Raw genomic sequence first — 230141 nt, 5'->3', positions numbered from 1 at the left:
GACCTGGGTGTCCGGGCGTACCGGGCAGACCGCAGGCAGGCCCACCAGCGGCTCGCGGATAATCGAGCTGAAGAACGTCGATGCCGCCTTGTTCGGTTTGCCGGGGCGTACTGCAACCGTTGGCAGACGCAGCACGCGGCCATCGACAAAGCCCTTGCGGGCATAGTCGGCCACCAGCAGTTCGCCCACGGCTTTTTGCATGCCGTAGGACGATTGCGGGGTGAGTACCGTGTTGTCGTCGACCACGTCGGGCAGCTCGCCACCGAATACGGCGAAGCCGCTGGCATACACAAAACGCGGGGCGTTGCCCTGTTTGCGCAGGGTTTCGAGTAACAGCATCAGGCCGTGCAGGTTGACCTGCATGCCCAGGTCGAAGTCGGCCTCGGCAGCCGAACTGACCACCGCTGCCAAATGCCACACCAGGTCCACGCCGTCGGTGACCCGGGCAATCACTTCGGGGTCGGCTACATCGCCGGTCACCAGTTCGATACGCGGGTCGAGGGGGAGGTCTTCACCGGCAAAGGTGTCGAACAGCACGATGCGCTCGATCGCGCGGGGGGCCTGGCCTTCAAGCGTCAGGCTGTTGAGGTCGAGCAGGCGTTGGGCCAGTTGTTTGCCGATGAAGCCGGTACCGCCAGTGATCAGAATCCGCATGTGTTGCTCCTGTTTCTTATGATTATTTTCAAGGCCTGCTGTGGGTCAGTCAGCCTGTACCGTGCGCTGGCGTTGCTCGCCAAGACCGCTGATGCCCAGGCGTATTTCCTGCCCGGGACGCAGATACACCGGTGCCGGTTTTACCCCCAGGCCCACGCCCGGCGGAGTGCCGGTGGAGATGACATCCCCCGGTTGCAGCGACATGCAGCGGCTCAGGTAAGCAATCAGGGCCGGGATCTGGAACACCATGGTGCGGGTATTGCCGTTCTGGTAGCGCTGTCCGTCGACCTCAAGCCACAGGTCAAGCTGGTGCGGGTCGCTGATTTCGTCGCGGGTGACCAGCCACGGGCCGAGGGGGCCGAAAGTGTCAAAGCCCTTGCCCTTGTCCCAGGTGCCGCCACGTTCCAGTTGCCACTCGCGTTCGGAGACATCGTTGATCACACAAAACCCGGCCACGTGGTCCATGGCATTGTGTTCATCGATATTGCGTCCGCCTTTGCCGATCACCACGCCAAGCTCCACTTCCCAGTCGGTCTTGGTCGAGTCGCGGGGGATCTCGACGTTGTCGTTGGGGCCGCAGATGGCGCTGGTCCATTTACTGAACACCACCGGTTCCGATGGCACGTCCAGGCCCGACTCGGCGGCATGATCGGCATAATTGAGGCCGATGCAGATGAACTTGCCGACCTGTCCGACGCAGGCGCCAATGCGTGGCGAACCGCTGACCAGCGGCAGGCTGCAAGGGTCGATTTTGCCCAGGGCGGCCAGGCTTGCGGCATCCAGTGCCTGGCCGGCTACATCGGCGATGTGTGCCGACAAATCTCGAATCTTGCCCTGGGCATCCAGCAGCCCCGGTTTTTCCTGACCTTTCTCGCCGTAGCGCAGCAGTTTCATAAAAACTCCTTCATCCAATAAGAAAAACGGTGCCTGCAGGAGCGGGCTTGTTCGCGAGCGTTTTCAAGCCAGAGCTCGCGAGCAAGCCCGCTCCTACAGAGGATTTATGCATTTCAGTTACTCATCCCGCCATCAATCACCTGGGTGGTGCCGGTGGTGTAGGCGCTGGCGTCGCTGGCCAGATACAAGGCCAGGCGGGCGACTTCTTCGGCGGTGCCGATGCGGCCCATGGGCTGGCGGTCGACGAATGCCTGATACACCTCGGCTTGCGTACGGCCCTGTTCCAGCGCCTGTTGGGCAATGCGCTGGCGCAAGGACGGCGAGTCCACCGTGCCGGGGCAAATGGCATTGCAACGGATACCCTGGCGCACGTAGTCCGCGGCCACCGATTTGGTCAGGCCGATCACTGCGGCCTTGCTTGCGGTGTAAGCAAAGCGGTTGGGTACGCCTTTTACGCTGGAAGCCACCGAGGCCATGTTGATAATGCTGCCACCGCCCGCGGCCAGCATGCCGGGCAGGAAGGCGCTGATCATGCGGTACATGGCCGTGACATTGAGATCGAAGGAGAACTGCCAGGCCTGTTCGTCGCAGTCCAGCAGTGCGCCGCTATGAACGTAACCGGCGCAGTTGAACAGCACGTCCACCGCTCCGACCTGCTGGCAGACGGCAGCGATGGCCGCAGGTTGCGTCACGTCCAGTTGCAGCACGCGGATCCCGGGAATGTCCTGCAGTGCCTGAATGTGCAGGTCGGTGGCAATGACCTCGGCGCCTGCATCGCGGAACGCGAGCACCGATGCCAGTCCGATTCCCTGAGCCGCAGCGGTGATCACTACGCGTTTATTGGCAAGGTTCATGGGCGGTTTCCATTGTTTTTATTAAGCGCGACCGGTTCACCCTAATATTGCTTCTCGATAATCGCCAATGAGATATTCTTAAGTCTCAATAACCGGAGGTTATCGGATGGCTGATGTCGGATTTAATCAACTGTGCAACTGGCTGCGCTATCGCCATTTGGTGCTTATAGACACCCTGGCGCGCACGCAAAACATGCATGCCACCGCCCATGAAATGAACATCAGCCAGCCCGCGGTGAGCAAGATGTTGCGGGAGATCGAGCACCAGCTGGACTTTGAAGTGTTTGCGCGCTTGCCACGCAGCATGTCGCTGACCGATCTGGGCAGTCATGTGGCCCGGTTTGCCCAGATCGCATTGAATGACACCGGGCAGTTTGTCGGGCAGATCAATCATTTGCGCCAGGGCGGCCATGGCCTGCTGAAAGTCGGCACCATCTACGCCGCCACGGCTTTGGCCGTTCCGGCGGCCATTGTGCGGGTCAAACAAGACTGGCCGCTGCTCACCTTGCAGGTGCTCGAGGGCACCAGCGCCAACATGCTGGCCATGCTCGAACACAAGGAGCTGGACGTGGTGGTGGCCCGCTTTACCCTCGACCGTCATCGCGAACTGTTTGATTTTCAGGCCCTGGCGCCGGAGCCGCTGTGCCTGGTCACGGGCAGCCAGCACCCGCTGGCCGGGGCCAGCGAAGTACCGCTGGCTGATCTGGGCAGTTGGCCGTGGGTGATTTACCCCACGGGCACGCCGATGCGCATGCGGGTGGAGCAGGCCTTTGTCGAAGCGGGCATGCAGACCCCGGAAAACACGGTAGAAACCGTGTCGCTGCAAACGACCATGCAACTGCTGCAAACCACCCCGACGGTGGCGATGCTGGCAGAGTCGATGGTGGAGCCGGAAATCCGCGCCGGGCGCTTGACCCGCCTGGCGCTGCCGTTTCCGCTGGTGCTGGCCGATTACGGGGTCATTACCCGGCGCAACGAAGTAGCGCAATGGTCCGCGAAAGCCTTTATCGATGCACTTTTGAGTGGCCCGGATGCTCTGCGCGGTCCCCCCCAGACGCCTTGATAACTCGAGGTTATTAGTCGATCGAATCATGTGATTGGGCAGTAACCGGGACGCCAACTACAGTGAGCAACGCTCCACCTGTCGGGCAGGAGCGCAACCGCTCACGAGAGGCGTGCATGAAAACAATAAAAACCTACAAAAACCTGACGATCTTTTTCCTGTTCCTGATTGGCGTGGTCAACTACCTGGACCGCAGCGCCTTGTCCATTGCCAACACCACCATCCAGCACGACCTGGCCATCAGCCCCATGCAGATGGGGGTAATGCTCTCGGCCTTTTCCGTGGCCTACGCCTTCTCGCAGTTACCCCTTGGCGCCTTGATCGACAAACTCGGCAGCAAACTGGCGCTGGGTGGATCCCTGGTGGTGTGGTCGGTGGCGCAGGCGGCATTCGGCCTGTTCAGCAGCTACGGGCATCTGGTGGGGCTAAGGGTATTACTGGGGATTGGCGAAGCCCCGGTGTTTCCTTCGGCGGCCAAGGCCTTGTCCGAATGGTTCGACACCCAGGAACGTGGCACGGCCACCGGCTGGGTCTGGTCATCGACCTGCATCGGGCCATGCCTGGCGCCACCATTGCTGACCGTATTCATGGTTCATCTGGGCTGGCGCGGGATGTTCATCCTCACCGGAGTCATGGGGCTGTTGCTGGCGGTGTGCTGGTTCAAGTTCTACAAAAGCAAGGCCCAGTACATGGCTGAGACGGGCCGCGCCGAGCCGGTGGCGGTGCAACAGAAAAAAGCGCCGAAGGTGGCCTGGACCTCACTGTTCAGAGACCGCAACACCTGGGGTGCGTTTCTCGGATTCATGGGCGTGATCTACATGATCTGGCTCAACCTCACCTGGTTGCCCGGTTACTTTGAGCGCGAACACGGCCTGGACCTGTATCGCACGGCGTGGGTGGTATCCCTGGCCTATCTGTTCGGCGCGCTGGGCACCATTGTGGCCGGCAAGTGCTGCGACCGTCTGGTGGCGCGCGGCATGCGGGTGCTGGCCAGCCGCAAATTGATGGTCATCGTTGGCTTGCTCGGCGGGGCGCTGTTCACCCTGATCGTCGCCTTCACCACCAACGTTGTGGCCTGTGTGGTGCTGCTGTGCCTGACCATGTTCTTCATTAACATCTCCAGCGCCACGGCGTGGATGATCGTCAACACCATCGTGCCCTCGGAGCGGGTGGCGTCGTTCGGCTCGATCCAGAATTTCGGTGGTTATCTGGCGGGCTCCGTGGCGCCGATCCTGACCGGCTTCAGCGTGCAGCAGAGCGGCTCTTTTTCCACGGCGTTCGTGATCAGCGCGGTGGTGGCGGTGTGTTCAGCGTTTGCCTACTTCGCGCTGCTCAAAGAGCCGGGTTTACCCGTAGAACCGCGACTCAAGCCTGATGGCGCACCGGCAGCGGCCTGAAAGCGAACTTCTGCAGGAGCGAGCTTCTTGTCGGAACGAGCTTCTTGTAGGAGCGAGCTTGCTCGCGAGCTCTTCAAGGGCTCGCGAGCAAGCTCGCTCCTACAGGGGGGCAGGGGGGTGGGTGGGTTTTTAACCCGGTGACTGCACCGTCTGCGCGCCGTCGGCCTGCTTGCCCGCCCTTGCCGAGCGCATCAGCATCAAGGCTCCCAGCAACGCCATAGCGGCCAGGAAGTACATGCCCGCATGGGGGTTGTTGAAGTGTTGCTCAGCCCAGGTCTTGACCGTTGGCGCGAGGAAGCCGCCGAGGTTGCCCAAGGCCCCGATCACCGCAATCCCGCTGGCCGCTGCCGCCCCCCCCAGAAAACGGGTTGGCAAGGTCCAGAACAACGGTTGCACCGTGATAAATCCGGCTGCCGCGACACAGAACGCCAGAATTACCAGTGGCAAGCTGCCGCTCAAGGTCGAGCCGACCATGCCCACCGCTGCCAGTGCCAGCATGATTGCCGCGAAGCGGGTTTGCTGGCCTTTGCGGTCGGCATGCCGGGTCACGGCATACAGCATGATCACTGTGGCGATCCACGGGATCGACGTCAGCAGGCCTACCTTCAGGCCAATGCCGGTGCCCAGCAGCTCGGCAATCCGGGTCGGTAGATAAAACAGCACGCCATACACGCTGACCTGAATCGTGAAGTAGATCAGGGTGAAGTACAGCACCTTGGGGTTGATCAGCGCGGCGCGCCATGAAGACGGGCCTTTGTTGGCTTTGAGCAGTTGCTCTTTGTCCAGCTCGTGTTCGATGGCAGCCTTTTCATCGTTGCTCAACCATTTGGCGTCCCGGGGTTTGTCGGTCAGGTAAAAGAACGCAAACACGCCGATGACCGAGGCCGCGAGGCCTTCGGTGAGAAACATCCATTGCCAGCCGGTGAGGCCGAACTGCGCGGACTCCAGCAGCCAGCCCGACACCGGGCCGCCCACCATCAGCGACACCGGCACCCCGAAGTAGTAAATGCCATAGGCCGAACCGCGCTGGTTCTGCGGGAACCAGTAGGTCAGGTACAGCACCACCCCCGGCGACAGGCCGGCTTCGGCCACCCCCAGCAGAAAGCGCAGAATGTAGAAGCTGGTTTCGTCGTGGGCAAACATCATCGCCGCCGACACCAGGCCCCAGGTGACCATGATCCGGCTCAGCCAGATACGCGCGCCGACCTTGTGCAGCATCAGGTTGCTGGGTACTTCAAACACCGCATAGCCGATGAAGAAAATACCTGCGCCCAGCGCAAATGCGGCGTTGCTCAGGCCGGTGTCTGCCTGCAAGGCGTGTTTGGCAAAGCCGATGTTGGAGCGGTCGATGATTGCCATGGCAAACATCAGTGCGACAAAGGGCAGGATGCGCCAGCGGATTTTGCTGAGTGCTTGTTGCAATACGGGGTTGGACATGAAGTGCTCCGTTTGTTTTTTTTATGGAGTACAGCAATCAGATTTTTTTCAGGGCCGCACGGGCATAAGCCGCGACGATCACAAAACAGCCCATCGGCAACAGATAAGCCACGGCAGTGGACGAGTGGTCGGCCACCAGCCCCATCACGTAGGGCAGCAACGCACCGCCGACAATAGCCATGATCATGAACGAGCTGCCGCGCTTGGTATGCGCGCCCAGATTCTTCACGCCCATGGCGAACAGGGTCGGAAACATGATCGACATAAAGAAGAACATCGCCACCAGTGCCACCACCGAAACGCCTTCAAACCCCAGCACAACCACCATGCAGAGTGCGACGTTGATCAGCGCGTAAATCAGCAGCATAAGCTGGGCATTGACCCGGCCCATCAGCCAGGTGCTGAAGAAACGGCCGAACATAAAACTGAGCATGGCCACCGACAGCAAATACGCGGCTTGCTGGCTGCTCATCTGCGCCCAGTGTTCGGTCACGTAGTTGATGAAGAACGCGCCGACGCCGACCTGCGCGCCGACATAAAAGAACTGGGTGATGACCCCGGTGACGAACTCGCGGTGCTGCCACAGGGTTTTGGGGTTGTGCTGCTGAACCTCGGCTTCCTGCTCGCGCAAGTCGGGCAGCGGGGTACGGGCAATCAGCACAGCGACCAGTAACACCATCGCGGCAATGACCAGATAGGTCATTTGCAGCGATTGCGTGGTGTCGGCGCTGTTGGCGCCGCTGAAGAACAGTGCACCGCCGATCAATGGACCGAAAAACTGCCCCAGGCCATTGAACGATTGCGCCAGATTCAAACGTCGCTCAGCGCCCGCAGGTGAACCCAATACCGTGGCATAGGGGTTGGCGGCGGTTTCCAGGCAGCCCAGGCCGCAGGCAATCACAAACAGGGCGAACAAAAAGAACTGAAAGCTCTGCGCGGCGGCGGCCGGCATGAACAGCAGGGCGCCTGTGGCGTAGAGACACAGACCGAGGAGGATGCCCGCCTTGTAGCCGTACTTGTCCATCAGCAAACCGGCGGGCAGGGCGATCAGAAAATACGCCCCGAAGTACGCGCTTTGCAGCAAGCCCGATTGCGCCTTGCTGACGTGCAGGGTTTCCTGAAAGTGTTTGTTCAGCACGTCCAGCAGGCCATAGGACAGGCCCCATAGAAAGAACAGGCAGGTCACCAGAATCAGTGCCCAGCGATAGGACGTAACCCCACGGACAATGGGCGGTGCTGCGACGTTCGAGTGCTTGAATGACATGGCGCATCTCCTTGTTATTGTTGTTAGAGCGGTGTATCTGCCGGCATGAATCACCGAATCACCTGTAGGCGCGAGCTTGTCTCGCGATCTTTTGATCTTGAAAGCTCGCGAGGCAAGCTCGCTCCTACAGGGTTATGTGAGGCTGAAAATTCGGGTCATTGGTGCCTACTTCTCTGTCTGTTGTTTTTAGAGCGTTGTATTTGCCGGCATGAATCACCGAATCATCTGTAGGAGCGAGCTTGTCTCGCGATCTCTTGATCTTGAAAGCTCGCGAGGCAAGCTCGCTCCTACAGGGTTATGTGAGGCTGAAAATCCGGGTCATTGGTGCCTACTTCTCTGTCTGTTGTTTTTAGAGCGGTGTATCTGCCGGCATGAATCACCGAATCACCTGTAGGAGCGAGCTTGTCTCGCGATCTTTTGATCTTGAAAGCTCGCTCCTACAGGGTTATGTGAGGCTGAAGATTCGGGTCATTGGTGCCTACTTCTCTGTCTGTTGTTTTTAGAGCGTTGTATCTGCCGGCACGAATCATCGAATCATCTGTAGGAGCGAGCTTGTCTCGCGATCTTTTGATCTTGAAAGCTCGCTCCTACAGGGTTATGTGAGGCTGAAGATTCGGGTCATTGGTGCCCATTTCTCTGTCGGTGGTGTCCAGGGCGTAGGTTGCTGAAAGCGCCACATCAGTGCTTCCCATTGCTGCACGTCGGGGTCGCTGGCAGCGGCCTGTGCAAACGCGTCGCTACTGAACTGCGGGCCGGTGTCCATGACCATGAACAGCCGTGTACCCAGGCGCCAGATCTGCATGTCCAGTACGCCATGGCGGTGCAGGTGGGCGCTGATCTGTGGCCAGATCCGTTGATGCAAGCGCTCGTATTCGGCAATCAGCGCCGGGTCGTCGATCAGGTCCAGGGCCAGGCATTGGCGGTTCATGTCAGCGCCCGGTCGAGGTGGGTGTAGCCGCCATCCACCACCAGCCATTGGCCAGTGGTGTGGGAGGCGCGTGGCGACAACAGAAACAGCACGCTGTCGGCGATTTCTTCGCTGGTGGTCATGCGTTGGCCGAAGGGGATCTTTTCGACGATGCTCGCCAGCTTGGCCTCGGAGTCGGCAAAGCTGCTGATCCAGCGCTCGTAGAGCGGGGTCATGACTTCGGCCGGGATCACGGCGTTGACCCGTATGCCATCAGCCAGTAAAGAGGTGGCCCATTCCCGGGTCAGCGACAGTTGCGCACCTTTGGCCGCGGTGTAGCCGCTGGTGCCGCCTTGCCCGGTGAGGGCGGTCTTGGAACTGATATTGACGATGGAACCGCGGGTGGCCCGCAGCGCGTCAACGCACAGGTGGGTCATCAGGTAGTAGTGGAACAGGTTTTTTTCCAGGGATTCGACGAACGCCGAACGCCCGGCTTCAAGCCCCACGCTATCGTTGACCCCGGCGTTATTGACCAGTCCGTCAATGCGCCCGAAACGCTGCAACACGCTGGCGACGGCGGTGCGGCAGGCGTCTTCATCGCGCAATTCGACCTGGATGAACAGACTTTGCGCGCCACGCTGATCCAGTTGCCGCGCCAGTTCATCGGACAGCGGGCTGTGGCCGAAAATCACCGGGATCGCACCTTCGTCAGCCAGGCCCAAAGAGATGGCTGCACCGATGCCCGAGCCACCGCCGGTAACGATAAAAACCTTGTCCTGCAGATAAAGATTCATTGCTTCACTCCTTCAATCCCGTAAATGGCGCAGGCATTGCCACCCCAAATCGCTGCTTGCTGCGGCGCACTCAAACCCTGCAGCGCGCTGTCGACCAGGCTGCAGGTATCGGCGTATTGGCTGGCCAGCAGGCACACCGGCCAGTCCGAGCCAAACATCAGGCGCTCGGGGCCGAACAGCTGCAGTGCGGTGTCCAGATAAGGCGTCAGTTGTGCGCTGTTCCAGTGTTGCCAATGGGCTTCGGTGATCAACCCCGACAGTTTGCAACTGACATGGGGCAGGGCGGCCAAGGGGGCGAGTTGCCGGGCCCAGGTTGGTAAATCGTTGGCCTGTACATCGGGTTTGCCCAAGTGATCGAGCACCATGGCGTGCTGGTCGTGCTGTTGGCACAAAGCGGTTGCAGCGGGTAAATCCGCAGCCTTGATCAGCACTTCATAGACCAGCCCCCGGCGTTGCAAGGTGTTCAACCCCCGGTTAAACGCCGGGTTTTGCATGAAGTCGGCCGGCGCCGGTTCGTCTTGCAACTGATGACGAAAGCCTCGCAAGGCCGGCGCTTGCGCCCAGCGTTCCAGCGACTGTTCAAGGTCGGCGGCGCACAGGTCGACCCAGCCCACCACGGCGTGAATCCACGGGTAGCGTTCAGCCAGTGCCAGTAACTGATCGGTCTCTGTTTCGCAGGCCCGGGCTTGCACGGCAATGCAGCCGTCGAGCCCGGCTGCGTCCAGCAACGGGCGCAGATCAGCGGGCTGAAAATCCCGGCGCAAACTGCTCATGTCACGGCCGATCCAGGGATAGGCCGCGGCGTCATAGCGCCAGAAGTGCTGGTGTGCATCGAGCCGTAGTGAGGGTGAGGACGACATTGTTATTGTGCTCCGTCCGTTGGTTTAGCCCCGATAGCGGTACTGTTCGCGGGACGCGGCTTTCATCTGGATCGAGAACCCCGGCGCCTGTGGCGGCATATAGGCCGCGTTGCGAATCACGCACGGGTCTTCAAAGTGCTCGTGCAAGTGATCGACAAATTCCACCACCCGACCTTCATGGGTGCCGGCCAGACACAGGTAATCGATCATCGACAGGTGCTGCACGTACTCGCACAGGCCAACCCCGCCGGCGTGCGGGCACACCGGCAAGTTGTACTTGGCGGCCATCAGCATCACGGCCAGCACTTCGTTGACCCCGCCCAGGCGGCAGGCATCGATCTGCACCACATCAATCGCTTCACGCATGATCAGTTGCTTGAACACGATGCGGTTCTGGCACATCTCGCCGGTGGCCACTTTGACCGGGGCCACACCGAGGCGGATCTTGCGGTGGCCTTCGACGTCGTCCGGGCTGGTGGGCTCCTCGATAAACCAGGGGTTGGCGAACGACAGTTCACGCACCCAGTCGATCGCGGTATCGACTTCCCAGACCTGGTTGGCGTCGATCATCAACTGGCGATCCGGGCCCAGCACTTCACGGGCAATGCGTACGCGGCGAATGTCGTCCTGCAGGTCGTGACCGACTTTGAGTTTGACGTGGGAGAACCCGGCATCGACCGCTTCCTGGCACAGGCGGCGCAGCTTGTCGTCGGCATAGCCCAGCCAGCCGGCCGAGGTGGTGTAGCAGGGGTAGCCGTTGGCTTCGAGCAGTGCCAGGCGCCCGGCTTTGCCGTGGGCGCGTTCGCGCAGCAAGGTCAGGGCTTCGGCGGGGGTGATGCAGTCGGTGATGTAGCGGAAATCAATGCAGCGCACCAATTGCTCGGGGCTCATGTCTGCCACCAGGCGCCATACCGGCTTGCCTTCGGCTTTGGCCCACAGGTCCCAGGCGGCGTTGACCACGGCGCCGGTGGCCAGGTGAATTGCACCCTTGTCGGGGCCGATCCAGCGCAGTTGGCTGTCGCTGGTGACGTGGCGCCAGAAACGCCCCATGTCTTCGGCGATCCACTCCAGCTTCAAGCCCACCAGCAGGCTGGCCAGGGCCTTGATCGAAGCGCAGCAAATTTCGTTGCCGCGGCCGATGGTGAAGGTCAGGCCGTGGCCTTCCAGACCCGGGGTATCGGTTTCGAGAATCACATAGGCGGCGGAGTAGTCCGGGTCCGGGTTCATCGCATCCGAACCGTCCAGGGATTGCGATGTGGGAAAGCGAATATCTTCAACACGTACGGCGGTAATGGTGGTCATGGCGCAGCTCCCTGTCACTCGGCATTCACGGTGCGTTGGTTTTGTTCCCCAAGGCCGGCGATGCCCAGGCGGATTTGCTGGCCGGCGCGCAGGTACACCGGCTCGGGCTTGATGCCCAGGCCGACCCCGGGCGGGGTGCCGGTGGAAATCACATCACCGGGTTGCAGGCTCATGAACTGGCTGAGGTAGCTGATGATTTTCGGGATCTGGAAAATCATCGTCCGCGTGTTGCCGTTCTGATAGCGCTTGCCGTCGACTTCCAGCCACAGGTCGAGCTGATGCGGATCGGCGATTTCATCCCGGGTGACCAGCCACGGGCCGAGCGGGCCGAAGGTGTCACAGCCTTTGCCTTTGTCCCAGGTGCCGCCCAGCTCCAGCTGGAACTCGCGCTCGGACACGTCGTTGATCACGCAGTAACCGGCTACATGCTCAAGGGCGTCGCTTTCGCTGATATAGCGCCCGCCCTTGCCAATGACCACGCCCAGTTCGACTTCCCAGTCGGTTTTACGGGAATTGCGCGGGATTTCGATATCGTCGTCGGGGCCGACAATGGCGCTGGTCCACTTGCTGAACACCACCGGCTCAGCCGGGATGGCGGCGCCGGTTTCGGCGGCGTGGTCAGCGTAGTTGAGGCCGATGCAAATGAACTTTCCGACCTGGCCGACGCAGGCGCCAATGCGTGGCGAGCCTTGTACCAGCGGCAGGGTCGATGGGTCGATCTCTTGCAGGCGGGCAATGCTTTGCGGGCTGAGGCTGTCGCCTGCGATATCCGGGATTACGGCGGACAAGTCGCGCAATTGACCGTTGTTATCAAGCAGGGCGGGACGTTCCTGGCCTTTGTTACCGATGCGCAGCAGTTTCATGAAAATTCCTTTATCAATTATCAAGTCCCTGTAGGAGCGAGCTTGCTCGCGAGCTTTTTTCAAGATCAACAGCTCGCGAGCAAGCTCGCTCCTACAGGTGTGGAAGGGGCTAGTTGCTCCAGCCGCCATCGATGATTTGTGCGGTGCCGGTGGTGAAGCCGCTGGCACTGGAACCCAGATACAGGGCCAACTGGGCGATTTCTTCGGCGCTGCCGATGCGGCCCATGGGCTGGCGTGCAGCGAAGGCGGCGTACACCTCGTCGACACTGCGGCCTTCGCGCAGGGCCTGTTCGCTGATGCGTTGACGCAGGGAAGGGGAGTCGACGGTGCCGGGGCAGATGGCGTTGCAGCGGATGTTCTGGCTCACAAAGTCAGCCGCCACCGAACGGGTCAGGCCAATCACGGCACCCTTGCTGGCGCAGTAGGCAAAACGGTTGGGCACGCCTTTGACGCTGGATGCCACCGACGCCATGTTGATGATCGAACCGCCGCCGTTACTCAGCATGCCCGGCAGGAAGGCGCGGATCATGCGGTACATGGCGGTGACGTTGAGGTCCAGGGCGAAGCTCCAGTCTTTTTCGCTGCACTGCAGGATATTGCCGCTGTGCACCACACCCGCACAGTTGAACAACACATCCAGCGGGCCAAGCTCACTGGCCAGGCGCTCGATGGCACCGGCATCGGTAACGTCTAAAAGAACAGGGTGTGCGCCTTCGAGGGCGTCGAGGGCGGCGGCATTGATGTCGGCGGCGAAGACTTCAGCGCCAGCGGCGAGGTATGCCTGGACACTGGCCAGGCCAATGCCCTGGGCGGCGGCCGTGATCAGCACGCGTTTGCCGGAAAGATCCATAGATGCTCCGTGTTGCAGTTCATTATTTTTATTTTGGCCCAATGGTCAGGCCATTGTGGGCGTAGCAAATGGCAAAACCACGCAAGTATCGGGACAAGGTTTGCTATGATCGCTTTACGTTATCCGTTCAATGGTCAGGCCATTGGGCCTTTTGTAGCATGCACCTCAAGCATCAACAAGCGTCTTTTTTCCCCAAAAGTGCTCGTCGAACGCTGTCCAGACCAGAGCTTATTTCACGATGCCATTTCAAGTAATTGATAACCAAAGACTTTATCGACAGATCGCCGATCAGTTGCGGGCCTTGATCGACAGCGGAGAATTTCCGCCGGGCAGCCGTTTGCCGGCCGAACGCGAGCTGGCCAAGTTGCTGGGGGTGAGCCGGGCTTCTGTGCGCGAGGCGATGATTGCGCTGGAAGTGATTGGTCTGGTGGATGTGCGTGTGGGTAACGGGGTGCTGGTATGCGAGCCGCCGGTACAAGCGGTATCCAATGAACCGGTGATGGCCCAGGTTACGCGCAACCAGTGGAAAGAACTGGACCCCGAGCTGGGTATCGAGGTGGATTTCAGTGCCGAGATCCCGCCCTTCGCCTTGCTCCAGGCGCGCCGTCTGATCGAACCCGAAGCCGCGGCACTGGCGGCGGTGAATGCCAGCGATGAAGAACTGGCAGGCATCCGCGAAGCGTTCGAGCGCAACGAGCAGGACAACCGCCAGGACTCGCACACCCATCCCGGTGATCGCCTGTTCCATATCCGTATCGCCCAGGCCTCGGACAATCCGGCCTACGCGCTGATGATCCAGCACCTGCTGGGCCATCGTTACGGCAGCATGTTCCAGCGCCTGCAAAGTCATTACGGCTCAGGTGACATGCCCCATCGTTCCGAAGATGAGCACCGGCGAGTGCTGCAGGCGCTGGAGCAGCATGACCCGGCCGCTGCGCGTCAGGCGATGGCCGAGCATCTGGATGAAGTGATCCGGATTTTCAGTCGCAGCGCTCAGTAAGCGCCGTGATCACAGCCAGGATTCGCTGATACGCCGGTCCAGCTCTTCCAGATCAGCCATGCCCAGTACCCGGGTGGTGTTCAGGCCGCGCAGATAGCCCCTGAGCTGATTTGCGGTAGAGCGCACGACGTCCACAGGTGCATGTTCGTCGTGCAATGCCTCTTCATACACCACCAGGTATTCAGCTACCCGGTCGCGAAATTCAGGGAGTACTGCTTCACGGATACGGTCGAAAGTTCTGAGCTTTTGATTAGTGTTCAAGTTTCCCCCTGTGGGAGTGTTGTTATTAGATGCGAGCTCAATGTATCTCACGTGAGCGTATCTACACAGGGGGCACGGCTATTTGCTTATGCCGCGTTGAGCACCGGCGCTTTATGCTGACGATAGAGCGCCATCGTTGCGCAGAACCCGCAGAAGGCCGCGAACATCAGCCAGAACGCAGGTGATGCCTTGTCTCCGGTGGTTTGCACCAGGATGGTCGAGATAGCCGGGGTAAAGCCACCGAACAACGCGGTAGCCAGGCTGAAGGCCAGAGAGAACCCCACCACCCGCACGTTTTGCGGCATGACTTCGGTCAGGGCCGCCACCATTGCGCCGTTGTACAGACCAAAGAAGAACGAGAAGTACAGCAGCACGATGAGCAGCCGTTCAAAGCTCGCGGCTTCGGCCAGCCAGTGCATGGCCGGGTAGGCGGTCAGCATGCACAGCAGGGAAATGCCCAGCAGCAAGGGCCGACGGCCGATCTTGTCGGAGAGCGCACCGCCAATGGGCAACCAGATGAAGTTGCTCAGGCCGACGAACAGGGTCACCACCAGACTGTCGGTGGTGCTCAGGTTGAGCACGGTTCTGCCGAAGGTCGGGGTATAGACCGTGATCAGGTAGAAGGTGGTAGTGGTCATGGAAGCCAGCAGGCCGCCCGCCAGTACGGTCCGCCAGTTATCACGCATGGAGCGGAACACTTCACGGGTACTCGGATGGTGGCGTCGGGCTTTGAAGTCTTCGGTTTCTTCCAGCGAACGGCGAATGACGAAGATGAACGGGATAATCGCGCAGCCGATGAAGAACGGAATGCGCCAGCCCCAGGCGGCAATTTCGGATGCCTCCATATAGGTATTGATCGAGTATCCCAGAGCGGCGGCCAGAATGATCGCCACCTGCTGACTGGCTGATTGCCAGCTGGTGTAGAAACCGGTACGCCCGGGTGTGGCGATTTCAGCCAGATAAACCGAAACACCGCCCATTTCTGCACCCGCAGAAAATCCCTGCAGCAGCCGTCCCAGCAACACCAGAATCGGTGCGGCAATGCCGATGCTGGCGTAGCCCGGCACCAGTGCAATCAGTACCGTGCCCGCGGCCATGATCGACAGCGTTACGATCAACCCTTTACGCCGCCCCACTTTGTCGATGTAGGCACCCAGAATGATGGCGCCCAGCGGGCGCATCAAAAAGCCGGAGCCAAAGACTGCAAAGGTCATCATCAGCGAGGCAAATTCGCTGGTCGCCGGAAAGAAGGTCCTGGAGATATAGGTGGCGTAAAAGCCGAACAGGAAGAAGTCGAACTGTTCGAGGAAGTTACCGCTGGTGACCCGCAAAATGGCGCCCAGCTTGGACCCCTTTTTGCGGCTTGTTTCTGTTGTTGTTTTCATCATGGCTACCGTCTTGCTGGATATTGTTATTGGAATGAGTGCTTCTGGTGTCAGTCGCTTGCCGCGTTAATCGGGTTTGGCTGGCGCTTTTCGATGGCGTATTTGAGCAGTGCTGCGCTGCGGAAGATGCCGTGGGCAAATTTGCTGTACGGCATGGTCAGGAAGAACGCCATGACCAGGCCGAGGTGGATCGCCAGAGCCAGCCCCAGGCCGCTGGTTTCACGCAGGGCGAGTAACGCCAGGCCGCTGGCACTGATCAACAGCAGCAGTGCGATAAAGCCGCGGTCCATGGGTTTTTGCTGCTCGTCGCCCTGATCCGGATGACGGCGCAGGTTCAGCCACAACAACCCGGCGGGGCCGACCAGCAGGCCAAGCCCACCGACAATCCCCAGCATCACGGGCAGGCTGAACACGGGATACGGAGCCGACCAGTGCAGGACAAAGTGATAGAGGGTGGCGACGCCGGTCGCTGCGAAGCACAGCAGGAAGCCGTAGAAGGTCAGGTGGTGGAAGCGCCGACGCCACAGGGTGAAAGCGTCGTCGCTATTGTTGCAGCCCTCGCCATGCCCGCCGTCCAGATACTTGAGCCGGGCAACGCTGGACGTCGCTTCAAGGGCCGCTGAGGTTTTAAGCCCCAGGCTGGCACTGGCAGGTGATACATCGCGCCAGAAGCGGCGTACGCCCAGGGTCAGGGCAAGCACTGCAAAGCCGAACACCGGCCCGAACATCAGTGCCAGTGTGTTGTGCGGGAAAATTCCGTAGAAATTGCCCCCGGGCATAGCGGTAAAGAGATTGCCCATCACCAGCAACATGAGGCACAGAAATAGCGTCAGCCCCGCCGCAGTGGCCACAGCCAGGGTCAGGCCGTTGCGCTGATACAAAGTGCCCAGGGCCTTGGGCCAGGCGTATTCGGCGTAGGTGTCCAGGCGTACCTTGGCCATGGCCTTGGGTATATTGATTGCGAATTCGTGGGGAGCTGCGTATTGGCAGGCATGCAGGCACGCACCACAGTTGTGGCAAAGATTGGCCAGGTAGTGGATATCGGCCTGGCCAAACTCAAGACGCCGGGTCATGGCCGGAAACACCGCGCAGAAGCCCTCGCAGTAACGGCAGGAGTTGCAGATCGCCAGCTGGCGCTGGACTTCGGTTTCATCAAGGTTCAATACCGGGATCAATTCGCCGGATGCCTTGGGATCAAACAGTTGCATGTCGAGATTCCGATATCGTGGAGGAAGGGCCATAGCCCACGGAGGCGGCGGCCTGGACGCCGGCAATACGCCCGAACGCAGTACCGATGGCCATGCCGATACCCGCGGTGTAGCCCTTGCCCAGCACGTTGCCGGCCATCATTTCGCCGGCAACGAACAGGTTGGGGCTGGGCTCGCCATTGAAATGCACGGCAGCGGTTTCGTCGGTGGCAAGGCCCAGATAGGTGAAGGTAACGCCCGGTTTGAGCGGATAGGCATAGAACGGTGGTTGCACCAGCGGCCGTGCCCAATGGGTTTTGGCCGGGGTCAGCCCCCGGGTGTGGCAATCGTCCAGCGCGGTGTGGTCGAAGGTGCCGACGTGACAGGCCTGGTTGTAGTCCTCCACGGTTTTCACGAACGCAGCCTGGGGCAGCTGCAACTGGCGGGCCAGATCCTCAAGGGTGTTGGCCCGGGTACCGGGGAAGACCGGCGGCATGAAGCGACCGATGGCTTGCTGGTCGATGATCGAGTACGCCTGCTGACCCGGTTGACCCGCCACCAGCCGTCCCCAGATGGCATAGCGCTTGGGCCAGAAATCTTCGCCCTCATCGTAGAACCGCTCGCCGTCACGGTTGACGACCACACCCAGGGATACGCAATCGATGCGCGTGCAAATACCGCCGTCATACAGGGGGGCGCGAGCATCAATGGCGACCATGTGCGCCTGGGTCGGATCGCCGATGCCATCAGCACCGTGATCAAGCATGCGCCGCAGCAGGATACCGGTGTTGAACCGTGTGCCACGGATCAGGAAGTTGTCCGAAGGCCATTCCCCCCGTTCATTCTGCCCCCAGGCTTCGCGCAGCCATTCGCGGTTGGACTCAAAGCCGCCAGCTGCCAGTACGCAGGCCCGGGCTTCAATGCGTTGCGCGGCCACGGCCTGGCCATCGACCTCATGGGCGCCAATGTGGGCGGCGATAAATTTGCCGTCCTTGAGCTCAATGTCGGTCACTTGCGTGTTGTAGCGGATCTCGACGCCCAGGCGTTCGGCACTGCGGAAATAAGCATTGACCAGGGCTTTACCGCCGCCCATGAAAAAGGCGTTGGTCCGCGCCACATGCAGCGCGCCTGATAGCGGCGGTTGAAAATGCACGCCGTGGGAGCGCATCCAGTCGCGGCAGGTGGACGACGCGCGAATGGCGATTCGGGCCAGCTTCTCATCGGTGATACCGCCGGTGACCTTCAGCAGGTCTTGCCAGTATTCCTCTTCGGGATAGGCATCGATCAGCACATCCTGAGGAGCATCGTGCATGCAGCGCAGGTTACGCGTGTGTTGTGAATTGCCGCCTCGCCATACTTTGGGCGAGGCTTCAAGCAGCATGACGCTGGCGCCGGCTTCCCGAGCCATCAGTGCGGCACACAGGGCTGCATTGCCGCCACCTATGATGAGTACATCGATCATTATTTCTCCTCGGTTCCCAAGGCAGCCGGAGCAAAGTGCGCCTTGCAAAGGAGGGAGAAGGTAGGTGACAGCGCAAAGCGCCGAAAGACGGGATTCGACGCGGGGTGTTTAGTTTTATTAAAGGGGTGGCCGGTTCGGGTTGCTAGCCGCTGGCGGTTTCAACCAGGGTTGCGCCGGGCCACTGCTGATCGAGCACCAGTTTTTTTGCCACCTCTACCATCACCAGCCGCGTGGCCAGCGCCGCCGGGGACAGTTCGTCATCGGCCAGGGTCGCCAGAAGATTACGCCGGCCCACATGGGGATCAGTGATTTGCACCAGTGAAAGCCCGGACTCGCCTTTAAGCGCCGCTGCCGCGCCGGGTTGAATCGTGGCGGCATGCCCGGCCCGCACGGCGTTCATCAAGATTGCCAGACCGTCGACTTCCATCACGATATTGGGGGTGATCCCCGACCGCTCAAAAGCCGCCATCAAGGTTGAACGCAGCCCGTGTTGCGAACTCGGCATCACCAGCGGCAAGCCCCCCAGATCCGCTATCTGCACGCCATCACCGCGAGGAGCATTGGGTAATTGGGGTGAGGCGATGACAAACAGTTTTTCATCCAGCAGGGGGGTGATGCTCCAGCGCTTCCCGCCTTCGAGCTGAAACAGGATGGCCAGGTCGATCTGTCGGGCATTGAGCTGCGTGGCCAAATGGCCCGACAGCATTTCCACCAGATGCAACTGAATGTCCGGATAGCGCTCACGCATCGCATTGATCAAGGGCAGCGCGAGCACGGTAGCCGTGGTCGGGGCCAGGCCGACGCTGACGTACCCGCTCATACGGCCGCGATGGGCAGCCATCACGGCGTTTTCCGCCTGACGCAGGGTCAGTTGGGCGTGATGTAAAAAGGCAACACCGGCGCTGGTGGGGGTGACGCCGGTGGAGGTGCGATTCAGCAGGCGGGTCGACAGCTCGTTTTCGAGCCTGGAGACTTGCTGGCTCAGGGCCGAAACCCCGACCTCCAGCTCCAGGGCGGCACGTCCAAGACTACCCAGTTCAACAATCTTTACGAAATAGCGCAGTTGCCTCAACTCCAAACGATACCGCTCCCCTCAAATGCTGATTCAGACGCCGGGAAATGCCTGGCGAGTCGCGCCGCTATTGTGCCCATCCCGGGTTCAACGCAGAAAGCGACTTTTACCCCAGGCCGCCGGTTATTGGAAGCTGTAAGGCGTGAGCGCGGTCGGATCAATGTTCTGATCGACTTTCAGCAGCGCCTCTTTGAGCGGGCACAGCAGGCCGACGCTGGTTTTGCGGCAGTCTTTGGCGCTGGCGAAATCACCCTTGAGCGGTTTTTCGGCGCCGGCCAGCCGGGTCAGGTTGCGGATCTGATCCATCGACTGGGCTTCAAAGGCGATGCGCAAAAAGTACTCGCCGGTTTTGACTTCCCGGTAACGCTCGAACTGCAGGGTGCCCACCGGCGGGATGTTGTTTTCCAGATAGTCACCCAGTTTCCAGCCGAAGCCGAGCATGGTGCGCAGGTACGAGATGTTGGTGTCATGGGCCACCAGCAGCATCAGCGGTACATCGGGCGGGGTGCCTGGGGCATCTTTTTTGGCGAAGGAGGTGCCTTGCTTGAGCTCCAGGGAAATCTGGTTCATCAGCTCGGATGCGCCACGGCTGGCGATATAGGGGATGTCATTGAGGAAGTCGTATTTGGCTTTGGTCAGTACCATCAGGCTCGACACTTCGGCCGGGGTGCGGGCATTACCGAAGGCGACCTTGTCCAGCGGCAGGCCCTGGCTGTACTCCAGGCGGAACACTTCGCCCATGTTGGCCCCGGCGCTCAGGCCCTTGATCGAGAAGCGGCCCTTGGCATTTTCTTCGAGCACCCAGGGCTGTTTGCCGTACGGGCAATCAGCACCCGGCAAGCAGGCCACTTCCCGGAGTTTTTCTTCATAGGGTTTGTAGCGTGCCTGGGCGGCTTCGATGCTGCCCCCCAGGGCTTTGAATATGCCGGCCTTGGCTTTGTCCGGGTCGAGTGCGGCAAATGGCATTTCATTGGCCTGGAACAGGGCGTCCTGTTTGCCTGCAACGTAGGTCGGCTGGAAACCGCAACCGGGGAACATGCCGTCGAGCAAGGCCTGGGCCGTGGCTTTGGTGCGTTGCAGGGGGCTGGCATGGACCAGCAGTTGGCTGGCGTCCGGGCAGCCTTTGGGGATCAGCCCGGCAGTGCGCAGCACCTGGCCCCGGTAGCGGCCCATTTCCACGGCGCCGGTGTAGCCGTGACCGGTCAGGTTGCCCAGGGGCACCAGCCAGGTCGGCCATTGGCGTTGGGTGACGCTGGTGAGCAGTTTTTCATTGGACTCGGTAGGCGGGCGGACTCCGTGGCGGCTGACCTGTACCACTTTATCCAGGACGTAGCCGTCACTGGATGACGTTTGGGCAAAGGCTGGCGGGCTGAGCATGCCGGCCAGCAGCAGGCTGGCATAGAGCGAGATCTTCATGGGTTTTCCTTTTAGTCTTCCTGGACACAATGGGCGCAGAGTCTAGTCGGCTAATGACTCAAGTACGGTGAATCCTGTAGTCGCTGCCAAAGGTTGCGATAAGGGCCGAAGGACCTTCGTCTCTGTCCGGCCCCATCGCAGCTTGCGGGCTTATGGGTAGCGCGCTGTGGTCATCGCTGTGCGGTCAATGGCTTTGCTCAGGTTGCTGGCAAAACTCTCCAGCGGGCACAGGGTGCCAACCGCGGTTTTCTTGCAGCCGGGCTGTTCGAAGTCCGCCTGCAGCGGCGCGTTGTTGCCGGTCAGCGGGGTCAGGTTGCGGATCTGATCCGGTGACTGGGTCACGAAGGTGGTCCTGATGAAGCGTTCGCCACTGTTGGTATCGCGATAGCGTTCAAAAGCCAGGGTGCCGGTGGGCGGGATGTTGCCGGGCTGGTACTCGCCCAGGGCCCAGTGAAAACCGAGCATGGTGCGCAAGTGCGAGAGGTTGGTGTCGTGGGCGACAATCACCAGTAACGGGGCTTTGGGCGGATTGCCCAGCGGGTCGGATTTTTCCAGTGCGGTGCCTTGTTCCAGTGCCAGCAGCAGCTGGTTCATCAACTGCGAACCACCGCGTTTGGCAATGTGCGGCGTGTCATTGACGAAGTCGTACTTGGCGCGGTGCAGTCGGGTCAGGGCCATCACCTGTTTGGCGTTGGCGGCATGGCCGAAGGCGACTTCGGACAAAGGTTTGCCTTCGCTGTATTGCAGGCGAAAGGTTTCGCCCAGGGATGACGCCTTGTCCAGGCCCTTGATCTTCAGACGCCCCTCATCATTCTGTTTAAGCACCCATTCGGCTTCGTAGAACGGGCATGGTTTGCCTTCGATACAGGCTGCGGCCTTGAGCAGGTCCAGGTCCGGTTGCAGTCGGGCCTTCGCCGCCTGCAGGTCACCGCCCAGGGCCTTGAGGATTTCACCTTTGGCGATCACCGGATCGATGCGGGCAAAGTCCATCTTGTCGGTCTGGAACAGCGGGTCGAGTTTTTCCGCGCTGGCCAGGGCCTTTTGTCCGCAGCCGGGGAACATGCCGTCGAGCAATGCGCCAGCGGTGGCGCGGGTACGCTGTTTGGGGCTGGACAAGGTGTACACCGTGGCGGTGTCCGGGCAACCCGCCGGGAGCAACCCGGCCTGACGATAGTGCCCGGCCTGCCAGGCGCCCATCAGGCTGGCTGCCAGATAGCCGTGGCCGGTGAGTTCGCCGTCACGCACCAGCCAGGTGGGCCACTGGCGCCGGGTGGCGTCCACCAGTTTTTGCGTGTCGGTCTGCGGGCGTACGCCGTGGCGGCTGACCTGCACGGCTTTTTCCAGTACGTAGTGGCCGTTGTCCTGGGCGTGGGCAATCTGGGGGGCGCTGATGCTCAGGGCCGCCGTCAGCAGCGGGCCGCTGAGGCGAAAAAGGGCCGAAAGAGAAACGTTCATTCACAGTCTCCTGGAGGGGGTTGCAGGGGGGCGCGCGATCAGAATTTGTATTTAAAGCCCACGCGATAGCGGGCCTGGCGCTCGTCGGTGTCTTTGTCGACGTACACGTCGGCCACTTCAAAGTAAGGAATAAACCGGTGGGTCACTTTGTAGTCGATGACGAACTTGTTGCTGTAGTTACGCTTCTTGCCGTCAAACGCTATCTGGTTGCTGTAAATCTCTTTGCGCGCTATGCCGATGGACATCCGGTCGGTTCGGTACTTGCCGCCCAATGACCAGACGTTGTCCCTTTTGCTTTCCTTGCCGTCATCTTTATAGGTGGTGAGCTTGTAGTAGTAACCGGGGATCACGGAAAAACTGTTGTTCAACTCGTAGGGGAACTTGAACGCCGGTTTATAGGACTTTTTATCCTTGCCCTGGGAGTAGGTGAACTTGGGTTTGAACTTCAGGCGCTTGGTGAGTTTGTGTGAATACTTGACCTTGCCTTTCAGGGAATCCTTGGTCATGTGTTCAAACGGCTGGCCGGGCTGACCGTTTTCCTTGACTGCGGGGCTGGCAACCATCTGGAAGGAGAACGCCAGGCCATTGTCCAGGGCCTGGGTGATCATCACCTTGTCGGTGTGGTCGCGATCCTTTTCGTTGTACTGATGCTGGTAGTCCAGATCCAGTGCGTGGGACGCAGTGGGCATCAGCATGAGCGCGCCTTCCAGTGCGGTGAAGCACAGGGCGGCGATCAGACCGTTGTAGCGACCGGGTTTGCACACGTGTGCATTCCGCGGCGAAAAAAAAGATGTGTTCAGGGCTTCATTCAATGGATAGGTCATCTTGTTTGCTCGTTTATTGTTGTTGTTAGTTCCAAGACACGGCGGTATTGCTCTTGGGAAACACACAACTCCTTGCTGGCCAGTCGCCAACTATGCGGGATGAATGTTGCAGGTATATGTCACTTTTTGTTTCAGGATCAAGAGCGGTTTAAATCTTTGCCGGTTCAGCAAAGGCTGCTGTTTTACCCATAGGCGGTTGTGTGCGCTTTTGGATATACAGGGCAAACAGGGCGGTCATGAGCACCGAGATCAGCGAGGCACTGACCCAGAAGATCGACAGGGTCTGGAATTGATAGACCTTGCTGCCATTGCTCAACACCGTAGTGCCGTGCTCGATCAGTACGCCGGTAAGAATTTCACCTGCTGCAGCGCCGCCATAGCTGGCGATACCGATCATGCCCAGCGCAGCACCGGAAGCGCTTTTGGAGGCAATGTCAGTGGCCATCAGGCCGCCGAGGAAACACAGCAGAGCCCCCATCGACAGACCGAAGAACATCATGGCCGTAGCATCCAGCCAATAGTGGCCGGCCGGAACGAACAGGAATGCGGCCAGCGACGCGGTGTTCATCAAGCCGAAGATCATCGCCAGGGCATTGCGCTTGCCGTTGAAGAAACGGTCCGAAATCAGCCCGCTCAGGCCGGTACCGATAATCCCGAAAACCCCGGTAATGGAGATCAGTGTCGAGGCGCTGAGGGTGTTGTAGGCCTTGGCGTTTTCCAGGAAGAACACGCCCCAGGAAATCACTGCATAGCGCCCGATGTACATCAGGCAAGAGGCCAGGGCGAGCAGCCACAGGGCCGGGTTTTTCAGCAGTTCCAGCTGTTTGCCGAAGATGCTCGGCCCCGTCTTGTCATGGGGTTCAGGGGTTTGTACCGGGGGGAAACCGCAACTTTGTGGCGAGTCGGCCATAAAAAAGTAAATCAGGGCCAGCCCCGCCAGGCCCATCAGGGTGGCGAGCCAGTAGCCGAACTGCCAGCCCCAGGTCACCACCACAGCGGCCACGGCCACGTAGGTCAAGGCTTCGCCCAGGCTATGGGCAATCGACCAGAAGCCATAGAAGGTTCCGCGTTCCTTGTCGGTGTACCAGCGCGACAGCGAGACCACGCACGGCCCGACCCCCATGGATTGGGCCCAGCCATTGAGGCCCCAGATCAGGGTCAGAATGATGGTGTTGGTGGTCATGCCCATGCAGGCATTGACGATGGCGCTGAGCAGCAGGCCCAGCATCATGAAGCGGCGCACATTGGAGTGATCGGCCAGAAAGCCGTTGACCAGTTTGCCGATGGCATAGGCGAAGAACAGCGCCGAGCCGATGATGCCCAGTTGGGTGGGGCTCAGAATGTTGTTCGATACCAGTGCCGGCTTGACCACGTTGAACGAGAGGCGACACACGTAGAACAAGGCGTAGCTCAGTGACATGGATATAAAGGTCTGCCAGCGCAAAACCCTGAACCTTTGCATGTCCTGGCTGGGGATACCCTCGCGGGCAGGTGCAGCCTTGAAGGCATTGAGTAGAGATTTCATGGCGCAAGATTTCCTGTTTTTGTTTTTCTAGGGGCCTGCTTGTAAAACCTTTTCTGGATCTGTCCGGTGCAGCCTGATTGATCTGACCTGCCGGGTTGAGCCCGCAACCACAGCAGTCAGCTGTTCAGAGAAGGCCCGATCATACGGGCCAGTGCCGGGTACAGCTGAGGCGCGGCCACCAGTAGCGGGTTGCCTTCGATCAGGCCCCGGTCCTTTAAAAAGTCACTGCATTGACCGCCGGCTTCGCTGACCAGTACCAGACCGGCGAGGCAATCCCAGCTGTTGATATGGGTTTCGTAGTAACCGAGCAGGCGCCCGGCGGCGACGTAGGCGATCATTAATGCACCCGAACCATTACGAATGAACATTCCGCCTTCATCCAGCAGCTGTTTGACGAAGGGCAGAAAGTGTTCCTTGCCCCGTCGATGGGAGGTACCGACTCCGGTTACGCCCAGGGTCAGATCGACAGCCGGGTTGACCACGATGGGGGTCTGGTTGACGTAGGCGCCCAGGCCTTTGCAGGCATGGAACAGTTCGTCGTGGTTGGCGTCGGCCACGGCCCCCAGGCTGGGCACGCCATCCACCAGCAAGCCGATGGACACACACCAGGTGTGCAGGCCGTTGACGAAGCAGCTGGTGCCATCAATCGGGTCGACCACCCAGATGCAGCGTGCCTGCAAATCGCTGCCGCCGGTTTCTTCGCCGAGAAAGCCATCTTCGGGGAAGTGTTGGGCCAATTGCCCCTTGATGAAATCTTCCAGTTCGCGGTCGGCCATGCTGACCACGTCCTGGCCAACCCCGTCCTTGTGCGCGACGTCCAGGGTTTCGCGCTGGCGATAATATTCAAGCCCCAGCTGCGCCGCCTGTACGGCGATGCGCTGGGCTTGCAGGTAGCGATGTTCGAGGGCCAGCGGCTGGTTTGGGTCGAGGTCCAGATGAGCAGTGAGGGTTGCCGGCATGCTTTTTTCCTTGGATTGCACACGTGTGCAATCTGCTGTTTAAAAAAAGTGAATGGACCTTTTTGCCTTGGGGCGGGCAGGGGGCGATTCACTGTTGGGCTAATACAACACGAAACAAAAATTCAATTCAACATAAAAATAAAACAATTATTCTACTGTGCTGCCGCGACGAACCAGAGACACCGCAATAGAGCCGTGCAGACCACAGTGCTGAAAATTTTTGCGACGGGCGACAATTGCGGCTACCGCGCTTTTTGCCAGTTCACTGCTGTTCTGGCGCAGGGTGGTGAGGTTGTAGGCCAGGTGCGCAGCCTGGGGAATATCGTCGAAACCTATGACTTGCACGTCGTTCGGCACCGATAACTGCAACTTGTAACGCAGCCCGTCCAGCGCGCCCAGGGCCAGCATGTCGGTGGCACAGAACAGGGCGTCCGGTCGCTCGCGGCTGCTGAACAATTGTTGTACGGCGCCAAGTCCGCCGTCATAGCTGGGCGCTGCATCCAGAACCGCGACCGGGCTCAGGCCCGCTTCGGCGAGCCGGTCGCGAAAGCCTTCCCAGCGTTCGCGGCTACTGAAGTTGTTTTGCCCCTGGCCGATGAAGGCCAGGCGTCTGGCGCCACCGGCGAGCAGGGTGGCCGCTGCCAGGCGGCCACCGCCGCGGTTGTCGCTGCCGATTACCTCGGCGCCTTCCAGTTCGTGTCCGCGGTTGATCATGGCCACCGGGATCTGGTGTTTCAGGTAATGCTGAACCACCGACAGCGGCGGTGATGCCGAGGTCAGAATCACCCCGGCAATCTGGTAGCTGAGCAGTTCGTGCAGTGACTGTTCGAGTTGCCGCGGGTCATCGGCGTTCATCAACAGTGGCATCAACCCCTGCTTGTTCAGTGCCTCGGTGATCGGACTGAGCAGGCTGGCCCGAAAGGGGCTTTCAAAACCTGCGGTGACCACGCCGACGAAATTGCTGTAGCCCTTGTTCATGGTGCGGGCGATCAGATTGACCTGGTAACCCAGGGCCCGGGCCGCAGCCATGACCTTGTCGCGGGTAAGCGGCGACACGCTGGCGCCCGGGGTGAAGGTGCGTGAAACCGCTGAACGGGAGACTCCGGCATGGCGCGCGACGTCGTGGGCGGTGATCAAGTGAGTGTCGTCTTTAGGCATGCCGGGCACTGCGAAGAAAAATAGAATCGCCACCCTAATGGCTTGTGTTGCCGTTGCATAGGTATCGGCGTTTTTTCGCGCAATCACGCTCTACGTCGTTGCGGCCAAGGAACAAAGACTGCGAGGGCAGATTCAGCGAGCTGAACATCTGAAGGCCTGGGGCCCTTATCGCAGCCCTCGTTCCTCGGCAGCGACTACGAGGGTATTCCAGGAATTGTTCGGCGACTGCTTGAAATCCCGAACGGGTGGTGCGTATTTTGTACGGATTGCCGTTCGCGGCCCGTACCACAACAAGGAAAGTGTCATGACGACCGATGACCAGCGCTCTCTCGCACAGCGATTGACCGGCATTGACGAGATTGAATGTGTGACTGCCGATTTGAACGGCGTTCCCCGGGGCAAGGTAATGACTGCAGCGGGGTTCCTCGAAGGGCGGCGTTTGCAAATGGCCCGGGGGGTGTTGCTGCAATGCATCATGGGCGGTTATCCCGAGGCGCGCTTTTACGGCAGCGATGATGGCGATCTGGCACTGGTGCCTGACCCGGCCCACATCTATCCCTTGCCCTGGAGCCAGCAACCCCGGGCGCTGGCCATTTGCGACGCGGATGAATTCAGCGGTGAAAGCTCGCGTTTGTCGACCCGTGGCCAGTTGAAGGCGGTCATCGCCCGTTATGCCGCTCGCGGCCTGGCGCCGGTGGTGGCGACAGAGCTTGAGTTCTTTGTGTTCGCGCCCAACCCCGATCCGACCCAGCCGTTCCGTCCGCCGGTGGGTCTGGACGGTCGTCGCGAAGACGGTTTTTCGGCGTTCAGCATCAGTTCCAATAACGGTCTGCGGCCGTTCTTCAATGAAGTCTATGAGTGCATGGCGGCACTGGGCTTGCCCCGTGACACCTTCATGCACGAAATGGGCGTCAGCCAGTTCGAGATCAACCTGCTGCATGGCGATCCGCTGCTGCTGGCCGACCAGACCTTTTTGTTCAAGCACCTGCTTAAAGAAGTCGCACTCAAACATGGCCTGACCGTGGTGTGCATGGCCAAGCCCCTGGCGCACACGGCCGGCAGCTCGATGCATATTCACCAAAGTGTGGTTGAACTGGGCAGCGGACGTAATGTGTTCAGCGATGAGGCGGGGCAGCCGACCGCTACCTTCCGTCATTTTATCGGCGGACAACAGGCGGGCATGGCCGACTTTACTGCGCTGTTTGCGCCGAACGTCAACTCCTATCAGCGCCTGTGCCACCCTTATGCATCGCCGAACAATGCCTGCTGGTCCCATGACAACCGTGCCGCAGGGTTGCGGATTCCGGCCAGTTCACCGGTCGCCCGGCGGGTCGAAAACCGCTTGCCGGGGGCAGACGCCAACCCCTATCTGGCGATTGCCGCGAGCCTTGCGGCGGGCCTGTACGGGATTGAAAACGAGCTGGAGCCGACGGCTGCGATCCAGGGTGAATTCGAAGTGCCGGATTCTTTGTCCCTGCCATGTACCTTGCATGCCGCCCTTGAGCGTCTCAAACGCAGTCACTTGGCGATTGAACTGTTCGGTAAGGAGTTCATCGAAGGTTACATTGCGTCCAAGACCCTGGAACTCACCAGCTTCTATGATGAAATCACCCCCTGGGAGCGTCGTGTATTGGCGGCTCAGGCTTAATCGTTCAAGCGCCTGCCACTTGGCATGAGCGTTTGACACTGTGGCCGCCGGCTATCGAAGGATTGCCGGCGGCCCGCACACGGAGCTGCACGGAACGCCATGCACCAAATCTGGAAGTCTTTTCGCGCCCTGTATTTTGCTTCGCTGATGATGTTGATCGGCTCGGGGCTTTTGAGCACCTATCTTGCCCTGCGATTGGCTGCCGACGATGTCGACGGCTTGTGGATCGGCGCATTGATGGCGGCCAACTATTTTGGTCTGGTGCTGGGCGGCAAGATCGGTCACCGGCTGATTGCCCGTGTCGGTCATATCCGGGCCTATGCCACCTGCGCCGGTATCGTCGGGGCAGCAGTCCTGTGCCACGGCCTGACGGACTGGTTGCCGATATGGTTGCTGCTGCGGGTGATCGTCGGTCTGGGCATGATGTGCCAGTACATGGTCATCGAAAGCTGGCTCAACGAACAGGCTGATGCCAAGCAGCGTGGGGTGGTGTTCAGTCTGTACATGATCGCTTCCTACCTGGGTCTGGTACTCGGCCAGCTGGTACTGGTGATTCATCCGGCCCTGGGCCCTGAATTGCTGATGCTGGTGGCGTTGTGTTTTGCCCTGTGCCTGGTGCCCGTGGCCATGACCCGGCGGATTCACCCGGCGCCGCTGCACCCGGCACCGATGGACCCGAAATTTTTTATGAAACGGGTACCGCAGTCATTGATTGCGGTACTGGGCGCCGGCTCGCTGGTCGGCTCCTTTTACGGCCTGGCGCCGCTGTATGCGTCGCAGCAAGGGCTGTCCACCGAACTGGTCGGCCTGTATATGGGCTGCTGCATTTTCGCCGGCCTGCTGGTGCAGTGGCCGCTGGGCTGGCTGTCGGACCGTTATGACCGGCCTTTGCTGATCCGGATCTTTGCCTTGATCCTGGCGGTGGTTTCATTGCCGCTGGCAATCCTGCCTTCAGTGCCGCTGCAAGTGTTGTTTGCAGCAGGTTGCCTGAGTGCGCTGGTGCAGTTCTGTATTTACCCGCTGGCTGTGGCGTTTGCCAACGACCACATTGAAGGCGAGCGCCGGGTTTCGCTGACAGCCATGCTGCTGGTGACCTACGGCATTGGCGCGAGCATCGGCCCTCTGGTGACCGGGGTGCTGATGAAACTGTTTGGCAGCCATATGCTCTACGCGTTTTTCAGCGTTGCGGGGTTACTGCTGGTTTGGCGCATACGGCCGAATGCGGTCACCAACCTGCACCAGGTCGACGATGCGCCTCTGCATCACGTTGCCATGCCTGACAGCATGTCCAGCTCACCGCTGGTGGCAGCGCTTGACCCGCGGGTGGATGAGCAGGTGGTGCAGGATCAGATGGTGGACAACATCGCGCCGGAGCCTGAACCTGAGCCTGAAACCGGGCGTTCAGAACCTGAAACCAGGCCTGAGCCCTGAAGGCAGGAGCGAACTGACTGTAGGGGCGAGCTGACTGTAGGAGCGAGCTTGCTCGCGAGCTTTTGATCTCTCTTTGAAGAGCTCGCGAGCAAGCTCGCTCCTACAGGTTTATTTCTTTTTTACAGGCTTATCAGTAGTCGTCTTTATCGAACTGGCGCGCTTCGCGCTGCAGTTGATAGACAAAACGCTCGACCTGACGCTGCACAGCCCCGCTGATGTTGTGAAACCGCAGGCCGGCAAAGGTGACGTTGAGGCGCTCTTCAAAATGCAGGTAGCGCAACTCCACGGCCGTGGTCATGGCGCCGAAGGGCAGGGCGGCACTGAAGCGCTCATACACCTGGCCCAGCTGCATGCTCTCGCCGATATTGCCTTCGAAGCGCAATTTGCAGCCCGTGGCCGATACATCAAGCAGCTTGCCCTTGAGCGGCGCCTTGAGCTTTTCGCCCGCCACTTCGACATTCACCAGATTGGCCAGTTTGAGTGCCGCGCGAAATGCGTTGCGCCGCTGGTGGTACAGCACTTCGCCCGGCAGGGCGGTGCGGTAGCAGCGGTGGTCATGGGCGTCGTCAATGGTCAGGCGGCTGGTGCATTCCCAGGCGATGCGTACGCCTTCATGGAAACCTTCAACCCGAAACGGTACGCCGTCCTGAAGAAAACGCTCGCCGTCACGGGGGATCATTTCGTCCAGGGCCATGGAGTTGCCCTCACGATCCACTTCGACCACATAGCTCTGGAAGCGCTGGCTGCGGTCCTGGAACGTAATAATCAGCGGGTCATGGCTCTCTTGCAGCATGCGCAGGCTGGAGGCCACTTCCAAAGGTGTGGAAAGCACCTTGGGTGGCTGCGGAGCATCTTGGGAATCGAACACGGTTCAGCGGTCTCCGGACAATAAACAGCAACACGCAGGGGGTGGCATTTTGCCATTGTGTTGCGTGTCTAGATAGCGTGACCGTGCAGGTTCAGGCCTGGCTGTAAGCGCGGGGTTTATCCAGCATTGAGGTCGAGCCGCGGGCGTCATACAGCGAAGGCGCTTCGCCGCCGTGCAGGATGCGCAACTGATTGGCGGTGATCGCCTGTTGCGTCTGGATCGATTGGCCGTTTAGCAGGTTGGCTGCCTGGCACCGGGCCAGCAACTGGTTCAGCAGATCGCTCTGTGTCAGCAATTGCTCGCCCACGCTGGAGTGGCTGGCAAGGCTTTCGAGGCCGCGGCGGTTGGTGGTCAAGCCCAGGCTTGCCAGTATCTCGCTGCGTCGGCGGCCATGCTGTTCAAGCAGGATGATCAGCGACTGTTTACGCGCCAGAATGTTTTCCAGCACCCGCATGTCGCGGCTTTTGAGGGCAATGGACTCGTCCTGCAACAGGCCGAGCAGTTGCTCGGCCGGTGCCAGATCGTCATTGATCAGTTGCAGCAAATTTTCATCGTGGATGTTGTGCATGTCGGGCTCATGGGTGTTAAGCGTCCAAAAGCCTGGCACTGGCCGTGGGCCTAGCGCTCAGCTTCTATATTCAGCAGTTTGCCGGCAACCCGATTGCTGTCGACTTTATAACTGCCATCGGCAATGGCTTGCTTCAATTCGGCAACCCGATTTTTATCGACCACCGGTTGGTCACGCAACGAGTCACTGATTTTCTGCAACTGTTGAGCTTCTTGACTGAGGTGCACAGATTCACCGCTTGGGGCGCTGACACTGGTTTGTTCAGGTTTTTTTGCAGGGGCCGCTTGCGTGGCGCTACCCGCTTCCTGGTTGGCATTGCTGCGGGTACTGCCGCTTAAGGGCGGGGCACTGTTGAGACGGCTAAAGTCGATGACCATGACGAAAAACCTCTGGGTATTTGGACGCTTGCCATGTTTTCGGCCAAATCCGGGAAAACTTTAGGCGCGATTAATCATGGCTGACTGCTTGTCGGTACTGACCTGCGTCAAGGCACAGTGTAGGAAAGTCGCGAAACTGATGCCAATTTTCCTAGAGTGCTACTTCAACCTGGCCCGGTGCGGTAATCCGTGCCCGGATGACGCGCTTGGAGTTCAGGTTTTTAACCCGGATCTGTTCGCTGAGGCCACCATCAGACAGGGCCTCGCCGGGCATCTTGACACTTAATGTGCCGCTACGTGCGCTGATCACCACGTGATCGCCTTTACGCACGGCCGCAGCCTGTTCCAGATGGGTGAGGGTCAGCACCTGATCAGTGACCATGGGCCGCAGCAGCTTTTGCCCCACTGCCAGCTCGGTCGCGGTCAGGTAGCCCTGTTTGATCAGGCTGATATCGCGCTCGCGCAGGGTGACATCGGCGTAGTCGATGACCATGCCGCGCTGCAGGGGGTGGGTCACGGTGACGACATCGCGGAACAGTTTGACCTGTGCCGGAACAAAGATGGTCCAGGGTGAGAGCCCTTCACAGCGTACACGCACAATGACGCGGCCCATGGGTTGGGCCGGGCTCTCGAGGCTGGCTGTCAATTCCTTGTCACACCAGGCCAGGCGCAGCCGGGGGTCGAGGTTGTTGACCTGGATTTGATAGCGGCCCTCGATCTGACCAGTGGCAAGGTAGTCTTCGACGGTAAATTCAAGAAAGCCCTGGGTCACGCCGATAAGCTGATCAGGCGATGTGAATTCATCGGCGTGGGACGGCATGCCGATAACCGTCAGGCACAAGGCCGCAAGCAGGCTGAAACAGCAGCGCGGCACGTGGCAGGATTTTGTCGTTTTAGCGTTCATGGCAGATAAATAGCAAAGCCCGTGCCGTTTGCCGGGCAATGTGTGTCGTAACTTAAAGTTTTAACAGGAGCTGAGTATGGCCGGGGTGATGGATGCGGTTAACCAGCGCACTCAACTGGTAGGGCAAAACCGACTTGAACTGTTGTTGTTTCGTCTGGACGGGCCACAGCTGTACGGGATCAACGTGTTCAAAGTCAGGGAAGTGCTGCAATGCCCCAAGCTGACAATGATCCCCAAATCCCATCCAGTGGTATGTGGAGTGGCGAATATTCGCGGGGCGACCATCCCGATTCTCGATCTGGCAATGGCCACCGGGTCGGGTCCCCTGCAAGATCAAAGCAGCCCGTTTGTCATCATCACCGAGTACAACACCAAGACCCAGGGCTTTTTGGTTCGTTCGGTCGAGCGTATCGTCAACATGAACTGGGAAGACATTCATCCGCCACCCAAGGGTGCCGGTCGCGACCATTACTTGACGGCTGTGACGCGACTGGACGAGCAACTGGTGGAAATCATCGATGTGGAAAAGGTTCTGGCTGAAGTTTCGCCTTCGCCGGAAACCATTTCCCAGGGGGTGATAGATGTCGAAACCCAAGCCAGAGCGCTGTCTTTGCGGGTGCTGACGGTCGATGATTCGTCGGTGGCGCGCAAACAGGTTGCCCGTTGCCTGCAAACGGTCGGGGTCGAGGTGATATCGCTGAACGACGGCCGTCAGGCGCTGGACTACCTGCGCAACATGGCGGGTGAGGGCAAGGACCCGGCCGAAGAGCTTCTGATGATGATTTCGGATATTGAGATGCCGGAAATGGACGGCTATACCCTGACCGCCGAGATTCGTAACGATCCACGCATGAAAAATTTGCACATCATTCTGCATACTTCATTGTCCGGTGTATTTAATCAGGCGATGGTCAAGAAAGTCGGTGCCGATGACTTCCTGGCCAAGTTTCGCCCCGATGACCTGGCATCCCGGGTAGTAGACCGGATCAAAGCAGCAGACCATAGCCAGGGTTCATCCCTGGCGGTCAAAACGATTTAAGAGGCGCGATCATTTGTCGACGGCTAATTTGGATTTTCAACAGTTCCGGGTTTTCCTGGAAAAAGCCTGTGGCATTTTGCTGGGTGAGAACAAGCAGTACCTGGTCTCCAGTCGTCTCAACAAGCTGATGGAGCAGCAAGGGATCAAGTCCCTGGGCGAGCTGATTCAGCGCATTCAGAGCCAGCCCCGCAGCGGGTTGCGCGAGCAGGTGGTCGATGCCATGACCACCAACGAAACCCTGTGGTTTCGCGATACCTACCCCTATGAAGTACTGAAGAACAAAGTCCTGCCCGAGCAGATCAAGGCCAGTCCCGGTCAGCGTCTGCGTATCTGGTCGGCGGCGTGCTCTTCGGGGCAGGAACCCTACTCGCTGTCGATGGCGATTGACGAGTTTGAGCGCAGCAATCCGGGACAGTTGAAATCCGGGGTGCAGATTGTGGCCACCGACCTCTCCAGCTTGATGCTCAATACCTGCAGAACCGGCGAATACGACAACCTGGCGATTGGTCGCGGTCTGTCGCAAGAGCGCTTGCAGCGCTATTTCGACCCCAAAGGGCCCGGGCGCTGGGTGCTCAAAGCGGCAATCAAGAGCCGGGTCGAGTTCCGCTCCTTCAACCTGCTGGACAGCTACGCCGGGTTTGGCAAGTTCGACATCGTGTTTTGTCGCAACGTGCTGATCTATTTTTCGGCTGAAGTGAAGAGAGACATCTTGCTGCGCATTCACAGCACCTTGAAGCCGGGCGGCTACCTGTTTTTGGGGGCCTCCGAAGCGCTTAATGGCTTGCCGGATCATTACCAGATGGTGCAATGCAGCCCGGGGATCATTTACCAGGCCAAGTAAGCAAAACGGGAGCCCTTGTACGGCTCCTTTTTTATGCCTGCCAATCTTTCCCTGCAGGAGCAGGGAGGGGGCGGCAGAAAAACGGCAGTCAGCGGTCAGGCATTGCCGCTTTTATGACATTGCCGCGCCCCATCTCCCTGCAAAGCCCTGAAATATGGGCCTTAGGTAATTGGCACGGGGTTTGCTCAGTTCATGTCATATAAAGCCTGAATTGCGTTCAGGTCAGCCCACAAAGGTTTCCCGACATGAGCATCAGCTTCGATAAAGCGCTCGGTATCCACGAACAGGCCCTGGGCTTCCGCGCACAGCGGGCCGAAGTGCTGGCGAACAATATCGCCAATGCCGATACCCCGAACTACAAGGCTCGGGACCTGGATTTTGCCTCCGTGCTCGCCGCACAAAGTGACAAAAACCAGAACGGCACGTTTGCGTTGAACAAGACCAACGGCCGGCACATCGAAGCCCAGGGCCTGAGCAGTGGCGACGAGTCCCTGCAGTACCGGGTGCCGATGCAACCGTCGATTGACCAGAACACGGTGGATGCACAGCTGGAACAGTCGAACTACGCAGAGAATGCGGTCAACTTCCAGGCCAGCTTCACTTTGCTCAACAGCAAATTCAAAGGGCTGATGTCAGCCCTGCGCGGGGAGTAATTCATGTCTCTAGCCAGTGTTTTCAATATCGCCGGTAGTGGCATGAGCGCGCAGACCACGCGCCTGAACACCGTCGCCAGTAACATCGCCAACGCCGATACCGTGTCGTCGAGCATCGACCAGACTTACCGCGCGCGGCACCCGGTGTTTGCCACCATGTTTCAGGGCGCGCAAAACGGCACCGACGGTTCACTGTTCCAGAACCAAGACGGTGCCGGCAAAGGCGTGCAGGTGCTGGGTGTGGTCGAGGACCAGAGCGAGCTCCAGGCCCGTTACGAGCCCAGCCATCCTTCTGCCGACGCCAAGGGCTACGTGTACTACCCCAACGTCAATGTGGTTGAAGAAATGGCTGACATGATTTCTGCCAGCCGTTCGTTCCAGACCAACGCGGAAATGATGAACACCGCCAAAACCATGATGCAGAAGGTCCTGACCCTCGGTCAGTGATAAGGGACGACGCAAATGAGTGTGACCGATTCCACCAGCGGCCCGACCCTTAATCAGGTACTCGCCAACTCGGCCCGGACCACGACCACCGACACCAGCCTGGGCGGGGCGTCCAAGGCCGTTGCCGGCAGTAGCTCCCTGGGCAAGGATGCATTCCTGCAATTGCTGGTCACCCAGCTGAAAAACCAGAACCCGCTGGACCCGCAGGACAACACGGCGTTCGTTGCCCAGCTGGCGCAGTTCAGCAGCCTGGAGGGCATCACCACTCTGAACGATTCGGTGAATTCCATCACGGGTGGCCTGCAGTCGTCGCAAGCCTTGCAGGCGTCGTCGCTGGTGGGCCGTTCGGTGATAGTGCAAACCGGCGAAGCCTATGTCGACCCCGCCAGCGGCAAGCCGTTTAACGGCACCGTGGTGGTCAAGGATGCCGATTCCAAACCCACCATCACTATTACCGATGCGGACGGTGAGGTGGTCAGGACCATCGATATGGGCACCCAGAAAGCCGGCAATGTCGACTTCACCTGGGACGGCAAGGATGACGACGGCCTGTTGCTGGACAAGGGTAACTACACCTTTACCGCATCCAGTAAAACCGACACGACCACTACCGCGCTCACCACCTACCTGCCAGCCACGGTCAACAGCGTGACCCTGAGCAAGACCGGCGGTGAAATCATGCTCAACCTCGCAGGCCTGGGCAGCATTGGCATATCCAAAGTCCAGACCATTGGCCTCTAAGCCGACCCAAGGAGAGACACATGTCATTCAATATCGGCCTTAGCGGCCTGTATGCTGCCAACAAGCAACTTGACGTTACCGGCAACAACATCGCCAACGTCGCCACCACCGGCTTCAAGGCGTCCCGTGCCGAGTTCGCCGATATCTACTCGGCCAGCAAGCTGGGGATCGGCAGCAAGACGGTCGGCAGCGGCGTCAACCTGGCGGCGGTCTCGCAAAACTTTGGCCAGGGGGCGATCAATAACACCGGCAACCTGCTGGACATGGGCATCTCCGGCAGCGGCTTCTTCGTGCTCAGTGACAATGGCTCCCTGAGCTACACCCGCGCCGGGACCTTCAAGTCCGACAAGGACGGTTACGTGACCAGCACAGACGGCACGTCGCGCTTGCAGGGCTATGGCGTGGATGCCAACGGCAATATCGTCAACGGCACCTTGACCGACCTGCGTATCGATACTTCCAACCTGGCGCCCAAGCCGACCGGTTCGGTGGAGTCCACGATCAACCTGAACTCCAATGCCGACACTATTGATCAGGTCGCGAACAAGTTCGACCCGGGCGAGACCGCCAGCTACAGCAAAAAATTCAACACCACCGTCTACGATACCCAGGGCAACCCGCACCCGATGGATCAGTACATGGTGAAGACCGGTTCCAACACCTGGAAGACCTACACCCTGATCGACGGCCGCAACCCTGATGGCAGCCCGGTCAGCGGCGCCGGCGCCAAAGATCCGGTGGCCTCGACCATGAGTTTCGATTCGACCGGTGCCCTGGTCAGCGTCACGACGCCGAACCCGGTTGCCGGAGGCCCGGACATCATCAGCAGCACTTTGACTGTCGCGGACTGGATGCCTGGCGCAACCGTCAATGGTGCATGGGTGTCCAACGGCGCCAAGGCCAAAGATGACGGCTTTGGCATCAACATGGCCAGTACCACCCAGTACAACACCGACACCTCGCGCAACCCGCCAACCCAGGACGGCTACGCTACCGGCCAGATCAACAACCTGACCATCGACGGTTCAGGCGTGATGTTCGCCAACTTCAGCAACAACCAGAGCCGTGCCATTGGCCAGATCTCGCTGGCCAGCTTCACCAACGAACAAGGCCTGCAGCCGGCGGGCGGTACTGCCTGGAAAGAGACTTTCGCTTCGGGCCTGGCCGGCTACGATGCGCCGAAGGTCGGCAGCCTGGGCGCGATCCAGTCCAACTCGCTGGAAGACTCCAACGTCAACCTGACCAGTGAACTGGTGGACCTGATCAAGGCGCAGAGCAACTACCAGGCCAACGCCAAGACCATCTCGACCCAAAGCACCATCATGCAGACCATTATCCAGATGACCTGATAGCGGGCAGCACGACAAAAAGCCCCGGCACGCCAATGCCGGGGCTTTTTGTTGTTGAAGCAGGGGGCTTGCTACTGATTGTGAGAGCCAGCCTGCTGGCGATTGCAGCGGTGCGGTGTTGCAGCTGTTTCGCGTCGTTTGTACCGCTGGCTTCAGGGTCTGTTGAATTCAACCCGCTCCGGTACGCGGGTCATCAGCACCTTGCCGGCACGGATCGAGACCCGGGCCTTGGCCTGGCGGCGTACTGCTTCGTAATCACTGTCGGCGTCCAGTATCACCAGGTTCGCCGGCCGGCCGACGGCGATGCCATAACCCTCGCCAAGGTTGAGGGTGCGGGCACTGTTGTCGGTGACCAGGTCCAGGCAACGTGCCAGGTCTTCGAAGCCCATCATGTGGCAGATGTGCAAACCCGCATCCAGCACCCGCAGAATGTTGCCGTTACCCAGCGGATACCAGGGGTCCTTGATCGAGTCCTGGCCCAGGCACACGTTCATCCCGGCGCGGTCCAGTTCGGCCACGCGGGTCACGCCGCGGCGTTTTGGAAAACTGTCAAAGCGCCCTTGCAAGTGAATGCTTTCGGTCGGGCACGAAACGAAATTGATCCCCGAAGCCTTGAGCAGGCGAAACAGTTTCGAGCAATAGGCATTGTCGTAGGAACCCATGGCCGTGGTATGGCTGGCGGTTACCCGGCTGCCCATACCGCGGACCCGGGCCTCTTCGGCCAGCACTTCAAGAAAGCGCGAGTGCGGGTCGTCGGTTTCGTCGCAGTGCACGTCCACCAGGCAACCGCTGCGCTCAGCCAGGTCCATCAGAAACTTGATCGAGCTGACGCCTTGCTCGCGGGTGTTTTCAAAGTGCGGAATGCCGCCGACCACATCGGCGCCCATCTCCACTGCACGGATCATCAACTCACGGCCGCCGGCGTAGGACTCGATTCCTTCCTGGGGGAAGGCGACGATTTGCAGGTCGATCAGCCCCCGGGCTTCTTCACGGACCTCGATCATCGCCTTGAGGGCAGCCAGCGTCGGGTCGGTGACGTCGACATGGGTACGCACATGCTGAATGCCATGCTCGGCCAGCATGCGGATGGTGGTGTGGGCGCGCTGTTTGGTGTCTTCATGGGTGATGGTTTCCTTGCGCTGCGCCCAGCGTTCGATGCCTTCGAACAGCGTGCCGCTCAGGTTCCACTCGGGCTGGCCCGCCGTGAGGGCGGCATCCAGGTGGATATGCGGTTCCACCAGGGGCGCGATCAGCAATTGGCCTTGAGCGTCGATATCGCCCGCCTGCGCCATCACACTGGCGCACTGCAGGGTTATGGCGCTAATGCGCTCGCCCTCGCAGCTGACCGTATACAGGCCTGGAGTTTTACGTAGCGTGGCATTGATGATGTTCATGCTTGGTCCTGTCGTTGGGCTTCGGTCATGCGCCACACGAGGAGGGCAACCGAAGCATTCATTCTGAAAAGTGGGTCATCGAGCGATTGTCCGCTGTGTTGCTCGATGCGTTGTATCCGTTGGTTGATGGTGTTTCGGTGAATGTTCAAACGCCGGGCCGCCTGCAGGGCATTGCCGTTTTCCTGGAGCAGGGCGTCCAGGGTTTCAAGCAGGCTGTGGGGTTGCTTGCGCCGGGGCTCGATCATGGAACCCAGGGTCTGCTGCACGAATGCCTCGATCACCGAGCGTTCGCCAATGGCCTGCAACAGGCGCAGCACCCCCAGCTCACTGAAATCACAGAAACCGCTGGCCGGGCGCAGATTTTCTGCAACATCCAGGGCCTGGCGCGCTTCGTTCAGCGCCTGATGGTAGTGCCCGCAATCCTCTGCCTTGCTCGCCACCCCCATGAACAGCGCCATGTCACCGATCATGGCATGCAAGTCGCGATACAGGCAGCCCAGTTCGGCGCGAATGGTTTCGCCCTCGTTCAGCAGCAGAATGAACAGATCCCCCTGGACGATGACCGGCAGCGCGCGGGGCAGGGCACGGGCCCAGATATCCAGATGATCCTGTACGGCCTGTCGCGTTTGTTGCAATAACCGTTCTGCGGCATCCGGGGCATGGTTGTCGAACAGCACGCTGACCGCCGACAGCCGCATTGCCACCAGGCGTCGCGGGCCGTCCAGAGGCAGTTTCAAGTGCGCCGCACGCTGGCGGGCAGTGGCCAGGCTCGGATAATCGCCGCTGAGCAACTGCGCCAGAATGTCGTGGCGTGAACGCTTGGTCTGGCCCATCTGTACCAGCGCCGTGCCGATCAGGTGCGTGACAATAACCATCTTCAGCAAGTACGGCTGTTCGATCAGCACCAGACCGTATTCCTCGCACAGTGCTATGACCGAGTCCGGAATACGCTGAATAAAGGCATCTCCGGTCAGGATCACCAGCCCGGCAATGCCGCTGGCGTCGCCTTCGTGCACCAGACGCAGCAAGTTGGCCTCGTCCCGGGGATGGTTGATGCCGGTGACGAACACCAGTTCGCCGCCCATGACCCATTGCCTCAGGCCTTCGTTCTCGGCCACGTAGGGCCAGCGCACGTTGCGTTGCAGGTTGCAGGCACCGGCGCGCAGGGTCATTTCTTCCAGGCCGGCCAGCCCCAGAATTTCTGCAACCGTGAGGCTCAAATGTCCTCCTGCACGACGGGCAGCACGGCACGCCGGCGGCTGATTTCCAGCAGCAGGATGTAGCACGCGGCGGATGCGGCAATTCCAACCAGCGGCGCAATCCACGGTGAGCAGTAGGCCAGCAGTGCGCCGAAGGCGTATGCGGTCAGGCCCGGGACGTTGTAGCGCGGCAGTTTCACACTGGCCAGCGTCGGGTATTTGCCGTGATGGCGATACCAGAAGTCGGCCATGATCACGCCCCCGATGGGCGGGATGATCGAGCCCAGCAGCACCAGAAACGGGATCAGCATTTCATACATGCCGCCAATGGCCAGCACCACGCCGACGGCAGCGGCGATCAGGGTCATGGTGCGGCGCCGTTCGCTGCGCACCAGATGGCAGGCTGCCGCCGACACGTTGTAGATGGTCGGGCCCTGGATCGTCCACAGGTTCAGGCACAGCATGACTACCGCGGCGAACGACAGGCCCTGGAGCATCATCACGCTGACGATGTCGGCCTGTTGATAGACCATGGCGCACCATGCGCCGGCCACTATCATCAGGCCATTGCCCAGCAGAAAACTGACCACGCTGGCGATGACGGCAATCCGCCCGGTGCGCGATAGCCGGGTCCAGTTGGTGGCTTGGGTCGCGCCGCTGGCGAACGTGCCGAAGACCATGGTGATGGCGGCCGAGAAGGTCATTGCTTCGTGGGGGATTACCGCTGCCAGGCCCTTGAAGCCGCCGACATGGCGGGTGGCGATGTACATGGACACGATCAACAGGACAAACATCAGCGGCACCGAGACCCGCGACAGCACGTCCAGCCCTCTGTAGCCGATAATCGCGGTGATACTGAAGCCCAGCCCGAAAAACACCATCAGCGGCCAGGTGAAGCCTTCTGCCAGGCCGAGCATTTTCACCAATACGATGGCCACGGTGGCCGTGCCCCAGGCGAACCAGCCCAGCTCGGCAAAACCCAGCAGAAAGTCCGAGAGACGGCTGCCGGCCTCGCCAAAGCAAAAACGCCCCATCAATACCGTATTCAGGCCGCTGCGGGCGGCAATCAGCGCCAGTGCGGCGGCATACAGGGCCAGCAGGCTGTTACCTATGGCCGCAATCCACAGCATGTCGACGAAGTTGAACGCCATGCCCAGTTTGCCGCCGGCGAACATGGTGCCGGTAAAGAACGTGAAGCTGAACAACACCATGGAAATCGATAGCAGCCCCTTGCGTGCAGAACGCGGGGCTTCGCTTAAAGGAAATTCGCCGGGTGCACTCATGTTGTATTTCTCCGCCTCGAATGGGTAGGGCCGTGGTCAGTGGCACCCTGGGGCTAGAGCAATAAGCGGGCCTGTTTCGGGCCAGATGTCAAAACAGAAAAAAGCGGGCAGAGGGCATAGAGGTCGGTGTTCAGGTTGAACATATTTGAAGGGGATCGGCGGGCAGAGGTGTGCAGAGTGATTCATTTTGTAGCGCTGATGCACCGTTGTGGGTGCTTATGGCCAATCGCCGGCTCCGACAACGGGCTGGTGACCTCCTTGTGGGAGCTGGCTTGCCAGCGCTGGACGCGGGTGTGTTGCCCATAAAAAAACCCCCGTTAAACCCAACTGTTACCAGGGTTTAACGGGGGTTTCGGTCAGGCGGTCAAGCCGTCTGACGGCTCAGCTTATTGGCAAGCTTCGCAATCCGGCTCGTCAATGGCGCAAGCCTTTGGCACCGGTGCAGGACCGGCAGGCGCGGCAACCACGTCTTCGCTGTTGTTGCCGTTGGACACCGCGTTGAGCTTGCCGGTGTTGACGGTGGACTTCTCGGTGCTGGTCGCGGCCAGGGCACGGAGGTAGTAAGTGGTTTTCAGACCACGGTACCAGGCCATGCGGTAGGTCACGTCCAGCTTCTTGCCCGAAGCGCCGGCGATGTACAGGTTGAGCGACTGAGCCTGGTCGATCCACTTCTGACGACGGCTGGCGGCGTCAACGATCCACTTGGTGTCGACTTCGAACGCAGTGGCATACAGCTCTTTAAGCTCTTGCGGGATGCGTTCGATCTGCTGCACGGAACCGTCGTAGTACTTCAGGTCGTTGATCATGACCGAGTCCCACAGGTCGCGGGCCTTGAGGTCGCGAACCAGGTACGGGTTGATCACGGTGAATTCGCCCGAGAGGTTCGATTTCACGTACAGGTTCTGGTAAGTCGGTTCGATCGACTGCGATACGCCAGTGATGTTGGCGATGGTGGCGGTCGGTGCGATGGCCATGATGTTGGAGTTACGGATGCCTCTCTGAACACGGGCGCGAACCGGTGCCCAATCCAGGGATTCGTTCAGGTCAACGTCGATGTACTTCTGGCCGCGCTGTTCGATCAGGATCTGTTGCGAGTCCAGTGGCAGTACGCCTTTGGACCACAGCGAACCCTGGAACGTCTCGTAAGCGCCACGCTCGTCTGCCAGGTCGCAGGACGCCTGGATCGCGTAGTAGCTGACCGCTTCCATCGACTTGTCGGCAAATTCCACGGCCGCTTGCGAGGCGTATGGAATGTGCTGCAGGTACAGCGCGTCCTGGAAGCCCATGATCCCCAGGCCGACCGGACGGTGCTTGAAGTTCGAGTTGCGGGCTTGTGGCACCGAGTAGTAGTTGATGTCGATTACGTTATCGAGCATGCGTACGGCTACATCGATGGTGCGCTTGAGCTTGTCGGTATCGAGCTTGCCGTCCTTGATGTGGTTCGGCAGGTTGATCGAGCCCAGGTTGCAGACCGCGATTTCGTCCTTGTTGGTGTTCAGGGTGATCTCGGTGCACAGGTTCGAGCTGTGGACCACGCCCACGTGCTGCTGCGGGCTGCGCAGGTTGCACGGGTCTTTGAAGGTCAGCCACGGGTGGCCGGTTTCAAACAGCATGGACAGCATCTTGCGCCACAGGTCTTTGGCCTGAATGGTCTTGAACAGCTTGATCTTGCCCGGGTACTGGGACAGGGCTTCGTAGTACTCGTAACGCTCTTCGAAGGCCTTGCCGGTCAGGTCGTGCAGGTCCGGTACTTCGGATGGCGAGAACAGGGTCCACGGGCCGTCATCGAAGACGCGCTTCATGAACAGGTCAGGGATCCAGTTGGCGGTGTTCATGTCGTGGGTACGACGACGGTCATCACCGGTGTTCTTGCGCAGCTCGATGAACTCTTCGATGTCCATGTGCCAGGTTTCCAGGTAGGCACAGACAGCGCCTTTGCGCTTGCCACCCTGGTTAACGGCTACGGCGGTGTCGTTCACTACTTTGAGGAACGGGACCACGCCCTGGGATTTGCCGTTGGTGCCCTTGATCCATGAACCCAGTGCACGTACCGGAGTCCAGTCGTTGCCCAGGCCACCGGCGAATTTGGACAGCATGGCGTTGTCGTGGATCGCGTGGTAGATGCCCGACAGGTCGTCCGGAACTGTGGTCAGGTAGCAGCTGGACAGCTGTGGACGCTGGGTGCCGGCGTTGAACAGGGTCGGAGTCGAAGCCATGTAGTCGAAGGACGACAACAGGTTGTAGAACTCGATGGCACGGTCTTCTTTTTGCTTCTCTTCGATTGCCAGGCCCATGGCCACGCGCATGAAGAAGATCTGCGGCAGTTCGAAACGCACGCCATCCTTGTGGATGAAGTAACGGTCGTACAGGGTTTGCAGGCCCAGGTAGGTGAACTGCTGATCGCGCTCGTGGTTGATCGCCTTGCCCAGTTTTTCCAGGTCAAAGGTCGCCAGCACCGGGTTCAGCAAATCGAACTCGATACCTTTGGCGATGTAGGCCGGCAGGGCTTTGGCGTACAGATCGGCCATCTCGTGGTGAGTCGCGCTTTCTGCCACTTCGAGGAAGCTCAAGCCTTCGGCACGCAGGGTGTCCATCAGCAGGCGAGCGGTTACGAAGGAGTAGTTTGGCTCACGCTCTACCAGGGTGCGGGCGGTCATCACCAGGGCGGTGTTGACGTCGCTCAGGGCTACGCCGTCGTAGAGGTTTTTCAGGGTTTCGCGCTGGATCAGGTCGCCGTCAACTTCTGCCAGACCTTCGCAGGCCTCGGTGACGATGGTGTTCAGGCGGCCCATGTCCAGAGGTGCGAACGTGCCGTCAGCGCGGGTGATACGAATCGACGGGTGAGCCTGGACAGTGTCTTCGGCCGGGGCGCGGTTAGCACGCTCCTTGGAGCGGGCATCGCGGTAGATCACGTAGTCGCGAGCCACTTTTTGCTCGCCGGCGCGCATCAGGGCCAGTTCAACCTGGTCCTGGATTTCTTCGATGTGGATGGTGCCACCCGATGGCATGCGACGCTTGAAGGTCGCGGTGACTTGTTCAGTCAGGCGCGCAACAGTGTCGTGAATGCGGGACGAGGCGGCAGCTTTGCCACCCTCAACTGCGAGAAACGCTTTGGTGATGGCGACGGTGATCTTGTCATCGGTGTAAGGAACAACAGTCCCGTTACGTTTGATCACGCGCAATTGGCCTGGCGCGGTCGCAGACAGATCCAGATTTGAATCGGAACCCTGCGAGTTCTCGCGAGTTGTGTCGGTTTGCATGGGGGGGTGTCTCCACATTCTCTATGTTTGTTTGGGCACCTTTTGGGGGCCCACCGTTCCGTCCTGAAGCACTACAACCGACGATCAAGCCGGGTATAACAACTTCGGGACGTACAGAAAGGGGGGTTAAGCCGCTTCCGTGCCGAAGTCCTGGGGTTGCGCGTACCGGCGCAAATCCTGTTCCTGATGGGTGACAGTATTTTTACTGCAACACCCGGGCCGCTTTCCGGCTTTTACGCTGGAAACCGGCTGCCATCCGCATGCGCGGTTTGGACTTTAAAAGCGTGTTTACTCAAACCCGACAGGCGCGAGAAAAGGACTTGAAATTCTCGTCTGAGTTGTGTTGGGTTTTTGGCCTAAAACCCTATATGTGGGGTTGTTTGGCCGAATAGATACAAGATATGCGTTTTGCCGAGTCTCTGCAACGTAGGATCTTGGCTTGAATCACTGCGTGTTTTGTGTATGAAAGCGTAAAAAACCGTGTAGGCCCCATGGGCTCGGCTTCAGACCGTTTGTCACCAAATTTTGCCGGATTAAACGCCCCGGACTGAATTTTGAGGGCGCGAACCCTACCACAAAAAACAGCGCTGTCCGAACGCATTTTCAGGCGCGTGCAAAGATAGGAAAGGTCAAGGGGATATTGGTGTTTCAAGACACCGCAAAGGCCTTGGCTGACCTTTGCGGCAGATGTGGGAAATTACAACAATTGGAAGCTGTTTTGCTGCACGTTCTGCGAATCAAGGCCGATCATCACCTCGAACTCACCGGGCTCGGCGACGTATTTCAATTGCGGGTTGTAGAACTTCAGCGCGTTCTCGTCGATGTTGAACTGCACGACTTTCTGCTCTCCGGCCTTGAGCATGATTTTCTGGAAGTCCTTCAACTCCTTGAGCGGCCGGCTCATGGAGGCGGCGACATCATGCAGGTAGAGCTGGACCACGGTTTCGCCATCGCGCTTGCCAGTGTTTTTCACGGTCACGCTGGCGGTCAGTGATGCCCCGGGTTTCAGGGTTTTGGCGGACAGGCTGACGGCCGACAGGCTGAAATCGGTGTAGCTCAGGCCATAGCCAAACGGGTACAGCGGGGTGTTTGCCTCGTCGAAGTACTGCGAGGTGTAGTTACCCGGCTTGCCCGGGGTAAAGGGCCGGCCAATGCTCAGGTGGCTGTAGTAGGTCGGAATCTGCCCCACAGAGCGCGGGAAGGTGATGGGCAGCTTGCCGGAGGGGTTGTAGTCGCCGAACAGGACATCGGCAATGGCATTGCCGCCTTCAGTACCGCTGAACCAGGTCTCCAGCACGGCATCGGCCTGCTGCTGTTGCAGGTCGATCGACAGCGGCCGGCCATTCATGAGCACCAGCACCAACGGCTTGCCAGTGGCCTTGAGGGCGGTGATCAGGGCGCGCTGGCTGGCTGGCATGTCCAGGCTGGTGCGGCTCGACGACTCGTGGGACATGCCCCGCGACTCGCCCACCACAGCCACCACCACATCGGCCTGCTGCGCCGCCTTGACCGCTTCGTCAATCATCACATGGGCCGGGCGCGGGTCGTTGGTCACTTCCGGGCTGTCGAAGTTCAGGAAGTTCAGATAGTCGACGATTTTCTGGTCGTCGGTGATGTTGGCGCCCCGGGCATAAATCAGCGTGCCCTGCTGGCCGAGTGCGTTGCGCATGCCGTCAAACACGGTGACCGATTGCGCCGGCTGGCCATTGGCCGCCCAGCTGCCCATGATGTCGATCGGTGCCTTGGCCAGCGGGCCCACCAGAGCGATGCGTGCCTGTTTTTTCAGTGGCAGGGTCTGGTCCTGGTTCTTCAGCAGGACCAGACTCTTGCGCGCCACTTCGCGGGCTTCGCGCCGGTGCAGGCGGCTATCGGCGTTGGCATCGGCCGGATCGTCCTGGGCCTTGCCGATCCGCAGGTACGGGTCGGCAAACAGACCCATGTCGTATTTGGCCCCGAGCACTTCGCGCACCGCATTATCCAGATCGCTTTGTGGCACTTCGCCCGACTTCAGCAAGCCCGGCAATTCTTCGCCATAGACCTTGTCGTTCATGCTCATGTCGATGCCGGCCTTGATTGCCAGCTTGGCGGCTTCGCGCCCGTCCTTGGCGACGCCGTGCCTGATCAGCTCGATGATCGCGCCATGGTCGCTGACGGCGACCCCTTTGAAGCCCCAGTCCTTGCGCAGCAGATCCTGCATCAACCACATGTTGGCGGTGGCCGGGATACCATTGATCGAGTTCAGCGCCACCATCACCCCGCCAGCGCCGGCATCAATTGCGGCGCGGTACGGAGGCAAGTAATCCTGGTACATGCGCACCGGGCTCATGTCGACGATGTTGTAGTCCCGGCCGCCTTCCACTGCGCCATACAGGGCGAAGTGCTTGACGCTGGCCATGATGTTGCCGGGCAGGGCGGGTGAAACTCCCTGATAGGCGTGGACCATGACTTTGGCAATGCGCGATACCAGGTAGGTGTCTTCGCCAAAACCTTCCGAGGTGCGCCCCCAGCGCGGGTCGCGGGCAATGTCGACCATCGGCGCGAAGGTCAGGTCAATACCGTCGGCGCTGGCTTCTTTGGCGGCAATCCGGCCGCTCAGGCCGATGGCGTCCATGTCCCAGCTGGAGGCAAGGGCCAGGCTGATAGGGAAAATGGTGCGATGACCGTGAATCACGTCGTAGGCAAAAAACATCGGGATTTTCAGGCGGCTGCGTTGAGCGGCATCCTGCATCGGACGGTTTTCGGCGCGGGTGATCGAGTTGAACGTGCCGCCGATACGGCCTGCAGCGATTTCCTTGCGAATCATCTCGCGGGGCATTTCCGGGCCGATGCTGATCAGGCGCAGTTGGCCGATCTTTTCATCGACCGTCATTTGTTTGAGCAGATCAGCCACAAACACATCTTTGGGCGGGAGCAGTGTCGGCGGGTTCTGGGCTAAAACCGAGTGACTGGCCAGACTAAGGGCCAGGCCCAGCAAATACATATTTCTCATGACATTCTTCTACGCGGCCGCTCTCTTAAAGCGAGGGATGGCCCGCGCTTTTGAAGCGATATTGTTCTGTGGGGGATGTAAGGACTACTTAACTTAAAAATTACCCTATCGTTAAGGTAAGTATTCCCACATGGCAGGCAGTCTTTTAGCTGATTAGCTACCAGCAATCCAGTGTTGCCGGGAGATATTCAGTCACGGTGAGGGAGTTTTTCCACAGGGTATGCGGTCAATAAACTCAATCGGGTTATTTCGGAGCGTCACAAGCATGGAATTACAAAGCGTTAGGTCCTCGGGCTGGAAAGTCATCGCGCTGCTGGCGTTGAGCAGTCTGCTGGCGGGATGCGGGATCAATACCATTCCGACCCTGGACGAGCAGGTCAAGGCGGCCTGGTCGCAAGTGCAGAACCAATACCAGCGGCGTTCCGACTTGATCCCCAACCTGGTGGAAACGGTCAAAGGTGCGGCCAGGCAAGAGCAGGCGACCCTCACCGCGGTGATTGAGGCACGGGCCAAGGCAACGTCGATCCAGGTGGATGCCAGCACCCTGAACAATCCGGAAAAACTCAAACAGTTCCAGGATGCACAGAACCAGCTGACCGGAGCCTTGAGCCGTCTGATGGTGGTGTCCGAGCGCTATCCGGACCTCAAGTCCAATCAAAACTTCCTCTCCTTGCAGTCGCAACTTGAAGGCACGGAAAACCGCATCAGCGTGGCCCGTCGCGACTTCATCCAGGCAGTTGAACGTTACAACACCGAAATCCGCACTTTCCCCGGCCGTTTGTGGCATGCCGTGATGTACAGCGACTTGCCGATTCGCCCGACTTTCGAGGCCACCGCACCGGATGCCGACAAAGCCCCGGAAGTGAAGTTCTAACCACCGCCTGACCCTGCACTTACTGGGGGGCAAGCTGCCGAGGTGCTGATGCGCGTATCAAAACCGGGTTTGGGTCTGTTGCTGTGGCTATTTATAGCCACCGCACAGGCACTCACTTTTCCGACGCTGAGCGGGCGGGTGGTGGATGACGGGCAGATGCTCGACCCCGCCACACGCCAGCAACTGGCGCAAACACTGGAAGCCCACGAAAAAGCCACCGGAGAGCAAGTGGTGGTGGTTACGGTGGCGGATCTGCAAGGGACTCCCATTGAGGATTTCGGCTACCAGTTGGGCCGGGCCTGGGGTATCGGGCAAAAGGATAAAAACAACGGCGCCCTGCTGATCGTCTCGCGTGATGACCGCAAACTGCGGATCGAGGTCGGCTACGGTCTGGAAGGCCGCCTGACCGATGCGCAATCCTCGGTCATCATTAATCAGATCATTACCCCGGCCTTTAAAGCCGGTAACTTCAGCCAGGGCATCAGCGACGGTGTTGCCGCGATCCTGCAAGTGTTGGGTGGCGATCCCGTGCCTGAGCCGGCCTACGCCAGCGGGCAGGGCGATGGCAGTGACTTGATGACCGAGCACCCCGGTGTGGTGTTGCTGTTATTTCTGTTGTTCGTTGTGGTCGTGGCTGTCTGCCAGTTTTACGGCATTTGCAACTCGGGCGGCGGCGGGGGCACCCGCTCCGGCGGGTTCGGTGGCGGGGGCTTCGGTGGCGCAGGCGGTGGCGGCTTTCGGGGTGGCGGCGGCAGTTTTGGCGGCGGCGGAGCTTCCGGCGGCTGGTAATTCACTTATTTAACGGGCATCGACACTCATGGCTTTACTTACCCCACAGCAACAACAGCAGGTTGCCGACGCGGTAACCCGCGCCGAACAGCGTACCGACGCCGAAATTGTCACCGTGCTGGCGCCGCGCGCGGATGATTACAGCTATATCCCCTTGTTATGGGCCAGCCTGATCGCCCTGGTGGTACCCGCTCTGGTGCATTTTTTGATCGGCGGTCTGCAGATTTACGGCTTGCTGATGTTGCAGTGGGCCTGCTTCGTCTTCCTCAGCCTGATCTTTCGCCTGCCGGCCATCACCACCCGCTTGATCCCGCCGCGCATTCGGCATTGGCGCGCGAGCAATCTTGCCCGGCGCCAGTTTCTCGAACAAAAACTGCATCACACCCGGGACCGCACCGGCGTGCTGATTTTTGTCAGCGAAGCCGAGCGCTATGTCGAGATTCTGGTGGACGAAGGGATATCGCAACATCTGGACGACAGCGATTGGGGCAGCATCGTCAGTGATTTCACGCGCCGTGTGGCATTGGGTCATACGGCTGAAGGCTTTATTTCCTGCATCGATGCCTGTGCCGAACTGCTGGAGCGGCATGTGCCGAAAACCCATCCGCGCAATCAATTGCCCAATCGGCTGGTGATGTTGTAATCGCCGCTGGCTGAAATAACCCCGTGCCCCAGGCGGCGAACGCGCCTAAAATAGCCGCCATTGCTTTTCAGATTCCCCCTCCTGCATCCCCCGAGGCACCTTTTTCAATGTCAGTGACTGCTACCACCGCCCCGTCTGTGCCGGATCATCGTGCGCAATTTTTGCACTTGCTGGAAACCGGCCTGGCCCAGAACTCCTTTATCAAACTGGTACTGGCCAAGTATGTCGGGCCAGAGGCCGAGCTGCAGCGGATCATCATCAAGCAAGTCACGGTCAAGGATCAGCCTTGCCTGTCGTTTGTGTACCGTTACAAAACCCGCGATATCACCAAGAACTTCCCCCTTGAAGAGGGCGTGGCCAATATCGCCGGGCTGTTGCCTGAAGCGTTTAAAAACGCGCATTTGCTGACCCTGACCGACGAAGTGCAGCTGGAATACAGCAAAAAGGGCAAAAGCTCGCTGTTCAAAGGTAAAAGCCAGCAGGAGCGTGAACTGCCGTCGGCTGAGCATAATCGTGAGAAAAATCGCTTCCTGGACCTGACCCGGCCGTTTTTGGCGGATCTGGGGGTCACCAACAAGCAGCAAGAACTGATCCCGGCGATGTCGCGCAAGTGGAAGCAGATCAACAAATTCATCGAGGTGTTTTCCCACGCCTTGAGCAACTCGCCGCTCAAGCTCGATCAACCGGTCAAGGTGGTGGATTTCGGTTCGGGCAAGGGTTACCTGACCTTTGCCATTCACGATTACCTGCGTCACAGCCTCAAGGCTGAAGGTGTGGTCACCGGGGTTGAGCTGCGTGAAGACATGGTCACGCTGTGCAACAACGCCGCCCAGCGCCTGGAGCACCCGGGCCTGTCCTTTCAGCATGGTGACGTGCGCAGCTTTGCGCCGACCCCGATTGACGTGATGATCGCCCTGCATGCGTGTGACATTGCCACCGACTATGCGATTCATATGGGCATTCGTTCGGGGGCGGCGATCATCATGTGCTCGCCGTGCTGCCATAAGCAGATTCGCCTGCAGATCCAGAGCCCGGCGCTGCTCAAGCCGATGCTGCAATACGGGTTGCATCTTGGCCAGCAGGCCGAAATGGTCACCGACAGCTTGCGTGCACTGTTCCTTGAGGCCTGCGGTTATGAAACCAAAGTGTTTGAGTTCATTTCCCTGGAACACACCAACAAAAACAAAATGATCCTCGCGGTAAAACGCGACGAACCCCTGGACCCGGCGCAGTTGCTGGTGAAAATCCAGGAGCTCAAGGCGTTTTACAACATTCAGGAGCACTGCCTGGAAACCTTGCTGCAGGCGGACGGTTTGTTGAAGTAAGCCTGTAACAAGCCTGCGGGCGGGCACGTAGTACCTGGCTATTACCCGCGTGGGCCCTCAGGGGGTACCTTGGCTACTCTTATCAGTCCAAGGCTTACCCCGGAGGAGAACTCACCATGGCGGCGAAAAAAATTCTGATGCTGGTTGGCGACTACGTTGAAGACTACGAAGTGATGGTGCCGTTTCAGGCGCTGTTGATGGTGGGTCATCAGGTTCACGCAGTGTGCCCCGGCAAAACCTCGGGGCAGACCGTTCGCACGGCGATTCATGACTTCGAGGGCGATCAGACCTACAGCGAGAAGCCGGGTCATCTATTCGCCCTGAATTTCGATTTCGACAAAGTCCGGGCCAGTGACTATGACGCGCTGGTGGTACCAGGTGGCCGAGCTCCGGAATACCTGCGGTTGAACGAAAAGGTTCTGGAACTGGTTCGTGAATTCGATAAGGCCGGTAAGCCAATTGCTGCTGTGTGCCATGGCGCGCAATTGCTGGCGGCTGCCGGAACGCTGCAAGGCCGCGAGTGCAGTGCTTACCCGGCCTGCGCCCCGGAAGTGCGATTGGCCGGCGGTACCTACATTGATATCGACGTGACCAAGGCCCATGTGCAAGGCAACCTGGCGACGGCGCCTGCGTGGCCGGCGCATCCTGCCTGGCTGGCGGCGTTTCTTGGGTTGTTGGGTACGACCATTACCTTGTAAGAAGAGGGTGCGACCATGTGTGAGCTATATGTCAAAGCCGATCCGATTCTTTACGAGTCGCGCTCGCGCTCCTTGCGTATTTGCGGCGTGGTCACCACCTTGCGCCTGGAAAACCAGTTCTGGGACATCCTCAGCGAGATTGCTGAAACCGATGGCATGACCACCAACCAGCTGGTGGCCAAGCTCTACGAAGAGGTGATGGATTATCGGGGCGAAGTGGTCAACTTCGCCTCGTTCCTGCGGGTAAGTTGCAGCCGCTACCTGAGCCAGCGCCGGGTGCAGGCGCCGGAATTGAATTTGGTGGGGCGCAAGCAGGGTTGAGCCACTCTCTTGTAGCCGCTGCCGACAGGCTGCATCCGGTGGCGAAGCTGTCCTGAGGTCGGTGTGCGAGGTATCTGCAGTTTTAGAAGAACCGGGTCACGCTGACTTTGGCGTTACGGCCCTGGCTGTAGGCATTTTCTCCGCTGAGCATCGGGCGATAGCTCTTGTTGAACAGGTTATCCACCGTGAAGTTGACCTCGGTGCCTTTGAGGTAGGGCTGAGTCGGTTTCCAGTTGGCAAACAGGCCCTGTACGTTGTAGCCGTCATTGTCGTAGTGGTCCCAGTAGCGGTCGCCCAGGGCACTGATATCGCTGCTGTAGTAGTTATCGCTCGGCAAGCGGTCAGTCTTGCGCACGAACTCGCCTTTCCAGCCGATTCGGGCATCCCAGGCCGGAATTTTCGTGCCCAGTACGGCCACCCACTTGGGCGCAGGAACATCTCGGGCCCATACGTCGGGGCCCCAGGGGTTGGTGTAGGCGCCTTGGTGTTTGCCGGTCATCCATGCGTACGACAGCGATCCGAAGAGGTAAGTGGCCTCGTAGAAGCTTTCGATCTCAAAGCCCTTGATGGTCACGCTCCCAATGTTGCGGTAGTTCGGCATGTTGGGGCCGCAGTCTTGTGTCATGCCGCCTGACGCGGTTTGCGCTGCACAACCCACGCCCGTGGCTTTGAAAATCTCATCGTCGATCTTGTTGCTGAACAGGGTGGTGCGGATCAGTGCGTGGTCGCTGTCGCCAAAGATCTGATCGAACGTGGTGATATTGCCCCCGCGCCAGCCAGTGATGCGCTCCGGTTTGAGACCGAGGCTGGTGGACGTTCGGCCGCCAATGGCCTGGACTTCGTACTGTTCGTCGATCACCGGGGCGCGCCAGGTTTTGCTGTAGTCGACAAACAGGGCGGTCTGCGGGGTTATTTTCCAGAACGCTGACAGGCGCGGCGACCAGCCAGTGTAGGTTTTGGCGCTGTAGTCATGGCCCAGTTCCAGGTGGTTGTAGTAGGGCGCATCGTTCTCCTGGCCACGATTTCGAACATGGTCATAGCGCATCGACGGCGTCAGAGTGAAATCACCGAGGGTGATGGCGTCCTGGATATAAAAGCTGTTGGTGTCCACCTTGCCGGCGGGCATAAAGCCTGGCTGGTAATGGCCATAGTTGTATTTTTCTACTTCGTAGGTCTTGCCCGGCATCCACATGTTCACATCGCGTTCATGCTTGCGAAACTGCACGCCGGTGGTGACTGCATGGTCCAGGGGGCCGGTGGCAAACAGGCTGATGTTTTCGATCTGGAGCATGTCATCGGTGTAGCCGGTTTCCATCTTGCGCCCGCCGCTGGTGGGCTGGATGAAGGCCTGTTCGCCGCGCTCATCGGTCTGCTCGGTGTTGGAGTGCGAGTACTTCACTTCCAGATCAAGCAGAGGGTTATCGATGGGCTCGTAGTTGTATTTGGCCGACCAGGTGGTGTCGACGGTCGAACGGGTGGACAGGTAGCGCTGCGAAGCAATGTCGTAACCGTATTTATCGATGTTGGCCTGGCTCGGCGGCGCCGGGTAGCTGACAGCCGAGAACGGGACCCACAAGTGGTTGTTCGATTGCGAGTAGGACATTGCGACGCTGTGCTCGTCGGTCAGGTGCAGGTTGAGCTTGAGCAGTTGCGCATCCAGGTCCTGGGCCGTATTGGGCAGGCGCAAGGGGTTCACCGGGTAGACATTGCCGGGGTTGGGCATGTTATCCGCGAGCTTCATGTCATCGCCGTCGCGTTTGGTGTAGTACACCAGCGCATCGGCGCGGCCATCTTCGGTCCGGCCGTAGGCGGCGCCACTGTAGACCTGTTGATGGTCGTTGCTGCTGTAACCGTACTTGAGCATGGCGCCCAGGTCTTTGCCTTCTTCCAGCAGGTCCGGTGCGTCTTTGGTCTCCATGTGTACGACGCCACCAAAACCGCCATTGCCGGTGCGGAAATCGTGGGGGCCTTTTTCGACTGCAAGGCGTTTGATCAGTTCAGGTTCGATGAAGATCGTGCCTTGCTTGTAGCGCTCAAAACCGCTTTTGGTCGCGCCATCAACGGTCATCTGGACGTCTTCGGCTTCGCCCATGCCCCAGATGTTGATGGTCTGGCCGCCCGGTTTCAGGGAGCCGCCGAGGTTGATGCCCGGCAAGGTGGCCAGCAGGCTGGGAATGTTATTGGCCTGATACCTGTTGATTTCGGTTTGGGTCATGGTCGACTTGCCGACGTTGCTGGAGTCGACTTCGTTGCCGTTGCCCACCACGCTGACCGCGCCCAGCTCCAGGCTGTTGCTGGTGGTGATGCCTTCTTCCCGGGGGCGCACAACATAGGTGCGGTCGACCTGGATCAGACTGAAATCCGTGCCTTTGAGCAACCGGTTGATCGCCTCTTGCGGGCTGAAAGTGCCACTTAGGGCCGGGGCTTGCACATTGCGTAACAAGGCTTCGTCAAACAGCAGCTGGATTTTTGCCTGCTGTGCCACATCACTCAATGAGCTGGCCAGCGATTGCGCCGGCAGTTGCAACTGGATCGATTCGGCATGGGCGTGCAGGCTGACCGCCATACACGCAGCGAGCAATCCAGTACGTGTGCACAAGTGCGAGAAGTGATGTGGTGCGCGAAACATGAAATCCCCCGGTGCGGCAACAAAGGCCAAAAAAGACATGCGTTAGCAGACCGAAGGAAGACGCGGCACAAAGAGAAAACCACATATGCGAATGAAAAATATTCGCATATGTTTTTTAGCGGGGCTCGATACGGATTTTTCCGTTATCCAGCAGGTGATTTTTCACCGGGATCAGCGCGGGTAAAGCCTTGACCAGAGCCAAGGGGTCACTGACATCCAGATTGCCCGAGACCTTATAGCGGCCAAGCGGGCCGTCTGCCAGCTCGATCACCCCGGGGCGGTATAAATCCAGCTCGTCCACCAGGCTGGCCAGTTCACGATTGCGAAAGGACAGATGCCCGCTGCGCCAGTCAGCCACTTCACCCGGGCTGAGACTTTGCTCCTCAAGCGAGCCTTTGGCGTAGTCGTAAGTGGCACGCTGTGAGGCGCCCAGCAAGGCGGCCGACTTGCCATCGGGGATAAACGCGACTTGCCCGTGGGCGACACTCACCACCAATTGACGCTGGCTGCGGCGCACATCAAAACCGGTGCCGACGACCCGGACCCGCGCATGGCCGGCGTGTACCACCAGCGGCTGTTCCTTATTGGCGGCCACTTCGATATAGAGCTGGCCCCGATCCAGATAGATGTCCCGCTGACTGGCGCTGAAGTCGATGCGCAAACGGGTGTTGGCATTGACGGTCAAGGTGCTGCCGTCGGGCAGTCTGACGGTTTTTGCGTCCTGACTCTGGGTTGCGATCTGTTGTTGATGCAGCTGTACCGGGGTACCGATATTGAGTGCAAACACGGCGCATAACACTGCTGCGGCCGTTGCCAGGGCAAACACTGAGCGGCGGCGCCGGGGCAGGGGCACGGGTTTATTCAACTGCTTGAGTTCGCCGAGATCGGCCCACAGAGACTCAAATTCGGCATATGCCCGGGCATGGGCAGGGACGGCCTTCCAGCTGTTGAATTGCTCGCGGCAATTGCTGTCGGGTTGATTGCGATTACGCGCAAACCAGGTGGCCGCCTGTGCGTCGATGCTCTCGTGAGCGGTCATTTGAAAAGGGGTCATTGTGGCTGCTCCTTGCCGCTGTCCCGTTGTAAATGTCGCTTGCAGTGAAGCAAGGCAAAGGCAATGTGCTTTTCCACCATGCTGACGGAGATTCCCATACGTTCGGCAATCTGCGCCTGACTCAAGCCTTCAAAACGATGCAGCATAAGGGCTTCGCGGCGTCTGGGCGAGAGTTCTGCGAGCACGGCTTTGAGTTGCTCGAGATATTGCAGGCGTTGTGCGCCAGCCATCGGCTCATCCCTCTCGTCGGTCAGGGGCTCGGGTTGACCCGCAATTTGTTCGCTGTGCACCGCTTGACGTACCTGTTGGCGACGCCAGTGATCGCGTAACAGATTGCGCGCCATCTGGAACAGAAAGGCCCGCGGCTGCTCGACTTTGGCCCGGTCCTGATAACCCAGCCATTGGGTGAATACATCCTGGGTCATGTCAGCTGCATCGCTGGCGTTGTCCGTGCGTTTGCGCAGGAAGTGCAGAATCTGTGTGTAGAACTCGCGCAAGGATTCGGCCACTGGCGGGTCAGGTTTGAAGCGGGACATGAAGATCCTTAAGGATGCAGCGATGCAAACAAGTCGCGAATGGTATCGAGAATTATTGCTATTTGTCTCGCTGGAAATCCATCTTTGCGCTTATTGCGGCGGATAAATGGCTAAATACCCTGTGGCCGCTTTACTGAAGAAGGGAAAAATCCCTACTACAGCAGGAGAGTGGTTATGTCAGGTTGGTACGAGTTGAGCAAAACCAGCAACGGACAGTTCCGTTTTGTCTTGAAGGCGGCAAACGCCGAAACGATTTTGGTCAGTGAGCACTACACCACCCTGGCGGCGGCCAAAGCCGGGATTGCCTCGGTGCAGGCCAATAGCCCCCATGATGAGCGCTATGAGAAGAAGGTCGCCAAAGACGGCAAGCCGTACTTCAACCTCAAGGCGGCGAATCACCAGATCATTGGTACCAGCGAGCAGTACAGCGCCGAGGCGGCGCGGGACAAAGGCATAGCCAGCGTCAAAACCAACGGGCCGACCACGCAGATCAAAGAAAAATTTTGATGACCCCATTGGTCTGAGCCTGCTGGCGAAGGTGTCACTGGGTTTTCAAGGGCAAAACATCAGTGTCATTTTCGGCAGCAGGCCGGGTGTTGCGGGAGCGTCAGCGCAGGGTTTTCAAGATTTGCTGCAATTGTGAAACGGCGCTTTCAGACAGTGGAAATACCGGCAGGCGCGGGTCCCCAGCCTCAATGCCGGTAAGGCGCAGGCCTGCCTTGATAGTTGCGGGCAAGCCACCTTTTAGAATGAACTGCAGAAGTGGCAATTGGCGATAGAACAGCTCGCGGGCTGTTTTCAGGTCGTTGGCCAGTACCGCTTCATACAACCCCAGATTGAGTGCCGGAATCAGGTTCGGTGCAGCCGTACACCAACCTTTGGCTCCGGCCGCGAACGCTTCCAGTGCCAGCGGGTTGCAACCGTTATAAAACGGGATCTGCCCCTCGCCCAGCTGTTGCAGGCGATGCATGCGCTGAATGTCGCCGGTGCTTTCCTTGACCATGGTGACGTTTTCAACCGCATTGAAAATGCGCAGGATCAACTCGACCGACATGTCCGTACCGCTGGTGGCCGGGTTGTTGTAGAGCATGATCGGAGTGCTGATGCTGTGGCCAATGGCGCGGTAGTGAGCGAGGATTTCGGCTTCGCTGAGTTTCCAGTAGGCGGCCGGCAAGACCATCACCACATCGGCGCCATATTGCTCGGCAAGGCGCGCGCGCCGCACAGCCTTGGCAGTGGTCAGGTCGGACACACTGACTATGGTCGGTACCCTTTTGGCGACATGGGCCAGGGTGAACTGGCTGACTTGATCCCATTCGGCGTCGCTCAAGTACGCGCCTTCGCCGGTGCTGCCCAGGGGGGCAATGGCGTGAACACCGCTGTCGATCAGTTGGTCGATGGAGCGTCCCAGTGCGCTCAGGTCAATCTGTTCGCCGTCGGCGGTAAACGGGGTGATGGTGTAACCGATGATGCCGTGAATGTTTGAGGTCGACATGAAGTATCTCCGTTTCAACAGGTAGGTGGGCTCAGTTCAGGCAATCGGCATGACGACGCAGGTTTTGCCGGGCGTAGTAATTGAATGCGGCAGCGTGACGTTTAGGACGGCTGATCCAGTCATGGGCTTCGCGACCCAGCGCCGGCTCGACGGGTTTGATAGTGCCGGCCGCCATCGCCAGCAGTTGCAGCTTGGCGGCGCGCTCGATCAGTTGCGCGATCACGCAGGCTTCTTCGATGCTGGCCCCGCTCGACAACTGGCCGTGGTGCGAGAGCAGGATCGCGCGTTTGGCGCCCAGCGCCCGGGTGATGATTTCACCTTCTTCATTACCCACTGGCACCCCCGGCCAACCTTCCAGAAAAGCGCAGTCTTCGTACAGCGGGCAGAGATCCATGTGCGACACCTCAAGCGGCACTTCCAGCATCGACAGTGCGGCTACGTGGGTCGGGTGAGTGTGGATGATGCAGTTCACATCCGGGCGGGCGCGGTAGACCCAGCTGTGAAAGCGGTTGGCCGGGTTCGGCATGCCGTGGCCTTCGAGTACTTCCAGGTCTTCATTGACCAGCAGTAGATTGCCGGCAGTTATTTCGTCGAATCCCAGGCCCAGTTGTTGGGTGTAATAGGTGCCGGGTTGTGGCCCGCGAGCCGTGATTTGCCCGGCCAGACCAGAGTCGTGGCCGTTTTCAAAGAGGATGCGGCAGGTCAGGGCCAGCTTTTGCCGGTCAGTCCACGTATTATCCGCCAGCGTATTTTGCATCTGTACAAGCGCTTGCTTGACCAGCTGCTCTTTCGGGAGTGCTAATGTCTTGGCCATGTCGGTGTCCTTTGCAGTGATTGCCGGATTGCCTGCCCCGTAGCCTGGAAAGTGGCGGGGCAGTGCATATGACACTTAAGAGGCTATATGACACAAAGTGTCATTGGCAAGAGAAACCCGCGGCTCCTTTGATGGATTAATTGCTATACATGTCTATCCGCTTGAAATTACTCAGAAAAAAACTGGGCGTTACCCTTGAGGTGCTGGCCGAAAAATCCGGCATGACCAAGAGTTACCTGTCCAAAGTTGAGCGCGGGCTTAATACGCCGTCGATCGCCGCGGCGCTTAAATTGGCCAGGGCGCTGAATGTGAACGTCGAGGAGCTGTTCTCGGAGGACAGCGCACGGCTGGACAACTACAGCCTGGTGAGAAGTGATCAGCGCCAGTTGCTGTCGGGCACCGGGCAGTCACCCGGTTATGCAGTGCTGGCGCATCAGGTCAGCGAGCGTAACCTGCTGCCGTTCATGATGTTCCCCCCTTTCGAATTCGCCGATCCCAGCTTCAAGGAGCATGCGGGCGAAGAGTTTTTGTTCGTGCATGAGGGGGCAGTAGAGGTGGATTTCATGACTGAGCGGGTCATTTTGCAGAAGGGCGATGCCTTGCATTTCAACGCCCAAAAGCCCCACCGTTTACGTTCGGTGGGGCAGGTTCAGGCGCAGTTGCTGGTGGTGGTCAATAGCAGGGATGACTAGGGATGGCGGGCCCTTTTCCCGTTGCGGGAGGGGAGCGGATTCAGACCTCCACCGGCACCGAGTGCCTGGTGTAGCCAAGCGGGTGGGTTTTCGAATTATAGAAGCGTAATGTCAGCTTTTTGTCTGCAAATAGCGCCGCGTAGTGGTGCTTCTGAAAGCGGATAAAGGCTTCGTTGCGCGGGTAAATCGAGATCCACAGGGTTTTCAGCGGCGCCTGGCGCAGGGCATCAATCAGGTGCTGATCCTGTTCTCCCAGGCTGTGACCAAAGATGCACAAGCTGTCTTTGTGGCTCATCAACTGTTCATGGCAAAACGACAGGTAATCCGAGTGACGAATGGATTTACGCTTGTCGTCGCTGTTGCTTTCGCTGACAAACAGCGGCACATCGTCCAGGGCGCTGATCGAGTGATTAATCGCGAAGTTACTTAGCAGCACGGGTGGCGTGGCGTTGATCTTGCGCGCCTTGCCTTCCTGGTTTTTCACCAGGTGCAGGCCGCCGTGCAAGTAAAGCACGCGGGTGGATTTGCTCTTGCCCAGTGCTGCACCCAGTTCGAAGGTAGCCCCGGGGCTGTCGAACAAGTCATTGAACTGTTTTGGCGCCTGCATCACAGCCCAGGGGGTGAGCAGGTCGTAGTTGGAGCAGTACACCGTGGCGTAGCGCGCCAGCTCCTGGTTCCAGCATGCCAGGGTTTCGGGTTGCATCAGGCGCCAGGGGATATGTACGTCCTGGGTGCTGTTGATCAAGGCTTCCTTGATGGCGTAGTAGCGTTTGCGCGGCGAAGCCGAGTTGATGGCCAGGGCCTTGTTGACCTTGCTTGCGGTTTTGAGTGCACTTAACACGTGCTCGAAATTGCGCGTACCCAGTGCTTCGAACACGCTGAGTTCGGTCTGGCTGAGGGGTTTTTCGGCGACGCTTTTGGCTTTTTCGAATAGCGAGTCGTAATAAAAGTCATGCCACACGGCCATGCTTGCGCCGTTACCAATCAGCAGTCCGCTGCACGCTGTGCCGGTGCTCAGTGCATTCCAGTCTTCTAGTTCTGCATCAAATTCCTGGAAGGGGGTCATGGCAAATATCGTCTCAAGGCGGGGGCAAAGCAGGACTTTATCACGCTCAAGTGTTGAGCCAGATCAACATTGGTGTACCAAAACAGGTTGAAGCTATGCACATGGATTTATTCAGCGTCGCGGGCTGCACCCCGCCTTAGAGGACTCGCCATGACCAGCACATTTTTTATTCCCGCCGTGAACATAATGGGTAACGGTTGTCTGGATGAAGCGATGAGCGCGATTCGCAATTATGGGTTTCGCAAGGCGCTGATCGTGACTGATGCCGGGCTGGCCAAGGCCGGGGTAGCGACGCTGATCGCAGAAAAGCTGGGCTTGCAGGATATCGAATCGGTGGTTTTCGACGGGGCCAGGCCGAACCCGAGCATTGGCAACGTAGAGGCGGGCCTGAAGGTCCTCAAGCAGCATCAATGCGACTTTATTGTCTCGCTGGGCGGCGGTTCGCCCCACGACTGTGCCAAGGGGATTGCGCTGTGCGCCACCAACGGCGGGCATATTCGTGATTACGAAGGCGTCGATCGGTCGGCCAAACCGCAACTGCCGCTGGTTTCGATCAACACCACGGCGGGTACGGCCAGTGAGATGACGCGTTTTTGCATCATTACTGACGAAGAGCGCCACGTGAAAATGGCAATTGTCGACCGCAACGTAACACCGCTGCTGTCGGTCAACGACCCGCAACTGATGGTGGCAATGCCCAAGGGGCTTACGGCTGCGACCGGTATGGACGCGCTGACCCACGCCATTGAAGCCTATGTGTCGACGGCGGCCAACCCGATTACCGATGCCTGTGCAATTAAAGCCATGGAGCTGATCAGTCAGAACTTGCGTCAGGCAGTATCCGACGGCAAGGATCTGACCGCCCGGGAGAACATGGCCTACGCGCAGTTCCTGGCGGGCATGGCGTTCAACAATGCGTCGCTGGGGTTTGTGCACGCCATGGCGCACCAGTTGGGTGGCTTCTATGACTTGCCGCACGGGGTGTGCAACGCGGTACTGCTACCCCATGTGCAAACCTTCAACGCTCATGTATGTGCGGCTCGCCTGACCGACGTGGCCCACGCGCTGGGCGCCGATGTCCGGGGTTTGAGTCCGGAGGAGGGTGCGCAAGCAGCCATTGCGGCGATTCGGACCCTGGCCAAGGATGTTGAAATTCCGGCGGGGCTGCGGGATCTGGGGGCCAAGCTGGATGACATCCCGATTCTGGCAACCAACGCGCTGAAAGACGCCTGTGGTTTTACCAACCCGCGCAAGGCAGATCAGGGGCAGATTGAAGAAATCTTCCGTAATGCGTTTTAACATCCCGCAGGAGCGCGCTTTTTAGCGCAGCAACGAAAAGCTCGCGAGCCAGCTCGCTCCTACAGTGAAGTGGCATAAAAAAACGGCCGGGTGATTAACCCGGCCGTTTTTTTGTGTCTGGCTTAGAAGGGCTTACTGCACTTCAACGGCCAGGCTTTCGCTGATTTTCTTCTGCCAGATTGCCGGGCCGGTGATGTGCACCGACTCGCCTTTACTGTCGACAGCCACGGTAACCGGCATGTCTTTTACGTCGAACTCGTAGATCGCTTCCATGCCCAGTTCGGCAAAGGCGACTACGCGGGATTTCTTGATGGCCTGAGCCACCAGATACGCTGCACCGCCAACCGCCATCAAGTACACGGCTTTGTGGTCCTTGATCGCTTCGATAGCGGTCGGGCCGCGCTCGGATTTGCCGATCATGCCCAGCAGGCCGGTCTGATCCAGGATCTGGCGGGTGAACTTGTCCATCCGCGTGGCTGTGGTCGGACCGGCAGGCCCCACTACTTCGTCGCCGACCGGATCAACCGGGCCCACGTAATAGATGAAGCGACCCTTGAGGTCGACCGGCAAGGTTTCGCCGCGGTTGAGCATTTCGACCATGCGCTTGTGCGCAGCGTCGCGACCGGTGAGCATTTTGCCGTTGAGCAAAACGGTCTCGCCCGGCTTCCAGCTTTGCACGTCTTCCGGGGTCAGGGTGTCCAGGTCTACACGGCGTGCCGATGGACCTGCTTCCCAGACGATTTGCGGGTAGGCGTCCAGCGGTGGTGCCTCGAGTTCGGCCGGGCCGGAACCGTCGAGCACAAAATGCGCATGGCGGGTGGCCGCGCAGTTCGGGATCATGCACACCGGCAAGGAAGCGGCGTGGGTCGGGTAGTCCATGATTTTTACGTCGAGCACGGTGGTCAGGCCGCCAAGGCCCTGGGCGCCGATGCCCAGCTGGTTGACCTTCTCGAACAGTTCAATACGCATCTCTTCGATACGGCTGGACGGGCCGCGCTTGATCAGGTCGTGGATGTCGATGGATTCCATCAACACTTCCTTGGCCATTACCGCTGCTTTTTCAGCCGTGCCGCCGATACCGATGCCGAGCATGCCCGGTGGACACCAGCCTGCACCCATGGTCGGAACGGTCTTGAGTACCCAGTCAACGATCGAGTCGGACGGGTTGAGCATGGCCATTTTCGACTTGTTTTCGGAGCCGCCGCCCTTGGCTGCTACGTCCACTTCCACGGTGTTGCCCGGAACGATGGAGTAGTGGATAACTGCCGGGGTGTTGTCCTTGGTGTTGCGACGAGCACCGGCCGGGTCGGCCAGGATCGAAGCCCGCAGGACGTTTTCCGGGAGGTTGTAAGCGCGACGCACGCCTTCGTTGATCATGTCGTCCAGGCCCATGGTGGCGCCGGTCCAGCGCACATCCATGCCCACACGCACGAATACGGTGACGATGCCGGTGTCCTGGCAAATCGGGCGGTGGCCGGTGGCACACATGCGCGAGTTGATCAGGATTTGCGCCATCGAGTCACGGGCCGCTGGCGATTCTTCGCGCAGGTAAGCCTCGTGCATGGCCTGGATGAAGTCCACGGGGTGGTAGTAGGAAATGAACTGCAGGGCGTCAGCAACGCTCTGAATCAGGTCGTCTTGCTTGATCACGGTCATGGGTCGCGCTCCTCTATAAGACGGGAACATTCAATAAGGTGTTTGCGACCTGGGTCTATCGGTCTGTCGAAAACATCTTTGCTGGGCATACCGGGCACGGAGGGCCGGTACAAAAAAGGCGCGGCAGTATAACCCGGCGTACGACTTGATACACCTGCGGGGGGTATAAACGAAGGTCGGGGGTATTTGTAGCCGCTGGCGAAGGCTGCGCCGGACCTTGGCTTTTCACATTCGGGGCCGCTGCGCGGCCTGTGACAGGCAGCGGCTACAGGCTTATCGGATTATCATGCTGCACTGAATCTCTTACAGGACATATGAAGTGCCCGAGTTACACGTCGCTGACCGGCGCTGGTCGGTTCCCCAGGATGCCAATTTGCTCGATAGCCTCAATCAGGCCGGTGTGGCGGTGCCTTACAGCTGCCGTGCCGGCAGTTGCCATGCCTGTCTGGTGCGTTGTGTGCGTGGCGAGCCGGCCGATCTCAAGCCCGAGGCACTGAGCCGCGCCCAGCGCGAACAAGGCTGGCGCCTGGCCTGTCAGTGTCAGGTGGTGGAGGACTTGCAGCTTGAAGCCTTCGATCCGATCCGCGATGGCTTGCCCGCCGAGGTGCTGAGTGTCGACTGGTTGAGCCCGACGGTGTTGCGCTTGCGGTTGTTGCCCGGGCGTTCGCTGCGTTATCGCGCCGGTCAGCATATGGTGTTGTGGACAGCCAGCGGTGTCGCGCGTCCGTATTCGCTAGCCAGCCTGCCGGATGAAGAGCGGTTTCTGGAATTCCACCTCGATTGCGCCCATGCCGGTGAGTTTGTCAGCGCCGCGCGTCAGTTGCGGGTTGGCGATCCGCTGCGGTTGGGGGAGCTGCGTGGCGGCGCCCTGCGTTACGACCCCGACTGGCAGGAGCAGCCGCTCTGGCTGCTGGCGTCCGGCACCGGGCTGGGGCCGTTGTATGGCGTACTGCGCGAGGCGCTGCGTCAGGACCATCAAGGGCCGATCCGTCTGATCCATGTGGCCCGGGATGCCGCTGAACACTACCTTAAGGCTGAACTGCAGGCGCTGGCGGCCGCTGAGCCAAATCTGCAGGTCGAGTGGGTCGAACGTGCCCGGCTAGCGGACTTTCTGGCCGGGCTGAGGGTGGATTCGCGCCAGACCCATGCTTTGGTCTGCGGTCACCCCGACAGTGTCGAGGCCTTCGCCAAGCGTTTGTTTCTGGCGGGGCTGGCGCGCAACCGGCTGCTGGCAGACGCCTTTTTAACCCGCAGCTGAACGCAAGTACGACTTAAGCCCTCTACAGTGGGAGGCTGTCTGACTGTAGAAACCTACTTGAGCGGGCGCTCCAGACCCGCATGATCACGCCGAGCCTGAGGATGGAACACACCTTTTAATTATCCGCACTGGAGCAATTATCAATGAGTGCCAACGTCGACCTCAACAATCGTCCCGACTATGACCGCGTCTTGCAGGACATTGCCGATTACGTCCTGACTTACACCATCACTTCGCCCGAAGCCCTGAACACTGCCCGCCACTGTCTGCTGGACACCTTGGGCTGTGGCTTGCTGGCGTTGCGTTTTCCGGAGTGCACCAAGCACCTGGGGCCGATAGTCGAGGGCACGCTGGTGCCCTTTGGTGCCCGTGTGCCGGGGACTTCGTTGCGGCTGGACCCGGTCAAGGCGGCGTGGGACATCGGCTGCATCGTGCGCTGGCTGGATTACAACGACACCTGGCTGGCGGCGGAGTGGGGTCATCCTTCGGATAATCTGGGGGGCATTCTGGCGGTGGCCGATCACCTGTCGCAAAAGCGGGTGGCCAATGGCGAAGCGCCGCTGAGGGTGAGGGCGGTGCTTGAGGCCATGATTATGGCCCATGAGATTCAGGGGGTGATTGCCCTGGAAAACTCCTTCAACCGTGTAGGACTCGATCACGTGCTGTTGGTGAAAGTCGCTTCGACGGCGGTCTGCGCCAAGCTGATGGGGGCTGACCGCGAGCAGTTGCTGTCGGCATTGTCCCATGCCTTTGTCGATGGCCAGGCGCTGCGCACCTACCGCCATGCACCCAATGCCGGGTCGCGAAAATCCTGGGCGGCCGGGGATGCGTCGAGTCGTGGCGTGCGTCTGGCGGATATCGCGATGCGCGGCGAGATGGGGGTTCCCGGGGTACTGACGGCGCCGCAGTGGGGTTTTTACGATGTGCTGTTCAGCCATACCAACAAGGATCTGGCGCTCAAGCCTGAAGACCAGCGTCAGTTCAGCCTGTCCCGGCCCTATGGCACTTATGTGATGGAAAACGTGCTGTTCAAGATCAGTTTTCCGGCCGAATTTCATGCACAAACCGCCTGTGAAGCGGCGGTAACCTTGCATCCGCAGGTCAAGGATCGTCTGCATGAGATCGAAAAAATTGTGATTACAACCCACGAATCAGCGATTCGGATCATTTCCAAGCAGGGCAAATTGGCCAACGCAGCGGATCGGGATCACTGCATTCAATACATGACGGCTGTGCCGCTGGCCTTTGGCAATTTGGTGGCGGAGCAGTACGAGGATGATTTTCACGCGGCGCATCCGATCATCGATCAGTTGCGCGAGAAGATGGTGATTGTTGAGGAGCCGCGTTTTACCCGCGAATACCTGGAGGCCGACAAGCGCTCGATAGCCAACGGGATTCAGGTGTTTTTCAGCGATGGCAGCAGCACCGGGCAAGTGGTGGTGGAGTATCCGGTTGGCCATCGTCGGCGGCGTGCCGAAGGTATTCCGTTGCTGGAAGACAAGTTCAAGGCCAATTTGGCGACGCGCTTTGTGGGCCAGCGTTGCAAGCAGATTTTTGCGCTGTGCAAGGACCAGGCGGCGCTGGAGGCGACACCGGTTCATACATTTGTGGATTTGTTGGTGATGTAAACCGGCTGTAGCCCCAGAGCAATGATTGCGGGAGCTGGATTGCCAGCTCCCACAGAGTAAGGGCCGGGGTTATTTGAAACGTCGCTCCACGCCTTTTTCGACCAGGATTTTGGCCGAGATTTCTTCCACCGAAAAATGCGTGGAATTGATGTGGGGAATGTTTTCGCGCTGGAACAGTAGCTCGACCTCGCGCACTTCAAACTCGCATTGGGCGTAGCTTGAATAGCGACTGTTGGGTTTGCGCTCGTTGCGAATGGCGGTCAGGCGGTCAGGGTCAATGGTCAGGCCGAAGAGTTTGTGTTTGTGCGCGCTCAAGGCCGCCGGCAACTTGAGGCTCTCCATGTCGTCATCGGTCAGCGGGTAGTTGGCCGCCCGAATGCCGAATTGCATTGCCATATAAAGGCAGGTCGGGGTTTTGCCGCAGCGTGACACGCCCACCAGGATCAGGTCGGCTTTGTCGTACTTGTGGGTGCGGGCGCCATCGTCGTTGTCGAGGGCAAAGTTCACGGCTTCGATTCGCTCCATGTAATTGGAGTTGTGGCCGATGGAGTGGGATTTGCCCACCGAGTACGAGGAATGCTCATCCAGTTCTTGCTCCAGTGGTGCAAGGAAGCTGGAGAAAATATCGATCATGAAGCCATTGGAGGTGGCGAGGATCTCGCGAATATCCTGATTGACGATAGTGTCGAAGATAATCGGCCGAAGTCCGTCTTTTTCGGCGGCGTTGTCGATTTGTTGTACCATTGCCCGCGCTTTGTCCACGCTGTCTATATAGGGGCGTGTGAACTTGCTGAAGGTCACATTTTCAAATTGTGCCAACAAACTTTGGCCCAGGGTTTCGGCAGTAATGCCGGTGCCATCGGAGATAAAGAAAGCAGATCGTTTCATTTGCGCCTTGGGCCTTAAGCTGGTGACGATTGTTGGATATGATAGGTGCGATTTGTCGCGCTACATGGCCGGCAGTGTCACTTATTTTCCAGGTCCAGGCCACAATCGCTGCGATGCCCCCCAGATGAGCATTCAGCGCCCTGAGCTTTTCCAACACAGTTAGTGGAGAGATCACCTTGGTAGAGTACGTAGTTTCCCTCGATAAGCTCGGCGTCCATGATGTAGAGCATGTGGGGGGCAAGAACGCATCCCTCGGCGAGATGATCAGTAATCTTGCAGGCGCTGGTGTTTCGGTTCCCGGTGGTTTTGCCACCACCTCCCAGGCATATCGTGATTTTCTTGAGCTGAGCGGCTTGAACGATCAGATTCATGCGGCGCTGGACGCGCTGGATGTCGATGACGTGAACGCCCTGGCCCGCACCGGTGCCCAGATCCGTCAATGGATCATGGAAGCCGAGTTCCCGGAAAAGCTCAACGCAGAAATCCGTACCGCTTTCGCAACCTTGTCCCAGGGCAACCCGGACATGGCTGTTGCCGTGCGCTCCTCGGCCACCGCCGAAGATCTGCCGGATGCCTCCTTTGCCGGTCAGCAAGAAACTTTTCTGAACATCCGTGGTGTCGAGAACGTGATCCGTGCGGCCAAAGAGGTATTTGCCTCCTTGTTCAACGATCGTGCGATTTCTTACCGCGTGCACCAGGGTTTTGACCACAAACTGGTCGCCCTGTCGGCAGGTGTGCAGCGCATGGTGCGCTCCGAAACCGGCACCGCGGGTGTGATGTTCACCCTGGACACCGAGTCGGGTTTCCGTGATGTAGTGTTTATCACCGGCGCCTACGGCCTGGGCGAAACCGTTGTGCAGGGCGCGGTCAACCCGGACGAGTTCTACGTCCACAAGCAGACTCTGGAAGCCGGTCGCCCGGCGATTTTGCGCCGCAACCTGGGCAGCAAGGCAATCAAGATGATTTACGGCGAAGAAGCCAGCGCCGGCAAGTCGGTCAAGGTGATCGACGTTGACAAGGCCGACCGTGCCCGCTTCTGCCTGACCGACGCTGAAGTCAGCGAGCTGGCCAAGCAGGCGATGATCATCGAGAAGCACTACAAGTGCCCGATGGACATCGAATGGGCCAAAGACGGTGACGACGGCAAGCTGTACATCGTTCAGGCGCGTCCTGAAACCGTGAAAAGCCGCAGTGCCGGCAATGTCATGGAACGCTATCTGTTGAAAGAAACCGGCACGGTGCTGGTGGAAGGTCGGGCAATCGGTCAGCGTATCGGCGCAGGCAAGGTGCGCATCATCAAGGACGTGTCCGAGATGGACAAAGTCCAGCCGGGCGACGTTCTGGTCTCTGACATGACTGACCCGGACTGGGAACCGGTCATGAAGCGCGCCAGCGCCATCGTCACCAACCGTGGCGGGCGTACCTGTCACGCGGCGATCATCGCGCGAGAGCTGGGGATTCCGGCCGTGGTCGGTTGCGGCAACGCAACCCAGTTGTTGAAAGACGGCCAGGGCGTGACTGTTTCCTGTGCCGAAGGTGACACCGGTTTCATCTTCGAAGGCGAACTGGGCTTCGATATCAAGAAAAACTCGGTTGATGCCATGCCGGAACTGCCGTTCAAAATCATGATGAACGTCGGTAACCCGGATCGCGCGTTTGACTTCGCACAGTTGCCGAACGCCGGTGTGGGTCTGGCCCGTCTGGAATTCATCATCAACCGTATGATCGGTGTGCACCCCAAGGCACTGCTGAACTACGACGGTCTGCCTCAGGAAATCAAGGACAGCGTCGACAAGCGTATCGCTGGCTATGACGACCCGGTCGGTTTCTATGTCGAGAAACTGGTTGAAGGCATCAGTACCCTGGCCGGTGCCTTCACTCCGAAGAAAGTGATAGTGCGTCTGTCGGACTTCAAGTCCAACGAATACGCGAACCTGATCGGCGGCAAGCTGTACGAGCCGGAAGAAGAGAACCCGATGCTGGGCTTCCGCGGTGCTTCGCGTTACATCAGCGAAAACTTCCGCGATTGTTTCGAGCTCGAGTGCCGCGCCCTCAAGCGTGTGCGCAACGAGATGGGCTTCACCAACGTCGAAATCATGGTGCCGTTCGTGCGCACCCTGGGTGAGGCGAGCCAGGTCATCGACTTGCTGGCTGAAAACGGCCTCAAGCGTGGCGAAAACGGCCTGCGCATCATCATGATGTGCGAGTTGCCGTCCAACGCGATTCTGGCTGAAGAGTTCCTTGAGTTCTTCGACGGTTTCTCCATCGGTTCCAACGACCTGACCCAGTTGACCCTGGGGCTGGACCGCGACTCCGGTGTCATCGCACACTTGTTTGACGAGCGTAACCCGGCAGTTAAAAAGCTGCTGTCCAATGCTATCCAGGCCTGCAACAAGGCTGGCAAGTACATCGGTATTTGCGGTCAGGGCCCGTCCGATCATCCGGATCTGGCGCTGTGGTTGATGGAGCAGGGCATTGAAAGTGTGTCCCTGAACCCTGACACCGTGCTGGAAACCTGGTTCTTCCTGGCGGAAGGTCAAGCCCAGGCTTGAGTCGTTGAGAGAAGGGCGGGGCAGCCAATGGGCTGCTCTGCTCTTTATAAGCAGTGGTAGGGCGAGTTCCTCTATGGAGTCGCCCTTTTTTGTGCAAGAGCATTATGCAAAGCAGCAGTCATCTTTTTCCCGTTGCCCTGATTAGCGCTGAGCGTCGGGGTGATCTAAGCGAAGACGTTTATCGCTTGAAACCCGCCAATAGCCCGGACATTTCCGTGGAGCTGGTGGTGACGCGCCTGGGCATGGCTGACGCCAGCGAAGTGCGCGGTGTGCCGGTTATCCTGTTGCACGGCAGCTTTTCCAATCGTCGGTTCTGGTACTCGCCCAAAGGTGTGGGGTTGGGGGCATTTCTGGCCCGGGCCGGCTTTGATGTGTGGTTGCCCGAAATGCGCGGTCATGGTCTTTCGTCACGCAATATCCATTGGGGCAAGAATCGGGTGGCGGATTACGCCCGTTATGATTTGCCGGCCATCGGCGCATTCGTGCGCGAGCAAAGCGGGGATATCCCGCACTGGATCGGTCACTCTCAAGGCGGCATCAGCCTGGCAGCGGCCCTTGGTGGACAGTATCTGGGGGATGAGGACGTGGCCTCGGCGGCATTTTTTGGGTGCCAGATCAACCGCCGTTACTGGTCACTGAAAATTCCGCCGGTGCAATGGTGCGCTTATCTGCTGTTGAAGCGCTTTGCGCAGCTCTCGGGTTCGCGGCTTAAGCGTGGTCCGGAAGACGAGCCCATCAGCATGGCCCTGGAAACCTTGCGCTGGAATGGTTTCATGGGTGGCTTCAAAGATGCGCAAAGAGATTGGTGGGCAGGGCTGGCCGAGGTTCAGGTGCCGGTACTGGCCGTTGCTGCCGCGGGCGATCAGCAAACGCCGGAGTGGGCGTGCCGAAAACTCTACGATCAGTTGGGCTCGCAGCAGCGTACTTTTGTCACGTTGGGGCGCCAGCAGGGTTTCACTTCTGACTTCAGTCACGTAGAAATGCTGGTTAGCCAGGCGGCTCGGCAGGAAGTCTGGCCGTTGGTGCGTAACTGGTTGATGCAGCACTCCGTGCCGGCGGCCGAAGAAGGGCATGCCCGGGTCAGCGGTTTTTAATCCGGGGCGCTGAGTGCTGCAGGTGCTGGCAGGTCGGTGACGCCGCTTGTGATTATGGTCACATTTGGCGTCCTGGCTTGTGCTGTGATCTCGCTGATGGATGCGTAAACATATACAGTCAGCCTGTACCAGAGCGTCTATAAAGTAGTGTTGTCGTATTTCTCCCTGCTGTGCCATCCGAAACAGGAGTTATTCCATGAATCACTACATCACTCCCGATCTGTGTGATGCCTACCCTGAGTCTGTTCAGGTGCTTGAGCCGATGTTCAGCAATTTTGGCGGACGGGACTCCTTTGGTGGTGAGATCGTGACCATCAAGTGCTTCGAGGACAATTCCCGGGTCAAGGAGCAAGCCGAGCTCAATGGCAAGGGCAAAGTCCTGGTTGTTGATGGCGGGGGCTCTCTGCGTCATGCCCTGCTGGGCGACATGATTGCCGAAAAAGCATCGAAGAACGGTTGGGAAGGGCTGGTGATTTACGGTTGTATCCGTGATGTCGATGTTCTCGCTCAAACTGACCTGGGGGTGCAGGCCTTGGCCAGCCACCCGCTCAAGTCCGTCAGGCGTGGTCTTGGTGATGTGAATGTGCCAGTGACGTTTGCAGGTGTCACATTTCGTCCCGGAGAATTCATTTACGCCGATAACAATGGCGTTATCATTTCTCCAGTTGCTCTGAAAATGCCGGACTAAACGCTTTAACACTAAGGATCATGGATGTTCGAGGACGAAAACGCTCAATGGGGGCTGGTGCATGCGCTGGTGCTGGACGGTGAAGGCGGTGCGCGCTCGATCGCTCGCACCGAGCTGAACGGTCTGCAGTTGCAGGCGCATGAAAGCATTTGGTTGCATTGGGATCGCAGTCACCCGCAAACCCAGAGCTGGTTGCGGGACTCCAGTGGTTTAAGTGACTTCAGCTGTGATTTGCTGCTTGAAGAAAACACCCGTCCTCGTTTGCTGTCACTGCCCGACAGTGAGCTGCTGCTGTTTTTGCGCGGGGTCAATCTGAACCCCGGGGCAGAGCCCGAAGACATGGTCTCGCTGCGGATCTTTGGCAGTGCCCAGCGGGTTATTTCTTTGCGGATGCGTCCGTTGCGGGCCACTGACGAGCTGCTCGGTGAGTTTGCCGTGGGTGAAGGCCCCAAAAATCCGGCTGAACTGATCCTTTATCTGGCTCAGCACCTGACATTGAAGGTGCAGGATTTGATAAGCGAGCTGTCAGAAATCGTCGATGACGAAGAAGATAAAATAGATGCCGACGAACGGTATACGCCGGAGCATGGATCTATTCTGCAGATTCGTCGGAGGGCTGCCGCTTTGCGTCGTTTTCTGGCACCGCAAAGGGATATTTTCGGACAGCTCACACGGACAAAATTACCGTGGTTCAGCTCTGATGATGCTGATTACTGGAACGAGCTGAACAACAGCCTGACCCGCTATCTGGAAGAACTCGAGTTGACCCGCGAGCGCGTGGGGCTGGTCCTTGAGGCTGAAGATCGTCGTTTGAATGTGCGCATGAGTCGCATCATGTATCGCTTCGGCGTGCTTACCGGGATATTCCTGCCCATCACCTTTCTTACCGGTTTGCTCGGGATCAACGTGGGCGGTGTACCGCTCTCCAACGACCCCTATGGTTTTGCCGTGATTTGCATTTTGATGCTGATCATTGGTGTCGGTCAGTGGTGGTTTTATCGTCGTTTGCAGTGGCTTTGAACGGGGCGCATGTGACGCCGATAAAGTTGTTCGCGTCTTTTACAGACATACCGAGAGGTGCTTATGCACGATCCGTTTGAACAGTCATTACGTGAAATGCTCAAGGCGCCGCCGTCCACGCGGGACGATGACGCCTGCCTGGGCCGAGTACTGAAAACCGCTAACCGCCAGGTAGGCGCGGGCGATCTTTTCAGCTTGCTGGGGCGCTGGGTGCAAGCACTGATGATTGCTTTGAACAGCGGTTCGGCTCATATTGCGCCCGTTTCGCGACGCAAACCTGTTGCTCGCCCTGCTGATAAGGCTGATTGAACATGGAACTTGATCTCTGGACCCAGAGCCTGGTCACGGCAATGACTGCCTTGTGGACTAAAATTGCCAACTTCATCCCTAACCTTTTCGGGGCGTTGGTGGTGGTGCTGCTGGGCTTCGTTGTAGCCAAGCTGCTGGATACCCTGCTGTCGAAGCTGCTCGCCAAGTTGGGTCTTGACCGTTTGATGGGCGGTACCGGTCTCACCAAGATTCTGGGGCGCGCAGGCATTCAGGTCCCGATTTCGACCCTGATTGGCAAAATCGTCTATTGGTTTATTCTGCTGATCTTTCTGGTCTCCGCCGCGCAGTCGCTGGGGCTGGAACGTGTCTCTGCTACGCTTGACATCTTTACGCTGTATTTGCCCAAGGTCTTTGGTGCGCTGCTAGTGTTGTTGGTAGGTGTGCTGGTTGCACAGTTGCTCAACGGTCTTGTACGTGGCGCTGCCGAGAGTGTCGGGTTTGATTACGCAGGCGGTCTGGGGCGTGTGGCACAGGGTCTGGTGATCATCATCAGTATTTCCGTGGCAATCAGCCAGCTGGAGGTCAAGACTGACCTGCTTAACCATGTAATTGTGATTGTACTGATTACCGTTGGCCTGGCTGTGGCCCTGGCCATGGGGCTGGGAAGTCGGGAGATTGCAGGGCAGATCCTCGCCGGGATCTATGTGCGTGAGCTGTATCAGGTTGGGCAGGACGTTCGAGTGGGTGAGGTTGCAGGTCAGATTGAAGAAATAGGCACGGTTAAAACCACGTTGCTGACTGATGAGGGTGAGCTAGTCTCCATCTCTAATCGGATCTTGCTGGAGCAGCACGTGACCAGCCGCTGATGCGGCAAACCCTGCTAATGTATGCCACCGCAAAAAAGCCTGTTTCCAAGGCTGCGGCGGACATTGACCTGACTGTCGGCACGACTCGTTTTGAATAAAGCCCAATCGCTATCCATGCGCTACGACCCCCGCGAGCTCTCTGATGAGGAGTTGGTGGCGCGCGCGCATGATGAGTTGTTTCACGTCACGCGCGCCTATGAAGAACTGATGCGACGCTATCAGCGCACCTTGTTCAACGTTTGTTCAAGATATTTAGGGAACGATAGGGACGCTGATGATGTCTGTCAGGAAGTGATGCTAAAGGTGCTGTATGGTCTGAAGAATTTCGAGGGCAAATCGAAATTCAAAACATGGCTATATAGTATTACTTACAACGAATGTATTACGCAGTATCGAAAGGAACGGCGAAAGCGTCGCTTGATGGACGCATTAAGTATTGACCCCCTCGAGGAAGCGTCCGAAGAAAAGGCGCCGAAACCTGAGGAAAAGGGCGGACTTGATCGCTGGCTGGTGCATGTGAACCCGATAGATCGTGAAATTTTAGTGCTGCGTTTTGTCGCAGAACTGGAATTTCAGGAAATCGCAGACATAATGCATATGGGTTTGAGTGCGACAAAGATGCGTTACAAGCGTGCTCTTGATAAATTACGTGAGAAATTTGCAGGTATTGCTGAAACTTAGTTCAGCGCAAATTGCTCTACGTGTAGGCAAGGTCTGATAGACTTGTCGCCGAGTTGTCCCCCGGATATGTGGGACTGCTTTACAATCACCAGATGGGGATTTAACGGATGAAACTGAAAAACACCTTGGGCATTGCCATTGGTTCCTTTGTAGCCGCAACTTCGTTCGGTGCCCTGGCACAAGGCCAAGGCGCGGTCGAGGGTGAACTGTTCTACAAAAAACAGTACAACGACAGCGTCAAGTCCGTAGAAGACGGTTACAACCCAGGCGCATCGATCGGTTACTTCCTGACCGACGACGTTTCGTTGAACCTGACCTACGACACGACTAACCACACCCGTTCCACCAAGGGTGACCATCAGAAAATCAAAGGCGACAACTTTGGTCTGAACGCTCAGTACCACTTCGGCACCGTAGGTGACGCTCTGCGTCCATACGTTTCCGGCGGTGTTGCTCACAAGAGCATGACCGGCGTTGAGGCCAATGGCCACAGCGGTCGCGACAAGTCGACTTTCCTGACTGCAGGCGCTGGTGTTAAGTGGTACATCACTGACAACCTGTTCGCCCGTGCAGGCGTTGAAGCTGACTACAAACTGGACAACGGCAAGTGGGACTACGCTCCTACCGTTGGCCTGGGTGTGAACTTCGGCGGCAACGGCGGTAAAGTTGCTCCTGCTCCAGTTCCAGCGCCAGCACCAGTTGCTGAGCCAGAGCCAGAAGCTCCGATCGCTGAAGTGGTTCGCGTTGAACTTGACGTGAAATTCGACTTCGACAAGTCGGTTGTTAAATCGCAGTACATGCCTGACATCAACAACGTTGCTGATTTCATGAAGCAGTACCCTGCGACCAACACTACTGTTGCTGGTTACACTGACAGCATCGGTCCAGACGCCTACAACCAAAAACTGTCGCAACGTCGTGCTGACGCTGTTCGTGCAGCTCTGGTTAACCAAGGTGTTGCAGCTAACCGTGTAGACGCTGTTGGTCACGGTGAAGCTAACCCAGTTGCAAGCAACGCAACTGAAGAAGGCCGTGCTCTGAACCGTCGCGTAGAAGCTACCGTTCAAGCAGAAGCTAAGTAATTTTTAGCTAGGCTGTTCAGAAAAACCCGGCTTAGGCCGGGTTTTTCTTTGCCTGCGATTTAGCCCGGCAGGGGCATTGTGATGCGTCTGCCCCTCGCTTGCGCAGGGGATGCGCGGCTATAATCGCGCCCCTATTCAAGTCATCTTCGAGACCATTGAGCCCATGTATAACCTGGCCCGCCAGTTGCTCTTCAAACTATCCCCAGAAACCTCTCACGATCTGTCCCTGGATTTGATCGGTGCGGGTGGCCGTCTGGGGCTCAACAGTTTGTTGTGCAAGACACCGGCAAAACTGCCAGTGACCGTCATGGGACTCGATTTTCCGAACCCGGTGGGGTTGGCGGCAGGTCTCGATAAAAATGGTGCGGCCATTGATGGCTTTGCACAGCTGGGTTTTGGCTTCGTCGAGATTGGTACGGTTACGCCGCGCCCTCAGCCAGGCAACCCGAAACCGAGAATCTTTCGATTGCCTGAAGCACAGGCAATCATCAATCGTATGGGGTTTAACAACCTTGGGGTTGATCACCTGCTGACGCGGGTTCAGGCTGCCAGGTACAGCGGTATTCTGGGCATCAATATTGGCAAGAACTTCGATACACCGGTTGAGCGCGCAGTCGACGACTACCTGATCTGCCTGGACAAGGTGTATACCCACGCCAGCTATGTAACGGTCAACGTCAGTTCGCCGAATACACCTGGATTGCGCAGCCTGCAATTCGGTGATTCGCTCAAGCAATTGCTTGAAGCCCTACAACTGCGTCAGAACGAACTGACGCAACGCCACGGCAAACGAGTACCGCTGGCGATCAAGATTGCCCCGGACATGACTGACGAAGAAACCGTCCTGGTAGCCCAGGCACTGCTTGAGACGGGGATGGATGCAGTGATTGCGACCAACACCACCCTGAGTCGTGTCGGGGTTGAGGGTATGGAGCATGGTGACGAGGCCGGTGGTCTGTCTGGCGCGCCGGTTCGCGACAAGAGCACCCATACGGTCAAGGTACTGGCGGCAGAGCTGGCAGGGCGCATGCCGATCATTGCCGCCGGCGGGATCACTGAAGGCAAGTACGCAGCCGAGAAAATCGCTGCTGGTGCTAGCCTGGTCCAGCTCTACTCGGGCTTTATCTACAAGGGGCCAGCCTTGATTCGTGAGTCGGTCGACGCCATTTCTGCTCTGGTTCGAAAATAACAGTTTGCAAAAGGGTAATTGCGTCGACAGGCAGGCATAAAAAAGGGCTCCCAAAAGGAGCCCTTGGGCCGAAGCCCGCCGCCCGGATAGGACGGCATGGTTAAGTCGTTACATCTTCGAGGTGATGTCGGATTATGCCCGGTGTTAGCCGACGGCGTGGAGTTCGTTGAGTTTGTGGATGCCCGCAGTGCCAGTCATACCGTCCCAGTTGTCGCCGCGTCCTTCGCGCCAGCCGTTAATCCAGGCTTGGCGTACCGACGGTAGAGTAAAAGGGCAAAGCTCACGGGACTTTCCATGAACGCCGTATTGATATCCGCGTATAAAAGCTTTTTCCAACGGATCACGCTTAAGTCTTCTCATAGGGTGTTGCCCTCACTTGTTGACTGTTTTATATAGCGTCGACCTACCAAGGGTCGGGGCAGAGTGTTCTGCCGTTGGTGTGCTCGCTGCCGGCGTGGCGAGCATTTTGTTGGCGCCTGTGCGGCGACAACCTAGGTTCAGTTCTAACCAATGCGCCAAGGCGTGTGAATGATCGTTTTGTCATAAGGACGTAACGATAATGGTGTTAAGGCCATAAGAGCGGCTGCTTTTGCATGGCCGGTTTCGCCCAAAGCCTGATAGGGCGAGTGTTTACAAAGATGATGTGTTTCATTCTCTGCTGCGAATACCTATCCATAGCGCTGGGAGACTATTCGACGAAGGGTCTGATCATGACCATTTGTTTCTCGATGAATGACCTGCCTCTGCGTCTAAACTCTTCGTGCCTCAGGGCATGACTGATCGCGGGGGTGGAACGGCACAGTTTCGTGCCACACGAGCGCTCTTCAAGAAAAGCGCTTGATTGAAAACGGAGCAGGCAATGCGTTGTCTGCTCACTGATAGCTAAAAGCTCAGGAATCCCATGTCGGATCGTTACGAATTCTTCCTTACTTGTCCCAAAGGCCTTGAAGGCCTTCTCCTTGAGGAGGCTACCGGCCTTGGTCTTGAGGAAGCCCGCGAGCACACCTCGGCCATTCGTGGCATGGCAACTATGGAAACTGCCTACCGCCTGTGCCTCTGGTCGCGTCTTGCCAACCGAGTGTTGCTGGTGCTCAAGCGCTTCCCGATGAAAGATGCGGAAGACCTGTACCACGGTGTGCTGGATATCGAATGGCAAGACCATATGGTTCCGGACGGCACCCTCGCCGTTGAATTCAGTGGCCATGGCTCAGGCATCGATAACACCCACTTTGGCGCCCTGAAAGTTAAAGACGCCATCGTCGACAAGCTGCGCACGCCGTCCGGCGAGCGTCCTTCCATCGACAAGATCAGTCCCGATATTCGCATTCACTTGCGCCTTGATCGCGGCGAAGCGATTTTGTCCCTGGACTTGTCGGGCAGCAGCTTGCACCAGCGCGGCTACCGTCTGCAGCAAGGTGCTGCACCGCTGAAAGAAAACCTGGCAGCAGCCATTTTGATCCGTGCCGGATGGCCGCGTATGGCCGCCGAAGGCGCAGCCCTGGCTGACCCGATGTGCGGTGTGGGTACCTTCCTGGTCGAAGGCGCGATGATTGCTGCCGATATGGCGCCAAACCTCAACCGTATTCACTGGGGTTTTGACGCCTGGCTGGGCCATGTGCCGGCGATCTGGAAGAAGCTGCATGAAGAAGCCACTGCGCGTGCAGAGGCCGGCATGGCCAAACCGCCGTTGTGGATTCGTGGTTATGAAGCTGATCCGCGTCTGATCCAGCCTGCCCGCAACAACATTGAACGTGCGGGCTTGAGTCACTGGATCAAGATCTACCAGGGTGAAGTCGCGACCTTTGAGCCGCGTCCTGATCAGAACCAGAAAGGTCTGGTTATCTGTAACCCTCCGTACGGCGAGCGTCTGGGGGATGAGGCTAGCTTGCTCTATCTCTACCAGAACCTTGGCGAGCGCCTGCGTCAGGCCTGTCTGAACTGGGAAGCGGCAGTGTTTACCGGCGCCCCGGATCTGGGCAAGCGCATGGGTATTCGCAGTCACAAACAGTATTCGTTCTGGAACGGCGCCTTGCCGTGCAAGTTGTTGCTGATCAAGGTCGTCCCGGATCAGTTCGTCACTGGCGAGCGCCGCACGCCTGAGCAGCGTCAGGCTGAGCGTGAGCAGGTCGAATCTGATCTGCCGTCCAACATCGAAGCTCCGGGCAAGTACGAGAAGTTCAACAAGAACGGCAACCCGATCAAGCCGGCTCCTGTGGTGATCGAGCAGCCGCGCTTGAGCGAAGGCGGGCAGATGTTTGCCAACCGTCTGCAAAAGAACCTCAAAGCGCTGGGCAAGTGGGTCAAGCGCGAAGGTATTGATTGCTACCGTGTATACGACGCCGATATGCCTGAGTACTCGATGGCTATCGACCTGTATCACGACTGGGTTCACGTCCAGGAATACGTTGCGCCAAAATCCATCGATCCGGAAAAAGCCTCGGCCCGTATGTTCGATGCCCTGGCGGCGATTCCGCAGGCGCTGAACATCGATAAAAGCCGCGTCATCGTCAAACGTCGCGAGCGCCAGAGCGGCACCAAGCAGTACGAGCGTCAAAGCGCCCAGGGCAAGTTCACTGAGGTCAATGAGGGTGGCGTGAAGCTGCTGGTGAACCTCACGGACTATCTGGACACCGGGTTGTTCCTTGACCACCGCCCGATGCGGATGCGCATTCAGAAAGAAGCGGCCGGCAAGCGCTTCCTCAATCTGTACTGCTACACCGCAACCGCCAGCGTTCACGCGGCCAAGGGCGGCGCACGCAGCACTACCAGCGTCGACCTGTCGAAAACATACCTGGACTGGGCGCGACGCAACTTGTCCCTTAACGGTTTCTCGGACAAGAACCGTCTGGAGCAGGGCGATGTGATGGCGTGGCTGGATGCCTGCCGTGAAGAGTACGACCTGATCTTTATCGATCCGCCGACCTTCTCCAACTCCAAGCGCATGGAAGGCATCTTCGATGTCCAGCGTGATCATGTGCAGTTGCTGGACCTGGCCATGGCGCGTCTGGCGCCGGGTGGCGTGTTGTACTTCTCGAACAACTTCCGCAAATTCATCCTCGATGAAAATCTGGAAGCGCGTTATGCGGTAGAAGAAATTACCGCCAGCACCATCGATCCGGACTTTGCCCGCAACAGCAAAATCCACCGTGCCTGGAAAATCACGGCTCGTTAAGAGCAGTGACACCGGCATAAATAAAAACGCCCCCGATCTTGTGATCGGGGGCGTTTTTTATTGTGGGCTAAATGCCCGCGGCGCTACAGAATCATAGTGGCTATGGCCTGCAAATTTATTGCGCGATAGATACCGAGCTGTTGGCCAGGGCAGGCTGGCGATACAGGTCGAGCAGTACCTGGTCGAGAATCGATGAAGCGCCCCATGGGCGAGGGTCGTTGAGGATGGCCACGACTGCCCATGTATGACCGTTGCTGTCGCGGCTAAAGCCTGAAATCGCGCGCACGGTATTGAGGGTGCCGGTTTTGATATGGGCCTGGCCGTTCATGGCTGTGGTTTTCAGACGTTTACGCATGGTGCCGTCTTTACCGGCAATGGGCATAGAGCTGATGAACTCGGCCGCATACGGACTTTTCCAGGCGGCCTGGAGCATTTGCGCCATTTCCCGCGCGCTGACTCGTTCGGCCCGTGACAGTCCGGAGCCGTTCTCCATGACCAGATGGGGCGCAGTAATGCCTTTCTTGGCCAGCCACTGGCGTATGACACGCTGTGCAGCCTTGGCGTCGTCACCATCGGCATCGCTACGGAACTGCGCGCCCAGGCTCAGGAACAGTTGCTGGGCCATGGTGTTGTTACTGTACTTGTTGATGTCGCGAATGATCTCTGCCAGATCCGGTGAGTAGGCCCGGGCCAGCAATTTGGCATTTTTGGGCACGGCGGCCTGACGGTTCTGCCCCTGAATGCTGCCGCCCAGTTCTTTCCAGATGGCGCGTACCGCACCGGCGGTATAAGTCGCATGGTCGAGTAAGGACAGGTAGGTCTGGGAGTTGCAGCCATCGGCCAGCTGGCCGCTGACGGTGACCAGGACCGACCCGTCGGCCTGGGTAACGGGGTTGTAGCGAACATCACCCGTGCATTGCTTGGTGTTGACGGCCTTTACCTGATTGTCGATCCGGATGCTGGCAATCGGTGGTTCGACCGAGATCAGCACCTTGCCGGCATCATTGCGTGCAACAAAGCGCAGGGCTTTAAGGTTGACCATCAGTGAGTCGGGTTTGACCAGGAACGGTTTGTTCTTGTCGTTACCGTCGTCATCAAACACCGGCAGCTGTGGTTGCTCGAAGAAACTGCGGTCAAGCACCAGGTCGCCAGTGATTTGCTGCACGCCGTTGGCTCGCAGGTCGCGCATCAGCAGCCAGAGTTTTTCCATGTTCAGCTTGGGATCGCCACCACCCTTGAGGTACAGGTTGCCCTGCAGGATGCCGTTGCTCAGGGTGCCGTCGGTATAGAACTCGGTTTTCCACTGATGGGTCGGGCCGAGCATTTCCAGGGCCGCGTAGGTGGTCACCAGCTTCATGGTGGAGGCGGGGTTCATCGATACGTCGGCATTGAAGACTGTTGGAGTGCCGGGGCCATCCAGGGGGATCATGACCAATGACAGTGCATCGTTTTGCAGCTTGTTGGTCTTGAGGGCTTGCTGGACTTTTGGCGAAAGGGTGGTGTTGACGGGGGCGGCGTTGGCGCCGAAGGCGAGCGGCAAAAACAGGCTGGCCAGAAGCAATGGTCGTAAAGATTTGATCATATGAAGTAAAACCCTGCAGGCGAGGGGAGAAAATAAGAGGGCATGATAAATAAGCCCTCGATAGTCATAAAAGTATCGGCATTATGCCCCAAGGTCAGCGGGCTTGTGCATCGCTGTGATGCAGGTATTGGCTGATTAAATACAGAAAACGATGAACCGTTCACATGGAACCGGGCAACTGCGGCCTTAAGCTGCTAAAGTGCCGCCCGTAATTACTTATGAGGATTGTTCAATGGCTACTAATCGTTCCCAGCGTCTGCGCAAAAAACTGTGCGTTGATGAATTTCAGGAGCTGGGTTTTGAGCTGAACCTGGATTTCAAAGAAGACCTGTCGGAAGAGGCTATCGATGCATTCCTCGCAGCGTTTTTGAAAGAAGCCATGGAAGCTAACGGTCTGGGCTATGTTGGCGGCGACGACTACGGTCTGGTTTGCCTGCAGAAGCGCGGCTCGGTCAGCGAAGAGCAGCGTGCCGCTGTTGAAGCCTGGTTGAAAGCTCGCCCAGAGCTGACCAGCGTTGAAGTTAGCCCGCTGTTGGACGTGTGGTACCCGGAAAAGCCAATCAATCCGGTAGCCTGATGTCAAATGAAGGCAGCCCCAGTGGCTGCCTTCATGTTTTACCCCCGCCTGCATCTGGCCCGCTTCGGGCAACGCTTTACTCTCTTTCTGCTTTTTGACCGCAACCTTGTGCGTGACTTCGCGCGGGTGGCACTTTTTGAGCTGCCATCAAGCCCCGGGCTTTGCTGCTGCCTGCCATAGAATTTCAGCGATCCCCTGCCGCTTGGCGATCAGGCGGGCTGCGACGAACAGTAAATCTGACAGACGGTTGATATACGCCAGGCCTGCCCCGGTCATGGGCTCAACTGCATTGAGTTGTTGGCAGCGACGTTCGGCACTGCGTGCCAGGCTGCGACAAACATGAGCTTGCGCGATCAGGCTCGAGCCGCCGGGCAGAATGAAGTTTTCCAGCGGGCCCAGTTCTTCGTTCCAGCGGTCAATCGCCGCTTCAAGTCTTTCGATTTCAAGGTTGTCGAGCGCCTGGTAGGCCGGCATGGCCAACTCGCCGCCCAGATCAAACAGCCGATGCTGACACGGCTCAAGTACTTCAATCAGCTCATTGAGCCCCGGGCATTGCGCGCTGTGCTCGGTGAGTCCGGCCAGCAACAGGCCGACCTGGCTGTTAAGGCTGTCGACCTCACCAATGGCTTCTATTCGCGGATGGTCCTTGGGGACACGGCGCCCGTCACCCAGGCCGGTTTCGCCCTTGTCGCCCGTGCGGGTATAAATTTTCGATAAACGAAAGCCCATGTCTAGAGTTCCACCTTGGTTGATTCCTGTGCGGCTATCAGGTTACCAGCCAACGGCAGGCGCAGGGTAAAGCAGGTGCCCTGACCCAGGGTTGAATGCACTTCCATTTGGCCCTTGTGGTTGTTGGTAATGATGAAGTACGACACTGACAGGCCGAGCCCTGTGCCCTGGCCAACTTCCTTGGTGGTAAAGAAGGGTTCGAAAATCCGTTTGCGCACGTGCTCCGGCATGCCGACGCCGTTATCTTCAACCTGTATTTGCGCCCACGGCGGGTTGAGCTTGGTACGCAGGATGATGCGTCCCGGTTCGCGCTTGTCGGTGCGCTGGTGAATCGCTTGGGCGGCGTTTTTCAGCAGGTTCAGCAACACCTGTTCAAGCTCGTTGGGAATAACGGGCACGGGGCCTAGCTGCGGATCGAACTGGCGCGTAACGGCGTGTCCCTTGAAGTCAAAGCCAATGCTCAGGTCAAAGTCATTGCTGGCGATATCTATGGCCTGATCGATGAGCGCAGACAAATCGCAGGGGCTCATTTGTCGATTGCTGCGCCGGCTGAAACTCAGCATGTGGGTGACGATTTTTGCGGCTCTGGCCCCTGCCTGCTGGATGCCATCCAGCAGTTTGGGTACTTCACGGGCTTGCAGGTAGCGATTGATAGCCTCCAGTTCTATACCGGCCTGCTGCGCCTGTTCCACATTCTTTGGCAGGTCGCTGGACAAGCGCCGGCGAATGTTCTGCACGTTATGCAGGATGGCGCCCAGCGGATTATTGATTTCGTGTGCCATGCCGGCGGCCAAGCCGCCCACGGAGAGCATCTTCTCGGATTGCACCATCATGTCTTCCAGTGACAGGCGCTGGGTAATGTCGTCAATCCGGATAACCACACCGCGGCCGCCACCGCCCATCAGCGGGTAGAACGTCAGAGCATAGTGCCGTGCATCTTCGCCCTGGCCCCAGGTCACGCGTTCAATTTTAGCGACCCTGTGGTTTTCGATGGTGTCCTTGAGCTGTGGCAGGAAGGGCTGGAGGGGTTCGAAGGCAAGGTCAATCGGCTGATTCAAGGCTTCATCCAGTTGCGTTCCCGAGAGTACGCTGGCCTCCTGATTCCACTGGGTGACATAGAGTTGTTCGTCCAGAGCGATCAGGGCTGAAGGCATGGAGTCGATAATACTGTTCAGGTATTTCTGAAACCCGGTCAGTTTTTTCTCGATTTTGCTGCGTACCTGGACTTCCAGCTCCAGCTTGCGATTGGTGTTGCGGGTTTCTTCTGCGAGTGCCTGCGCTTGATCGTACGCTGCTTGTGCTTCATCCCGCGCACGCTTGAGTTCCTGTTCACGCGCTTCAATGCGCGACAGCATGGTGTTGAATGCCTCGGCGAGGCTGCCGATTTCGTCGTTGTTGCCCGGCGCTGCGCGTAAGGCGTAGTTCTCTTCCCGGGTGACCTGGCGCGACAGCTCTTCAAGTCGGTAAATGGGTTGGGTAATCAGGCGTTTGATCTGCCGGGCAATCACGAACCAGAGCAAGGTGCTGAAGATCAAAATCCCCAGGCTGGCGGTGAGTGTGCCGGTGTAAAACGCCATGGGCAGTTCGCTGCTGGCGACCAGCAGTAAATGCCCTGGAGGGCCCTGGTCCCGGGGGAGTTTCGCGAGTTGATTGCTGCGCAGTTCGGTCAGGCGCCAGGCTTCGATCTGGCGGTAGTGCTCGGGCAGCGGCAGGTGCTCTCCGTGCTGCAATTGCGCCAGAAGATTACCCGCACTGTCATAAATCGCAGCGGCCCGCAGAGGGGCGTAGCTGCCAATTTCCTCAAGCAGGGCTTCGGCGTTGTGTTCGGAGTCCAGTGCGTGAGCGATAAGTGCGGGTTTCGACGCCAGCTGCCCCAGTGTCTGCAAGGCCTGTGGTGCAGTGCTCTCGTGGGAGATCCAGTACGCAGCACTGATAAACGTCAGGTTGGCCACCAGCAACACGGTAGCCAGCAATACGAGGAGGGCGGCCAGCAACTTCTGGCCTACCGGGAGGTTTTCAAGGCGCTGGCGCAAGGGCATGGGTCGTCGCATTCAAGAAGAACAAGGCCGCAGAGTAGCGCGGGCCTCAGTTGCAGGGCAATCCACGCTGCTTCAAGTGATTGCTGAGCCGCTGTTGCAGCGCCTGCAAGTGCGGGGCCGCGAGTTGGTGATTGGCAGCGGCTGCGCAGGCATAGCCCAGCAGATAGCTGATTTCGGTGCGCCGGCCTTGGGTGACATCCTGGTGCATGGAAGAAAAGTTGTTGGCAGTGGCCTGGATGACGCGGTTGACTTCGGCAGTCAAATCGATCGCCGCCTCAGGGTGTCCGCAATCTTCAAGCAAGCGACTGAGTTCGGTGCACAGCGTGCCGACTTCGCCACTGTGTGCCTGCAAACCGCCGTTACGACAGTCGTGCAGTACGGTCAGTGGATTGATCGCACAGTTAAGGGCCAGTTTTCGCCATAAACGGCTCAGAATATTCGGGCTCCACTGGTGGGCTATGCCGCTGCGCTGCAGTTCTTCAAGCCATTGCGGTGCTTCGCCGCCGCTGGTATCTCCCAGCCATGTCTGGCCTTGGCCGGCAAACACTACGCGCCAGTCGCTCTGGCGAAATGCGCCTTCAGTGCTTGAGGCAAAGATGCAGCGGTTGCGTGGGACAAGGTCGGCGACGATTTGCTGACTGCCAAGGCCATTCTGCAACAGGATCAGTTCGGCATCGGGGCTGAGCCGTCCGGCAATCTGCCTGACGGCGTGCTCTGCGTCATAGGCCTTGCAGGTCACCAGCAGACGCTGAACTGGCTCGTCGGTCTCGGGTGTTTGGGCGCGGATGGGTATCAGTTGCGAGTGCTCACCTTCAACTAAAGTTACCCCCTGTGCCGCTTGATAGGCTTGCAGGCGCGCGCCGTTGCGCAGGATCAGCGTGACAGGCAGGCCGGCACGCGCCAGTCGCGCGGCCCACAGCATGCCCATGCTCCCGGCGCCGAGAATGTGCCACGGCGTCGGCATATTGGAGGAGGTTTGAGGCAAGGCCGAATTTGGCATGTGTACTCGCAAGTGAATGAAGTCGAAGAACCGCTATAATGCCCGCGCATTTTAACTGTCAGGTCAGGCGTGCTCCATCTGTGTTGAGCGCGCCCTTTATTATTGGAGAAAACTACATGCCGTCGTTCGACGTGGTATCCGAACTGGACAAGCACGAAGTCACCAACGCCGTTGAAAACGCGGTCAAGGAGCTGGATCGTCGTTATGACCTCAAGGGTAAGGGTACTTTTGAGTTCAAGGAGAAGGACCTGACCGTGAACTTGACCGCCGAGGCTGACTTTCAGCTGGAAGCGATGATCGAGATTCTCAAGCTGGCCCTGATCAAGCGCAAGATTGATGCGCAATGCCTTGAGATCAAGGATGCCTACGCTTCTGGCAAATTGATGAAGCAGGAAGCCGTATTGAAGGAAGGCATCGACAAGGAGCTGGCGAAGAAAATCGTTGCTCACGTCAAGGACGCCAAGCTCAAGGTTCAAGCTTCCATTCAGGGCGAGCAAGTGCGTATCACTGGCAAGAAGCGTGACGATTTGCAAGAAGCGATCGCTGCACTGCGGGCCAAAACCTTCGATATGCCGCTGCAGTTCAATAACTTCCGTGACTGAATACGGGGGAACCTATGGCGATTATCTACGTCCGATTTTCCCTGGACCTGCAAAAACGATTGAGCTGTTCTATCGTCTCGCTGAACGAATGAAGTCGCCGGATATGGGTGCAAGGAGATACAAGTGGATTTGAATGCTGAAGTTGATCAGTTGATCAAGGCCTCACAGGCCTGGATCCCGATGATTATGGAATACGGCAGCCGTGTGCTGCTGGCAGTGATCACCCTGGCGGTAGGCTGGTGGTTGATCAACCGGTTGACGGCAAAACTGGCGCACTTGCTGGCGTTGAGGAAGGCTGATCTGGCGTTGCAGGGTTTCATCAGCAGCCTGGTCAATATCATTCTCAAGGTGTTGCTGGTTGTTAGCGTTGCCTCAATGATTGGCATCCAGACCACGTCGTTCGTCGCGGCCATTGGTGCGGCAGGCCTGGCTATTGGCCTGGCGTTGCAGGGCAGCCTGGCGAACTTTGCCGGCGGAGTGCTTATTCTGTTGTTCCGTCCGTTCAAGATCGGTGACTGGATTGAAGCGCAAAGCGTGAGCGGAACCGTCGATAGCATTCAGATCTTCCACACGGTGTTGCGTACCGGTGACAACAAAACCGTGATCGTGCCAAACGGTAATCTGTCCAACGGCATCATCACCAACTACAACCGTCAACCGACACGCAAGGTGGTGTTTGACGTCGGTGTTGATTACGACGCGGATCTGCAGAAGGTGCGTGAGGTGCTGCTGATGCTGGCAGATGATCCGCGGGTACTTAAAGATCCGGCCCCGGTGGTGGTGGTATCCGCCCTGGGTGAGAGTGCTATCACGATGTCGCTGCGGGTTTGGGTGGATACGCCCAATTACTGGGATGTTCTGTTCATGTTCAACGAGCACGCACGTGATCGCCTGCGGGCCGAGGGTGTGGACATTCCGTTTCCTCAGCGAGTCATCCGTATGGTTCAGGAAGTGGCTGCGAACTAATACTGCGCACCACACTTGATCATCAGGTGCAGGAACAATTAAAGGGGCGAATATGCCCCTTTATTTGTTTTAGTACCTTCATACGGATCGATGGGGGCAGGGGCCAAGAAGTTGTTGGTTGCCGGGTTGTTAGTTAGCTTGCTATATATACTTTGCCCCGGGCAATAAAAAACCACGCCCCTGAGGCAGGGGCGTGGTTTTTACTAAACACAGTACTTGTAACTAAAGCCCGAAGGCATCGATTACAGGATGTTCAGTGGGTACTCAGCGATCAGGCGAACGTCGTTGACGTCATTGCCGTAGTTGCTGGTGGTGCGGTAAATAGCGCTACGCAGACGGAAAGACAGGTCTTTGGCCGGGCCTTCCTGCAGCACGTACTTGGTTTCGAAGTCGAACTCGTGCTCTTTACCTTCACCGTCATTGGTGGAGATGTTGGTGCCTCGAACGTAGCGAGCCATGAAGCTCAGGCCTGGAACGCCGTAGCTGGCCATGTTCAGGTCATAACGACCCTGCCAGGACTGCTCGTCTTTGGCGTTAAAGTCGGAGTACTGCACGGAGTTGGCGAGGAAAATGGTGCCGCCGCCGTCTACGCCGTAGTAGTAACCGCTGTCACCGGTGGAGCGCTGGTGAGCAATGGTGAACTTGTGGGCGCCGAGGCTATAGGCAGCTGCCAAGCTCCAGATTTTGTTGTCTACGTTGCCAGCCAGTTCCTGGCCTTGGCTCGAAGTTCTGTAGCCGTTGAGGTCGAAGTTCAGGGCTTGAGAGTCTGCGATCGGCAGGGTGTAGTTCAGGTTGATGTACTGCTTCTTGAAGTAGTCATCAACATCGGATGCCGCCACACCACCGACAAGGTTGTCGGTGAACTGGTAGGTTGCGCCAGCAATGTTGGCAGAGGTCAGGCCAGGCTGGCCTGGGCCGTTGATGCTGTCACGAGCCATGCCAGTTTGCGAGCTCAGCGCTGTGAAGCGGCCGGCGCTCAGTTCCAGACCCTTGATTTCCTTGCTGGTGAGCAAGGTGCCGGTAGCTACTTCTGGCAGCAAACGGCTGTCATCGGTAGAGAAAACCGGGCTGGCAACAAACTGGTTGCCGTATTTCAGAACGGTATCGGAAAGACGGAATTTTACAGCACCGCCGATTTTCGATTGGGTATCTTCCGGAGAACCGTCGCCCTTGGTAGCGAACAGGCCGTTGCCCTGGCGACCAGCGCCGCCGTCCAGGCGTACTGTGCCCATGGCGAAAGCGTCAACACCGACACCGACGGTGCCCTGGGTGAAGCCGGACTGGTAGTTGAGCAGTTCGCTCAGGCCCCAGTCTTCGCGGTAGCCGCTTTTGAAGCCGCCACCTGGCTTGGCGATGTTGCCAGCGCCGTTACGGAAATCACGGTTCATGTACAGCATGCGAGTTTTGGAAGTCAGCGTGCTGTCTTCAATGAAACCTTTAGCATCGTCCTGCGATGAGGCCATTGCGAACTGGGTAGTACCGGCTGAAACAGCCAGGGCGATCATGCTCCACTTCATCACGCGCATCGTGATTTGCTCCTTTGGTTTTTAGGAAGAGTACTGCCGTCCCACCTGAATTATTATCTGGGGCGGCTCTTTCTTTTTGTGTCGGCGCAAACTTATATCACGCCGGCCATGTTGGCGATACTTGCTCTCATAAGCATTCAGTTTCTTTACAGCTGTGTCGCAAATTGCTACCCCGCATGTCGCAGGCGCATAGCTGTATGCCGTTTTTCAGCATGTTTAAAGTGCTGTTTACAGCTGTGGCTACATGGAAACTACGTTGCGCCTACACATTTAAATCCCGGATTCTAGCGGCGCAGCTATTGTTATTTATCGCCCGGTGACCGCACTCCGGCAGACACTTGGACGACTGTGTCAGTGGCTTATGCAACAAGCATGCTCAAATTACCCAATAGCTCGAAAAATATTTTTTTGGGCATTTCCAGTCTGAAAATCCAGACGCTGCTTGGGTTAAACGGGAATATTGCAGGGCTGGCTGCCAGTTTTTCCGTTGTAAAGGCCAGGTTCTGGCGCAGGGAAACACCTGAAACGTTACCGGTAAACACCTGTTGGGGTGGTCGGTGACGTTTTGGTGCACTAAAAACATTCATATTGTGCGTTTTTGGTGCACAAGTGTTTGATGACTGTTGATTGAGCCTTTGTTGCTGCGCTGCTGGTGGAAATCAATGCTTGCTGCCGTGATGTATGGAGCAATCAAGGGTATCCTGCAGCTCTTTCGCCTGGCGGTTGATACGTGTCGTCAGGCGCCGGTTGAACTGAAACTGCCCGTTGAACAGGAGAACACCCAGTGTTCGTTTTGGATACACGCCTTCACGAGGATACCTGGCTGATAGGGGACTTCCCCTTGTGCCGTCTGTTGCTCTCCAATGATTCGAATTATCCCTGGTTTATTTTGGTGCCACGGCGCGAGGGTATAAGTGAATTGTTTCAATTGGATGAACATGATCAGCAGTTGATGTGGGCTGAGACAACAGCCCTGGCGCGGACGCTGAAGGATGCATTCGGCGCGGACAAAATGAATGTCGCGACGCTGGGTAATGTTGTCAGCCAGCTGCACATGCACGTCATTGTTCGGTACCAGGCCGATGTTGCATGGCCCGGTCCGGTCTGGGGCAAGCACCCGGCAAAGCCGTATACCCAGGCAGAGGTGGGCGCGATCCAGGACAAGTTGAAGTCGGTCCTTGGTGTCGAGTTCACTTTTTCAGAGGTGCAATGATGACCCTTGAGGCGCGGGTAATGGACCTTGAGAGCCGTCTGGCTTTTCAGGATGACACCATTCAGGCATTGAATGATGTGCTGGTGATGCAGCAAAACGCCGTCGACCGTTTGCAAATGCAGATGGCTGCGCTGCTCAAGCGCCAGGAAGAAATGGGCGGACAGTTCGAATCATTTGAGGAAGAAGCTCCGCCGCCGCATTATTGATTTTTGAACAGGCAATAAAAAACCGCGATCAGCCAGGGCTGGATCGCGGTTTTTTTTTGCTGAAATTAGCGGCGTGGCAACGCTGCAATTACATCTTCAGCTTGTAGGCCTTTATCGCGGTTCATCACCGAGAACTCGACACGTTGTCCTTCCACCAGTACCCGGTGACCTTCGCCGCGAATGGCGCGAAAGTGGACAAAAATGTCATCCCCGGAGTCGCGGGAAATAAAGCCGAACCCCTTGGAGGTGTTGAACCACTTTACAGTGCCTGTATCGCGGTTGGTCATGTCATAGCTTTGCGAAGTCGACGAAGGTGATGATTTGTAGAAGCTGACTACAAGATGCAGCAACACGGCAATTACAGCAGGAACGAGACTGATCAAAATTGCTGGCTGATCGCCGATCGGCAACAACAGGCCGAACAGGGTCAGGGTTTGCAGGACAACAGACAGCACCAATAGAGCGCTGACCAGATTTTGCAGTTGATGACGGGGGCCTTTATTCCAGAACGGAATGACTGGAGCCAGTGTCAGGTTAAGGAGACCAAAAAAAGCCAGATACAGAGCATCGGCGTGTTGCAGGTAAGGTATAGCTTCAGGTTGCAGGCTAGGAATGAAGGACAGCAGCAATGCAGCTGCGCCCGTTAGCAGGTGGACGATTTTCAACATTTCAATAAACTCACATTTAAGACGGATCGCAAGGAAGAGCTGATTGCGTACGGTTCGCTTCTGAAAATGATGGAGGCGCTAGACACGTACGGGCATCAGCCTATGCGCCGTCGCCAGAGGCTTGACGAAGGCGACACGCCGCCTATTTAACAGCAAAGCTTGGGCCTTCTCAAATTAAGCGTATTGATGGGATGTTGATGTGATTGCACAGCACATGATGATCCCCCGCGTTTTTTAGTGGTAGAGCCTTGTTCTAGAGGTGTGCAGCCCATTTCAGGCGGCATCTGATGGCGTCGGGTGATTGTGGCTGGTTACAGCATCCTATGCCGATGTTGGTACAGGCATGACCGTTGGTCATATTTCCAGGGGGCAGAGCCCTGGAAGGAGTTGTATTTATAATCTGCTATGAATTGACAAAAATAATGGGTTGCTCAAGTACTGAAAGTGTCGTGCTGGCTCGTATTTAAACTATGAGTGATAGGGGGCTTGTAGTATGTGATTTAAAAGGTGGTGCTTGAGTGCCGAGCATGATCTGGATGAGTACGGTTTTGTGTTTTTTTGATCATGCATAAAGTGTCAGTTGTCGCTGCGGGCGGGTATTTTTTAACGCTGAAGTACCAGACGTTGAGTGGGGGTATTGTATTTTCCTTAACTGTTCTGGATGGGCGCGAGGGCTTTAGCCTGGTCGTTCCCGGTTAGTTTGCTCAGGGGTTCATGTTCTTTGGTCGGGCCCGGGCGCGCATGCCGCCTTGAGAGGCTTGCGGTCTGTGTTTCATAAGGGGTTGTTTCAAAAAAAACCACCTTTGATTGTGCTGGATGTTGATTGATATTGGCGCAGAAGTGCAGGGCGCAGGGCGGGATGGATGTTTGTATTTTTTGATTTCGAAAAGAACTTGCCCTGGCCCCTTTCCAGTTTGGTCTGGCTGGAGGACTGTCGCCGGTTTGCCGATATATATCAGCAGGTGGGGTTTTATATTGAGGGTAAGAACCGTTGCTTGATAAATTCCTGGCGTTCTTGCATTGATCGGGAAGTTGATAGTGGGGCATGGAGGGTGCAAGACGTTGACTGCCTCATTGGGTTGGCATGTACCCAGGCTCGGAGAGCTTCTCCCGAAGCTGCCGAAAAATACCGGTTTGCCGGGCGATTCGGGGTGTGGCGCCGGAGCAGTTTGTTCGGTGGCTTGTAATCTTTTGCGAATCATGGTGCCTTTAAGGTCTTATGGCTGTTCATGCGGCTGCAATGGCTCGATTTACCAGATATAATCTCGCGCTTTGCTGCGTAACCCTCCTTATGGGTTGCCGCTAACGGATTGTCGAGACACGCCAATGCCCATGTACGATTACCAGTGCGCTTCCTGTGGTCATCAACTGGAAGCCATTCAAAAGATCAGTGACTCGCCACTGGTTGATTGTCCTGCCTGTCAGGCCCCTGAGCTGAAGAAAATGCTGTCCATGCCAGGCTTCCGCCTTAGCGGCACCGGCTGGTATGAAACAGACTTCAAGACAGGCTCGAAAAAGAATCTGGCAGGCGGCGACAAATCCGACTGAGGCTGAACCAAAGCAGTCTGAACACAAGCGGGCTCTTGCATTGTTACCAGCACTGACGGTGCGCAAGACCTCCACCGAATTTCGAATTACGAGAAGTGAAACCACTACCATGATGCGCAGCCATTATTGCGGCCAACTGAACGAAAGCCTGGAAGGCCAGGAAATTACCCTTTGCGGATGGGTCCATCGTCGCCGTGACCACGGTGGGGTGATTTTCCTCGATATCCGTGATCGTGATGGTCTGGCCCAGGTGGTGTTTGACCCGGATCGCGCCGAGACCTTCGCCGCCGCAGACCGTGTGCGCAGCGAGTACGTGGTCAAGGTCACCGGCAAGGTGCGCTTGCGTCCGGCCGGTGCCGGCAACGCCAACATGGCCTCGGGCATGATCGAAGTACTGGGCTACGAGCTGGAAGTCTTGAACGAAGCGGAAACCCCGCCGTTCCCGCTCAACGAATTCTCCGACGTCGGCGAAGAAACCCGTCTGCGCTATCGCTTTATCGATCTGCGTCGCCCGGAAATGCTCGAGAAGTTGCGTCTGCGCTCGCGCATGACCACCAGCATCCGTCGCTTCCTGGACGAGAACGGCTTCCTGGACGTCGAAACACCGATCCTGACCCGTGCCACACCGGAAGGCGCGCGTGACTATCTGGTGCCAAGCCGTACCCACGCCGGCTCCTTCTTTGCTCTGCCGCAATCGCCGCAGCTGTTCAAGCAGTTGTTGATGGTTGCCGGCTTTGACCGCTACTACCAGATCGCCAAGTGCTTCCGTGACGAAGACCTGCGTGCCGACCGTCAGCCTGAGTTCACTCAGATCGACATCGAAACCAGCTTCATGAACGAAGCCGAGATCATGGGTCTGACCGAAGAAATGATCCGCAACCTGTTCAAGGAAGTGCTGGGTCTGGAATTCGGTGAATTCCCGCACATGACCTGGGAAGAGGCCATGCGCCGCTTCGGCTCCGACAAGCCTGACCTGCGTAACCCGCTGGAACTGGTTGACGTTGCCGATCAGCTTAAAGATGTGGAATTCAAGGTGTTCAGCGGCCCGGCCAACGACCCTAAATGCCGTATTGCCGCCTTGCGCGTTCCTGGCGGCGCGAGCATGCCGCGTAAACAGATCGACGACTACACCAAGTTTGTCGGCATCTACGGTGCCCGTGGCCTGGCGTACATCAAGGTCAACGAGCGCGCCAAAGGTGTTGAAGGTCTGCAATCGCCGATCGTCAAGAACATCCCTGAGGCCAACCTCAATGTGATCCTCGATCGCGTCGGTGCGGTTGATGGTGACATCGTGTTCTTCGGTGCCGACAAGGCCAAGATCGTTAGCGAAGCGCTGGGTGCACTGCGTATCAAGGTCGGTAACGATCTGAACCTGCTGACCTGTGAGTGGGCTCCGATGTGGGTTGTCGATTTCCCGATGTTCGAAGAGAACACCGACGGCAGCTTCAGCGCCTTGCATCACCCGTTCACCGCACCCAAGTGCTCGCCTGAAGAGCTGGAGGCCAACCCGGCCACCGCGCTGTCCCGTGCCTACGACATGGTGCTCAACGGTACCGAATTGGGTGGCGGTTCGATCCGTATTCACCGCAAGGAAATGCAACAGGCGGTCTTCCGTCTGTTGGGTATCGGTGAAGCCGAGCAGGAAGAGAAATTTGGCTTCCTGCTGGATGCCCTGAAATACGGCGCGCCACCCCATGGTGGTCTGGCGTTCGGTCTGGATCGTCTGGTGATGCTGATGACCGGTGCCCAGTCGATTCGTGAAGTCATTGCCTTCCCGAAAACCCAGAGCGCTGCCTGCGTCATGACTCAGGCTCCTGGTGTAGTTGATGCCAAGGCACTGAGCGAGTTGCACATTCGTTTGCGCGAACAGCCTAAGGCTGAGTAAAGCTGACCTGCAAAGGCGCATCTCCGGATGCGCCTTTGCTATTCGGGTCGAGAATTTTTATTGCCGGTTCGTGGCACGTGTCAGGACCGGCAAGGTTTCATAAAGGATTCGGAGTGCGTTATGGCAGGTCATTCTAAGTGGGCGAACATCAAGCACCGCAAAGAGCGTCAGGATGCCAAAAAAGGCAAGATTTTCACCAAGTGGATTCGTGAACTGACCGTCGCTGCCCGTCAGGGCGGGGCTGATCCGGGTTCGAACCCGCGCCTGCGTCTGGCGCTGGACAAGGCCCTTGGTGCAAACATGAGCCGTGACATCATTGACCGTGCCGTCGCTCGCGGTGCCGGTGCCGCCGATACCGACGACATGGTCGAGTTGAGCTACGAGGGCTACGGTCCGGGTGGCGTTGCAGTGATGGTTGAGTGCATGACGGATAACCGTAATCGCACCGCAGCCGCCGTGCGTCATGCGTTCAGCAAGTGTGGCGGCAATCTTGGTACTGACGGCTCGGTGGCTTATCTGTTCGAGCGCAAAGGGCAGATATCCTATGCCGCGGGCATTGATGAAGATGCGTTGATGGAAGCTGCGATGGAGGCGGATGCCGACGACGTGGTGACCAATGAAGACGGCTCCATGGATGTATTCACTTCGTTCTCAAGCTTCTACGCGGTTCGCAACGCACTGGAAGCCGCGGGTTTCACCCCGGCAGACGCTGAGATTGTGATGTTGCCGACCACCAGCGCCGAGCTGGACCTGGATGGTGCGCAGAAGGTGCTCAAGCTGATCGATATGCTTGAAGACCTGGATGACGTACAGAACGTGTATTCCAATGCCGAAATTCCTGATGCGGTGCTGGAACAGCTAGCCTGATAACGTGCTACAAACCTGAGGCCGGAGGTGCAACGTTGCGATGATCGCTACGCTGTGCACCTCCGGCTTCTGCCTTTAAGCTGTTCGGGCATGTTCCCGTGGGCGTCACTTCATAAGCTGTAGGCGTTATGACTCTTATTCTTGGTATTGATCCTGGTTCGCGAATCACCGGTTATGGCGTGGTGCGAGACACCGGGCGTGGTTGCGTGTACGTGGCGTCGGGATGCATTCGTACGGGCAGTGGCGAGTTGCATGAGCGGTTGCAGATCGTCTATCGCGGAGTGCGCGAGGTGATTCAGACTTACGGGCCGGTAACCATGGGCATCGAAAAAGTGTTCATGGCCCGCAATGCCGACTCGGCGCTCAAGCTGGGCCAGGCAAGGGGCGCCGCCATTGTGGCGGGTGCAGAAGAAAGCCTGGAGATTGCCGAGTACTCGGCCACTCAGGTCAAGCAGGCCGTGGCGGGTACCGGGGGAGCCAACAAGGAGCAGGTGATGATGATGGTCATGCATTTGCTCAAGCTCACGACCAAGCCGCAAATCGATGCGTCGGATGCGCTGGCGATTGCCTTGTGCCATGCACATACTCGTTCCAGCCTGTTGCCCCACGGCCTGGGTGCGGCGCGTAGCCGGGGCGGGCGTTTGCGGCTCTGAAACACGTTTATTAATGTAATTAAGCTTGCTGGCAGGGTTCTATCTGCAATGATGCAGCCTGCTCGTTGCAGTTGTGAGCCATTGATCTGGCCAGAGAAAAGGATCTAAAACGTGATTGGACGCTTGCGCGGTACTCTGGCTGAAAAACAGCCGCCGCACCTGATTCTTGATGTAAATGGCCTGGGCTATGAGCTTGAAGTGCCGATGACCACGCTGTATCGGCTGCCATCCATAGGCGAGCCGCTGACCTTGCACACCCACCTGGTGGTTCGCGAAGACGCCCAGTTGCTCTATGGTTTTATCGGCAAGCGTGAGCGTGACTTCTTTCGTGAGCTGATCCGGCTCAACGGTGTCGGCCCCAAACTGGCTTTGGCGTTGATGTCGAGCCTTGAGGTAGACGAGTTGGTGCGCTGCGTGCAGGCGCAGGATACATCTGCCTTGACCAAGGTTCCGGGGGTGGGCAAGAAAACCGCCGAGCGACTATTGGTTGAGCTCAAGGACCGTTTCAAGGCCTGGGAGCAGGTGCCGAGCATGTTTGCGCTGGTGCCAAACCAGCCGGACGCGCCGCTGCAGGTGGCCAGTGCAGAAAGCGATGCGGTCAGCGCCTTGATTTCTCTGGGGTATAAACCTCAGGAAGCAAGCAAGGCGGTAGCCGCGATCAAGGATAAAACGTTGAGCAGTGAAGATATGATTCGTCGTGCCCTCAAGGGAATGATTTAAGTGATTGAAGCTGACCGTTTGATAACCGCCTCAGGCGGGCGGGACCGCGAAGAGGTTCAGGATCGGGCGATTCGTCCTTTGAGCCTGGCCGACTATATTGGTCAGCCGACGGTGCGCGAGCAGATGGAGCTGTTTATCCAGGCTGCCCGCGGGCGCTCGGAATCGCTGGATCACACCCTGATTTTCGGTCCGCCCGGGCTGGGTAAAACTACGCTGGCCAATATCATTGCCCAGGAAATGGGGGTGTCGATCAAAAGCACCTCGGGGCCGGTGCTGGAGCGACCGGGTGATCTGGCCGCGTTGCTGACCAACCTTGAGCCGCACGATGTGTTGTTTATCGATGAGATCCATCGCTTGTCGCCCATCGTTGAGGAAGTGCTGTACCCGGCAATGGAGGATTTCCAGCTCGACATCATGATTGGTGAAGGGCCGGCCGCACGCTCGATCAAGCTCGACTTGCCACCGTTCACCCTGGTGGGGGCGACTACCCGCGCGGGGATGCTCACCAATCCGTTGCGTGACCGGTTCGGCATCGTGCAGCGGCTGGAGTTTTACAGCACGGATGACCTGGCAACGATTGTCAGCCGTTCGGCCAAAATCTTCGGTCTGCCCCTCGATCCGGAAGGCGCCTACGAAATTGCCCGGCGCGCACGTGGCACACCGCGCATTGCCAACCGTTTGTTGCGTCGTGTACGGGACTTTGCCGAGGTGCGGGCCAAGGGTCATATCACCAAGCCGGTGGCCGACCTGGCGTTGAATCTGCTGGATGTCGACGAGCATGGTTTCGATCATCAGGACCGGCGCCTGTTGTTGACCATGATCGAGAAGTTCGACGGCGGTCCGGTCGGAGTCGACAGTCTGGCCGCTGCAATCAGTGAAGAACGCCATACGATCGAAGATGTGCTGGAGCCGTATTTGATCCAGCAGGGCTATATCATGCGCACGCCCCGTGGTCGCGTTGTGACCCGGCACGCGTATTTGCACTTCGGACTGAACATTCCGTCGCGCCTGGGCGAAATGCCGGTCGTAGACGAGTTTTTGAATGCTTTAGATGATTAATAAGCGGTCGGCAGTCGATTTTTTCGGCGTTTTTGCTGTCTCAAGGGCTGGCGCTGAAAATCCCGGGTCTTAAAGTCCGGGAAGAATGAAAAAACAGTCGATTGGCGGATTGGCAACCTGAGGAGTAAGCACTAGAGTATGCGCGCGCAAAACAGGCTTGAGCCGTTCGCACATCGCTGTCGCGTTTATTACGAAGACACCGATGCGGGTGGCGTCGTGTATTACGTAAATTATCTAAAGTTTATGGAGCGGGCTCGAACCGAAAGGCTGCGGGAGCTGGGTTTTTCCCAGTCCGAGCTGGTGGGGGAGAACCTGTTATTTGTCGTGCATTCCAGCGAGGCGCGTTACCACGCTCCGGCGCGACTGGACGATGAACTGTTGGTTAGTGCGCAAGTGACAGAGCTCAACCGTGCAAGCCTGCGTTTCAAGCAGCAGGTCTGGCGGGCGACAGATGCAACACTGCTCTGTGAGGGGCAGTTTTTGGTGGCCTGTGTGCGCGCCGATAGTTTTAAACCCCGGGCCATTCCCGAAGCTTTACGTACGGCCTTTGCCGACGTGAGCGGCGCGGGTAAACATTTAGAGCAGGAGATAAAGCGTGGAAGCTAACGTCGTCGACCATTCCTCCATGTGGAGCTTGGTCAGCAATGCCAGCATTGTTGTGCAGTTGGTAATGTTGATCCTGCTGGCCGCATCGGTTACCTCATGGGTCATGATTTTTCAGCGCAGCACCATGCTGCGCGCCGGTCGACGTGCCCTGGAAAGCTTTGAAGAGCGTTTCTGGTCCGGTATCGACTTGTCGAAGCTGTATCGTCAGGCGGGTAGCAACCCGGACCCGGACTCCGGAGTCGAGCAGATTTTCCGTGCCGGCTTCAAAGAGTTCTCTCGTCTGCGCCAGCAGTCGGGTGTTGATCCGGAAGCCGTTATGGAAGGTGTTGCACGTGCCATGCGTGTAGCCATCTCCCGTGAAGAAGAGAAGCTTGAGCAAAGCCTGCCGTTCCTGGCAACCGTGGGTTCTGTCAGCCCGTACATCGGTTTGTTCGGTACGGTCTGGGGCATCATGAACTCCTTCCGGGGTCTGGCCACTGCCCAGCAAGCCACTCTGGCGACTGTTGCCCCGGGCATTGCCGAAGCACTGGTTGCCACGGCGATTGGTCTGTTCGCTGCGATCCCGGCAGTTATCGCTTACAACCGTTTTGCTGCACGTAGCGAAACCTTGATTAGCCGCTACTACACCTTCGCCGATGAGTTCCAGGCGATCCTGCACCGCAAAGTGCACACCAGCGAAGAATAAGCAGGTAATTTCCAATGGCTTTAATCGCTCGAGCGCGCAAAAAGCGCAAGCCGGTTGCCGAGATGAACGTAGTGCCATACATCGACGTGATGCTGGTACTGCTGGTCATCTTCATGGTGACCGCACCGATGCTCAACCAGGGTGTGAAGGTTGATTTGCCCAAGGTCTCCAGCGAGGCTTTGCCGCAGGACAACAACACTCAGGTTCTGACCATTTCGATCAAGGCTGACAAGACCTATTTCTGGAACCTTGGCAGTGAAGTCGACACCGAAAAGCAGATGGACAAGGCCATGACCTTGCCGCAGATGACTGACGCAGTGACTAAAATCATTCGCGCGGGCAACGAAGGCGGCAAGCACACCCAAGTCTTTATCCGCGGTGACAAAACTGTGGATTACGGCGCTGTGATGGGCGCCATGGGTGGCCTGCAGAAGGCCGGGGTCGGTAACGTTGGCCTGATAACCGAGGCTCCCTGATGCGCGAACAGCGGGAGCCGTCCGCCTCTGAAAACTATTTTTGGCCTACAGTCTGGGCGGTAGGGCTGCACATCCTGATTTTTGGCATGCTGTTCGCCAGCTTTGCCATGACTCCGGAACTGCCGCCGTCCAAGCCGATTGTTCAGGCAACCTTGTATCAACTGAAGTCCAAAAGTCAGGCGACCACCCAGACCAATCAAAAGATTGCGGGTGAGGCGAAAAAATCCGCCGCACGCCAGACCGAAGTCGAACAGATGGAACAAAAGAAGGTTGAGCAAGAGGCTGTAAAAGCCGCGGAACAAAAGAAAGAAGAGGCTGCCGAAAAAGCTGCTGATGCCAAGAAGGCTGATGAAGCCAAGGCGAGCGAAGCCAAAAAGGCAGACGAGGCGAAGAAGGCAGATGACGCCAAGAAAGCCGACGATGCCAAAAAGGCTACAGAAACCAAAAAAGCCGAAGAGAAGAAACTGGCTGATATAGCCAAGAAGAAATCTGAGGAAGAGGCCAAGAAGGCTGCGCAAGAAGAGGCCAAGAAACAGGCCGCTGAAGACGCGAAGAAAAAAGCGGCCGAAGATGCGAAGAAGAAAGCTGCTGAAGATGCCAAGAAAAAGGCCGTAGCAGACGAGGCGAAGAAGAAAACCGCCGAAGATGCGAAGAAAAAGGCGGCTGCCGATGCTGCCAAGAAAAAGGCCGTAGAAGCAGCGCGTAAATCGACCGAAGACAAAAAGGCGCAAGCACTGGCTGATTTGCTTTCCGATACGCCACAACGCCAGCAAGCCCTGGCTGATGAGCAGGGCGATGAGGTCGCCGGCAGTTTCGATGACTTGATTCGTGCTCGAGCAGCAGAAGGCTGGGCTCGTCCGCCTTCGGCCCGCAAGAATATGACAGTGGTACTGCAAATTGGCATGTTGCCAGATGGCACGGTAACGTCGGTGACGGTTGCCAAGTCCAGTGGTGATGGCCCGTTTGATAGCTCGGCTGTGGCAGCGGTCAAGAATATTGGCCGTTTAACGGAAATGCAGGGCATGAAGCCCAGCGATTTTAATCCTTACCGATCATTCAAGATGACATTCACACCTGAGGATCTAGCCTTGTGATTAAATTTTTTCGAGGACTGCTAGTCATCGTCTGCTGCGTGGCAGGGATGGCGGTAGCAGATGAAAAGAACATTCTGGTTACCAGTGGTAGCGACCGGGCAACGCCAATTGCAGTTGTTCCTTTCGGCTGGCAGGGCGGTACCGTCCTGCCCGACGACATGGCTGAAATCATTGGCAATGACCTGCGCAATTCGGGTTATTACGCGCCGATTCCAAAGCAGAACATGATTGGCTTGCCGACCCAGGCCAGCGAAGTCATTTTCCGTGACTGGAAAGCCCTGGGCGCCCAGTACGTCATGGTTGGTAATATTGTCCCGGCGGGCGGTCGCCTGCAGGTTCAATATGCCTTGTTCAACGTGGCGACCGAGCAGCCAGTGTTGACCGGCAGCGTGTCGGGTACCACTGATCAGCTGCGGGACATGGCGCATTACATCTCTGACCAGTCATTTGAAAAACTGACCGGTATTAAAGGTGCATTCTCTACACGTCTGCTTTATGTAACGGCTGAACGTGCCAGTGCGACCAACACCCGCTACACCTTGCAGCGTTCGGACTACGATGGTGCCCGTGCCGTTACCCTGCTGCAGTCGCGCGAGCCTATTCTGTCGCCGCGTTTTGCTCCGGACGGCAAGCGTATCGCTTATGTATCGTTCGAGCAGAAGCGTCCGCGTATCTTCATGCAGAACATTGATACCGGCCGTCGTGAGCAGATCACCAACTTTGAAGGCCTGAACGGTGCGCCTGCCTGGTCGCCGGATGGTTCCAAGCTGGCGTTTGTATTGTCCAAAGACGGTAATGCCGAGATCTACGTGATGGAACTGGCTTCGCGTCAGCTGACTCGCGTGACGAACAATCCGGCAATTGATACCGAACCGTTCTGGGGTAAAGATGGCAATACCATCTATTTCACCTCTGACCGGGGCGGTAAACCGCAAATCTACAAGACCACAGTTGGTAGCGGTAATGCAGAGCGCGTAACTTTTATCGGGAACTACAACGCCAGTCCGAAGCTTTCGGCTGACGAAAAGACCCTGGTAATGATCCATCGTCAGGACGGTTTCACTAATTTCCGTGTTGCAGCGCAAGATTTGCAGCGTGGAACCGTGAAAATCCTCACAGATACCAACCTTGATGAGTCAGCTACTGTTGCACCCAACGGCACCATGGTAATCTACGCCACCCGCCAGCAGGGCCGGGGAGTCTTGATGCTCGTGTCCATTAACGGACGCGTAAGGCTCCCTCTTCCTACCGCTCAAGGCGAAGTCAGAGAACCTTCCTGGTCCCCTTACCTGAACTGACGTGGTGATAGCTTTACGTTGCATATAACACTTGGGGTTCATTAGGAGTTTTACGATGGAAATGCTGAAGTTTGGTAAATTCGCTGCGCTGGCACTGGCCATGGCTGTAGCTGTAGGTTGCTCGTCCAAAGGCGGCGACAATGCCGGTGAAGGCGCTGCTGTTGATCCAAACGCTGGTTACGGCGCAAACACAGGCGCTGTTGATGGCTCCCTGAGTGAAGAAGCTGCTCTGCGCGCGATCACTGTTTTCTACTTCGAATACGACAGTTCGGACCTGAAACCAGAAGCAATGCGCGCTCTGGACGTACACGCTAAAGACCTGAAAGCTAACGGCGCTCGCGTTGTTCTGGAAGGTAACACTGACGCCCGTGGTACTCGTGAGTACAACATGGCACTGGGCGAGCGTCGTGCGAAAGCCGTTCAACGCTACCTGGTACTGCAAGGTGTTTCTCCAGCACAGCTGGAGCTGGTGTCCTACGGTAAAGAGCGTCCAATCGCTACTGGCAACGACGAACAGTCGTGGGCTCAAAACCGTCGCGTCGAACTGCGTAAGTAATTCGTCATGCGAACGTGCCGCCGTGCTGTAACTATTCTGACTCTCAGCCTCATGCCGCTAGCGGCATGGGCTGCGGTTCCTGTGGTCGATGACAACTCTGGCTATAACAATAGCGGGGGGAGTAATCCGGCTACGGGTTACGGTGCGAGCGGCGCCTATGCCGGGGGAGGGGTTTCGACCCCTATCTCGGCACAGGGCGAGCTGTTCAACCAGTTGCAACAAATGCAGGAGCAGATTGCCCGCCAACAAGGTGTGATCGAAGTTCTGCAAAATGATGTTTCGCGGATGAAGCAAGAAAGCCTGGAGCGATACCAGGAACTTGATCGGCGAATAGGAACCGGCGTTGCTCCTGCTGCCGCTCCTGATAATTCCTCTGCCGGTGGTGCTAATGCCGCCGGTAACAGCGCAGCACCTGCTTCTCAGGCCGCTGCCAGTTCGGAACCTGGCGATCCGGCGAAAGAAAAGCTCTATTACGATGCTGCTTTCGACCTGATCAAAGCCAAGGACTTCGACAAGGCCAGTCTGGCGTTCACTGCCTTTCTGCGCAAATACCCGAACAGTCAGTATGCGGGCAATGCCCAGTACTGGTTGGGTGAAGTGAATCTGGCCAAAGGTGATTTGCAGGCCGCTGGCCAGGCATTTGCCAAGGTCAGTCAGCTGTATCCCAAGCATGCCAAAGTGCCGGATTCGCTTTACAAGCTCGCTGATGTAGAGCGCCGCCTCGGTCATACCGACAAGGTTAAAGGCATTCTGCAGCAAGTGATCGCCCAGTACCCTGGTACTTCGGCGGCACAGCTGGCGCAGCGAGACCTGCAGCGCATGTAAGCAACACAATGCTTTCATCGAGAAACCCGCGCCTGTCGCGGGTTTTTTCGTTAGAATCCACGCCCTTTTATGAAATACGCTCTTCTGAGTCCTGCGCAGGCAGATTCTTTGGAGTGCCTGACGGAGGCGGACAGCCTGTTTAGCTGTTACGCCCGTGGCGGATATGCAAGACACATTGAGAATTACCGAAGTTTTTTACTCTTTACAGGGTGAAACGCGAACGGCTGGCCTGCCCACCGTTTTTGTACGCCTGACCGGCTGTCCTTTGCGCTGTCAATATTGCGACAGTGCCTACGCGTTCAGTGGCGGCACCGTACGTCCACTCGACAGTATCCTTGAGCAAGTGGCCGGGTTTCGTCCGCGTTATGTTTGTGTGACGGGAGGGGAGCCTCTGGCGCAGCCCAATGCCATCCCTCTGCTCAAGCAACTGTGTGATGCGGGTTATGAGGTCTCGATCGAGACCAGCGGAGCGCTGGACATCTCTGCGGTCGACCCGCGTGTCAGTCGGGTGCTCGACCTGAAGACGCCGGGCTCCAAAGAGTCCCATCGCAACCTCTATGAAAACATTGCGCTGCTGACACCCAATGACCAGGTCAAGTTTGTGATCTGCTCGCGGGAAGACTATGACTGGGCGGTCTCCAAGCTGATCGAGTACGGGCTGGAGCGACGGGCTGGCGAAGTCTTGTTCTCGCCAAGTCACCACGACCTGAAGGCCCGCGATCTGGCGGACTGGATCGTGGCGGATAACCTGCCAGTACGCTTGCAAATGCAGCTGCACAAATATCTTTGGAACGACGAGCCGGGGCGCTGAAATGACCGAACAAACTGTAGTCACCGAAAAAAGAGCCGTAATCCTGCTGTCTGGCGGTCTTGACTCCGCGACTGTGGTGGCCATGGCGCGCGCCGAAGGCTACAGCTGCTACACCATGAGCTTTGATTATGGTCAGCGTCACCGTTCCGAACTCGACGCCGCCGCGCGTGTAGCCCGTGACCTGGGCGCGATAGAGCACAAAGTCATCGGCCTGAACCTGGACGGCATTGGCGGCTCGGCTCTGACCGACAGTTCCATTGACGTGCCAGAGACCCTTGGCGAAGGCATCCCGGTCACCTACGTGCCTGCACGTAACACCGTGTTCCTGTCGTTGGCGCTGGGCTGGGCAGAAGTGCTGCAAGCGCGGGACATCTTCATCGGCGTCAATGCGGTGGACTATTCGGGCTACCCGGATTGCCGTCCTGAATTTGTTCAGGCATTCGAAGTCATGGCAAACCTTGCGACCAAGGCCGGCGTGGAGGGGAACGGGTTCCGCATCCAGGCTCCGCTGCAAAACCTGAGCAAGGCGCAAATCGTCCAGACCGGTGTAAAGCTCGGTGTTGACTACTCCCTGACGGTTTCCTGCTATCAGGCAGACGCTCAGGGCCGTGCGTGCGGTAAATGCGACAGCTGCCGACTGCGTGCTGAAGGCTTTGCAGCGGCCGGAATTACTGACCCAACCCGCTATTTTTGAATTATTTCGCATTTATTTTTAACTGGGTGTTGAATTCTCGTTAAAAATCAGTATTATACGTCCCACAACGAAGCGGGTCGTTAGCTCAGTTGGTAGAGCAGTTGGCTTTTAACCAATTGGTCGTAGGTTCGAATCCCACACGACCCACCATATGCAACACCAAAACAGCCGGTCTAATCCTCAGGATTAACCGGCTTTTTTGTGCCCGGGATTTGTGGGTGCAGGGTGGCACGCAGAGAAGAGCCACCATGGCGGGCCAAGGCCCGCACAGGTCGACAACGCAAGTTGGCGTCGTTTCCGGGGTGAGTACCAGCCTCAGCTGCTTCTGCCTCCCTGTCGAGCCTCCACGAGCCTGTACGCGGCTAAATTCCTTTGAACACGTCTTTAAACAATCCCTTCAACTGTTCGTTGCCTGCGTCTACGAGATGGTTGTCATCGTAATACAGCGGAACCCCGTCCCAGGACCCCATGCATTTGCCGTCAGGGCATAGATATGGGGTTGGATCCACTACGGTTGCGTTGCAACGCTTTGCTGCAGTTTCGATCGCGGTAATGGCAATCCTGTTGCGCTTTTCATATTCATGCAGCGGGATCGAAATATCCGTGGTGTGCTGGAATATTCGCCTGTGCAGATTCAGGCCTTTATAGACACTGAAGGGCATTTCCGGAATCGGCTTTACGATATAAACCGGATGGTTTTGTGCGATCGAGCAGACGACGTCGATGTATTTCGCGGTGTAGGTTTCGACAAAAGATGAGCCATCCGGGTCTTTGGCCTCAGGGAAGAAAATTCGGTGCTTGTTGTTTCGGCTCTGGTCCCAGTACAGCGCTGCCCGACTGAACAGCACCACGGGGATTCCCTTATAGGAGTTCTTCAGGACTTCCAGTTTTTCCTGGTTGAACGCCTGGCATTGGCGCTGCAGTTCTTTGTCACGCATTTCAAAGTTTTGCAGGGTCGGACAACCACCGCGCGCCCAGGATAAAGCGGCTTGCTTGTTCTCGAGCTGGACCGCTGCTGCCGTTGATTGAGCGTGACTGTCACCAAACAGAATGACCGATACTTCGCCCGTACCGAGTTTGCAATCGGCGGCGGCATAGTCGTTGGGGAAGCATTCCTGCGAGTACAGTGTGCCGGAATACGCAGGTTGGCCCAGGTCCACAAAGGCAAACCTGACGCCAGGGTAGTCTTTTACTACCGAGGACGTGACGGCTGACAAGGCGACTGCGCCAAGCGCATATGAGGCGTACTTGATGATGGTTTTCGTAGCGCAGGTAGCGCTGTTCGCCCGTGACTCCACCAGATAGAACGACAGGGCACCCAGCACGAACGAAAGAATAATTGCGCCGGTCACGTACGGCCAGCTCGTCAGCAGGCCACAGGTATAGAGCAATACCACCAGCGGCCAATGCCAAAGGTAAACCGAGTAAGAGATCTTGCCGGTGTATTGCAGGGCTCTGTTGGTACTGAAAGCCGACTGGGTATTTCCGTAAATCACCAGCGCTGTTCCGAGAACCGGCAGCAACGCTAAATAACCGGGCCACTGATCCTGCTCGGAAAAACACATCACACTGGCCAGGATGGCCACAAGGCCCAGGCCTTCGCAAATCGAACTGCTGCGCTTGCCAAGTTGCAGCGGGTACAAAAATACCAGCCCGCCTGCGATCATCTCCCAGGCTCGGGTGGGCAGCATATAAAAGGCAAATACGGGACTGGTCCTGGTCAGAACGACAGAGGCCGCGAACGAGATCAAAGCCAGCAGTACCAGGGTACTTCTTGTGTTTTTGGCACCCACAAACTTGTAGAGCGCCATCAGCAGTAACGGATAAAGCATATAGAACTGCCACTCAACCGAAAGTGACCAGGTATGCAGTAGCCAGTTTTCGTGCAGCGGAGCGTCGAAGTAACTGCCGCCTTTGGCGAATGTGAAGTTCGAGCTGAAAAGCAGACTGCTTTTGAGCGTCCTTATGGCATCCCGATAATCATCCAGGGGCAGAAATACGAAGCCGAATATCAACAGTGCAATGCACAGGGTCAAAAGGGCCGGGATGATGCGGCGCGCTCTTGATGCGTAAAACCCCAGGAGGGAGAAGCGCTGCGTTTGTAGACCGGTGAAAATGATTCCGGTCATCAGGAAGCCCGAGATGACGAAAAATACGTCGACCCCTGCAAATCCTCCACCAAACCCTTGAACCTTGAAGTGGAAAAGCACCACCGAAATAACGGCGAGTGCCCGTAACGCATTGATGTTATTTCGAAATTCCATCGTCCTGCCCAATATCACGTCCATTGTGGGGTGGCATTGTAGTGGCCATGATGGGATGTATGAACGGAAATCGTTTTTCCATCGCTAAACTATTTCAGCCGGCATCGGCGGTCGATGCTGTGCAAGGTTTCGCGCAGGGAAATCACCTGCTCCGGAGCCAGCCAAAAGCACCTGCCCAGGGGGGTGGGCGATCTTGCCGGCTCGCTGTTGGCCGGATTGCACTTCAAGTGGCGTCAACACCAGCGGGGCTTCAGATAAGGTTTAAAATCTGCCCGGTCTCGACAATGGTCGCGTAGTCCATTGCCAGATTGCTGAGAGAGATTGCATGTATATCCTCTGCACTCCAGTGGCGGCCTGTCAGATCATTTTGATCGAACGTGTAAGCAGCGTCCGCAGGCACTATCACCTCAAAGCCCAGGTTGCCTCCCGAGCGCACCGTCGACTCCACCGAGTTATTGGTAACAACACCGCAGATCACCAGTTGCCGAATTGAACGGGTGGTCAGCCAGCGCTCAAGGCTGGTGGCGGTAAAGGCATCCGGGACGTTCTTTTCCACAACGTGTTCATGGGCCAGAGGCACAAACGCCTCCTGAAACTCGCAGCCGGGTTGTCCCGGGTGAAATACCGAGTCGGCTGATCGCGATATGTGCCGCACGTGAACCACCGGCCTTGCAGACCGTCGCCATGCACTCAGTAACGCCTCGATCCGCAACTCGGCCTGGGGGTTGTTGCGTCTGCCCAGCTTGGGATGATCAATGCCTTTCTGCATGTCGATGATCACCAGTGCTGCGTTGTCTTCGAGCCTTTGCATGTGATGTCCGATTGCCGGGGGGAAGGGGCGCAATGCTAGCGCGAAGTGCCGGGCGGGCGCCTGCTGTCCGGCAACGAACACCAGGCGACCGCCGTGCAGGGTTTATGGGCGCTGCTTCTCAAAGCGCACATCACCTTGCTCCAGGTTCTCCACCGCTTGCCAGCCGAGCTTGCGGTAGAAGCCACTGGCGCGGCTAGCCCCGGCGGTTTCGAGCCAGATCGTCGGGTGCTGCCGGAACAGGCAGGCTTCGGCTTTTTCCATCAGGCGTCGGCCGAAGCCGTGACCCTCGAATTCAGCCCGCACGAATGCCGCAAACACGCAGCCTTCTTCGAGATCAACCATGGAAAACCCCACCGGGGTGCCATCGGCCTCCGCGATCCAGAGGCACGGCGCCCGGGACATCGCCTGGCGTATGGCTTCGGGGGTAATGCCCATTTGCGTTAACTGATCACGGGACAGGTGGTTCTCTGTCACGCTGGTGCGGATGTCGAATATCACCTCGATATCCGTCTCATTGGCGATTCTTACCGTTCTTTGCATGATCTGTGTCCTCGGCTTCGGCGTTTTTTTGCTGGCAATTCAGTCAGCGCAGGGGTCCTGAAAGCTCCAGTCCTGTGCCTGGACAACACGGCAGAAAGGTCCGGCCAGGGTCGCATTGTGATGTGCCACTATCTGCTGGGCCTTGAGCAAGGGTGTGTCGGAGCAGGTATGACCGTCGGCAATCAGCACCGCATCAAAGCCCAGATCCCTGGCTGCCCGGCAGGTGCTGTCTACGCAATATTGAGTCTTCATTCCGGTGACGACTATGCCCGTGCATCCACGCACTTGCAGCTGTTGCTCCAGATCAGTCATGCAAAATGCGCTTGGCCGGCTTTTGTTGAAGATAACTTCGTCACCCTGCAGCTCCAGTTCTTTAACGATTTGCGTCAGCGGGCTGCCTGGTTCGATGGGCGACCCCGACGGGCCAGTGTGTCGGGCCAGGAAGATCGGGGCGCGGGATTGCCGCGCATCGCTCATCAGCCTGTTCAATGTGTTTATCAGCGCTGGCACCTGCCAAGGCTGGTCCGGGCCCTGAACCAGACCGACCTGCATATCGAGAATCAGTAGTGCATACATGGCGCATTTCCTTGCGAGTGAGCCAGCGACCGCAAGGCACAAAAAAGGCCCTGCGCATTGCTGGCGGGCCTTTGAAGTTCGTTTTGATTCAGCTCACGACACTTCTCACGGCCCGCCTTGTGCGGTCGTGGTAGTGGTGGTGGTCGAGGCGATACGGTACGTGCTCATGGACTGGAAGGTAGCCACCCGATTGCGGATTGGCAAGCGCCATTGTGAACGCGGTGTAGTGCAAGGTTGTCCCTCACCCGGGCGCACGCTAGTCTGCGCCACTTCGTATTGACACTGGTACAGGGAGGGGTCGCAGCATGATTTCAGTACGTCCGGTTGAGGCCGGTGAGTGGCGCAGTTACCGGGATCTTCGTCTGCAGTCGTTGCAAGACTCTCCCGATGCTTTCGCCAGCACCTATGAGTCAGAGGCGGGCAGGACCGATGAGGTTTGGGCTTCACGGCTTGCAGGTGCCGTATCCTCGGGGCAGGCGCGAATATTTGTTGCGCTCGATCACCAGCAAATGTGCGGGCTGGTCTGGTGCAAGTTGCCGGAAGCCGGCGTGGCCGAAATTTTTCAGATGTGGGTTGATCCTGCGCGCCGTGGCCTGGGCGCTGGCGGTGCACTGCTGCATGAAGCGCTGGAGTGGGCAAAGAGTGTTGGTGTACGCCGTGTTTGCCTGGGCGTAACGGCCGCAGACACGCCGGCAATGGGCCTGTACAAGGCATCTGGCTTTCGTCCGGTCGGCCCTCTGGAACCCCTGCGTGATGGCTGCGGCCTGATGTCCCAGGCAATGGAACTGCAACTCGGCGCTGACTGATCCGCCGGTTGTGGCACCTTCCGGAGAAATTGAAGTCCATAGCAGCTCCCGACACATGAAAATTCAAGGATCGAATGAAAACAACTCTGGTTTTTACCCTCGCAATAACCCTGGCCCTGTCAATTACCGGCTGCGCCAGCCGCCAGTCTGCCGTTCAATCCACGCCAGAGCCGCTGGTGACGATACCCGCGGATGAGCAGCATGCAAGCCTTGCGTTCCGCACTGTCGGCGGCGCAGGTGACCATCCCGTCAGCTACTCCACCGGGCCGAGTGACGCCGGTCGATTCGGCATGCAGTCTGCTGGCGAACAGGTGTATGACACGGCTTATTACAAGCGCATACCCGGGTACCTGAAAAAAATGGCCGGTGGGACGTCGAGTATCGACACGCTGGTAGAGGCCAATAAACCGCTGAAGGTCAATGCGCTGGTCAAGCAACAGGTTGCGACCCTCAACGGCATTCCCATGCACTCGATGTTCGGTTACGCCATAGCGGCTCAGCCTGAGACTCAAGTCTTTACCCCAAAACCCAAGACCGCTTACCTCATCGAAACAGTCATAGCAGATAACTACGTCATGACGGTTTACGAGATTACGGGCACGGGGGAGCGCAAGCCGGTGAGCGTGGTTAAATCCCGGGAAGAATTCTATTAACCCTCCATCACCCAGGAAAACCCTTTATGCCGTTACCCGTCACGTCCTCCTATGCGCAGCGAATGCTCGAACTGGAAGCCAGTAACCCGGATGTCGCGCAACTGGCCGGGCAAATTGCCGGGGCAATAAAGTCGGAGTATCTGAGCCAGTCGGCCGAGGTGCTGGTGCAGGATCTGTTTGCCCATCTGGACCCGGTCGCCCGACAGGAGCCCGGTTGCGTGACGCGCCTGGCAATGTGGCTGCAGAAGCTGGCGGATGCCCGGGCATTGTCCCATGCCCAGGTGGCGAAGTTTGTGACCGGCGCTGTCGGCCAGGGCGGTCCATCCGCTGTGGTGCCGCTGTAGGGGGCAGTGCCGGGCGGGGCCGTCTGACTGTGCGCTTGAGTCTCGCACCACCAGGGTCACCAGGGGCGCATCCATGCGCTGACTGCCTGAGGCCCGCGCGGTGTCTGAGGTGCTGGCTTACAACGTCCACTTCAGCGAGACCATCAGGTTGCGCGGGTCGCCGTAGGTCCCGCTGCCGCTGGCGGTGGGGATGCCCTGCCAGTATTTTTCGTCGAACAGGTTGTTCAGGTTGACCCGGGCGTCCCAGTGCTCGTCCAGGCGATAGCCTGCCATCAAGCCGACAACTGCATAGGCATCCTGTACCGCATGGCCATTACCGACCCGGCCGTAGGTTTCGCTTTGGGCCAGTACGTCGGCGCCGATGCGCAGTTTTTCCAGGTCGCCGCGCAAGTGATAGGTGGTGGCGGCCTTGAACAGGTGCTTGGGCTGGTTGGGTGCGAACAGGTTTCCTTTGTCAAAGGACTTGTCCTTGACGTACTGGCTCAGCACCAGGGTGTAGGCAGCCGAGGCTTGCCAGTACGGGGTGAGGGCACCGCTGATTTCAGCGTCCAGCCCGCGGCTGCGGACTTCGCCGGCGGCTTCATAGCAGGTGCGGTTGGTGGCCAGGCAACTGGCGGGCTGGGTGTCCAGCGCATAGGCACGGTTTTCCTGGGTCATGTCGAACAGCGCCAGGGAGGCATTCAGCTCGCCGTCGAAGTACTCACCCTTGATCCCCACTTCATAACTTTCACCGGTCATCGGTTTGAGCACCGCGCCGCTGACGTCCTGCTGGGTTTGCGGTTTGAAAATTTCGGTGTAGCTGGCGTAAACCGAGTAGGTATCGTTGAGGTCGTAGATGACGCCTGCATAGGGCGTGACTTGCTGGGTGACTTTGTAATCGCCGGTGCCCGAGCGATTGTCGTAGTCGTACCAGCTCAGCCGGCTGCCGACTATTACGTGCAAAGGGTCGATGGGGTTGAAGCGGGCGGCGGCGTAAACGCCTTCTTCGGTGGCCGTATTCTGGCTTTGGTACGGGGTGCGATCGGCAATGTCCGGCTTGGGAATGACCCCCGGATCGAAGTTGTAGATATCGATCGGAGTCGCCTTGGACCAGAAGCCGCCTTTTTGGTCGAACTTTTCCTGACGCCGGCTCGCGCCCAGGGTCAGTTCATGTTCACGGCCAAACAACCTGAACGGGCCCGAGAGCGAGCCATCCAGATTGGTCTGCACGTCGGTGGTGTCATATTGCCCTGACGACTGGTTGAATCCGCCGCCCTTGGCAGCGCTCAGGTAGCTGGAGAAGGTGTTGGACTCGGCCCAGATTTTGGCGAATGCCAGTTTTGAGGTCCAGCCGTTGTCGAAGCGGGTGGTGAGGTCGGTGAACAGCGAGACGTTGTCCCGATCCCAGTAGGCCCAGTCGTTGCTCAGGAAGGTCGAGCGTGGCAAGTGCAGGTTTTCACCATTGGGTCCGGCCGGCAGGCTGCCCCAGTCCGAGGTTGCATCGTCACGCTGTTTCGAGGCCCCGAGGGTCCAGGTGGTAGCGTCGCTCAGGTCGGCTTCCATAACCCCGTAGAAGGTCTGGCGCTGATTGTCGCGTACGTCGATATAGCTCTTGTTGTCTTCATAAGCGGCCACTACCCGCCCGCGAACGGTCCCCGTGTCATTGAGCCTGTTCGAGGCGTCGACCTCGGTGCGGTAGCGATCCCAGCTGCCGGCGCTGGTGGTGATGCTCACTTGCGGCGTTGCAGTGGGGCGCTTGCGCACCAGGTTCAGGGTTGCCGAGGGGCTGCCGGCACCGGTCATCAGGCCGGTGGCGCCGCGTACCACTTCCACGCGGTCATACATCGCCAGATCAGCCCCGGCGATGGTGTCCAGGGTGAAAGTACTGAGGCTGGTGGGCAGGCCGTCGTACATCAGGTTATCGATGGTAAAGCCGCGGGCCAGAAACTGTTGGCGGTCACCGCCGAACTTGCGCAGGGTGATGCCCGGTGCGTACTTGACCACATCGTTGAGGTCTTTGATGCCCTGATCATCCATGCGCTGGCGGGTCATGACGCTCACCGACTGCGGTGTTTCGCGGATCGACAACGGCAGGCCGACGGCAGTGCTCATGGCCCCGGTGGTGTACGAGCCGCTGCCTTCGGTGGTGGCGGTACCTGAAATACCGGCTTCGGCATTCACATTGACGCTGTCGAGGGTCAACGGGCCTGCGGCTGGTGCTTGCCGGTCGGCGGATTCGTCAGCCGCCAGGGCCGCCGCCGAAAAAGCCAACAGCAAAGAACCGGTCATCACGGGCATAAAGGGACGAAGCATCTCAGAGATCCTGTAGAGGGGAGGGAGACGTGTCGCCTTTGCGGACACCTTGCAGCGGGGCGCCAGACGTATGGCAAAGACTACGCAGGGCGGAATGGTAGAGATTTATTCGCATATGTAAATAGCAATTATTACCATATGCAGTGAATTTGTATTCGCTCCTGTCTTTATGGCCTGTTCTGGTCCCTGGCTCAAAAGCGGGCACTTCGGTCAAAGCACTGCGGGCCTGTTGAGGGACCAACGGGGGGGCAGCGGCTGAACGGTTGCCTGATCAGCATGGTCTACCCTGCAGCACCTATGGGTTGTCTCACTCAGCAGGAGGTTAACGATGAGCAAGAAAATTCTGGTGGTACTGACCAGTGTCGAAAAATACCCCGACCTCGATCGCGCCACAGGGTTGTGGCTGGGCGAGGCAGTGCATTTTGTGCACAAGGTAGAGGCCGCGGGGTATGCCGTTGACTATGTCAGTCCGCAGGGCGGTTACACGCCGATCGATCCCCACAGTCTGGCCAAGGACATGGCGTCGCAGATTGACTGGGAGTGGTATCACGACAAGGGCTTCATGAATCGCCTCGGGGCAACGCTCAAGCCGGACCAGGTCAACCCGGATGATTACGTCGCCATTTATTACACCGGCGGCCACGGGGTGATCTGGGACTATCCGGACAACCCGCAGTTGCAGGCGTTGAGTCGCCATATCTATGAGCGGGGCGGGGTGGTTTCGTCGGTTTGTCACGGTGCAGTGGGGCTGCTCAATATCCGACTGTCTGACGGCGAGTTGCTGATCAAGGGCAAAAAGCTCACCGGTTTTTCCAATGAAGAAGAGAAACTGGCAGGCCTGGCTGACGTTGTGCCGTATCTGACCGAGAGTGAGTTGATGAAGCGTGGCGCTCAGTATCTGAAGGCCGGCACGCCCTGGGCACCCTTTGCCATTGCCGACGGGCGGCTGATTACCGGGCAAAATCCTGCGTCCGGCGGTCCGGTGGCTGATCTGGTGCTGGCCGCCATCAAGTAACCCCGGCCGCTGCCAAACCTTGCGGTTGAGATAGCAGCCGTTTCAGACCGATGCCGGGCCGTCCGTCCGGCATCGCTTATCCGCCGCTCATGGCAACAATAAACTTTTGAATCCCAAGGATATTCTGTAGCCTTGTCGCGCTTCATTGCTTGTCCGTGCCTGATGACACACACATTCTCCCAGCGGGACTCGAAGGGTCCAGAGCTGGTGGTACACTCGACTTTCGCGCACTAGCGCTTGCAGGTCTTGCGAACATGACGCAAATTTCTGAACGACTTCTGGTTCAAGCCCACCTCGATGCCAGGCAGCCCAAGCCTTTGACCGAGGCTCAAGCACAGGGCCTGCGGGCACAGATCGCGGCTGAGCTTAAAGCCCGCGACGCGGTGTTGGTGGCGCATTTTTATTGTGATCCGGTCATTCAGGCCCTGGCCGAAGAAACCGGTGGTTGTGTGTCCGACTCCCTTGAGATGGCCCGTTTTGGTGCTGCCCATCCTGCCAAAACCATTCTGGTGGCCGGCGTGCGCTTTATGGGCGAGACAGCCAAAATCCTTACCCCGGAAAAACGCGTGCTGATGCCCACGCTGGAGGCGACCTGTTCGCTGGATCTGGGGTGCCCGGTTGAAGAGTTTTCGGCCTTTTGCGACAAGCATCCCGAGCGCACCGTGGTGGTTTATGCCAACACGTCGGCGGCAGTCAAGGCCCGGGCTGACTGGGTGGTGACCTCCAGCTGCGCACTGGAAATCGTCGAAAGCCTGATGGACAACGGCGAGACGATCATTTGGGGGCCGGACAAGCATCTCGGGCGTTACATCCAGCGCCAGACCGGAGCCGACATGTTGCTCTGGGACGGCGCTTGTATCGTCCATGAAGAGTTCAAGTCCAAGCAGCTGGAAGACATGAAGGCGCTGTATCCCGATGCGGCCATTCTGGTGCATCCGGAGTCACCGGAGTCGGTGATTGATCTGGCTGACGCGGTAGGTTCTACCAGTCAACTGATCGCGGCGGCGCAAAACCTGCCGAACAAAACCTTTATCGTGGCCACCGATCGCGGCATTTTTTACAAAATGCAGCAGCTGTGCCCGGACAAGGTGTTTATTGAAGCCCCTACCGCAGGTAACGGTGCCGCGTGCCGCAGTTGCGCTCACTGCCCGTGGATGGCGATGAACACCCTGGAGCGCACCCTTGAGTGCCTGCAGCAGGGGAGCAATGAGATCTTCGTCGATCCGGCGCTGGTGCCTCAGGCCATTCGTCCGCTTAAACGCATGCTGGATTTCACCCAGGCCGCGCGTTTGAAACTGGCGGGCAATGCCTGATAACGAATAAACAAATAAACAAACCGTAGGAGCGAGCTTGCTCGCGAGCTTTTCCCTATGTACCAACGAGGTGCTCGCGAGAATAGAGCTCGCGAGCAAGCTCGCTCCTACAGGGGGGGGGCGGGTTAGTTCATCATGTCCTTGAGCGCACGTTCCTGATCCATCAGCTCGCGCTTGCGGGCATCCAGGCGCGATGACAGCTGGAAGTTGTTGGTGAGCTTTTGTGCGAAATCCAGCTGTTGTATGGCCTGGCGGAAATCACCGACCAGAGCGAAATACTCGGCGCGGGCCTGATGCAGGCCAATGATGTTGCCCGATAACCCCCGGGTTTCGGCGACCGAGTACCACACATCCGGGTCATCCGGACGGCTCTTGAGCAATGCTTCCAGCGCCTTGTCGGCATCGGCCGGGCGGTTTTGCTTGAGCAACAGATCGACCCTGGCCTGATTGAGCGGGTAGTTGCCCGGATACAGGGTGCGCATTCGATCGACCCGTTGCTGGGCTTCCGCCAGGCGGTTGCTGTCGGTGTCCAGCTCAATCTGCGCCAGGTTGTATGTGATGTCGTTTGGTGCCTTGTCCAGCAGCGGCTTGAGGTTTTCTCGCGCTTCGTTGAACTGGCTGCCCTTGATCTGGGCTATTGCCAGGCCATAACGCGCCACATCGTTTTTCGGGTTTTCATCCAGTTGCTGGCGAAAGCGCTTGGCGGCAATACCCGGTGTTTCTTCGTAGTTGAGCTGCACGCGGGCGCGAATCAGCTGGTAGCGCAAACTGTCTTCGGTGCCACCGGCCCTTGCCTGTTCGGCGCGGTTACGGGTGTCGGCGATACGCGACTCGGTCACCGGGTGAGTCAGCAGGAATTCCGGCGGTTTGGCGTCAAAGCGGTACTGGCGCATCAGGCGTTCAAACATGGTCGGCATCGAGCGCGGGTCGTAGCCGGCTTTTTCCAGATTGAGGATGCCGATGCGGTCGGCCTCTTGTTCATTTTGTCGCGAGAAGCGGCGCTGTTCCTGTAACGCGGCAGCCTGGCTGCCGGCAATGGCGGCGATCCCGGCATCGCCTGCACCAGAGGCCGCGACGATGATCCCTGCGAGCAAGGCCGCCATCATCGGCAGCTGCATGCGCTGCTGGGCTTCTACGCCCCGGGCGAAGTGGCGTTGCGACAAGTGAGCCAGTTCGTGAGCCATCACCGAGGCATATTCACCTTCGGTTTGCGCGTTGAGGAACAGGCCGCCATTGACGCCGATGATCCCCCCGGGCGCGGCAAAGGCGTTGAGCTGCGGGCTGTCGATCAGAATGAATTCCAGACGCCGGTCTTGTACCTGGCTGGTTTCGACCAGTTTGTAGACGCTGGTTTCGACGTAGTCCTTGAGCTGCGGATCGTTGAGTTGCGCCACCTGGCCGCGCAGCATGCTCAGCCAGGCGCGACCCAGTTGGTATTCTTGTTGGGGGGAGACGATGGACGAACTGGCGTCACCCAGAGACGGTAAATCGTCGGCAAAACTCGGTGATGCGAGCAGGCAAGCGAGCGTCAATAGGGTCGGGCGCAGAAAAGTCATGCACAAAGCTCTGGTCGGTAAAGCGCTTACTGTAGCCGCACACGTGTCTGGCGACCAGTAGCGGGTCCGCTTGGGGTATTCTAACCGGCCGCAAAATGCCGACTCTGAAGGAGCACGTAATGACTGATGCGTTGGCGCATGATGCGCTGGTGGATGCCAGTGGCCTGAACTGCCCGTTGCCTCTGCTCAAGGCCAAGCTGGAGCTTAATCGCCTGGTCAGTGGTCAGACCCTCAAAGTGATCGCCACGGACGCCGGTTCGCAGCGAGATTTTCGGACCTTTGCACGTTTGGCAGGCCATGAACTGCTGCGTGAAGAGAATGATGCCGGCACCTATTGCTACTGGTTACGCAAGGCCTGAGATGCGGGCCTTCTTCTAAGGAATATCGATGTTCAAAGTGTTGCGTGATTGGGTTCAGCGCTATTTCTCTGATGAAGAGGCGGTGGTGCTGGCGGTGTTGCTGGTGCTGGCCTTTACCGCCGTGCTGACCTTGGGCGGCATGCTGGCGCCGGTACTGGCAGGCATGGTGCTGGCGTACCTGATGCAGGGGCTGGTGGTGGCTCTGGAGCGGCTGCGGGTGCCGGCTGCCGCAGCGGTCGGCCTGGTATTTGCGCTGTTCATGGGGCTACTGCTGGTGTTTATCGTAGTGGTGCTGCCGTTGCTCTGGCATCAGTTGATCACGCTGTTCAACGAGCTGCCGGGCATGCTGGCCAAGTGGCAGTCACTGTTGTTGCTGTTGCCGGAGCGCTATCCCCATCTGGTGTCGGATGAGCAAGTGCTGCAGGCCATTGAAGTCGCCCGCGGTGAAATCGGCAAATTCGGGCAACTGGCACTGACCTTTTCCCTGTCCAGTTTGCCGTTGTTGGTCAACATCATGATCTATCTGGTGCTGGTGCCGATTCTGGTGTTCTTCTTCCTTAAAGACCGGGCGCTGATCGGCCGTTGGGTGCGTGGTTATTTGCCTCGTGAGCGGGCGTTGATTACCCGTGTCGCACAAGAAATGAACCGCCAGATTGCCAATTACATTCGCGGCAAAGTCATCGAGATCATTATTTGCGGCGGTGTGACCTACATTGCATTTGTCACCATGGGCCTGAACTACGCGGCGCTGCTGGCGCTGTTGGTGGGCGTCTCGGTGGTGGTGCCGTATGTGGGGGCAGTGGTGGTGACGGTTCCGGTGCTGCTGATTGCGCTGTTTCAGTGGGGCTGGAGTGACCAGTTCATCTATCTGATGGCGGTCTACGGCATCATTCAGACCCTGGATGGCAATGTGCTGGTGCCCTTGCTGTTCTCCGAGGCAGTGAGCTTGCACCCGGTGGCAATCATTTGCGCGGTGCTGTTGTTTGGCGGGTTGTGGGGGTTCTGGGGGGTGTTCTTCGCGATACCGCTGGCGACCCTGTTCAAGGCCGTACTGGATGCCTGGCCGCGGGAGCAGCAAATCGTCGCACCACTGCTTTAGAGCTTTTATCCCGCACATAAAAAAGCCCCGGCTCACAAGAGCCGGGGCTTTTTCGTTACTGCATCAGCTTACGCTTGAATAACCGGGATATTGGCAGTGGCTGCCGCTTCACGGAATTCGGCGATCTGATCAAAGCTCAGGTAGCGGTACACGTCCGCCGCCATGGTGTTGATCTCTGCCGCGTAGACCATGTATTCCTCTACGGTAGGCAGGCGACCCAGGATCGAGGCTACCGACGCCAACTCGGCCGAGGCCAGGTAAACGTTCGCGCCGTCGCCCAGACGGTTCGGGAAGTTACGGGTCGAAGTCGATACCACGGTGGAGTTCGGTTCAACCCGTGCCTGGTTACCCATGCACAGCGAGCAACCTGGCATTTCCATGCGCGCGCCGGCTTTGCCGAAGATGCCGTAGTAGCCTTCTTCGGTCAGTTGGTGAGCGTCCATCTTGGTCGGCGGCGACAGCCACAGACGGGTTGGCAGCTGACCCTTGACCTTGTCCAGCAACTTGCCCGCAGCGCGGAAGTGGCCGATGTTGGTCATGCACGAACCGATGAACACTTCGTCGATTTTCTCGCCGGCAACGCTGGACAACAGGCGTGCATCATCCGGGTCGTTTGGCGCGCAGAGCACAGGCTCCTTGATATCAGCCAGATCGATTTCGATGACTTCAGCGTATTCGGCGTCAGCATCGGCTTCCATCAGCTCAGGGTTGGCAACCCAGGCTTCCATCGCTTGAGCACGACGCTCAAGGGTACGGGCGTCGCCGTAACCTTCACCGATCATCCAGCGCAGCAGGGTGATGTTGGAGTTCAGGTACTCGGTGATGGATTCTTTGGACAGCTTGATGGTGCAGCCAGCAGCCGAACGTTCTGCCGAGGCGTCGGACAGTTCGAACGCTTGCTCGATGCTCAGGTTGTCCAGGCCTTCGATTTCCAGGATGCGACCGGAGAATTCGTTGACCTTGCCTTTTTTCTCTACAGTCAGCAGACCCTTCTGGATAGCGACGTAAGGAATGGCATGAACCAGGTCACGCAGGGTGATGCCTGGCTGCATTTCGCCTTTGAAGCGAACCAGAATCGATTCCGGCATATCCAGTGGCATTACGCCAGTGGCTGCGGCAAAGGCCACCAGACCGGAACCGGCCGGGAACGAAATGCCCATCGGGAAACGGGTGTGGGAGTCGCCGCCAGTGCCGACGGTATCCGGCAGCAGCATACGGTTCAGCCAGCTGTGGATGATGCCGTCGCCCGGACGCAGGGAAACACCGCCGCGGGTCATCATGAAGTCTGGCAGGGTGTGGTGCGTGGTCACGTCGATCGGCTTTGGATAGGCCGCGGTGTGGCAGAACGATTGCATGACCAGATCGGCCGAGAAGCCCAGGCACGCCAGGTCTTTCAGTTCGTCACGGGTCATTGGACCGGTGGTGTCCTGAGAACCTACGGTGGTCATCTTCGGTTCGCAGTAAGTGCCCGGGCGAACGCCGGTCACGCCGCAAGCCTTGCCGACCATTTTTTGCGCCAGGGTGAAACCCTTGGTGCTTTCAACAGGCGCTTCCGGCTTTTTGAACAGGTCGGATGGACCCAGACCCAGTTCGGCGCGGGCCTTCTCGGTCAGGCCACGGCCGATGATCAACGGGATACGGCCGCCAGCGCGAACTTCGTCCAGCAGAACCGGGGTCTTCATTTCGAAGGTGGTGATGACTTCGTCGGTACCGTGTTTGCAAACCTTGCCGGCGTGCGGGTACAGGTCGATCACGTCGCCCATGTTGATGTTGCTGACATCGAATTCGATTGGCAGTGCGCCAGCATCTTCCATGGTGTTGTAGAAGATCGGAGCGATTTTGCTGCCGAAGCAGAAACCACCGGCACGCTTGTTCGGCACGTAAGGAACGTCGTCGCCGAAGAACCAGAGTACGGAGTTGGTTGCCGATTTACGCGAAGAACCGGTACCGACTACGTCGCCGACGTAAGCGATAGGGAAGCCGGCGTTACGCATTTCTTCAATTTGCTTCATCGGACCGATGGAGCCCTGCACGTCCGGCACGATGCCGTCGCGAGCCATTTTCAGCATGGCCAGGGCGTGCAGCGGGATATCTGGGCGTGACCAGGCGTCCGGTGCCGGCGACAGGTCATCGGTGTTGGTTTCGCCGGTAACCTTGAATACGCGCAGGCTGATTTTGTCAGCCAGGGTAGGGCGGTTCTTGAACCACTCGCCGTCAGCCCAGGACTGCACCACGGCTTTGGCGTGGACATTGCCGTTTTTGGCTTTTTCAGCGACGTCGTGGAAGGCGTCAAACATCAGCAGGGTGTGCTTGAGTTGCTCGGCGGCAACCGGTGCCAGCTCTGCATCGTCCAGCATCTCGACCAGAGTCACGATGTTGTAGCCGCCTTGCATGGTGCCGAGCAGTTCAACAGCGCGTTTTTTGTCGATCAGCGGGGAAGTCGCTTCACCTTTGGCGATGGCGGACAGGAAGCCGGCCTTCACGTAGGCGGCTTCGTCAACACCAGGTGGAATACGGTTGGTGATCAGGTCGACGAGGAATGCTTCTTCGCCTGCAGGCGGGTTTTTCAGCAGCTCGACCAGGCCTGCGGTTTGTTCGGCGTTAAGCGGCTGGGGAACGATACCCAGGGCTGCACGCTCTTCGATATGTTTGCGGTAGGCTTCAAGCACAGTTATTACCCTCATCATTGGTCCCAAATGGGTGTCCGGGACGCTCATCCAGGAATGCCGAGCACCCATGCGCTGCGGGGCTTTTTGAGCCGCTTAGCCAGAGTTCAAGGATTCCCAACAGAAGCTGTTTTCAAAGTTTTACGCCTTCCGAACGGGGAGGGTGATGAATGTTGATGCGGGCATTTGCAGTGCAAACACCCCACACCAACACCGTTCTTCGGGATCAACTGTGCTCGTGACGCTTTGAAAACAGCTTCTAACGGACATTGGCGCCTTAAAAGGCAGGCCGATTCTACGGTAAAAAATTGTTAAAGGTAAGTTAGCCCCTGAAGGTTGAGGGGTGATCTGCGTTAGACAAAGGGCTAACATGTGCACCTGTTTCGCTCTGCAGTGCTCTATTTCGCCATGTCCAATCAAACCATCAAGACTCCCTGCATCGGCCTCTGCTCTACGGTTTACGGCGACCTTGTGTGCCGCGGTTGCAAGCGTTTCCATCACGAAGTGATCAACTGGAACGGCTATGACGAACAGGCCAAACGTGCGGTCTGGCTACGTCTTGAGCAACTGTTGGTGCAGGTGATGACGGGCAAGGTGGAGGTTTTCGACCCGGCTGCGTTGCGCGCTCAGCTGGTGGCCCGCAAGATCCGTTTTGTGCCGCATCAGTCGGAATATTGCTGGGCCTACCAGTTGATTGCCCGGGGGGCGCGGGTGATCAATCAACTGGAGATGTACGGCATGGTGCTGTTGCCGGAGTTTCGCGACTGGGGTCTGCCCGAGTTGCGCGACGCCATTGATCGGGAATTCTTCCTGCTTTCCGAAGCGCACTACGAGCGCTATATCGCGCCCGGCTTTCTCAAGGATGCGATCTTGTAGGTGCTGGCCTGCCAGCGATGCAGCCATCGCCGGCAGGCTCCTGCAGTGGTGAGGTTGTAGCCATGAGGATCAGGCCTTGGCCGCTTTTTGCTCCAGGTGCTGGATGATGTCATCGGGCTTGAGCACCAGAATGTCGCATTCAAGCTTGTCGATCACCACTTCTGCGGTATTGCCGATCAGCGCCCCGGACAGTCCGGTACGGGCTACGGTGCCGATGACTGTTACCACGGCATCCAGCTTTTTGGCGACCTGTTGAATGATGATGTCCGCCGGCCCTTCATTGATGTGCAGGCGACTGTCGTCGATTTCGTACTGGTTCTGGAACTCTTTGCAGGCCGCTCTGTAGCTGGCTTCGTACTGGGTGTCCACGGGGTAGACCGCATCGACTGCTGCCAGCATGGGTGCTGGATGGGCGCTGACCACGTGCAGCTGGCCGTGGGCGAGGCTGGCGACACGAAAACCCTGGTCGATAATGGTTTTGTGCAAAACCATGTGTTCGTCATCGCTGCAGCCCACATCCACTGCCGCCAGCACCACGCCGCCGCTCCAGCTTCTGGCGTGTTTGACCATCAATACCGGGCACGGGCAATCGCGCAGCAATTTCCAGTCTTCCGGCGTGAGCAGCAGTTTTTTCAGCATGGAATCGGGAGCGTGCTGCTTGATCACCAGCGCACAACCCCTGGCTTGCTGCTCCTTGATGATGGTGGTGTGCTGGTTTTCGTACCAGGTCTGGTTGCTCGTTACGCTGTAAGCCTCGCTCGCCAGGCTGCTTTGCAACACGCTGAGCAAGGCTGAATGGTCATTTTCCTTATCGCAAATCAACAGGTGCAAGTGCGCCTTGGTGCTGTTGGCGATTTCCTTGGCACGCTTGAGGGAGAGGCTTTCCATCAATTGGGGTTCGATGACGACCAAAAGGCTGCGTATGGTTTGCATGACCGGTAGCTCCAAATGTTTTCAGGCGATTTGAAGTCACTATAGTTGCTCGTCAGTTGTAGCCGTGTTGATACATATCAAGTCGTGCGGCTGGTGCTGCGACGCGGGGCCCGTATAATCAGCGGCCCTCGCCTCAATCCAGTCTTTGTGAGCCACATGTCAGCGATTTTTCAAAACACTGCCGGTCTGCTGTGCACCCCCCCATGTTCGGGAGCGCGCCCGTGATTCTTCCAGAAATTCATGAGTTTTTGGGCTGTCGTACCCCTGACGGCTGGATTGCGGCTGCCCTGGCGGATCAGGAAACCTTGCTGATCGACCACAAGAATTGCGAGTTCAAGGCAGCCAGCACCGCGTTGAGCCTGATCGCCAAGTACCATTCCCACGTCGATCTGATCAACATGATGTCGCGTCTGGCCCGTGAAGAACTGGTTCACCACGAGCAAGTCATGCGCCTGATGAAAAAGCGCAAGATCGAACTGCGTCAGCTGTCGGCCGGGCGCTATGCCTCAGGGCTGCGCAAGGTAGTGCGCAATCACGAACCGGTGAAGCTGGTGGATACCCTGGTGGTGGGGGCCTTTATCGAAGCGCGCAGCTGTGAGCGATTCGAAGCCCTGGTGCCGCATCTGGATGAAGAGCTCGGCAAGTTCTACTTCGGTCTGCTCAAAAGCGAAGCGCGACACTTCCAGGGCTACTTGAAGCTCGCCTATCAATACGGCGATGCCAAGGATATTGCCCAGGTCATCGAACGGGTGCGGGCGGCCGAGCAGGAACTGATCGAGTCGCCGGATGTTGAGTTCCGTTTCCATAGCGGCGTGCCAGCCCAGGCATAAGCCTCCTCCCTGCGTCAGCGGCTACGCACATTTAGACAAGCAAATAGATAGCCGGCTAATAGTCGGCTTGACATTAGCTGCCTAGGCAGTAACATTTAGAAACATTACTGCCTGGGCAGCTTCCTGATGAAGCATTTCCATCCCGATACTTTTCAAAATTGCACCCTGGGTTTGCTCCTGGGGCGTACTGCCATGCTCAAAGACCGCATCATTGACCGCCACATGGAGCCTTTCGGCATCACCGCGGCGCAGTTCAAAGTGCTGATCATCATGGCCCAGTTCGACGTCGATACACCGGCTGAACTCTGCCGCCACCTGTCACTGGACAGCGGCTCGATGACTCGCATGCTTGATCGGCTGGAGCAAAAAAACCTGCTTATACGCCAGCGCTCCGAGGCTGACCGACGTCAGGTGCGACTGGTACTCACCGATGACGGGCAAGCACTGGCGGCCTTGCTACCGCAGGTTGGCGCCGATGCCATGAACCAGTTGGCGGCTGCTATCAGCCCGCAAGAGTTGCAGAGCCTGGAACAGATCCTCAAAAAAATACTGCTGGCGGCCGGTGATCCGATCACTGTCATGCGCTTGGGTGAAAAATGAGCAACAAAACGCTACGTACAGGCCTGAGCCTGGTATTTGTCTGCATGGCGTTGGCCGGTTGCGCCAGCTATAGCGGCCTGGGCACCGAGGGTGCCAGCCTTGAAGCCAAAAGCCTCAAGGCAGCGCAGACGCTCAAGGGTGTCAGCGTCACGCCTGCCGCCTGGCCGCAAAAGGACTGGTGGAAACGACTGGGCGACGGGCAGCTCGACGGCCTGATTCAGGAAGCATTGCGCGACAGCCCTGATATGCAGATTGCCAGTGCCCGGGCTCACCAGGCGAGCGCAGCGGCCGGTGCAGCCAATGCCGCACGCATGCCGACCCTGGATGTCGAGGCGGACGTTACGCGTTCGCGCCTGGCGCGTTCCCAGGATCCGAGCGGTCGCGGCGGTGTTTATGACACGGTGCGCGACGTCAATCTGACGTTCAATTACACCTTCGATCTGTGGGGCGGTCAGCGTGATGCCTGGGAGGCCGCTCTGGGCGAAGCCCGTGCCGCCGAGGTCGACGGCCAGGCCGCGAGCCTGACTCTGGCTGCTGATGTGGCGCGGGCTTACAGCAGCCTGGGGCATGCCTACAGCGTGCGTGATCTGGCCAATGACGATCTGGCGCGTACTCGCCAAATGCTCGACTTGAGCAAGCGGCGCCTGCAAGCCGGGATTGACAGTCACTATCAATACCAGCAAACCGAAAGCCTTGAAGCCAGCTCCCAGGAGCAGGTAATCAATGCCGAAAAACAACTCAAAAGCGCCCGAATTGCGTTGGCAGTGTTGTTGGGCAAGGGGCCTGACCGGGGCATCGAGATTGCCCGGCCGAAGATTCTGGCACCCGGTGCCGTGGCGTTGCCAAGCACTTTGCCCGCCGAGCTGCTGGGTCGTCGTCCCGATCTGGTCGCTGCCCGCTGGCGGGTAGAGGCTGCCAGCAAGAACATTGCCGCCGCCAAAACGCGTTTTTATCCCAACCTCAATTTGACTGCGGCGGCGGGTACCCAGTCGTTGCTGGGGGATGCGCTGTTCGGCTCGGCCAGCCGCTTCTTCAATATTGCACCTGCGGTTTCGCTGCCGATCTTTGATGGCGGGCGCCTGCGTGCCGGTCTGGATGCTGAAGACGCCAACTACGATCTGGCCGTGGCGCAGTACAACAAGACCCTGGTGGCGGCACTCGGTGATGTCAGCGATACCCTGGAGCAGCTAAAAGCCATGGGGCTGCAAATCGGCGCGCAGCAGCGTGCGGCGGATATTGCTCAAGAGTCCTACAACACCGGGTTGCAGCGCTATGAATCGGGCGTGGGCAATTACCTTGATGTCCTCAGCATTGAGCAACAACTGCTCCAGGCCCAGCGCCAGCTGGCGGACCTGAATGCTGAGCAGATCGATCTTTCGATTCAACTGATGCAAGCCCTGGGCGGTGGCTTTGAGCCCGGCAACACGGCTGCGGCCGTTCCCACTCAAGCCTCGCTGGCAGAATAAATTTAGGTACTCGTCATGGCCACTGTGCAAACACCGAATGAAACGCAACAAAACCAGGACGCTGGCAATCAGCGCAAACGCAAGCTCTGGCTCGGCGGGCTGGCGATTCTGGTGATCCTGGTCGCGTTGGGCGTCTGGGCCTGGCATGAGCTCTATGGTCGCTGGAGTGAGAGCACGGACGACGCCTATGTAAACGGCAATGTGGTGGAGATCACCCCGCTGGTCACCGGAACGGTGGTGAGTATTGGCGCCGATGATGGCGATCTGGTTCATGAGGGGCAGGTGCTGCTCAACTTCGACCCAAGCGATGCACTGGTTGGCCTGCAGAGTGCCGAGGCCAATCTGGCCCGCACCGTGCGTCAGGTCCGCGGCCTGTTCAGTGATGTGAACGGCATGAAGGCCCAGGTCTCGGCGCAAAAAGTCGAGGTGCAAAAAGCCCAGGACAATTACAACCGTCGTAAAAGTCTGGCCGCAGGCGGGGCGATTTCCCAGGAAGAACTGTCCCACGCCCGGGATGATCTGGCCTCTGCCCAAAGTGCCTTGCGCAATGCCGAGCAGAAGCTCGATACCACCAGTGCACTGGTGGATAACACCACGATTGCCGATCATCCCGATGTGAAGGCTGCTGCAGCGCAGTTGCGTCAGGCCTATCTGGCGAATGCCCGCTCCACGTTGATTGCTCCTGTGACCGGTTATGTGGCCAAACGTACGGTTCAGCTGGGGCAGCGGGTTCAGCCGGGTACTGCCTTGATGGCCGTCATTCCGCTGAATCAGTTGTGGATCGATGCCAACTTCAAGGAAACCCAGTTGCACAAGATGCGCATCGGGCAGCCGGTGGACATCGAGTCGGACATCTATGGCAGTGACGTCAAGTACAGCGGCAGCATCGACAGTATCGGTGCCGGTACCGGCAGCGCATTCGCCCTCTTGCCGGCGCAAAACGCCACCGGCAACTGGATCAAGATCGTGCAGCGGGTGCCGGTGCGTATTCATATCAATGCCCAGGAGCTGGAAAAGCATCCACTGCGGGTCGGCTTGTCGACCACGGTCGATGTGAACCTGCGTGACCAGAGTGGCCCGGTGCTGGCCCAGCAGCCGCCGCAAAAAGCGTCGTTCACCACCAATGTGTACGAGCAGCAGCTGGCGGACGCCGAAGCCATGATTACGCGCTTGATTGACAGCAACAGCGCCTTGACGGGCAACACTGCGGCTCAACGCTGATTCGCCAATCCATAAGCTCTGCCGCACGGGCAGGGCTGCAGCCCGAGTTTTAAAGGATTTGCGATGAGTACAAACGCGTCTTTTTCCCCGCCCAGCTTGGTGCTTGCCACCATTGGCCTGTCGCTGGCGACCTTTATGCAGGTGCTCGATACCACCATCGCCAACGTGGCGTTGCCCACTATCTCTGGCAACCTGGGGGTGAGTTCGGAGCAGGGTACGTGGGTAATTACTTCATTTGCCGTAAGTAACGCTATTGCCTTGCCGTTGACTGGCTGGCTGAGCCGGCGCTTTGGTGAGGTGAAGCTGTTTCTGTGGGCCACGGTTCTGTTCGTGCTGGCTTCGTTCCTGTGCGGTATTTCAACCTCGATGCCTGAACTGGTGGGCTTTCGGGTGTTGCAAGGCCTGGTCGCCGGCCCCTTGTATCCCATGACCCAGACCCTGCTGATTGCGGTGTATCCGCCTGCGAAACGGGGGATGGCATTGGCATTGCTGGCGATGGTCACGGTGGTTGCGCCCATTGCGGGCCCCATATTGGGTGGCTGGATCACGGACAGTTACAGTTGGCCGTGGATCTTCTTCATTAATATCCCGATCGGCTTCTTTGCCGTGATGGTGGTTCGCCAGCAACTCAAGGCGCGTCCGGTGGTGATTACCCGTCAGCCGATGGACTATGTGGGTCTTATAACCCTGATCATTGGCGTTGGTGCGCTGCAGATAGTGCTCGACAAGGGCAATGATCTGGACTGGTTCGAATCCAATTTCATCCTTATGGGCACTGCATTGTCAGTGGTGGCGCTGGCGGCTTTTATCATTTGGGAAATGACCGACAAGCACCCCATCGTAAATTTGCGTTTATTTGCCTATCGCAACTTTCGTATCGGTACCATCGTGCTGGTATTGGGCTATGCAGGCTTCTTCGGCATCAACCTGATTTTGCCGCAATGGCTGCAGACGCAGATGGGCTATACCGCGACCTGGGCCGGTCTGGCCGTGGCGCCGATCGGTATCTTGCCGGTACTGATGTCGCCGTTTGTGGGCAAGTACGCGCATAAATTCGATTTGCGCCTGTTGGCGGGGCTGGCCTTTTTGGCCATTGGCCTGAGCTGCTTTATGCGGGCCGATTTCACCAGCCAGGTGGACTTCCAGCATGTGGCACTGGTGCAGCTGTTTATGGGGATAGGTGTGGCGCTGTTCTTTATGCCGACCTTGAGCATTTTGATGTCGGATTTACCGCCACATCAGATCGCCGATGGCGCCGGGCTGGCGACGTTCCTGCGAACGCTGGGGGGGAGTTTTGCGGCATCCCTGACCACCTGGATCTGGATTCGTCGTGCTGATCAGCACCATGCCTACATGAGTGAAAGCATGAGTACCTATGACCCCATCACCCGGCACGCGCTGGAGAATCTCGGCGGGGCGAGCACCAAGGCTTACGCCCAGCTGGATCAAGTCCTGACCAGTCAGGCCTATATGCTCTCGACTGTGGACTACTTCACGTTGATGGGCTGGATGTTCATGGGGCTGATCTTGCTGGTGTGGCTGGCCAAACCGCCGTTTGCCGCGAAGGCGGGGCCGGAGGCGAGCGGACATTAATGCGGTAAAAGCCGCAAGGCTGTGGGAGCCGGCTTGCCGGCGATAATATCGCCGGGGTCTGGCTGATGCCGGGTGATGCCATCGCTGGCAAGCCGGCTCCCACCATCCTACTGTTGGCTGTGTTGCAGTAAAGGCGGGGTGGCGAAATCAAACGGCGCCAGTTGCATGCCTTGCTCATCCACCTGCAGTGCCCAGCCCTGTTTGTCCCAGTCGCCGAGCACAATGCGTTTGGCGGCATGTTCGCCGATCTGCAGCTTGTGAATGGCCGGGCGGTGAGTGTGGCCATGAATCAGCGTGCGTACGCCATGCCGGGCCATGATCAGCGGTACTTCTTCGGGGGTCACATCAACGATGTCGTTGGCTTTCATGCGGGTCTGGGCGCGGCTTTCGCTGCGTAACTTGCGCGCCAGTTTTTGCCGGGTGCCCAGTGGCAGGTGGCGTAAAATCCACATGATTACGGGGTTGCGCAGGTAGCGCCGCAGGCGCATGTAGGATTCGTCGCGGGTGCACAGGCTGTCGCCGTGCATCAGCAAGACCGGTTCGCCGTAGAAATCTACAACGCTGGGGTCTTTGATCAGGGTGCAGCCAGCCGCTTTACAAAAGGCCTGGCCAAGCAAAAAGTCGCGATTGCCGTGCATCAGAAAAATCTGCGTGCCGCTATCGCTCAGTGTTCGCAGCGCTTCACAGATAGAGCGCTGGTAGGGCGTCATTGCATCGTCGCCTATCCAGGCTTCGAAAAAATCACCCAGGATGTACAGCGCCTGAGCCGAGCGCGCACGCCCGGTCAGGAAATCCAGAAACGCCCGGGTTATGTCCGGGCGCTCCTCTTCCAGATGCAAATCTGAAATCAGCAGTATCACTCAATGATCTCTGCTTTCTCGACAATCACGTCTTCAGCCGGCACGTCTTGATGGCCCGCTTTGGAAGTGGTTTTGACACCTTTGATCTTGTCGACCACGTCCTGACCTTCAACCACTTTACCGAACACTGCATAGCCCCAGCCTTGAGCGGTCTTCCCGGTGTGGTTGAGGAAGCTGTTGTCAGCCACGTTGATGAAGAACTGGGCGGAAGCCGAATGCGGCTCCATGGTGCGAGCCATGGCCACGGTGTACTTCTCGTTCGGCAGACCGTTATCAGCTTCGTTCTTGATGCTTGGACGCTTGTCTTTCTTTTCTTTCATGCCAGGTTCGAAACCGCCGCCCTGAACCATGAAGTTACCGATTACACGGTGAAACACAGTGTTTTCGTAGTGACCGGCTTTTACGTACTCGATGAAGTTGGCGACGGTGATCGGCGCCTTTTCAGCGTTCAGCTCAATCACGATGTCGCCGTGGTTGGTAGTCAGTTTTACTTTGGACATGATTGCTATCGCTCTATCAGATGAATTCGGTGAGCTTTTTGGTCCGGCCAATTGGCTCGGAGACTAAAAGCTGGCTGGGTAGATACAGCCGCGCGGCGCAGTTTAGCGTGCCCGCACGGCATTTCGATGCTGTTTTTGCGATATGGGGGCTAAAAGGCGCTATTTCAAATGCGTTGATTGAGCGCCTGCTCTGTCAGGGACTTGACAGCATCGGCTATGATAGGCGCTTTGATTTAGTCGGCCGACCCAGGCCGCGCACCTGTTACGTTCAAGGATCCTATGAGCAAGCCCACTGTCGACCCTACTTTGAATCCTAAGGCTGGCCCTGCTGTACCGGCTAATTTCCTGCGTCCCATCGTGCAGGCGGACCTTGACTCGGGTAAATGCAAACAGATCGTGACCCGCTTCCCGCCTGAGCCCAACGGCTACCTGCACATCGGTCACGCCAAGTCCATTTGCGTGAACTTTGGGCTGGCTCAGGAATTTGGCGGCGTCACCCATTTGCGTTTTGACGACACCAACCCGGCCAAAGAAGACCAGGAATACATTGATGCGATCGAAAGTGACGTCAAGTGGCTGGGCTTTGAGTGGTCGGGTGAAGTGCGCTTTGCCTCGCAATATTTCGATCAGTTGCATGAGTGGGCGGTTTACCTGATCAAGGAAGGTAAGGCCTATGTCTGCGACCTGACACCTGAACAGGCCAAGGAATACCGTGGCAGCTTGACCGAGCCTGGCAAAAACAGCCCGTTTCGTGAGCGTAGCGTCGAAGAAAACATCGACCTGTTCGCCCGCATGAAGGCTGGCGAGTTCGAAGACGGCAAGCGTGTGTTGCGGGCCAAGATCGACATGGCTTCACCGAACATGAACCTGCGCGATCCGATCCTGTATCGCATTCGTCATGCCCATCACCATCAGACCGGTGACAAGTGGTGCATTTATCCGAACTATGACTTCACCCATGGTCAGTCGGATGCGATCGAAGGCATTACCCATTCGATCTGCACCCTGGAGTTCGAAGGTCATCGCCCTCTGTACGAATGGTTCCTCGACAACCTGCCGGTGCCGAGCAAGCCGCGTCAGTACGAGTTCTCGCGCCTGAACCTGAACTACACCATCACCAGCAAGCGCAAGCTCAAGCAACTGGTTGATGAAAAGCACGTACATGGCTGGGATGACCCGCGCATGTCGACCCTCTCGGGTTTCCGTCGTCGTGGTTACACGCCCAAATCAATCCGCAACTTCTGCGACATGGTTGGCACCAACCGCTCCGATGGCGTGGTTGACTTCGGCATGCTGGAATTCAGCATTCGTGACGATCTGGACCACAGCGCTCCGCGCGCGATGTGTGTGCTGCGTCCATTGAAGGTCATCATCACCAACTATCCGCAAGGCCAGGTCGAAAACCTGGAGCTGCCTCGCCACCCTAAAGAAGACATGGGTGTACGAGTGCTGCCATTCGCCCGTGAGATCTACATCGATCGTGACGACTTTATGGAAGAGCCGCCAAAAGGTTACAAGCGCCTTGAGCCTGCCGGTGAAGTGCGCCTGCGCGGCAGCTATGTGATTCGTGCTGACGAAGCGATTAAAGACGCCGATGGCAACATCGTTGAACTGCATTGCTCGTACGATCCCGAAACGCTGGGCAAGAACCCTGAAGGCCGCAAGGTCAAGGGTGTTGTGCATTGGGTGCCGGCTGCTGCCAGCGTCGAATGCGAAGTGCGTCTGTACGATCGTCTGTTCCGCTCGCCGAACCCTGAAAAGGCTGAGGATGGTGCGGGCTTCCTGGAAAACATCAACCCGGATTCGCTGCAGGTTCTTACGGGTTGTCGTGCTGAGCCGTCGCTGGGCAACGCACAGCCGGAAGACCGTTTCCAGTTCGAGCGCGAAGGTTACTTCTGCGCAGATATCAAGGACTCGAAACCTGGCCAGCCGGTATTCAACCGTACTGTGACCTTGCGTGATTCCTGGGGTCAGTGATCAAGTTTTGAGGGAGCCATCGTGCTAACGATTTACAACACGCTCACCAAGAGCAAAGAAGTTTTCAAGCCGCTGGACGGCAACAATGTGCGCATGTACGTGTGCGGCATGACCGTGTACGACTATTGCCATCTGGGTCACGGCCGCAGCATGGTGGCTTTTGACCTGGTAACACGCTGGTTGCGTTTTAGCGGTTACGATTTGACCTATGTGCGCAACATCACCGACATCGAAGACAAGATCATCAACCGTGCCCGTGAAAACGGCGAAGCGTTTGAGGTGCTCACCGCGCGCATGATCGCTGCAATGCATGAAGACGAAGCGCGACTCAATATCCGCAAGCCGGACATGGAGCCGCGTGCCACGGATTATATCCCCGGCATGCACGCGATGATCCAGACCCTGATCGACAAGGGCTATGCCTACGCCCCGGGCAACGGCGACGTGTATTACCGTGTCGCCAAGTTCATGGGCTACGGCAAGCTGTCGCGCAAGAAGATCGAAGATCTGCGTATCGGTGCACGTATTGAAGTCGACGAAGCCAAGGACGATCCGCTGGACTTCGTGTTGTGGAAGGGCGTCAAGCCGGGCGAGCCGAGCTGGGAGTCGCCGTGGGGTGCAGGTCGTCCGGGCTGGCACATCGAGTGCTCGGTGATGTCGACCTGCTGCCTGGGCGAGACCTTTGATATTCATGGTGGCGGCAGCGACCTTGAGTTTCCGCACCATGAGAACGAAATCGCCCAAAGTGAGGCGGCGACGGGTAAAACCTACGCCAATGCCTGGATGCATTGCGGGATGATTCGCATCAATGGCGAGAAGATGTCCAAATCCTTGAACAACTTCTTCACCATTCGCGACGTTCTGGAGAAATATCACCCGGAAGTGGTGCGTTACTTGTTGGTGTCCAGCCACTACCGCAGCTCGATCAATTACTCCGAAGATAACCTCAAGGACGCTAAAGCGGCTCTTGAGCGCTTTTATCACGCCCTCAAGGGGCTGCCAAAAGTGGCACCGGCCGGTGGTGAAGCGTTCGTTGAGCGTTTTACCCAGGTGATGAACGATGACTTCGGTACTCCGGAAGCCTGCGCGGTGCTGTTCGAGATGGTTCGCGAGATCAACCGCTTGCGCGATACCGATTTGCAGGCCGCGGCTGGCCTGGCTGCGCGCTTGAAAGAATTGGCTGATGTGCTGGGTGTATTGCAGCTTGAGGCGGATGATTTCTTGCAGGCTGGCGCAGAAGGGCGGGTGGATGCGGCCCAGGTTGATGCCTTGATCGCGGCTCGTCTGGCGGCTCGTGCCGGTAAGGACTGGGCTGAATCGGACCGGATTCGTGATCAGCTCACCGCCATGGGTGTTGTGCTTGAAGACGGTAAAGGCGGTACGACCTGGCGCCTGGCTGACTAGGTTTATCGCTGTTTGAACGAAAGCCCGCCAAGTGCGGGCTTTTGTTTGTCCGGGTTTTGGCTGCACCAATAACAACGGCACCCGAAGGTGCCGTTGCTGGTATCGATGCCGGGGCTTATGCGTGCAGCGTTTCGGCGGCGTACAAAGTATTTTCCAGCAAGCAGGCGCGAGTCATCGGGCCAACGCCGCCAGGAACCGGTGTAATCCAGCCGGCGCGGGGCAGGGCGGTTTCGTAAATCACATCGCCCACCAGCTTGCCATCAGCCTGACGGTTGATGCCGACGTCGATCACGATCGCGCCTTCCTTGATCCATTCGCCTTTGACCAGGCCCGGCTTGCCGGCAGCCACGACCACCAGATCTGCACGGCCTACGTGGCCGGCCAGGTCCTTGGTGAAACGATGGGTAACCGTTACGGTGCAGCCGGCCAGCAACAGTTCCATGGCCATCGGGCGACCAACGATGTTGGAGGCGCCAACGATTACTGCGTCCATTCCGTAAAGGTCCTGGCCGGTGCTTTCCAGCAGGGTCATGATGCCTTTAGGGGTGCAGGGGCGCAGTAGCGGGATGCGCTGGGCCAGACGGCCGACGTTGTAGGGGTGGAAACCGTCTACGTCCTTGTCCGGACGAATGCGCTCCAGCAACTTGGAGGCGTCCAGATGCTCGGGCAGTGGCAGCTGAAGCAGAATGCCGTCGATATCCGTGTCTTCATTAAGACGGTCAATCAGGTCGGTCAGTGCTTGCTGGCTGGTGTCCGAAGGCAGGTCATAGGCTTGTGAAAGAAAGCCTACCTCTTCGCAGTCTTTACGCTTGTGCGAAACATAAACCTGGGAGGCAGGATCGCTGCCGACCAGAATCACTGCCAGGCCGGGAGTGCGCAGGCCTTGCTCGTGACGCTCGGCGACACGTTTTGCAATCTGCTTGCGCAGGCTGGCGGCGATCGCTTTGCCGTCGATTAGTTGTGCAGTCATTACGCGTGATTAACCATCGTAAAGGGTGGAAAAAGGACGTGCATTCTCGCATGCCGTGACGTAAGGGCAAAGGCGCTTGGTCTGCTTATTCCCCTAACTCCTTTATATTTCTAAACTTTTTTCAAAAAAGAGTTGACGGCTTTCGGGGTCGCCTATAATATTCGTCGCACTTGTCGGGCACAGCCTAGCACTGGTTAAGAAGGTAGAGCGAAGTTGATGTCTGGCTTGGTGATACTGAAAGCACTTAGTTTGTAGTCGTCACAGAGTACAGATTAACAAGGCGCCCGTAGCTCAGCTGGATAGAGCATCCGCCTTCTAAGCGGATGGTCGCAGGTTCGAGTCCTGCCGGGTGCGCCATTAGGCAGCTTTGGCACAAGTAGGGTTACAAAGGCAATATGGTGGGCGTAGCTCAGTTGGTAGAGCACGGGATTGTGACTCCCGTTGTCGAGGGTTCGATCCCCTTCGTCCACCCCATATTTAGAAAGGCGCCAGATTAATAGTCTGGCGTCTTTGCTTCAAAAGTTTGAATGCGGATGTGGTGGAATTGGTAGACACACTGGATTTAGGTTCCAGCGCCGCAAGGTGTGAGAGTTCGAGTCTCTCCGTCCGCACCAAATAAGGTTTGGCGATGCCTGAATCGGGTTCGCCAGGCTGATGAATAAAGCCGCCTAGAGCGGCTTTATTCTTTTACGAAGCTGCGCTTTGATGCGCATTCGTAGCGATGCAAATAGAGCTGTAAATGCAATATGGTGGGCGTAGCTCAGTTGGTAGAGCACGGGATTGTGACTCCCGTTGTCGAGGGTTCGATCCCCTTCGTCCACCCCATATTTAGAAAACGCCAGATTAATAATCTGGCGTTTTTTTTCGTTCCGGCTTTTTTGAAGGGGGCAGGCGGGCGGCATTGTGTTGCTGAATGATGCCTGTCTTGCGTCCGTGTGTCGGTGCGGGTGTTGTCATGCTCTTGCTTGATGCCTTCTTCTATATATAAGGAAGGAGGCTCTGAGTTGGGGCTATGTAAGCATTTTTGTGTATTCGGGTGTTTAAGCAGATCACTGCTTGCGCTTAATAATGTGCCTGCTGTTTCTGTGCGCGATTGCGGTAGGGTGACTTCTTGAGTTTGACCCACTAGAATGCATGCCCTTGATTATGGGGTCGGAAACGGCCGGCTAATGTCTGTGCAACGAGGAATATCCATGCAAGTTTCTGTTGAAAATACTTCCGCTCTTGAGCGTCGCATGACCATTGGCGTGCCATCTGAGCGTATTGAGGCTGAAGTCAACAAGCGTCTGCAGCAGACCGCCCAAAAGGCCAAAATCCCGGGCTTCCGTCCAGGCAAGGTGCCAATGAGCGTGATTCGTCAGCGTTACGAAGCTGATGCGCGTCAAGAAGCACTGGGCAACGTGATCCAGGCTTCGTTCTATGAAGCAGTGGTTGAGCAAAAGCTGAACCCGGCTGGCGCACCTTCGGTAGAGCCTAAAGTCTTCGAAAAAGGCAAGGATCTGGAATACGTTGCGACCTTCGAAGTATTCCCTGAATTCGAAGTTACCGGTCTGGACACCATCGCCATCGAGCGCCTGAGCGCCGAAGTGGCTGATGCCGACCTGGACAAAATGCTGGACGTGCTGCGCAAGCAGAACACCCGTTTTGAGCTGACTGAGCGTGCTGCTCAGAACGAAGATCAGTTGAACATTGATTTCGTTGGCAAGGTAGATGGTGAAGAGTTCGCTGGCGGTTCCGCCAAGGGTACTCAGCTGGTTCTGGGTTCGGGCCGTATGATTCCTGGCTTCGAAGAAGGCCTGGTAGGCGCTAAAGCTGGTGAAGAACGCGTTCTGAACCTGACTTTCCCTGCTGACTATCAGAACCTGGACCTGGCTGGCAAAGCCGCCGAGTTCACCGTTACTGTCAACACTGTTTCCGAGCCTAAGCTGCCAGAGCTGAACGAAGAGTTCTTCGCCCAGTTCGGTATCAAGGAAACAGGTCTGGAAGGTTTCCGCGCCGAAGTTCGCAAGAACATGGAGCGTGAGCTGCGTCAGGCGATCAAATCCAAGGTCAAGAATCAGGTAATGGACGGTCTGTTGGCTGCCAACCCGATCGAAGTGCCAAAATCGCTGCTGTCCAACGAAGTTGATCGTCTGCGCGTTCAGGCTGTTCAGCAATTCGGTGGCAACATCAAGCCTGACCAACTGCCGGCCGAGCTGTTCGAAGAACAAGCCAATCGCCGTGTGGTTCTGGGTCTGATCGTGGCTGAAGTGGTCAAGCAATTCGACCTCAAGCCTGACGAAGATCGTGTTCGCGAAATGATTCAGGAAATGGCTTCCGCTTACCAGGAGCCTGAGCAGGTTGTTGCTTGGTACTACAAAAATGACGCGCAATTGAACGAGGTTCGTTCGGTTGTGCTGGAAGAGCAAGTTGTGGATACTGTTCTGCAGAAGGCTAAGGTGACCGATAAAGCGGTCTCTTACGAAGAAGCAGTTAAGCCGGTGGAAGCTCCACAAGCCGACTGAATTCTGACTCGTTAGAAAACACAACCATAAGCCAGCCTCGAGCTGGCTTATGCGTATTCCAGACAAGACTATTTGGGAGTGACTGCCGGACATGTCCCGCAATTCTTATATTCAGCAGAACTCTGACATTCAGGCCGCTGGCGGCCTGGTCCCGATGGTTGTTGAGCAGTCTGCCCGTGGCGAGCGCTCCTACGACATCTATTCGCGCCTCCTCAAGGAGCGGATCATCTTCCTGGTAGGCCCTGTCGAAGACTACATGGCGAACCTGGTTGCTGCGCAGCTGCTTTTCCTTGAAGCCGAAAACCCGGACAAGGACATTCATCTCTACATCAACTCCCCGGGCGGCTCGGTAACAGCAGGGATGTCGATCTACGACACCATGCAGTTCATCAAGCCAGACGTGTCGACCATCTGTATCGGTCAGGCGTGCAGCATGGGTGCTTTCCTGTTGGCCGGCGGTGCTCCGGGCAAGCGTCATTGCCTGCCTAACTCGCGGATGATGATTCACCAGCCGTTGGGCGGTTTCCAGGGGCAGGCGTCGGATATCGACATCCATGCCAAGGAAATCCTCAACATTCGTCATCGTTTGAACTCGCTGTTGGCCCACCATACCGGTCAGTCGCTCGAAACCATCGAGCGTGACACCGAACGTGACAACTTCATGAGCGCTGAGCGTGCAACCGAATACGGTTTGATCGACTCTGTGTTCAGCAAGCGTCAAATGCCCGCTTAAGTAGTACAAATGAAGGCGGTTGGATTAACTGACCTCCTGCGGGCTTGAAAAAGCCCGCAGTTGCCTTCATCTTGTGTTGCAAGCCTATCGGATTTGGATCGATCGAATGACTGACACCCGCAACGGCGAGGACAACGGCAAATTGCTCTATTGCTCCTTCTGTGGCAAAAGCCAGCATGAAGTGCGCAAATTGATTGCCGGCCCCTCGGTCTTTATCTGCGACGAATGCGTCGACCTGTGCAATGACATCATCCGCGAGGAGGTGCAGGAAGCCCAGGCCGAGAGCAGTGCGCATAAATTACCTTCGCCAAAAGAAATCAGCGGCATCCTTGATCAATACGTCATTGGTCAGGAACGTGCCAAAAAGGTTTTGGCCGTAGCGGTATACAACCACTACAAGCGCCTTAACCAGCGTGACAAGAAAAATGACGACGTCGAACTCGGCAAGAGCAACATTCTGCTGATCGGACCTACTGGCTCGGGTAAAACCTTGCTGGCCGAAACCCTGGCTCGTCTGCTGAATGTACCTTTCACTATTGCTGATGCAACCACGCTGACTGAGGCGGGTTACGTAGGCGAAGATGTGGAAAACATCATTCAGAAGCTGCTGCAGAAGTGCGACTACGACGTAGAAAAAGCCCAGATGGGTATCGTCTATATCGATGAAATCGACAAGATTTCGCGCAAATCTGACAACCCGTCCATCACCCGTGATGTTTCCGGTGAAGGCGTGCAGCAGGCTTTGCTCAAACTGATCGAAGGCACTGTGGCTTCCGTACCGCCTCAGGGTGGTCGCAAGCATCCGCAGCAGGAATTCTTGCAGGTTGATACCCGTAACATCCTGTTTATCTGTGGCGGTGCGTTCTCGGGCCTGGAGAAGGTTGTTCAGGCACGCTCTACTCGCGGCGGCATCGGCTTCAGTGCCGAAGTACGCAGCAAGGAAGAGGGCAAGAAGGTTGGCGAGTCCCTGCGTGAAGTAGAACCTGATGATTTGGTCAAGTTCGGTCTGATCCCGGAGTTTGTTGGCCGTCTACCTGTTCTGGCGACACTGGATGAGCTGGATGAAGCTGCATTGATGCAGATTCTGACCGAGCCGAAGAATGCGCTGACCAAGCAGTATGGAAAGTTGTTCGAGATGGAGGGTGTTGATCTCGAATTCCGTGCTGATGCCTTGAAAGCCGTGGCCAAGCGTGCGCTTGAGCGCAAGACTGGTGCGCGTGGTTTGCGTTCGATTCTGGAGAGCGTTCTGCTCGACACCATGTTTGAAATCCCCTCGCAGTCCGAGGTGAGTAAAGTGGTGATCGACGAAAGCGTTATAGAAGGTAAGTCCAAGCCGTTGTTGATTTATGAAAACAACGAAGCGACTGCCAAGGTTGCACCTGACGCGTAAGTGTATTGCTGCGTATTACACATTGCGTGTTAAAGAAGGGGCCTTCGGGCCCCTTTTTTTTTCCTGTCGTCCAACGCTTGTTTTTTTTCGGAACTGCCCCCATCTTGGCTTCAAGCTTACTTCCATCTGATTACGGCCTTATGGCCGCCGTAGAGGCGAAATCATGAAGACAACCATTGAATTGCCTCTCCTGCCATTGCGCGATGTTGTGGTCTATCCGCACATGGTGATCCCACTGTTCGTGGGACGCGAGAAATCAATCGAGGCCCTCGAGGCTGCGATGACGGGCGACAAGCAGATCTTGCTGTTGGCCCAAAAAAATCCTGCTGACGATGATCCGGGCGAAGACGCGCTCTATCGTGTAGGTACCATTGCGACCGTTCTGCAGTTGCTCAAGCTGCCGGATGGCACCGTCAAGGTTTTGGTCGAAGGCGAGCAGCGTGGCGCTGTCGAGCGCTTTGGCCAGGCTGAAGGCTATCTGAGTGCCGAAGTCTCCCTGATTGATGAGGTGGCTGCCCCGGAGCGTGAATCCGAAGTCTTTGTCCGCAGCCTGATCTCGCAGTTCGAGCAATATGTACAGCTGGGCAAAAAGGTCCCGGCTGAGGTTCTGTCCTCGCTTAACAGCATCGACGAACCAAGCCGTCTGGTCGATACCATGGCTGCCCATATGGCACTCAAGATCGAGCAGAAGCAGGAGATTCTTGAAATTATCGACCTGCAAACCCGGGTTGAGCACGTATTGGCATTGCTTGATGCCGAGATCGACCTGCTGCAAGTTGAAAAGCGTATCCGTGGCCGTGTCAAAAAGCAGATGGAGCGCAGCCAGCGCGAGTACTACCTGAATGAGCAGATGAAGGCCATTCAGAAGGAGCTCGGCGATGGTGATGATGGGCATAACGAAATCGAAGAGCTGAAAAAGCGCATCGAGTCCGCTGGTTTGCCCAAGGATGCAATGGCCAAGGCTCAGGCTGAGCTGAACAAGCTCAAGCAAATGTCCCCCATGTCCGCTGAAGCCACTGTCGTGCGCTCCTACATTGACTGGCTGGTTCAGGTGCCATGGAAAGCACAGAGCAAGGTCCGCCTGGATCTCAAGCGCGCTGAAGACATTCTGGATGCAGACCACTACGGTCTGGATGAAGTCAAAGAGCGGATTCTCGAATACCTCGCCGTGCAAAAACGGGTGAAGAAAATCCGTGGTCCGGTTTTGTGCCTGGTAGGACCTCCTGGTGTAGGTAAAACCTCCCTTGCAGAGTCCATAGCCCATGCAACAAACCGCAAATTCGTACGTATGGCCTTGGGTGGCGTGCGTGACGAAGCGGAAATTCGCGGTCATCGTCGTACCTACATTGGCTCGATGCCAGGTCGATTGATTCAGAAGATGACAAAAGTGGGGGTTCGCAACCCTCTGTTCCTGCTCGATGAAATCGACAAGATGGGCAGCGACATGCGCGGTGACCCGGCCTCTGCATTGCTTGAGGTGCTCGATCCCGAGCAAAACCACAATTTCAATGACCATTACCTCGAGGTCGACTACGACCTGTCTGACGTAATGTTCCTGTGTACCTCCAACTCGATGAATATTCCTCCAGCGTTGCTGGACCGGATGGAAGTCATTCGTCTGCCGGGTTACACCGAAGACGAAAAAATCAACATTGCCGTCAAATACCTCGCCCCCAAGCAAATTGAAGCCAATGGCTTGAAAAAAGGCGAGATAGCGTTCGACAACGAAGCCATCCGCGACATCATTCGCTATTACACCCGCGAAGCCGGTGTGCGGGGCCTTGAGCGCCAAATTGCGAAAATTTGCCGCAAGGCGGTCAAAGAACACGCGATGGAAAAACGTTTTGCAGTGACTGTGACGCCCGAGCTTCTCGAGCACTTTTTGGGTGTTCGAAAATACAGCTACGGACTGGCCGAGGTGCAGGACCAGATTGGTCAGGTGACCGGTCTGGCCTGGACTCAGGTCGGTGGCGAATTGCTGACAATTGAAGCTGCGGTAGTGCCGGGCAAGGGCCAGTTGATCAAGACCGGTTCTCTCGGTGACGTGATGGTGGAGTCGATTACTGCTGCGTTGACAGTGGTTCGCAGTCGCGCCAAGAGCCTGGGTATCCCGTTGGATTTCCACGAGAAACGTGACGTTCACATTCACATGCCGGAAGGGGCTACGCCCAAAGATGGTCCTAGTGCTGGTGTAGGAATGTGTACAGCTCTGGTTTCTGCGCTGACTTTGATTCCAGTACGTGCGGATGTTGCGATGACCGGCGAAATTACCCTGCGTGGCCAGGTGCTGGCGATTGGGGGCTTGAAGGAAAAGTTACTGGCTGCTCACCGAGGTGGGATCAAGACGGTAATTATTCCTGAAGAGAATGTCCGCGATCTGAAGGAAATTCCTGACAACATCAAACAGGATCTTCAGATTAAACCGGTTAAATGGATTGACGAGGTCCTGCAAATTGCGCTGCAATACGCGCCGGAGCCCTTGCCGGATGTGGCTCCCGAGATCGTTGCCAAGGATGACAAGCGAGAGTCTGACTCTAAGGAAAGAATTAGCACGCATTAATACGGATTTGCCTGACGGGCTTTCTTGACGCTTTTTAGAGCCCTTGTTATAAAGCGGCTCTATAAGTGTCCGTAAGTGCTTCAGCAATCGTTTGCTTTTACCAAAAAACTTTAGAAACATACTCAGATAGATATAAGGGGACTTAGAGTGAACAAGTCGGAACTGATTGATGCTATCGCTGCATCTGCTGATATCCCGAAAGCTGCAGCTGGCCGTGCGCTGGACGCAGTAATCGAATCCGTCACTGGCGCTCTTAAGGCTGGCGACTCTGTGGTACTGGTTGGTTTTGGTACTTTCTCTGTGACTGATCGTCCTGCTCGCACTGGTCGTAACCCACAGACTGGTCAAGCACTGGAAATTGCTGCTGCTAAAAAACCAGGCTTCAAAGCCGGTAAAGCACTGAAAGAAGCGGTTAACTAAGTTTTTGTAACACTTTTTACCCAACCGGGTCAGGCGCACGCCAGGCTTGGCAGCGGAGCGGTAGTGCAGTCGATGGTTATATCGACGTGGTACGCCGGGGGTCGCGGGTTCGAGCCCGGTCCGCTCCGCCAGTTACGAGAAGGCGCATCCTCGGATGCGCCTTTCTTCTATCCGGACTCTACCCACGCTCCACGGTTGCTCATTATGCAAGACCGTTTCTGGGGGAAGCATGCTGCAAAATATCAGGGACAATTCACAAGGCTGGATTGCCAAGACCATCATCGGTGTCATCGTCGCGTTAATGGCGTTGACCGGTTTCGATGCTATTTTTCAAGCCACCTCGACCAGCCAGGATGCGGCCAAGGTCAACGGTGACGAAATCACTCAAGTTGAGCTCAGCCAGGCTGTCGACATGCAACGTCGTCAGCTGATGCAACAGCTGGGCAAAGATTTCGACGCTTCTTTGCTGGACGAGAAAATGCTGCGTGAAGCAGCCCTTAAAGGGTTGATCGATCGTAAGTTGCTGCTGCAGGGTGCTAATCAGGCGAAGTTCTCCTTCTCTGAAGCGGCCCTGGATCAGGTCATTCTGCAGACACCTGAGTTTCAGGATAACGGCCAGTTCAGCGCTGAACGTTTCGACCAGGTGATTCGTCAGCTGGGTTACGGTCGCCTGCAGTTCCGCGACATGCTGGGCCAGGAAATGCTGATTGGTCAGCTGCGCGCCGGTTTGGCGGGCAGTGGTTTCGTGACCGATGAGCAAGTGAACGCTTTTGCCCGTCTCGAAAAACAGACCCGTGATTTCTCTTCTCTGAACATCAAGGCCGACCCGGCTGCGGTGAAAGTCAGCGACGACGAAATCAAGGCTTACTACGACGAGCACGCCAAAGAGTTCATGACGCCCGATCAGGTCGTGATCGACTACATCGAGTTGAAGAAGTCTTCGTTCTTTGATCAGGTGGCTGTGAAGGATGAAGAGCTGCAAGCCCTTTATCAGAAAGAAACCGCCAACCTTGCTGAGCAGCGCCGTGCTGCACACATCCTGATTGAAGTGAACGACAAGGTCAGCGACGAGCAGGCCAAAGCCAAGATTGCTGATATTGAGCAGCGTCTGGCCAAGGGTGAAAGCTTCGAGGCTTTGGCCAAAGAGTTCTCTCAGGATCCAGGCTCGGCTGCCAATGGCGGTGATCTGGGTTTCGCAGGTCCGGGTGTTTACGATCCTGTGTTTGAAACAGCGCTTTACGCTCTGAAAAAAGATCAGGTTTCTGAGCCGGTTCGCACCAGCTTTGGCTACCACCTGATCAAGTTGATGGGCGTCGAGGCACCTGAAGTGCCGAGCTTTGCCAGCCTGAAAGACAAGCTGACCCGTGACCTGAAAACCCAACAGGTTGAGCGTCGCTTTGTTGATGCAACCAAGCAGCTGGAAGACTCCGCATTTGAGGCGTCCGATCTGGTTCAACCTGCTCAGGAACTGAAGCTGACCGTGCATACCTCTGCACCGTTCGGTCGTCAGGGCGGGGAGGGGATTGCTGCCAACCGTGACGTGATCCAGGCAGCATTCAGCACTGAAGTGATGGATGAGGGGGCAAACAGTACTGCCATCGAACTCGATCCCGAGACGGTAGTGGTGTTGCGCGTCAAGGAACACCTCAAGCCTGAGCAGTTGCCTCTGGAAGCCGTTGCCGCAAGCATTCGTGGGCAATTGGTTAAAGAGCACGCCAGTGCAGCGGCTAAAACCAAAGCTGAAGAAATCATCAAAGGTCTACGCGATGGCAAGTTGCCGTTGGATAAGCCGGTTGATGGCCTGTCGTGGAAGGCTCACGAGGCAGTTGCCCGCGGTCAGGAAGGTATTGACCCTGCCGTGCTGCAAGCTGTGTTCCGCCTGGCCAAGCCAGTATCCAAGGACAAACCGACCTTTGGTAGCGTCACCCTGGCCGATGGCACCGTTGTTGTACTGCGTCTGGATGGCGTGAACGATGCTGCGAAGCCGACTGAAGAAGAGAAGGCGTCGTACCGTCGCTTCCTCGCTTCGCGTGTGGGCCAGCAAGACTTCGAAGCCTACCGCAAGCAGTTGCAAAATGAGGCGAAGGTCGAGCGCTACTAAGCGCTGGATCATCCGCACGACGAAAAAGGCCGCTCATTGAGCGGCCTTTTTTATGGGGCGGATTCAATCAAGCCTGCGCTCACGAGTGAACTTTACGGCTGTCAGCCGGCGCCTCGGATCGCTCAGTGAGGGAGTAGTCGCGCAAAACATGGGCGATGCGCAAACGATAGTCCTCGAAGACTTGAGTACGTCCTGCGGCCTGGGCCATGCGGTGTTGTTCCAGTTGGCGCCAGCGCTGGATGGAGTCTTCGTCGCGCCAGAATGACAGCGACAGCAGCTTCCCGGGTTCACTGAGGCTCTGGAAGCGCTCGATGGAAATGAAGCCCTCAAGGTCAGCGAGCAATGGCCTGAGTTCGGCTGCAAGGTCCAGGTAACGCTGGTATTGGTCGGTGCGTGGCCACGCCTCGAAAATAACGGCAATCATTGCGCAATCTCCGGCTGCTGGCGGAATCGTGGAATTCGGCCATTGAGTGATGGGACATAGCTCCAGTGGCAGGTCCGGATAAAGGATGTGCCATGGCGTTGTAGTAGTACTGCGATGGTTTGTGCGGCGATCGCCAGTGCTATTTGTTGACCCGGGCATTGATGCCGGCCATGGCCGAAGCTGAAATTTTGACGCAGGGGCCGGTTGAGCAGAAAACAGTCCGGGTCATGATTGATGGCCGGATCTCTGTTTGCAGATGCCAGCAACACCAGAACCGTATCTGCGGCTTGCAGAGTGCAATTGCCGATGACGCAGCGTTTCGCGACAAAGCGCCGGGTGTTCTGTACCGATGGGTCGTGACGTGCTGCCTCGGCAACCAGTTCGGGGACAAGCGCCGGGGTTCGGCTGACCGCTTCAAGCAGCTCAGGCTGTTGCTGGAGGGCCACCAGTGCATTGCCGATCAGGCCGGCAGTGGCTTCGCAGGTCTGGGATAGCAGACCGATCAAATTGGCGATAAGCGCGGGACGATCGGCCTGGGTGCCAGATCGGTAAGCTGGACAAATAGCGTTGAGAAAAGCGCTGTGTCCAGCTTCGTCGTTCAACAGAACCTCAAACATCTGACTCAGCCGGGTTGCTGCAATGTCAGCGCTGCGCAGTTGTAACTCGCTGGCCAAAGGAGAAAGGCAGGCCACGAAATCACCGGTCAAAGCGCTCAGGGTATCAAGCTGGTGGTCATCGAAGCCCAGCAAGCGGCATAGCACTGAAACCGGCAATTTGAACATGAGTGAGTTCAGGCTATCGGCAGAGCTGTCTGTGATGGGGAAGAGGTGTGCAACCAGTGTTGCGATGTCTGCTGCCGACACTGACGCCAGTGCCGGTTCTATCCCGTGCCGGGGGCACTGATGGCGCGGCCCTTCATTCATGCGCATCAAGTTGCCGAACACCTGGCCTGAAGGCCTTTGTGCTATGGCCGGTGGAACGGGCTCATGTGGGGGGCGTACCAGCAAATCAGGATGTTGCACAATGGCCTGTATGACCCTTGCACCGCTTGCGACCCAACATCCCAGTCGGGAGTCAAAGTACAGGTCGGCCCTGTGTCTCAGTTGCGCATAAAAGGTATAGGGATCGGGGTGGGTTGCAGCCTCGAAGGGTGTCATTCAGAGCGTCCTTTTCATGAAGAACCATGACTTTCTCCCATCCCTTTGGCCGATAATTCGCTCAGGAGCGAAGTATGGATGTTGCTTCCCGCACCCGCGGGGGCAAGTGTGGCTGCCCACGGGCAATGAGTTCATAAAAGCCCGCAACGCAAAACGCCCGATGCAATCAATGCACCGGGCGTTTCGGGTACAGGCTGCAAGCAAAGAGTTACTCTTCGAGGCTGCCCATTGCGGTGGTGTTGAAGCCGCCGTCTACGTACATGATTTCACCGCTGATGCCGGATGCCAGATCCGAGCACAGGAACGCGCCGGCATTGCCGACTTCGTCGATGGTGACGTTACGACGCAGAGGGGTCTGCGCTTCGTTGGCCGCCAGCATTTTACGGAAGTTCTTGATCCCCGATGCTGCCAGGGTGCGGATCGGGCCAGCCGATACGCAGTTAACGCGCGTACCTTCCGGGCCCAGGCTGCCTGCCAGGTAACGTACACCCGCTTCCAGGCTGGCCTTGGCCATGCCCATCACGTTGTAGTTAGGCATGGTGCGCTCGGCGCCCAGGTAGGACAGGGTCAGCAGGCTGCCATTGCGGCCTTTCATCATCGGACGGCCGGCTTTGGCCAGGGCTACGAAGCTGTAGGCGCTGATGTCGTGAGCGATACGGAAGCCTTCACGGGTAGTTGCGTCCGTGAAGTCGCCGTCCAGCTGATCGCCAGGTGCGAAGCCAACGGAGTGCACGATGCAGTCCAGGCCGTCCCATTTCTTGCTCAGGTCTTCGAAGACCTTGGCGATTTCTTCATCGCTGGCTACGTCGCAAGGGAAGCACAGTTCAGGGTTGGAACCCCAGCCTGCAGCGAACTCTTCAACGCGGCCTTTAAGCTTTTCGTTCTGATAAGTGAAAGCAAGTTCAGCGCCTTCACGGTGCATGGCGGCAGCAATGCCAGAAGCGATGGACAATTTGCTAGCGACACCGACGATCAGGACGCGCTTACCGGCGAGAAAACCCATGTGTTGTTCCTCTATCAGGTTAATCGACAGCCACTGGCGCCAAAAAGGCGGCTTCCAGCAGCTGCTGTGTATATGGATGTTGCGGTGAGGCAAAGATATTTTGCGCATCACCCTGTTCGACCACTTGGCCATGCTTGACCACCATCAGTTGGTGGCTAAGCGCTTTGACGACAGCCAGGTCATGGCTGATAAACAAATACGTCAGGTTGTACTTGGCTTGCAGCGAGCGCAACAGCTCAACCACCTGGCGTTGTACGGTCCGGTCCAACGCGGAGGTTGGCTCGTCCAGCAGAATCAACGCCGGTTTTAAAACCAGTGCCCGGGCAATGGCGATTCGTTGCCGCTGCCCGCCTGAAAACTCGTGAGGGTAGCGGTGCCGGGTTTCCGGATCCAGACCTACTTCGCGCAAGGCTTCAATAATTGCCACTTCCTGTTCTTCAGCGGTGCCCATGCGGTGAATACGCAAACCTTCACCGACAATCTCGCTGACGCTCATGCGTGGGCTGAGGCTGCCAAACGGATCCTGGAACACCACCTGCATTTCCCGCCTCAGCGGTCTGACCTCCTGGCGGGAAAGACAGTCTAGCCGTTTGTTTTCGAAACGGATCAAACCCTTGCTGGCAATCAAACGCAAAATCGCCAGGCCCAGGGTCGACTTGCCCGATCCGCTTTCTCCCACAATGCCCAGGGTCTGTCCCTGTGACAGGCTGAAGTTTATGCCGTCGACCGCTTTGACGTAATCCACCGTCTTGCGCAGGAGTCCCTTTTTGATCGGGAACCAGACTTTCAGGTCCTCGATTTCCAGCAATGGCGGCCCCGCAACCGTATCGGCCGGGCCTCCGCTGGGCTCTGCGCTAAGCAGTTCCCGGGTGTACGGATGCTGTGGCGAACGGAACAACTGTTCGCACGATGCCTGTTCGACGATTAAACCGCGCTGCATGACACATACCCGATGCGCAATTCGTCGAACCAGGTTCAAATCGTGACTGATCAGTAACAGCGCCATCCCCAGGCGGGCCTGCAATTGCTTCAGCAATTCCAGAATTTTCAACTGCACTGTAACGTCCAGTGCCGTGGTGGGTTCGTCTGCGATCAGGAGTTCGGGTTCGTTCGCCAGGGCCATGGCGATCATCACGCGCTGGCGCTGGCCGCCTGAGAGCTCGTGTGGCAGCGCTTTGAGGCGTTTGTGGGGCTCGGGTATGCCAACCAGCTCCAGCAGCTCCAGGGTGCGCAGGGTGGCTGCCTTGCCGGTTAATCCCTTGTGAATGCCCAGCACTTCATTGATTTGTTTTTCAATGCAATGCAACGGGTTCAGCGAGGTCATGGGCTCCTGGAAAATCATGGCAATGCGATTGCCACGAATATGCCTGAGCTTTTTCTCCGGCAGCGTCAGCAGATCCTCGCCGGCATAGACGATGCTGCCCGTGGGATGGCGGGCCAGGGGGTATGGCAACAGGCGCAGAATCGAATGCGCGGTCACCGATTTGCCCGAGCCGCTTTCGCCAACCAGCGCCAGGGTTTCGCCGCGCCTGATATCGAAACTGATGCCTTGCACTACGCGATGGGGTTGTTCAGCGCTGACAAACTCCACGGAGAGATCACGCACTTCGATCAGATTTTCCTGCGTCATCTCATTTCCTCGGGTCGAAAGCATCGCGAGCGGACTCGCCGATAAACACCAGCAGGCTGAGCATGATGGCCAGCACGGCGAAAGCACTGATGCCCAGCCATGGCGCTTGCAGGTTGGACTTGCCTTGCGCCACCAGTTCGCCCAGCGACGGCGCGCCGGGGGGCAGGCCGAAGCCCAGAAAGTCCAGCGCGGTGAGGGTACCGATGGCGCCGGTCAAAATAAACGGCATGAAAGTCATGGTCGAAACCATCGCATTGGGCAGGATATGTCGGTACATGATCGCAATGTCCTGCATGCCCAGGGCCCGTGCGGCGCGCACATATTCCAGATTGCGTCCGCGCAGGAATTCGGCGCGTACCACATCTACCAGGCTCATCCATGAGAACAGCAGCATGATCCCCAGCAGCCACCAGAAGTTCGGCTGGACGAAACTGGCGAGAATGATCAGCAGATACAGCACCGGCAAACCTGACCAGATCTCAAGAAAGCGCTGACCGGCGAGGTCGATCCAGCCACCATAAAAACCCTGCAGGGCTCCCGCGATCACGCCAATGATCGAACTCAAAATGGTCAGTGTCAGGGCGAACAGCACCGAGATCCGGAAACCATAAATCACCCGCGCCAATACATCGCGGCCCTGGTCATCGGTGCCCAGCCAGTTCTCGGCGGAAGGCGGGGCCGGTGCCGGGACTTTCAGGTCGTAGTTAATACTCTGATAGCTGTACGGGATGGGCGGCCACAAGACCCAGGCGTCTTTCTTGGCCAGCAGTTCACGGATATAGGGGCTCTTGTAGTTGGCTTCGAGGGGGAACTCGCCGCCAAAGTCCGTCTCCGGGTAACGCTTGAGTGCCGGGAAATACCATTCACCGTCGTAATTGATTACCAGCGGTTTATCGTTGGCAATCAGCTCCGCACCCAGGCTGAGTCCGAACAGCAGTACAAAGATCCACAGCGACCACCAACCACGCTTGTTGGCCTTGAAACGTTCAAAACGTCGCCGATTGAGAGGGGACAGTTTCATCTCAATGCTCCCTGCTTTCGAAGTCGATGCGCGGATCAACCAGGGTGTAAGAGAGGTCTCCGATCAGTTTCACCAGCAGTCCGACCAGGGTGAAGATGAACAGGGTGCCGAAGACCACCGGGTAATCGCGATTGATCGCCGCTTCGAAACTCATGAGTCCCAGTCCGTCCAGCGAGAAAATCACTTCGACCAGCAATGAGCCGGTAAAGAAAATCCCGATAAAGGCCGACGGGAAGCCGGCAATTACCAGCAACATGGCATTGCGAAACACGTGACCGTAGAGCACCCGGTGGTTGGTCAGGCCTTTTGCCTTGGCGGTGACTACGTACTGTTTGTTGATTTCATCCAGAAAGCTGTTTTTGGTCAGCAGGGTCATGGTGGCGAAGTTGCCGATCACCAGGGCTGTGACGGGCAAGGCCAGGTGCCAGAAATAATCGAGAATCTTGCCCCCCAGACTCAGTTCGTCGAAGTTGTTGGAGGTCAGGCCCCGTAACGGAAACCAGTCCAGATAGCTGCCGCCGGCAAACACCACGATCAGCAGGATGGCAAACAGAAAGGCCGGAATGGCGTAGCCCACAATGATGGCCGAACTGGTCCAGACGTCGAACTGGCTGCCGTGTCGCGTGGCCTTGGCAATGCCCAACGGGATAGACACCAGGTACATGATCAGCGTGCTCCATAGACCCAGCGAGATGGAGACAGGCATCTTTTCCTTGATCAGGTCGATGACCTTGGCATCCCGGAAAAAGCTCTCGCCGAAGTCCAGTCGGGCGTAGTTCTTGATCATGATCCACAAGCGCTCGGGGGCGGGCTTGTCAAAGCCGTACATCTTTTCGATTTCCTGGATCAGGGCCGGGTCCAGCCCTTGGGCGCCGCGATAGTTGGAGCCCGCCACCGAGACTTCGGAGCCACCGCCCGCAATGCGGCTGGTTGCGCCATCGAAGCCTTCAAGTTTGGCGATCATCTGTTCAACCGGCCCCCCGGGTGCGGCCTGGATGATGATGAAGTTAATCAGCAAAATACCGAGCAATGTCGGAATGATCAGCAGCAGTCGCCTGAATATATACGCCAGCATTTAAGGCTCCAGGTTTGCACTTTTGGTTTCGGTTGGAGTCGCGGGTTTGGTGTCAGGCTTTGCCCACCACGTAGTGGTTCCAATGTCGTACAAGGGGGTGACCGCGGGATGGCCGATATGATTTGAATAGGCCACGCGCCAGGTTTTGATGTGCCAGTTGGGAATCACGTAGAAGCCCCACTGCAAGACGCGGTCCAGAGCGCGGGCGTGATTGATCAGGCTTTGACGCGATTCAGCGTTGATCAGCCCCTCGGTCAGCTGGTCAATGGCCGGATCTTTGAGACCTATGAAATTGCGGCTGCCGGGTTTATCGGCGCTCTGCGATTCCCAGTACTCGCGCTGCTCGCTGCCAGGGGAGCTGGACTGCGGGAACCCGCCGACGATCATGTCGAAATCCCTGGAGCGCAGGCGGTTGAGGTACTGGGAGGTGTCAACCCGACGAATTTGCAAATCGATGCCCAGGTCGCTGAGGTTACGTTTGTAAGGCAGCAGAATTCGTTCGAACTCGGTTTGCGCCAGCAAAAATTCGATTTTTACCGGCTTGCCCTGGGCGTCGACCATCTTGTCGTCGACAATCCGCCATCCGGCGTCCTGCAACAGTTGATAGGCACGGCGCTGCTGGTCGCGAATCATGCCGCTGCCATCGGTGACCCCAGGGTTGAACACGTCGGTAAACACCTGGTCGGGGATCTGGCCGCGCAAGGGCTCCAGAATGGCCAGTTCTTCGGCCGTGGGCAGTGCTTTTGCGGCCATGTCCGAGTTTTCAAAAAAACTGTTGGTCCGTGCGTAAGCGCCACTGAACAACTGTTTGTTGGCCCATTCAAAGTCGAACAGCAGGCTCAGCGCCTCGCGTACCCGAACGTCCTGAAACATGGGCTTGCGCAGGTTGAAGATAAAACCTTGCATGCCTGTGGGGTTGTGGTTGCGTATTTCTTCTTTTTTCAAGCGTCCCTGAGTGAACGCCGGGGCGTTGTAGGCGCTGGCCCAGTTCTTGGCGCTGATCTCGAACCAGTAATCGAACTGTCCGGCCTTGAGTGCTTCAAAGGCCACGCTGTTGTCACGGAAGTAATCGACGGTAATCGTGTCGAAGTTGTACAGCCCTTTGTTGATCGGTAGATCCTTGCCCCAGTAGTTTTTGTTCCTTTCGTAACGAATTGAGCGCCCCGGCTTGATCTCGCTGATGGTGTAGGGGCCGCTGCCTACCGGGATTTCAAGATTACCCTTGCCGAAGTCCCGGTTTTCCCACCAGTGTTTGGGAAGGACGGGAAGTTGACCAAGGATCAGTGGCAACTCGCGGTTCTTGTTGTGCTTGAACGTGAACTTCACCTGCAGCGGGTTTTCCGCGATGGCCTGGTCAACATCGCTGTAGTAGCCCTTGTACAGCGGCGAGCCATTTTTCATCAGGGTATCGAAGCTGAACACCACGTCTTCGGCGCGAATCGGATGACCGTCGTTGAATTTGGCTTCGGGGCGCAGGTAAAAGCGCACCCAGCTGTTGTCCGGCGCTTTCTCGATCTTTTCGGCGATCACGCCATAGGCGGTGAAAGGTTCGTCCAGGCTTTGCCGGGCCAGCGTGTCAAAGGTCAGGTCAATGTCATCGGCCGGCACGCCTTTGTTGATAAAGGGGTTAAGGCTGTCAAAAGTACCCAGCGCCGATTTTCGGAAGATGCCGCCCTTGGGGGCATCCGGATTGACGTAATCCACATGCTTGAAGTTGGCCGGATATTTCGGTGGCTCATCGTAGAGCGTCAAAGCATGCTGCGGGGCCGCCAGTGCCGCGCAGGCAAGACTCGCCAGCAGCATGGCGCAGAGAGGTTTGAGCAACGTACGCAAAGGCATCATCGGGTTTTCTCCGTAGGCTTGAGCCACCACGCGCTAAGGCCCAGGGCGTAGGGCGGCGTAGTCACGAAGGCGAACCGGTTGCGGTACGCCAGGCGGTGATAATTCAAATACCAGTTAGGAATGCTGTAGTGCTGCCAGAGCAGGACGCGATCCAGCGCCCGGCCTGCGGCCAGTTGTTCTTCGCGGGTCTGGGCTGCCAGCAGGCGTTCGAGCAATTGATCGACCACCGGGTTCGCCACGCCTGCATAGTTCTTGCTGCCTTTGACATTGGCCTGGCTGGAATGGAAGTACTGCCACTGCTCAAGTCCGGGGCTCAGGGTCTGATCCAGGGTCATCAGGATCATGTCGAAGTCGAATTGATCCAGGCGCTGTTTGTATTGAGCGCGGTCCACGGTGCGCAGCCGGGCATCGACCCCGATACTGGCCAGGTTCTCCACGTAGGGTTGCAGGATGCGCTCAAGGTTGGGGTTTACCAGCAGTATTTCGAAGCGCAGCGGTTTGCCATCTATATCGAGCAGGCGCTGTCCGGAAAGTTTCCAGCCACATTCGGCCAGTAAACCCAGTGCCTGGCGCATGGTGTCCCGGGGAATGCCCCGGCCTCCGGTCTGCGGCAGGCCAAAGGCCTGGCTGAACAGTTCTGGCGGCAGCTGACTGCGCCAGGGTGAGAGCATCAGCCACTCATGCCCTTGTGGAATGCCGCTGGCCGAGAACTCGCTGTTGGGGTAGTAACTGGCGGCGCGCTTGTAGGCACCGTTGAACAGCGTGCGGTTGGTCCATTCAAAGTCGAACATGAGGCCCAGGGCCTCACGGACTTTTGCCTGGGCAAAAGCAGGACGCCGGCTGTTCATGAACAAGCCCTGGGTTTGCGTCGGGATCTGGTGGGGGATTTCGGCTTTGATCACCTCGCCGCGACGGACGGCCGGGAAGTTATAGCCATTGGCCCAGTTCTTGGCCTGGTGTTCGATATAAATGTCGAACTCGCCCGCCTTGAATGCTTCGAAGGCCACATCGCTGTCGCGGTAGAACTCCACTTCAACCCGGTCGAAATTGTATTTTCCGCGATTGACCGGCAGGTTGGCCCCCCACCAGTTTTTGACGTGCTCAAACACCAGTTGCCGGCCGGGTGTGACCTTGGTGATGCGATAGGGGCCACTGCCCAGCGGCGGTTCGAAGGTGGTGGCTTTAAAGTTGCGGTTTACCCAGTAGTGCTGTGGCAGGACGGGTAATTCACCAAGGCGCAGAATCAGCAAGGGGTTGCCCGCGCGCTTGAACACGAAGCGAATGCGCTTGGGCCCCAGGATATCTACGCGCTGGACTTCCTGAAGGTTGGTCCGGTACTGCGGATGGCCTTCTTTGAGCAGCAGGTTGTAGGAAAACGCTACGTCGTAGGCGGTGATGGGCGTTCCATCGTGAAAGCGGGCTTCCGGGCGCAGGTTAAACACCACCCAGCTGCGGCCTTCGTTGTACTCCACCGATTGCGCGATCAGCCCGTAGCTGGAAGTGGGCTCATCGCCGGAGGGGGCGTATTGGCCAGTCCCGGCCATCAGGGTTTCGTTGAGCTCGTTGACCCCGTACTGCAGGAAATTTGCGGTCGATACCGGGCTGGTGCCCTTGAAGGTGTAGGGGTTGAGCGTGTCGAAGGTTCCAAACGCCATGACCTTCAGCGTCCCGCCTTTAGGCGCGTCAGGGTTGACCCAGTCGAAATGGGTAAACGTGGCCGGGTACCTGAGGGTGCCGAACTGCGCATAACCGTGGCTTTCACTCAGGGTTGCGCTTGCGGGGAAGCTCAAGGCCAGGCCGATTAATAACGGGAGGAGGGGTCGCATCAAGGCAAGAGATCCGATCCAGGCGTTGGGCTTAGGGTTTCCGTACAGTAACAGCTTGTATCTGTGGGAAAAAGGCCACTCTGGAAAGCACTGCGGGCAAGCTGCTTCTTACATATCTGTAGGAAACAGCTTGCCCGCAATATTGCCAGTCAGGAGCTTAGCGAGGTTTGGAAACCGTCAGCATTTGCCCTGGTTTCAGGGCTTTGGCGCTGCTCGGGTTCCAGCGCTTGAGGTGCTGCATTTCAACGTTGAAACGCTTGGCAACGATGTACAGCGAGTCGCCTTTTTTAACCTTGTATTGCGTCGGTTTTTTGCCTGCCGGTTTGCGTGTGTCTTGCATGACCAGAATCTGGCCGACCTTGAGGTTGTTGCCGCTCAATTTGTTCCAGTGCTGCAGGTCTTTGGCATTGACCTTGTTGGCCTTGGCAATCAGCGTCAGGTTGTCGCCACTCTTGACCCGGTACTTACGGTTAAGCCGGGTTGGTGAAACGCTTGCAACGTTGTCAAATACCGGCTTTTTAGGGCGCAGGCTGATCAACTCTTCAGGGTTGAGGTTGGACAGGCTGGCGGTCAGCAGTTGCGCTTTGGAAGTGGGGACCAACAAGTGCTGCGGGCCGTCGATGGTGGCGCGCTGTTTATAGGCCGGGTTCAGCTGGAACATCTCGTCTTCGTCGATCTCGGCCAGCGCTGCCACGCGTGACAAGTCCATGGACTGTTTGATTTCGACCATTTCGAAGTAGGGTTCGTTGGCGATGGGGTTCAGGTTGATGCCATAGGCCTCAGGGGCCATGACCACCTGAGACAGTGCCAGTAATTTGGGCACATAGTCTTTGGTTTCCTGCGGCAGGGGCAGGTTCCAGTAGTCAGTAGGCAACCCCAGTTTCTGGTTGCGCTCGATGGCCCGGCTTACGGTGCCTTCACCGGAGTTGTAAGCGGCCAGTGCCAGCAGCCAGTCACCGTTGAACATGTCGTGAAGGCGGTTAAGGTAGTCCAGCGCTGCGATGGTGGAGGCCGTAATGTCGCGGCGACCGTCGTAAGCACGGGTTTGACGCAAATTGAAGTAACGGCCTGTCGAAGGAATGAACTGCCAGAGCCCGACTGCATTGGCGTGGGAATACGCCATCGGGTTGTAGGCGCTTTCGATGGCTGGCAGCAGCGCCAGTTCCAGCGGCATGTTGCGCTCTTCGAGGCGTTCAACGATGTAGTGGATATAGAGGCTGCCGCGCTCTCCGGCGTTTTCGAGAAAGGACGGGTTGCTGGCAAACCACAAACGCTGCTGTTCAATGCGCGGGTTAACGTTCTGACCGTCTTGCAACTTGAAGCCCTGGCGCATCCGTTCCCATACATCTTGCGGGGCAACGGGGCTAGGTTTTTCACTGAGCCAGAGAGGCTCCTGAGGAATACGTTTGGTGATTTTCAGGCTGGCGCGTTCGGTTGGCTGAGCCGAATGGTCCATGGATTGGCAGCCCGCGAGAATGGCAGAGACAGCCACCGCGATAGCTTTGACCAAGCGCGTCAATGCGTCTGAATTGATGGAGTTACCTATAGATGACGACATTGGCTAGAAGATAGTTCAGGCAAAAATGTCGGGGGATTCTAGAAAGCAGGGGAGACGCGGTCAACTGTTCAGAATTTTTGTGCCAACCGCGACCCTGTTTAGAACTTATCTTTCCAGCTTCGCAAGCTGGCAAAGACCGCACTGGGCGAGTCATTGTCACGGGAATTCCACTCGTCAGCTTTTTCTTTAACGGATGTTTCATTGACCCGCAGAAACGGATTGGTGAGCAATTCGAGGGCAATACTTGATGGCAGACTGATGTGACCTGTTGCCCGCCATTCGGTGACTTGAGCGATTCGCGCGGCAATACCCGGGTTGCCAGGCTCTACCGCCTGGGCGAAGCGCAGATTGCTCAAAGTATATTCGTGGGTGCAGTACACCGCCGTGTTGGCGGGCAGTGCGGCCAGCCGGCTCAGGGACTGGTGCATCTGTTCGGGGGTGCCCTCGAACAGCCGGCCGCAACCGGCGGCGAACAGGGTATCGCCACACAGCAATATCGGCGCCGCCTGGTCAGCGTGATAATAGGCAATGTGTCCCAGGGTATGGCCGGGCACGAGCAGAACCTTGAACGTCAGGCCCAGGATTTCGATTTGATCGCTGTCGTTGAGTGCCACTTGTCGGGACGGGATGGTCTCGAGTGCAGGTCCCCAGACCTTCGCGTTAGTGTGCTCGTGAAGCTGGGCAACACCCCCCACATGGTCGAAGTGGTGATGGGTCACCAGAATGTCGCTTAGCACCCAGTCCGGGTGTCGGGCCAGCCAGGCCAGAACAGGCGCGGCGTCACCCGGATCGACCACGGCGCAACATTTGCGGGTCATGTCCTGTAACAACCAGATGTAGTTGTCGCTGAAGGCGGGCAGGGCGTCGATCTGTAACATGGTGCAATTCCCAAGTGCGAAACAATGGCGCATCTTAGGGGTTGTTGCCGGTTCATGGCGAGCCACGATGTACAGCAGCCCCGGGTTTGGTAATAGGCATATGGCGAGTTGGAGGAGCAATGACCGATAAAGCATTGGCTCAGGCAGATCCTGAGTGGCTGGAGCTGATCAGTTCAGCCCGAGAGTGGTTGTCCAGCCCCCTTGGACAAGTGCTGCTCAACGATGAGCAGCGGGTTCTCGAGGAGGAGCTCGGGCGCTATTTCGGCGGTTATCTGGTGCATTACGGCCCTGGCGCCGACACCCCGCCCAAGGCGCCGCAAGTGCAACGCAATGTACGCCTGGGGGCCCCCCTGCCCGGTGTCGAAATCATTTGTGAAGAACAGGCCTGGCCTTTATGTGAGCACGCCGCAGATGTCGTGGTGTTGCAGCATGGCCTGGATTTCTGTCTGTCGCCCCACGGCCTGTTGCGTGAAGCGGCCAGTAGCGTGCGTCCCGGCGGCCATTTGTTGATTGTCGGTATCAACCCCTGGAGTGGCTGGGGATTGCGCCATGTATTCGCCAAGGATGCCCTCGGCAAGGCTCGTTGCATCTCACCTTCGCGAGTGGCCGACTGGCTGAACCTGCTGGGCTTTGCGCTGGAGAAACGCCGCTTTGGGTGCTATCGTCCGCCGCTCGCATCGAAAGCGTGGCAAAGCCGATTTTCAGGCTGGGAGCGCAAGGCCGGTAGCTGGCAATTGGCCGGTGGCGGCTTCTATGTATTGGTCGCGCGTAAAATGGTGGTGGGCTTGCGTCCCGTCAATCCGATGCGCAGAGAGCCGATGGGCAAGCTGATCCCCTTGCAGATGGCCAAGGTCAATCGGCGTCACACTGAACCTTAATTAATGTCAGGTCGGGTTTGCCCGGCCTCAGGTGCTGCTGATCCTCGATTGGCAGGCCAAGGCAGCCTTTTCTGGATAGTTTGTAATGAGCGATAGCGTTGAGATGTTCACCGATGGTGCCTGCAAGGGCAATCCTGGCCCGGGCGGCTGGGGTGCTTTACTGGTCTGCCAGGGGGTCGAAAAAGAACTCTGGGGTGGCGAACCCGCTACCACCAACAACCGCATGGAGCTGATGGCGGCCATTCGTGGCCTTGAAGAGCTCAAGCGCCCCTGTGAAGTGTTGCTGGTGACCGACTCGCAGTACGTGATGAAAGGCATTACCGAGTGGATGGTCAACTGGAAAAAACGCGGCTGGAAAACTGCGGCCAAAGAACCGGTTAAAAATGCCGACCTGTGGAAGTTGCTCGATGAGCAAGTCAATCGTCACACCGTGAAGTGGCAGTGGGTACGCGGGCATATCGGCCATTATGGCAACGAGCGCGCCGACCAACTGGCCAATCGCGGGGTGGACGAAATGAGGGGCATCAAGCATGCGTAGTGTTGTTCTCGATACTGAAACCACCGGTATGCCGGTTACCGATGGCCACCGGGTGATCGAGATCGGTTGCGTCGAGTTGATGGGCCGCCGTCTGACCGGCCGGCATTTTCACGTGTATCTGCAACCCGATCGTGAAAGTGACGAGGGCGCAATTGGCGTTCACGGTATTACTAACGAATTTCTGGTGGGCAAGCCCCGTTTCGCAGAAGTCGCCGACGAGTTTTTTGACTTCATCAAAGGCGCGCAACTGATCATTCATAACGCCGCGTTCGACGTGGGCTTTCTGAATAACGAATTTGCCCTGATCGGGCAGACCGACCGCGCCGACATCACCCGCCATTGCACTATTCTCGACACCCTGGCGATGGCGCGAGCGCGTCATCCGGGTCAGCGCAACAGCCTGGATGCCTTGTGCAAACGCTATGGCGTCGACAACTCGGGGCGTGAACTGCACGGCGCACTGCTCGACTCCGAGATTCTGGCGGACGTTTACCTGACCATGACCGGTGGCCAGACCAGCCTGTCGCTGGCCGGTAACGCATCTGACGGTAATGGTTCCGGCGAAGGTTCAGGCAACCAGGCCAGCGAAATCATCCGCTTGTCAGCCGATCGCCAGCCTGGCCGGATTATCCGTGCAAGTGAAAGCGATCTGGCCGAGCACGCGGCTCGTCTGGAGGCTATTGCCAAGTCTGCGGGTGGGCCATCGCTGTGGGCCCAGCTTCTCGAAGCCAAAGAACAGACACTGCAATAACCCCGTTTGACGCCGGGGCTATTGCGCACGAAGAAGGATTTTTCATGTACCTGGTTATGAATCCAAAGGACCCGGAAGTCTCTGTGCGTTTGGCCGATGAAGGCTTTGCTCCCTACGTGTGGGGCAATGATTTCAGTTTTGACGTCTGTGCCTATGCCCGTGTCGACCAACATAAAAAGGTCGAGCACTGGCCATTGGATACGATCACGCCTTACCGCAAATGCTACGGGATTGACCCTGACGAATTCGCCAGCTACCGCGGGGCGCCAGACAGTGCGATCTTCATGGCGTATCTGGACAACCAGCCGGTCGGCCATGTTGTGGTCAGCACCAACTGGAACGGTTTTGCCCATGTCGATGAACTGGCTGTCGCCGCCTGTGCCCGGCGCCATGGTGTGGCCAAGTCATTACTGGACGTGGTCAGGTTCTGGAGCCTGAAGAAAAAACTGCCAGGCATCATGCTTGAAACCCAGAACAACAACATTGGCGCCTGTCGGCTGTATGAGCGCTGCGGGTATCAGGTGGGGGGTATCGATCATCTGCGTTATCGAGGCATTGACCCGCTGACCCGCGAGGTCGCGATTTTTTGGTATCTGTTGTTCGAAAACCACTGCTGACGTTGCAGGAACTGATTTGCCGGCGACGGGATCGCCAGCAAGATGCACGATTCGATTACAGCGCCATCAACCCCTGATCAGCCAGCATGGCTTCGGCCTTCTGCCGCACGATATCGAACAATGCCTGCAACGCCGGGGCTGGCTCCGAGCCCTTGGGAGTCAGTGCATACAGGGTCACCGGGATCGCAGGCGAGAGCGGGCACACGTCCAGCCCGCCGGCTTTGGCACCCGCAGCGGTAAACGGGTCGACTAGGGCCAACCCTTCGCCAGCCTCCACCATGCTGCGCAACATCTGATAATTCTGAACCTGAATCTGCACCACGGGTGCCGGGCGCAAGGCTTGCAGCTTGCTGTCCAGCACGCGGCTCAGCGGGTCCTGGTGTTGCAGGCCAATCATTGCCTGGCCTGCCAGATCTTGCAGACCTATGTATTTTTGCTTGGGGGATAACCAGCCGTGGGGGGCCAGCAACTGCACCTTGCCCTGGGTCAGCTTGAGGCAATCAATGCCCGGTTGTTCAGCCGGGTGCAGGCTGAAGCCCACATCGCATTCGTCCATCAACAAGCGGCGCGCGATTTCGCCGCAGGGCGCGCTGCTCAAGGTGCTGGGCGTATCGGCAATGCGCCGTCGCAGCAGTGCAATGCTGTAGGGCAGCAGGGTCTGGGCCAGTGTTTCGCTACAGGTCACGCGCAATACGGGCTCCTGATGCTGGCGCAAGGCGTCGGCAAGCCGGCGTAGTGGCTCGAAGTCCAGGTACAGCTGATTGGCGAGGGGTTGCAGCAGAAGGGTTTCGCGGCTGGCCTGCAGCCGTCCGCGTACGCTGGCAAACAACATGAAGCCGAGCTGTTGCTCGGCCTCATGCAGCGTGGCACTGAGGGTGGCCACTGGCATTTGCAGCAGCTCGCCAGCATGGTCGAGGCTACCGGTCTGCAAGATGGCCTGAATCACTTCGATATGGCGTAAGCGCATGCGTGAAGTCCATGTTCAGCGGATGAGGTTTCAGCGTTGTGAAGCCTGACCCAAGTCTCATCCTGTGACTTCAGCGGTATGCCGAGTGCAGCAGGTTATGCAGGGATTACAGGGACTACAGGTGCGACATACTCGGTTTCGCGAATCAGAATGACGCCCGACTGCACCAGTTCGAAGTTGTCGTCATCAGTCTTTTTGACGCGATCGCCAATAGCCAGTTTGTACGTTGTTACGGGCTGGTCGCCTGTTGCTTCTAAATTTTCAAACTCATGCACGGAATAGACACGACCTTCCGCGTCCCTTGCATGAAATTGCCCAACGAGAACTGCAGCCATTTGTAGAGAACCTCTGGAGATAAACACCCAATTTGCGGTTCTGTAGACCGTTGATCAGTAGGGGAAGTTTAACGATTTGGAAAAAATAGTCCGTCTACTTTACAGGCTTGCAAGCCGATAAGGTGAACCGGGGTGCAAGAAAGGCTTCCGATCATCTATAACTAGTCTTCCTATCGCCAGACTCTCGAGGTTTTTTATGAGCAAGGTCTACAACGTTGCAGTGTTGGTCGGCAGTTTGAGGAAGGATTCCCTTAACCGAAAGGTGGCCCTGGCGCTCGCAGAACTGGCACCGGCCCAGCTGAAACTGAAGATTGTAGAGATTGGCGAACTGGCGCTGTACAGCGAAGACATTGATGTGACGCCGCCACCTGCGTCTTACACGACCTTTCGCGATCTGATCCGTCCGGCCGATGCCGTACTGTTTGTCACTCCTGAGTACAACCGCTCGGTCCCCGGGGTATTAAAAAACGCCATTGACGTCGGGTCCCGGCCTTATGGTCAAAGCGTATTCAACGCCAAGCCGGGAGCCGTGATCAGCGTCTCGCCGGGGGCGATCGGTGGCTTCGGGGCCAACCATCATTTGCGCCAGTCGCTGGTATTTCTCAATGTGCCGTGCATGCAACAGCCAGAAGCCTATCTGAGCGGAGCAGGTGATGCGTTTGATGCGGCGGGCAAATTGTCCGAGAAAACCCGGCCATTTTTGCAGAAGTTCATCGACGAATTTGCCAAGTGGGTCGAACAGCAGCACAAGGTCTGAAGCTTTAGAAGCGCCGACCTGCAAATAAAAAACGCGGCAGACCTGGTCACAGGCTGCCGCGTTTTTGTTTCTGCAGACTCAGCTGCTTTGTGGCATCTCGCCATTGGCCAGGCGCTTGTTGATATCGGCAATCACGTCCGGCAGATCACTGATGGTGTCGATCATGTAGTGCGGGCGTGAGCCTTCGAACAAGGTGTGGATGCGTTTGCGTTCGCTGGCCAGGGTTTGCGCGTCGAGCGCCTTGTACTGCTCGTAGGTCAGGCCCAGGGCGTTGCCGGAGCACACCAGTGCCACCGTCCACATCCCGGCCCGACGGCCTTCGAGGATACCCGGAACGGTGTCATCGATCTTCACGCAGGCACCCACATCGTCGATACCCAGGGCAATCACGTTGGCCAGTGCCTGGGCCGGCCATGGGCGACCGTTGGGAACTTCGTCGGTGGCAACGACGTGGTCGGCGATGTAGCCGTTGGTTGCGGCCAGCTCGACCACCTTGGCCATCACTTGCGCCGGATAGCCCGAGCACGAACCGATTTTGATCCCTTGCTGGCGCAGCTCGGCAATGGTTTCCAGAGCGCCGGGAATCAGTGCCGAGTGGTCAGCGATCTTTTCGATTTGCAGTGGCATGAAACGCTCGTAAATCGCGGTCACATCTTCGTCGGTGGGTGTGCGGCCAAATACTTTTTTGTAACGCTCGGCGACCTGAGGCTGATCGCACAGGGTGCGGATGTGATCCCACTTGCCCATGCCCATCGGCCCGCGGGCTTCTTCGATGGAGACCTGGACGTCGAACTCGCCGAAGGCTTCGACAAAGATCTGCGTCGGAGCGAACGAGCCGAAGTCGACCACGGTGCCAGCCCAGTCGAGAATGGCGGCCTGAAGTTTGCCTGGATTGGTGTAGTTCATGTCAGTAAGTCCTGTATGAGCAGCCGTGGCCGCACGCAATAATTAGGTTGGTTTTGAGCGTTGCGAACTTCAGATTTCCTGCACTTCCATTTCCTGCAGCACCTGGGCCACAGCGTTCACCGCGGCTTGCATTTCGGCCTGATTGACATGGCCGATGCAGCCCACACGGAAGGTTTCGACCTGGGTCAATTTACCCGGGTACAGGATGAAACCCTTGGCCTTGACGCGCTCGTAGAACTCCTTGAACTGATACCGCGGGTCTTTCGGCGCGTGGAACGTGACGATGATCGGAGCCTGGATTGACTCTGGCAGGAAGCTGCGAATGCCCAGTGCGGCCATGCCGTCGAGCAGCACCTGGCAGTTGTCGGCGTAGCGCCGGTGACGCGCCGGCAAGCCGCCTTCTTCGTTGTATTGCAGCAAGGCTTCATGCAAGGCGGCGACCACGTGGGTCGGCGGGGTGAACCGCCATTGTCCGGTCCTGGCCATGTAGGCATGCTGGTCTTGCAGGTCCATTGCCAGTGAGTGGGAGTTACCCGTTGCGCCAGCCAGTGATTCTTTGCGGGCGAATACGAAGCCCATCCCCGGTACGCCTTCCAGGCATTTGCCCGAGGCCGCGATCAGCGCATCAAAGGGTACTTTTTGTGCATCGACGGGCAGGGCACCGAAAGAACTCATGGCATCGATAATCAGACGTTTGCCATGTCGGGCAATAACTGCAGCAATTTCCGGCAGCGGGTTAAGAATCCCGGTGCTGGTTTCGCAATGAATCAATGCCACATGGGTGATGCCCGGATCGGCCTGCAGCAGGCGTTCAACGTCAGCGGCAGTAGTGGGCTGGTCTTCGGCTGTTTCAAAGGTGCTGAAACGCCGGCCCAGAACTTCACAGATTTTTGCCAGGCGTTTGCCGTAGGCGCCGTTGATCAGGACCAGAACGTTGCCATTGCGTGGCACCAGTGTGCCGATTGCGGCTTCGACGGCGAAGGTGCCGCTGCCCTGCAAGGGCACGCAGTGATGACTCCCGGCGCCATTGATAATGGCCAGCAGTTGCTCACAGAGGCTGGCGGTCAGCTGGTTGAAGCTGTCATCCCATGAACCCCAGTCGACCATCATCGCCTGGCGGGTACGCGCCGAAGTGGTCAGTGGGCCAGGGGTCAGCAGGATCGGCGCGACAGTACTCATTCTGGTTTCCTCACAAACTTTGGGATGGCTACTGGATACACGGCATAAGTTGCAGTTTGAGTTGATATCAATCAAATTGTTTGTTGTTATGCCAGTCATCAGTGAGACTTATGCGATGAATTTGTTCCAGCTCCGTGCGTTTGATGCTGTGGCCCGTGAGGGCAGTTTTACCCGCGCCGCGGCCCGATTGTTTATCAGCCAGCCGGCGGTGACCGGGCATATCAAGACCCTTGAGGAGCACTATCAAATTACCTTGCTGCGGCGTACTGCCCGGCGTGTGGAACTGACGGAGGAGGGGATAAAGCTGGCGGCCATCACCCGTGCCATGTTCGGTTTGGTGGATGAAGCGCAGGTTATGCTTGAGGCTAATCGCCAGTTGCTCACAGGGCGTCTTGAAGTGGCGGCGGACGGTCCGCACATGGTCATGCCGATGCTGGCAAGCCTGCGGGCGCGTTACCCCGGGATCACCGTCAACTTGCGTCTGGGAAATGCTCAGGAAACCCTGGCTGCCCTGCTTTCAGAACACGCCGATGTGGCGGTGCTGACCGAGGTTGAACCGCGTAAAGGGCTGACTTTGCGGGCACTCGGGGAGTCCCGGATTTGTGCCCTGGTGCCGGCCAGTCATCCATGGCTGGCGCTGTCGGATGGCATCGACATTTCCCTGCTGGACCAGGTGATCATGGTGTTGCGTGAGCCCACCTCAATCACCCGGCGCACCTTTGATGAGGCATGCGAGGGCGTCGGCGTGACACCGCGGGTACTGCTGGAGCTGGACAGTCGCGAGGCGGTGACCGAAGCCGTGGCGGCACAGTTGGGTATCGGGATCGTGTCGTCGCTGGAGGTCAGCCATGACCCTCGCGTACGAGCGGTGCCGATCAACGGGACCGGATTGCTCAACCGGCACATGCTCGGCTGCATGGAGCGGCGCGCCGGATTGCGGCTGATCAAGGCGTTTATGGAACTGGCCCCCGGCATTTGAAACGGTCTGACACCTCGTGGGAGATCCCTTGTAGGAGCGAGCTTGCTCGCGAGCTCTTTGCGGTGGTTGAAAAGCTCGCGAGACAAGCTCGCTCCTACAGATGCAATTGCAACCTCCTGCATGGGGTGCCTGCCGGCCTGGGCGGAGAAAGCTGCGATCTGCCTTGTCTCCCGCATTTCTGCACGGCACAAATCCCGTAGGAGCGAGCTTGCTCGCGAGCTCTTTGCGGTGGTTGAAAAGCTCGTGAGACAAGCTCGCTCCTACAGGTGCAATTGCAGCCTCATGCATGGGGTGCCTGACGGCCTGGGCGGAGAAAGCTGCGATCTGCCTTGTCTCCCGCATCTCTGCACGGCACAAATCCCGTAGGAGCGAGCTTGTCTCGCGAGCTCTTTGCGGTGGTTGAAAAGCTCGCGAGACAAGCTCGCTCCTACAGGTGCAATTGCAACCTCCTGCATGGGGTGCCCGCCCGCCTGGGCGGAGAAAGCTGCGATTTGCCTTGTCTCCCGCATTTCTGCACGGCACAAATCCCGTAGGAGCGAGCTTGCTCGCGAGCTCTTTGCGGTGGTTGAAAAGCTCGCGAGACAAGCTCGCTCCTACAGGTGCAATTGCAACCTCATGCATGGGGTGCCTGCCGGCCTGGGCGGAGAAGGCTGCGATCTGCCTTGTCTCCGGCATTTCTGCACGGCACAAATCCCGTAGGAGCGAGCTTGCTCGCGAGCTCTTTGCGGTGGTTGAAAAGCTCGCGAGACAAGCTCGCTCCTACAGGTGCAATTGCAACCTCCTGCATGGGCTGCCTGCCGGCCTGGGCGGAGAAAGCTGCGATCTGCCTTGTCTCTCGCATTTCTGCACGGCACAAATCCCGTAGGAGCGAGCTTGCTCGCGAGCTCTTTGCGGTGGTTGAAAAGCTCGCGAGACAAGCTCGCTCCTACAGGTGCAATTGCAACCTCCTGCATGGGGTGCCTGCCGGCCTGGGCGGAGAAAGCTGCGATCTGCCTTGTCTCCCGCATCTCTGCACGGCACAAACCCCGTAGGAGCGAGCTTGCTCGCGAGCTCTTTGCGGTGGTTGAAAAGCTCGCGAGACAATCTCGCTCCTACAGATGCAATTGCAACCTCCTGCATGGGATGCCTGCCGGTCTGGGTGGAGAAAGCTGCGATCCGCCTTGTCTCCCGCATTTTTGCACGGCACAAACCCCGTAGGAGCGAGCTCGCTCCTACAGGTGCAATTGCAGTCTCCTGCATGGGGTGCCTGCCGGCCTGGGCGGAGAAAGCTGCGATCTGCCTTGTCTCCCGCATTTCTGCACGGCACAAACCCCGTAGGAGCGAGCTTGCTCGCGAGCTCTTTGCGGTTTGGTTGAAAAGCTCGCGAGACAAGCTCGCTCCTACAGAGGGGGTGGTTCTTTCCCGGGGGCGATTGGCAAGGGCTTACAAACTCCCGCGCACAATATCCAGAAATGTCGCCACCACCCGCCGGGAACTCTGCTCCTGCAGGCAGACCAGGGTCTCGGTCAGGCGTCGTTTACAGTCAGTGATGGGCAAGGCGATCACCCGTGAGTCCGAGCCGAACTCTGCCGCTGAAACCACCCCTACGCCAATCCCGACCACCACTGCCTCCCGCGCGGCTTCGCGACCTTCCACCTGAATCGCGGCCCGCATCCGCAGACCCGCCTGACTCATTTCTTCTTCCAGGGTCTGGCGGGTTACAGAGCCGATTTCACGCAATACCAGCGGGGTGTCCTCCAGGTCGGAGAGGCATATCGAACTGCGACCGGCCCACGGATGGGTGCGGGCAACAAACGCCACCATGGGATCACTGCGCAATCGCAGACTAAGCAGCCTGTCATCACTGACCTCGCGCCCCAGCAACGCGAGATCGGCCTGATAGTTGAACAGCCGGGCCAGAGATTCGTCGGTGTTACCGGTTTCGATTTTGACGCTGATGCCGGGGTAGCGTTCGCAGAACCTGGCGATCTGCGGCAGTACGTGTACAGGCGCATCTACGGCCAGCACCAGGCTGCCGGTTTGCAGGGCCTGGGAGTCCTGTAACAACTCTTGGGCTTCGGCCTGCACCACAAACAGGCGCTGGGTGATGCTCAGCAAGCGCTCCCCCAGATCGGTCAGGCGCACCGAACGTTTGTTGCGATGGAACAACAAAACACCGAAGCGCTCTTCGAGTTTTCGTACCTGATCGGAGATTGCCGGCTGACTCAAAAACAACCGCTCGGCGGCGCGGGTGAAACTGCCGTGGACGGCAACCGCATGAAAGGCTTTCAACTGCGCATGGGAAACCGGCATCGGACAACCTCTTACAAGCTGAGCTTATTAGTGAAATACGATAAATCGATTTTACCTATTAGTCAGTAATTGCTTTGATCGATTCCGGCCCGGCGTTATGTCCTCGATAGCGCCGGGTTGTGACATGCCCCTGAGCGATCCTGAAATCCAATAAAAACAGGACCGTCATGGCTTGTCTGATTGATGCCGCCCTGGTCTGAACAGCGGCATTGAAGTGCTCAACACAATAAAAAAACAGGCGATCTTTTCTGATTCTGCCGGCACATCCACATCAGAGGTCAGACCCGACATGAACAAGTCCATTGGCACCATCAAGCGTTGGCGGATGCAGGTTTTTGCCATCACCTGGCTGGCCTACGCGGCCTTTTACTTCACGCGCAAAGCATTTTCCGTAGCAAAGCTGGGAATTGGTGAAGATCCGACCTTCCATCTGGACAAGATGGCGATGGCCAACCTCGATGCGGTCTATCTTGCGGCTTACGCCATCGGGCAATTTACCTGGGGCATCCTCGCCGATCGCTATGGGCCGCGGGTGGTGGTCATGGGCGGGCTGATCATCTCGGCCCTGGCTGCCCTGATGATGGGCACTTTTGCCACCTTGCCCATCTTCGCCACATGCATGCTGATTCAGGGCCTGGCGCAATCCACGGGCTGGTCGGCGTTGTGCAAAAACATTGGCAGCTTCTTTCCGGCAGAACAGCGTGGTCGGGTGCTGGGGTTGTGGAGTTCGAGTTACGCCTTTGGCGGGCTGGTGGCTTCGCCGTTTGCCGGTTGGTGGGCATACACCCTGATGGGCACCTGGCACGCGGCATTTATTTCCAGTGCGGCGGTAGTGGCGGTGGTCGCGGTACTGTTTTTTATCTTTCAGCGCAACAAGCCTGAAGATGTCGGTTTGCCAGCCGTCGAACCCGAGCCGCAGATGACGGCCGAGGAAGAAGCTGCGGAAAAACGCCTCAGTATCTGGGCGCCACTACGCGAAATCATGCGCAATCGAACGGTGCTGACCCTGGGGCTTGCGTACTTCATGCTCAAGCCGGCGCGTTACGCGATTCTGTTGTGGGGGCCGGTAATTGTCTTCGAACAGATGCCACAAGTGGGCAAGGTTGGCGCCGCGATTATTCCTACGGCGTTTGAGCTGGCCGGTTTGCTGGGGCCGATCATGATTGGGCTGGCGTCGGACAAGATCTTCGGTGCCCGGCGCATGCCCGCCTGCATTCTGAGTCTGCTGGCGCTAACCGTTTCCCTGGCTTTCTTTATGGGGGCCTTGCAGTCCGGCAGTGTGCTGCTGGTGGTCGCCCTGCTGTTTGTGATGGGGCTGACCCTGTACGGCCCGGATTCGATGATCTGTGGCGCCGCGGCGATTGATTTTGGTACGGCCAAAGCCGGTGCTACGGCGGCGGGGTTTGTAAACGGCTGCGGCTCGGTCGGGGCGGTGCTGGGTGGTCTGCTGCCGGGCTATTTCGACACGGTTACAGTGTTTATCGTCTTTGCCGTCTGCGCACTCTTTAGCGCGCTGGTACTGATCCCGCACTGGAACAGTCGTCCTGACGGGTACAAACGCGAATGTGCCTTCGTGCCCAATCATCCGTTGTTGATCAAACCTTTTCGTACCTGAGTGGGAGAACTATCCATGCGACCTTTTTGGCTGGAGCAGGCGCTTGCCCTGGAACATGTCGAGCCTTGTGAAGCATTGACGGGTGAGGCCCGTGCCCAGGTCTGCATTGTGGGCGGCGGTTATACCGGACTGTGGACGGCCATCATGCTCAAGGAGCAGAACCCGCAGCTGGATGTGCTGCTGATAGAGGCCGATATCTGCGGGGCAGGGGCCAGCGGGCGCAATGGCGGCTGCGCATTGTCGTGGTCGGCCAAGTATTTCACCCTGGAGCGTCTGTTCGGGGTCGAGGAGGCGGTGCGCCTGGTGAAGGCCTCCGAGCAAAGCATTTATGCCATTGGCGCGTTCTGCGAAAAGTACGGGGTAGATGCCGATTACCGGCTGGACGGCACGCTGTACACCGCGACCAATCAGGCCCAGGTCGGCTCGACGGACGGGGTGATTGCAGCGCTGGAGCGTCAGGCCATCAACTCGTTCAGCAAGCTGGCGGTGGACGAAGTGCAGCGCCGTGCGGGTTCGGCTCAACATGCGGAGGGCTGGTTCTCTCCGGCCGCCGCCAGTGTACAGCCGGGCAAACTGGTGCGCGGTTTGCGCCGGGTGGCATTGCAGCTGGGGGTACGGATCCATGAAAACACCCCTATGGTCGGTCTGGAAGAAGGTGCCACGGCCCTGATCCGGACCCCGACCGGCAGCATTCGCGCCGAGCGCGTGGTGCTGGCGATGAACGCCTGGATGGCCAGGGCATTCCCGCAGTTTTCCCGCAGTGTGGCGATTGTCTCCAGCGACATGCTGATCACCGAGCCGCGCCCGGACTTACTGCAAGAGATCGGCCTGACCAGCGGCGTGACAGTGCTCGATTCGCGAATTTTTGTGCACTACTACCACAACACTCCGGACGGCCGGATCATGCTCGGCAAGGGCGGCAATACCTTTGCCTATGGCGGGCGCATGCTGCCGGTGTTTGATCAGCCTTCGCCCTACGCCGGGTCGTTGCAGAAAAGTTTGCAGCAGTTTTTTCCAGCATTTGCCGGGGTGGGTGTCGAGGCCACCTGGAACGGTCCCTCGGACCGCTCAGTGACCGGCTTGCCGTTCTTCGGCCAGATGAGCGGCCATGGCAATGTGTTTTATGGTTTCGGCTACTCAGGGAGCGGAGTGGGGCCCTGTCACATGGGCGGGCAGATTCTGGCCTCGCTGGTGCAGGGGCAGGCCAACGACTGGACACGTTCGCCGCTGGTCAATGGTCCGCTGGGGTATTTTCCGCCTGAACCTATCCGCTACCTGGGCTCGTTGATGGTGCGCAATGCCATTCGACGCAAGGAACGGGCGGAGGACCACGGGCGCCGGCCAAGGCATCTGGACGTGCGTCTGGCCAAATTTGCCGCCGCTGCGGGCAAGGCTGACAAAGGTTGAGGACCGATCGATTGGATTTTTTGGTCGATTGAGGACTTCTTGCCGTATAAACTTGCGCCCATTCGACGGCCAACCCGCCGCGACACACCAGATTGAGAGAGTGAGTAATGGGCGCACAGTGGAAGGTTAAACACAAAGCGGACGCCGCCAACAGCCGCGGCAAGATTTTTGGCAAGCTGGCCAAGGAGCTGACGGTCGCTGCTCGTAATGGCGCAGACCCGGACATGAATTCGCATCTGCGTTTGGTATATGAACAGGCCAAAAAGGCGTCGATGCCGGCGGACACCATCAAGCGCGCGATCAACAAAGGCGCCGGTATCGGTACTGAGGCGGTGCAATATCACCGCGTCACGTACGAAGGTTTTGCTCCGCATCAGGTACCACTGATCATCGAGTGCCTGACTGACAACATCAACCGTACCGTGGCTGAAATCCGCGTGGCATTCCGCAAGGGTCAATTGGGCGCTTCGGGTTCGGTAGCGTGGGACTTCAACCATGTCGGCATGATCGAAGCCAAGCCGGACGCCCCGGATGCAGATCCTGAGATGGCCGCGATTGAAGCTGGCGCCCAGGACTTTGAGGAAGGTGAAGAAGAAGGCACTACGCTGTTCATCACCGAGCCGACGGACCTCGATGCCGTGCAAAAAGCCCTGCCGGAGCAAGGCTTCACCGTATTGTCGGCCAAGCTGGGCTATCAGCCGAAAAACCCGGTCAGCGCTTTGACCGATGAGCAAATGGCTGAAGTTCAAGAGTTTCTGGCCAAGCTGGAAGAGCAGGACGACGTACAAGAGATGTTTGTGGCGTTGGCATAACCCCGGTCGCTGCCACAGGCTGCCTGTGGCAGCAGCCCTGCGCTCCTTGTCGCAGCCTGCGCCAGCGACTACTGCATCAGGCTTTTAGCCCAATGCCCGGGTGATTTCGGCAAAACCCGGGCGTGCCAGTACATCGGGTTGTATGCAGCGCTGCTGCAGGTCGTGCAGCCGTTCTTGCTGTTGATCGCTCAACCCCGTGTCGATCCGCTCCAGCAATTCCCCCAGTAAAATCCCGAATGCACGCACTTCAATGCGCTGCAAGGCGCGGGTGTGCGGGCTGTCGTCAATGGCGTGAAAGCACGCTGCGCCAAAGTCGCCGAGCAGGCAATCGCCCTGGGCATTGAACATGATGTTGTGCCCGTACAGATCACCATGACAGATGCCCTGCGCGTGCAGATGACCGGCTGCCGAGGCCACGCCGCGGGCAATGCGTAGCGCGCAGTCGGCGCTGAAGCGGGTGTGTGTTTGATAGACGTCACGGCTGCAGGTATCGAAGCTTGGCAGGGCGGCGAGATTGGCGAAGGACGGATCGATCAATTCCATGACCAGCCCCGCGGTGTTGTCAGGGTGACCCGCGACACGGCCCAGGACTTTGATCAGGTTCGGATGCTGGCCGGCGGCAATGCAGGCGTTCATTTCATTGAGCGGTGAGCCGTCGCTGGTGATGCTGCCTTTGTAGAGTTTGACGGCAACGGATCTGCTTGCCTGGCCGGGTGCGCTCCAAAGGGCTCTGGAGATGATGCCCGACGCGCCTTCGCCCAGCTTTTGTTCAAGCTCGAGCTGTGACCAGTGAATGTCCGGCGTGTTGTCGGCTGTAAGCTGCGCGCTGGCGTCTTCGTGCAGCGGATTACCGGCATAGGCCAGCCAGCTCAGTCCCGGCAGTGTCAGCAGCCAGTCGGGCACTTCGTGCAATTGGTTGGCCGCCAGGCGGATCAGCTCCAGGCGCTTGCAGTTAACCAGGCTGGTGGGCAGTTGTTGCAGGCGGTTACCTGCCAGCATCAATTTTTGCAGTAACGGTCGCTGACCCAGTTCTTCGGGTATGTGCTCGATGCTGTTGTCGGTCAGTATCAACCAGCGCAGCAGGGGCGGCAGCGAAGTGCCGGGCACTGAGGTGATGCGGTTGGCTTTGAAGCCAACCATGCTTAACTGCTCGCACTGCCCCAGGCATTCGGGCAGTTCGGTGAACCTGTTGTCCGAGCAAAACAGAATCCGCAAATGAGTCAGGCGATGTAAATCCTCGGGCAGGCTGCTCAGGGCGTTACCGCTCAGATTGAGAATTTCCAGTGAGTCCGCCAGCTGAAAAATCTCGGCCGGGAACTCGGTCAGTCCACAGGACAGATCAAGGCGTTTGCAGCCCGCCAGTTGGCCGGCGCGCAATTTAGCGAGGGTATCCATAAAGGAGCTTTGAGTACTCGTGAGAATCTATTGATATGGCGGCCAGGGGGGAAGATCTCTGGCCGCCGCTTACTCCGGGTTTAGCGCAACTCGCGAACCATGTCCGACAAGGTGCTGAGCACACTCTTGCCCAGTTGCATGGAGCGTTTACCGTCCCAGCCGGTTTGTGGCTGCGGTGCATCGTTGTTGTCCTTGAACGGCATCTCAAGGGTCAGCGACAGGCAGTCAAAGCGCTGGCCGACGCTGTTGCAGGCCAGGGTCATATTGGCAAGGCCGGGTTCGTCCCGGGTGTAGCCGTGGGTCGTCTGGAAGTCAGGGGTCAGGTTACTCAGATGAGTGCGGAAACGCTCTTCCAGGGTCGCCAGGCGCTCGGTGTACCCCGGGTTGCCCTCGCAGCCTGCAGTGAACACATAAGGGATTTCTTCGTCCCCGTGAATATCCAGAAACAGGTCCACCCCGTATCGGGTCATTTGCTCCAGAGCGAAGAACACCTCAGGGCTTACGTTCGGGTCGGTGTTTTGCCAGGCCCGGTTCAGGTCCTGGCCGTTGGCGTTGGTCCGCAAATGGCCGTGGAACGCGCCGTCCGGATTCATATTGGGGATCAGGTACAGGTCGGCGAAGTCCAGTAGCTTGCGCAGCTGCGGGTCGCTGCCCTGTTCCAGGCGCTCAAGGACTCCCTGCATGAACCACTCGGCCATATGTTCACCGGGGTGCTGCTGGGCAATGATCCATATCTTGCGTTTGTGGCTGGCGCCATTGCCCTTGCGCAAGAGCTGGATGTCGCGACCTTCAACACTTTTACCGACTGCCAGCAGTTCGCAGCCCGACCACTGGAGTGCATTCTTGATCAACAGATCATGACGCTCGCGGCTGTAGGGTTCGAAGTAAGCAAACCAGATGACTGGGTGCTCGGCCTGCACACTGAAATTCAAGGCTTTGCCGTCGAACTCGGTGGGAACACGGAACCAGGTTTCGTGATCATAGGACGCCACGGCCTGGTAGCCATCCCATGCTTTGTTGTAGGAGGACTGGCTGGCGTTGCTCAACTGAAAATGGTGGGTCTGGCCGGGTATCAGGCCTTCGGCCTTGAAGTGGAACCATTGAAAGTGCGGGCTGCGGGTATCGGGCTTGATCGCAAGCTTGAGGTGCAGCGGGTCACTGGCATCCAGCACCTGGATGTTGCCGCTGTCAAAGTCACTGCTGATGCGAACGGAAGAGGGCGCCACGGTCATCGTCAAAGTCCCGGAATCTGATAATTGTGGGCGTTACTTTACATCGCAACGGCGCCGGGCCAATACGGAATTTTGGAGAACGAGAAGCGGGGAGAAGGGAGGGGGGCGTCATCCTTGACGCAGCGCCACGATAGTGTATTTGCGAGTGATTCTCAAGTGCTAACTTGCCGTAACGGCCGTTGTTTCGGGACTTCAGGCTTCCGTTGGTCGATGTTCTTTTGCTATCATCGCCCGCATCGTAGCGGTCACCGAAAAAAACCGACCGCACACCAGACTTCATTAGCCTGAAGCACGCAGAGCCAGATAACTGGCCGCAAAAAAAAGACCCGGCCAGAAGCCGGGTCAAATAACCGTGATTAGCCTGATGAGGAGCTAATTCAAAAAACCGACCTAAGGTTCCTTGAATTATCGACTGATCTCGCGACCAGCTAAGTGCAATAATAATCATTCTTATTTGCAGGTCAAGCTGTTTTCCTTGCTTTGTCCTGGTTTCCCCGCTCATTCCCCGCTAGACCCCTCTATCTCAGGCCTTTAGGGCCAGAATTTTTTTACCCCAGCAACAACACCGTGATGGTTTGACCTGGCCCATTGCGATACGTGGCTGTGCCTCCTGAACCTGAAGCTTGTACAACCAGTGATCGCCCTGTCGATGTCATCGCTCATCACCGTGAGCAGGCATACCGAAGGGGTGTGGCGGTGCGATGGGCTGCATGCGCCGGACCAGGTAATCAATGGGCGCGCAATTATTGATGTGTCCTGGGAGTACTGCTGGGGGGCGCCTTAACAAGTACGTCAGCCATTGCGTCAGATCTTACTGCGCGGCAAAGCAGAGGCTACACGCCTGATCCCTTGATTGAGCGGCGTTGGCTCATGGGGCCGGTGCCGCCATTGTGAGTCGCGCCTCTGGCATACCGAAATTCCAGCCGGTCCAGCTGGACTGGCCAGGGTCTTTTGGTCTCTCAGCGCGCTGAGACTTGTTGCACGTCCAGTGCTTTGTCCAACAGCATCTTGGCCGATTCGACGCAGTGCGCCACGCTCAGGAACAGGTCGCGATGAGAGCCTTGCTGGCTTTCAGCTGCGCCCTGGGCGGTAGCGATTGCACAGCGCAGAAAATCTGATGCATTGACCAGCGCTTCTTCCTGGCTCAGATCGCTGCGTACGATGAACAGTTTTTTCTCGAAATAGTGCTGAGAAACAGCCGGTTTCAAATAATAGTCGAGTGCACGCTGGGTTGCGGCACTGTCCTTGAAGGTTTCGAGCTCGATTTCAATCTCGGTTTCCGGGGTTATTTTTGTTATGGGAGTCATGATTTACCTGCGCTCTAAGATTAATCGAATCAGCCATTAGCAGATTAGTACATAAGGTATTTATGTTATTGGTATAAATAATACAGAATGTGTATTGTTGCCTCGAGTTCAATCCGTATTGTTCGGCTGATGGATAAATGGATCGCTTTAGTCAGAACCAAATTGCGCGAGCTCAAGCTCACGCAGGAAAAACTAGCCGAACGCGTCGGGGCTTCCCAGGGCGGTGTCGGTCATTGGCTCAATAAACGCCGTCAACCCGACTTGCCGACAATGAACAAAGTGCTGCACGCCCTGGGGCTGGAGCATCTGGAAATTGCCCTGGTCATCCGCGAGCGCAGCGCTGCAGCGGATGAGTCTGCTGCTAACGAATGCTCCTACGACATCACTTCTGCTTTTCGTTATCCGGTCAGTAATTGGGTGACGGCGGGGCAGGTCAACGAGCAGGCCCGAGAGGCCGGCTACCAACCCGGCGAGGTGTTCGAGGTCAGCGATCATTACGCCAAAGGTGCTGCGTTCTGGTTGCAAGTGCGGGGCGATGCCATGACCGCTCCGATAGGAATCAGCGTTGCACAAGGGATGATGATTCTGGTGGATCCCGATATTGATCCCGAACCGGGAAAAATGGTGATCGCACGCATTCCGGGCACTGAAGAGGCCACCTTCCGGCAGTTGATTGAAGAGAGCGGCCAGCGCTATCTCAAGCCGCTGAACCCGACCTATCCCAAGACAGTGTTTGATGAGCATTGCCGGGTTATCGGAGTGGTAGTGCAGGCCACTGCCAAGTTCTAGAAACAAAAAAAGGCGGCCCCCTGAAAAAGGGCCGCCTTTTTTGGCTGTTGCTTCTACGTCAGTTCAACCAGCACCGTACCTTCGCTGACCATTTCGCCTTCCTGACAAAACAGCGCTGTTACCACACCGTTGTGGGGCGCCCGCAGGCTGTGCTCCATTTTCATGGCCTCCAGCACCACCAATTGGGTACCGGCTTCGACAGTCTGTCCGGTTTCAACCAGGATGCGCACAATGCTGCCGTTCATGGGGGCACTCAAACCACCTGTCTGGGCATGACTGGCACCTGCCGCGGCGATCGGGTCATAGACCCTGACGCTATGCAACTCGCCGTCCCAGCGCAGGTAGAGCGTCTCTGCGCGGCGAATTGCCAGATGCTGGCGACGCACACCGTCCTGTTCAATCAGCAATTGCTCGTCGCGCAACACCGCTGACGGCGTGTGGAGGTTGACGACCTGCTGCTCGCCGTTGCAACTCAAGGCCAGCAGGGTCTGCGGGGGCAGGCCGTTGCGAAAGCCGTTGCGGATGGCCCAGGGCGAGGCTGGGTCATCTTTGCGCACCTGGGATGTCTGGCTCTGATGAAATGCTTCACCCGCGGCGGACCAAAATGCTGCAGGTAAAGGCAGGGTGGCTGGCAGTAATTGCTCCTGGTAACGGGGGATGAAGCCCGTATCCAGTTCGGCTGCAGCGAAGGCCGGATGAGCGATGATGCGGCGTAAAAAAGCCAGGTTGGTTTTCAAGCCGCCAATGGCGAACTCATCAAGCATTGCGAGCAGCCGCAGCCGCGCCTGTTCGCGGTCTTCGCCCCATGCAATCAACTTGCCCAGCATCGGATCGTAGAACGGTGAAATTTCGTCCCCTTCACTGACCCCGCTGTCGACCCGGCGCCCCGGCCCGGCGGCAGATTCGCGGTACACCTCGAGACGTCCTGTTTGCGGCAGAAAATCATTGCCCGGGTCTTCGGCATACAGGCGTACTTCAATCGCATGGCCGCGCAAAGGCACTTCAGACTGACTGATGGGGAGCGCCTCACCGCGGGCCACGCGGATTTGCCAGGCCACCAGATCCAGTCCGGTGATGGCTTCGGTTACCGGATGCTCCACTTGCAGGCGGGTGTTCATCTCCATGAAGAAGAACTCGCCCCGTGCATCCAGCAAAAACTCCACGGTGCCGGCGCCGACATAACCGATGGCCTGCGCCGCCCGTACCGCGGACTCGCCCATGGCCCGGCGTTGTTCAATACTGAGGCCCGGGGCCGGCGCTTCTTCAACCACCTTTTGATGACGGCGCTGAATCGAGCAGTCGCGCTCATTGAGGTACAGGCAGTTACCGTGGCGGTCGGCAAAAATCTGGATCTCCACGTGACGTGGCTTGAGTACATACTTTTCCACCAGCATGCGCGCATCGCCAAACGAGGACAGCGCTTCACGTTGCGCCGAGGCCAGGGCTTCGGCCAGTTCGCTGACGTCCTCGACCACTTTCATGCCTTTGCCGCCGCCACCGGCCGTGGCCTTGAGCAACACCGGATAACCGATGTGCTCAGCTGCGGCGCGGAAGGTTTCCAGATCCTGCGCTTCACCGTGGTAGCCCGGCACCAGCGGCACCCCGGCAATTTCCATCAACGCCTTGGCTGCCGATTTACTGCCCATGGCATCAATCGCCGCAGCCGGGGGGCCGAGAAAGATCAGTCCGGCGTCCTCGATGGCGCGTGCGAAACCGGCGTTTTCGGACAAGAATCCATAGCCCGGATGAATCGCTTGTGCCCCGCTGGCTTTAGCCGCAGCAATGATCTTGTCGATTTTCAGGTAGCTGTCGGCGGCCTTGCTGCCCCCAAGATCGACGCAGATATCAGCCTCGCGGCAGTGCCGTGCGTCACGGTCGGTGGCGCTGTGGACAGCTACGGTGGTCAGGCCCAAAGACTTGGCCGTGCGCATCACGCGGCAGGCAATTTCGCCCCGGTTGGCCACCAGTACAGACGTAATCTGAAGCGCGCTCATGGGCGTGGCTCCCGGGACGAGGTGTCGGTCTGCCAGCTTGGCGCACGTTTTTGCAGAAAGGCGCGCAAGCCTTCCTGGCCTTCGGGGCTGACCCGGATTCGGGCGATGGAGTTTTCGCAGTAGCGGCGAATGGCCGTAGTGGTGGCTCCATGGCTGACTTCGCGCAGCAGATCCTTGCACGAACGCATGGCCTGCGGGCTATTGAGCAGCAAGTTGTCGGTCCAGAGGGCGACTTGCCGTTCAAGCTCGGCGCCGGGATAACACTCAGAGAGCAGCCCCAGTTCACGGGCACGCTCACCGCTGAAGCGTTCCGCAGTCAGGGCATAACGGCGTGCAGCGCGCTCGCCTATGGCCTGTACCACGAACGGACTGATCACGGCCGGCGCCAGGCCGATTCGGACTTCGGACAGACAGAACTGCGCGTCCTCGCTGCCGATGGCCATGTCGCAAGCACTGATCAGGCCCAGGGCACCGCCGTAGGCTGCGCCTTGCACCACCGCTATGGTCGGGATTTTCAGCTTGGCCAGGTTGTACATCAGTTCAGCCAGGTGCCGGGCGTCATCGAGGTTGGTGTGATAATCGAGCTCGGCTGACTGTTGCATCCAGGCAAGGTCGGCGCCGGCACTGAAATGCTTGCCCCGTCCGCGCAGCACCAGAAAGCGCAGGGCCGGATCGCCTTGCACGGTGTCCAGGGCGAGGATCAGTTCGCGGATCATCTCGGCATTGAAAGCATTGTTCTTTTGCTCGCGACTCAACCACAGGGTGGCAAAGCCCCGGGGGTCGTTGTGCAGTTCCAGGGTGTTGAAATCGATCATGTCCGTCAGTCCTTAAATGGATGTGGGCGCTGGCTCGCCAGCGTTGCAGGCACCGGGCGGGTTACATGCGAAACACACCAAAGCGCGTGGCTTCGATCGGAGCGTTCAACGCCGCCGACAAGCCCAGCGCCAATACATCACGGGTTTGCGCCGGGTCGATTACGCCGTCATCCCACAAGCGGGCACTGGAGTAGTAGGGGTGGCCCTGATGCTCGTACTGGTCAAGGATCGGTTGTTTGATTGCGGCTTCTTCCTGGCTGGAAAATACCAGGCCGTTGCGTTCGGCCTGCTCGCGCTTGACTTGTACCAGTACCCCGGCGGCCTGTTCGGCGCCCATTACGCCGATCCGGGCGTTTGGCCACATCCACAGAAAGCGCGGGTCATAGGCCCGGCCACACATGCCGTAGTTACCGGCGCCAAAGCTGCCGCCGATGATCACGGTAAATTTGGGGACCTTGGCGCAGGCGACTGCAGTCACCAGTTTGGCGCCGTGTTTGGCAATGCCGCCGGCTTCGTATTTTTGCCCGACCATAAAACCGGTGATGTTTTGCAGAAAAATCAACGGAATACCGCGCTGGCATGCCAGCTCAATAAAGTGCGCGCCTTTTTGTGCCGCTTCGGCAAACAGGATGCCGTTGTTGGCCAGAATCGCCACCGGGTAACCGTGTAAATGGGCAAAGCCGCACACCAGGGTGGTGCCGAACAGGGCCTTGAACTCATCGAATACCGAGCCGTCCACCAGACGCGCGATCACTTCGCGTACATCAAAGGGCTGCTTGGCGTCGGCAGGCACGATGCCATACAGCTCTTCGCAGCTGTACAGCGGTGCCTGCGCTAGCCGCTGTTGCAACTGGCCATGCTTGCGCCAATTGAGGTTGGCTACGCTGCGCCGCGCGAGGGCCAGGGCGTGCTCATCACTTTCGGCGTAATGGTCGGCCACTCCTGAAATTTTGCAGTGCACATCGGCACCGCCCAGGTCCTCGGCACTGACCACTTCGCCGGTGGCAGCTTTCACCAGCGGCGGGCCGGCCAGGAAAATCGTCGCCTGCTGGCGCACCATGATTGCTTCGTCAGCCATGGCCGGTACATACGCGCCACCCGCCGTGCAGGAGCCCATAACCACTGCGATTTGCGGGATGCCGGCCGCGCTCATATTGGCCTGATTGAAGAAGATCCGGCCGAAGTGTTCACGGTCCGGGAACACTTCATCCTGACGCGGCAGGTTGGCGCCGCCAGAGTCCACCAGATAGATGCACGGCAGGCGGTTTTGCTCGGCAATGGTCTGCGCCCGTAAGTGTTTTTTTACCGTTAGCGGGTAGTACGAGCCCCCTTTGACCGTGGCGTCGTTGGCCACAATCATGCATTCCACGCCTTCAACACGACCGATACCGGCGATTATTCCGGCCGCCGGGACGTCTTCGCCGTATACACCGTAAGCGGCCAGTTGACTGAGTTCGAGAAACGCAGAGCCGCTGTCCAGCAAGCGATCAATGCGCTCTCGGGGCAGGAGTTTGCCACGGGAGGTATGGCGCTCCTGGGCCTTGGCGCCGCCACCTTGCTGTACCTGGTTGAGCAGGGTGTGCAGGGCCTCAACCTGTTTGAGCATGGCGTCACGATTGGTCAGGAATTCGGCCGAACGCGGGTTGATTGTCGTGTGCAGAATGGACATGCGCGCTCCTTAGCGAGTTTCGTTAAACAGTTCGCGGCCAATCAGCATGCGACGGATCTCGCTGGTGCCCGCGCCGATTTCATACAGCTTGGCGTCGCGCAACAGGCGTCCGGCTGGGAATTCATTGATATAACCGTTGCCGCCCAGAATCTGGATCGCGTCGAGGGCCATTTGGGTGGCACGTTCAGCGCTGTACAAAATCACCCCGGCTGCATCCTTGCGCGTGGTTTCGCCACGTTCGCAGGCGGCCGCCACCGCGTACAGATAAGCGCGGCTGGCATTGAGCTGGGTATACATGTCGGCGACTTTGCCCTGGATCAGCTGAAACTCGCCGATGCTCTGGCCAAACTGTTTGCGGTCGTGGATATAAGGCACCACCAGATCCATGCAGGCTTGCATGATCCCGGTGGGGCCACCCGAGAGCACCACACGTTCGTAGTCCAGGCCGCTCATCAGGACTTTCACCCCGGCGTTCAGAGGGCCCAGCAGGTTTTCCTGCGGGACTTGCACATCATCGAAAAACAGTTCGCCAGTGTTCGAACCGCGCATGCCGAGCTTGTCGAAATGCTTGCTGCGGCTGAAGCCTTTCCAGTCGCGTTCGACGATGAACGCACTGATGCCATGGGCATTTTTTTCGATATCGGTTTTGGCGTAGATCACGTAGGTATCGGCATCCGGGCCGTTGGTGATCCAGGTTTTACTGCCGTTCAGCACAAAGTGGTCGCCACGCTTGTCGGCACGCAGCTTCATCGAAACCACATCGGAGCCGGCGTTCGGCTCACTCATGGCCAGGGCTCCGACGTGTTCGCCGCTGATCAGTTTGGGCAGGTACTTGAGTTTCTGTGCGTGGCTGCCGTTGCGGTTGATCTGGTTGACGCAGAGGTTGGAGTGGGCGCCATAGGAGAGGGCGACCGAGGCTGAGCCGCGGCTGATTTCTTCCATTGCCACCACGTGGGCCAGATAGCTCAGCCCGGTACCGCCGTACTCTTCTGCAACAGTGATGCCCAGCAGGCCCATGTCACCGAACTTGCGCCACATATCCGCCGGGAACAGGTTGTCCTTGTCGATCTGCGCCGCCCGTGGCGCCAGCTCTGCTGCAACGAAGGCCTGCACCTGATCGCGCAACATGTCGATGGTTTCGCCAAGGGCGAAGTTCAAAGTCGGATAGCTCATGGGGCACCTTGTACGTTGTTCTTATAGGGAGGCGTTTGCTGCGTCGCCATGGGTAAGCTTTACGTTAACGTAAGCCTGGCGTAGATAGCTGTCAATGACCTTTACGTTAACGTCAACTTGAGGCAGAGTCATTCTTGCTCTTCAATCGAGATGCCGCCTGCAGGCGGCGTACTCATGCTCCCAAAACAATCACAAGAGGAGTTTTCATGAAGTCACCATCTGTCCCCAGTTACAGCCAGGGTCCGCAGGACAAAGCGTTGCTGGCGATGACCATCGGTCAGGCGTTCGATCAAACGGCCGCCCGTTATGCCGGCAACGACGCGCTGGTGGTCTGCCATCAACAGCAGCGGTTCACCTGGGCTCAGCTGGCAGCAGCCGTTGACCTGCATGCCAGAGGGTTGCTGGCATTGGGCTTGCGGCCCGGAGACCGGCTGGGAGTATGGGCGCCGAACTGTGTTGAATGGTTCCTGTGCCAGTTCGCCAGCGCCAAAATCGGCGTGATTCTGGTCAACATCAACCCTGCCTACCGGCTGTCTGAACTGGAATATGTCCTTCAACAGTCAGCATGTCAGTGGCTGGTCTGTGCCGGCTCGTTCAAAACCTCCAACTATCACGCCATGCTCCAGGAGCTGATTCCAGCGCTGGCCGATTCGGCGGCAGGGCAGTTGGAGAGTGAAAGCTTTACCGCGTTGCGCGGAGTCATCAGTCTCGATGCACAGCCACCTGCAGGCTTTTTACCCTGGTCGCAACTGAGCACGCTGGCCGCCGGGGTCAATGCCGAACAACTCGACAGGCGTCAGGCCAGTGTGCAGCCCGGTCAAGCGGTGAACATTCAGTACACCTCGGGCACCACGGGGTTTCCTAAAGGTGCCACCCTCAGCCATCACAACATCCTCAACAATGGCTATATGGTTGGCGAAAGCCTGGGCCTGACATCCAGTGACCGGCTGGTGATTCCGGTGCCGCTCTATCATTGTTTCGGCATGGTGATGGGCAACCTGGGGTGCGTGACCCATGGCACCACCATGATCTATCCCGGTGAAGCCTTTGACCCTGGCCTGACCCTGCAAGCCGTTGCCCAGGAGCGGGCAACGGCCCTGTACGGTGTACCCACCATGTTCATCGCCATGCTCGACCACCCGCAGCGCGCTGAATTTGACCTGTCGAGCCTGCGCACCGGGATCATGGCCGGAGCCACTTGCCCGATAGAGGTGATGCGCCGGGTCATCAGCGAGATGCACATGGGGGAAGTACAGATCGCCTATGGCATGACAGAAACCAGTCCGGTATCGATACAGACCGCGCCTGCGGATGATCTCGAGTTGCGCGTTACCACCGTAGGACGAACTCAGCCGCAACTGGAGAACAAGCTGATCGATGCCGAGGGCAATGTTGTGGTCCGGGGCGCGATCGGTGAGTTGTGTACCCGGGGCTATAGCGTGATGCTGGGCTACTGGAACAACCCGCAGGCCACCCGCGAGGCAATCGACAGCGAAGGCTGGATGCATACCGGTGATCTGGCGCAGATGGATGAGCAGGGCTATGTGCGCATCGTCGGGCGCAACAAGGACATGATTATTCGCGGGGGTGAAAACATTTACCCGCGGGAGCTGGAAGAGTTTTTTTTCACTCACCCGGCGGTGGCAGATGTACAGGTAGTGGGCATTCCCGATGCCAGGTACGGCGAAGAGATCGTCGCCTGGATCAAGTTTCATCCGGGTCACACAGCCAACGAGCTGGAACTGCAAACCTGGTGCAAGTCGCGCATCGCGCACTTCAAGACGCCGCGTTACTTCAAGTTTGTGGATGTGTTTCCGATGACGGTGACCGGCAAGATTCAGAAATTCAAAATGCGTGAAATCAGCATTCAGGAAATCGGCACACCTTAAGGCTTGCTCAAATCCCTGCGGGAGCGAGCTTGCCTCGCGACAGGATCAATACGGCGTAACTGCAACGGTTGCGCCAACCTCCCCATCGCGAAGCAAGCTCGCTCCTGCAGAAAAACGGGGATTACAGACAACACAAAGGGGAGCCGAGGCTCCCCTTTAATATGTCGTTGCGTGCTCTTTTTTTATTATTTAGGGGCGGTCTATTGTTGTTTTTGGAACCGTGGCCCTTTGTTGCTGTTTTGTGCGATCCCCATGCAGGATCAAGAGCAAACGTATTTTTTTGAGCGCTGATCCACTTTCATCACCGGCTATCAAACCTGTGATCCAACCTGTGCGGGTGCTACCTGAAGGTAGTTTTATTATTCTCTGCCCGGTTGCGAGGTGGCTTTTGGCTCCTCGGAAAAGTAAACCTTCTCCAAAAAAATCTGTTAGCTGCGTCTCTGTCGTGTTGTTTTTGTTATGTCAGAGTCGTTTCGTATTGTTTTTATTATGTTGCTGCGATTTTTATTCTTGTTATGCCATAGAGATAGCAGGAGCCGTGCCAACTTTTTAAAATCCTTATAAATCAATGGCTTGAGATTTCAGGCAATAAAAAACCGGCCGCGGAGCAGGCCGGTTTGTTTCCGTGTTACTCGTTTGGGGGATGACGAGGTAACACTCAGCCACACTTATGCCCCTTGGCGCGCCCTTGCTACCCGGGAGCCGGTAACACGGTCCAGTACCTTGCAAATGTGTTCGCCGGCCAGCAGCAGTTTGTCCAGGTCGACCCCGGTCTCGATGCCCATGCCGTTGAGCATGTACAACACGTCTTCGGTGGCCACGTTGCCGCTGGCGCCCTTGGCATACGGGCAGCCGCCCAGCCCGGCGATCGAGCTGTCAAACACCGCGATGCCCTCTTGCAGGCTGGCGTAGATATTGACCAGCGCCTGGCCATAGGTGTCATGGAAATGCCCGGCGAGTTTTTCCCGCGGGACATGAGCGCTTACCGCCTCAATCATTGTCCGTGTCGCCGTCGGAGTGCCGGTACCGATGGTGTCACCCAGTGAAACCTCGTAACAGCCCATGGCATACAGCTCTTGTGCCACTGCTGCGACCTGTTGCGGTGCGATGTCGCCTTCATAGGGGCAGCCGAGCACGCAGGACACGTAGCCGCGCACACTGATGCCATGTTGCCGGGCGGCCTCGATAATGGGGACAAAGCGGGCCAGGCTTTCGCTGACCGAACAGTTGATATTGCGTTGGGAGAACGCCTCGGACGCAGCGGCAAATACCGCAACCTCCTTCACACCCGCTGCCATGGCGTCTTCAAACCCGCGCATGTTGGGCGCCAGAGCGCCATAGACCACACCGGGCTTGCGCCGGATATGGGCAAAGACTTCGGCAGACCCGGCCATTTGCGGCACCCACTTGGGCGAGACAAAACTACCGGCCTCTATATAGCCAAGCCCGGCATCCGTCAGGGCGTCAACCAGTTGCACCTTGTCCGCCACGCTTATGGGGCGGGCTTCATTTTGCAGGCCGTCGCGCGGGCCGACTTCAATCAGACGCACATGGGTAGGGAGTGTCATGGGATTCACCGTATTTTTGTATGCGCCCTGGGGGAGCTTGGGCCTCAGGAGGCCGGCAGGTTTTTTATGGTTTGTTCGAGGGCCTGGATGCAACGCTCTTCAGCCGTATCGAGTTCAAGCTGCATCTGTTGAATGTCCAGCAATTGCTGTTCCAGTTGCTCACGGCGCTCGGCGATTTTGCCCAGCATGCTGTTCAATTGTTTTTGATTGCCGCTGCTGGGGTCGTAAAGCTCGATCAGCTCGCGGCATTCGGCCAGTGAAAAGCCGATGCGCTTGCCGCGCAAAATCAATTTCAGGCTGACTTTGTCCCGGGCTGAGTACACCCGTTCCTGGCCGCGTCGCTCGGGGGCGAGCAGGCCCTGTTCTTCGTAAAAGCGGATGGCCCGGGTGGTGATGTCGAGCTCGCGGGCAAGGTCGGAAATACTGTACGTCTGGCTGCTCATGGGCGGGCTCTTGAGAATTCATGCCCTTAAGCTAATGGCTGCTTGACGTTTACGTCAAGCAAGCTGGCGGCCCCGGCTTCATTTTCGCGGATGACTTGTTCCCGGCACACTTCAATCAGTTGCTCACGCATCCAGCGATTGGCCGGGTCTTGCTCGGTACTTTCATGCCAGTACAGATGGGTTTCGACGTTGGGCAGTTCGTTGAGGGGCAATTTGACAAAGTGCAGAGCATGACGCCGGGCAAAACGCTCGGGTACGGTCATTACCATGTCGGTTTGTTGCAACACATTGGAGGCCATCAGGTAGTGCTGCGAGCGCAGGGTGATCTTGCGCTGCAGGCCCATTTTGCCCAGTGCCAGGTCGACTTCCCCCAGGCCGTTGCGGCGGGTCGAGATATGGATATGGGTCAGTGCCAGATATTCATCCAGGCTGATCACGGGCTTGCTGGCTAATGGATGGCCCTGGCGCATGGCACAGACATAGCGGTCTTCCATTAATTTGACGTGACGTACCTGCGGGTCGGTGTTGAGCGGCGCATCCACGGCAAAATCCAGGCGCCCGGCAGCCAGGTCACTGGTGGTTTCACGTCGATGGGAAAGAAAACTTTCGATCACTACTGCCGGTGCCTGACGCCGCAAGCGCTGAAACAGCGGGGGCAAAATCACCGCCTCGGTCAGGTCGGTCATGCTGATCCGGAATGTTTTACTGGCTTGTAGCGGATTGAAAATACGACTTTCCTGGACGGACACACGTAACAGGGCCAGGGCACTGCGCACCGGGCTGATGATGTTCTGGGCCATGGGGGTCGGCACCATGCCCTGGGCCGTGCGCACGAACAGCGGGTCGTTAAAACTCTCGCGCAGACGTGCAAGGGCATTGGATACCGCCGGCTGGGTGATACCGATGATTTGCCCGGCGCGAGTCAGATTGGCTTCGGTGTAGATAGCGTCGAAGACGATAAACAGATTGAGATCGACCTTGTTCAGATTCATGGCCCGGGGCTCTTGTTCAGTTGTTGACTGCGGCGAATCATATATTGCTTATGAATGGTAATACACGCGGTAAATAGGCGGGGTAAATGGTAGGTGGCTGTTCTAGCATCGGGCATCACATTTCGTTATTCCCGGTAAAAGGTAGCCACCCATGGATTTCGCTTATTCCCCGAAAGTTCAGGCCCTGCGCGAGCGCGTGACAGCGTTTATGGACGCTCATGTGTATCCGGCGGAAGCGATTTTCGACCGGCAAGTGGCTGAAGGTGATCGCTGGCAGCCAACTGCTGTGATGGAAGAGTTGAAACGCAAGGCCAGGGCTGAAGGGCTGTGGAACCTGTTTTTGCCTGAATCGGACCTGGGCGCCGGGCTGACGAATCTGGAGTACGCACCGCTGGCTGAAATCATGGGCCGTTCGATGCTCGGTCCGGAGCCCTTCAACTGCTCGGCGCCGGATACCGGCAACATGGAAGTATTGGTGCGCTACGCCAGTGCGCAGCAAAAGCAGCAATGGCTTGAACCGCTGCTGCGTGGCGAGATCCGTTCGGCGTTTGCCATGACCGAGCCCGATGTTGCTTCGTCCGATGCCACCAATATGGAGGCCCGTGCTGTAAGGGACGGCGATGAGTGGTTGATCAATGGCCGCAAATGGTGGACCTCGGGAGCCTGTGACCCGCGTTGCAAAATCTTGATTTTCATGGGGCTGAGCAATCCCGGGAACCCGCGCCATCAACAACATTCGATGATCCTGGTGCCCGTCGACACGCCGGGGGTGAAAATCGTACGGCCATTGCCGGTGTTCGGCTACGACGATGCACCCCACGGTCATGCCGAAGTGTTGTTCGATAATGTAAGGGTGCCGTACGAAAACGTCTTGCTGGGCGAAGGACGCGGTTTTGAGATTGCCCAAGGCCGCCTTGGCCCGGGGCGTATTCACCACTGCATGCGCTCAATTGGTATGGCCGAGCGGGCACTGGAGCTGATGTGCAAGCGCTCGCTGGCGCGCACGGCCTTTGGCAAACCGCTGGCGCGGCTGGGGGGCAATATCGACAAGATTGCCGACTCGCGCATGGAGATTGATATGGCCCGGCTGCTGACTCTGAAGGCGGCCTACATGATGGACGTGGCGGGCAATAAAGTTGCGAAAAGCGAGATAGCGCAGATCAAGGTCATTGCCCCCAACGTCGCACTGAAGGTGATTGACCGGGCCATTCAGCTCCATGGTGGCGCCGGGGTTTCGGCAGACTTCCCGCTGGCCTACATGTACGCGATGCAACGCACCCTGCGTCTGGCCGACGGGCCGGATGAAGTACACCGGGCTGCGGTGGGCAAGTTTGAACTGGACAAGTACGCTGCCCTGCAGCCCTGAGGCTTGTCTATTGCGGGAGCTGGTATGCCATCGCTGGCAAGCCAGCTGCCGGTTCAATAAACCCACACTTCAACCCGGCGATTCTTCAGGCGGCCTTCATCTTCGGTGTTGGCCGCCACTGGCATCTGCGCGCCGTAACCCCGGATCTCGCGCAGCACTACAGCGCTTTTAACCAGCTCGCGGCGTACCGCCATGGCTCTGAGTTTGGACAGCAGTTGCGCGCGTTCGGGGTCGTCTTTGGCATCGCCAAAACCCACCAGTGTCACCTGCCGGTCCAACTTGCCATTGGCCTTTAAATAGTCGACCACCCGCAGCAAGTCCTGACGTGCCTTGTTGTCCAGTGATGCACTGCCTTCCTCAAAACGGAAATTGACTGACAAACGCTGCGCCTGTGTGGTCAACGTCTGGTAGTCCCGGGGCATATGCGCGCCGGGAAGCACGCTGCTGGCCTGGACCCTTTGGGCGACAAAACCGTTTTGCGCAACGATGGCCTGGCCCTGGGCACTTTGGGTGAAGCTAATCAGTGCTCGGGCCCAGGGGTTGCTGCTGGTCGGTGGCAGGTAAAAGAACAGGCGTCGCGACAGCGGGTAATCTTCGCTGGCAATCAAACTGTTGAGCGGCAGCATCGGTTGGGACGACCCGTCCACGATGGCCAGGGTTTTGGCGCCACGGATGTAAGGCAGACCGATAAAACCTATGCCTTGGGGATCATGGCTGACGACATCTGACAGCTGCTCGCTGGACTCGAAGCGCTGCGCCGTCTTGCTTAACGGATGTTCGGTACGGCTCAGCACCAACTCTTTAAAGGTCTCCCAAGTGCCGGACTGGTTATCTCGGGCATATAAATGAATCGGGCCCGGGATACCGCCCAGAGCGTCCCATGTACTGATCTGACCGCTGAATATCTGTGCCAGTTGCTCGGTATTCAATTGAGAAATCGGGTTGCCCGGGTGAAGGATAATGGCCAGTCCGTCGATGGCGATGACTTGCTCGGCGTCGGGGCTTTTCAGGTCGCCAAGGGCTTCGAGTTCCACCAGTTCCCGATCCTTGATCGGGCGCGAGGAGGCCACCAAATCCGCTTGCCCTGCCTTTAATGCAGTGAAACCGGTGCCGGAGCCGTGGGCTGCTACATCCACCCGGACCTGTTGCCCCAGCGCATTGGTGCCGACAATGCTGTGCTCGTTGGGAGGGGATGCAGGGACGTTGTGGACGTCGTGCAGACCTTGTTGTATCAGCATGGCCGTCACCAGTGCCGGTCCGAGATTGGCACCAATGGTGTTTGAACCCTGAATTCGCAAATCGGCGGCATGGGCCGGACTGGCTATCGCCCATAACAGGCATAGCAACATTAAGCGCAGCATCGACGGGCACCTTCCCCAGGGAAATGCCAGCAATTTAAGTCAGATGTGTTTCAGCCCGATGACACAGGTCCAGGGCCCGCTCCCGCAGGTTCTGTAATTTTCATCACATAACCCTGCAGGGGCGAGCTTGCTGCTGCACCCGTTCAGCTCAATTCCAGCCAGATCGGCGCATGGTCCGAAGGCTTTTCCATGGCGCGCAGGTCGTAGTCGACACCTGCAGCCTTGATCCGGGGCACCAGCCCCCGGGAGGCCAGGATGACGTCGATGCGCAGGCCGCGCTTGGGCTCGTCTTCGAAACCACGGCTGCGATAGTCGAACCAGCTGAAGCGATCAGTCACATCCGGGTACAGGTAGCGAAAGCTGTCCACCAGCCCCCAGCCCTTGAGGCGTTCCATCCACTCGCGCTCTTCGGGCAAAAAGCTGCACTTGCCGGTTTTCAGCCAGCGCTTGGCGTTGTCCGGGCCGATGCCGATGTCACAGTCTTGCGGGGAAATATTGATGTCGCCCATCACGATCAATGGCTGCTCGTTGCTGAACTGGCTCTCGAGCAGTTGTTGCAGGTCGCTGTAAAAGCGTTGCTTGGCAGGGAATTTGGTCGGGTGATCGCGGTTTTCTCCCTGTGGGAAATAACCATTCATGATGGTTACCGGCTGGCCGTTCTCGTCAGCGAACGTGCCCCAGATAAAGCGCCGCTGGGCATCTTCTTCATCGCCGGCGAAGCCTTTGTGCAATTCAAGCGGTGCCTGGCGCGAGAGCAGGGCGACCCCGTAATGGCCTTTCTGCCCATGAAAGTGCACGTGATAGCCCAGTGCTTCGATATCGGCCAGGGGGAACTGATCGTCATGGACTTTTGTTTCTTGCAGGCCGATCACGTCGGGTTGGTGTTTTTCAATCAGCGCTGCCAGCTGATGCGGCCGGGCGCGCAGACCGTTGATGTTGAAAGAAACGATTTTCATGGGCGGGCAGTCCTGAGCAAAACTGCGATGTTAGCGGCCTGCGTGCAGTGCGGCAAATGCGCTGCTAACGTAGGAAGCACGTGGCCACGATTGAACTGTTGTGGTCCTCGGGGGCTCGTACTCACTAGAAGTGCCGCCATCCGCCAGGGAGATTGATCGTCATGACGCAAACGTCGAACGCCGCCAGCCAGATTCAAATGCTCGACAGCGGCTATTCCAGGGAAGCGCGTTCTCTGCTTTATCAGGCATACAGGCATGAACCGACGTTTCGCTACTTGTTTGAGGCGCAGCGCCGGGGCTATGAGCAACGGGTTCGGGCCACGGTTCGCGAGTTGGTAAAGCAGCATTTCCTGCAGGATCTGCCCGCGCTGGGATTGCTGGTCAATGACCGGCTGGTGGGCATTGCCCTGATTGCCCCGCCACAACGGCGGCTGGGCATTACGGAAAGCTGGGCGTGGCAGTTGCGCATGTTGCTGAGCACGGGGTTGCGCTGCACGCGGCGCTATCTTGACTATCATCAGGCGGTCCTGGCCTGCGTGCCCGGCGACGCGGTACACATGTTGCCACTGCTGGGCATCCATCCTGAACTTCAAGGCTTGCACTATGGCGAACAGTTGCTTGAGGCCGTGCACAACTGGTGTGCCGAGGACGAGCATTCCGAAGGCGTGGTGCTCGATACGGGCAACCCGCATTATCAGGATTTCTACAAACGTCAGGGGTATGTGGAGATCGGTGAAGTGGCGATCGGCCCGGTGGTTGAGCGCGTGTTTTTTCACGCCAATCCGCAGGTGTTACATACAGACATGGCTTAAAACCGAACTTCTGCGCGTTGGTGCGCTCTATGCGCACTCCTGCCCGTGATAGCATCCGCGCCTATGAAGTTTCCAGGAAGATTTACCAGTGGTCTTGTCCTGCTGATCAGCAGCTTCGCGGCATTTGCCCAAAGCGAGTTGGTGGTCAAGGTCAAGCCGGCAAACAATGCCCTCAAGGCCAATGTGGAAGGCTATATCGGCAGCCTCGGCGATCGCGACGAGGCGGCTTTGTTGCGCTTCAAGCGTGGCGCCCAGGAGCAAGCCCTGAAAGCCTCCCAGGCCCTGGGTTACTACCAACCCACCATTGATGTCGAGGTCAAACCCGGTGATCCGCCGCGTCTGGAGTTGAGTATCGATCCCGGTGAGCCGGTGCATCTGCGCAACGTCAACGTGCGTGTCGAAGGCCCGGCTGCCTCGCTCAAGGCCTTTCAAATCCCCGCCAGTGATGATCTCAAACCCGGCGCGGTGCTCAATCAGGGCAACTACGAACAAGCCAAACGGATGATTCTGAACCGTGCCCTACGCTACGGTTTTTTCAACGGTAAATTCATCAAGCACGAACTGCTGGTCGATCCTAAAGGTGGGTTTGCCGATATCAATCTGGTCTACGAAAGCGGGCCGCGCTATGTGCTCGGCAAAGTCAGCTTTGCCGGTGATGCGCCCTTTGATCAAACCCTGCTGCAACGCATGGTGCCCTTTAAACCCGACACCCCTTATGACTCGGAGCTGATCGCCGAGCTCAACCAAAACCTGCAAAGCAGCGGCTATTTTGAGATTGTGCGCGTAGATGCCGCACCGAGTACCGCTGTGGGGCAGGTGATTCCGGTCGACGTGGATCTGCAAACGCGCAAACCGCGCACCATGACCCTGGGTCTTGGTTATTCGACCGACACCGGCCCCCGGGGCAAAGCCAGCTGGACCCGGCACTGGGACAACCCGCGGGGCGACAGCTATGGCTTTGAGTCCGAGATTTCCCAGCCCAAGCAAAACGTCGGCGCCTGGTATGACATTCCGCTGGACCCGCCCCTGACGGACAAGCTGCGCCTGGCTGCGGGCTATCAGTACGAAGAAATTGCCAATACCGATACCTTGAGCAAGCTGCTGACGGTGGGGCCCGAGTGGCACAGCAAGCTGGATAACGGCTGGACGCGGATTGTTTCGCTCAAGTGGCAGCGCGAAGAATACCGTCTGGGCGATGACTCGGGTCTGAGTACCCTACTGATGCCGGGGGTGAGTTATTCGGTCCTGCGCAGTGATAACCGCATCGACCCGAGCCACGGTTACAGCATCAACACCGATGTGCAGGTGGCCAAAGAAGGCCTGATGTCGGATACCAACCTGCTGCACGGCGATATCAAGTTCAAGGCCCTGACCACCCTGTGGGACAAGCACCGCTTTTTGGGCCGTGTCCAGTTCGGTGGCAGCGCCACCAACGGCTACAAGTCGATTCCGCCGTCCTTGCGGTTCTTTGCCGGTGGCGATCAAAGCGTGCGTGGCTATGACTACCAGAGCCTGTCGCCAAAAAACTCGGACGGTGATCGCATCGGCGGGCGCTACATGCTGGCAGGGAGCCTCGAATATCAGTATCAGTTCGCTGAAAAATGGCGCTGGGCGGCCTTTGTCGATCAGGGCAATGCGTTCAACACCCTGGACTTCCCGAGCTTGAAAACCGGTGTTGGTGTCGGTATTCGCTGGATTTCGCCGGTAGGCCCTATACGTCTCGATCTGGCCCATGCGCTGGATGACGATGGCGGGGTTCGTTTGCACTTTTCGATGGGGCCTGAGCTGTGATTCGTGGTTTGAAAATAGTTGGCCTTGTGCTGTTGGCGTTGGTGCTGCTGGTGGTTGTCGGGCTGGGGGTGGTTCTTGGCACCCAGGCGGGCAGCCGCTGGGTGTTGGGGCAAGTGCCCGGTTTGCAGGTGGAAAACTTTGCCGGGCGCCTGGGCGGCCAGTGGAGTGCCGATTACTTATTGTGGGAACAAGGCAGCAGCCGTGTCGAAGTCAATCGGCCGATTTTTGCCTGGTCGCCGGGCTGCCTGACCCGCATGACGCTGTGTATCGACCAGTTGCAGGCCGACCGGGTCAGCCTGCAATTTCCGCCGGGTGACGACAGCAGCAGCGGCCCGGTCAGCTTGCCTGATCTCAAATTGCCGCTGGCGATCGAAGTCGGGGACGTGAAAGTCGGCAATGTACTGTTCAACGGTATCGAGCAGCTCAAGGGCATGCAGATGGCGGCGCAATGGACCGCCAAGGGACTGCGGATCGACTCGGTGCATGTCGAACGTGAAGACCTGAATGTAGAGATGTCCGGGCTGTTGCAGCCCAATGGCGACTGGCCGCTTGCCCTGCAAGGCAACATCAGCCTGCCTGCGCCGGATGGCAAACTATTGGCACTGGCGCTGAAGGTCGATGGCAATGTGCGCACCACGCTGAACCTGACAGCGGATACTAGCGGTTATCTCAATTCTCATATCGCGGGCGAGCTTCAACCCTTGGCCGACAACCTGCCGGCGCAGTTGAAGATCACATCGGAGCAGTTCAACCCCGGCTTCGACCTGCCGGACACCTTGCAAGTCGAACAGCTGGTGCTCAGCGCCAAAGGTGATTTGAAGGACGGTTACGAGCTGAACGGCAGCGCCACCTTGCCGGCTGAAAATACGCCGGTAAATCTGCTGCTCAAAGGGCGAGTGGATGCCAGGGGCGCACAGATCGCGGCACTGCAATTGACCTCCGGCCCCCAGCAACACTTGAAGCTCTCGGGGCAGGTGGACTGGCATCAGGGATTGAGCGCCGAGGCCAAGATCGACTGGCTGGAATTCCCCTGGCATAACCTTTACCCGGTCATCGCCAAACCTGATGTGGATCTTCGTACCTTTAGCGGCGAAGTCTCCTACCGCGACGGCAATTACCTGGGCAACTTCAAGGCCGACCTCGACGGGCCTGCAGGCAAGTTCAGCCTCAGCAGCCCGTTCAGTGGCGATCTGGGCAAAATCTTCCTGCCGGAGCTCAAGCTGGTTGCCGGGCAGGGCAAAGCCGAGGGCCACGTGAATGTTCAGTTTGCCGACGGGGTTGCCTGGGACACCGCGCTGGACTTGAGCGCCATCAACCCCGCTTACTGGGTTGCCGAATTGCCTGGCACGCTGGCGGGGCCCTTGCGTAGCGCCGGCGAGTTCAAGAACGAGCGCCTCAAGCTGGATGCCAATCTTGACCTCAAAGGCCGTCTGCGTGGCTTGCCCGCCATGCTTCAGGCCAAAGCCGCGGGTGAAGGCGAGGCCTGGACCGTCAGTGCGCTGGACATTCGTCTGGGGGATAACCGGATTAACGGCACCGCCAGTTTGCAGCAACAGATCAAGGCACAACTGGACCTCAATTTGCCGCGCCTGGGTCAGCTATGGCCTGAACTGCGCGGGCAACTTAAAGGGCAGGTCGACGTTGCCGGTACGCTCAAGGCGCCGCAAGGCAAGGTTGTGTTGAATGGCCAGCAATTGGCTTTTGCTGACAACCACCTGCAAAACCTGACCCTGAACGCCAGCCTCGATGGCAATCAGCGAGGCCGGATCGACCTCAAGGGCAGCGGAATTCAGGCCGGTGATACTCAGTTCGGTGTACTGACCGCTAACGGCAGCGGCGATATCAAGCGTCAACAGCTGAAACTGGCTTTGCAAGGGCCAACTCTGCAGCTGGGTATGGCACTGGACGGTGGCCTGGACAAAGACAACTGGCGTGGACGACTGGTCAGTGGTGACATCAAGGCTGGGGGCCAGGATTGGCAGCTGCAAAAACCGGCGCGTCTCGAGCGTCTGGCCGATGGCCGGGTCAACCTGGGGGCGCAATGCTGGATCTCCGGTCCTGCCAGCCTGTGCAGTGAAGATCAGCGTCTGGTGCCGGACCCGCAACTGCGGTTGCACCTCAAGCAGTTCCCCCTCGACAGTCTGGCGCAGTGGTTGCCCAAGGATTTCCAGTGGCAGGGTCAGCTCAACGCAGACCTGTTGCTGGACTTGCCTGCCAGCGGGCCGAAGGGCCAGGTTGTGGTGGATGCCAGCGGTGGCACTTTGCGTATCAAAGATAAGGGCCAGTGGCTGAACTTCCCGTATCAGACGTTCAAATTGACCAGCAACCTGACCCCTGACCGGGTCGACACGCGGTTCGATTTTGACGGTGGCAAGCTGGGGCAATTGATGCTCAGCGCACGGATCAATCCATTGCCGAAAAACAAGCCGATTACCGGTGAGTTCCGCCTGAGCGGGCTGGATGTTTCGGTCGTTCGTCCCTTTGTACCCATGGTTGAAAAGCTCACGGGGCAGTTGAATGGCTCGGGCACGATCGCGGGCAGTTTGCTGGCGCCGCACATCAACGGCAATGTGGCCCTGACCGGTGGTGAGGTGTCGGGCCCGCAACTGCCGACCAACTTCGAGAACCTGCAACTGACGGCCAATATCAACGGCGAAACCGCGCAGCTCAATGGTGGCTGGACCAGCGGCAAGCAGGGGCAGGGCAGCATCAGCGGCGATGTGGCCTGGGGCAAGGCCACGGCGGTCAATGTCTTGGTCAAGGGCAATCATCTTCCGGTCACGGTTGAGCCATACGCCAAGCTAGAGGTTGCGCCGGACCTGAAAATTTCGCTTAACGCCAATAACACTCTGATGATTGCGGGCACGGTAAACGTACCCAAAGGTGAAATCGTGGTTCGCGAATTGCCGCCTTCGACGGTCAAGATTTCGGATGACACTGTGATTGTCGGGCAACAGGTGTCGGATGAGGCGCCCCCCATGGTGGTCGACATGGACATCAACGTGGTGGTTGGGCAAGAGCTGCTGACGTTTTCGGGCTTTGGCCTGAATGCCGATCTGGCGGGCCAGGTGCATATTGGCAACAACATGGACACCCGGGGTGAGTTGCGTCTGAACAATGGTCGCTACCGTGCTTATGGCCAGAGGCTGACCATTCGCCGGGCGCGTCTGCTGTTTGCAGGCCCTATCGATCAGCCGTATCTGGACATTGAAGCGGTTCGCCAGACTGACGACGTCATCGCCGGGATTCGCTTGACGGGCAGCGCGGAGCAGCCCACCACGCAAATCTTCTCGGAGCCGGCCATGAGTCAGGAGCAGGCCTTGTCGTACCTGGTTCTGGGGCGTCCGCTGACAGGTACTGGCGAAGATGACAACTTGCTCGCTCAGGCAGCTTTGGGCTTAGGGCTGATGGGCAGTTCGGGAATTACCACGGATCTGGCCAATCATTTGGGGATCAAGGATTTTGAGCTCGATACCGAAGGCAGTGGCAATGACACCGCAGTGGTGGCCAGTGGCAAGATCAACGAACGATTGAGTGTGCGCTACGGGGTTGGCGTATTTGAACCCGCCAGCACCATTGCCTTGCGCTACAAGCTCAGCAAACGGGTGTATGTGGAGGTTGCCAGCGGCGTCGCCAGTTCGCTGGATATCTTCTACAAACGGGATTTCTGAGGCTCTGGCTTGTTTGTGGGAGCTGGCAAGCCAGCTCCTGCAGCGTTTTCAAGGGGCGCCAGGTGCGGGTTATGTCCTGAGGAGTCGAGGACTCAGCGATTGAGCTGCTTCATCGACTCTTCTGCATACCGCTGTCCCGCCACGGCGCTGGCCGGGAAGATCGCTTCAAGTGCCGCCAGTTCGCTGGGGCTCAGTTTGACTTCCAGTGCGGCGACGTTCTGTTCCAGGTATTTACGCTGTTTGGTACCCGGAATCGGGATCAGGTAATCACCCTGGGCCAGTACCCAGGCCAGGGCCAATTGCCCGGCAGTCACGCCCTTGGCTGCGGCCAGGGCTTGCACTTGCTCGACCAGCAGCAGGTTTTTGGCAAAGTTGTCTCCCTGGAAACGCGGGCTGAGACGACGGTAATCGTCGGCAGCAAAGTCGTCCGGGGACTTCAGGGCTCCGGTCAAAAATCCCCGGCCCAACGGGCTGTAGGGCACAAATGCAATGCCCAGACGCTGGCATGCCGCCAGGCAACCGTTGTCCTCGGGGTCACGGCTCCACAGTGAATACTCACTCTGCAGGGCACTGATCGGATGCACTTTGTGGGCGCGCTCCAGGGTCGCGACCGAGGCTTCACTCAGGCCCAGATAGCGGACCTTGCCGGCCTTTACCAGATCAGCCATGGCACCGACGGTTTCCTCAATCGCAACACTCGGGTCCATGCGGTGCTGGTAGTAAAGATCCAGGGTTTCGACGCCCAGACGCTTGAGGCTGCCTTCAATGGACTGGCGTATGTACTCGGGGCGTCCATTCACGCCTCGGGCCGCAGGGTTGGCCGGGTCTCGCACAATCCCGAATTTGCTGGCCAGAAAAACCTGATCGCGTTTGCCGCGAATTGCCTGGCCGATCAGTTCTTCATTGGTGTGCGGGCCGTACATGTCGGCGCTGTCGAGCAGGTTGATCCCCAGTTCCAGTGCGCGGTGCAAGGTGGCCACGGCTTCGCGGGTGTCGCTGCCGGTGGTGTAGAAATCGGTCATGCCCATGCAGCCCAGGCCAATAGCGCTGACCTGCGGCCCGTCTTTACCAAGTTGGCGAGTGTGCATGCGGGGTGCTCCTGAGTAGTGGAGGGACTATTGTTAACCCCGACACTGGCAAGATAAACCGGGTAAAAGCATTATGACTGTTCGTAAAATCTAAACAGTGGAAAGACCATGGACCGATTCAACGCCATGCTGGTCTTCACCCGGATCGTCGAGCTGGGTGGCTTTGCCAAGGCCGCAGACAGCCTGCAAATGCCCCGCGCCTCGGTCACGGTGCTGATCAAGCAACTGGAAACGCATTTGGGGGTGCAGTTGTTACATCGCACCACCCGTCAGGTCAGTCCCACCCTGGATGGCGCCGCCTACTACCAGCGCTGCGTCAGTTTGCTGGCCGATCTGGAAGAAGCCGAAGGGCTATTCAACAGCAGCCAGCCAAAAGGCAAGTTGCGGGTCGATATGCCAGCGGCCGTGGGGCGTCTGGTGGTGTTCCCGGCGTTGCCTGAGTTCACCCGCAGCTACCCGTTGATCGAGCTGGAAATCGGCCTCAGCGATCGTCCGGTAGACCTGATTCGTGAGGGTGTGGATTGCGTGATCCGCGGCGGGCTGACGATGGATGACTCGCTGGTGGCGCGCCCGCTGGTGATGATGGATCAGGTAACCTGCGCCAGCCCCGACTATCTGCAAGCCCGCGGTGTTCCGCAAACCCTCGAGGATTTGAGCGGGCACCAGATGGTGGAGTATTTCTCCAGTGTGTCGGGCAAGCGCTACGGGCTGGAGTTTCAGGACGGTGAGCAGGTGCGCATGATCGACCTGCCCAGGAAAATTTCAGTTAACAGTGCAGAAGGGTATCTGGCAGCGTGCACGGCGGGATACGGTCTGGTTCAGGCGCCGCATTATCACGTGGCTCAACTGGTGCGCGAAGGGCGTTTGCAAGAGGTGCTGAGCGACTGTTTACCGCCGCGTCTGGCGTTGACGGCGTTGTACCCGTCACATCGCCAGCTGTCTTCGAGGGTACGGGTGTTTGTCGACTGGCTGGTGGATTTGTGTGCGCGGCCCGGTAGCGGCTTTCGACACTGACCCGAGCCTGCGGGGCAGGCTCGGGGTCAAGCATTAGCGGTGGTAATAACCAGGGCCGCCATCGTAGTAACGGTGATCGTGATGCCATCCGTGACCTGGGAAAAACACACAACCGCTCATGGCCAGGATGAGCAACAGCGGAACCAGCCGGGTGATTCGACGCAACATGGGTAAATCCTCAAGGTTATCGCCAGGGAGCTAAAAAGCGTCCCCGGCTGTAAGATGAGACCACGGTTGTTTCAAATCATCTCCGCAAACCCGGCATATTTGTTAAATTTCCGGCTTACATTTTTAGCCTTACTTTCAGGAACAGGTAATGACCTCTTCACAGCGCTTGAAATACTCGATTCTGATTTCACTGGTGGTTCTGGGGATCATGTTCGGCCTTTCGTACATGCAGAACGCCGGCATGATTTCCGAGAAAATGTTCCAGTACATTGCCATCGGCGTGGCAGTGGTGGTGGTAGTGATCAACGGCGTGATGCGCCGCAAGACCAAGATCTAAGCCTCGATTTTGCCAGTCAATACGGCTTCAGCCTGTGGATGCAGGCTGTAGCTTTTGTCCTGGTTCAGTACCACCACACCCTCGCTGCACAGACGCTTGAGCACCTCTCGTACACTCAGAAACGACAGTGGAATATCCAGTGCCAGCAAGTGACTGTGCATGCCGCGCACCCCCAGCCGGCGATCACTTCCGGCTGTTGTCAGCAACGCATCGATGACCTTGAGCCGTACCAGGCTGGTACGCAGCCCGAAGCATTTAAGTAAGTGGCGGATCCGTTCATTGCCTTGCAACGGCGCAAGCGCTTCCAGCAACTCGGGGTCAGGCTGGAATGTGGATTCGCGATGCTGTTGGCCGTCCGTTGGCATTTGCTGGTCTCGCATGCAAAAAACTCCTTTTCAGAGCCTGATCAGGAAAATAAAAAATGCTCTCGGTTAATTAGACGAATGAGCGGTGTAAATCATGAACAGCGGAATGTAGAAAATTTGTCGTGAAATCGCCGCATTCACCCAAGGGCCCTTTACGGGCGGGTGTTTTAACCGATTATTAATTTTTTTTAATGTGCTTCGTTTTCTGTACTGGCACCTGCCGGACTGCAAAGTTCAACAGACAGCCCTGCCGAGGGACGCCCTTGAATGTGAGTTTGCAGGGGGCAGGGTGGATCCGGTTACCGGGTGTGAATACGGGGCGCGCTGACGCCGGTCTTGCAGGCGCGGGCTTGCCAGGGATGGGGGTATTTGATTGCCCCGGGGTTAGCCGCGGGGCAAAGAGCTGATCAGCGGTTTGCCGTCCTGGCCCAGGCTCAGGTACACCGGCAACACCTTGGGCAGGGAATTCACCAACTGATTGATGTCCCGGGTATTGAAGACGCCACCAATGCGCAGTTTTCCGGCGGCGTTGTCGGCCAGCACCAGAGGTGTGCCGAGATAGCGATTGATCAGGGGCAAGGCGTCGGCCAGCGGCAGGTTGTCCAGCACCAGCTTGCCGTCGCGCCATGCAAGCTCCGGTGCGTTGGTGTAAGTCTGGCTGATCTGCGGGGCGTAGTCGCCGGCTTTATAGCGTGCCTGCATCCCCGGTTCGATGCGCAAGCCGTCACTCTTCAGATTCTTGTTGCTGGTCACCAGCACCGAGCCCTCCACCAGTGTCACCCGCACCTGGTCTTCATACATCCACACATTGAACTGGGTGCCGGTGACCCGGATCCGTCCTTCGGCCGCCTGCACCACGAAGGGGTGCGAGGCATCGTGGCTTACCTTGAAAAAGGCTTCACCATTTTTCAGGGAAACCCGGCGCTGGTCCTTGTAGTTGCTGAAGGTCAGTTGCGTACCAAGATTAAGTTCTGCCTGGCTGCCATCGGCCAGGGTCACGGTTTTTACGCTATTACCTGCTTCAAGGCGCTGATAGGAGCTGGGCACCCAGCCCAGTTGCCAGCCGCCATAAGCGGCCAGTGGAACCGCGATCAGGGGGATTGCGGCAGCAATGCTCAGGCGTTGCCAGGTACTGCGACGTTGTTTTTCAGGGCCCGCAGTGATTTGCGCCGGGCGGGGCAAGTGCTCGCTGATATCCCAGATATCGAGCATGGCTTCGTACTCGATGGCGTGGAGAGGGTCTGCGTGCAGCCACACAGCGAATGCTTCACGCTCCTGGTTTGTGCAATCGGGCTCGTGCAAACGCATGCACCACTGAGCAGCAGCTTCGGTGATGGCATCGTATTGGGCTGGTGCGTGGCGCGTATCGCTCATTGGTTCTCCTTGAGGCCGAGCATTCTAACCCTGTGCCGGAGTTAACGAGAACCTGAGCCAGATCAAAAGCATGCCATTTAGCTCCATGGGCTGTTTTATATCTGCTACGGTTGTTCCAGTCACATTGAGTACCAGACGCAACATCAATTAATGGAGTTAAGACAATGTTGAAGAAAACCTTTGCTGCTGCGATCACTGCCGCTGTCCTGTTGAGCTCCGGCGCTGCGATGGCTGCTACTCCGGGTCCGAACTGGGCCTTCTCCGAAGAAGCAGTTCAAGTGCTTCAGGGCAAAAATGGTTACACCGTGATCAAGAAAATCGAGCTGCAAGACCCGGCTGCAGGCATCTGGAAAGCTGAAGGCCTGAAGAAAATTGACGGCGTGGAAGTCGAGGTCGAAACCACTTTTGACCATAGCGGCAAAGTGATTTCCGAGAAAAAAGACTGATTCTGACGTCTTTCACGAACCGCTGGCCAAGCGCTTCGAGCCCGACCCTGCCAATGCAGGGTCGGGCTTTATTTGAGGTGCGGTTTTGCCGTGCCAGCCATTACTCCCGGGTTATCTCCCGCAAGTCGCAGGCAAACTTGCCACTGACAAAGTCGCATTCTTCGCTGCTCACCAGACCCATGCCGCTACGTTGCGACATTCGCCTCGATCCCAGGTCATGCGCGGCCTCGCTCATCAAATTCTGACCCTGCCAGGGCGATGACAACCAGAACCCCCGATTGTTATCGACCTCGTCCTGCAGTCGCGCCTGTATTAACCGTTACTGCAGCCGTTACCCATTGCGCGGTACTCGAGAATATGACGCTGACCCTGATGGTCTTCGTAGGTCATTTGCGCCGGAACGACTTCGCAGACGTCATCCAGAGGCGACACACTGATAACTTTCGCAATATCGAGGTTGGTGGCATAGGTGTAATGTTCTACAGCCGGTTGTTGCGCGACTTGAAGTTCATCAGCGCCCGCCAGTGTTGAAAAACCAATCAGTGCAAGAACAATCAAACTTTTCATTGTTGAGACCTTAAAACAATCACGTATCACTGACTTCAATTGCCGTGTCGGCGGGAGAAGTTATTACGCCGTCAGACGTGCGACGTAATACGAAGTACCGTGCCCTGTTTCAATGTTGTGCTGAGGGATGAACATAGAATACGCGTCTGCCGTATTGATTAAAGTCAAACCTTTGCCATGCAGTCTTTCCGGATCAGTAATAATCGGGTGTTTTGCCCGCCCAATAAAAAGCCCCCTCGAAAGAGGGGGCCCGGGGGTTGCGTCCGTGGGTGCAACTGTCTGTGTCTAGCGGTTGCTGCAACCGTCGCCCATCACCTGGTATTCAAGGGTGTGACGCTGACCATGGGAGTCTTCATAGATCATTTGCGCCGGAACAACCTCGCATACATCGGGGATGCTGGACAGACTGATCACTTTCGCAATGTCCAGTTTCGACCCGTAGCTGTAGTGCTCGACCGACGAGGGTGGCTGCGTTGTACTTCCACTTGCAACGGCCAGGCTGGCAAAGCCGGCAAGGAATAACGCAATTAAAGTTTTCATGGGAGTGGCCTCTAAAGTTATCAAACTGACTCACTTCATTTGCCATGCAGGCGGAAAGAAGTTACGGCGCGAGTTAAAGAATCGATAAGCGTCGTACGAAGTGTCCTGTTGTTTCAATTACAGTTCATTACACCCATTAAATGATACGCCGATCCATCAAAGTAAAAAGGCCTGATGGCAAAATGCTCTGTTACCGCTCGGGTAACAATGTGGTGGTGCCCTGGACAATTTCAAGTGCCGAAAGACATGGCCTTGCTGGCATACTGGCGGATCTGATTCCGGAGCCCGTCATCGCAATGAATGTTGAGTCCCCCCTCAGTGCCTGGCAACAGGCCGTCGAGCAGCAAGGTTTTGTCCATGATCCGGCCCAATGGCAGGCGGTACAGGTGCTGCAACGTTGCCACGAGGCTCTGCAGCAAGGCTCCCGGGAGGTCAGGGGCGTGTATCTGTGGGGGCCGGTGGGCAGGGGGAAAACCTGGTTGATGGATCAGTTTTACCAGAGCCTGCAAGTCCCGGCGCGGCGCCAGCATTTCCATCACTTTATGCAATGGGTGCATCAGCGGCTGTTTCAACTGACCGGTACCACCGACCCGCTTAACGTTCTGGCCAAGGAGTTGGGCAAAGAGCTCAAGGTTCTGTGTTTTGACGAGCTGTTCGTCAATGACATCGGTGACGCCATAATTCTCGGGCGTTTGTTTCAGGTGATGTTTGATGAGGGGGTGGTACTGGTCTGTACCTCCAATCAACCGCCGGAGCAGCTGTATAGCCAGGGGCACAACAAAGAACGCTTTGCCCCTGCGATTAGCGCAATTTTCAAGCATATGGACATCGTCTCGGTCGACGGCACCGAGGATCATCGCTTGCATCCCGGCATTGCCAAACAACGCTATTGGGTGACCGGTCCGGGGCAGCCGAGTGTCATGCCGCCAGTGTTTGCAGAACTGACCCGGGGGCAGGCTGCCTCTGACCTGCCGATTAGCGTCGGACATCGCTCTGTGCGGGTGGTGCAAGCCAGCGACACTGTGCTGTGGTGCAACTTTCATGAGCTGTGCGAGCAGCCGTTGGCCGCCGGTGAGTTCATGGATATCTGTGACCGCTTCAAAGTGATACTGCTCAGTGATGTGCCTTGCCTGAGTGCCGAGCAACGGGAGGGCAAGATTGCCCGGGGGACCGAAGATGGCCCGGTAAAGGTCGAGGCAGGAGATCGCGAATTGCCGCAGCTGTCCAGATTCGACGACAGCGTACGACGTTTCATCGCACTGGTAGACGAGTGCTACGACCGCAAAGTACCGGTGTGCATTGAGGCGCAAGTGCCAATGAATCAGCTGTACACCCAAGGTTATCTGGAGTTTGCCTTTCGCCGCACCCTGAGCCGGCTGCAGGAGATGCAGCTACAGAGGTTCGGGACGAATCAGAAATAACGACTGCAGGGGCGAGCTTGCCTCGCGATGGTTTCAGCCGGATCACCTGCGGGGATCATGAAGCAAGCTCGTTCCTGCCTGTCACAGTGCAGCGGTCAATCCCACTTCGGCGCAACGCTTTGCGGGTTGGTCAGGCGATGGCCGCGATCCAGCGCTGCAATCTGCGCCATGTCTTCTTCGCTCAGGGTCAGGGTGCGGGCCTTGAAATTGCTCTCAAGATTGGCAGGCTTGGTGGATGACGGAATCACCGAGTAGCCCAGTTGCATGGCCCACGCCAGGGTCACCTGGGCGCTGGTCGCCCCATGGCGATCGGCAATGGCCTTGATCACCGGATCTTTCAGCACCTCGCCGTAGGCCAGGGTCATGTAAGACGTGATATGGATGCCTTTGCTCTGTGCGAACTCAACCAGTTTGCGGTTCTGCAAATACGGATGCAGTTCGATCTGGTTGGTGGCGATGTTTTCGGCACCGACGGCGGCAATGGCGTCTTTCAGCAGGTCGATAGTGAAGTTGGAAACCCCGATTTCTTTGGTCAGGCCCAGTTTTTTGGCTTCAAGCAGCGCGCCCATGAACTCTGCGACCGGGACTTCATTGTTCGGCGAAGGCCAGTGAATCAGGGTCAGGTCCAGGTGGTCGGTGCGCAGCTTTTTCAAACTGTCCTTGAGGCTGGCAATCAGTTTGTCGTGGGCGAAGTTGCTGACCCATATCTTGCTGGTAATGAACAGTTGATCGCGGGGTACGCCGCTCTCGGCGATGGCCTGGCCGACCTCGGCTTCGTTCTCATAGATCTGGGCGGTGTCGATGGCCCGATAGCCCAACTCAAGAGCATTTTTGACTGAATCAATCACCACTTGGCCTTTAAGGCGGAAAGTGCCGACGCCGAATGCTGGAACTGTCATGGATAACTCCTTGGGGGTCGTAAGAATCAGGCTGAGTATCCTCGCCTTTCCCAGCCGGAAAAACCGCAAGTCGGGCAAAGCACATTTAACCGCAGGGCATGAATCACTGATTGCCCCCGTCATTCAGAGTTCCATCCAGTGGCTTACCGTAACTCTTGCAGGAGCGAGCTCCTACAGGGGAGGTACATCAGGAGGAGACTGAACCTGCCAGCCGCCGCCCAATGCCTTGTACAGCGCGATGCTGGCCTGTAACCGGGCCACGCGCAATTGAACGTTCCGGTCTTGTGCCTGATACAGCGTGCGCTGGGTCTCCAGGACCGTCAGCAACATCTCGACCCCGGCTTTATAGCGTTGTTCGGCAATATCGAATGCCTGCTGCGCCTGTTTCAGTTCTTCGTCTTGCCATTGCCGTTGTCGGTCCAGGCCGCTGGCGCTGTTGAGGGCTTTTTCGACGTCGGCGAAGGCGTTGATGATGCTCCCCCTATAGATTTGCAGCAGCTCTTGCTGGTGCGCCGTGGCTTTGTCGCGCTCGGCGCTGAGGCGGCCGTTATTGAAGATCGGGGCTGCCAGCCCGGCGGCGAGGCTGTAGAGCGGACTGCGCAGGAGCTCGCTGAAACGGTCTGAGCCCGATCCCAGGCTCGCGCTGAGGGTCAGGCCGGGCAGCATGGCTGCACGGGCCACTGTGATGTCGGCCGCTGCTGCGGCGAGCCTGGCTTCGGCACTGGCGATGTCGGGGCGCCGGGTCAGCAGTGCGCTGGGCAAGCCGCTGCCAATCGATGGCCATTGCAACTGGCCGAACGCAGTGTTGCCCAGAACAAGGCTTTGCACCGGTTGCCCAAGCAGCACGGCCAGGGTAATTCGCGCCTCTTGGGCCTGTTGCTCAACCAGTGGCAATTGCCGTTGCTGGCCGGCCACCAGGCTCTTTTGCTGGGCCAGTTCCACGGCCGTGGCCGAGCCGGCGTCATAGCGGGTTTGCACGACCTGCATGACGTTCTGCGCATTGGCCAGGTTGAGCCTGGCAATGCGCAGTTGTTCGTTGAAGGCCAGGGTTTGCACATAACTGTTGGCCACGCTGCTGAGCAAGGTCAGCTCGACCGTGGCCTGATCAAACTCACTGGCCTTGAGTGCCTGCACGGCGCTGTCCCGTGCTGCGGATTTGCCGCCCCAAAAGTCCACTTCATAACTGGCGCTCAGCTTGGCATCAAAATAGTCCACGGCCTGCTTGTCATCGTTGCCATCAAGCTGTTTATAGCCCTTGCCGTGCAAGAGCTTCTGGCGATTGGCGCTGGCGCCGAATGACACTTCGGGCAGTAGCGGGGCCCCCGCGATCACGGCACTGGCCCGGGCCTGCTGCACGCGTGCGACGGCGGCTGCAAGGTCGTAGCTGCCAGCCCGGGCCTGGGCAATCAGACGGTCCAGTTCGGGGCTGGAAAAATGCGTCCACCACTGCTGATTGCCCGCTGGACTGCTCAGCGTATGGGCGCCTTGCCAGTTGGCAGGGGGGATCGGCGCAGGCTCGTTGTGGAGGCGGGTCTGGTTGCACGCACTCAGCAGCAGGCATGCGGTCAGCAGGCTCAAGGGCAGCTTCATCGAATCATTCACTGGTAAGGGCCGTGACCGGGTCGAGCCGGGCAGCCTTGCGGGCCGGCATGAAGCCGAAGATAACGCCTGTCACCAGTGCACAAGCAAAGGCACCGAGGACCGCAAACGGTGAGAACGCCACAGCTACATCGCACATCAGCAGTATCCCGCCGACCATGAAAGCCAGGGTTATACCTGCCAGGCCACCGACCACCGAGAGCATCAGGGCTTCGGTCAGGAACTGGCGCAGAATGTCGCGTTGACGGGCGCCGGTGGCCATGCGGATACCAATTTCGCGGGTTCGCTCACGGACGGTCATCAGCATGATATTCATCACCCCGATACCGCCAACCAGCAGTGAGATGGCGGCAATCGAACCCAGCATCAGCGACAGCGTATTACGGGTTCTGGCTTCGGCCTGGATCATCGCTGCATTGTTGGTGATCTCGAAATCCCGCGTGCCGTGGTGCAGTTTGAGCATCAGTTGCTCGATGGCGGTTTCAGTCTGTTTGACCTTGCTCGCATCGGTGGCAGCGATCACCACGTATTCCGGATTGTGCGTGCCGAACAGGCGCACGCTGGCAGCGGAGTAGGGCACCACGATGCGCGTGTCACTGTCGGAGTCGCCAGAGCTGGCGCCTTTTTCAGCCAGCACGCCAACCACGCGGAACGGTACGTTTTCCAGCAGGATGTACTGGCCAATGGGGTCGGGCACGTCCTTGAGGACCTTGTCGCGGACCTTCTTGCCGATCACTGCGACCGCGGCGGCGGCGTCTTCATCCGCCTGGGTGAAGAAGCTGCCTTGCACCACCGGCCAGCTGAAAATCGCGGAAAAGGCGACGCCATTGCCGCCGGTATACATCGTGTGATCAAGGTTGCCATGGCGCACGCCGATTTCGGCACCGTTGACGGGCATGATCATGTGCACTTGAGGCAAGGTCGAAAGTGCCGCTACATCGTTGAGGGTGACGATGCCGGGGGGCGCACGGGGTCTGGGCGACATGCCGCTGAGGTAGATGATGTTGGAGCCGAACGCGCCCATTTGCGCCATGACCTGACGTTTGCTGCCTTCGCCAACGGCCAGCATAACCACCACCGACGCCACGCCGATGACGATACCCAGCAGCGTCAGGGCGGTGCGAAAGCGGTTGATCCACATCACCCGCCAGGCGGCCTGTACCGCGTCCACCAGTTCGCCTTTCCAGGCCCCGCGGGCTTCGCTGCCTTCATTCAGGCGTTTACGCAAGTCGACGGCCTGCAAGGCGTCGGGATTCTCGGTGTGCCCACAGGGTTGAGCGTTGGCGCTGTCGCTGACCACCTCGCCGTCGCGCACTTCGATGATGCGGTTGGCCCGGGCTGCGACTTCGCGGTCGTGGGTAATCAGGATCACCACGTGACCCTGGCTGGCCAGCTCATCCAGCAGCGTCATGACTTCGGCGCCGCTGTGACTGTCCAGAGCGCCGGTGGGCTCGTCGGCGAGGATGATGTGTCCGCCGTTCATCAGGGCCCGGGCAATCGATACCCGCTGTTGCTGGCCGCCAGAGAGTTGGTGCGGGCGATTGCCGGTGCGTTCGGCCAGCCCCAGACGATCGAGCAGGGCGGCGGCGCGGGCGTGGCGTTCGGCGGCGGGCATGCCGGCATAGATGGCCGGCATTTCGACGTTTTCCTGGGCCGAAGCCGAGGGGATCAGGTGGTAACCCTGAAACACAAAGCCGAAGGCTTCACGGCGCAACCAGGCCAGTTCGTCACTGTCCAGACAGGCCACGTCTTCACCGGCGAACAAATAGCGGCCGCAGGTCGGGCGGTCGAGGCAGCCGAGAATGTTCATCAGGGTCGATTTGCCTGAGCCAGAGGCCCCGACAATCGCGACAAACTCTCCGGCATGGATCGCCAGGCTGATCCCTTTGAGTACCTGAACCTCGGGTGTGCCGTCACCCCCGTAGACCTTGCGGATCTCTTGCAGCTCGATCAAGGGAGTGGACATCTAGCCTCCGTTGCCGGTGGCCGGGCCGATGAGCAGGCGATCGCCTTCATTCAGGCCATCGAGAATTTCCACCCGCAAGCGGTCACTAATCCCGGTGCGGATCTCGCGCAATTGCAACTTGCCGTTTTTGGCCACGATACGGGCGGTTTGTCGGTCGCCTTCAGTGCTGGCCTGTAACGCAATGATGGGGGCCAGCAATACGTCTTGGGCCTGGCCGGAGACGAAAAATACCTGGGTGGTCATTTCGGGCATCAGCACTTGATCGGTGTTGTCGACATCGAGTAATACGGTGTACAGCACCACCCGGGCACTTCCGCTTTTGCCTGCGCTGGCCGGGCTGCCGCCCCCCTGGCTGGCTTCATTAAGCGGTTTGGGCGGTACGGGCAAAATCTGCCGCACTCTGCTGTTCCAGCGCCTGTTGCCACCACTCAGGGTGGTGAAATATGCGGGCATGCCCGGTTTGACGTAGCCGATATCCGCTTCCGAGACTTCAGCCCAGACGGTCATGGGTGAGAGTTTGGCTATGCGCAGAATCAAGGGTGTCTGCTGTTGGGCATTCAGGGTCTGGCCTTCGCGCGCATCCAGCGCTACCACGGTGCCGGAGATGGGGGCGTAGATACGGGTGTAGCCAAGTTCTGCCTGGTCACTGCGCAAACTGGCCCGGGCCTGACGGATTTGCGCCTGGAACATCTCGGTTCGGGCCCGGGTAGTACGCACTTCTGCGTCAGCACTTTGTACGTCTTCTTCTCGGGTGGCACCGCCTTTGGCGAGGTGCAGCTGGCGCTGATATTTTTGTTTGGCCAGATCGTGCAAGGCGCGTTGCTCTTGCAACTGGGCCTGCAGATTTTCAATCGCAAAGCGACTGGCCTCGAGTTTGGCACTTTGTGTCGCGGGGTCGATTTCGACCAGCAACTGGCCCTCTTTGACTTCAGCACCGACTTCGACATGGATTTTGTTGATTTGCCCGGAGGCCTGCGCACCCACATCGACATATTGCCGGGGCTGCAGGGTGCCCAAGGCGGTCACGCTGCTTTCAATGTCGCCGCGGGTAACAGGCACGGTGTCATAGGCTTCGCCACCCAGGGGCAGAAATGACCACGCAGCCAGGGCGCCAGCCAGCAAGCAACACAGGGCGATGAGAAGTGCGCGGCGGGTCTGTCCAGGGCGTTTCATGCAGGGTTCCAGCCAATGGAAATCGGTCCGTGATCAGGTTTTTGCAGCTGTTAAGGGCAAAAGCCAACAGCCTCGGCGAACCGACAGACACGGGGAGCTGTTGAGTAGACGAAGGTGTGGGGCGCGGATTTAACTGTTTGTTTTTACAGGTGTTACTTAATGTTTCTGTGCGATTCAAGGGCATGCATCTTAAATCTAGATGAGAATTGCTATAAATTGCATCTTCAGAAGTGCCATCATCGCGCCGCTATCGATTCGGACTGTTTCTGCGCTCATGGAATGTTGCCGCTGACGTTGCGGCCAGGAGTCATGTTGGAAAACTACTATCGTGAACTGGTCACGTTTTTGAGTGCCCGATTGGGCAATGCTCAGGCGGCCGAAGATGTCGCGCATGATGCTTACGTACGAGTGCTTGAGCGCACCAGTGATGCACCCATTGAGCAGCCCCGTGCATTTTTGTATCGCACGGCACTCAACCTGGTGATCGATGGTCATCGGCGCAACGCCTTGCGCCAGGTTGAGCCGCTGGAGGTACTGGACACTGAGGAGCGTTTTTTCAGCCCTTCGCCGCAGGTTTTGATGGACCGCAATCAGCGTCTGGACCTGCTCCAGCGGGCGCTGGCCGAGCTGCCTGCGGCGTGCCGCGACTGCTTTTTGCTGCGCAAGCTTGAAGGCTTGTCGCATCCTGAAATTGCCGAGCGCCTCGGTGTGTCGCGAAGCATGGTGGAGAAACATATTGTCAACGCAATGAAGCATTGCCGGGTTCGTCTCAGGCAATGGGAAAGCCCCTGAGTTTCAGCCCTTTATGCGCGCCGCAATACCGCCTCATATGACATTCTCCGGATGAAACTGAACCCTGCCTGAAGATCCATCTGATTCATAAAACGGCAGCCTTCCTGCGGTTTACTCTCTAAAACGCCGGGCGTAAGCTGCCGGCGTTTTCATTAATAGTGCAGGTTTTCAGTGGGTAGCAGCTCGAGTCACAGTAGTCGGCCGGTTATGAACACCGGCATATTCTCGGCAAGCTAGCGCGCAGATTCCCCTGCCGTTGTCTTGCTGACTAGCGAGAAACGGCACCTTTATCGGGTCATCCACGACCCGTCCCCGGAAGCCCTCTCATCGATACTGAAACGTGTGTGATCAATGCCCTTGGCGGCATGGTCGCGACACGCTGCGCGCGTGTGCCTTTTGGTACTCGCGCGCGCTCTTGCCGTGCCTGCTGCCTGGCTTCGTAGACCGTCAGGGGAATCGTTATGGGCAACTTTTTTATCCCGGTGCGCCGGCGCCAACATCGGCCCAGGTTGCCGGGCTGTGTTCGATTGTTTGATTAAGCGCGAGCATCCGGATTCAAACCATGAACGACGGTTCCAGATCAAGGCCGTCTGCGTAGTCACTCTCAAAGGGTGAGTGCAGACGGCGCAGGAGTAGCACGATGAAACTCACCCTCAAAGAATTCTTCGCCGGATTTTTGCGCACTCGCCATATCGGCCGGCATTTCCGGCGTTTGGCCTTGCTTGATAGTTTGACCAACACCACGGTCAGCCGGGAAGTCCCGCCGACGCTGGCACAAACCCTGGTGGCTGCGGCCAACCGCGACAGCGCGGTATTGATCGACAGTCTGGGCACCCATACCGATGGCCTCAGCGAGGCCGAGGCCGAGGCGCTGCGCCAGCAACATGGGCTGAACGAGGTTGAACACGAGCAGCCACTCAGCCGCTGGGTGCACTTATGGCATTGCTACAAGAACCCGTTCAACTTGTTGCTGACTTTGCTTGCCGCGGTCTCTCTGGCCACAGATGACATTCAGGCTGCGGTGGTGATTGGCACCATGGTGGTGTTGTCGACGTTGCTGCGTTTCTGGCAAGAAGCCAAGTCCAACAAAGCAGCGGACGCACTCAAGGCGATGGTGAGTAACACCGCCACGGTCATGCGGCGTGATTTCAATGCTGACACCACCCCGATGTTTGGCAAGTTCTCCGGCGTAACTCAGCAAATCAGAGGTGCGCAACGCATTGAGTTGCCGATCAAGCAATTGGTCCCGGGGGATTTGATTGTGTTGTCCGCGGGCGACATGATTCCGGCAGATTGCAGGGTGCTTAGCGCCAAAGACCTGTTTGTCAGCCAGGCGGCAATGACCGGTGAATCAATGCCGGTGGAGAAGTTTGCGCGGCAGTCCGACAGCCAGACCAGTAACCCGCTGGAACTGGACAATATTCTGTTCATGGGCACCAACGTGGTATCCGGCGCGGCCACGGCAGTGGTACTGACCACCGGCAACAACACTTACTTCGGCGCGCTGGCACAGCGGGTTGGCGCGACGGATCGGGGGCCGACGTCGTTTCAGACCGGGGTCAACAAAGTCAGCTGGTTGCTGATCCGCTTCATGTTTGTAATGGCGCCGCTGGTGCTGTTCATCAATGGCTTTACCAAGGGTGACTGGACCGAAGCCTTGCTGTTTGCCTTGTCGGTGGCAGTGGGCCTGACCCCGGAAATGCTGCCGATGATCGTGACCTCAACCCTGGCCAAAGGCGCAGTGTTTCTGTCACGTAAAAAAGTCATCGTCAAACGGCTGGACGCGATCCAGAACTTTGGCGCGATGGATGTACTGTGTACCGATAAAACCGGCACCTTGACCCAGGACAAAATCTTTCTCGCACGCCACGTCGATGTCTGGGGGCAAGAGTCGGATGACGTTCTGGAAATGGCCTATCTCAACAGCTACTACCAGACCGGACTGAAAAACCTGCTGGACGTGGCGGTGCTGGAGCATGTCGAGGTGCACCGCGAGTTGAATGTGGGCACAGCCTTTAACAAGGTCGATGAAATTCCTTTCGATTTCACACGGCGGCGGATGTCGGTTGTGGTGGCCGAGCAGGATCAGCCTCATCTGCTGATCTGCAAAGGCGCTGTCGAAGAAGTGCTGGCCGTTTGCAAAACCGTGCGCCATGGCGAACGGGAAGAAGCCCTGAGCGATGAGTTGCTGGCGCGGATTCGCCAGGTGACCGCGGCATTTAACGAAGAGGGTTTGCGGGTGGTGGCGGTTGCTGCACGGCCAATGACTGAGACGGGTCGTGACACTTACAGCCTGGCAGACGAGCAGGACCTGACGCTGATTGGTTATGTCGCTTTCCTTGACCCGCCAAAGGAGAGCACTGCGCCAGCACTCAAGGCGTTAGCCGAACACGGGGTCGCGGTAAAAGTTCTGACTGGCGATAACGAACTGGTCACTGCGAAGATTTGCCGTGAAGTGGGCCTGGAGCAGCAAGGGCTGTTGATGGGTAACGACATCGAACGCATGACCGACGCTGAACTGGCGGTGGCCGTCGAAACCAGCAACGTGTTTGCCAGGCTCACCCCCACTCACAAAGAGCGCATCGTGCGCTTGCTCAAAGCCAATGGCCATGTGGTTGGCTTTATGGGGGACGGGATCAACGACGCACCTGCGCTGCGTACCGCGGACATCGGGATTTCCGTGGACAGTGCGGTGGATATCGCCAAGGAAGCAGCGGACATCATTCTTCTGGAAAAAAGCCTGATGGTGCTGGAGGAGGGTGTACTGGAAGGGCGCCGGACCTTCGCCAACATGCTCAAATACATAAAAATGACCGCCAGCTCGAACTTCGGCAACGTGTTCTCGGTGTTGGTCGCCAGTGCGTTTATCCCGTTTTTGCCTATGTTGCCGATGCACCTGCTGGTCCAGAACCTGCTGTACGACGTGTCACAAATTGCTATCCCGTTCGATAACGTCGATGAAGAAATGCTTAAAAAGCCCCAGCGCTGGCAACCCGCCGAGGTAGGGCGTTTCATGCTGTTCTTTGGACCGATCAGCTCGATTTTCGACATCCTCACGTTCGGTTTGATGTGGTACGTGTTCAAAGCCAACTCACCTGAGCACCAGACTCTTTTCCAGTCGGGCTGGTTCGTGGTCGGGCTGCTGACTCAAACGCTGATCGTGCACATGATCCGGACGCCGAAAATTCCATTTCTGCAAAGCCGTGCAGCGATGCCGCTGATGGTCATGACAGGTGTGATCATGCTGGTAGGTATCTTCCTGCCAATGGGGCCGTTGGCTGGCTACTTCAAATTGCAGGCGTTGCCGCCGCTGTACTTTGTGTTCTTGCCAATGATTCTGCTGGCCTACATGGCGCTGACCCAGGCAGTGAAAGGTTTCTACATCCGCAAGTTCGGCTGGCAGTGAGGGCGTAGCAGGCAGTCTCGAACATGACACGGAGTGCCGCCTGGCGCTCCGGGGGGAGATGGCCCGAGGCTCGGCTGAGAAATCAATGACGTGACAAGCGGTGTCTTGAAATGTCCCGGAGCGTACCCATTTGCGCTTTGGTGCCAGTGGTAAAGCTGGCGTGTCCCGGTCTAACAGAATGCATTTGACGATGGTTCAGACATCATGCCCACCAAGTCATTGCGAATACTGATTGCCGATGCCGATTGGGCTCAGGCTTTAAAAATAGAAAAGTCGCTTAATGCTGCGGGGTATTTCCGAATTGCCCCCTTGTATGACCTGCAGGCGTTAGTGAGCCTGTATGACGCTCAGGTCCATGATTTCGATTTACTGCTGCTCAGCCAGAAGATGGCAGATGTTGCGGCTGTGGATGTCGAGGCGTATCGCCAGGACAATCTACAGTTTCGCCATGTACTGATTTACCCGGACGCCGACTGCCTGGTGCCGCAAGTCGAGGCGTTGATGCAAACCCTGGATCCCTCTGGCCACACATGACGCGGACACTTGTCTGTGGCGCTTCAGGCACGCTAAGGTCGGGTGTCATCAAAATCGGACACCAAGAACCCAGTCGTCAAGGAATCCAAGCAATGTCGGATGTCGTGGTAGTGCAAGCAAACTATACAAACCCGGTTCACGCCCAGGCTTTGAGAGACGTATTGAATCACTACGCCAAAGACCCTATGGGCGGCGGTGAGGCGTTGTCGCCCCAGGTGCTGGAGCAGTTGCCTGCAGAGCTGGCCAAGCGTCCCCATGCGTTCAGCGTGCTGGCGTTTGTCAATGGCGAGGCGGCGGGGCTGGTCAACTGTTTTGAAGGGTTCTCGACCTTTGCCGGCAAGCCTCTGGTCAACGTGCACGACGTGTCGGTGGTCGATACATTCCGCGGTCTGGGCCTGAGTCAGCAGATGCTGCTCAAGGTCGAGGAGATTGCCCGTGAACGTGATTGCTGCAAGATCACTCTCGAGGTGCTTGAGGGCAACCCGGTCGCTCAAGGTTCCTACAGGAAGTTCGGATTTAGCGAGGGCCAGCTCAACCCGGCCCACGGTCAGATGCTGTTCTGGAACAAATATCTGTAGAGGCACGGCACTGTTTGGCAGGGCGGGGATCAACTGAAACTGAACGGGGAGCCATTGGCTCCCCGTTGCGTTTTTACTGTTTGGCCACATCGCTCGCGGCAGGGGCCTTGGGTTTGATCAGACTGAAGTCGATCAAGGCTTTTTGCGGGCGCGAGTACGGATCTCCGATCAATTGAGGGCGGGCGACAAATTGATCGCTCACCAGGCTCTTCTTGTCGTCCAGTTCGTCAGCGCTCAAACCGGCCAGATCTGCCCAGGTATGGATGAACTGTGAACTGCTGTAAGGACGGCCAAGGTCGCTGGCGAAGTTCCATGCATGGCTCTCACGCCATTTTGGCGAAGCCCAGGCCATGAACGGAATGGTGTACATCGGCGCTGTGGGTTTGGCTTCGTTGCGGCCCAGCGTGCTGTGGCCAACCGAATCGAACACGTCTTCACCGTGATCGGACAGATACAGCAGGAAGCCGTTGGGGTCGGTCTTGGCAAAATCCTTGATCAGGCTCGACACCACAAAGTCGTTATACAAAACGGCATTGTCGTAGCTGTTGTAAGTCGGCACCTGATCATCGGTCAGGCCGGCAGGGACGCCGGTGCGATCGGTGAACTTGTCGAAGGTCGGCGGATAACGGTACTGATAGCTCATGTGCGTGCCGAGCAGATGAATCACGATCAGCTTGCGTGGCGCACTGTCGGCCAGGATCTTGTTGAAGGGTTCGAGCACGTCACCGTCATACTGGCGCGCGTTCTGGTTCCTGTTGTTATTGAGATAGACCTGCTGGTCTGCCTGCTCGGAGAACGTGGTGAGCATGGTGTTGCGCTTGGTCATGGTCTGCTGGTTGGTCACCCAGAAGGTTTTGTATCCGGCTTGCTTCATCACGCTGACCAGCGATGGGGTGCTGAGGTACAGGTCAGGGTTTTCTTCGTCAGCAAAGGTCAGGACTTGCTGCAGTGCTTCGATGGTGTAAGGACGCGGCGTCACGACGTTGTCGAAAATCGCCAGCTGGTCGCGCAATTTGTCGAGGTTGGGCGTGGTCTCGCGCGGGTAGCCATAGAGGCTCATGCGCTGGCGGTTGGTGGACTCGCCAATGACCAGCACCAGCGTGGTGGGCTTGCCGGCTTCATTGTCCTTGAGGTTGGTCAGGGGCGGAATTTTGCTGGCACTGGCGAGCATGCCCTGCATGTTGTCCAGTTGTTCCAGGTAACGGCGATACGCCACCGCCATCTGCCATGGCACTGCGGGCTCTACCCGGCTTTCAAAGCTTTCCATGGCAGCGGCCAGGGTGTCGTGCTTGATCGTTTGCTTGATGATCGGGTAACCGACAACTGCCAGAAGCAAAGCGATTGCTACTGTCCAGGCTTGTACGCGGGGCATGTATACCGGGCGCAAGCGGGTCCAGAGGAATACGGCGAAGGCGGTATGGGCAAGGAACGCCAGTACCATCCACCAGGCGAAGTACTGGGTCATGTATTCGCCGGCTTCAGAGATGTTCGACTCGAACATGATGAAGATGACGCTTTGCGAGAATTCTTGCTGATAGATGAAGAAGTAGCCGAGGCTGGCCATGGAGCACGCCCACAGCAAGACGCCAATGACGGCTGCCATTACTCGGGTGTGCTTGGGAAACATGAGCATCGGCGCGAGCCAGATGGAACTCATTATGAAGGCCTGACGAAAGCCCGAAAACCCGGAGGTACCCGTCAGTTGGATCAGCAGTTGGGTAATGCCGGAGAAGTACCAGAAGAACAGAAATAGCCAGCCGAGTCCGGCCCAGTCGAAACCTTTCGCAGATGTGTTACTGCGTTTGAACATCCCCATACAGCGCTCCAGCTGATAACAACTTGAATCGTAGATGCCGTTTAGCCCGGCACAACAAGTGAGGGCCGCCTCAATATTGAGCAGCCACAAAGTGTTTCAGTATTGCTAACGGGATGTGAAAACTTTGTCACAGATGACGGCTGGCTTTGGCTCGCCGCTTGTATCGGCGTGATCAGTCGCTGTGGCGGGTGTGCTCGGCGCCGCCATTAAAAAGCTGGCCGGCCTGGGCGATTTGTAATTGCTGGCGCAATTGTGCGAGCTCCTGGCGCAACTGCACGCACTCGTCCTTGAGTTGACGCAGCTCGTCACGGCGAACTGTGACATAGAGGGTCTGGGCAGGTTGTGCGGACAATACGGTGGTCATGGTTCGCTTCGCCTCTGGCAACTTTAAATCGAGTATCCAAATTGCCCGTTGCAGGACTGGATCACTGTCGGAAGCGATTGTGATTTCTTTCTTGAATGATGTGAACTTTTAATTTTTTTGCGGTCTTGGCGTGCTCGTTCGTCTTCTGAGTGTATTGAATCGCGAATCTGGGTGGCTGCTTGTGCGAAACTATGCAGCATGCGCTAGGACTAATCCTCAGCCGGGCACCTTAAGCAATGCTGCACTAAGGTGCTGTACACCTATTTATTTGTCGTTGGGAGCAACAGTACATGCAGTTGGGAATTATTGGATTGGGCCGTATGGGCGGGAATATCGCGCGGCGTCTGATGCTCAATGGGCATACAACCGTGGTTTTTGACCGCAATACCGACTTTGTCAGTGCCCTCGAGCAGGAAGGCGCCACAGGCGTCACCGACTTGCCGGCGCTGGTAGCTGGCCTTGCCAAGCCCCGTGCTGTCTGGGTGATGCTGCCGTCCGGTGCGCCGACCGAAGACACCATCGAGACCCTGAGCCAACTGCTCGACGCCGGTGACATCATCATCGACGGCGGCAACACCTTTTATAAAGATGACATCCGTCGTTCCCGGGCGCTGGCCGAAAAAGGCCTGCAGTACGTTGACGTCGGAACTTCGGGCGGCGTCTGGGGCCTGGAGCGCGGTTACTGCATGATGATTGGCGGCGACACTGAAGTCGTTAAACATCTGGACCCGCTGTTCGCCGCACTTGCCCCAGGTATGGGCGATATTGCGCGCACCAAAGACCGTGTTTCTGAAGATGATCGCGCAGAGCGTGGTTATATCCATGCAGGCCCTGCGGGTGCCGGGCACTTCGTCAAGATGGTGCACAACGGTATTGAGTACGGCCTGATGCAGGCATACGCCGAAGGCTTCAACCTGATGAAGATGAAGGGCGGTGAGAATCTGCCGGAAGATCAGCGTTTTGACCTGAACCTGGGTGATATCGCCGAAGTGTGGCGTCGTGGCAGTGTCGTGTCGTCCTGGTTGCTGGATCTGACCGCCGATGCCCTGGCCACCGACGCGCCGCTTGACGGCTACTCGGGCGCCGTGGCGGACAGCGGTGAAGGCCGCTGGACCATCGAAGCGGCCATGGAGCAGTCGACCCCGGTACCGGTATTGTCGAACGCCTTGTTTGCCCGCTATAGCTCACGCCAGCAAAGCCTGTATGGCGACAAATTGTTGTCGGCCATGCGCTTTGGTTTCGGCGGCCATGTGGAGACACCTAAGAAATGACCGATCAGTCCAGCAAATCCAACACCAAACCGGCACCGCCTACCACGCTGTTCCTGTTTGGGGCTCACGGTGATCTGGTCAAGCGCTTGCTGATGCCGGCGCTGTACAACTTGAGTCGCGATGGTTTGCTGGACGATGGTTTGCATATTGTGGGCGTCGACCACAATGCAATCAGTGATGAGGGCTTTGCCAAAAAGCTGGAGGACTTCATTCGCAATGAAGCCGCCAGCAAAGTGGATCATCCTGAGGGCCAGGGCTTGAATGCCCAATTGTGGGCTTCGCTGGCGAAGAACATCAGTTACGTGCAGGGCGATTTTCTGGATGACAGCACCTATGCCGCGCTGGAACAGAAGATCATCGCCAGTGGCACCGGCAACGCGGTGTTCTACCTGGCCACTGCCCCCCGCTTTTTCAGCGAAGTGGTGCAGCGGCTGGGTGCTGGCGGGTTGCTAAAAGAAACCCCGGAAGCTTTTCGCCGGGTAGTTATTGAAAAACCTTTTGGCTCAGACGTTGAAACGGCGCAGGCATTGAATGCCTGTCTGCTGACCGTCATGAGCGAGAAGCAGATCTACCGGATTGACCATTACCTGGGCAAGGAAACAGTCCAGAACATTCTGGTCAGCCGATTCTCCAACGGGCTTTTCGAATCCTTCTGGAACAATCATTACATCGACCATGTACAGATCACCGCGGCAGAAACCGTCGGGGTCGAGACACGTGGCAGTTTTTACGAGCACACCGGCGCACTGCGCGACATGCTGCCCAATCATTTGTTTCAACTGCTGGCGATGGTGGCAATGGAGCCCCCCGCAGCTTTTGGCGCCGATGCGGTGCGGGGTGAAAAGGCCAAGGTGATTGGAGCAATCCGCCCCTGGTCGAAGGAAGAAGCGCTGAAAAACTCGGTGCGCGGGCAATACACCCAGGGTGAGTCCGGTGGCAAACCGGTCGTGGGGTATCGCGAAGAGAACAACGTGGCCCCTGACAGCAACACTGAAACCTTTGTTGCGCTCAAGGTCATGATCGATAACTGGCGCTGGGTCGGCGTGCCATTTTATCTGCGTACCGGCAAGCGCATGAGTGCCCGTGATACTGAAATCGCAATTTGCTTCAAGCCCGCGCCTTATGCGCAGTTCCGTGACACTGAAGTCGACCGGCTGCAGCCAAACTATTTGCGGATCCAGATTCAGCCCAACGAAGGCATGTGGTTTGACCTTCAGGCCAAGCGACCGGGGCCGGGGCTGAAAATGGCTAATATCGCCCTTGGATTTGCGTACAAAGACTTCTTCGAAATGCAGCCTTCCACCGGCTACGAAACATTGATCTACGACTGCCTGACGGGGGATCAGACCTTGTTTCAGCGCGCTGACAATATTGAAAACGGCTGGCGCGGTGTGCAGCCATTTCTCGATGCATGGCGTGAACACACGGACGTGCAGTCCTATCCGGCTGGACAGGATGGTCCCGAAGCAGCAAAACAACTGCTGGCACGCGATGGTCGCGCTTGGCTGAACATAGGATGAGTGACGTGAAGCAAGAGTCCATTGAGCTGGTGCTGAGTGACATGGATGGCACCCTGCTGTCGCCTGACCACAGCCTCAGTCCTCGCAACCTGGCTGCAGTGAAAAAGCTGCAGGCGGCGGGTGTTCATTTCACGCTGGCCTCCGGCAGACCGCCCAGAGCCATGCGCGAGATCAGCCAGCAACTGGGCATTGAATTGCCGGTCGCCGGGTTTAATGGCGGGCTGCTGGTCAACGCCCAGGGCGAATACCTGCAGTCCCATCATGTGCACTATGAAGGGGTGCTAAAGACCCTGGCCCTGTTGGCGGAACACCCGGTTGAGGTCTGGCTGTTTGTCGATGAAGACTGGCTGGTACGTGATCCGTCCGGCGAAATGGTCGCTCACGAGCAGCACGGCCTCGGGTATGCGCCGAAGGTGGTTGAAAGCTATGAGCCTTATCTGCACAAGGTGCACAAGATCGTAGCCACCTGCAGCGATGCGCCGTTATTGCTGGACCTTGAACAGCGCTTGCAACCGGTGTTGAGCGGGCTCGCGGTCGCCAGTCGCTCACAGGCCCGTTATCTGGATATCACCGCACTCAAAGCCAACAAAGGCGATGCGCTGGTGGCTCTGGCCGAGTTTCTGGATGTGCCGCTGGTGCGCACGGCGGCCATCGGCGATGGCGGCAATGATCCGGCGATGTTTCATCGGGCAGGGATTTCGATTGCCATGGGCCAGGCCCCGGAAGAAATACGCAAGCAGGCGATGTACGTGACGGGCAGCAACCTTGAAGACGGTGTCGCCCAGGCGATCGAGCGTTTTATTCTGTAGCCCGGTTTTTGGCGTAATAACGGCCTGCCTGAGGCCCGCAGTGCTTGTTATAGTCCGCGACTTATTGACCGGCACTGCGCCCCACAAAGGATTGAGCTTATGTCCGACTACCAGGCTTTCAAGGTTGAGTTACAGGGCAGCATCGCCCACGTGCAGATCAATCGACCTGAGAAGGTCAATGCGATGAATGCGGCGTTCTGGAGCGAAATCGTCGAAATCTTTCAATGGATCGATGAAACCGATGCCGTCCGCGTAGTGGTACTCAGTGGGGCGGGCAAGCACTTTTCGGCCGGTATTGATCTGATGTTGCTGGCCTCTGTGGCCAATGAACTGGGCAAGGATGTAGGGCGTAACGCGCGTTTACTGCGGCGTAAAATTCTGCAGATGCAGGCCTCGTTCAATGCAGTCGATGGGTGCCGCAAGCCAGTTCTGGCAGCCATTCAGGGTTATTGCCTGGGGGGTGCCATTGACCTGATCGCCGCCTGCGACATGCGCTATGCAGCAGCAGATGCGCAGTTCTCGATCAAGGAAATCGACATGGGCATGGCTGCCGATGTCGGCACACTGCAACGTCTGCCCCGCATCATCGGCGATGGCATGCTGCGTGAAATGGCCTACACCGGGCGCATGGTGCTCGCTGACGAGGCGCGTACGATCGGCCTGGTCAATCGGGTCTACAGTGATCATCAGGCGTTGCTCGAAGGCGTTATGGCGATCGCGCAAGAGATCTCCAGCAAGTCGCCGATTGCCATTGGCGGGACCAAGCAGATGATCGGTTATATGCGTGATCACCGCGTAGATGACGGTCTGGAGTATGTCGCGACATGGAACGCGGCCATGCTCCAGTCAAGCGACTTGCGGTTGGCGATGACCGCACATATGACCAAGCAAAAGCCTGAATTTCTCGACTGACACTTTTTAACCTGACCAAGGATCGTTTCATGACACCGCGTTGGACCACGGCAGTACTGGATGCAGACCTACCTGGCGGCCTGGCTGTGGTGCGCGGCCCCGACGGATTTCTGCTTGACGATAATGGCCCGCTGTTCCCCCGTGAATGGCTCAAGCGTCAGGACCTGCCGCTGCTGGCCGAGCATGGTATCGGGCATCTGGACGGCGAGCCGGTATATCTGCTGGAGCTGGAGCGTCCGGCGCAGGTTGAAGGCTGCCGCTGGCAGGGCTTGCGGGCTTTTATGCTGGAGGGCGATCACACCCTTTACAAGGTCCTGGGCTACGCCGCGCAAATAGGCACCTGGGCCACAGAGCATCGTTTCTGTGGCAGTTGCGGGCGGGCCATGACGCAGGTACCCGGGGAACGTGCGATGTACTGCGCGCCCTGTAACCTGCGCAGTTATCCGCGTATTTCGCCGAGCATGATTGTATTGATTACCCGGGGCGATGAGGTGCTGCTGGCGCGTTCGCCGCGCTTTGTGCCGGGGGTATATAGCACGCTGGCGGGATTCGCCGAGCCGGGGGAGTCGGCGGAAGATTGCCTGATTCGCGAGGTGCGTGAAGAAGTGCAGCTGGAGGTTACGAATATCCAGTACATGGGCAGTCAGTGCTGGCCATTTCCGCATTCGATGATGCTGGGTTTTCATGCGGAATATGCAGGGGGCGATATCGTACCCCAGGCGGACGAGATAGAAGATGCACAGTGGTTCAATGTGCATCATTTGCCGCCGCTGCCAGCATCGCGCTCGATTGCGCGCTATCTCATCGACCTGTATGTGGCGCGGCGCTTAGGCCTGGCCGAACCAGTGTTGCCAGGCTAGGCGTACGGTCAGTCCCAGGACCACGGTGATAAACACCGGGCGAATGAATTTGGCCCCGCCGCTGATCGCGCTGCGGGCGCCAAAGAAAGCACCGACCATTACGGCAAAGCCCATGGTCAGGCCGATCACCCAGTCCACATGCCCCGAAAAAACAAATACCGACAGCGCCGCAATGTTGCTGACGAAGTTCATGCTGCGGGCCACGCCGCTGGCCTTCACCAGGTCGATGGGATACATCAGCATGCTGCTGACAGTCCAGAAGGCGCCTGTTCCGGGGCCGGCAACGCCGTCATAGAAGCCCAGACCCAGGCCTTGTGGCAGCTGCCATTTCTTTTTGATCGGTGCATCGTTGTCGATCGGGGTTTTGGGTGTGCCACCGAACAACAGATACAGGCCACAGCCAAAAACAATCACCGGCAGCATCTTGTTCAGCCACTCGGCGGGCATGTAATGGGCCACGATGGCACCGATCAGTGCGCCTGCCAAAGTCCCGAAAATAGCCAGCTTCCACTCTCTGGGATGGAATAGTTTGCGTCGATAGAACGTAAAGCTGGCAGTGGCCGAGCCGAACGTCGAACTGAGTTTGTTAGTGCCCAGCACCAGGTGCGGGGGCAAGCCGGCAGTGAGCAAGGCCGGGGTGGTGAGCAAGCCACCGCCACCGGCAATGGCATCGATAAAGCCGGCCACAAAGGCCACTGCGGCCAGAATGGCGAGGGTGGTCAAATCTACGCTGAGTTCAAAAGGCATGGGATCGACTTAATTCGGCGGGGCGTACGGCGCACAAGCGCGGGAAGGGCGTCATCTTACCGATAACGGTCGACAGCGGCGATAGACCTTTTGCGCTCGAAAAGTGTTGTCGGGCCAACAGTCATTCAACAAATAAGCGCCAGACAGACAGCTCGCGCCGGTTTCCTGTGGCGGTAAGAGCGGTTTAGACCTGTTGGCATAGATGCTGCTCTGTGGTTAGGACATTTCCTAACGCCGAGATCATGCCTATGAGTCAGCAAGCCATAAAATTTGCCTACTGGGTGCCTAACGTCAGCGGTGGTCTGGTGGTCAGCAAGATTGAGCAACGTACCGATTGGGGGATCGATTACAACCGCAAGCTGGCGCGCCTGGCGGAGGCGGCAGGTTTTGAATATGCCCTGACCCAGATCCGTTTCACTGCGGGTTACGGCGCAGAATTTCAGCACGAGTCGGTAGCGTTCAGCCACGCGCTATTGGCTGCTACCACTCACTTGAAAGTCATCGCTGCGATCCTGCCGGGGCCCTGGAAGCCTGCGCTGGCAGCCAAGCAACTGGCCACCATTGATCAGCTGACGGAGGGCCGGATTGCGGTCAATATTGTCAGTGGCTGGTTCAAGGGTGAATTCAATGCCATCGGTGAGCACTGGCTGGAGCATGACGAGCGCTACCGCCGCTCGGAGGAGTTCATTCGTGTCCTCAAGGGGATCTGGACCCAGGATAACTTCACCTTTAAAGGGGACTTCTACCGGGTCAACAATTACACCCTCAAGCCCAAGCCGCTGGGTTTGCCGCATCCGGAAATATTTCAGGGTGGCAGTTCGCGTGCTGCGCGGGATATGGCAGCCAGCGTATCGGACTGGTACTTCACCAATGGCAACACCCCGGAAGGGATCAAGGCACAGATCGACGACATTCGTGTCAAGGCGGCTGCCAACCAGCGCTCGGTGAAGGTCGGGGTGAATGCTTTTGTCATTGCCCGTGACACGGAGCAAGAGGCGCGGGCGGTGTTGCAGGAAATCATCGAAAATGCCGACGTTGAGGCGGTTCATGCCTTTGGTGACGCAGCGAAACAAGCGGGCAAGTCTTCAGTTGAGGGGGAAGGTAACTGGGCCAAGTCAACCTTTGAGGATCTGGTGCAGTACAACGATGGTTTTAAAACCAATTTGATTGGTACGCCGCTGCAGATCGCACAGCGGATCGTGGCGCTCAAGGCCTTGGGCGTGGATCTGGTGCTGGCGGGGTTTCTGCATTTTCAGGAAGAGGTGGAGTATTTCGGACGTCGGGTGCTGCCTCTGGTAAGAGAGCTGGAAGCGCGCCGGCTCGAGGAATTAACCCCGGCTTGAGGGAAAGCCCGGCAGCAATGCCGGGTTGCTGCCGAGGTGTTCACTCACAACGCCGTTTGCGCATCAAGTCTTCGTGTGTTTACGGCCAGAGCCCCGAGTTTGATCAGACGAGTACGGGTGACATTGCGGCTCAAGCCCAGCAGTTTGGCAGTATGTACCTGGTTGTGATGGCAGAACTCGTAAGCCGCGCGCAACAGGCTGTCCTCTACGGTTTCGTGCAGGGCGCCAGGTTCTTCTTCGAACAGCTTTTGAAATGCACGCTGTAACAAGTGGTCAGTGGTGGTGGATGGTTGTGGCGCAGCAGGCTCCAGGCGTTTGCTGCGTGACTGCGACAGGCGCAAGTCCCGGGCGGTGATGGTCTGATTGCTGCACAGGAGCAAGCTGTGGTGCACGACGTTTTCAAGCTCGCGAATATTGCCCTGCCAGGGGTGATCCATAAGCACCTGTTCAGCGCATGTACTTAATGCTGTAGGGCCGTGTTGCAGTCGTTGCCGGTAGGTTTGAAGGAAATGCCTTGCCAGCGGCAGGATGTCGCCCTGACGCTCGCGCAAGGGCTGAAGAACAAGGCTGACCACGTTCAGCCGGTAATACAGATCTTCGCGAAAGTGACCGGCATCGATAGCCTGCTCCAGATTCACATTGGTTGCCGCCAGCACGCGAACATTGATCGGCGTGCTTTTGCGCGACCCAAGCCGCACCACCTCTTGCTCTTGCAGCACACGTAACAGTTTCACTTGAATGGGCAATGGTAAATCGCCGATTTCGTCCAGAAACAACGTGCCGCCGTCAGCCTCTTCAAACCAGCCGGCCTTAGCCCCGAGTGCACCGGTGAATGCCCCTTTCTCATGGCCGAACAGCTCGGCTTCGACCAGTGATTCGGAGAAAGCTCCGCAGTTTACCGCCACAAAAGGTTGTTGATGGCGGTGGCTGAGCTGGTGAATATGGCGGGCGACAATCTCTTTGCCGGTGCCGGTTTCTCCGATGATCAAGACACTGGCATCACTGGGCGCTATTTGTTGCAAATGCGCGAGCAACGCCTTGGAGGCAGGGTCTGCAAAAACCTGGGCTGTGGCCCGTATGGAGGTCGCGAGTGCCGGAGTGGCAGGCAGTGTCAAAAGCTGCATGTACAGCTCCTTTTATCGGGGGAGGGCTATACCCACAAAAGGAAAGCCGAAGGCTGCTTTATAAAGAGCTTTTGTTATTCCGTAAACTAACGTAATTCCATATTTATATATCCTTATGGCATATCAGACTTGCACAGGCAGGTACTTTTAGCGCTTTATAGAGCTATGGTTTTCTGATCTCGTGAATTTTGGAAGGCTCCTACGACATTTGTTGAAGCGGCTTCTTTTGTCACCCAGGTTAATCGGGTATTTCTAATGGCCACGTTTTCAAGGTGGCTTCACTCTTCTGATATCAAGCACTGCCTGATTCCGGAACGCTCAGTAGGTTTGCACAATGAACAAAAGACCTCTTTATTTCGATTACGCTGCCACCACGCCCGTGGACGCTCGTGTCATTCAGGTGATGGTCGATTGTCTTGGCTTTGAAGGAAACTTTGGCAACCCGGCCTCGGGCTCACATGTTTTCGGTCAGCAGGCCCGAGGCTCGGTGGAGCTGGCTCGCGAACAGGTTGCACAGCTGATCAATGCCAGGGCCGAGCACATTATCTGGACCTCGGGTGCTACCGAGTCCAATAACCTTGCGTTGAAGGGTGTTGCACTGGCCAGCGGCAAGGCGCGCGGGCACATCATCACCAGTCAGATTGAACACAAGGCGGTGCTGGACACGGCCCGGTTCCTCGAAGAGTCAGGATTTGATGTGACGTATCTGGCGCCCGACAGCCATGGGCTTGTGAGCGCGCAGCAAGTCAGCGATGCGTTGCGAGAGGACACTCTGCTGGTGTCGCTGATGCTGGTGAACAATGAGCTCGGGACAGTGAATGACATCCCGGGTATTGGTTTACGGGTTCGCGAACACGGTGCGTTGTTTCATGTTGATGCCGCCCAGGGCGCTGGCAAGGTAGCCATCGACCTGGAGGCCTGGGCCGTGGATCTGATGTCGTTTTCGGGGCACAAGGTTTACGGGCCCAAGGGGATTGGCGCCCTGTATGTGGGGCCACGGGCACAGGATCGTTTGCAGGCCCAGATCCATGGTGGCGGTCATGAGTCGGGGCTGCGCTCCGGAACCCTGGCCACTCACCAGATAGCCGGCATGGGGGCTGCTTTTGCCCTGGCCAGCGAATCATTTGCCCAGGAGCTGGCGCATATGGGCGCTCTGCGTCAGCGGTTGCTGGAGCAGTTGGCCGATGTGCCGGGGGTGCAATGCAATGGCTGTCCAACGCAACGAATTCCCCATACCTTGAGCCTGACCTTCAGCGAAGGGCATTTCAACAGTTCGGCATTGAGCGCTGTGCTGGCGTATTCGGCTACTTCGGCATGTAACTCGGCCAGTAAAACCCCGTCCCATGTGTTGCTCGCGTTGGGCCATGATGCTGAAAAAGCCGGTCGAACCATTCGATTGAGTCTCGGGCGCTTTACCCGCGAGCAGGATATTGATGTCGCAGTAAATGCGATTAAAGCAGCCGTTACCGCGCCTGCACCTTTCTGGGCGGTTGCCCAGTCTTAGCCGCTGATTCATTATCCGGAGGGAATAATATTAGTAGTGACTAGCAGGAGGCGGAATGAGTACTCAGTCGTTGAATCCGGGATTGGTAGTGCAGCGTTTGGCGCGCGCCAGAGCCTTGATGAGCCAGAACGGAATACAGGCACTGTTGGTACCCTCGGCCGACCCCCATCTTTCAGAATACTTGCCCGCCTATTGGCAGGGCCGGCAATGGTTGTCGGGTTTTCACGGTTCAGTCGGCACTTTGATTGTGACCCCGACCTTTGCCGGTCTTTGGGCTGACAGCCGTTACTGGGAGCAGGCAGCCAAAGAGCTTGCCGGTAGTACCATCGAACTGGTCAAGCTGATGCCAGGTCAACCGGGGCCACTGGAGTGGCTGGCCGAACAGGCACCTGAAGGTGCTGTGGTAGCGGTTGATGGGGCGGTGCTGGCACTGGCCTCTGCACGAACACTGGAAAGCAAACTCAAAGAGCGCGGTGCCGTTTTACGCACAGATATCGATCTGCTGGGGCTGGTCTGGGAGGATCGTCCTGCGCTGCCGGTCCAGGCGGTGTATGAGCATCTACCGCCACAAGCAACAGTCAGTCGCGTGGACAAACTGGCACAGTTGCGTAACTCACTGGTGCAGCGCAAGGCCGATGCGCATTTCATAGCAACCCTCGATGACATTGCATGGTTGTTTAACCTGCGTGGCTCGGATGTTTCTTTCAACCCGGTATTTGTTTCGTTTGCATTGATCGACTCGGCGCAAGCCACCTTGTTTGTGGACCTGAACAAGGTCAGTCCCGCTCTGCAAGAGACACTTGGGCGTGATGGTATTGAGTTGCGCGAGTACGTTGAAATCAATGACGCGCTGGCAGCATTGTCAGCATCGACCCGGTTACTGGTGGATCCGGCGCGGGTGACCTGCGGCTTGCTCAGCCATCTGCACCCTGACGTGACGCTGGTGGAAGGGCTGAACCCGACTACCCTGGCCAAGTCGCAGAAGAGTCTGGATGACGCGTTTCATATCCGTCAGGCCATGGAACAGGATGGTGCTGCTCTTTGTGAATTTTTTGCCTGGCTGGAAACTGCTCTGGGGCGTGAACGCATCACTGAATTGACCATTGATGAGCAGTTGACCGCTGCCCGTGCGCGTCGCCCGGGGTACGTGTCGCTGAGCTTCAACACTATCGCTGCCTTTAATGCCAATGGCGCAATGCCGCACTATCACGCGACTGAGCAAGAACATGCCGTGATTGAAGGGGATGGCCTGCTGTTAATAGACTCTGGCGGTCAATACCTGGGCGGAACCACTGACATTACCCGGATGGTACCGATTGGCACCTTGAGCGCGGAGCAAAAGCGCGATTGCACCCGTGTCCTTAAAGGCGTGATTGCCTTGTCCAGGGCCCAGTTTCCAAAAGGTATCTTGTCGCCCTTGCTGGACTCGATTGCCAGAGCTCCGATTTGGGCTGAAAGCGTGGATTACGGGCACGGAACCGGGCATGGCGTGGGTTACTTCCTGAATGTGCATGAGGGGCCTCAGGTCATTGCCTATCAGGCCGCGCCGGCACCCCATACAGCAATGCAGCCGGGAATGATTACCTCCATTGAACCCGGGACATATCGTCCGGGGCGCTGGGGTGTGCGCATTGAAAACCTGGTATTGAATCGCGAGGCGGGCGCCTCGGAGTTCGGTTCGTTTCTCAAGTTTGAAACATTGACCCTGTGTCCGATCGATAGCCGTTGCCTGGAACCCGGCCTGCTCACCCGTGAAGAGCTGGAGTGGTTCGATGCTTATCATGCACAGGTGCGTGAACGCTTGAGCCCGCTGCTTGAAGGGGCTGCGCTGGAGTGGCTGCTGGCGCGAACGGTGCCTCTTTCGAAAGTTGCCTGAGGCAGTTCTGAAGCGCGGCCAGCTTGCTCAGCTGCGCTTCAGAATGTTCAAGGCTGTCACTTGCAGAGCACAATCATGCTTCGGCTGGTGTATCCGGCAGGATTCAAGCCGAAAGGATAATCCCCTGGCTCCTGTGCGGTATCTCCAGATTTGGCAATCACTCTGTAGCCCTTGTCCCCGCAAGATTTGACGGCTTGGGCGTAGCACTTGTCCCACGAAGAGGATAAGCCGGAGCAGTTGATATGCAGGCCTCGTTTGCCATGTTTTACAGCTGGCTGGGAGGTTGCGGCGCAGCCGGCAACAGCAAGCACGGCTAAAACGGCCAAAATTCGTTTCATTCCTGTCCTTAAGCGTTTGCGTCGGGTTCACGGAGAGCGGGTGTGGATCAATCCTCTATCGTTGGCGTTTGAGGAAGTCCTTATCCGCGCCAAGCAACATTCATAACGAACAAACATCCCTTAAATGAGAGTCAATTACCAGACTTCTGTCAAATAGACGGCTAATTGTCAGTCAATACCGGTTTCGAGTGGTTGCGCATCGTCAAGGTGGCTCCGACCGAAGCCATGATAATGCAAGAGATTGCCATCCATTGGCTAAAGGACAGGACCTCATTCGTGTCAAAGCAATCATCTCAAGAGTGTAGGGGAGGGCGGTGGACAATATTGCGACGCCAATGGCGATGGGGATCAAGCTTGGGGTCAGCAAGGCGGCACCGGCATGGACAATCCCGATGGGGGCAATGAACAGCGCCGCGATCATTACGCCTAAAGCTGCTGTTTGCACGCCGTTGTCAGCGCCGGCCTTTTGCCCGTATAGAATGTACAGCGCCCAGCAGACTCCGGCGCCCAGTGCATAGCCAGTGCCGACAGGGTCGAGGCCCTGAGTGCTTTCGCCGGTGGGGATAAGCAGTAGAAGTCCGATGATCGCCAGACCAATCCAGGCAAAGTCGATGGGCCTGCGCGAGGAATAAATAGCGACAGCCAGTGGTCCTGTGAACTCGAGCGCCACAGCAATCCCCAGTGGAACCGTACGCAGTGACATATAGAAGAGGAAGTTCATGCCCCCCAGCGCTATCCCGTAAACGATCACGGTTTTTAAGGATCTGGCGGTGAGCTTGGCTCTCCAGGGTCGCAGGATCAACAGCATGATAATGCTGGCGAACAGCAATCGCAGGGTTGTAGTGCCTTGGGCGCCTATTATGGGGAACATGCTTTTAGCCAGCGAAGCACCCGATTGTATCGAGGCCATGGCAATAAGCAGCAAGCCGACGGGGAATAGTGTCGATGCAAGGCTTTGGGTGAGCTTGGTCATTACGTGTTGGGCCCGGGCTATAGGTGTCAGAAGCAGCGCATCATGCTTAAATAAGGCCTGATGTGCAATATAGTGCGCAAATCAGGACTTTTCATTGTCTATTAAGGTGCTTTGTTTAATAGTCGCAACGAATGCTTGACTCAGAATTCCAACGGCCTATAATTCGCCCACTTCCGGCGCAGTCGAAACGGAAAACTCCTTGAGTTTCAATGAGTTGGATGATTCTTCGGCAGTGTCAGCTTCAAGTCATCGAAGCAGGAAATGAGGTGTTGACAGCAGCGTGTAACGCTGTAGAATTCGCCTCCCGCTAACGAGAGATCGAAAGCGCAAGTGGTTGATGTTACAAAGGAAACTTTGAAAACATCTGAAAATAACCGCTTGACAGCAACTGAGGCTGCTGTAGAATGCGCGCCTCGGTTGAGCGAAAGCTTAACCAACCGCTCTTTAACAACTGAATCAAGCAATTCGTGTGGGTGCTTGTGGAGTCAGACTGATAGTCAACAAGATTATCAGCATC

205 protein-coding genes, 5 tRNA genes and 2 pseudogenes (1 of these 212 running past the window's edge) are annotated in these 230141 nt (G+C 57.8%); 109 read left to right on the top strand and 103 right to left on the bottom strand.

Annotated features, from left to right (window positions below):
* From denD to JQ845_RS01040, 3 genes are all read right to left on the bottom strand, one after another.
* A protein-coding gene (gene denD / locus JQ845_RS01050) for a D-erythronate dehydrogenase (RefSeq protein ID WP_160628286.1) crosses the window boundary here: on the bottom strand, window positions 1-654 show its 5' portion. Its footprint begins 318 nt before the window's first position; only the first 654 of its 972 coding nucleotides appear in the window; its start codon is at window positions 652-654; its stop codon lies beyond the left edge, outside the window.
* Between the two features lie 45 nt (window positions 655-699).
* A complete protein-coding gene (locus tag JQ845_RS01045) occupies window positions 700-1548 on the bottom strand; it encodes an ureidoglycolate lyase (protein ID WP_003440933.1) in 849 nt (282 codons plus the stop codon).
* A gap of 113 nt (window positions 1549-1661) precedes the next feature.
* Window positions 1662-2402, bottom strand: coding sequence for an SDR family oxidoreductase (locus JQ845_RS01040; RefSeq protein WP_003440944.1), 741 nt, complete (start codon window positions 2400-2402; stop codon window positions 1662-1664).
* Between the two features lie 106 nt (window positions 2403-2508).
* Between JQ845_RS01040 and JQ845_RS01035 the strand changes: the two genes are divergently transcribed.
* Both JQ845_RS01035 and JQ845_RS01030 read left to right on the top strand, forming a co-directional pair.
* Window positions 2509-3465 (top strand): LysR family transcriptional regulator, encoded by a 957-nt coding sequence (locus tag JQ845_RS01035; RefSeq protein ID WP_003440947.1) that lies wholly within the window; start codon window positions 2509-2511, stop codon window positions 3463-3465.
* Window positions 3466-3581: 116 nt separating this feature from the next.
* Window positions 3582-4862: an MFS transporter gene (locus tag JQ845_RS01030; RefSeq protein WP_203008002.1), complete on the top strand. Its 1281-nt coding sequence runs from the start codon at window positions 3582-3584 to the stop codon at window positions 4860-4862.
* 129 nt (window positions 4863-4991) lie between these two features.
* On the opposite strand, the gene JQ845_RS01025 is transcribed toward JQ845_RS01030, so the two are convergent.
* The 8 genes from JQ845_RS01025 to JQ845_RS00990 all read right to left on the bottom strand — a co-directional run bounded on the left by JQ845_RS01025 (window position 4992) and on the right by JQ845_RS00990 (window position 13139).
* Complete coding sequence (locus JQ845_RS01025) at window positions 4992-6299, bottom strand: MFS transporter (RefSeq protein ID WP_203007999.1); 1308 nt, start codon at window positions 6297-6299, stop codon at window positions 4992-4994.
* A 37-nt stretch (window positions 6300-6336) separates the two neighbouring features.
* Window positions 6337-7563, bottom strand: a complete 1227-nt coding sequence (gene fucP, locus JQ845_RS01020; protein WP_003440956.1) for an L-fucose:H+ symporter permease — start codon at window positions 7561-7563, stop codon at window positions 6337-6339.
* A 595-nt stretch (window positions 7564-8158) separates the two neighbouring features.
* Window positions 8159-8491 (bottom strand): L-rhamnose mutarotase, encoded by a 333-nt coding sequence (locus tag JQ845_RS01015; RefSeq protein ID WP_127196603.1) that lies wholly within the window; start codon window positions 8489-8491, stop codon window positions 8159-8161.
* A complete protein-coding gene (locus JQ845_RS01010; RefSeq protein ID WP_203007996.1) occupies window positions 8488-9264 on the bottom strand; it encodes an L-fucose dehydrogenase in 777 nt (258 codons plus the stop codon). Before JQ845_RS01010 ends, JQ845_RS01015 begins: the two co-directional genes overlap by 4 nt.
* Complete coding sequence (locus tag JQ845_RS01005; protein WP_203007993.1) at window positions 9261-10124, bottom strand: amidohydrolase family protein; 864 nt, start codon at window positions 10122-10124, stop codon at window positions 9261-9263. The genes JQ845_RS01010 and JQ845_RS01005 overlap by 4 nt, the downstream gene beginning before the upstream one ends.
* A 24-nt stretch (window positions 10125-10148) precedes the next feature.
* Window positions 10149-11426: an L-fuconate dehydratase gene (locus JQ845_RS01000; protein WP_003440967.1), complete on the bottom strand. Its 1278-nt coding sequence runs from the start codon at window positions 11424-11426 to the stop codon at window positions 10149-10151.
* A gap of 14 nt (window positions 11427-11440) precedes the next feature.
* A complete protein-coding gene (locus tag JQ845_RS00995; RefSeq protein WP_010655886.1) occupies window positions 11441-12289 on the bottom strand; it encodes a fumarylacetoacetate hydrolase family protein in 849 nt (282 codons plus the stop codon).
* Between the two features lie 109 nt (window positions 12290-12398).
* Complete coding sequence (locus JQ845_RS00990) at window positions 12399-13139, bottom strand: SDR family oxidoreductase (protein ID WP_003440974.1); 741 nt, start codon at window positions 13137-13139, stop codon at window positions 12399-12401.
* Window positions 13140-13377: 238 nt separating this feature from the next.
* On the opposite strand from JQ845_RS00990, the gene JQ845_RS00985 reads away from it, so the two are divergent.
* Entirely contained in the window at window positions 13378-14139 is a 762-nt protein-coding gene (locus JQ845_RS00985) for a FadR/GntR family transcriptional regulator (protein ID WP_203007990.1), read from the top strand.
* A 9-nt stretch (window positions 14140-14148) separates the two neighbouring features.
* On the opposite strand, the gene JQ845_RS00980 is transcribed toward JQ845_RS00985, so the two are convergent.
* The 11 genes from JQ845_RS00980 to JQ845_RS00930 form a co-directional block, all read right to left on the bottom strand.
* A complete protein-coding gene (locus JQ845_RS00980; RefSeq protein ID WP_010655885.1) occupies window positions 14149-14400 on the bottom strand; it encodes a hypothetical protein in 252 nt (83 codons plus the stop codon).
* 86 nt (window positions 14401-14486) lie between these two features.
* Window positions 14487-15788 (bottom strand): MFS transporter, encoded by a 1302-nt coding sequence (gene tcuC, locus JQ845_RS00975; RefSeq protein WP_161718073.1) that lies wholly within the window; start codon window positions 15786-15788, stop codon window positions 14487-14489.
* A gap of 47 nt (window positions 15789-15835) precedes the next feature.
* Complete coding sequence (gene tcuB / locus JQ845_RS00970) at window positions 15836-16993, bottom strand: tricarballylate utilization 4Fe-4S protein TcuB (RefSeq protein ID WP_203007988.1); 1158 nt, start codon at window positions 16991-16993, stop codon at window positions 15836-15838.
* Window positions 16980-18434 (bottom strand): FAD-dependent tricarballylate dehydrogenase TcuA, encoded by a 1455-nt coding sequence (gene tcuA / locus JQ845_RS00965; RefSeq protein WP_003440983.1) that lies wholly within the window; start codon window positions 18432-18434, stop codon window positions 16980-16982. Before tcuA ends, tcuB begins: the two co-directional genes overlap by 14 nt.
* A gap of 142 nt (window positions 18435-18576) precedes the next feature.
* Complete coding sequence (locus tag JQ845_RS00960; protein ID WP_203007981.1) at window positions 18577-19512, bottom strand: LysR family transcriptional regulator; 936 nt, start codon at window positions 19510-19512, stop codon at window positions 18577-18579.
* A gap of 117 nt (window positions 19513-19629) precedes the next feature.
* The gene (locus tag JQ845_RS00955; RefSeq protein ID WP_203007978.1) at window positions 19630-20922 is read right to left on the bottom strand and encodes a histidine-type phosphatase; all 1293 of its coding nucleotides are present in this window, start codon (window positions 20920-20922) and stop codon (window positions 19630-19632) included.
* A gap of 150 nt (window positions 20923-21072) precedes the next feature.
* Window positions 21073-22377, bottom strand: a complete 1305-nt coding sequence (locus tag JQ845_RS00950) for a histidine-type phosphatase (protein ID WP_203007967.1) — start codon at window positions 22375-22377, stop codon at window positions 21073-21075.
* A 38-nt stretch (window positions 22378-22415) separates the two neighbouring features.
* Entirely contained in the window at window positions 22416-23201 is a 786-nt protein-coding gene (locus tag JQ845_RS00945; RefSeq protein WP_203007952.1) for an oligogalacturonate-specific porin KdgM family protein, read from the bottom strand.
* A gap of 148 nt (window positions 23202-23349) precedes the next feature.
* Entirely contained in the window at window positions 23350-24726 is a 1377-nt protein-coding gene (locus tag JQ845_RS00940) for an MFS transporter (RefSeq protein ID WP_160628278.1), read from the bottom strand.
* Window positions 24727-24842: 116 nt separating this feature from the next.
* On the bottom strand, window positions 24843-25685 hold the full coding sequence (locus tag JQ845_RS00935; RefSeq protein WP_203007949.1) for an inositol monophosphatase family protein: 843 nt from the start codon (window positions 25683-25685) through the stop codon (window positions 24843-24845).
* 147 nt (window positions 25686-25832) lie between these two features.
* Window positions 25833-26930, bottom strand: a complete 1098-nt coding sequence (locus JQ845_RS00930; RefSeq protein WP_236010177.1) for a LacI family DNA-binding transcriptional regulator — start codon at window positions 26928-26930, stop codon at window positions 25833-25835.
* Window positions 26931-27249: 319 nt separating this feature from the next.
* Here JQ845_RS00930 and JQ845_RS00925 point away from each other — a divergent pair, with 319 nt between their 5' ends.
* Both JQ845_RS00925 and JQ845_RS00920 read left to right on the top strand, forming a co-directional pair.
* Window positions 27250-28491 carry a glutamine synthetase family protein gene (locus tag JQ845_RS00925; RefSeq protein ID WP_177412990.1) on the top strand — a complete coding sequence of 414 codons (1242 nt, stop codon included), beginning with the start codon at window positions 27250-27252 and terminating at the stop codon, window positions 28489-28491.
* Window positions 28492-28590: 99 nt separating this feature from the next.
* Window positions 28591-29922, top strand: coding sequence for an MFS transporter (locus JQ845_RS00920; protein ID WP_010655881.1), 1332 nt, complete (start codon window positions 28591-28593; stop codon window positions 29920-29922).
* 130 nt (window positions 29923-30052) lie between these two features.
* Here the strand turns inward: JQ845_RS00920 and JQ845_RS00915 are convergent, their stop codons facing one another.
* The 4 genes from JQ845_RS00915 to flgA all read right to left on the bottom strand — a co-directional run bounded on the left by JQ845_RS00915 (window position 30053) and on the right by flgA (window position 32555).
* Complete coding sequence (locus JQ845_RS00915; protein WP_010655880.1) at window positions 30053-30790, bottom strand: flagellar brake protein; 738 nt, start codon at window positions 30788-30790, stop codon at window positions 30053-30055.
* Between the two features lie 91 nt (window positions 30791-30881).
* Window positions 30882-31349, bottom strand: coding sequence for a flagella synthesis protein FlgN (locus JQ845_RS00910; protein ID WP_029612370.1), 468 nt, complete (start codon window positions 31347-31349; stop codon window positions 30882-30884).
* A gap of 59 nt (window positions 31350-31408) precedes the next feature.
* The gene (flgM, locus tag JQ845_RS00905; protein WP_003441043.1) at window positions 31409-31735 is read right to left on the bottom strand and encodes a flagellar biosynthesis anti-sigma factor FlgM; all 327 of its coding nucleotides are present in this window, start codon (window positions 31733-31735) and stop codon (window positions 31409-31411) included.
* Between the two features lie 151 nt (window positions 31736-31886).
* Window positions 31887-32555, bottom strand: a complete 669-nt coding sequence (gene flgA, locus JQ845_RS00900; RefSeq protein ID WP_235972521.1) for a flagellar basal body P-ring formation chaperone FlgA — start codon at window positions 32553-32555, stop codon at window positions 31887-31889.
* A 160-nt stretch (window positions 32556-32715) separates the two neighbouring features.
* Between flgA and JQ845_RS00895 the strand changes: the two genes are divergently transcribed.
* The 6 genes from JQ845_RS00895 to flgE all read left to right on the top strand — a co-directional run bounded on the left by JQ845_RS00895 (window position 32716) and on the right by flgE (window position 37709).
* The gene (locus tag JQ845_RS00895) at window positions 32716-33678 is read left to right on the top strand and encodes a chemotaxis protein CheV (RefSeq protein WP_127196593.1); all 963 of its coding nucleotides are present in this window, start codon (window positions 32716-32718) and stop codon (window positions 33676-33678) included.
* Window positions 33679-33691: 13 nt separating this feature from the next.
* Window positions 33692-34519: a CheR family methyltransferase gene (cheR, locus tag JQ845_RS00890; protein WP_203007946.1), complete on the top strand. Its 828-nt coding sequence runs from the start codon at window positions 33692-33694 to the stop codon at window positions 34517-34519.
* Between the two features lie 245 nt (window positions 34520-34764).
* Window positions 34765-35172, top strand: a complete 408-nt coding sequence (gene flgB / locus JQ845_RS00885; protein WP_003441054.1) for a flagellar basal body rod protein FlgB — start codon at window positions 34765-34767, stop codon at window positions 35170-35172.
* A gap of 3 nt (window positions 35173-35175) precedes the next feature.
* Complete coding sequence (flgC, locus tag JQ845_RS00880; RefSeq protein ID WP_003441056.1) at window positions 35176-35619, top strand: flagellar basal body rod protein FlgC; 444 nt, start codon at window positions 35176-35178, stop codon at window positions 35617-35619.
* A 15-nt stretch (window positions 35620-35634) separates the two neighbouring features.
* Entirely contained in the window at window positions 35635-36360 is a 726-nt protein-coding gene (gene flgD, locus JQ845_RS00875) for a flagellar hook assembly protein FlgD (RefSeq protein ID WP_003441059.1), read from the top strand.
* A 20-nt stretch (window positions 36361-36380) separates the two neighbouring features.
* On the top strand, window positions 36381-37709 hold the full coding sequence (gene flgE, locus JQ845_RS00870) for a flagellar hook protein FlgE (protein ID WP_160628276.1): 1329 nt from the start codon (window positions 36381-36383) through the stop codon (window positions 37707-37709).
* Window positions 37710-37861: 152 nt separating this feature from the next.
* Here flgE and codA read toward each other — a convergent pair whose 3' ends face one another.
* The 5 genes from codA to bglX all read right to left on the bottom strand — a co-directional run bounded on the left by codA (window position 37862) and on the right by bglX (window position 47834).
* A complete protein-coding gene (codA, locus tag JQ845_RS00865; RefSeq protein WP_010655876.1) occupies window positions 37862-39103 on the bottom strand; it encodes a cytosine deaminase in 1242 nt (413 codons plus the stop codon).
* Window positions 39100-40323 (bottom strand): PucR family transcriptional regulator, encoded by a 1224-nt coding sequence (locus tag JQ845_RS00860; RefSeq protein WP_010655875.1) that lies wholly within the window; start codon window positions 40321-40323, stop codon window positions 39100-39102. The genes codA and JQ845_RS00860 overlap by 4 nt, the downstream gene beginning before the upstream one ends.
* Window positions 40320-41585, bottom strand: a complete 1266-nt coding sequence (gene codB / locus JQ845_RS00855; RefSeq protein WP_003441082.1) for a cytosine permease — start codon at window positions 41583-41585, stop codon at window positions 40320-40322. Before codB ends, JQ845_RS00860 begins: the two co-directional genes overlap by 4 nt.
* Before the next feature lie 386 nt (window positions 41586-41971).
* Entirely contained in the window at window positions 41972-44845 is a 2874-nt protein-coding gene (locus tag JQ845_RS00850; RefSeq protein ID WP_003441086.1) for a ribonucleoside-diphosphate reductase subunit alpha, read from the bottom strand.
* A 697-nt stretch (window positions 44846-45542) separates the two neighbouring features.
* Window positions 45543-47834, bottom strand: coding sequence for a beta-glucosidase BglX (gene bglX, locus JQ845_RS00845; RefSeq protein WP_203007943.1), 2292 nt, complete (start codon window positions 47832-47834; stop codon window positions 45543-45545).
* 265 nt (window positions 47835-48099) lie between these two features.
* On the opposite strand from bglX, the gene JQ845_RS00840 reads away from it, so the two are divergent.
* The 6 genes from JQ845_RS00840 (at window position 48100) to JQ845_RS00815 (ending at window position 52484) form a co-directional block, all read left to right on the top strand.
* Complete coding sequence (locus tag JQ845_RS00840; protein ID WP_003441093.1) at window positions 48100-48708, top strand: LemA family protein; 609 nt, start codon at window positions 48100-48102, stop codon at window positions 48706-48708.
* Between the two features lie 48 nt (window positions 48709-48756).
* A complete protein-coding gene (locus JQ845_RS23120) occupies window positions 48757-49497 on the top strand; it encodes a TPM domain-containing protein (protein WP_003441095.1) in 741 nt (246 codons plus the stop codon).
* Window positions 49498-49525: 28 nt separating this feature from the next.
* Window positions 49526-50140, top strand: coding sequence for a TPM domain-containing protein (locus JQ845_RS00830; protein ID WP_003441098.1), 615 nt, complete (start codon window positions 49526-49528; stop codon window positions 50138-50140).
* A 107-nt stretch (window positions 50141-50247) separates the two neighbouring features.
* The gene (locus JQ845_RS00825; protein ID WP_003441101.1) at window positions 50248-51465 is read left to right on the top strand and encodes a class I SAM-dependent methyltransferase; all 1218 of its coding nucleotides are present in this window, start codon (window positions 50248-50250) and stop codon (window positions 51463-51465) included.
* Between the two features lie 116 nt (window positions 51466-51581).
* Entirely contained in the window at window positions 51582-52163 is a 582-nt protein-coding gene (locus JQ845_RS00820; protein WP_003441103.1) for a DJ-1/PfpI family protein, read from the top strand.
* Between the two features lie 15 nt (window positions 52164-52178).
* Window positions 52179-52484 carry a ribbon-helix-helix domain-containing protein gene (locus JQ845_RS00815; RefSeq protein WP_003441106.1) on the top strand — a complete coding sequence of 102 codons (306 nt, stop codon included), beginning with the start codon at window positions 52179-52181 and terminating at the stop codon, window positions 52482-52484.
* 82 nt (window positions 52485-52566) lie between these two features.
* Here JQ845_RS00815 and JQ845_RS00810 read toward each other — a convergent pair whose 3' ends face one another.
* From JQ845_RS00810 to JQ845_RS00800, 3 genes are all read right to left on the bottom strand, one after another.
* The gene (locus JQ845_RS00810) at window positions 52567-55113 is read right to left on the bottom strand and encodes a TonB-dependent receptor (RefSeq protein WP_037001426.1); all 2547 of its coding nucleotides are present in this window, start codon (window positions 55111-55113) and stop codon (window positions 52567-52569) included.
* A gap of 115 nt (window positions 55114-55228) precedes the next feature.
* The gene (locus JQ845_RS00805; RefSeq protein ID WP_203007941.1) at window positions 55229-56167 is read right to left on the bottom strand and encodes a FecR family protein; all 939 of its coding nucleotides are present in this window, start codon (window positions 56165-56167) and stop codon (window positions 55229-55231) included.
* Window positions 56164-56703: an RNA polymerase sigma factor gene (locus tag JQ845_RS00800; RefSeq protein WP_203007939.1), complete on the bottom strand. Its 540-nt coding sequence runs from the start codon at window positions 56701-56703 to the stop codon at window positions 56164-56166. The genes JQ845_RS00805 and JQ845_RS00800 overlap by 4 nt, the downstream gene beginning before the upstream one ends.
* Before the next feature lie 174 nt (window positions 56704-56877).
* Between JQ845_RS00800 and JQ845_RS00795 the strand changes: the two genes are divergently transcribed.
* Window positions 56878-57210, top strand: a complete 333-nt coding sequence (locus tag JQ845_RS00795) for a YegP family protein (RefSeq protein ID WP_003441118.1) — start codon at window positions 56878-56880, stop codon at window positions 57208-57210.
* Between the two features lie 100 nt (window positions 57211-57310).
* On the opposite strand, the gene JQ845_RS00790 is transcribed toward JQ845_RS00795, so the two are convergent.
* Window positions 57311-58198 carry a dihydrodipicolinate synthase family protein gene (locus JQ845_RS00790; RefSeq protein ID WP_010655866.1) on the bottom strand — a complete coding sequence of 296 codons (888 nt, stop codon included), beginning with the start codon at window positions 58196-58198 and terminating at the stop codon, window positions 57311-57313.
* A gap of 31 nt (window positions 58199-58229) precedes the next feature.
* Entirely contained in the window at window positions 58230-59012 is a 783-nt protein-coding gene (locus JQ845_RS00785) for an aldolase (protein WP_202210947.1), read from the bottom strand.
* 149 nt (window positions 59013-59161) lie between these two features.
* Between JQ845_RS00785 and JQ845_RS00780 the strand changes: the two genes are divergently transcribed.
* Window positions 59162-59704: a helix-turn-helix domain-containing protein gene (locus JQ845_RS00780; RefSeq protein ID WP_127196588.1), complete on the top strand. Its 543-nt coding sequence runs from the start codon at window positions 59162-59164 to the stop codon at window positions 59702-59704.
* Between the two features lie 40 nt (window positions 59705-59744).
* Here the strand turns inward: JQ845_RS00780 and JQ845_RS00775 are convergent, their stop codons facing one another.
* Window positions 59745-60770 carry a DUF4917 family protein gene (locus JQ845_RS00775; RefSeq protein WP_160628265.1) on the bottom strand — a complete coding sequence of 342 codons (1026 nt, stop codon included), beginning with the start codon at window positions 60768-60770 and terminating at the stop codon, window positions 59745-59747.
* 150 nt (window positions 60771-60920) lie between these two features.
* Between JQ845_RS00775 and yiaY the strand changes: the two genes are divergently transcribed.
* Window positions 60921-62069 carry an L-threonine dehydrogenase gene (yiaY, locus tag JQ845_RS00770; protein WP_010655863.1) on the top strand — a complete coding sequence of 383 codons (1149 nt, stop codon included), beginning with the start codon at window positions 60921-60923 and terminating at the stop codon, window positions 62067-62069.
* Between the two features lie 132 nt (window positions 62070-62201).
* On the opposite strand, the gene JQ845_RS00765 is transcribed toward yiaY, so the two are convergent.
* Window positions 62202-63725, bottom strand: a complete 1524-nt coding sequence (locus JQ845_RS00765) for a fumarate hydratase (RefSeq protein WP_003441135.1) — start codon at window positions 63723-63725, stop codon at window positions 62202-62204.
* A gap of 319 nt (window positions 63726-64044) precedes the next feature.
* Between JQ845_RS00765 and JQ845_RS00760 the strand changes: the two genes are divergently transcribed.
* Both JQ845_RS00760 and prpD read left to right on the top strand, forming a co-directional pair.
* Window positions 64045-64983, top strand: coding sequence for an iron-sulfur-binding ferredoxin reductase (locus JQ845_RS00760; RefSeq protein WP_127196585.1), 939 nt, complete (start codon window positions 64045-64047; stop codon window positions 64981-64983).
* Between the two features lie 143 nt (window positions 64984-65126).
* Entirely contained in the window at window positions 65127-66611 is a 1485-nt protein-coding gene (gene prpD / locus JQ845_RS00755) for a 2-methylcitrate dehydratase (RefSeq protein ID WP_010655861.1), read from the top strand.
* 69 nt (window positions 66612-66680) lie between these two features.
* Here prpD and ppsR read toward each other — a convergent pair whose 3' ends face one another.
* The gene (gene ppsR / locus JQ845_RS00750; protein ID WP_003441157.1) at window positions 66681-67499 is read right to left on the bottom strand and encodes a posphoenolpyruvate synthetase regulatory kinase/phosphorylase PpsR; all 819 of its coding nucleotides are present in this window, start codon (window positions 67497-67499) and stop codon (window positions 66681-66683) included.
* 176 nt (window positions 67500-67675) lie between these two features.
* Here ppsR and ppsA point away from each other — a divergent pair, with 176 nt between their 5' ends.
* From ppsA to JQ845_RS00705, 9 genes are all read left to right on the top strand, one after another.
* The gene (gene ppsA, locus JQ845_RS00745) at window positions 67676-70051 is read left to right on the top strand and encodes a phosphoenolpyruvate synthase (RefSeq protein WP_010655860.1); all 2376 of its coding nucleotides are present in this window, start codon (window positions 67676-67678) and stop codon (window positions 70049-70051) included.
* A gap of 104 nt (window positions 70052-70155) precedes the next feature.
* On the top strand, window positions 70156-71145 hold the full coding sequence (locus JQ845_RS00740; protein ID WP_003441162.1) for an alpha/beta fold hydrolase: 990 nt from the start codon (window positions 70156-70158) through the stop codon (window positions 71143-71145).
* A gap of 196 nt (window positions 71146-71341) precedes the next feature.
* Window positions 71342-71833, top strand: coding sequence for a ribonuclease E activity regulator RraA (gene rraA, locus JQ845_RS00735; protein ID WP_003441164.1), 492 nt, complete (start codon window positions 71342-71344; stop codon window positions 71831-71833).
* A gap of 24 nt (window positions 71834-71857) precedes the next feature.
* A complete protein-coding gene (locus JQ845_RS00730) occupies window positions 71858-72853 on the top strand; it encodes a CorA family divalent cation transporter (RefSeq protein WP_003441165.1) in 996 nt (331 codons plus the stop codon).
* 63 nt (window positions 72854-72916) lie between these two features.
* Window positions 72917-73162, top strand: coding sequence for a hypothetical protein (locus tag JQ845_RS00725; protein ID WP_003441167.1), 246 nt, complete (start codon window positions 72917-72919; stop codon window positions 73160-73162).
* Between the two features lie 2 nt (window positions 73163-73164).
* Entirely contained in the window at window positions 73165-73989 is an 825-nt protein-coding gene (locus JQ845_RS00720; RefSeq protein ID WP_003441169.1) for a mechanosensitive ion channel family protein, read from the top strand.
* A 90-nt stretch (window positions 73990-74079) separates the two neighbouring features.
* On the top strand, window positions 74080-74670 hold the full coding sequence (gene sigX, locus JQ845_RS00715; RefSeq protein ID WP_029612359.1) for an RNA polymerase sigma factor SigX: 591 nt from the start codon (window positions 74080-74082) through the stop codon (window positions 74668-74670).
* 107 nt (window positions 74671-74777) lie between these two features.
* A complete protein-coding gene (locus JQ845_RS00710; RefSeq protein WP_003441173.1) occupies window positions 74778-75752 on the top strand; it encodes an OmpA family protein in 975 nt (324 codons plus the stop codon).
* A 163-nt stretch (window positions 75753-75915) separates the two neighbouring features.
* Window positions 75916-76941 (top strand): quinone-dependent dihydroorotate dehydrogenase, encoded by a 1026-nt coding sequence (locus tag JQ845_RS00705; protein ID WP_003441176.1) that lies wholly within the window; start codon window positions 75916-75918, stop codon window positions 76939-76941.
* 144 nt (window positions 76942-77085) lie between these two features.
* Here JQ845_RS00705 and rmf read toward each other — a convergent pair whose 3' ends face one another.
* Window positions 77086-77301 carry a ribosome modulation factor gene (gene rmf, locus JQ845_RS00700; protein WP_003441178.1) on the bottom strand — a complete coding sequence of 72 codons (216 nt, stop codon included), beginning with the start codon at window positions 77299-77301 and terminating at the stop codon, window positions 77086-77088.
* A 541-nt stretch (window positions 77302-77842) separates the two neighbouring features.
* Between rmf and rlmKL the strand changes: the two genes are divergently transcribed.
* A complete protein-coding gene (gene rlmKL, locus JQ845_RS00695; protein ID WP_003441183.1) occupies window positions 77843-80113 on the top strand; it encodes a bifunctional 23S rRNA (guanine(2069)-N(7))-methyltransferase RlmK/23S rRNA (guanine(2445)-N(2))-methyltransferase RlmL in 2271 nt (756 codons plus the stop codon).
* Between the two features lie 115 nt (window positions 80114-80228).
* Here rlmKL and dacB read toward each other — a convergent pair whose 3' ends face one another.
* On the bottom strand, window positions 80229-81695 hold the full coding sequence (dacB, locus tag JQ845_RS00690; protein ID WP_003441186.1) for a D-alanyl-D-alanine carboxypeptidase/D-alanyl-D-alanine endopeptidase: 1467 nt from the start codon (window positions 81693-81695) through the stop codon (window positions 80229-80231).
* Window positions 81696-81927: 232 nt separating this feature from the next.
* Here dacB and JQ845_RS00685 point away from each other — a divergent pair, with 232 nt between their 5' ends.
* Window positions 81928-82272, top strand: coding sequence for a YggL family protein (locus tag JQ845_RS00685; protein WP_003441192.1), 345 nt, complete (start codon window positions 81928-81930; stop codon window positions 82270-82272).
* Window positions 82273-82419: 147 nt separating this feature from the next.
* Here JQ845_RS00685 and JQ845_RS00680 read toward each other — a convergent pair whose 3' ends face one another.
* The 3 genes from JQ845_RS00680 to JQ845_RS00670 are packed head-to-tail and all read right to left on the bottom strand — an operon-like array spanning window position 82420 to window position 86004.
* Window positions 82420-83001: a cob(I)yrinic acid a,c-diamide adenosyltransferase gene (locus tag JQ845_RS00680; RefSeq protein WP_003441193.1), complete on the bottom strand. Its 582-nt coding sequence runs from the start codon at window positions 82999-83001 to the stop codon at window positions 82420-82422.
* 2 nt (window positions 83002-83003) lie between these two features.
* Window positions 83004-85040: a sensor histidine kinase gene (locus JQ845_RS00675; RefSeq protein WP_003441194.1), complete on the bottom strand. Its 2037-nt coding sequence runs from the start codon at window positions 85038-85040 to the stop codon at window positions 83004-83006.
* A 46-nt stretch (window positions 85041-85086) separates the two neighbouring features.
* The gene (locus tag JQ845_RS00670) at window positions 85087-86004 is read right to left on the bottom strand and encodes a putative 2-dehydropantoate 2-reductase (RefSeq protein WP_160628432.1); all 918 of its coding nucleotides are present in this window, start codon (window positions 86002-86004) and stop codon (window positions 85087-85089) included.
* Window positions 86005-86156: 152 nt separating this feature from the next.
* Between JQ845_RS00670 and JQ845_RS00665 the strand changes: the two genes are divergently transcribed.
* Both JQ845_RS00665 and JQ845_RS00660 read left to right on the top strand, forming a co-directional pair.
* Window positions 86157-86642 carry a YajQ family cyclic di-GMP-binding protein gene (locus JQ845_RS00665; RefSeq protein ID WP_003441196.1) on the top strand — a complete coding sequence of 162 codons (486 nt, stop codon included), beginning with the start codon at window positions 86157-86159 and terminating at the stop codon, window positions 86640-86642.
* A gap of 123 nt (window positions 86643-86765) precedes the next feature.
* Window positions 86766-87608: a mechanosensitive ion channel family protein gene (locus JQ845_RS00660; protein WP_003441197.1), complete on the top strand. Its 843-nt coding sequence runs from the start codon at window positions 86766-86768 to the stop codon at window positions 87606-87608.
* 242 nt (window positions 87609-87850) lie between these two features.
* Here JQ845_RS00660 and JQ845_RS00655 read toward each other — a convergent pair whose 3' ends face one another.
* Window positions 87851-89134 (bottom strand): OprD family porin, encoded by a 1284-nt coding sequence (locus tag JQ845_RS00655; RefSeq protein ID WP_003441206.1) that lies wholly within the window; start codon window positions 89132-89134, stop codon window positions 87851-87853.
* 359 nt (window positions 89135-89493) lie between these two features.
* Complete coding sequence (locus JQ845_RS00650) at window positions 89494-89721, bottom strand: hypothetical protein (RefSeq protein WP_127196581.1); 228 nt, start codon at window positions 89719-89721, stop codon at window positions 89494-89496.
* Between the two features lie 197 nt (window positions 89722-89918).
* Here JQ845_RS00650 and JQ845_RS00645 point away from each other — a divergent pair, with 197 nt between their 5' ends.
* Window positions 89919-90347: an HIT domain-containing protein gene (locus JQ845_RS00645; RefSeq protein WP_010655858.1), complete on the top strand. Its 429-nt coding sequence runs from the start codon at window positions 89919-89921 to the stop codon at window positions 90345-90347.
* On the top strand, window positions 90347-90553 hold the full coding sequence (locus JQ845_RS00640; protein WP_003441212.1) for a SlyX family protein: 207 nt from the start codon (window positions 90347-90349) through the stop codon (window positions 90551-90553). The genes JQ845_RS00645 and JQ845_RS00640 overlap by 1 nt, the downstream gene beginning before the upstream one ends.
* A 65-nt stretch (window positions 90554-90618) precedes the next feature.
* On the opposite strand, the gene JQ845_RS23165 is transcribed toward JQ845_RS00640, so the two are convergent.
* Window positions 90619-91221 carry a cold-shock protein gene (locus JQ845_RS23165; RefSeq protein WP_127196579.1) on the bottom strand — a complete coding sequence of 201 codons (603 nt, stop codon included), beginning with the start codon at window positions 91219-91221 and terminating at the stop codon, window positions 90619-90621.
* Window positions 91222-92547: 1326 nt separating this feature from the next.
* Between JQ845_RS23165 and JQ845_RS00630 the strand changes: the two genes are divergently transcribed.
* The 16 genes from JQ845_RS00630 (at window position 92548) to JQ845_RS00555 (ending at window position 105148) form a co-directional block, all read left to right on the top strand.
* Window positions 92548-92769, top strand: coding sequence for an FmdB family zinc ribbon protein (locus JQ845_RS00630; RefSeq protein ID WP_003441220.1), 222 nt, complete (start codon window positions 92548-92550; stop codon window positions 92767-92769).
* A gap of 109 nt (window positions 92770-92878) precedes the next feature.
* Window positions 92879-94654: an aspartate--tRNA ligase gene (gene aspS, locus JQ845_RS00625; RefSeq protein WP_029612355.1), complete on the top strand. Its 1776-nt coding sequence runs from the start codon at window positions 92879-92881 to the stop codon at window positions 94652-94654.
* Between the two features lie 120 nt (window positions 94655-94774).
* Window positions 94775-95521, top strand: coding sequence for a YebC/PmpR family DNA-binding transcriptional regulator (locus tag JQ845_RS00620; protein ID WP_127196578.1), 747 nt, complete (start codon window positions 94775-94777; stop codon window positions 95519-95521).
* 128 nt (window positions 95522-95649) lie between these two features.
* On the top strand, window positions 95650-96174 hold the full coding sequence (gene ruvC / locus JQ845_RS00615) for a crossover junction endodeoxyribonuclease RuvC (protein WP_003441230.1): 525 nt from the start codon (window positions 95650-95652) through the stop codon (window positions 96172-96174).
* A gap of 111 nt (window positions 96175-96285) precedes the next feature.
* Complete coding sequence (gene ruvA / locus JQ845_RS00610; RefSeq protein ID WP_003441233.1) at window positions 96286-96894, top strand: Holliday junction branch migration protein RuvA; 609 nt, start codon at window positions 96286-96288, stop codon at window positions 96892-96894.
* Window positions 96895-97953, top strand: coding sequence for a Holliday junction branch migration DNA helicase RuvB (gene ruvB, locus JQ845_RS00605; RefSeq protein ID WP_003441236.1), 1059 nt, complete (start codon window positions 96895-96897; stop codon window positions 97951-97953).
* Window positions 97954-98091: 138 nt separating this feature from the next.
* Window positions 98092-98559, top strand: coding sequence for a tol-pal system-associated acyl-CoA thioesterase (gene ybgC, locus JQ845_RS00600; protein WP_003441239.1), 468 nt, complete (start codon window positions 98092-98094; stop codon window positions 98557-98559).
* Entirely contained in the window at window positions 98549-99244 is a 696-nt protein-coding gene (gene tolQ / locus JQ845_RS00595) for a protein TolQ (protein WP_003441243.1), read from the top strand. Before ybgC ends, tolQ begins: the two co-directional genes overlap by 11 nt.
* 23 nt (window positions 99245-99267) lie before the next feature.
* Complete coding sequence (gene tolR / locus JQ845_RS00590; protein WP_162207799.1) at window positions 99268-99720, top strand: protein TolR; 453 nt, start codon at window positions 99268-99270, stop codon at window positions 99718-99720.
* Complete coding sequence (gene tolA / locus JQ845_RS00585; RefSeq protein ID WP_003441249.1) at window positions 99720-100814, top strand: cell envelope integrity protein TolA; 1095 nt, start codon at window positions 99720-99722, stop codon at window positions 100812-100814. The genes tolR and tolA overlap by 1 nt, the downstream gene beginning before the upstream one ends.
* A 47-nt stretch (window positions 100815-100861) precedes the next feature.
* Window positions 100862-102112 carry a Tol-Pal system beta propeller repeat protein TolB gene (gene tolB / locus JQ845_RS00580; RefSeq protein ID WP_050949469.1) on the top strand — a complete coding sequence of 417 codons (1251 nt, stop codon included), beginning with the start codon at window positions 100862-100864 and terminating at the stop codon, window positions 102110-102112.
* Window positions 102113-102167: 55 nt separating this feature from the next.
* On the top strand, window positions 102168-102668 hold the full coding sequence (gene pal / locus JQ845_RS00575; RefSeq protein WP_003441254.1) for a peptidoglycan-associated lipoprotein Pal: 501 nt from the start codon (window positions 102168-102170) through the stop codon (window positions 102666-102668).
* A 6-nt stretch (window positions 102669-102674) separates the two neighbouring features.
* The gene (gene ybgF, locus JQ845_RS00570; protein WP_029612352.1) at window positions 102675-103493 is read left to right on the top strand and encodes a tol-pal system protein YbgF; all 819 of its coding nucleotides are present in this window, start codon (window positions 102675-102677) and stop codon (window positions 103491-103493) included.
* 163 nt (window positions 103494-103656) lie between these two features.
* The gene (gene queE, locus JQ845_RS00565) at window positions 103657-104304 is read left to right on the top strand and encodes a 7-carboxy-7-deazaguanine synthase QueE (protein ID WP_003441261.1); all 648 of its coding nucleotides are present in this window, start codon (window positions 103657-103659) and stop codon (window positions 104302-104304) included.
* A gap of 1 nt (window position 104305) precedes the next feature.
* Window positions 104306-104998: a 7-cyano-7-deazaguanine synthase QueC gene (gene queC, locus JQ845_RS00560; RefSeq protein ID WP_010655856.1), complete on the top strand. Its 693-nt coding sequence runs from the start codon at window positions 104306-104308 to the stop codon at window positions 104996-104998.
* Between the two features lie 74 nt (window positions 104999-105072).
* A tRNA-Lys gene (locus JQ845_RS00555) sits at window positions 105073-105148 on the top strand.
* A 212-nt stretch (window positions 105149-105360) separates the two neighbouring features.
* Here the strand turns inward: JQ845_RS00555 and JQ845_RS00550 are convergent.
* From JQ845_RS00550 to JQ845_RS00535, 4 genes are all read right to left on the bottom strand, one after another.
* Window positions 105361-107262 (bottom strand): acyltransferase family protein, encoded by a 1902-nt coding sequence (locus JQ845_RS00550; protein WP_203008243.1) that lies wholly within the window; start codon window positions 107260-107262, stop codon window positions 105361-105363.
* 250 nt (window positions 107263-107512) lie between these two features.
* Window positions 107513-108073, bottom strand: a complete 561-nt coding sequence (locus tag JQ845_RS00545; protein WP_003441268.1) for a cysteine hydrolase family protein — start codon at window positions 108071-108073, stop codon at window positions 107513-107515.
* 102 nt (window positions 108074-108175) lie between these two features.
* Window positions 108176-108613, bottom strand: a complete 438-nt coding sequence (locus JQ845_RS00540; protein WP_202210943.1) for a GNAT family N-acetyltransferase — start codon at window positions 108611-108613, stop codon at window positions 108176-108178.
* A 39-nt stretch (window positions 108614-108652) separates the two neighbouring features.
* Window positions 108653-109189, bottom strand: a complete 537-nt coding sequence (locus tag JQ845_RS00535) for a cysteine hydrolase family protein (protein WP_203007937.1) — start codon at window positions 109187-109189, stop codon at window positions 108653-108655.
* Window positions 109190-109494: 305 nt separating this feature from the next.
* On the opposite strand from JQ845_RS00535, the gene JQ845_RS00530 reads away from it, so the two are divergent.
* The 3 genes from JQ845_RS00530 to JQ845_RS00520 all read left to right on the top strand — a co-directional run bounded on the left by JQ845_RS00530 (window position 109495) and on the right by JQ845_RS00520 (window position 110992).
* Window positions 109495-109995 carry a GNAT family N-acetyltransferase gene (locus JQ845_RS00530; RefSeq protein ID WP_010655851.1) on the top strand — a complete coding sequence of 167 codons (501 nt, stop codon included), beginning with the start codon at window positions 109495-109497 and terminating at the stop codon, window positions 109993-109995.
* 74 nt (window positions 109996-110069) lie between these two features.
* Window positions 110070-110648 carry a hypothetical protein gene (locus JQ845_RS00525; protein ID WP_203007934.1) on the top strand — a complete coding sequence of 193 codons (579 nt, stop codon included), beginning with the start codon at window positions 110070-110072 and terminating at the stop codon, window positions 110646-110648.
* Between the two features lie 26 nt (window positions 110649-110674).
* Window positions 110675-110992 carry a hypothetical protein gene (locus JQ845_RS00520; RefSeq protein ID WP_003441282.1) on the top strand — a complete coding sequence of 106 codons (318 nt, stop codon included), beginning with the start codon at window positions 110675-110677 and terminating at the stop codon, window positions 110990-110992.
* Window positions 110993-111109: 117 nt separating this feature from the next.
* Here JQ845_RS00520 and JQ845_RS00515 read toward each other — a convergent pair whose 3' ends face one another.
* Complete coding sequence (locus JQ845_RS00515) at window positions 111110-113284, bottom strand: TonB-dependent siderophore receptor (RefSeq protein WP_127196573.1); 2175 nt, start codon at window positions 113282-113284, stop codon at window positions 111110-111112.
* Window positions 113285-113612: 328 nt separating this feature from the next.
* On the opposite strand from JQ845_RS00515, the gene JQ845_RS00510 reads away from it, so the two are divergent.
* Together JQ845_RS00510 and nadA are read left to right on the top strand one after the other, a co-directional pair.
* Entirely contained in the window at window positions 113613-114299 is a 687-nt protein-coding gene (locus JQ845_RS00510; RefSeq protein WP_003441320.1) for a type 1 glutamine amidotransferase domain-containing protein, read from the top strand.
* A 254-nt stretch (window positions 114300-114553) separates the two neighbouring features.
* Complete coding sequence (gene nadA, locus JQ845_RS00505) at window positions 114554-115612, top strand: quinolinate synthase NadA (RefSeq protein WP_003441323.1); 1059 nt, start codon at window positions 114554-114556, stop codon at window positions 115610-115612.
* Window positions 115613-115737: 125 nt separating this feature from the next.
* Here nadA and JQ845_RS00500 read toward each other — a convergent pair whose 3' ends face one another.
* On the bottom strand, window positions 115738-117168 hold the full coding sequence (locus JQ845_RS00500) for a M48 family metalloprotease (protein ID WP_010655844.1): 1431 nt from the start codon (window positions 117166-117168) through the stop codon (window positions 115738-115740).
* A 119-nt stretch (window positions 117169-117287) separates the two neighbouring features.
* On the opposite strand from JQ845_RS00500, the gene JQ845_RS00495 reads away from it, so the two are divergent.
* Window positions 117288-117527 (top strand): sulfurtransferase TusA family protein, encoded by a 240-nt coding sequence (locus JQ845_RS00495; RefSeq protein ID WP_003441329.1) that lies wholly within the window; start codon window positions 117288-117290, stop codon window positions 117525-117527.
* A 28-nt stretch (window positions 117528-117555) separates the two neighbouring features.
* Complete coding sequence (locus JQ845_RS00490) at window positions 117556-118626, top strand: AI-2E family transporter (RefSeq protein ID WP_003441333.1); 1071 nt, start codon at window positions 117556-117558, stop codon at window positions 118624-118626.
* 68 nt (window positions 118627-118694) lie between these two features.
* Here JQ845_RS00490 and acnB read toward each other — a convergent pair whose 3' ends face one another.
* Window positions 118695-121295, bottom strand: a complete 2601-nt coding sequence (acnB, locus tag JQ845_RS00485; protein WP_003441336.1) for a bifunctional aconitate hydratase 2/2-methylisocitrate dehydratase — start codon at window positions 121293-121295, stop codon at window positions 118695-118697.
* Window positions 121296-121700: 405 nt separating this feature from the next.
* Here acnB and JQ845_RS00480 point away from each other — a divergent pair, with 405 nt between their 5' ends.
* Window positions 121701-122168, top strand: coding sequence for a DUF1289 domain-containing protein (locus tag JQ845_RS00480; RefSeq protein WP_003441338.1), 468 nt, complete (start codon window positions 121701-121703; stop codon window positions 122166-122168).
* A 69-nt stretch (window positions 122169-122237) separates the two neighbouring features.
* Here JQ845_RS00480 and JQ845_RS00475 read toward each other — a convergent pair whose 3' ends face one another.
* Window positions 122238-123101, bottom strand: coding sequence for a universal stress protein (locus JQ845_RS00475; protein ID WP_003441340.1), 864 nt, complete (start codon window positions 123099-123101; stop codon window positions 122238-122240).
* 221 nt (window positions 123102-123322) lie between these two features.
* Between JQ845_RS00475 and JQ845_RS00470 the strand changes: the two genes are divergently transcribed.
* The 5 genes from JQ845_RS00470 (at window position 123323) to JQ845_RS00450 (ending at window position 128811) form a co-directional block, all read left to right on the top strand.
* Complete coding sequence (locus JQ845_RS00470; protein ID WP_003441343.1) at window positions 123323-123931, top strand: MiaE family protein; 609 nt, start codon at window positions 123323-123325, stop codon at window positions 123929-123931.
* 126 nt (window positions 123932-124057) lie between these two features.
* Window positions 124058-124531, top strand: coding sequence for a MarR family winged helix-turn-helix transcriptional regulator (locus JQ845_RS00465; RefSeq protein WP_003441345.1), 474 nt, complete (start codon window positions 124058-124060; stop codon window positions 124529-124531).
* Window positions 124528-125997, top strand: a complete 1470-nt coding sequence (locus JQ845_RS00460; protein ID WP_203007932.1) for an efflux transporter outer membrane subunit — start codon at window positions 124528-124530, stop codon at window positions 125995-125997. The genes JQ845_RS00465 and JQ845_RS00460 overlap by 4 nt, the downstream gene beginning before the upstream one ends.
* Before the next feature lie 15 nt (window positions 125998-126012).
* Window positions 126013-127218 carry an HlyD family secretion protein gene (locus JQ845_RS00455; protein WP_003441348.1) on the top strand — a complete coding sequence of 402 codons (1206 nt, stop codon included), beginning with the start codon at window positions 126013-126015 and terminating at the stop codon, window positions 127216-127218.
* A gap of 63 nt (window positions 127219-127281) precedes the next feature.
* The gene (locus JQ845_RS00450; protein ID WP_060781813.1) at window positions 127282-128811 is read left to right on the top strand and encodes a DHA2 family efflux MFS transporter permease subunit; all 1530 of its coding nucleotides are present in this window, start codon (window positions 127282-127284) and stop codon (window positions 128809-128811) included.
* Window positions 128812-128918: 107 nt separating this feature from the next.
* Here the strand turns inward: JQ845_RS00450 and lpxH are convergent, their stop codons facing one another.
* Both lpxH and JQ845_RS00440 read right to left on the bottom strand, forming a co-directional pair.
* A complete protein-coding gene (gene lpxH, locus JQ845_RS00445; protein WP_003441352.1) occupies window positions 128919-129671 on the bottom strand; it encodes a UDP-2,3-diacylglucosamine diphosphatase in 753 nt (250 codons plus the stop codon).
* A complete protein-coding gene (locus tag JQ845_RS00440) occupies window positions 129668-130171 on the bottom strand; it encodes a peptidylprolyl isomerase (RefSeq protein WP_203007930.1) in 504 nt (167 codons plus the stop codon). Before JQ845_RS00440 ends, lpxH begins: the two co-directional genes overlap by 4 nt.
* 279 nt (window positions 130172-130450) lie before the next feature.
* Here JQ845_RS00440 and JQ845_RS00435 point away from each other — a divergent pair, with 279 nt between their 5' ends.
* Together JQ845_RS00435 and cysS are read left to right on the top strand one after the other, a co-directional pair.
* Window positions 130451-132148, top strand: a complete 1698-nt coding sequence (locus tag JQ845_RS00435) for a glutamine--tRNA ligase/YqeY domain fusion protein (RefSeq protein WP_003441356.1) — start codon at window positions 130451-130453, stop codon at window positions 132146-132148.
* Between the two features lie 21 nt (window positions 132149-132169).
* Window positions 132170-133552: a cysteine--tRNA ligase gene (gene cysS / locus JQ845_RS00430; protein WP_160628237.1), complete on the top strand. Its 1383-nt coding sequence runs from the start codon at window positions 132170-132172 to the stop codon at window positions 133550-133552.
* A 115-nt stretch (window positions 133553-133667) separates the two neighbouring features.
* Here the strand turns inward: cysS and folD are convergent, their stop codons facing one another.
* Complete coding sequence (gene folD, locus JQ845_RS00425) at window positions 133668-134522, bottom strand: bifunctional methylenetetrahydrofolate dehydrogenase/methenyltetrahydrofolate cyclohydrolase FolD (protein ID WP_003441360.1); 855 nt, start codon at window positions 134520-134522, stop codon at window positions 133668-133670.
* A gap of 280 nt (window positions 134523-134802) precedes the next feature.
* On the opposite strand from folD, the gene JQ845_RS00420 reads away from it, so the two are divergent.
* From JQ845_RS00420 to JQ845_RS00375, 10 genes are all read left to right on the top strand, one after another.
* Window positions 134803-134879: transfer RNA gene (locus JQ845_RS00420), tRNA-Arg, on the top strand.
* Between the two features lie 41 nt (window positions 134880-134920).
* Window positions 134921-134996 (top strand) — tRNA-His (locus JQ845_RS00415).
* A 55-nt stretch (window positions 134997-135051) separates the two neighbouring features.
* Window positions 135052-135136 (top strand) — tRNA-Leu (locus tag JQ845_RS00410).
* Between the two features lie 135 nt (window positions 135137-135271).
* Window positions 135272-135347: transfer RNA gene (locus JQ845_RS00405), tRNA-His, on the top strand.
* 368 nt (window positions 135348-135715) lie between these two features.
* Window positions 135716-137026 carry a trigger factor gene (tig, locus tag JQ845_RS00400; protein ID WP_003441361.1) on the top strand — a complete coding sequence of 437 codons (1311 nt, stop codon included), beginning with the start codon at window positions 135716-135718 and terminating at the stop codon, window positions 137024-137026.
* A gap of 91 nt (window positions 137027-137117) precedes the next feature.
* Complete coding sequence (clpP, locus tag JQ845_RS00395) at window positions 137118-137759, top strand: ATP-dependent Clp endopeptidase proteolytic subunit ClpP (protein WP_003441363.1); 642 nt, start codon at window positions 137118-137120, stop codon at window positions 137757-137759.
* 106 nt (window positions 137760-137865) lie between these two features.
* Window positions 137866-139149 (top strand): ATP-dependent Clp protease ATP-binding subunit ClpX, encoded by a 1284-nt coding sequence (clpX, locus tag JQ845_RS00390; RefSeq protein ID WP_003441365.1) that lies wholly within the window; start codon window positions 137866-137868, stop codon window positions 139147-139149.
* A 163-nt stretch (window positions 139150-139312) separates the two neighbouring features.
* The gene (lon, locus tag JQ845_RS00385) at window positions 139313-141709 is read left to right on the top strand and encodes an endopeptidase La (RefSeq protein ID WP_003441367.1); all 2397 of its coding nucleotides are present in this window, start codon (window positions 139313-139315) and stop codon (window positions 141707-141709) included.
* Window positions 141710-141856: 147 nt separating this feature from the next.
* Window positions 141857-142129 carry an HU family DNA-binding protein gene (locus tag JQ845_RS00380; RefSeq protein ID WP_003441370.1) on the top strand — a complete coding sequence of 91 codons (273 nt, stop codon included), beginning with the start codon at window positions 141857-141859 and terminating at the stop codon, window positions 142127-142129.
* Between the two features lie 229 nt (window positions 142130-142358).
* Window positions 142359-144230: a SurA N-terminal domain-containing protein gene (locus tag JQ845_RS00375; RefSeq protein WP_010655837.1), complete on the top strand. Its 1872-nt coding sequence runs from the start codon at window positions 142359-142361 to the stop codon at window positions 144228-144230.
* Between the two features lie 79 nt (window positions 144231-144309).
* Here JQ845_RS00375 and JQ845_RS00370 read toward each other — a convergent pair whose 3' ends face one another.
* The 10 genes from JQ845_RS00370 to gloB all read right to left on the bottom strand — a co-directional run bounded on the left by JQ845_RS00370 (window position 144310) and on the right by gloB (window position 156644).
* Entirely contained in the window at window positions 144310-144654 is a 345-nt protein-coding gene (locus tag JQ845_RS00370) for an antibiotic biosynthesis monooxygenase family protein (RefSeq protein ID WP_003441374.1), read from the bottom strand.
* Complete coding sequence (locus tag JQ845_RS23160) at window positions 144651-145361, bottom strand: cytochrome P450 (protein ID WP_328821626.1); 711 nt, start codon at window positions 145359-145361, stop codon at window positions 144651-144653. Before JQ845_RS23160 ends, JQ845_RS00370 begins: the two co-directional genes overlap by 4 nt.
* A gap of 658 nt (window positions 145362-146019) precedes the next feature.
* Window positions 146020-146814 carry an enoyl-ACP reductase FabI gene (fabI, locus tag JQ845_RS00360; protein ID WP_003441378.1) on the bottom strand — a complete coding sequence of 265 codons (795 nt, stop codon included), beginning with the start codon at window positions 146812-146814 and terminating at the stop codon, window positions 146020-146022.
* A 19-nt stretch (window positions 146815-146833) separates the two neighbouring features.
* Window positions 146834-148444: an ABC transporter ATP-binding protein gene (locus JQ845_RS00355; RefSeq protein WP_203007927.1), complete on the bottom strand. Its 1611-nt coding sequence runs from the start codon at window positions 148442-148444 to the stop codon at window positions 146834-146836.
* A gap of 1 nt (window position 148445) precedes the next feature.
* Complete coding sequence (locus JQ845_RS00350) at window positions 148446-149465, bottom strand: ABC transporter permease (RefSeq protein ID WP_003441380.1); 1020 nt, start codon at window positions 149463-149465, stop codon at window positions 148446-148448.
* Window position 149466: 1 nt separating this feature from the next.
* A complete protein-coding gene (locus tag JQ845_RS00345; RefSeq protein ID WP_003441381.1) occupies window positions 149467-150540 on the bottom strand; it encodes a microcin C ABC transporter permease YejB in 1074 nt (357 codons plus the stop codon).
* Window positions 150541-152382 (bottom strand): extracellular solute-binding protein, encoded by a 1842-nt coding sequence (locus tag JQ845_RS00340; RefSeq protein WP_003441382.1) that lies wholly within the window; start codon window positions 152380-152382, stop codon window positions 150541-150543. It abuts the gene before it with no gap.
* A complete protein-coding gene (locus tag JQ845_RS00335) occupies window positions 152379-154208 on the bottom strand; it encodes an extracellular solute-binding protein (protein WP_203007925.1) in 1830 nt (609 codons plus the stop codon). The genes JQ845_RS00340 and JQ845_RS00335 overlap by 4 nt, the downstream gene beginning before the upstream one ends.
* 157 nt (window positions 154209-154365) lie before the next feature.
* Window positions 154366-155766, bottom strand: coding sequence for a transglycosylase SLT domain-containing protein (locus tag JQ845_RS00330; RefSeq protein WP_029612344.1), 1401 nt, complete (start codon window positions 155764-155766; stop codon window positions 154366-154368).
* Between the two features lie 98 nt (window positions 155767-155864).
* Window positions 155865-156644 (bottom strand): hydroxyacylglutathione hydrolase, encoded by a 780-nt coding sequence (gene gloB / locus JQ845_RS00325; RefSeq protein WP_203007923.1) that lies wholly within the window; start codon window positions 156642-156644, stop codon window positions 155865-155867.
* Between the two features lie 119 nt (window positions 156645-156763).
* Here gloB and JQ845_RS00320 point away from each other — a divergent pair, with 119 nt between their 5' ends.
* The 4 genes from JQ845_RS00320 (at window position 156764) to JQ845_RS00305 (ending at window position 159428) form a co-directional block, all read left to right on the top strand.
* Window positions 156764-157522: a methyltransferase domain-containing protein gene (locus tag JQ845_RS00320; protein WP_003441386.1), complete on the top strand. Its 759-nt coding sequence runs from the start codon at window positions 156764-156766 to the stop codon at window positions 157520-157522.
* A gap of 85 nt (window positions 157523-157607) precedes the next feature.
* Entirely contained in the window at window positions 157608-158060 is a 453-nt protein-coding gene (gene rnhA / locus JQ845_RS00315) for a ribonuclease HI (RefSeq protein ID WP_003441387.1), read from the top strand.
* The gene (dnaQ, locus tag JQ845_RS00310) at window positions 158053-158811 is read left to right on the top strand and encodes a DNA polymerase III subunit epsilon (RefSeq protein ID WP_003441388.1); all 759 of its coding nucleotides are present in this window, start codon (window positions 158053-158055) and stop codon (window positions 158809-158811) included. Before rnhA ends, dnaQ begins: the two co-directional genes overlap by 8 nt.
* Window positions 158812-158855: 44 nt before the next feature.
* A complete protein-coding gene (locus tag JQ845_RS00305; protein ID WP_003441389.1) occupies window positions 158856-159428 on the top strand; it encodes a GNAT family N-acetyltransferase in 573 nt (190 codons plus the stop codon).
* 55 nt (window positions 159429-159483) lie between these two features.
* On the opposite strand, the gene JQ845_RS00300 is transcribed toward JQ845_RS00305, so the two are convergent.
* Together JQ845_RS00300 and JQ845_RS00295 are read right to left on the bottom strand one after the other, a co-directional pair.
* Window positions 159484-160395, bottom strand: a complete 912-nt coding sequence (locus tag JQ845_RS00300) for a LysR substrate-binding domain-containing protein (RefSeq protein WP_202210937.1) — start codon at window positions 160393-160395, stop codon at window positions 159484-159486.
* Between the two features lie 95 nt (window positions 160396-160490).
* The gene (locus tag JQ845_RS00295; RefSeq protein WP_003441392.1) at window positions 160491-160730 is read right to left on the bottom strand and encodes a hypothetical protein; all 240 of its coding nucleotides are present in this window, start codon (window positions 160728-160730) and stop codon (window positions 160491-160493) included.
* A gap of 196 nt (window positions 160731-160926) precedes the next feature.
* On the opposite strand from JQ845_RS00295, the gene JQ845_RS00290 reads away from it, so the two are divergent.
* The gene (locus JQ845_RS00290) at window positions 160927-161487 is read left to right on the top strand and encodes an NADPH-dependent FMN reductase (protein ID WP_003441395.1); all 561 of its coding nucleotides are present in this window, start codon (window positions 160927-160929) and stop codon (window positions 161485-161487) included.
* Between the two features lie 78 nt (window positions 161488-161565).
* Here JQ845_RS00290 and phnX read toward each other — a convergent pair whose 3' ends face one another.
* Together phnX and JQ845_RS00280 are read right to left on the bottom strand one after the other, a co-directional pair.
* A complete protein-coding gene (phnX, locus tag JQ845_RS00285) occupies window positions 161566-162393 on the bottom strand; it encodes a phosphonoacetaldehyde hydrolase (RefSeq protein WP_003441397.1) in 828 nt (275 codons plus the stop codon).
* 69 nt (window positions 162394-162462) lie between these two features.
* Window positions 162463-163572, bottom strand: a complete 1110-nt coding sequence (locus tag JQ845_RS00280; protein ID WP_060781811.1) for a 2-aminoethylphosphonate--pyruvate transaminase — start codon at window positions 163570-163572, stop codon at window positions 162463-162465.
* 115 nt (window positions 163573-163687) lie between these two features.
* Here JQ845_RS00280 and JQ845_RS00275 point away from each other — a divergent pair, with 115 nt between their 5' ends.
* Window positions 163688-164551, top strand: a complete 864-nt coding sequence (locus JQ845_RS00275; protein WP_203007914.1) for a LysR substrate-binding domain-containing protein — start codon at window positions 163688-163690, stop codon at window positions 164549-164551.
* Window positions 164552-165973: 1422 nt separating this feature from the next.
* On the opposite strand, the gene JQ845_RS00270 is transcribed toward JQ845_RS00275, so the two are convergent.
* Both JQ845_RS00270 and JQ845_RS23115 read right to left on the bottom strand, forming a co-directional pair.
* Window positions 165974-166843 carry a LysR substrate-binding domain-containing protein gene (locus tag JQ845_RS00270; protein WP_203007911.1) on the bottom strand — a complete coding sequence of 290 codons (870 nt, stop codon included), beginning with the start codon at window positions 166841-166843 and terminating at the stop codon, window positions 165974-165976.
* Between the two features lie 165 nt (window positions 166844-167008).
* Window positions 167009-167134 (bottom strand): hypothetical protein, encoded by a 126-nt coding sequence (locus JQ845_RS23115; RefSeq protein ID WP_255401988.1) that lies wholly within the window; start codon window positions 167132-167134, stop codon window positions 167009-167011.
* On the opposite strand from JQ845_RS23115, the gene JQ845_RS00265 reads away from it, so the two are divergent.
* From JQ845_RS00265 to JQ845_RS00255, 3 genes are all read left to right on the top strand, one after another.
* Complete coding sequence (locus JQ845_RS00265; protein WP_003441405.1) at window positions 167133-168458, top strand: MFS transporter; 1326 nt, start codon at window positions 167133-167135, stop codon at window positions 168456-168458. The two genes, JQ845_RS23115 and JQ845_RS00265, sit on opposite strands and share 2 nt — an antisense overlap.
* Window positions 168459-168473: 15 nt before the next feature.
* Window positions 168474-169865 (top strand): FAD-dependent oxidoreductase, encoded by a 1392-nt coding sequence (locus JQ845_RS00260; RefSeq protein WP_003441406.1) that lies wholly within the window; start codon window positions 168474-168476, stop codon window positions 169863-169865.
* A 107-nt stretch (window positions 169866-169972) separates the two neighbouring features.
* Complete coding sequence (locus JQ845_RS00255) at window positions 169973-170677, top strand: YebC/PmpR family DNA-binding transcriptional regulator (protein ID WP_003441407.1); 705 nt, start codon at window positions 169973-169975, stop codon at window positions 170675-170677.
* An 84-nt stretch (window positions 170678-170761) separates the two neighbouring features.
* Here the strand turns inward: JQ845_RS00255 and JQ845_RS00250 are convergent, their stop codons facing one another.
* From JQ845_RS00250 to JQ845_RS00240, 3 genes are all read right to left on the bottom strand, one after another.
* Complete coding sequence (locus tag JQ845_RS00250) at window positions 170762-172072, bottom strand: leucine-rich repeat-containing protein kinase family protein (RefSeq protein WP_203007908.1); 1311 nt, start codon at window positions 172070-172072, stop codon at window positions 170762-170764.
* 80 nt (window positions 172073-172152) lie between these two features.
* Window positions 172153-173304, bottom strand: a complete 1152-nt coding sequence (locus JQ845_RS00245) for a M14 family metallopeptidase (RefSeq protein WP_003441409.1) — start codon at window positions 173302-173304, stop codon at window positions 172153-172155.
* Window positions 173305-174263: 959 nt separating this feature from the next.
* Entirely contained in the window at window positions 174264-174611 is a 348-nt protein-coding gene (locus tag JQ845_RS00240; RefSeq protein ID WP_003441410.1) for a DUF6124 family protein, read from the bottom strand.
* A 129-nt stretch (window positions 174612-174740) separates the two neighbouring features.
* On the opposite strand from JQ845_RS00240, the gene JQ845_RS00235 reads away from it, so the two are divergent.
* Entirely contained in the window at window positions 174741-175400 is a 660-nt protein-coding gene (locus JQ845_RS00235; RefSeq protein ID WP_010655820.1) for a LexA family protein, read from the top strand.
* 53 nt (window positions 175401-175453) lie between these two features.
* On the opposite strand, the gene JQ845_RS00230 is transcribed toward JQ845_RS00235, so the two are convergent.
* From JQ845_RS00230 to JQ845_RS00215, 4 genes are all read right to left on the bottom strand, one after another.
* Window positions 175454-177394, bottom strand: a complete 1941-nt coding sequence (locus tag JQ845_RS00230) for an acetyl/propionyl/methylcrotonyl-CoA carboxylase subunit alpha (RefSeq protein ID WP_203007905.1) — start codon at window positions 177392-177394, stop codon at window positions 175454-175456.
* Window positions 177391-178209 carry a gamma-carboxygeranoyl-CoA hydratase gene (locus JQ845_RS00225; protein WP_003441413.1) on the bottom strand — a complete coding sequence of 273 codons (819 nt, stop codon included), beginning with the start codon at window positions 178207-178209 and terminating at the stop codon, window positions 177391-177393. The genes JQ845_RS00230 and JQ845_RS00225 overlap by 4 nt, the downstream gene beginning before the upstream one ends.
* 61 nt (window positions 178210-178270) lie before the next feature.
* The gene (locus tag JQ845_RS00220; RefSeq protein ID WP_203007902.1) at window positions 178271-179878 is read right to left on the bottom strand and encodes a carboxyl transferase domain-containing protein; all 1608 of its coding nucleotides are present in this window, start codon (window positions 179876-179878) and stop codon (window positions 178271-178273) included.
* A gap of 9 nt (window positions 179879-179887) precedes the next feature.
* Window positions 179888-181051 carry an isovaleryl-CoA dehydrogenase gene (locus tag JQ845_RS00215; RefSeq protein ID WP_003441416.1) on the bottom strand — a complete coding sequence of 388 codons (1164 nt, stop codon included), beginning with the start codon at window positions 181049-181051 and terminating at the stop codon, window positions 179888-179890.
* 206 nt (window positions 181052-181257) lie between these two features.
* Here JQ845_RS00215 and JQ845_RS00210 point away from each other — a divergent pair, with 206 nt between their 5' ends.
* Window positions 181258-182940, top strand: coding sequence for an AMP-binding protein (locus tag JQ845_RS00210; protein ID WP_003441417.1), 1683 nt, complete (start codon window positions 181258-181260; stop codon window positions 182938-182940).
* Window positions 182941-183608: 668 nt separating this feature from the next.
* Here the strand turns inward: JQ845_RS00210 and JQ845_RS00205 are convergent.
* The 3 genes from JQ845_RS00205 to JQ845_RS00195 are packed head-to-tail and all read right to left on the bottom strand — an operon-like array spanning window position 183609 to window position 185943.
* Window positions 183609-184508, bottom strand: coding sequence for a hydroxymethylglutaryl-CoA lyase (locus JQ845_RS00205; protein ID WP_003441418.1), 900 nt, complete (start codon window positions 184506-184508; stop codon window positions 183609-183611).
* Between the two features lie 44 nt (window positions 184509-184552).
* The gene (locus JQ845_RS00200; protein WP_003441419.1) at window positions 184553-184951 is read right to left on the bottom strand and encodes a MerR family transcriptional regulator; all 399 of its coding nucleotides are present in this window, start codon (window positions 184949-184951) and stop codon (window positions 184553-184555) included.
* A 26-nt stretch (window positions 184952-184977) separates the two neighbouring features.
* The gene (locus JQ845_RS00195) at window positions 184978-185943 is read right to left on the bottom strand and encodes a LysR family transcriptional regulator (RefSeq protein ID WP_127196563.1); all 966 of its coding nucleotides are present in this window, start codon (window positions 185941-185943) and stop codon (window positions 184978-184980) included.
* A gap of 151 nt (window positions 185944-186094) precedes the next feature.
* Here JQ845_RS00195 and JQ845_RS00190 point away from each other — a divergent pair, with 151 nt between their 5' ends.
* On the top strand, window positions 186095-187309 hold the full coding sequence (locus JQ845_RS00190; RefSeq protein ID WP_203007900.1) for an acyl-CoA dehydrogenase: 1215 nt from the start codon (window positions 186095-186097) through the stop codon (window positions 187307-187309).
* 53 nt (window positions 187310-187362) lie between these two features.
* Here JQ845_RS00190 and JQ845_RS00185 read toward each other — a convergent pair whose 3' ends face one another.
* Together JQ845_RS00185 and xthA are read right to left on the bottom strand one after the other, a co-directional pair.
* Complete coding sequence (locus JQ845_RS00185; RefSeq protein ID WP_003441422.1) at window positions 187363-188670, bottom strand: substrate-binding domain-containing protein; 1308 nt, start codon at window positions 188668-188670, stop codon at window positions 187363-187365.
* Window positions 188671-188813: 143 nt separating this feature from the next.
* Entirely contained in the window at window positions 188814-189626 is an 813-nt protein-coding gene (gene xthA / locus JQ845_RS00180) for an exodeoxyribonuclease III (RefSeq protein ID WP_003441423.1), read from the bottom strand.
* Window positions 189627-189787: 161 nt separating this feature from the next.
* On the opposite strand from xthA, the gene JQ845_RS00175 reads away from it, so the two are divergent.
* The 3 genes from JQ845_RS00175 (at window position 189788) to JQ845_RS00165 (ending at window position 195900) form a co-directional block, all read left to right on the top strand.
* The gene (locus JQ845_RS00175; RefSeq protein WP_003441424.1) at window positions 189788-190438 is read left to right on the top strand and encodes a GNAT family N-acetyltransferase; all 651 of its coding nucleotides are present in this window, start codon (window positions 189788-189790) and stop codon (window positions 190436-190438) included.
* A gap of 63 nt (window positions 190439-190501) precedes the next feature.
* Window positions 190502-192229, top strand: coding sequence for an autotransporter assembly complex protein TamA (locus JQ845_RS00170; RefSeq protein ID WP_003441426.1), 1728 nt, complete (start codon window positions 190502-190504; stop codon window positions 192227-192229).
* The gene (locus JQ845_RS00165) at window positions 192226-195900 is read left to right on the top strand and encodes a translocation/assembly module TamB domain-containing protein (protein ID WP_203007897.1); all 3675 of its coding nucleotides are present in this window, start codon (window positions 192226-192228) and stop codon (window positions 195898-195900) included. The genes JQ845_RS00170 and JQ845_RS00165 overlap by 4 nt, the downstream gene beginning before the upstream one ends.
* A gap of 92 nt (window positions 195901-195992) precedes the next feature.
* Here JQ845_RS00165 and JQ845_RS00160 read toward each other — a convergent pair whose 3' ends face one another.
* The gene (locus JQ845_RS00160; RefSeq protein WP_202210930.1) at window positions 195993-196988 is read right to left on the bottom strand and encodes an aldo/keto reductase; all 996 of its coding nucleotides are present in this window, start codon (window positions 196986-196988) and stop codon (window positions 195993-195995) included.
* Window positions 196989-197096: 108 nt separating this feature from the next.
* On the opposite strand from JQ845_RS00160, the gene JQ845_RS00155 reads away from it, so the two are divergent.
* Complete coding sequence (locus JQ845_RS00155; protein WP_161719528.1) at window positions 197097-198002, top strand: LysR family transcriptional regulator; 906 nt, start codon at window positions 197097-197099, stop codon at window positions 198000-198002.
* Window positions 198003-198035: 33 nt separating this feature from the next.
* On the opposite strand, the gene JQ845_RS23110 is transcribed toward JQ845_RS00155, so the two are convergent.
* Window positions 198036-198170, bottom strand: coding sequence for a hypothetical protein (locus JQ845_RS23110; RefSeq protein WP_003441457.1), 135 nt, complete (start codon window positions 198168-198170; stop codon window positions 198036-198038).
* A 148-nt stretch (window positions 198171-198318) separates the two neighbouring features.
* Between JQ845_RS23110 and JQ845_RS00150 the strand changes: the two genes are divergently transcribed.
* Window positions 198319-198507 carry a hypothetical protein gene (locus JQ845_RS00150; RefSeq protein WP_003441459.1) on the top strand — a complete coding sequence of 63 codons (189 nt, stop codon included), beginning with the start codon at window positions 198319-198321 and terminating at the stop codon, window positions 198505-198507.
* Here JQ845_RS00150 and JQ845_RS00145 read toward each other — a convergent pair.
* Window positions 198504-198887, bottom strand: a complete 384-nt coding sequence (locus JQ845_RS00145; protein ID WP_127196558.1) for a fe2+ zn2+ uptake regulation protein — start codon at window positions 198885-198887, stop codon at window positions 198504-198506. The two genes, JQ845_RS00150 and JQ845_RS00145, sit on opposite strands and share 4 nt — an antisense overlap.
* 369 nt (window positions 198888-199256) lie before the next feature.
* The gene (locus tag JQ845_RS00140) at window positions 199257-200246 is read right to left on the bottom strand and encodes a FecR family protein (RefSeq protein ID WP_161719530.1); all 990 of its coding nucleotides are present in this window, start codon (window positions 200244-200246) and stop codon (window positions 199257-199259) included.
* 164 nt (window positions 200247-200410) lie between these two features.
* Between JQ845_RS00140 and JQ845_RS00135 the strand changes: the two genes are divergently transcribed.
* On the top strand, window positions 200411-200692 hold the full coding sequence (locus JQ845_RS00135) for a PepSY domain-containing protein (RefSeq protein WP_003441471.1): 282 nt from the start codon (window positions 200411-200413) through the stop codon (window positions 200690-200692).
* Between the two features lie 100 nt (window positions 200693-200792).
* Here JQ845_RS00135 and JQ845_RS00130 read toward each other — a convergent pair.
* From JQ845_RS00130 to JQ845_RS00120, 3 genes and pseudogenes are all read right to left on the bottom strand, one after another.
* A pseudogene (locus JQ845_RS00130) lies at window positions 200793-200993 on the bottom strand (GNAT family N-acetyltransferase); the annotation flags it as partial.
* An 11-nt stretch (window positions 200994-201004) separates the two neighbouring features.
* Window positions 201005-201259: a DUF2790 domain-containing protein gene (locus JQ845_RS00125; protein ID WP_003441477.1), complete on the bottom strand. Its 255-nt coding sequence runs from the start codon at window positions 201257-201259 to the stop codon at window positions 201005-201007.
* 285 nt (window positions 201260-201544) lie between these two features.
* Complete coding sequence (locus tag JQ845_RS00120) at window positions 201545-201799, bottom strand: DUF2790 domain-containing protein (RefSeq protein WP_003441480.1); 255 nt, start codon at window positions 201797-201799, stop codon at window positions 201545-201547.
* A gap of 296 nt (window positions 201800-202095) precedes the next feature.
* On the opposite strand from JQ845_RS00120, the gene zapE reads away from it, so the two are divergent.
* Window positions 202096-203220 carry a cell division protein ZapE gene (zapE, locus tag JQ845_RS00115; protein WP_203007893.1) on the top strand — a complete coding sequence of 375 codons (1125 nt, stop codon included), beginning with the start codon at window positions 202096-202098 and terminating at the stop codon, window positions 203218-203220.
* 95 nt (window positions 203221-203315) lie between these two features.
* Here the strand turns inward: zapE and dkgB are convergent, their stop codons facing one another.
* From dkgB to JQ845_RS00095, 4 genes are all read right to left on the bottom strand, one after another.
* Window positions 203316-204119 (bottom strand): 2,5-didehydrogluconate reductase DkgB, encoded by an 804-nt coding sequence (dkgB, locus tag JQ845_RS00110; RefSeq protein ID WP_161719534.1) that lies wholly within the window; start codon window positions 204117-204119, stop codon window positions 203316-203318.
* Between the two features lie 171 nt (window positions 204120-204290).
* A complete protein-coding gene (locus JQ845_RS00105) occupies window positions 204291-205709 on the bottom strand; it encodes an efflux transporter outer membrane subunit (RefSeq protein ID WP_203007890.1) in 1419 nt (472 codons plus the stop codon).
* Window positions 205710-205713: 4 nt separating this feature from the next.
* Complete coding sequence (locus JQ845_RS00100) at window positions 205714-207684, bottom strand: MacB family efflux pump subunit (protein ID WP_127196553.1); 1971 nt, start codon at window positions 207682-207684, stop codon at window positions 205714-205716.
* Window positions 207685-208857: an efflux RND transporter periplasmic adaptor subunit gene (locus JQ845_RS00095; protein ID WP_003441497.1), complete on the bottom strand. Its 1173-nt coding sequence runs from the start codon at window positions 208855-208857 to the stop codon at window positions 207685-207687.
* A gap of 312 nt (window positions 208858-209169) precedes the next feature.
* Between JQ845_RS00095 and JQ845_RS00090 the strand changes: the two genes are divergently transcribed.
* From JQ845_RS00090 to JQ845_RS00075, 4 genes are all read left to right on the top strand, one after another.
* Complete coding sequence (locus tag JQ845_RS00090) at window positions 209170-209649, top strand: sigma-70 family RNA polymerase sigma factor (RefSeq protein ID WP_003441500.1); 480 nt, start codon at window positions 209170-209172, stop codon at window positions 209647-209649.
* 640 nt (window positions 209650-210289) lie between these two features.
* Window positions 210290-213055, top strand: a complete 2766-nt coding sequence (mgtA, locus tag JQ845_RS00085; RefSeq protein WP_161719540.1) for a magnesium-translocating P-type ATPase — start codon at window positions 210290-210292, stop codon at window positions 213053-213055.
* A 204-nt stretch (window positions 213056-213259) separates the two neighbouring features.
* Complete coding sequence (locus JQ845_RS00080) at window positions 213260-213589, top strand: ANTAR domain-containing protein (RefSeq protein ID WP_203007887.1); 330 nt, start codon at window positions 213260-213262, stop codon at window positions 213587-213589.
* A gap of 92 nt (window positions 213590-213681) precedes the next feature.
* On the top strand, window positions 213682-214167 hold the full coding sequence (locus tag JQ845_RS00075; protein WP_003441508.1) for a GNAT family N-acetyltransferase: 486 nt from the start codon (window positions 213682-213684) through the stop codon (window positions 214165-214167).
* A 73-nt stretch (window positions 214168-214240) separates the two neighbouring features.
* On the opposite strand, the gene JQ845_RS00070 is transcribed toward JQ845_RS00075, so the two are convergent.
* Window positions 214241-215983, bottom strand: coding sequence for a phosphoethanolamine transferase CptA (locus JQ845_RS00070; protein WP_160628202.1), 1743 nt, complete (start codon window positions 215981-215983; stop codon window positions 214241-214243).
* 172 nt (window positions 215984-216155) lie between these two features.
* Window positions 216156-216347, bottom strand: coding sequence for a DUF6026 family protein (locus tag JQ845_RS00065; RefSeq protein ID WP_127196548.1), 192 nt, complete (start codon window positions 216345-216347; stop codon window positions 216156-216158).
* A 290-nt stretch (window positions 216348-216637) separates the two neighbouring features.
* On the opposite strand from JQ845_RS00065, the gene gnd reads away from it, so the two are divergent.
* The 5 genes from gnd (at window position 216638) to nudC (ending at window position 221719) form a co-directional block, all read left to right on the top strand.
* Complete coding sequence (gnd, locus tag JQ845_RS00060; protein WP_003441516.1) at window positions 216638-217618, top strand: phosphogluconate dehydrogenase (NAD(+)-dependent, decarboxylating); 981 nt, start codon at window positions 216638-216640, stop codon at window positions 217616-217618.
* The gene (zwf, locus tag JQ845_RS00055; RefSeq protein WP_003441519.1) at window positions 217615-219138 is read left to right on the top strand and encodes a glucose-6-phosphate dehydrogenase; all 1524 of its coding nucleotides are present in this window, start codon (window positions 217615-217617) and stop codon (window positions 219136-219138) included. The genes gnd and zwf overlap by 4 nt, the downstream gene beginning before the upstream one ends.
* Window positions 219135-219947: a Cof-type HAD-IIB family hydrolase gene (locus JQ845_RS00050; RefSeq protein ID WP_037001458.1), complete on the top strand. Its 813-nt coding sequence runs from the start codon at window positions 219135-219137 to the stop codon at window positions 219945-219947. Before zwf ends, JQ845_RS00050 begins: the two co-directional genes overlap by 4 nt.
* A gap of 99 nt (window positions 219948-220046) precedes the next feature.
* Window positions 220047-220859 (top strand): crotonase/enoyl-CoA hydratase family protein, encoded by an 813-nt coding sequence (locus tag JQ845_RS00045; RefSeq protein ID WP_127196547.1) that lies wholly within the window; start codon window positions 220047-220049, stop codon window positions 220857-220859.
* A gap of 29 nt (window positions 220860-220888) precedes the next feature.
* Window positions 220889-221719, top strand: coding sequence for an NAD(+) diphosphatase (gene nudC / locus JQ845_RS00040; RefSeq protein ID WP_003441530.1), 831 nt, complete (start codon window positions 220889-220891; stop codon window positions 221717-221719).
* On the opposite strand, the gene JQ845_RS00035 is transcribed toward nudC, so the two are convergent.
* On the bottom strand, window positions 221687-222466 hold the full coding sequence (locus JQ845_RS00035; protein WP_003441533.1) for a TSUP family transporter: 780 nt from the start codon (window positions 222464-222466) through the stop codon (window positions 221687-221689). The genes nudC and JQ845_RS00035 overlap by 33 nt on opposite strands.
* A 242-nt stretch (window positions 222467-222708) precedes the next feature.
* Between JQ845_RS00035 and sfnG the strand changes: the two genes are divergently transcribed.
* The gene (gene sfnG / locus JQ845_RS00030; RefSeq protein WP_165439792.1) at window positions 222709-223809 is read left to right on the top strand and encodes a dimethylsulfone monooxygenase SfnG; all 1101 of its coding nucleotides are present in this window, start codon (window positions 222709-222711) and stop codon (window positions 223807-223809) included.
* 44 nt (window positions 223810-223853) lie between these two features.
* Here sfnG and JQ845_RS00025 read toward each other — a convergent pair whose 3' ends face one another.
* Window positions 223854-224933: a sigma-54 interaction domain-containing protein gene (locus JQ845_RS00025; RefSeq protein ID WP_003441537.1), complete on the bottom strand. Its 1080-nt coding sequence runs from the start codon at window positions 224931-224933 to the stop codon at window positions 223854-223856.
* A 334-nt stretch (window positions 224934-225267) separates the two neighbouring features.
* On the opposite strand from JQ845_RS00025, the gene JQ845_RS00020 reads away from it, so the two are divergent.
* On the top strand, window positions 225268-226437 hold the full coding sequence (locus JQ845_RS00020) for a cysteine desulfurase family protein (RefSeq protein WP_203007884.1): 1170 nt from the start codon (window positions 225268-225270) through the stop codon (window positions 226435-226437).
* A 55-nt stretch (window positions 226438-226492) separates the two neighbouring features.
* Window positions 226493-228313: an aminopeptidase P family protein gene (locus JQ845_RS00015; RefSeq protein WP_202210923.1), complete on the top strand. Its 1821-nt coding sequence runs from the start codon at window positions 226493-226495 to the stop codon at window positions 228311-228313.
* A 56-nt stretch (window positions 228314-228369) separates the two neighbouring features.
* Here JQ845_RS00015 and JQ845_RS00010 read toward each other — a convergent pair whose 3' ends face one another.
* Both JQ845_RS00010 and JQ845_RS00005 read right to left on the bottom strand, forming a co-directional pair.
* On the bottom strand, window positions 228370-228651 hold the full coding sequence (locus tag JQ845_RS00010; RefSeq protein ID WP_081481296.1) for a hypothetical protein: 282 nt from the start codon (window positions 228649-228651) through the stop codon (window positions 228370-228372).
* A gap of 161 nt (window positions 228652-228812) precedes the next feature.
* Window positions 228813-229624: pseudogene (locus JQ845_RS00005) on the bottom strand (EamA family transporter).
* Between the last annotated feature and the right edge of the window lie 517 nt (window positions 229625-230141).

This window comes from Pseudomonas paraversuta (assembly GCF_904063065.1).
In the GTDB taxonomy this organism is placed as follows: domain Bacteria; phylum Pseudomonadota; class Gammaproteobacteria; order Pseudomonadales; family Pseudomonadaceae; genus Aquipseudomonas; species Aquipseudomonas paraversuta.
The sequence above is the reverse complement of the archived record's forward strand: the minus strand, read 5'-3'. Positions and strand labels throughout refer to the sequence as shown.

Bases quoted from the DNA above. Each gene is read 5' to 3' on its own strand.
- JQ845_RS00270 (WP_203007911.1), bottom strand. From the start codon at position 166,843: ATGCCGGTTTCCCATGCGCAGTTGAAAGCCTTTCATGCGGTTGCCGTC.
- yiaY (WP_010655863.1), top strand. From the start codon at position 60,921: ATGACCAGCACATTTTTTATTCCCGCCGTGAACATAATGGGTAACGGT.
- JQ845_RS00500 (WP_010655844.1), bottom strand. From the start codon at position 117,168: ATGACTTTTCTGCGCCCGACCCTATTGACGCTCGCTTGCCTGCTCGCA.
- codA (WP_010655876.1), bottom strand. From the start codon at position 39,103: ATGAACATCATCAATGCCACGCTACGTAAAACTCCAGGCCTGTATACG.
- JQ845_RS00920 (WP_010655881.1), top strand. From the start codon at position 28,591: ATGCACCAAATCTGGAAGTCTTTTCGCGCCCTGTATTTTGCTTCGCTG.
- JQ845_RS00740 (WP_003441162.1), top strand. From the start codon at position 70,156: ATGCAAAGCAGCAGTCATCTTTTTCCCGTTGCCCTGATTAGCGCTGAG.
- JQ845_RS00210 (WP_003441417.1), top strand. From the start codon at position 181,258: ATGAAGTCACCATCTGTCCCCAGTTACAGCCAGGGTCCGCAGGACAAA.
- JQ845_RS00255 (WP_003441407.1), top strand. From the start codon at position 169,973: ATGGGCGCACAGTGGAAGGTTAAACACAAAGCGGACGCCGCCAACAGC.
- clpX (WP_003441365.1), top strand. From the start codon at position 137,866: ATGACTGACACCCGCAACGGCGAGGACAACGGCAAATTGCTCTATTGC.
- JQ845_RS00465 (WP_003441345.1), top strand. From the start codon at position 124,058: ATGAAGCATTTCCATCCCGATACTTTTCAAAATTGCACCCTGGGTTTG.
- JQ845_RS00375 (WP_010655837.1), top strand. From the start codon at position 142,359: ATGCTGCAAAATATCAGGGACAATTCACAAGGCTGGATTGCCAAGACC.
- tolA (WP_003441249.1), top strand. From the start codon at position 99,720: ATGCGCGAACAGCGGGAGCCGTCCGCCTCTGAAAACTATTTTTGGCCT.
- JQ845_RS00220 (WP_203007902.1), bottom strand. From the start codon at position 179,878: ATGTCCATTCTGCACACGACAATCAACCCGCGTTCGGCCGAATTCCTG.
- JQ845_RS00475 (WP_003441340.1), bottom strand. From the start codon at position 123,101: ATGCAAACCATACGCAGCCTTTTGGTCGTCATCGAACCCCAATTGATG.
- JQ845_RS00725 (WP_003441167.1), top strand. From the start codon at position 72,917: ATGCACGATCCGTTTGAACAGTCATTACGTGAAATGCTCAAGGCGCCG.
- JQ845_RS01005 (WP_203007993.1), bottom strand. From the start codon at position 10,124: ATGTCGTCCTCACCCTCACTACGGCTCGATGCACACCAGCACTTCTGG.
- codB (WP_003441082.1), bottom strand. From the start codon at position 41,585: ATGAGTGCACCCGGCGAATTTCCTTTAAGCGAAGCCCCGCGTTCTGCA.
- JQ845_RS00665 (WP_003441196.1), top strand. From the start codon at position 86,157: ATGCCGTCGTTCGACGTGGTATCCGAACTGGACAAGCACGAAGTCACC.
- JQ845_RS00225 (WP_003441413.1), bottom strand. From the start codon at position 178,209: ATGATCGATTTCAACACCCTGGAACTGCACAACGACCCCCGGGGCTTT.
- folD (WP_003441360.1), bottom strand. From the start codon at position 134,522: ATGACTGCACAACTAATCGACGGCAAAGCGATCGCCGCCAGCCTGCGC.
- JQ845_RS00460 (WP_203007932.1), top strand. From the start codon at position 124,528: ATGAGCAACAAAACGCTACGTACAGGCCTGAGCCTGGTATTTGTCTGC.
- JQ845_RS00435 (WP_003441356.1), top strand. From the start codon at position 130,451: ATGAGCAAGCCCACTGTCGACCCTACTTTGAATCCTAAGGCTGGCCCT.
- ybgC (WP_003441239.1), top strand. From the start codon at position 98,092: ATGCGCGCGCAAAACAGGCTTGAGCCGTTCGCACATCGCTGTCGCGTT.
- JQ845_RS00070 (WP_160628202.1), bottom strand. From the start codon at position 215,983: ATGGGGATGTTCAAACGCAGTAACACATCTGCGAAAGGTTTCGACTGG.
- JQ845_RS00370 (WP_003441374.1), bottom strand. From the start codon at position 144,654: ATGATTGCCGTTATTTTCGAGGCGTGGCCACGCACCGACCAATACCAG.
- JQ845_RS00925 (WP_177412990.1), top strand. From the start codon at position 27,250: ATGACTGCAGCGGGGTTCCTCGAAGGGCGGCGTTTGCAAATGGCCCGG.
- JQ845_RS00355 (WP_203007927.1), bottom strand. From the start codon at position 148,444: ATGACGCAGGAAAATCTGATCGAAGTGCGTGATCTCTCCGTGGAGTTT.
- JQ845_RS00245 (WP_003441409.1), bottom strand. From the start codon at position 173,304: ATGACCGTGGCGCCCTCTTCCGTTCGCATCAGCAGTGACTTTGACAGC.
- JQ845_RS00140 (WP_161719530.1), bottom strand. From the start codon at position 200,246: ATGAGCGATACGCGCCACGCACCAGCCCAATACGATGCCATCACCGAA.
- JQ845_RS23110 (WP_003441457.1), bottom strand. From the start codon at position 198,170: ATGTTGCGTCGAATCACCCGGCTGGTTCCGCTGTTGCTCATCCTGGCC.
- JQ845_RS00155 (WP_161719528.1), top strand. From the start codon at position 197,097: ATGGACCGATTCAACGCCATGCTGGTCTTCACCCGGATCGTCGAGCTG.
- JQ845_RS00345 (WP_003441381.1), bottom strand. From the start codon at position 150,540: ATGCTGGCGTATATATTCAGGCGACTGCTGCTGATCATTCCGACATTG.
- JQ845_RS00775 (WP_160628265.1), bottom strand. From the start codon at position 60,770: ATGACCCCCTTCCAGGAATTTGATGCAGAACTAGAAGACTGGAATGCA.
- JQ845_RS00340 (WP_003441382.1), bottom strand. From the start codon at position 152,382: ATGATGCCTTTGCGTACGTTGCTCAAACCTCTCTGCGCCATGCTGCTG.
- JQ845_RS00825 (WP_003441101.1), top strand. From the start codon at position 50,248: ATGTCAGTGACTGCTACCACCGCCCCGTCTGTGCCGGATCATCGTGCG.
- ybgF (WP_029612352.1), top strand. From the start codon at position 102,675: ATGCGAACGTGCCGCCGTGCTGTAACTATTCTGACTCTCAGCCTCATG.
- JQ845_RS00940 (WP_160628278.1), bottom strand. From the start codon at position 24,726: ATGAAATCTCTACTCAATGCCTTCAAGGCTGCACCTGCCCGCGAGGGT.
- JQ845_RS23120 (WP_003441095.1), top strand. From the start codon at position 48,757: ATGCGCGTATCAAAACCGGGTTTGGGTCTGTTGCTGTGGCTATTTATA.
- JQ845_RS00895 (WP_127196593.1), top strand. From the start codon at position 32,716: ATGGCCGGGGTGATGGATGCGGTTAACCAGCGCACTCAACTGGTAGGG.
- fabI (WP_003441378.1), bottom strand. From the start codon at position 146,814: ATGGGTTTTCTCGCCGGTAAGCGCGTCCTGATCGTCGGTGTCGCTAGC.
- JQ845_RS01030 (WP_203008002.1), top strand. From the start codon at position 3,582: ATGAAAACAATAAAAACCTACAAAAACCTGACGATCTTTTTCCTGTTC.
- JQ845_RS00545 (WP_003441268.1), bottom strand. From the start codon at position 108,073: ATGCAAAGGCTCGAAGACAACGCAGCACTGGTGATCATCGACATGCAG.
- JQ845_RS00810 (WP_037001426.1), bottom strand. From the start codon at position 55,113: ATGTTTCGCGCACCACATCACTTCTCGCACTTGTGCACACGTACTGGA.
- JQ845_RS00205 (WP_003441418.1), bottom strand. From the start codon at position 184,508: ATGACACTCCCTACCCATGTGCGTCTGATTGAAGTCGGCCCGCGCGAC.
- JQ845_RS00095 (WP_003441497.1), bottom strand. From the start codon at position 208,857: ATGAAACGCCCTGGACAGACCCGCCGCGCACTTCTCATCGCCCTGTGT.
- JQ845_RS00275 (WP_203007914.1), top strand. From the start codon at position 163,688: ATGAATTTGTTCCAGCTCCGTGCGTTTGATGCTGTGGCCCGTGAGGGC.
- JQ845_RS00145 (WP_127196558.1), bottom strand. From the start codon at position 198,887: ATGCGAGACCAGCAAATGCCAACGGACGGCCAACAGCATCGCGAATCC.
- JQ845_RS00010 (WP_081481296.1), bottom strand. From the start codon at position 228,651: ATGAAACGAATTTTGGCCGTTTTAGCCGTGCTTGCTGTTGCCGGCTGC.
- JQ845_RS23165 (WP_127196579.1), bottom strand. From the start codon at position 91,221: ATGTTGAAAATCGTCCACCTGCTAACGGGCGCAGCTGCATTGCTGCTG.
- tolB (WP_050949469.1), top strand. From the start codon at position 100,862: ATGGCGGTAGCAGATGAAAAGAACATTCTGGTTACCAGTGGTAGCGAC.
- JQ845_RS00175 (WP_003441424.1), top strand. From the start codon at position 189,788: ATGACGCAAACGTCGAACGCCGCCAGCCAGATTCAAATGCTCGACAGC.
- JQ845_RS00815 (WP_003441106.1), top strand. From the start codon at position 52,179: ATGTGTGAGCTATATGTCAAAGCCGATCCGATTCTTTACGAGTCGCGC.
- JQ845_RS00490 (WP_003441333.1), top strand. From the start codon at position 117,556: ATGTTCAAAGTGTTGCGTGATTGGGTTCAGCGCTATTTCTCTGATGAA.
- JQ845_RS00535 (WP_203007937.1), bottom strand. From the start codon at position 109,189: ATGTATGCACTACTGATTCTCGATATGCAGGTCGGTCTGGTTCAGGGC.
- prpD (WP_010655861.1), top strand. From the start codon at position 65,127: ATGAGTGCCAACGTCGACCTCAACAATCGTCCCGACTATGACCGCGTC.
- JQ845_RS00955 (WP_203007978.1), bottom strand. From the start codon at position 20,922: ATGAAGATCTCGCTCTATGCCAGCCTGCTGCTGGCCGGCATGCTCAGC.
- JQ845_RS00730 (WP_003441165.1), top strand. From the start codon at position 71,858: ATGTTCGAGGACGAAAACGCTCAATGGGGGCTGGTGCATGCGCTGGTG.
- JQ845_RS00250 (WP_203007908.1), bottom strand. From the start codon at position 172,072: ATGGATACCCTCGCTAAATTGCGCGCCGGCCAACTGGCGGGCTGCAAA.
- JQ845_RS00850 (WP_003441086.1), bottom strand. From the start codon at position 44,845: ATGCAAACCGACACAACTCGCGAGAACTCGCAGGGTTCCGATTCAAAT.
- dacB (WP_003441186.1), bottom strand. From the start codon at position 81,695: ATGATCAAATCTTTACGACCATTGCTTCTGGCCAGCCTGTTTTTGCCG.
- JQ845_RS00080 (WP_203007887.1), top strand. From the start codon at position 213,260: ATGCCCACCAAGTCATTGCGAATACTGATTGCCGATGCCGATTGGGCT.
- JQ845_RS00065 (WP_127196548.1), bottom strand. From the start codon at position 216,347: ATGACCACCGTATTGTCCGCACAACCTGCCCAGACCCTCTATGTCACA.
- JQ845_RS00640 (WP_003441212.1), top strand. From the start codon at position 90,347: ATGACCCTTGAGGCGCGGGTAATGGACCTTGAGAGCCGTCTGGCTTTT.
- JQ845_RS00680 (WP_003441193.1), bottom strand. From the start codon at position 83,001: ATGGGCTTTCGTTTATCGAAAATTTATACCCGCACGGGCGACAAGGGC.
- JQ845_RS00530 (WP_010655851.1), top strand. From the start codon at position 109,495: ATGATTTCAGTACGTCCGGTTGAGGCCGGTGAGTGGCGCAGTTACCGG.
- JQ845_RS00510 (WP_003441320.1), top strand. From the start codon at position 113,613: ATGAGCAAGAAAATTCTGGTGGTACTGACCAGTGTCGAAAAATACCCC.
- JQ845_RS00260 (WP_003441406.1), top strand. From the start codon at position 168,474: ATGCGACCTTTTTGGCTGGAGCAGGCGCTTGCCCTGGAACATGTCGAG.
- JQ845_RS00025 (WP_003441537.1), bottom strand. From the start codon at position 224,933: ATGCAGCTTTTGACACTGCCTGCCACTCCGGCACTCGCGACCTCCATA.
- JQ845_RS00200 (WP_003441419.1), bottom strand. From the start codon at position 184,951: ATGAGCAGCCAGACGTACAGTATTTCCGACCTTGCCCGCGAGCTCGAC.
- nudC (WP_003441530.1), top strand. From the start codon at position 220,889: ATGACACCGCGTTGGACCACGGCAGTACTGGATGCAGACCTACCTGGC.
- dnaQ (WP_003441388.1), top strand. From the start codon at position 158,053: ATGCGTAGTGTTGTTCTCGATACTGAAACCACCGGTATGCCGGTTACC.
- JQ845_RS00705 (WP_003441176.1), top strand. From the start codon at position 75,916: ATGTATAACCTGGCCCGCCAGTTGCTCTTCAAACTATCCCCAGAAACC.
- JQ845_RS00440 (WP_203007930.1), bottom strand. From the start codon at position 130,171: ATGTCCAAAGTAAAACTGACTACCAACCACGGCGACATCGTGATTGAG.
- JQ845_RS00240 (WP_003441410.1), bottom strand. From the start codon at position 174,611: ATGACTCCCATAACAAAAATAACCCCGGAAACCGAGATTGAAATCGAG.
- rnhA (WP_003441387.1), top strand. From the start codon at position 157,608: ATGAGCGATAGCGTTGAGATGTTCACCGATGGTGCCTGCAAGGGCAAT.
- JQ845_RS00035 (WP_003441533.1), bottom strand. From the start codon at position 222,466: ATGCCTTTTGAACTCAGCGTAGATTTGACCACCCTCGCCATTCTGGCC.
- flgB (WP_003441054.1), top strand. From the start codon at position 34,765: ATGAGCATCAGCTTCGATAAAGCGCTCGGTATCCACGAACAGGCCCTG.
- rmf (WP_003441178.1), bottom strand. From the start codon at position 77,301: ATGAGAAGACTTAAGCGTGATCCGTTGGAAAAAGCTTTTATACGCGGA.
- JQ845_RS00125 (WP_003441477.1), bottom strand. From the start codon at position 201,259: ATGAAAAGTTTGATTGTTCTTGCACTGATTGGTTTTTCAACACTGGCG.
- flgA (WP_235972521.1), bottom strand. From the start codon at position 32,555: ATGCCGTCCCACGCCGATGAATTCACATCGCCTGATCAGCTTATCGGC.
- gnd (WP_003441516.1), top strand. From the start codon at position 216,638: ATGCAGTTGGGAATTATTGGATTGGGCCGTATGGGCGGGAATATCGCG.
- JQ845_RS00480 (WP_003441338.1), top strand. From the start codon at position 121,701: ATGTCCAATCAAACCATCAAGACTCCCTGCATCGGCCTCTGCTCTACG.
- JQ845_RS01035 (WP_003440947.1), top strand. From the start codon at position 2,509: ATGGCTGATGTCGGATTTAATCAACTGTGCAACTGGCTGCGCTATCGC.
- JQ845_RS00630 (WP_003441220.1), top strand. From the start codon at position 92,548: ATGCCCATGTACGATTACCAGTGCGCTTCCTGTGGTCATCAACTGGAA.
- zapE (WP_203007893.1), top strand. From the start codon at position 202,096: ATGAATGTTGAGTCCCCCCTCAGTGCCTGGCAACAGGCCGTCGAGCAG.
- JQ845_RS00720 (WP_003441169.1), top strand. From the start codon at position 73,165: ATGGAACTTGATCTCTGGACCCAGAGCCTGGTCACGGCAATGACTGCC.
- JQ845_RS00990 (WP_003440974.1), bottom strand. From the start codon at position 13,139: ATGGATCTTTCCGGCAAACGCGTGCTGATCACGGCCGCCGCCCAGGGC.
- mgtA (WP_161719540.1), top strand. From the start codon at position 210,290: ATGAAACTCACCCTCAAAGAATTCTTCGCCGGATTTTTGCGCACTCGC.
- JQ845_RS00670 (WP_160628432.1), bottom strand. From the start codon at position 86,004: ATGCCGACGCCGTGGCACATTCTCGGCGCCGGGAGCATGGGCATGCTG.
- tcuA (WP_003440983.1), bottom strand. From the start codon at position 18,434: ATGATCGATGTACTCATCATAGGTGGCGGCAATGCAGCCCTGTGTGCC.
- JQ845_RS01015 (WP_127196603.1), bottom strand. From the start codon at position 8,491: ATGAACCGCCAATGCCTGGCCCTGGACCTGATCGACGACCCGGCGCTG.
- JQ845_RS00020 (WP_203007884.1), top strand. From the start codon at position 225,268: ATGAACAAAAGACCTCTTTATTTCGATTACGCTGCCACCACGCCCGTG.
- JQ845_RS01040 (WP_003440944.1), bottom strand. From the start codon at position 2,402: ATGAACCTTGCCAATAAACGCGTAGTGATCACCGCTGCGGCTCAGGGA.
- JQ845_RS23115 (WP_255401988.1), bottom strand. From the start codon at position 167,134: ATGTCGGGTCTGACCTCTGATGTGGATGTGCCGGCAGAATCAGAAAAG.
- JQ845_RS00290 (WP_003441395.1), top strand. From the start codon at position 160,927: ATGAGCAAGGTCTACAACGTTGCAGTGTTGGTCGGCAGTTTGAGGAAG.
- nadA (WP_003441323.1), top strand. From the start codon at position 114,554: ATGACGCAAATTTCTGAACGACTTCTGGTTCAAGCCCACCTCGATGCC.
- JQ845_RS00230 (WP_203007905.1), bottom strand. From the start codon at position 177,394: ATGAGCGCGCTTCAGATTACGTCTGTACTGGTGGCCAACCGGGGCGAA.
- queC (WP_010655856.1), top strand. From the start codon at position 104,306: ATGACCGAACAAACTGTAGTCACCGAAAAAAGAGCCGTAATCCTGCTG.
- JQ845_RS00170 (WP_003441426.1), top strand. From the start codon at position 190,502: ATGAAGTTTCCAGGAAGATTTACCAGTGGTCTTGTCCTGCTGATCAGC.
- JQ845_RS00305 (WP_003441389.1), top strand. From the start codon at position 158,856: ATGTACCTGGTTATGAATCCAAAGGACCCGGAAGTCTCTGTGCGTTTG.
- JQ845_RS00795 (WP_003441118.1), top strand. From the start codon at position 56,878: ATGTCAGGTTGGTACGAGTTGAGCAAAACCAGCAACGGACAGTTCCGT.
- bglX (WP_203007943.1), bottom strand. From the start codon at position 47,834: ATGAGAAATATGTATTTGCTGGGCCTGGCCCTTAGTCTGGCCAGTCAC.
- JQ845_RS00800 (WP_203007939.1), bottom strand. From the start codon at position 56,703: ATGTCCCGCTTCAAACCTGACCCGCCAGTGGCCGAATCCTTGCGCGAG.
- aspS (WP_029612355.1), top strand. From the start codon at position 92,879: ATGATGCGCAGCCATTATTGCGGCCAACTGAACGAAAGCCTGGAAGGC.
- JQ845_RS00300 (WP_202210937.1), bottom strand. From the start codon at position 160,395: ATGCGCTTACGCCATATCGAAGTGATTCAGGCCATCTTGCAGACCGGT.
- JQ845_RS00995 (WP_010655886.1), bottom strand. From the start codon at position 12,289: ATGAAACTGCTGCGCATCGGTAACAAAGGCCAGGAACGTCCCGCCCTG.
- JQ845_RS00280 (WP_060781811.1), bottom strand. From the start codon at position 163,572: ATGAGTACTGTCGCGCCGATCCTGCTGACCCCTGGCCCACTGACCACT.
- JQ845_RS00780 (WP_127196588.1), top strand. From the start codon at position 59,162: ATGTCTATCCGCTTGAAATTACTCAGAAAAAAACTGGGCGTTACCCTT.
- fucP (WP_003440956.1), bottom strand. From the start codon at position 7,563: ATGTCATTCAAGCACTCGAACGTCGCAGCACCGCCCATTGTCCGTGGG.
- JQ845_RS00135 (WP_003441471.1), top strand. From the start codon at position 200,411: ATGTTGAAGAAAACCTTTGCTGCTGCGATCACTGCCGCTGTCCTGTTG.
- JQ845_RS00935 (WP_203007949.1), bottom strand. From the start codon at position 25,685: ATGCCGGCAACCCTCACTGCTCATCTGGACCTCGACCCAAACCAGCCG.
- JQ845_RS00805 (WP_203007941.1), bottom strand. From the start codon at position 56,167: ATGACCCCTTTTCAAATGACCGCTCACGAGAGCATCGACGCACAGGCG.
- JQ845_RS00455 (WP_003441348.1), top strand. From the start codon at position 126,013: ATGGCCACTGTGCAAACACCGAATGAAACGCAACAAAACCAGGACGCT.
- JQ845_RS00215 (WP_003441416.1), bottom strand. From the start codon at position 181,051: ATGAGCTATCCGACTTTGAACTTCGCCCTTGGCGAAACCATCGACATG.
- JQ845_RS01010 (WP_203007996.1), bottom strand. From the start codon at position 9,264: ATGAATCTTTATCTGCAGGACAAGGTTTTTATCGTTACCGGCGGTGGC.
- zwf (WP_003441519.1), top strand. From the start codon at position 217,615: ATGACCGATCAGTCCAGCAAATCCAACACCAAACCGGCACCGCCTACC.
- JQ845_RS00045 (WP_127196547.1), top strand. From the start codon at position 220,047: ATGTCCGACTACCAGGCTTTCAAGGTTGAGTTACAGGGCAGCATCGCC.
- JQ845_RS00520 (WP_003441282.1), top strand. From the start codon at position 110,675: ATGCCGTTACCCGTCACGTCCTCCTATGCGCAGCGAATGCTCGAACTG.
- pal (WP_003441254.1), top strand. From the start codon at position 102,168: ATGGAAATGCTGAAGTTTGGTAAATTCGCTGCGCTGGCACTGGCCATG.
- JQ845_RS00655 (WP_003441206.1), bottom strand. From the start codon at position 89,134: ATGCGCGTGATGAAGTGGAGCATGATCGCCCTGGCTGTTTCAGCCGGT.
- dkgB (WP_161719534.1), bottom strand. From the start codon at position 204,119: ATGACAGTTCCAGCATTCGGCGTCGGCACTTTCCGCCTTAAAGGCCAA.
- JQ845_RS00320 (WP_003441386.1), top strand. From the start codon at position 156,764: ATGACCGATAAAGCATTGGCTCAGGCAGATCCTGAGTGGCTGGAGCTG.
- JQ845_RS00550 (WP_203008243.1), bottom strand. From the start codon at position 107,262: ATGGAATTTCGAAATAACATCAATGCGTTACGGGCACTCGCCGTTATT.
- JQ845_RS00790 (WP_010655866.1), bottom strand. From the start codon at position 58,198: ATGTCGACCTCAAACATTCACGGCATCATCGGTTACACCATCACCCCG.
- JQ845_RS00015 (WP_202210923.1), top strand. From the start codon at position 226,493: ATGAGTACTCAGTCGTTGAATCCGGGATTGGTAGTGCAGCGTTTGGCG.
- JQ845_RS00075 (WP_003441508.1), top strand. From the start codon at position 213,682: ATGTCGGATGTCGTGGTAGTGCAAGCAAACTATACAAACCCGGTTCAC.
- JQ845_RS00525 (WP_203007934.1), top strand. From the start codon at position 110,070: ATGAAAACAACTCTGGTTTTTACCCTCGCAATAACCCTGGCCCTGTCA.
- JQ845_RS00265 (WP_003441405.1), top strand. From the start codon at position 167,133: ATGAACAAGTCCATTGGCACCATCAAGCGTTGGCGGATGCAGGTTTTT.
- JQ845_RS00675 (WP_003441194.1), bottom strand. From the start codon at position 85,040: ATGCCCTTGCGCCAGCGCCTTGAAAACCTCCCGGTAGGCCAGAAGTTG.
- rlmKL (WP_003441183.1), top strand. From the start codon at position 77,843: ATGTCGGATCGTTACGAATTCTTCCTTACTTGTCCCAAAGGCCTTGAA.
- phnX (WP_003441397.1), bottom strand. From the start codon at position 162,393: ATGAACTACACCAATCCAGGCAAACTTCAGGCCGCCATTCTCGACTGG.
- JQ845_RS00685 (WP_003441192.1), top strand. From the start codon at position 81,928: ATGGCTACTAATCGTTCCCAGCGTCTGCGCAAAAAACTGTGCGTTGAT.
- JQ845_RS00945 (WP_203007952.1), bottom strand. From the start codon at position 23,201: ATGACCTATCCATTGAATGAAGCCCTGAACACATCTTTTTTTTCGCCG.
- JQ845_RS00190 (WP_203007900.1), top strand. From the start codon at position 186,095: ATGGATTTCGCTTATTCCCCGAAAGTTCAGGCCCTGCGCGAGCGCGTG.
- tcuB (WP_203007988.1), bottom strand. From the start codon at position 16,993: ATGCAACTGTTTGATCCCAAGGCATCCGGCGAATTGATCCCGGTATTG.
- queE (WP_003441261.1), top strand. From the start codon at position 103,657: ATGCAAGACACATTGAGAATTACCGAAGTTTTTTACTCTTTACAGGGT.
- flgD (WP_003441059.1), top strand. From the start codon at position 35,635: ATGAGTGTGACCGATTCCACCAGCGGCCCGACCCTTAATCAGGTACTC.
- clpP (WP_003441363.1), top strand. From the start codon at position 137,118: ATGTCCCGCAATTCTTATATTCAGCAGAACTCTGACATTCAGGCCGCT.
- JQ845_RS00450 (WP_060781813.1), top strand. From the start codon at position 127,282: ATGAGTACAAACGCGTCTTTTTCCCCGCCCAGCTTGGTGCTTGCCACC.
- JQ845_RS00620 (WP_127196578.1), top strand. From the start codon at position 94,775: ATGGCAGGTCATTCTAAGTGGGCGAACATCAAGCACCGCAAAGAGCGT.
- JQ845_RS00985 (WP_203007990.1), top strand. From the start codon at position 13,378: ATGCCATTTCAAGTAATTGATAACCAAAGACTTTATCGACAGATCGCC.
- flgE (WP_160628276.1), top strand. From the start codon at position 36,381: ATGTCATTCAATATCGGCCTTAGCGGCCTGTATGCTGCCAACAAGCAA.
- JQ845_RS00710 (WP_003441173.1), top strand. From the start codon at position 74,778: ATGAAACTGAAAAACACCTTGGGCATTGCCATTGGTTCCTTTGTAGCC.
- JQ845_RS01045 (WP_003440933.1), bottom strand. From the start codon at position 1,548: ATGAAACTGCTGCGCTACGGCGAGAAAGGTCAGGAAAAACCGGGGCTG.
- JQ845_RS00350 (WP_003441380.1), bottom strand. From the start codon at position 149,465: ATGAAACTGTCCCCTCTCAATCGGCGACGTTTTGAACGTTTCAAGGCC.
- JQ845_RS00950 (WP_203007967.1), bottom strand. From the start codon at position 22,377: ATGAACGTTTCTCTTTCGGCCCTTTTTCGCCTCAGCGGCCCGCTGCTG.
- JQ845_RS00335 (WP_203007925.1), bottom strand. From the start codon at position 154,208: ATGCGACCCCTCCTCCCGTTATTAATCGGCCTGGCCTTGAGCTTCCCC.
- JQ845_RS00185 (WP_003441422.1), bottom strand. From the start codon at position 188,670: ATGCTGCGCTTAATGTTGCTATGCCTGTTATGGGCGATAGCCAGTCCG.
- JQ845_RS00840 (WP_003441093.1), top strand. From the start codon at position 48,100: ATGGAATTACAAAGCGTTAGGTCCTCGGGCTGGAAAGTCATCGCGCTG.
- JQ845_RS00295 (WP_003441392.1), bottom strand. From the start codon at position 160,730: ATGGCTGCAGTTCTCGTTGGGCAATTTCATGCAAGGGACGCGGAAGGT.
- JQ845_RS00540 (WP_202210943.1), bottom strand. From the start codon at position 108,613: ATGCAAAGAACGGTAAGAATCGCCAATGAGACGGATATCGAGGTGATA.
- JQ845_RS00650 (WP_127196581.1), bottom strand. From the start codon at position 89,721: ATGAATGTTTTTAGTGCACCAAAACGTCACCGACCACCCCAACAGGTG.
- JQ845_RS00495 (WP_003441329.1), top strand. From the start codon at position 117,288: ATGACTGATGCGTTGGCGCATGATGCGCTGGTGGATGCCAGTGGCCTG.
- ruvC (WP_003441230.1), top strand. From the start codon at position 95,650: ATGACTCTTATTCTTGGTATTGATCCTGGTTCGCGAATCACCGGTTAT.
- sfnG (WP_165439792.1), top strand. From the start codon at position 222,709: ATGCCTATGAGTCAGCAAGCCATAAAATTTGCCTACTGGGTGCCTAAC.
- gloB (WP_203007923.1), bottom strand. From the start codon at position 156,644: ATGTTACAGATCGACGCCCTGCCCGCCTTCAGCGACAACTACATCTGG.
- JQ845_RS00050 (WP_037001458.1), top strand. From the start codon at position 219,135: ATGAGTGACGTGAAGCAAGAGTCCATTGAGCTGGTGCTGAGTGACATG.
- JQ845_RS00120 (WP_003441480.1), bottom strand. From the start codon at position 201,799: ATGAAAACTTTAATTGCGTTATTCCTTGCCGGCTTTGCCAGCCTGGCC.
- JQ845_RS00330 (WP_029612344.1), bottom strand. From the start codon at position 155,766: ATGTCGTCATCTATAGGTAACTCCATCAATTCAGACGCATTGACGCGC.
- flgC (WP_003441056.1), top strand. From the start codon at position 35,176: ATGTCTCTAGCCAGTGTTTTCAATATCGCCGGTAGTGGCATGAGCGCG.
- JQ845_RS01025 (WP_203007999.1), bottom strand. From the start codon at position 6,299: ATGTCCAACCCCGTATTGCAACAAGCACTCAGCAAAATCCGCTGGCGC.
- tig (WP_003441361.1), top strand. From the start codon at position 135,716: ATGCAAGTTTCTGTTGAAAATACTTCCGCTCTTGAGCGTCGCATGACC.
- JQ845_RS00765 (WP_003441135.1), bottom strand. From the start codon at position 63,725: ATGACCGTGATCAAGCAAGACGACCTGATTCAGAGCGTTGCTGACGCC.
- JQ845_RS01000 (WP_003440967.1), bottom strand. From the start codon at position 11,426: ATGACCACCATTACCGCCGTACGTGTTGAAGATATTCGCTTTCCCACA.
- JQ845_RS00785 (WP_202210947.1), bottom strand. From the start codon at position 59,012: ATGGCCAAGACATTAGCACTCCCGAAAGAGCAGCTGGTCAAGCAAGCG.
- JQ845_RS00195 (WP_127196563.1), bottom strand. From the start codon at position 185,943: ATGAATCTGAACAAGGTCGATCTCAATCTGTTTATCGTCTTCGACGCT.
- rraA (WP_003441164.1), top strand. From the start codon at position 71,342: ATGAATCACTACATCACTCCCGATCTGTGTGATGCCTACCCTGAGTCT.
- JQ845_RS00515 (WP_127196573.1), bottom strand. From the start codon at position 113,284: ATGCTTCGTCCCTTTATGCCCGTGATGACCGGTTCTTTGCTGTTGGCT.
- flgM (WP_003441043.1), bottom strand. From the start codon at position 31,735: ATGGTCATCGACTTTAGCCGTCTCAACAGTGCCCCGCCCTTAAGCGGC.
- tcuC (WP_161718073.1), bottom strand. From the start codon at position 15,788: ATGATGAAAACAACAACAGAAACAAGCCGCAAAAAGGGGTCCAAGCTG.
- JQ845_RS00150 (WP_003441459.1), top strand. From the start codon at position 198,319: ATGACCTCTTCACAGCGCTTGAAATACTCGATTCTGATTTCACTGGTG.
- JQ845_RS00105 (WP_203007890.1), bottom strand. From the start codon at position 205,709: ATGAAGCTGCCCTTGAGCCTGCTGACCGCATGCCTGCTGCTGAGTGCG.
- JQ845_RS00235 (WP_010655820.1), top strand. From the start codon at position 174,741: ATGGATAAATGGATCGCTTTAGTCAGAACCAAATTGCGCGAGCTCAAG.
- JQ845_RS00100 (WP_127196553.1), bottom strand. From the start codon at position 207,684: ATGTCCACTCCCTTGATCGAGCTGCAAGAGATCCGCAAGGTCTACGGG.
- xthA (WP_003441423.1), bottom strand. From the start codon at position 189,626: ATGAAAATCGTTTCTTTCAACATCAACGGTCTGCGCGCCCGGCCGCAT.
- JQ845_RS00820 (WP_003441103.1), top strand. From the start codon at position 51,582: ATGGCGGCGAAAAAAATTCTGATGCTGGTTGGCGACTACGTTGAAGAC.
- lon (WP_003441367.1), top strand. From the start codon at position 139,313: ATGAAGACAACCATTGAATTGCCTCTCCTGCCATTGCGCGATGTTGTG.
- JQ845_RS00160 (WP_202210930.1), bottom strand. From the start codon at position 196,988: ATGCACACTCGCCAACTTGGTAAAGACGGGCCGCAGGTCAGCGCTATT.
- ppsR (WP_003441157.1), bottom strand. From the start codon at position 67,499: ATGAAACGATCTGCTTTCTTTATCTCCGATGGCACCGGCATTACTGCC.
- JQ845_RS00830 (WP_003441098.1), top strand. From the start codon at position 49,526: ATGGCTTTACTTACCCCACAGCAACAACAGCAGGTTGCCGACGCGGTA.